This window comes from Curvibacter cyanobacteriorum, from assembly GCF_028649475.1.
Classification (GTDB): Bacteria; Pseudomonadota; Gammaproteobacteria; order Burkholderiales; family Burkholderiaceae_C; genus Curvibacter; species Curvibacter cyanobacteriorum.
Genome location: NZ_JAQSIP010000002.1, coordinates 497,435 through 702,254 on the forward strand (window position 1 = coordinate 497,435; position 204,820 = coordinate 702,254).

At 64.9% G+C, this 204,820-nt stretch carries 176 protein-coding genes, 4 tRNA genes, 1 pseudogene and 3 riboswitches; of the genes and pseudogenes, 107 read left to right on the top strand and 74 right to left on the bottom strand.

Features of this window, described 5'->3' with window-relative positions:
- The first annotated feature begins 197 nt into the window (after positions 1–197).
- On the top strand, positions 198–1,277 hold the full coding sequence (locus PSQ40_RS05770) for a TraB/GumN family protein (protein WP_273949546.1): 1,080 nt from the start codon (positions 198–200) through the stop codon (positions 1,275–1,277).
- 112 nt (positions 1,278–1,389) lie between these two features.
- Here the strand turns inward: PSQ40_RS05770 and PSQ40_RS05775 are convergent, their stop codons facing one another.
- From PSQ40_RS05775 to pobA, 3 genes are all read right to left on the bottom strand, one after another.
- Complete coding sequence (locus PSQ40_RS05775; protein WP_273949577.1) at positions 1,390–2,280, bottom strand: CoA transferase; 891 nt, start codon at positions 2,278–2,280, stop codon at positions 1,390–1,392.
- Positions 2,281–2,469: 189 nt separating this feature from the next.
- Positions 2,470–3,678, bottom strand: coding sequence for an ABC transporter substrate-binding protein (locus PSQ40_RS05780; RefSeq protein ID WP_273949580.1), 1,209 nt, complete (start codon positions 3,676–3,678; stop codon positions 2,470–2,472).
- A 170-nt stretch (positions 3,679–3,848) separates the two neighbouring features.
- Positions 3,849–5,027, bottom strand: a complete 1,179-nt coding sequence (gene pobA / locus PSQ40_RS05785; protein WP_273949582.1) for a 4-hydroxybenzoate 3-monooxygenase — start codon at positions 5,025–5,027, stop codon at positions 3,849–3,851.
- Between the two features lie 196 nt (positions 5,028–5,223).
- Here pobA and PSQ40_RS05790 point away from each other — a divergent pair, with 196 nt between their 5' ends.
- Together PSQ40_RS05790 and PSQ40_RS05795 are read left to right on the top strand one after the other, a co-directional pair.
- Positions 5,224–5,991, top strand: a complete 768-nt coding sequence (locus PSQ40_RS05790; protein WP_273949585.1) for an IclR family transcriptional regulator domain-containing protein — start codon at positions 5,224–5,226, stop codon at positions 5,989–5,991.
- A gap of 172 nt (positions 5,992–6,163) precedes the next feature.
- Positions 6,164–6,251: riboswitch (cyclic di-GMP riboswitch) on the top strand.
- Between the two features lie 142 nt (positions 6,252–6,393).
- Positions 6,394–8,742, top strand: coding sequence for a putative Ig domain-containing protein (locus PSQ40_RS05795; protein WP_273949586.1), 2,349 nt, complete (start codon positions 6,394–6,396; stop codon positions 8,740–8,742).
- Between the two features lie 174 nt (positions 8,743–8,916).
- Here PSQ40_RS05795 and PSQ40_RS05800 read toward each other — a convergent pair whose 3' ends face one another.
- From PSQ40_RS05800 to PSQ40_RS05825, 6 genes are all read right to left on the bottom strand, one after another.
- On the bottom strand, positions 8,917–9,630 hold the full coding sequence (locus tag PSQ40_RS05800; protein WP_273949590.1) for an ABC transporter ATP-binding protein: 714 nt from the start codon (positions 9,628–9,630) through the stop codon (positions 8,917–8,919).
- A complete protein-coding gene (locus tag PSQ40_RS05805; protein WP_273949592.1) occupies positions 9,627–10,394 on the bottom strand; it encodes an ABC transporter ATP-binding protein in 768 nt (255 codons plus the stop codon). The genes PSQ40_RS05800 and PSQ40_RS05805 overlap by 4 nt, the downstream gene beginning before the upstream one ends.
- Positions 10,387–11,415 (bottom strand): branched-chain amino acid ABC transporter permease, encoded by a 1,029-nt coding sequence (locus PSQ40_RS05810; RefSeq protein WP_273949594.1) that lies wholly within the window; start codon positions 11,413–11,415, stop codon positions 10,387–10,389. Before PSQ40_RS05810 ends, PSQ40_RS05805 begins: the two co-directional genes overlap by 8 nt.
- Before the next feature lie 87 nt (positions 11,416–11,502).
- Positions 11,503–12,366, bottom strand: coding sequence for a branched-chain amino acid ABC transporter permease (locus PSQ40_RS05815; protein ID WP_273949596.1), 864 nt, complete (start codon positions 12,364–12,366; stop codon positions 11,503–11,505).
- Between the two features lie 203 nt (positions 12,367–12,569).
- The gene (locus PSQ40_RS05820) at positions 12,570–13,760 is read right to left on the bottom strand and encodes an ABC transporter substrate-binding protein (RefSeq protein WP_273949599.1); all 1,191 of its coding nucleotides are present in this window, start codon (positions 13,758–13,760) and stop codon (positions 12,570–12,572) included.
- A gap of 90 nt (positions 13,761–13,850) precedes the next feature.
- Positions 13,851–14,309, bottom strand: a complete 459-nt coding sequence (locus PSQ40_RS05825) for a flavodoxin domain-containing protein (RefSeq protein WP_273949601.1) — start codon at positions 14,307–14,309, stop codon at positions 13,851–13,853.
- Between the two features lie 317 nt (positions 14,310–14,626).
- Here PSQ40_RS05825 and PSQ40_RS05830 point away from each other — a divergent pair.
- Positions 14,627–14,703, top strand: a tRNA-Pro gene (locus PSQ40_RS05830).
- Between the two features lie 265 nt (positions 14,704–14,968).
- Here PSQ40_RS05830 and PSQ40_RS05835 read toward each other — a convergent pair.
- Complete coding sequence (locus PSQ40_RS05835) at positions 14,969–16,117, bottom strand: porin (RefSeq protein WP_273949603.1); 1,149 nt, start codon at positions 16,115–16,117, stop codon at positions 14,969–14,971.
- A gap of 600 nt (positions 16,118–16,717) precedes the next feature.
- Here PSQ40_RS05835 and PSQ40_RS05840 point away from each other — a divergent pair.
- The 4 genes from PSQ40_RS05840 (at position 16,718) to PSQ40_RS05855 (ending at position 22,688) form a co-directional block, all read left to right on the top strand.
- Complete coding sequence (locus PSQ40_RS05840; protein ID WP_273949606.1) at positions 16,718–19,339, top strand: choice-of-anchor X domain-containing protein; 2,622 nt, start codon at positions 16,718–16,720, stop codon at positions 19,337–19,339.
- A 55-nt stretch (positions 19,340–19,394) separates the two neighbouring features.
- Positions 19,395–19,802: a CPBP family intramembrane glutamic endopeptidase gene (locus PSQ40_RS05845; protein ID WP_273949608.1), complete on the top strand. Its 408-nt coding sequence runs from the start codon at positions 19,395–19,397 to the stop codon at positions 19,800–19,802.
- Between the two features lie 237 nt (positions 19,803–20,039).
- Positions 20,040–22,418, top strand: a complete 2,379-nt coding sequence (locus PSQ40_RS05850) for a methyl-accepting chemotaxis protein (protein ID WP_273949611.1) — start codon at positions 20,040–20,042, stop codon at positions 22,416–22,418.
- Between the two features lie 105 nt (positions 22,419–22,523).
- Positions 22,524–22,688, top strand: coding sequence for a hypothetical protein (locus PSQ40_RS05855; protein ID WP_273949613.1), 165 nt, complete (start codon positions 22,524–22,526; stop codon positions 22,686–22,688).
- Between the two features lie 34 nt (positions 22,689–22,722).
- Here the strand turns inward: PSQ40_RS05855 and PSQ40_RS05860 are convergent, their stop codons facing one another.
- The gene (locus tag PSQ40_RS05860; protein ID WP_273949615.1) at positions 22,723–22,908 is read right to left on the bottom strand and encodes a hypothetical protein; all 186 of its coding nucleotides are present in this window, start codon (positions 22,906–22,908) and stop codon (positions 22,723–22,725) included.
- A 322-nt stretch (positions 22,909–23,230) separates the two neighbouring features.
- Here PSQ40_RS05860 and PSQ40_RS05865 point away from each other — a divergent pair, with 322 nt between their 5' ends.
- Positions 23,231–23,602 (top strand): response regulator, encoded by a 372-nt coding sequence (locus PSQ40_RS05865; protein WP_273949617.1) that lies wholly within the window; start codon positions 23,231–23,233, stop codon positions 23,600–23,602.
- Between the two features lie 101 nt (positions 23,603–23,703).
- Here PSQ40_RS05865 and PSQ40_RS05870 read toward each other — a convergent pair whose 3' ends face one another.
- Positions 23,704–24,132: a Rap1a/Tai family immunity protein gene (locus tag PSQ40_RS05870; protein WP_273949620.1), complete on the bottom strand. Its 429-nt coding sequence runs from the start codon at positions 24,130–24,132 to the stop codon at positions 23,704–23,706.
- 632 nt (positions 24,133–24,764) lie between these two features.
- On the opposite strand from PSQ40_RS05870, the gene ppa reads away from it, so the two are divergent.
- Positions 24,765–25,298 (top strand): inorganic diphosphatase, encoded by a 534-nt coding sequence (ppa, locus tag PSQ40_RS05875; RefSeq protein ID WP_273949622.1) that lies wholly within the window; start codon positions 24,765–24,767, stop codon positions 25,296–25,298.
- A gap of 343 nt (positions 25,299–25,641) precedes the next feature.
- Positions 25,642–27,429 carry a methyl-accepting chemotaxis protein gene (locus PSQ40_RS05880; protein ID WP_273949624.1) on the top strand — a complete coding sequence of 596 codons (1,788 nt, stop codon included), beginning with the start codon at positions 25,642–25,644 and terminating at the stop codon, positions 27,427–27,429.
- Between the two features lie 56 nt (positions 27,430–27,485).
- On the opposite strand, the gene PSQ40_RS05885 is transcribed toward PSQ40_RS05880, so the two are convergent.
- A complete protein-coding gene (locus tag PSQ40_RS05885) occupies positions 27,486–28,658 on the bottom strand; it encodes a GNAT family N-acetyltransferase (RefSeq protein ID WP_273949626.1) in 1,173 nt (390 codons plus the stop codon).
- A 93-nt stretch (positions 28,659–28,751) separates the two neighbouring features.
- On the opposite strand from PSQ40_RS05885, the gene PSQ40_RS05890 reads away from it, so the two are divergent.
- The gene (locus tag PSQ40_RS05890) at positions 28,752–30,425 is read left to right on the top strand and encodes an NAD+ synthase (RefSeq protein ID WP_273949628.1); all 1,674 of its coding nucleotides are present in this window, start codon (positions 28,752–28,754) and stop codon (positions 30,423–30,425) included.
- Between the two features lie 50 nt (positions 30,426–30,475).
- The gene (locus PSQ40_RS05895; protein ID WP_273926073.1) at positions 30,476–30,814 is read left to right on the top strand and encodes a P-II family nitrogen regulator; all 339 of its coding nucleotides are present in this window, start codon (positions 30,476–30,478) and stop codon (positions 30,812–30,814) included.
- Between the two features lie 129 nt (positions 30,815–30,943).
- Here PSQ40_RS05895 and PSQ40_RS05900 read toward each other — a convergent pair whose 3' ends face one another.
- From PSQ40_RS05900 to PSQ40_RS05925, 6 genes are all read right to left on the bottom strand, one after another.
- Positions 30,944–31,537 carry an LOG family protein gene (locus PSQ40_RS05900; RefSeq protein ID WP_273949629.1) on the bottom strand — a complete coding sequence of 198 codons (594 nt, stop codon included), beginning with the start codon at positions 31,535–31,537 and terminating at the stop codon, positions 30,944–30,946.
- The gene (locus tag PSQ40_RS05905) at positions 31,534–31,950 is read right to left on the bottom strand and encodes a diacylglycerol kinase (RefSeq protein WP_273949631.1); all 417 of its coding nucleotides are present in this window, start codon (positions 31,948–31,950) and stop codon (positions 31,534–31,536) included. The genes PSQ40_RS05900 and PSQ40_RS05905 overlap by 4 nt, the downstream gene beginning before the upstream one ends.
- 51 nt (positions 31,951–32,001) lie before the next feature.
- Entirely contained in the window at positions 32,002–32,538 is a 537-nt protein-coding gene (locus PSQ40_RS05910; protein WP_273949632.1) for an RDD family protein, read from the bottom strand.
- Between the two features lie 24 nt (positions 32,539–32,562).
- Entirely contained in the window at positions 32,563–33,276 is a 714-nt protein-coding gene (locus PSQ40_RS05915) for a DUF3106 domain-containing protein (RefSeq protein ID WP_273949634.1), read from the bottom strand.
- A gap of 107 nt (positions 33,277–33,383) precedes the next feature.
- Positions 33,384–33,803 carry a DUF3619 family protein gene (locus PSQ40_RS05920; protein WP_273949929.1) on the bottom strand — a complete coding sequence of 140 codons (420 nt, stop codon included), beginning with the start codon at positions 33,801–33,803 and terminating at the stop codon, positions 33,384–33,386.
- A 29-nt stretch (positions 33,804–33,832) separates the two neighbouring features.
- Positions 33,833–34,399: an RNA polymerase sigma factor gene (locus PSQ40_RS05925; RefSeq protein ID WP_273949636.1), complete on the bottom strand. Its 567-nt coding sequence runs from the start codon at positions 34,397–34,399 to the stop codon at positions 33,833–33,835.
- Between the two features lie 283 nt (positions 34,400–34,682).
- On the opposite strand from PSQ40_RS05925, the gene PSQ40_RS05930 reads away from it, so the two are divergent.
- From PSQ40_RS05930 to pbpG, 6 genes are all read left to right on the top strand, one after another.
- Positions 34,683–36,455 carry an acetolactate synthase 3 catalytic subunit gene (locus PSQ40_RS05930; protein WP_273949638.1) on the top strand — a complete coding sequence of 591 codons (1,773 nt, stop codon included), beginning with the start codon at positions 34,683–34,685 and terminating at the stop codon, positions 36,453–36,455.
- A 116-nt stretch (positions 36,456–36,571) separates the two neighbouring features.
- Positions 36,572–37,063 carry an acetolactate synthase small subunit gene (ilvN, locus tag PSQ40_RS05935; RefSeq protein ID WP_273926081.1) on the top strand — a complete coding sequence of 164 codons (492 nt, stop codon included), beginning with the start codon at positions 36,572–36,574 and terminating at the stop codon, positions 37,061–37,063.
- A 127-nt stretch (positions 37,064–37,190) separates the two neighbouring features.
- On the top strand, positions 37,191–38,207 hold the full coding sequence (gene ilvC, locus PSQ40_RS05940; protein WP_273949640.1) for a ketol-acid reductoisomerase: 1,017 nt from the start codon (positions 37,191–37,193) through the stop codon (positions 38,205–38,207).
- A 155-nt stretch (positions 38,208–38,362) separates the two neighbouring features.
- Complete coding sequence (gene pssA / locus PSQ40_RS05945) at positions 38,363–39,202, top strand: CDP-diacylglycerol--serine O-phosphatidyltransferase (RefSeq protein WP_273949642.1); 840 nt, start codon at positions 38,363–38,365, stop codon at positions 39,200–39,202.
- Between the two features lie 235 nt (positions 39,203–39,437).
- Positions 39,438–40,976 (top strand): 2-isopropylmalate synthase, encoded by a 1,539-nt coding sequence (locus PSQ40_RS05950; RefSeq protein WP_273949644.1) that lies wholly within the window; start codon positions 39,438–39,440, stop codon positions 40,974–40,976.
- A 117-nt stretch (positions 40,977–41,093) separates the two neighbouring features.
- Complete coding sequence (pbpG, locus tag PSQ40_RS05955) at positions 41,094–42,116, top strand: D-alanyl-D-alanine endopeptidase (protein WP_273949646.1); 1,023 nt, start codon at positions 41,094–41,096, stop codon at positions 42,114–42,116.
- A gap of 217 nt (positions 42,117–42,333) precedes the next feature.
- On the opposite strand, the gene PSQ40_RS05960 is transcribed toward pbpG, so the two are convergent.
- From PSQ40_RS05960 to PSQ40_RS05980, 5 genes are read right to left on the bottom strand one after another with little or no spacing between them, the layout of a single operon-like run.
- On the bottom strand, positions 42,334–43,134 hold the full coding sequence (locus PSQ40_RS05960; protein WP_273949648.1) for an IclR family transcriptional regulator: 801 nt from the start codon (positions 43,132–43,134) through the stop codon (positions 42,334–42,336).
- A gap of 53 nt (positions 43,135–43,187) precedes the next feature.
- Positions 43,188–43,934, bottom strand: a complete 747-nt coding sequence (locus tag PSQ40_RS05965; RefSeq protein WP_273949651.1) for an arginyltransferase — start codon at positions 43,932–43,934, stop codon at positions 43,188–43,190.
- Between the two features lie 7 nt (positions 43,935–43,941).
- Positions 43,942–44,694 (bottom strand): leucyl/phenylalanyl-tRNA--protein transferase, encoded by a 753-nt coding sequence (gene aat / locus PSQ40_RS05970; protein ID WP_273949653.1) that lies wholly within the window; start codon positions 44,692–44,694, stop codon positions 43,942–43,944.
- Positions 44,695–44,731: 37 nt separating this feature from the next.
- A complete protein-coding gene (locus PSQ40_RS05975; protein ID WP_273949655.1) occupies positions 44,732–45,478 on the bottom strand; it encodes a response regulator in 747 nt (248 codons plus the stop codon).
- 4 nt (positions 45,479–45,482) lie between these two features.
- On the bottom strand, positions 45,483–46,130 hold the full coding sequence (locus PSQ40_RS05980; protein WP_273949657.1) for a response regulator: 648 nt from the start codon (positions 46,128–46,130) through the stop codon (positions 45,483–45,485).
- Positions 46,131–46,260: 130 nt separating this feature from the next.
- Here PSQ40_RS05980 and PSQ40_RS05985 point away from each other — a divergent pair, with 130 nt between their 5' ends.
- The 4 genes from PSQ40_RS05985 (at position 46,261) to dusA (ending at position 51,413) form a co-directional block, all read left to right on the top strand.
- Positions 46,261–46,635 (top strand): response regulator transcription factor, encoded by a 375-nt coding sequence (locus PSQ40_RS05985; RefSeq protein ID WP_273949659.1) that lies wholly within the window; start codon positions 46,261–46,263, stop codon positions 46,633–46,635.
- A gap of 110 nt (positions 46,636–46,745) precedes the next feature.
- Positions 46,746–47,546 carry an ABC transporter substrate-binding protein gene (locus PSQ40_RS05990; protein WP_273949660.1) on the top strand — a complete coding sequence of 267 codons (801 nt, stop codon included), beginning with the start codon at positions 46,746–46,748 and terminating at the stop codon, positions 47,544–47,546.
- A 20-nt stretch (positions 47,547–47,566) separates the two neighbouring features.
- Positions 47,567–50,086: a PAS domain S-box protein gene (locus PSQ40_RS05995; protein WP_273949662.1), complete on the top strand. Its 2,520-nt coding sequence runs from the start codon at positions 47,567–47,569 to the stop codon at positions 50,084–50,086.
- Positions 50,087–50,402: 316 nt separating this feature from the next.
- The gene (dusA, locus tag PSQ40_RS06000) at positions 50,403–51,413 is read left to right on the top strand and encodes a tRNA dihydrouridine(20/20a) synthase DusA (protein WP_273949664.1); all 1,011 of its coding nucleotides are present in this window, start codon (positions 50,403–50,405) and stop codon (positions 51,411–51,413) included.
- Positions 51,414–51,419: 6 nt separating this feature from the next.
- On the opposite strand, the gene PSQ40_RS06005 is transcribed toward dusA, so the two are convergent.
- Both PSQ40_RS06005 and PSQ40_RS06010 read right to left on the bottom strand, forming a co-directional pair.
- A complete protein-coding gene (locus tag PSQ40_RS06005) occupies positions 51,420–51,950 on the bottom strand; it encodes a DUF1269 domain-containing protein (protein ID WP_273949666.1) in 531 nt (176 codons plus the stop codon).
- 100 nt (positions 51,951–52,050) lie between these two features.
- Positions 52,051–52,686, bottom strand: a complete 636-nt coding sequence (locus PSQ40_RS06010) for a GntR family transcriptional regulator (protein WP_273949668.1) — start codon at positions 52,684–52,686, stop codon at positions 52,051–52,053.
- A 120-nt stretch (positions 52,687–52,806) separates the two neighbouring features.
- On the opposite strand from PSQ40_RS06010, the gene scpA reads away from it, so the two are divergent.
- The 5 genes from scpA (at position 52,807) to PSQ40_RS06035 (ending at position 60,360) form a co-directional block, all read left to right on the top strand.
- The gene (gene scpA, locus PSQ40_RS06015) at positions 52,807–55,008 is read left to right on the top strand and encodes a methylmalonyl-CoA mutase (RefSeq protein WP_273949670.1); all 2,202 of its coding nucleotides are present in this window, start codon (positions 52,807–52,809) and stop codon (positions 55,006–55,008) included.
- Positions 55,005–56,018 (top strand): methylmalonyl Co-A mutase-associated GTPase MeaB, encoded by a 1,014-nt coding sequence (meaB, locus tag PSQ40_RS06020; RefSeq protein WP_273949672.1) that lies wholly within the window; start codon positions 55,005–55,007, stop codon positions 56,016–56,018. Before scpA ends, meaB begins: the two co-directional genes overlap by 4 nt.
- A gap of 43 nt (positions 56,019–56,061) precedes the next feature.
- Positions 56,062–57,594 carry an acyl-CoA carboxylase subunit beta gene (locus PSQ40_RS06025; protein ID WP_273949674.1) on the top strand — a complete coding sequence of 511 codons (1,533 nt, stop codon included), beginning with the start codon at positions 56,062–56,064 and terminating at the stop codon, positions 57,592–57,594.
- A gap of 32 nt (positions 57,595–57,626) precedes the next feature.
- On the top strand, positions 57,627–59,675 hold the full coding sequence (locus PSQ40_RS06030; protein WP_273949676.1) for an acetyl/propionyl/methylcrotonyl-CoA carboxylase subunit alpha: 2,049 nt from the start codon (positions 57,627–57,629) through the stop codon (positions 59,673–59,675).
- Positions 59,676–59,868: 193 nt separating this feature from the next.
- On the top strand, positions 59,869–60,360 hold the full coding sequence (locus PSQ40_RS06035) for a VOC family protein (protein ID WP_273949677.1): 492 nt from the start codon (positions 59,869–59,871) through the stop codon (positions 60,358–60,360).
- Between the two features lie 101 nt (positions 60,361–60,461).
- On the opposite strand, the gene PSQ40_RS06040 is transcribed toward PSQ40_RS06035, so the two are convergent.
- Positions 60,462–60,716: a hypothetical protein gene (locus PSQ40_RS06040; RefSeq protein ID WP_273949678.1), complete on the bottom strand. Its 255-nt coding sequence runs from the start codon at positions 60,714–60,716 to the stop codon at positions 60,462–60,464.
- 856 nt (positions 60,717–61,572) lie between these two features.
- On the opposite strand from PSQ40_RS06040, the gene PSQ40_RS06045 reads away from it, so the two are divergent.
- Positions 61,573–62,958: a methyl-accepting chemotaxis protein gene (locus PSQ40_RS06045; RefSeq protein ID WP_409338559.1), complete on the top strand. Its 1,386-nt coding sequence runs from the start codon at positions 61,573–61,575 to the stop codon at positions 62,956–62,958.
- Positions 62,959–63,075: 117 nt separating this feature from the next.
- Here PSQ40_RS06045 and rsxB read toward each other — a convergent pair whose 3' ends face one another.
- Both rsxB and PSQ40_RS06055 read right to left on the bottom strand, forming a co-directional pair.
- Positions 63,076–63,756: an electron transport complex subunit RsxB gene (gene rsxB, locus PSQ40_RS06050; RefSeq protein WP_409338560.1), complete on the bottom strand. Its 681-nt coding sequence runs from the start codon at positions 63,754–63,756 to the stop codon at positions 63,076–63,078.
- Positions 63,757–63,766: 10 nt separating this feature from the next.
- A complete protein-coding gene (locus PSQ40_RS06055; RefSeq protein WP_273949682.1) occupies positions 63,767–65,290 on the bottom strand; it encodes a polyhydroxyalkanoate depolymerase in 1,524 nt (507 codons plus the stop codon).
- Positions 65,291–65,510: 220 nt separating this feature from the next.
- On the opposite strand from PSQ40_RS06055, the gene ygiD reads away from it, so the two are divergent.
- Positions 65,511–66,347 (top strand): 4,5-DOPA-extradiol-dioxygenase, encoded by an 837-nt coding sequence (gene ygiD, locus PSQ40_RS06060; protein ID WP_273949683.1) that lies wholly within the window; start codon positions 65,511–65,513, stop codon positions 66,345–66,347.
- A 125-nt stretch (positions 66,348–66,472) separates the two neighbouring features.
- Here the strand turns inward: ygiD and PSQ40_RS06065 are convergent, their stop codons facing one another.
- Positions 66,473–67,669: an amino acid aminotransferase gene (locus tag PSQ40_RS06065; RefSeq protein WP_273949685.1), complete on the bottom strand. Its 1,197-nt coding sequence runs from the start codon at positions 67,667–67,669 to the stop codon at positions 66,473–66,475.
- Positions 67,670–67,791: 122 nt separating this feature from the next.
- Between PSQ40_RS06065 and uvrB the strand changes: the two genes are divergently transcribed.
- The 10 genes from uvrB (at position 67,792) to PSQ40_RS06115 (ending at position 76,482) form a co-directional block, all read left to right on the top strand.
- Complete coding sequence (gene uvrB, locus PSQ40_RS06070) at positions 67,792–69,897, top strand: excinuclease ABC subunit UvrB (RefSeq protein WP_273949687.1); 2,106 nt, start codon at positions 67,792–67,794, stop codon at positions 69,895–69,897.
- Between the two features lie 225 nt (positions 69,898–70,122).
- The gene (gene iscR, locus PSQ40_RS06075) at positions 70,123–70,659 is read left to right on the top strand and encodes a Fe-S cluster assembly transcriptional regulator IscR (RefSeq protein ID WP_273949689.1); all 537 of its coding nucleotides are present in this window, start codon (positions 70,123–70,125) and stop codon (positions 70,657–70,659) included.
- 82 nt (positions 70,660–70,741) lie between these two features.
- A complete protein-coding gene (locus PSQ40_RS06080) occupies positions 70,742–71,962 on the top strand; it encodes an IscS subfamily cysteine desulfurase (protein WP_273949691.1) in 1,221 nt (406 codons plus the stop codon).
- 33 nt (positions 71,963–71,995) lie between these two features.
- Positions 71,996–72,382 carry a Fe-S cluster assembly scaffold IscU gene (gene iscU / locus PSQ40_RS06085; RefSeq protein WP_273949694.1) on the top strand — a complete coding sequence of 129 codons (387 nt, stop codon included), beginning with the start codon at positions 71,996–71,998 and terminating at the stop codon, positions 72,380–72,382.
- Between the two features lie 2 nt (positions 72,383–72,384).
- On the top strand, positions 72,385–72,708 hold the full coding sequence (iscA, locus tag PSQ40_RS06090) for an iron-sulfur cluster assembly protein IscA (protein ID WP_273949695.1): 324 nt from the start codon (positions 72,385–72,387) through the stop codon (positions 72,706–72,708).
- An 87-nt stretch (positions 72,709–72,795) separates the two neighbouring features.
- A complete protein-coding gene (hscB, locus tag PSQ40_RS06095; RefSeq protein ID WP_273949696.1) occupies positions 72,796–73,314 on the top strand; it encodes a Fe-S protein assembly co-chaperone HscB in 519 nt (172 codons plus the stop codon).
- A 38-nt stretch (positions 73,315–73,352) separates the two neighbouring features.
- On the top strand, positions 73,353–75,215 hold the full coding sequence (hscA, locus tag PSQ40_RS06100; RefSeq protein ID WP_273949698.1) for a Fe-S protein assembly chaperone HscA: 1,863 nt from the start codon (positions 73,353–73,355) through the stop codon (positions 75,213–75,215).
- A gap of 33 nt (positions 75,216–75,248) precedes the next feature.
- The gene (gene fdx / locus PSQ40_RS06105) at positions 75,249–75,587 is read left to right on the top strand and encodes an ISC system 2Fe-2S type ferredoxin (protein WP_273949700.1); all 339 of its coding nucleotides are present in this window, start codon (positions 75,249–75,251) and stop codon (positions 75,585–75,587) included.
- Positions 75,587–76,297: a DNA polymerase III subunit epsilon gene (gene dnaQ / locus PSQ40_RS06110; protein ID WP_273949702.1), complete on the top strand. Its 711-nt coding sequence runs from the start codon at positions 75,587–75,589 to the stop codon at positions 76,295–76,297. Before fdx ends, dnaQ begins: the two co-directional genes overlap by 1 nt.
- Before the next feature lie 110 nt (positions 76,298–76,407).
- Positions 76,408–76,482, top strand: a tRNA-Val gene (locus PSQ40_RS06115).
- A 195-nt stretch (positions 76,483–76,677) separates the two neighbouring features.
- Here PSQ40_RS06115 and PSQ40_RS06120 read toward each other — a convergent pair.
- Complete coding sequence (locus tag PSQ40_RS06120; RefSeq protein ID WP_273949705.1) at positions 76,678–77,433, bottom strand: fused MFS/spermidine synthase; 756 nt, start codon at positions 77,431–77,433, stop codon at positions 76,678–76,680.
- A gap of 263 nt (positions 77,434–77,696) precedes the next feature.
- Here PSQ40_RS06120 and PSQ40_RS06125 point away from each other — a divergent pair, with 263 nt between their 5' ends.
- Both PSQ40_RS06125 and PSQ40_RS06130 read left to right on the top strand, forming a co-directional pair.
- Entirely contained in the window at positions 77,697–79,016 is a 1,320-nt protein-coding gene (locus tag PSQ40_RS06125; RefSeq protein ID WP_273949707.1) for a diguanylate cyclase domain-containing protein, read from the top strand.
- 213 nt (positions 79,017–79,229) lie between these two features.
- Positions 79,230–83,027 carry a PAS domain S-box protein gene (locus tag PSQ40_RS06130; protein WP_273949709.1) on the top strand — a complete coding sequence of 1,266 codons (3,798 nt, stop codon included), beginning with the start codon at positions 79,230–79,232 and terminating at the stop codon, positions 83,025–83,027.
- A gap of 234 nt (positions 83,028–83,261) precedes the next feature.
- On the opposite strand, the gene PSQ40_RS06135 is transcribed toward PSQ40_RS06130, so the two are convergent.
- The gene (locus tag PSQ40_RS06135; protein ID WP_273949711.1) at positions 83,262–83,840 is read right to left on the bottom strand and encodes a DUF2242 domain-containing protein; all 579 of its coding nucleotides are present in this window, start codon (positions 83,838–83,840) and stop codon (positions 83,262–83,264) included.
- 304 nt (positions 83,841–84,144) lie between these two features.
- Between PSQ40_RS06135 and PSQ40_RS06140 the strand changes: the two genes are divergently transcribed.
- Together PSQ40_RS06140 and PSQ40_RS06145 are read left to right on the top strand one after the other, a co-directional pair.
- Positions 84,145–84,963 carry a hypothetical protein gene (locus tag PSQ40_RS06140; protein WP_273949713.1) on the top strand — a complete coding sequence of 273 codons (819 nt, stop codon included), beginning with the start codon at positions 84,145–84,147 and terminating at the stop codon, positions 84,961–84,963.
- Between the two features lie 106 nt (positions 84,964–85,069).
- A complete protein-coding gene (locus PSQ40_RS06145) occupies positions 85,070–85,570 on the top strand; it encodes a hypothetical protein (RefSeq protein ID WP_273949715.1) in 501 nt (166 codons plus the stop codon).
- A gap of 170 nt (positions 85,571–85,740) precedes the next feature.
- On the opposite strand, the gene PSQ40_RS06150 is transcribed toward PSQ40_RS06145, so the two are convergent.
- The 7 genes from PSQ40_RS06150 to PSQ40_RS06180 form a co-directional block, all read right to left on the bottom strand.
- Positions 85,741–85,816: transfer RNA gene (locus PSQ40_RS06150), tRNA-Asn, on the bottom strand.
- Between the two features lie 72 nt (positions 85,817–85,888).
- Positions 85,889–85,964, bottom strand: a tRNA-Asn gene (locus PSQ40_RS06155).
- Positions 85,965–86,006: 42 nt separating this feature from the next.
- Positions 86,007–88,250, bottom strand: a complete 2,244-nt coding sequence (locus PSQ40_RS06160) for a TonB-dependent siderophore receptor (protein WP_273949717.1) — start codon at positions 88,248–88,250, stop codon at positions 86,007–86,009.
- A gap of 72 nt (positions 88,251–88,322) precedes the next feature.
- Positions 88,323–88,423, bottom strand: a riboswitch (TPP riboswitch).
- Between the two features lie 66 nt (positions 88,424–88,489).
- Positions 88,490–89,446: a thiamine phosphate synthase gene (locus tag PSQ40_RS06165; protein ID WP_273949719.1), complete on the bottom strand. Its 957-nt coding sequence runs from the start codon at positions 89,444–89,446 to the stop codon at positions 88,490–88,492.
- 131 nt (positions 89,447–89,577) lie between these two features.
- On the bottom strand, positions 89,578–90,456 hold the full coding sequence (locus tag PSQ40_RS06170; protein ID WP_273949721.1) for a thiazole synthase: 879 nt from the start codon (positions 90,454–90,456) through the stop codon (positions 89,578–89,580).
- A gap of 5 nt (positions 90,457–90,461) precedes the next feature.
- Complete coding sequence (thiS, locus tag PSQ40_RS06175) at positions 90,462–90,665, bottom strand: sulfur carrier protein ThiS (RefSeq protein ID WP_273949723.1); 204 nt, start codon at positions 90,663–90,665, stop codon at positions 90,462–90,464.
- Between the two features lie 182 nt (positions 90,666–90,847).
- On the bottom strand, positions 90,848–91,960 hold the full coding sequence (locus PSQ40_RS06180; protein ID WP_273949934.1) for an FAD-dependent oxidoreductase: 1,113 nt from the start codon (positions 91,958–91,960) through the stop codon (positions 90,848–90,850).
- Positions 91,961–92,079: 119 nt separating this feature from the next.
- Positions 92,080–92,196: riboswitch (TPP riboswitch) on the bottom strand.
- Positions 92,197–92,339: 143 nt separating this feature from the next.
- On the opposite strand from PSQ40_RS06180, the gene thiD reads away from it, so the two are divergent.
- Positions 92,340–93,194, top strand: a complete 855-nt coding sequence (thiD, locus tag PSQ40_RS06185) for a bifunctional hydroxymethylpyrimidine kinase/phosphomethylpyrimidine kinase (RefSeq protein WP_273949725.1) — start codon at positions 92,340–92,342, stop codon at positions 93,192–93,194.
- Between the two features lie 18 nt (positions 93,195–93,212).
- On the opposite strand, the gene PSQ40_RS06190 is transcribed toward thiD, so the two are convergent.
- From PSQ40_RS06190 to PSQ40_RS06240, 11 genes and pseudogenes are all read right to left on the bottom strand, one after another.
- On the bottom strand, positions 93,213–95,612 hold the full coding sequence (locus tag PSQ40_RS06190; RefSeq protein WP_273949727.1) for a PAS domain-containing protein: 2,400 nt from the start codon (positions 95,610–95,612) through the stop codon (positions 93,213–93,215).
- 404 nt (positions 95,613–96,016) lie between these two features.
- Positions 96,017–97,111: an NAD(P)/FAD-dependent oxidoreductase gene (locus tag PSQ40_RS06195; RefSeq protein WP_273949729.1), complete on the bottom strand. Its 1,095-nt coding sequence runs from the start codon at positions 97,109–97,111 to the stop codon at positions 96,017–96,019.
- Between the two features lie 53 nt (positions 97,112–97,164).
- Positions 97,165–97,494, bottom strand: a complete 330-nt coding sequence (gene fdxA, locus PSQ40_RS06200; RefSeq protein WP_273949731.1) for a ferredoxin FdxA — start codon at positions 97,492–97,494, stop codon at positions 97,165–97,167.
- A 149-nt stretch (positions 97,495–97,643) separates the two neighbouring features.
- On the bottom strand, positions 97,644–98,942 hold the full coding sequence (locus PSQ40_RS06205) for a sulfate adenylyltransferase subunit 1 (protein ID WP_273949734.1): 1,299 nt from the start codon (positions 98,940–98,942) through the stop codon (positions 97,644–97,646).
- Positions 98,942–99,913: a sulfate adenylyltransferase subunit CysD gene (gene cysD / locus PSQ40_RS06210; protein ID WP_273949736.1), complete on the bottom strand. Its 972-nt coding sequence runs from the start codon at positions 99,911–99,913 to the stop codon at positions 98,942–98,944. Before cysD ends, PSQ40_RS06205 begins: the two co-directional genes overlap by 1 nt.
- Positions 99,914–100,104: 191 nt before the next feature.
- Positions 100,105–100,845, bottom strand: a pseudogene (locus tag PSQ40_RS06215) (phosphoadenylyl-sulfate reductase); the annotation flags it as partial.
- Positions 100,846–100,899: 54 nt separating this feature from the next.
- Positions 100,900–101,286, bottom strand: a complete 387-nt coding sequence (locus PSQ40_RS06220; protein ID WP_273949737.1) for a DUF934 domain-containing protein — start codon at positions 101,284–101,286, stop codon at positions 100,900–100,902.
- Between the two features lie 38 nt (positions 101,287–101,324).
- The gene (locus PSQ40_RS06225) at positions 101,325–103,112 is read right to left on the bottom strand and encodes a nitrite/sulfite reductase (protein WP_273949739.1); all 1,788 of its coding nucleotides are present in this window, start codon (positions 103,110–103,112) and stop codon (positions 101,325–101,327) included.
- A 29-nt stretch (positions 103,113–103,141) separates the two neighbouring features.
- Complete coding sequence (locus PSQ40_RS06230) at positions 103,142–103,933, bottom strand: sulfite exporter TauE/SafE family protein (protein WP_273949740.1); 792 nt, start codon at positions 103,931–103,933, stop codon at positions 103,142–103,144.
- A 137-nt stretch (positions 103,934–104,070) separates the two neighbouring features.
- Positions 104,071–105,915, bottom strand: coding sequence for an FAD-dependent 5-carboxymethylaminomethyl-2-thiouridine(34) oxidoreductase MnmC (gene mnmC / locus PSQ40_RS06235; protein WP_273949742.1), 1,845 nt, complete (start codon positions 105,913–105,915; stop codon positions 104,071–104,073).
- A gap of 341 nt (positions 105,916–106,256) precedes the next feature.
- Positions 106,257–106,529, bottom strand: coding sequence for an oxidative damage protection protein (locus tag PSQ40_RS06240; RefSeq protein ID WP_273949744.1), 273 nt, complete (start codon positions 106,527–106,529; stop codon positions 106,257–106,259).
- 256 nt (positions 106,530–106,785) lie between these two features.
- Between PSQ40_RS06240 and PSQ40_RS06245 the strand changes: the two genes are divergently transcribed.
- The 14 genes from PSQ40_RS06245 (at position 106,786) to recD (ending at position 125,928) form a co-directional block, all read left to right on the top strand.
- Positions 106,786–107,808, top strand: coding sequence for a sulfate ABC transporter substrate-binding protein (locus tag PSQ40_RS06245; RefSeq protein WP_273949746.1), 1,023 nt, complete (start codon positions 106,786–106,788; stop codon positions 107,806–107,808).
- A gap of 54 nt (positions 107,809–107,862) precedes the next feature.
- Positions 107,863–108,450, top strand: coding sequence for an NADPH-dependent FMN reductase (ssuE, locus tag PSQ40_RS06250; RefSeq protein ID WP_273949748.1), 588 nt, complete (start codon positions 107,863–107,865; stop codon positions 108,448–108,450).
- 152 nt (positions 108,451–108,602) lie between these two features.
- Positions 108,603–108,785: a hypothetical protein gene (locus tag PSQ40_RS06255; protein WP_273949750.1), complete on the top strand. Its 183-nt coding sequence runs from the start codon at positions 108,603–108,605 to the stop codon at positions 108,783–108,785.
- A 95-nt stretch (positions 108,786–108,880) separates the two neighbouring features.
- On the top strand, positions 108,881–109,843 hold the full coding sequence (locus tag PSQ40_RS06260; protein ID WP_273949752.1) for a sulfonate ABC transporter substrate-binding protein: 963 nt from the start codon (positions 108,881–108,883) through the stop codon (positions 109,841–109,843).
- Positions 109,844–109,892: 49 nt separating this feature from the next.
- Positions 109,893–110,216: a hypothetical protein gene (locus PSQ40_RS06265; RefSeq protein ID WP_273949754.1), complete on the top strand. Its 324-nt coding sequence runs from the start codon at positions 109,893–109,895 to the stop codon at positions 110,214–110,216.
- Positions 110,217–110,355: 139 nt separating this feature from the next.
- Positions 110,356–111,528, top strand: a complete 1,173-nt coding sequence (gene ssuD / locus PSQ40_RS06270; protein ID WP_273949756.1) for an FMNH2-dependent alkanesulfonate monooxygenase — start codon at positions 110,356–110,358, stop codon at positions 111,526–111,528.
- A gap of 96 nt (positions 111,529–111,624) precedes the next feature.
- Entirely contained in the window at positions 111,625–112,512 is an 888-nt protein-coding gene (gene ssuC, locus PSQ40_RS06275) for an aliphatic sulfonate ABC transporter permease SsuC (protein ID WP_273949757.1), read from the top strand.
- An 84-nt stretch (positions 112,513–112,596) separates the two neighbouring features.
- A complete protein-coding gene (locus tag PSQ40_RS06280) occupies positions 112,597–113,430 on the top strand; it encodes an ATP-binding cassette domain-containing protein (RefSeq protein ID WP_273949760.1) in 834 nt (277 codons plus the stop codon).
- A gap of 217 nt (positions 113,431–113,647) precedes the next feature.
- Positions 113,648–114,688 carry a methionine ABC transporter ATP-binding protein gene (locus PSQ40_RS06285; RefSeq protein ID WP_273949761.1) on the top strand — a complete coding sequence of 347 codons (1,041 nt, stop codon included), beginning with the start codon at positions 113,648–113,650 and terminating at the stop codon, positions 114,686–114,688.
- Positions 114,681–115,346 carry a methionine ABC transporter permease gene (locus PSQ40_RS06290; protein ID WP_273949763.1) on the top strand — a complete coding sequence of 222 codons (666 nt, stop codon included), beginning with the start codon at positions 114,681–114,683 and terminating at the stop codon, positions 115,344–115,346. The genes PSQ40_RS06285 and PSQ40_RS06290 overlap by 8 nt, the downstream gene beginning before the upstream one ends.
- A gap of 153 nt (positions 115,347–115,499) precedes the next feature.
- Positions 115,500–116,297 (top strand): MetQ/NlpA family ABC transporter substrate-binding protein, encoded by a 798-nt coding sequence (locus tag PSQ40_RS06295; RefSeq protein ID WP_273949765.1) that lies wholly within the window; start codon positions 115,500–115,502, stop codon positions 116,295–116,297.
- 127 nt (positions 116,298–116,424) lie between these two features.
- Complete coding sequence (gene recC, locus PSQ40_RS06300; protein WP_273949767.1) at positions 116,425–120,090, top strand: exodeoxyribonuclease V subunit gamma; 3,666 nt, start codon at positions 116,425–116,427, stop codon at positions 120,088–120,090.
- 82 nt (positions 120,091–120,172) lie between these two features.
- Positions 120,173–123,874 (top strand): exodeoxyribonuclease V subunit beta, encoded by a 3,702-nt coding sequence (gene recB, locus PSQ40_RS06305; protein WP_273949769.1) that lies wholly within the window; start codon positions 120,173–120,175, stop codon positions 123,872–123,874.
- Positions 123,871–125,928 (top strand): exodeoxyribonuclease V subunit alpha, encoded by a 2,058-nt coding sequence (gene recD, locus PSQ40_RS06310; protein ID WP_273949771.1) that lies wholly within the window; start codon positions 123,871–123,873, stop codon positions 125,926–125,928. Before recB ends, recD begins: the two co-directional genes overlap by 4 nt.
- A 44-nt stretch (positions 125,929–125,972) precedes the next feature.
- On the opposite strand, the gene PSQ40_RS06315 is transcribed toward recD, so the two are convergent.
- Positions 125,973–126,215 carry a DUF2789 domain-containing protein gene (locus PSQ40_RS06315; protein ID WP_273949774.1) on the bottom strand — a complete coding sequence of 81 codons (243 nt, stop codon included), beginning with the start codon at positions 126,213–126,215 and terminating at the stop codon, positions 125,973–125,975.
- 105 nt (positions 126,216–126,320) lie between these two features.
- Here PSQ40_RS06315 and PSQ40_RS06320 point away from each other — a divergent pair, with 105 nt between their 5' ends.
- From PSQ40_RS06320 to PSQ40_RS06335, 4 genes are all read left to right on the top strand, one after another.
- Positions 126,321–127,280 carry a tripartite tricarboxylate transporter substrate binding protein BugE gene (locus PSQ40_RS06320; RefSeq protein ID WP_273949777.1) on the top strand — a complete coding sequence of 320 codons (960 nt, stop codon included), beginning with the start codon at positions 126,321–126,323 and terminating at the stop codon, positions 127,278–127,280.
- Positions 127,281–127,532: 252 nt separating this feature from the next.
- Positions 127,533–128,390: an N-formylglutamate amidohydrolase gene (locus PSQ40_RS06325; RefSeq protein ID WP_273949778.1), complete on the top strand. Its 858-nt coding sequence runs from the start codon at positions 127,533–127,535 to the stop codon at positions 128,388–128,390.
- The gene (locus PSQ40_RS06330; protein WP_273949780.1) at positions 128,390–129,490 is read left to right on the top strand and encodes an NAD(P)/FAD-dependent oxidoreductase; all 1,101 of its coding nucleotides are present in this window, start codon (positions 128,390–128,392) and stop codon (positions 129,488–129,490) included. The genes PSQ40_RS06325 and PSQ40_RS06330 overlap by 1 nt, the downstream gene beginning before the upstream one ends.
- Before the next feature lie 69 nt (positions 129,491–129,559).
- The gene (locus tag PSQ40_RS06335; RefSeq protein ID WP_409338554.1) at positions 129,560–130,099 is read left to right on the top strand and encodes a hypothetical protein; all 540 of its coding nucleotides are present in this window, start codon (positions 129,560–129,562) and stop codon (positions 130,097–130,099) included.
- A 134-nt stretch (positions 130,100–130,233) separates the two neighbouring features.
- Here PSQ40_RS06335 and PSQ40_RS06340 read toward each other — a convergent pair whose 3' ends face one another.
- The 4 genes from PSQ40_RS06340 to PSQ40_RS06355 all read right to left on the bottom strand — a co-directional run bounded on the left by PSQ40_RS06340 (position 130,234) and on the right by PSQ40_RS06355 (position 134,455).
- Positions 130,234–132,486 (bottom strand): xanthine dehydrogenase family protein molybdopterin-binding subunit, encoded by a 2,253-nt coding sequence (locus PSQ40_RS06340; RefSeq protein ID WP_273949782.1) that lies wholly within the window; start codon positions 132,484–132,486, stop codon positions 130,234–130,236.
- A gap of 11 nt (positions 132,487–132,497) precedes the next feature.
- Positions 132,498–132,971 carry a (2Fe-2S)-binding protein gene (locus PSQ40_RS06345; protein ID WP_273949784.1) on the bottom strand — a complete coding sequence of 158 codons (474 nt, stop codon included), beginning with the start codon at positions 132,969–132,971 and terminating at the stop codon, positions 132,498–132,500.
- Positions 132,972–133,044: 73 nt separating this feature from the next.
- Positions 133,045–133,617, bottom strand: a complete 573-nt coding sequence (locus tag PSQ40_RS06350) for a TetR/AcrR family transcriptional regulator (RefSeq protein ID WP_273949786.1) — start codon at positions 133,615–133,617, stop codon at positions 133,045–133,047.
- A 529-nt stretch (positions 133,618–134,146) separates the two neighbouring features.
- The gene (locus tag PSQ40_RS06355) at positions 134,147–134,455 is read right to left on the bottom strand and encodes a hypothetical protein (protein ID WP_273949788.1); all 309 of its coding nucleotides are present in this window, start codon (positions 134,453–134,455) and stop codon (positions 134,147–134,149) included.
- Between PSQ40_RS06355 and yghX the strand changes: the two genes are divergently transcribed.
- Positions 134,454–135,341, top strand: a complete 888-nt coding sequence (yghX, locus tag PSQ40_RS06360; protein WP_273949789.1) for a YghX family hydrolase — start codon at positions 134,454–134,456, stop codon at positions 135,339–135,341. The genes PSQ40_RS06355 and yghX overlap by 2 nt on opposite strands.
- Positions 135,342–135,714: 373 nt before the next feature.
- On the opposite strand, the gene PSQ40_RS06365 is transcribed toward yghX, so the two are convergent.
- From PSQ40_RS06365 to PSQ40_RS06390, 6 genes are all read right to left on the bottom strand, one after another.
- The gene (locus PSQ40_RS06365; RefSeq protein WP_273949792.1) at positions 135,715–136,146 is read right to left on the bottom strand and encodes a thiol-disulfide oxidoreductase DCC family protein; all 432 of its coding nucleotides are present in this window, start codon (positions 136,144–136,146) and stop codon (positions 135,715–135,717) included.
- Positions 136,147–136,384: 238 nt separating this feature from the next.
- A complete protein-coding gene (locus PSQ40_RS06370) occupies positions 136,385–136,837 on the bottom strand; it encodes a fasciclin domain-containing protein (protein ID WP_273949793.1) in 453 nt (150 codons plus the stop codon).
- A 256-nt stretch (positions 136,838–137,093) separates the two neighbouring features.
- Positions 137,094–137,909, bottom strand: coding sequence for an HpcH/HpaI aldolase/citrate lyase family protein (locus PSQ40_RS06375; RefSeq protein WP_273949795.1), 816 nt, complete (start codon positions 137,907–137,909; stop codon positions 137,094–137,096).
- Positions 137,910–137,985: 76 nt separating this feature from the next.
- On the bottom strand, positions 137,986–139,485 hold the full coding sequence (locus tag PSQ40_RS06380; RefSeq protein WP_273949797.1) for an NAD-dependent succinate-semialdehyde dehydrogenase: 1,500 nt from the start codon (positions 139,483–139,485) through the stop codon (positions 137,986–137,988).
- Between the two features lie 198 nt (positions 139,486–139,683).
- Positions 139,684–141,219 (bottom strand): UxaA family hydrolase, encoded by a 1,536-nt coding sequence (locus tag PSQ40_RS06385; protein ID WP_273949799.1) that lies wholly within the window; start codon positions 141,217–141,219, stop codon positions 139,684–139,686.
- A gap of 52 nt (positions 141,220–141,271) precedes the next feature.
- Positions 141,272–142,276 (bottom strand): Bug family tripartite tricarboxylate transporter substrate binding protein, encoded by a 1,005-nt coding sequence (locus tag PSQ40_RS06390; protein WP_273949801.1) that lies wholly within the window; start codon positions 142,274–142,276, stop codon positions 141,272–141,274.
- Between the two features lie 147 nt (positions 142,277–142,423).
- Here PSQ40_RS06390 and PSQ40_RS06395 point away from each other — a divergent pair, with 147 nt between their 5' ends.
- The gene (locus PSQ40_RS06395) at positions 142,424–143,410 is read left to right on the top strand and encodes a LysR family transcriptional regulator (RefSeq protein WP_273949802.1); all 987 of its coding nucleotides are present in this window, start codon (positions 142,424–142,426) and stop codon (positions 143,408–143,410) included.
- Positions 143,411–143,715: 305 nt separating this feature from the next.
- The gene (locus PSQ40_RS06400) at positions 143,716–146,775 is read left to right on the top strand and encodes an NHL domain-containing protein (protein ID WP_273949804.1); all 3,060 of its coding nucleotides are present in this window, start codon (positions 143,716–143,718) and stop codon (positions 146,773–146,775) included.
- Between the two features lie 95 nt (positions 146,776–146,870).
- On the opposite strand, the gene PSQ40_RS06405 is transcribed toward PSQ40_RS06400, so the two are convergent.
- Positions 146,871–147,542, bottom strand: a complete 672-nt coding sequence (locus PSQ40_RS06405) for a formylglycine-generating enzyme family protein (RefSeq protein ID WP_273949807.1) — start codon at positions 147,540–147,542, stop codon at positions 146,871–146,873.
- A 533-nt stretch (positions 147,543–148,075) separates the two neighbouring features.
- On the opposite strand from PSQ40_RS06405, the gene PSQ40_RS06410 reads away from it, so the two are divergent.
- The gene (locus PSQ40_RS06410) at positions 148,076–149,746 is read left to right on the top strand and encodes a flavin-containing monooxygenase (protein WP_273949809.1); all 1,671 of its coding nucleotides are present in this window, start codon (positions 148,076–148,078) and stop codon (positions 149,744–149,746) included.
- Between the two features lie 104 nt (positions 149,747–149,850).
- On the opposite strand, the gene PSQ40_RS06415 is transcribed toward PSQ40_RS06410, so the two are convergent.
- Positions 149,851–150,396, bottom strand: coding sequence for a nuclear transport factor 2 family protein (locus tag PSQ40_RS06415; protein WP_273949811.1), 546 nt, complete (start codon positions 150,394–150,396; stop codon positions 149,851–149,853).
- 80 nt (positions 150,397–150,476) lie between these two features.
- Between PSQ40_RS06415 and PSQ40_RS06420 the strand changes: the two genes are divergently transcribed.
- The 15 genes from PSQ40_RS06420 to PSQ40_RS06490 all read left to right on the top strand — a co-directional run bounded on the left by PSQ40_RS06420 (position 150,477) and on the right by PSQ40_RS06490 (position 167,367).
- Complete coding sequence (locus PSQ40_RS06420; RefSeq protein ID WP_273949812.1) at positions 150,477–151,235, top strand: SDR family NAD(P)-dependent oxidoreductase; 759 nt, start codon at positions 150,477–150,479, stop codon at positions 151,233–151,235.
- A gap of 37 nt (positions 151,236–151,272) precedes the next feature.
- A complete protein-coding gene (locus tag PSQ40_RS06425) occupies positions 151,273–153,363 on the top strand; it encodes an acetate--CoA ligase family protein (protein ID WP_273949814.1) in 2,091 nt (696 codons plus the stop codon).
- A 15-nt stretch (positions 153,364–153,378) separates the two neighbouring features.
- Positions 153,379–154,152: an enoyl-CoA hydratase/isomerase family protein gene (locus PSQ40_RS06430; protein WP_273949816.1), complete on the top strand. Its 774-nt coding sequence runs from the start codon at positions 153,379–153,381 to the stop codon at positions 154,150–154,152.
- Between the two features lie 48 nt (positions 154,153–154,200).
- The gene (locus tag PSQ40_RS06435) at positions 154,201–154,872 is read left to right on the top strand and encodes a TetR/AcrR family transcriptional regulator (protein ID WP_273949817.1); all 672 of its coding nucleotides are present in this window, start codon (positions 154,201–154,203) and stop codon (positions 154,870–154,872) included.
- A gap of 72 nt (positions 154,873–154,944) precedes the next feature.
- On the top strand, positions 154,945–155,727 hold the full coding sequence (locus PSQ40_RS06440) for an SDR family NAD(P)-dependent oxidoreductase (RefSeq protein ID WP_273949819.1): 783 nt from the start codon (positions 154,945–154,947) through the stop codon (positions 155,725–155,727).
- Positions 155,728–155,790: 63 nt separating this feature from the next.
- Positions 155,791–157,437 (top strand): 3-(methylthio)propionyl-CoA ligase, encoded by a 1,647-nt coding sequence (locus PSQ40_RS06445; protein ID WP_273949820.1) that lies wholly within the window; start codon positions 155,791–155,793, stop codon positions 157,435–157,437.
- Positions 157,438–157,473: 36 nt separating this feature from the next.
- On the top strand, positions 157,474–159,813 hold the full coding sequence (locus tag PSQ40_RS06450) for an acyl-CoA dehydrogenase (protein WP_273949822.1): 2,340 nt from the start codon (positions 157,474–157,476) through the stop codon (positions 159,811–159,813).
- A gap of 69 nt (positions 159,814–159,882) precedes the next feature.
- Positions 159,883–161,118, top strand: a complete 1,236-nt coding sequence (locus PSQ40_RS06455; RefSeq protein WP_273949825.1) for an ABC transporter substrate-binding protein — start codon at positions 159,883–159,885, stop codon at positions 161,116–161,118.
- Between the two features lie 17 nt (positions 161,119–161,135).
- A complete protein-coding gene (locus PSQ40_RS06460) occupies positions 161,136–162,287 on the top strand; it encodes an NADH:flavin oxidoreductase/NADH oxidase (RefSeq protein WP_273949827.1) in 1,152 nt (383 codons plus the stop codon).
- On the top strand, positions 162,287–163,174 hold the full coding sequence (locus PSQ40_RS06465) for an SMP-30/gluconolactonase/LRE family protein (RefSeq protein ID WP_273949829.1): 888 nt from the start codon (positions 162,287–162,289) through the stop codon (positions 163,172–163,174). Before PSQ40_RS06460 ends, PSQ40_RS06465 begins: the two co-directional genes overlap by 1 nt.
- Positions 163,175–163,197: 23 nt before the next feature.
- Positions 163,198–163,956: an ABC transporter ATP-binding protein gene (locus PSQ40_RS06470; RefSeq protein ID WP_273949937.1), complete on the top strand. Its 759-nt coding sequence runs from the start codon at positions 163,198–163,200 to the stop codon at positions 163,954–163,956.
- Positions 163,949–164,668 carry an ABC transporter ATP-binding protein gene (locus PSQ40_RS06475; protein WP_273949830.1) on the top strand — a complete coding sequence of 240 codons (720 nt, stop codon included), beginning with the start codon at positions 163,949–163,951 and terminating at the stop codon, positions 164,666–164,668. The genes PSQ40_RS06470 and PSQ40_RS06475 overlap by 8 nt, the downstream gene beginning before the upstream one ends.
- Positions 164,669–164,713: 45 nt before the next feature.
- Positions 164,714–165,598 carry a branched-chain amino acid ABC transporter permease gene (locus tag PSQ40_RS06480; protein WP_273949832.1) on the top strand — a complete coding sequence of 295 codons (885 nt, stop codon included), beginning with the start codon at positions 164,714–164,716 and terminating at the stop codon, positions 165,596–165,598.
- A gap of 16 nt (positions 165,599–165,614) precedes the next feature.
- Entirely contained in the window at positions 165,615–166,577 is a 963-nt protein-coding gene (locus PSQ40_RS06485; protein ID WP_273949834.1) for a branched-chain amino acid ABC transporter permease, read from the top strand.
- A 13-nt stretch (positions 166,578–166,590) separates the two neighbouring features.
- On the top strand, positions 166,591–167,367 hold the full coding sequence (locus PSQ40_RS06490) for an SDR family NAD(P)-dependent oxidoreductase (protein ID WP_273949835.1): 777 nt from the start codon (positions 166,591–166,593) through the stop codon (positions 167,365–167,367).
- Positions 167,368–167,489: 122 nt separating this feature from the next.
- On the opposite strand, the gene PSQ40_RS06495 is transcribed toward PSQ40_RS06490, so the two are convergent.
- From PSQ40_RS06495 to PSQ40_RS06530, 8 genes are all read right to left on the bottom strand, one after another.
- Positions 167,490–168,257 (bottom strand): enoyl-CoA hydratase/isomerase family protein, encoded by a 768-nt coding sequence (locus PSQ40_RS06495; RefSeq protein ID WP_273949837.1) that lies wholly within the window; start codon positions 168,255–168,257, stop codon positions 167,490–167,492.
- Between the two features lie 37 nt (positions 168,258–168,294).
- Positions 168,295–168,927, bottom strand: a complete 633-nt coding sequence (locus PSQ40_RS06500; RefSeq protein ID WP_273949839.1) for an SDR family oxidoreductase — start codon at positions 168,925–168,927, stop codon at positions 168,295–168,297.
- Positions 168,928–168,963: 36 nt separating this feature from the next.
- A complete protein-coding gene (locus PSQ40_RS06505) occupies positions 168,964–169,722 on the bottom strand; it encodes an SDR family NAD(P)-dependent oxidoreductase (protein ID WP_273949840.1) in 759 nt (252 codons plus the stop codon).
- Positions 169,722–170,720, bottom strand: a complete 999-nt coding sequence (locus PSQ40_RS06510; RefSeq protein ID WP_273949842.1) for a Bug family tripartite tricarboxylate transporter substrate binding protein — start codon at positions 170,718–170,720, stop codon at positions 169,722–169,724. The genes PSQ40_RS06505 and PSQ40_RS06510 overlap by 1 nt, the downstream gene beginning before the upstream one ends.
- Positions 170,721–170,773: 53 nt before the next feature.
- Complete coding sequence (locus tag PSQ40_RS06515; protein ID WP_273949844.1) at positions 170,774–171,646, bottom strand: Bug family tripartite tricarboxylate transporter substrate binding protein; 873 nt, start codon at positions 171,644–171,646, stop codon at positions 170,774–170,776.
- A 113-nt stretch (positions 171,647–171,759) separates the two neighbouring features.
- Positions 171,760–173,379: an AMP-binding protein gene (locus tag PSQ40_RS06520; protein WP_273949846.1), complete on the bottom strand. Its 1,620-nt coding sequence runs from the start codon at positions 173,377–173,379 to the stop codon at positions 171,760–171,762.
- A complete protein-coding gene (locus PSQ40_RS06525; RefSeq protein ID WP_273949848.1) occupies positions 173,376–174,563 on the bottom strand; it encodes an acyl-CoA dehydrogenase family protein in 1,188 nt (395 codons plus the stop codon). Before PSQ40_RS06525 ends, PSQ40_RS06520 begins: the two co-directional genes overlap by 4 nt.
- 3 nt (positions 174,564–174,566) lie before the next feature.
- Positions 174,567–175,751 carry an acyl-CoA dehydrogenase family protein gene (locus tag PSQ40_RS06530; RefSeq protein ID WP_273949850.1) on the bottom strand — a complete coding sequence of 395 codons (1,185 nt, stop codon included), beginning with the start codon at positions 175,749–175,751 and terminating at the stop codon, positions 174,567–174,569.
- A 222-nt stretch (positions 175,752–175,973) separates the two neighbouring features.
- Here PSQ40_RS06530 and PSQ40_RS06535 point away from each other — a divergent pair, with 222 nt between their 5' ends.
- From PSQ40_RS06535 to PSQ40_RS06550, 4 genes are all read left to right on the top strand, one after another.
- Positions 175,974–176,708: a TetR/AcrR family transcriptional regulator gene (locus tag PSQ40_RS06535; RefSeq protein ID WP_273949852.1), complete on the top strand. Its 735-nt coding sequence runs from the start codon at positions 175,974–175,976 to the stop codon at positions 176,706–176,708.
- Between the two features lie 198 nt (positions 176,709–176,906).
- Positions 176,907–177,875 (top strand): amidohydrolase family protein, encoded by a 969-nt coding sequence (locus PSQ40_RS06540; protein ID WP_337961819.1) that lies wholly within the window; start codon positions 176,907–176,909, stop codon positions 177,873–177,875.
- 158 nt (positions 177,876–178,033) lie between these two features.
- Positions 178,034–179,140, top strand: a complete 1,107-nt coding sequence (locus tag PSQ40_RS06545) for a porin (RefSeq protein WP_273949856.1) — start codon at positions 178,034–178,036, stop codon at positions 179,138–179,140.
- Positions 179,141–179,904: 764 nt separating this feature from the next.
- Positions 179,905–180,297 carry a DUF3597 domain-containing protein gene (locus tag PSQ40_RS06550; RefSeq protein WP_273949858.1) on the top strand — a complete coding sequence of 131 codons (393 nt, stop codon included), beginning with the start codon at positions 179,905–179,907 and terminating at the stop codon, positions 180,295–180,297.
- A 111-nt stretch (positions 180,298–180,408) separates the two neighbouring features.
- Here the strand turns inward: PSQ40_RS06550 and PSQ40_RS06555 are convergent, their stop codons facing one another.
- Complete coding sequence (locus tag PSQ40_RS06555) at positions 180,409–181,893, bottom strand: FAD-binding oxidoreductase (RefSeq protein ID WP_273949860.1); 1,485 nt, start codon at positions 181,891–181,893, stop codon at positions 180,409–180,411.
- A gap of 144 nt (positions 181,894–182,037) precedes the next feature.
- Here PSQ40_RS06555 and PSQ40_RS06560 point away from each other — a divergent pair, with 144 nt between their 5' ends.
- The 4 genes from PSQ40_RS06560 to PSQ40_RS06575 all read left to right on the top strand — a co-directional run bounded on the left by PSQ40_RS06560 (position 182,038) and on the right by PSQ40_RS06575 (position 184,495).
- The gene (locus tag PSQ40_RS06560; RefSeq protein WP_273949862.1) at positions 182,038–182,967 is read left to right on the top strand and encodes a LysR substrate-binding domain-containing protein; all 930 of its coding nucleotides are present in this window, start codon (positions 182,038–182,040) and stop codon (positions 182,965–182,967) included.
- 229 nt (positions 182,968–183,196) lie between these two features.
- Positions 183,197–183,511 (top strand): DUF883 domain-containing protein, encoded by a 315-nt coding sequence (locus PSQ40_RS06565; protein WP_273949864.1) that lies wholly within the window; start codon positions 183,197–183,199, stop codon positions 183,509–183,511.
- A 58-nt stretch (positions 183,512–183,569) separates the two neighbouring features.
- A complete protein-coding gene (locus PSQ40_RS06570) occupies positions 183,570–183,965 on the top strand; it encodes a phage holin family protein (protein WP_273949867.1) in 396 nt (131 codons plus the stop codon).
- Positions 183,962–184,495, top strand: a complete 534-nt coding sequence (locus PSQ40_RS06575; protein ID WP_273949869.1) for a hypothetical protein — start codon at positions 183,962–183,964, stop codon at positions 184,493–184,495. The genes PSQ40_RS06570 and PSQ40_RS06575 overlap by 4 nt, the downstream gene beginning before the upstream one ends.
- A 45-nt stretch (positions 184,496–184,540) precedes the next feature.
- Here PSQ40_RS06575 and PSQ40_RS06580 read toward each other — a convergent pair whose 3' ends face one another.
- Complete coding sequence (locus PSQ40_RS06580) at positions 184,541–185,302, bottom strand: transglutaminase-like cysteine peptidase (protein ID WP_273949870.1); 762 nt, start codon at positions 185,300–185,302, stop codon at positions 184,541–184,543.
- Positions 185,303–186,323: 1,021 nt separating this feature from the next.
- On the opposite strand from PSQ40_RS06580, the gene PSQ40_RS06585 reads away from it, so the two are divergent.
- The 17 genes from PSQ40_RS06585 (at position 186,324) to PSQ40_RS06665 (ending at position 204,631) form a co-directional block, all read left to right on the top strand.
- Positions 186,324–187,694: an outer membrane beta-barrel protein gene (locus tag PSQ40_RS06585; protein ID WP_273949871.1), complete on the top strand. Its 1,371-nt coding sequence runs from the start codon at positions 186,324–186,326 to the stop codon at positions 187,692–187,694.
- A 194-nt stretch (positions 187,695–187,888) separates the two neighbouring features.
- Complete coding sequence (locus PSQ40_RS06590; RefSeq protein ID WP_273949872.1) at positions 187,889–188,353, top strand: polysaccharide biosynthesis/export family protein; 465 nt, start codon at positions 187,889–187,891, stop codon at positions 188,351–188,353.
- Between the two features lie 97 nt (positions 188,354–188,450).
- Complete coding sequence (locus tag PSQ40_RS06595; protein WP_273949873.1) at positions 188,451–190,748, top strand: GumC family protein; 2,298 nt, start codon at positions 188,451–188,453, stop codon at positions 190,746–190,748.
- Positions 190,749–190,754: 6 nt separating this feature from the next.
- On the top strand, positions 190,755–191,498 hold the full coding sequence (locus PSQ40_RS06600; RefSeq protein WP_273949875.1) for a tyrosine-protein phosphatase: 744 nt from the start codon (positions 190,755–190,757) through the stop codon (positions 191,496–191,498).
- 1 nt (position 191,499) lies between these two features.
- Complete coding sequence (locus tag PSQ40_RS06605; RefSeq protein ID WP_273949877.1) at positions 191,500–192,036, top strand: hypothetical protein; 537 nt, start codon at positions 191,500–191,502, stop codon at positions 192,034–192,036.
- 60 nt (positions 192,037–192,096) lie between these two features.
- Entirely contained in the window at positions 192,097–193,428 is a 1,332-nt protein-coding gene (locus PSQ40_RS06610; RefSeq protein ID WP_273949879.1) for a glycosyltransferase WbuB, read from the top strand.
- Between the two features lie 66 nt (positions 193,429–193,494).
- On the top strand, positions 193,495–194,949 hold the full coding sequence (locus PSQ40_RS06615; protein WP_273949881.1) for a mannose-1-phosphate guanylyltransferase/mannose-6-phosphate isomerase: 1,455 nt from the start codon (positions 193,495–193,497) through the stop codon (positions 194,947–194,949).
- A gap of 89 nt (positions 194,950–195,038) precedes the next feature.
- Complete coding sequence (locus PSQ40_RS06620; protein ID WP_273949883.1) at positions 195,039–196,385, top strand: undecaprenyl-phosphate glucose phosphotransferase; 1,347 nt, start codon at positions 195,039–195,041, stop codon at positions 196,383–196,385.
- Between the two features lie 57 nt (positions 196,386–196,442).
- A complete protein-coding gene (locus tag PSQ40_RS06625) occupies positions 196,443–197,819 on the top strand; it encodes an endo-1,3-alpha-glucanase family glycosylhydrolase (RefSeq protein ID WP_273949885.1) in 1,377 nt (458 codons plus the stop codon).
- The gene (locus tag PSQ40_RS06630) at positions 197,819–199,084 is read left to right on the top strand and encodes a lipopolysaccharide biosynthesis protein (protein WP_273949887.1); all 1,266 of its coding nucleotides are present in this window, start codon (positions 197,819–197,821) and stop codon (positions 199,082–199,084) included. Before PSQ40_RS06625 ends, PSQ40_RS06630 begins: the two co-directional genes overlap by 1 nt.
- Positions 199,081–200,469, top strand: a complete 1,389-nt coding sequence (locus tag PSQ40_RS06635) for a hypothetical protein (RefSeq protein WP_273949889.1) — start codon at positions 199,081–199,083, stop codon at positions 200,467–200,469. Before PSQ40_RS06630 ends, PSQ40_RS06635 begins: the two co-directional genes overlap by 4 nt.
- A 5-nt stretch (positions 200,470–200,474) precedes the next feature.
- Positions 200,475–201,359 (top strand): glycosyltransferase family 2 protein, encoded by an 885-nt coding sequence (locus tag PSQ40_RS06640; RefSeq protein WP_273949891.1) that lies wholly within the window; start codon positions 200,475–200,477, stop codon positions 201,357–201,359.
- Between the two features lie 4 nt (positions 201,360–201,363).
- A complete protein-coding gene (locus PSQ40_RS06645; RefSeq protein ID WP_273949893.1) occupies positions 201,364–202,491 on the top strand; it encodes a glycosyltransferase in 1,128 nt (375 codons plus the stop codon).
- Positions 202,488–203,588 carry a glycosyltransferase family 4 protein gene (locus PSQ40_RS06650; protein ID WP_273949894.1) on the top strand — a complete coding sequence of 367 codons (1,101 nt, stop codon included), beginning with the start codon at positions 202,488–202,490 and terminating at the stop codon, positions 203,586–203,588. The genes PSQ40_RS06645 and PSQ40_RS06650 overlap by 4 nt, the downstream gene beginning before the upstream one ends.
- A 94-nt stretch (positions 203,589–203,682) precedes the next feature.
- Positions 203,683–203,973, top strand: coding sequence for a DUF1153 domain-containing protein (locus PSQ40_RS06655; protein WP_409338561.1), 291 nt, complete (start codon positions 203,683–203,685; stop codon positions 203,971–203,973).
- Positions 203,974–204,010: 37 nt separating this feature from the next.
- Complete coding sequence (locus PSQ40_RS06660) at positions 204,011–204,184, top strand: hypothetical protein (protein WP_273949898.1); 174 nt, start codon at positions 204,011–204,013, stop codon at positions 204,182–204,184.
- Positions 204,185–204,220: 36 nt separating this feature from the next.
- Positions 204,221–204,631, top strand: coding sequence for a transposase (locus PSQ40_RS06665; RefSeq protein ID WP_273949900.1), 411 nt, complete (start codon positions 204,221–204,223; stop codon positions 204,629–204,631).
- Positions 204,632–204,711: 80 nt separating this feature from the next.
- On the opposite strand, the gene PSQ40_RS06670 is transcribed toward PSQ40_RS06665, so the two are convergent.
- Positions 204,712–204,807, bottom strand: coding sequence for an integrase core domain-containing protein (locus PSQ40_RS06670; RefSeq protein ID WP_273949939.1), 96 nt, complete (start codon positions 204,805–204,807; stop codon positions 204,712–204,714).
- Positions 204,808–204,820 lie beyond the last annotated feature (13 nt).

Sequence of the window (204,820 nt, forward strand, 5' to 3'; positions counted from 1 at the left end):
AGCCCCGCGGGCACCGCGGGCACCGCGGGTGGGGCGGCCCGCGCCTGGGTGACTTGGTCGGCGCGCGGGCGGACCGGGTGGGTGGGCTGGGTTGACGGTTGTCGTGGGCCGAGCTTGCGGGCATTTCGCACCGTATCGGCCCGGTAAAGTCGGGGACTTCGCGGGCACCAGGCCCGAGCCGTGGCAACATGCCGGCCATGACGAAACACCTGTCCTACCTGAGCGCACGCGCTCCCTTGTCCACCTGGCAGCGCTGGGCCCGCCCGCTGGCGCTGACCGGCTTGTGCCTCCTGGCAGGCACAGCCTGGGCTGCCAAAACCCCCCACAAGTCGAGCAAGGCCGCGCCGGCCGCGGCCGCAGCTGCCACCGCGACGGCGGCGGCGGCCACCAGCAGCCCCGCACGGGCCAATACTTGCCCGCCCAACTCGCCGCCCCTGTCCGCCGAGCTGTTCCAGCAAGCCGCCCAGAAGGCCACCGACCGTGGCTTTTTGTGGAAAGTCACGCGCGACGAGCGCAGCTCCTACCTCTACGGCACCTTCCACGCGGGCAAGGCCGAGTGGATGGCCCCGGGGCCCCTGATCAGCGAGGCCCTGGCACAAACCGATGTGACCGGGCTCGAGCTCAACCCCTTCGATCCCGACCTGCAGCGCGAGCTGGCCTCGATCACCCAGGGGGTGCAGCGCAAGCTGTCGCCGGCCCTGCAGACCCGCTTGCAACAACGCTGGCAGGCCGAGTGCCTGCCCGCAGCGGCGCTGGGCACGGCCCCGCCCGAGGTGCAGGCGCTGACGCTGACCTTCCTGTCGGGCCGCCGCGATGGCCTGCAGCCCAGCTTTGGCACCGAAATCATGCTGGCCGTGCTGGCCCGCCGCGGTGAACGCCCGCTGGTCTCGCTGGAGTCGGCTGCGGGTCAAATGAGCGCGCTGCTCGCGCCCAACGACGCCGACGCCAACACCCTGGTGGGCCGCACGCTGGACGAGCTGGAACAAGGCCAGTCGCGCCGCATGTTGGCCCGCCTGGCCCAGTTGTGGGAGCAGGGCGACCTGCAGACCCTGGAGCGCTACGCCGACTGGTGTGAATGCCTCAAGACCCCGCTGGACCGCAGCCAGCTCAAGAAGCTCATGGACGACCGCAACCCGGGCCTGGCCGACCGCTTCGAAGCGCTGCACGCCGAGGGCCTGCGCGTGTTCGGCGCGGTGGGCTCGCTGCACATGGTGGGGCCAACGGGCCTGCCCACGCTGCTGGAGCAACGCGGCTTCCGCGTCGAGCGCCTGCGCTGAAGCGTCAGGCCTGAGCCGATCCGCCCTGGCCGCGCCTCATCCTCGCCTCACCCGTGCCACACCCGTGCCACACCCGTACCTCACCCACACCTGTGGGGCCGGGGCCCCGCGCTCAATCGGCCAGGGTGTACAGCGGCACGTCGTGCTGCTGGGCCAGGGTGTCCAGTGCGGCGCAGGTTTGGCCTGCCAGGAACTGGGCCACCGCGTCGTGTGTGGCGGCCGAGAACAGGGTCTCCGGGCCCGTGATGGCGATGCCGGCCTGCTGGCACAGGGCCGCTGCAAAATGCGGCTCCAGGGCCGCCAGGGCAACGCGCCCATCCCGACACCGGTAAACCCGGTAGCCCGCGTGGGCGCCCCCCACCGCGCCCTCGGGGCGGGTCAGGCCCCAGTGGCGCGGCAAGGCCAACCAGCGCGCGGCCTCACTGAGCGCAATTTCACGCCGGGCACCGACCCCGCTGCGGGCCCGCTCCAGCAGGCATTGCAACACCGCCTCGCTGGCCTGCAGTGCGCCAGCCATGTCGGCAAACAGGGTGGCGGGCAGGTGGAGGTCGGGCACCAGGCCGGCTTCGGCCAGGTAGGTGAGGTCGTGGCCGGGTTCCTCGGCCCGATCACCCGGCGCACCGACGATCTCGACCAGGGACAGGCGCGGGTGGCGTGCCGACAGCGTGGCCCAGTCGAGGCCGAGCTTGCGCAAGGCCGAGGGGCGGAACGAGGTGATCAGCACATCGGTCTGGGCCAGTTCGGTGTGCAGCAGGGCTTGGCCTTCGGCGCTTTTGAGGTCGGCATGGACCACCCGCACGCCGCTGTGCATCACCGCGTAGGCCTCGGGGTTGTAGGCGCCCATGGGGTCGGCCGACACGCCGTGGCGCGGCAGGGGCTCGAGCTTGACGCACTCGGCGCCCAGGCGCTGGCAGCGCATCAGGGCGGCGGGGCCGGGCAGGTTGAGGGCCAGGCTGAGCACGCGGGTGCCCTGCAAGGTGGTGTGGGTCGCGGTGGCGGTCATGGCGTTGTCTCCTGGGCGGCCGTCGCGCTGATCCGGGGCAGCGCGGGCCGGGTCTGAAAAAGAAGCCGGTGCATCCGGACCGGGCCCGAGCGGGCAGGCCTGGCGGCAGGCGGGTCACGAGGCAGGCGGATCACGGGGCAGGCGGATCACGGGGCAGGCGGATCACGGGGCAGGCCGGGGCGTCGGCGCTCAGTAGCGCAGCTTGCCGGTGGCGTCGACCACGCTCATGTCCACCCACTGGCTGCCTGAGTTGCCTTTGCTGAAGTTCACGCGGAAGCCGCCAAAGTCCTGGTCCCCGGCACTGCGCAGCGCGTCCATCAGGGCCTCGGGGCTGGCGTTGCCGCGGCTGCGGCGCAGCGCCTCCACCAGCACGCGGGCGCTGAGGTAGCCCTCGAGGTGGAAAGCCGTGTAGGTCTTGATCTCGGGCGCGTGGCGCGCCATGGTGGCCTGGAAATCCGCCTGTAGCGGCAGCCCGCGCCCGTTCGGGTTGGGGTAAGTCTGGGCGATGCCAACGCCACGGGCCGCAGCCTCACCAGCCACCTTGACCAGCAGCGGAGCCGACAGGTAGGACAGCGCCATGACCGAGCGGCTGTAACCCGCGTCGCGCAGTTGCTTGATGGCGTCGGCCATGAACTTGGGCGAGCCGATCACGATGACCGACTGCGCGTCGGCCGCGCGCACCTCTTTGGCGGCGACGGTCAACTGGGCATCGTCGTGTTTGGACTGCGTGCCCTCGACCCGGGTGTAGCCGTAGCCCGGGGCCATTTCTTTGAGGGCTGCCAGGCCCTGCTGGCCGATCGGCAACTCCTGGTACAGCACCTGCACGGTGCTCATGCCCAGGGTGCGGCCGTGTTCGAGCATGCGGGCGTACTGCTGCCGGTCGCTGGCGCGGATGTGGAACAGCTTGGGGTGACCCGGGTTGCGCAGCGAGTCGGCACCGGGCACGGCATTGATGACCACCAGGTTGGCGTTGTCGAGCAAGCGTTCTTTGATCAGCGTGCTCAGCGCGGCCGAGCCCACCGGGCTGATCAGCGCAATAGGGCGGTTCTCCAGCGCCTTGGGCAGTGCGGCCTTGAAGCCGTCGGCGTTGAACTGGTCGTCCAGCGTGAACAGGCTGATGCGCCGACCTTGCACGCCACCGGCTTTGTTGACCTGGTCGAAATAGGCTTTGGCGCCGGCCTGGATGTCGGGGGCGTCGGGGGAGGGCAGGCCCGTGAAGGGGCCGATCTGGCCCACCACCCAGTCGTCGGCGGCCCAGGCTGTGGCGGGCATGCTGCCCGCCAGGGCCAGCCACAGGCTCCAACCCACCAGGCCCTTCAGGCCCTGGCGCCGGGGGGCGGCGTCGTGCAGGGCTGGGCGGCGTGCAAACAGGCCCCAGGGTGCCGGGCACTTGCGCATGGTCTGTCTCCGTTCTCAGTGTTTGCTGCGAACTATAGCGGCAGACCGGGGCGGTTTGCCGCGGCGATTGACCTGAACGCAACACCCTGTCCCGGGGCCCACGGTGCTGCGACCGGGGGAGCCTTGGGGCGTGGCGGGGGCACGGGGCCCCGCCCACGCGGGGCCCTGGCTCAGAGCTTCATCGGCAGGCCGACGTAGTTCTCGGCCAGCGAGGTGGAGGCGGCTTCGGAGTGGATCAGGTAGTCGAGCTCGGCTTCCTGGATCTTCTGGCCGAATTCACCGGTTTCAGGGAAGCGGTGCATCAGCGAGGTGAACCACCAGGAGAAGCGCTCGGCCTTCCAGATGCGGCTCAGGCAGCGGGCCGAGTAGTGGTCGATGCCGGCCTGGCTGCGCTCGCGGTAGTGCTCAATGAAAGCGCTGGACAGGTAGCCGACATCGGAGGCGGCGAGGTTCAGGCCCTTGGCCCCGGTTGGCGGCACGATGTGGGCCGCGTCGCCGGCCAGGAACAGCTTGCCAAAGCGCATCGGCTCGGCGACAAAGCTGCGCAGCGGGGCGATGCTCATCTCCAGCGACGGGCCGGTCACCAGGCGCTCGCGCGCTTCGGGGTCGAGGCGGCGGGCCAGCTCTTCCCAGAACAGGGCATCGGTCCATTGCTCCACCTTGTGGTCGGACGGCACCTGCAGGTAGTAGCGGCTGCGCGTGTGGCTGCGCATGCTGCACAGCGCAAAGCCGCGCGGCGTGTTGGCGTAAATCAGTTCTTCGGACACCGGCGGCACGTCGGCCAGCACGCCCAGCCAGCCGAAAGGGTAGACCTTCTCGTAGAGCTCGATGGCCGAGGCTGGCACGCTGGCACGGGCCACGCCGTGGAAGCCGTCGCAACCGGCAATGAAGTCACAGGCGATCTCATGCGTCACCCCGTCCTTCTGGTAGCGCACGCGCGGCTGGCCGCCATCGAAGTCGTGCAGGCTGACGTCGCTGGCTTCGTACACGGTGGTCAGGCCGGCGGCCGCGCGGGCGGCCATCAGGTCGCGCGTCACCTCGGTCTGACCATAAACCATCACGCGCTTGCCGCCCGTGAGCTTGTGCATGTCGATGCGGTGGCGTTCGCCCTTGAACAGCAGTTCGAAGCCATCGTGCGGCAGGCCTTCGGCGTGTGCGCGCTGGGCCACGCCGGCTTGCTCCAGCAGGTCCATGGTGATTTGTTCGAGCACGCCGGCGCGGATGCGGCCCAGCACGTAGTCGCCGCTTTGGCGCTCGATGACGATGTTGTCGATGCCGGCTTTGTGCAGCAGTTGGCCGAGCAGCAGGCCCGAGGGGCCGGCGCCGATGATGGCGACTTGGGTGCGCATGAGGGGTCTCCGTGGATGTGGGATGGAACGTCCGCAAGCGTAGAAGCGAGCACGCCGCAGCGAAAGCCCGACGCTCAGCCTTTGTGCGATGATCAAGTCGCTTGTGCGATCATCGCGCAAGATTGATGTACATCAACCCGGCCCTGCATGGCCCGGCCAGCCGGGTCGGGCGCGGTCAGCGTCCCCTTGTCCACCCATGATTGCAAAAGCCGATTTCATCGAAGGCATGGCCAAAGGCCTGGCGGTGCTGGAGAGTTTTGACACCGAGCGGCAGCGGCTCAATGCCACGCTGGCCGCGCAGCGCGCCGGCATCACGCGGGCCGCCGCACGCCGGCACCTGCTGACCCTCACCCACCTGGGCTACCTGGAAAGCGACGGCAGCTATTTCTGGCTGACGCCCAAGGTGTTGCGCTTCTCGGGCAGTTACCTGGCGTCGGCGCGGCTGCCGCGCGTGATTCAACCGACCTTGAACCGCCTCGCGGCCCAGACGCAGGAGTCGTTCTCGGCCGTGGTGCTGGACGGCGACGAGGTGGTCATCGTCGCGCGCAGCGGGGTCTATGGTGCCCCCACCCGCTTGCTGGCCTACGGCCTGCACCTGGGGGCCCGCCTGCCCGCGCATGCCACGTCGACCGGGCGGGTGCTGCTGGCGGCCATGGGCCCGGCCGAATTGAGCGCCTGGTTGCAGGCCCGCACGCTGGCGCGCCTGACGCCCCAGACGACGGTGCAAGCCAGCGCGCTGCGGCGTTTGCTCAAGCAGGTGCGGGAGGACGATTTTTGCCTGGCGACCGAGGAGCACGAACTCGGCGTGTTGGCGCTGGCGGTGCCGCTGCGCAACATGCAGGGGCGCACGGTGGCAGCCCTCAACGTGGTGGCCTCGACCCAGCAGCGCGAGGCCAGTGCCCTGCAGCAAGGGCTGTTGCCCTTGCTGATGGAGGCCGCCCGCGAGGTGCGCGCCTTGTTGTGAGGCCCAGGGCGTCGCCCGCGGCAGACCCTTTTCATCCTGGCCCTTGGTGAGGGGGCGGTTTCCGGCTTCAGGCGGCTTCAGGCCCGCGGCTGCGCGGGTAACCGTTTGTCAGTTCTTATCAATATTGGCGTTTTGCAAATTGCAAAAATGGCATTGATAATGTAAAGTTGCGTAACGATAAAGGCACACCTGTACGAAAGTCAGGGTCGCAAAGCCACCGGTCTACGCCCTCCAATGGGTATGACAGCGGGGTTGCCGAACAAAGGCCAGTCGATCGACTGGCTTTTTTCACATCGGCCCTGAGGGGCTGTGGGCGACTCCTGTGTGGCGCTCGACCGGTCCGGTCGATGCACCCGGCGCTGCAGGTCGAATTTATCAATTCGATCAACCTGGAGAACCGCCATGCGCCCTCATTTCCCTCGCCCTTGCTCCACCCGCGTGTCTGCTCTCCGGTGGTTCCCGCTCAGTGCCGTGGCCCTGGCGCTGCTGGCTTGCGGTGGCGGTGACGGCCCCTCGATCCCGGACAGTGTGCAGCCTTTGGTGGCCAGCACCACAACCACCTTGACGCTGGCGGCGGAGGACCTTTCTGAAGAAGCGGGCGCCCTGTTGGCGCAGCCGGCCTTTCACCTGGCCCCGGTGCTGCTGAATACCCCAGACGACCGTGATGCGGGTGGTTACAGCCTGTCGGCCAACATGGTGCCCCGCCAGCAGGCGGTGCCTGCCGAGTTGTCCGACTTGTCGACACGTCAACTGACCTTGCAAGGGTTGGAAACCGCCAAGCGCCAGGCGCTGCCGGCGGACGTCACCCGCGCCGGCACGGCCGTCAGCACCTACACGCCGGCCCAGATCCGGGCTGCTTACGGCCTGCCCGCCTTGCCCACCCCGGGGGCCACCCTGACGGCGGCCCAGGCGGCTCAGTACGGCGCCGGCCAGACGATCTACATCGTGGACGCCAAGCACAACCCGAACGTCGCGGCCGAGCTGAATGCCTTCAACCAGAAGTTCGGTCTGCCCACCTGCAGCACCAAGGCGATTGCGGTCACGGCCAGCCTGCCGCTGCCGGCCGCGTCGGCCACGGGCTGCGAGTTGTCGGTGGTCTACAACACGGCCGCAGGCGGCATGACCGCCACCGCCCCCGCGTATGACGCGGGCTGGGCGACCGAGATTGCGCTGGACGTGCAATGGGCCCATGCCCTGGCCCCGTTGGCCCGCATCGTGGTGATCGAGTCCGTTGACGCCAGCCTGACCCAGCTGCTCGGGGGCATCAAGCTGGCCAACGCCATGGGCCCGGGCATTGTGTCGATGAGCTTTGGTGCCAATGAGGGCAATTGGTCCGCATCGGTGGAGGCCACCTTCACCCATCCCAAGATGAGCTACCTGGCCGCCGCCGGGGACTCGGGCACGGCCGTGCTGTGGCCCGCGGTGTCGCCCAATGTGTTGGCGGTGGGGGGCACCAGCCTCAGCTACAGCGGCACCGGGGCCCGCTCGGAGGTCACCTGGTCGGGCACGGGCGGGGGCACCAGCCGATACACCGCCAAGCCGGCCTACCAAACGACGGCGGTGCCGGGGCTGGGCAATGTGGCACGCCGCACCGGCCCCGATGTGGCCATGAACGCCGACCCCAGCACGGGCCAGTACGTGGCCGTGATGACGCCGGGCAGCAGCGCCGTGAGCTGGGTCAGCGCGGGCGGCACCAGCTTGTCCACGCCCCAGTGGGCCGGTTTGCTGGCGGTGGCCAATGCGCAGCGGGCCCAGAGCGCCAAAGCCCCGCTGGGGGGCCCGCACTCGGTGCTGTACGGGCAGATCTCGACCGTGCCGGGCAATTACGCTGGCGCGTTCGCCGACATCACCAAGGGCAGCAACGGCAGTTGCAGCACCTGCACGGCGCGGGTCGGTTTTGACCCCATGACGGGCCTGGGCACGCCCAACGGCAGCAACCTGCTGGCGCAGTTGTCGGGGGCTGCGGTGCCGGCCGTGGCACCGGTGGTGACCGCCGCCAGCATCAAGGGGGTGAGTGGCACCGCGCTGAGCTTCACGGCCTCGGTGACGGCCTCCAACCCGGTGACCTACAGCCTGTCGGGATCCCCCGCGGGCATGGCCATCAGCAGTGCAGGTGTGGTGACCTGGGCCAGTCCCCAGGTCGGCACCTACAACGTGACCGTGACCGCCAAGGACACCGCCAATGGCCTCAGCGGCCAGGGCCTCTACACCGTGACCATCGCGGCACCGACCCCGCCCACCGTGGGGGGCGTGACCATCACCGGTCAGCCAGGGGTGGCCTTGTCCTTCAACGTGAACTACAGCGCCGCCAACCCGGTGACCTACAGCCTGACCGGGGCGCCGGCGGGCATGACCATCAACAGCGCGGGCACGGTCAGTTGGCCCAGCCCGGTGCTGGGCAGCTACAACGTCACCGTGACCGTCAAGGACAGCAAGACCGGCTTGACGGGGCAGGGTGTTTATGTCGTCAAGATCGCCAAGAACGGCCCGGTGATCACTGCCGCCGCGATGACGGGCGTGGCGGGCAAAGCGCTGCGAGGCACCATCACCATCGCTGACCCGGGGGCCAGCTGGATCTCGGTCTCGATCTCGGGGGTGCCGCTGGGCATGGGCTTCTCGATGAGCGGCCTGATCATCACGGCCAATTGGCCCAGCCCGGTGACCGGCAACTACTCCCTCAAGGTGACGGTGGTCGACAACCGGGGCCTGACGGCCACCCAGTCGATCCCGGTGACGATCACCGCCAAGTGAGCAGCGCCCCGACGGGCCCGGCGCCATCGCGCGGGGCCCGTGGCAGCGGTTGGTGATGGATGCCAAGGCCCTACGGGGCCTTTGCTTTTGGGGCCGCGGTCCACTGCCCCGGCGCCCGGCGTGACAAAGGCCTGCGCGGCACTGGCCTTGCAAGCGTTGAAGCCGTGCGAAGCCTCAAACCCCCAGGTATTGGTCGAGCAGGCCGGGTTCGTTGCGCAGGCGTTCGGAGCTGCCCTCGAACGCCACCTGGCCTTTGACCAGGATGACGTTGCGGTTGCTGATCTGGGTGACGTGCTTCCAGTTCTTGTCGACGATCACGCTGCTGATGCCACTTTCGCGGATCAGGCCGCAGATGCGCCAGATCTCGCGTGCGATCAGTGGTGCCAGGCCTTCGGTGGCCTCGTCGAGGATCAGCACGTCGGGGTTGGTCATCAGGGCGCGGCCGATGGTCAGCATCTGTTGTTCGCCCCCCGACAGTTGCTGGCCGCCGTGGTCCAGCCGCTCCTGCAGCCGCGGGAAGGTGTCGAGCACGCGCTGGTACGTCCAGTCGCGCTGGCCGCGGGTTCCGGCCCGCGCTGCCATCTGCAGGTTTTCGCGCACGCTGAGGTTGCCAAAAATGCCCCGACCTTCGGGCACGTAAGCGATGCCCAGGCGCGCCACTTCGTAGGTGCTGCGACCGTTCATGGGGCGGCCGCAAATGTGGACCTGACCACTGCGTGGGGGCACCAGGCCCATGATGCTTTTGAGCAAGGTGCTCTTGCCCATGCCGTTGCGGCCCATCAGGCCGATGGTCTCGCCGCGCGCCACCTGAAAACTCAGGTCGCGCAGGATGTGGCTGGCGCCGTAGTAGGTGTTCAGGCCCTGGGCCTGGATCAGCAGTTCGCTCATTCTTCGTCCGCTCCAAGGTAGGCCGATTGCACTTGCGGGTCGGCGCGCACTTCGGCCGGCGTGCCGGTGGCGATGCGCGTGCCATTGACCATCACGGTCAGGCGGTCGGCCAGGGTGAAGACAGCGTCCATGTCGTGTTCGACCAGCATCATCGCGTGGCCGGGCTTGAGGCGCAGCAGCAGCTCGACGATACGTTCGGCTTCGGCCACCCCCATGCCCGCCAGCGGCTCATCGAGCAGCAGCACCTGGGGTTCGGTGGCCAGGGTCATGGCGATCTCCAGCTGGCGCTGCTCGCCGTGGCTGGCCGCACCGGCCACGGCATGGCGGCGCTTTTGCAGACCCGCCAGCTCCAGGGCGCGTTCGGCGCGCTCGTTGACCACCGCCACCGAATCGGCCCGGCGCAACCAGCGCCAGGCCTGGGGCGTGCGGGACTGGGCGGCCAGGTGCACGTTCTCCCACACGGTCAGGGGTGCGAAGATGTTGGTCTTCTGGTAGCTGCGGCCCAGGCCCTGGCGCGAGCAGCGCTCGGGCGACCAGCCGGTGATGTCCTGGCCACCCAGGGTGATGCGGCCTTCGCTGGGGGGCAGGTCGCCGGACAGCAGGTTGGTCAGCGTGGACTTGCCGGCCCCGTTGGGGCCAATCACCGCGTGGATGCGGTTGCGCCACAGGTCCAGGTCGATCTGGTTGACGGCGGCCAAGCCGCCAAAGCGGCGCGTCAGGCCGCACGCGCTCATCAGCACTTCGGCGTCGCGGTTCTCAGTCATGGGGCTTCTCCGACGGGGTCTTGCTCAGGCGTTGGTTCAGGCTTTGCACGAGGCCCAGCAGGCCGCGCGGCGCAAACACCACCAAGGCCACGATGAACAGGCCCATCCACAGCTGCCAGTGTTTGCCCATCTTGAACTGGCCGAGGGTCGGCAGGTCCTTGAACAGGTCGAGCAGGGTCTCGAAAGCGAAGGCCCCGACCACGGCGCCGGCAAAGTTGCCCATGCCACCCAGGATGACCATCATGATGGCGTGGGCGCTGAGGTGGAAGCCCATCAGCTCGGGGTTCACATAACCGCTTTGCGCACCCCACAGGTAGCCCGCCAGCCCCGCCAGCGCGCCGGCCAAAGTGAAGGCAGCGAGCTTGTAGCCGAAGGTGCCGAAACCCATCGCCCGCATGCGGTGTTCATTGATGCGGATGCCCGACAGCGCGCGGCCGAAAGGGCTCCACAGCAGGCGGCGCAGGAAGACGTACACCGCCAGCATCAGCACCAGGGTGAAGTAGTAGAAGGTCTGCTTCTTCTCGAGGTCGAAGGGCAGCCAGCTGCCCAGGGCCGCGTCGGGCTTGAAATTGATGTACAGGCCGTCCGAGCCCCCCAGGGCCTTGTTGTCAAAGAACACATAGAACACCATCTGCGCGAAGGCCATGGTGACCATGATGAAGTAGATGCCGTGGGTGCGCACCACGAAAAAGCCGATCACCAGCGCCGCCAAAGCCGATACGCCCACGGCGGCTGGCAGGGTCCACCACAGGCTGACGGGTTCGCCTGCGGGGGTCAGGAAGGCCAGTGCATAACCGGCCAGCCCAAAGTAGGCTGCATGGCCCAGGCTGACCAGGCCGGTCACGCCTTGCAGCAGGTCCAGGCTCATCGCAAAGATGGCCAGGATCATCATGCGGGCGACCATTTGCACGTAGAAGTCGGTGCCCACGCTGGGGAAGGCAGCCAGCGCCACAACCGCCAGCCCGAGGGTGATTTGCAGGCCGCGTGGCAGGGTTTCAAGATTCGCTCGGGGGGCAGACATGGGCAAGACTCCGGGCCGGTGAACCGACAGAACAGACAGGGGCAGGGCGCAGGTGCGCGGGGATCAGGCAGAGGGGGCAGCGCGGGCTCATTGCTTGAACAGCCCTTCCGGTTTCCACAGCAGCACGGCCGCCATCAACATGTAGACCAGCATCCCCGAGGCTTGCGGCAGCAGCACCTTGCCAAAGGTGTCGACCAGGCCCACCAGCAAGGCCGAGATCAGGGCACCGCGCACCGAGCCGATGCCGCCGATGACCACCACCACAAAGCACATGATCAGCACCTGCGAACCCATGTTGGGGTAGACGCTGGCAATCGGTGCGGCGATCATGCCGGCCACCGACGCCAAGCCCACGCCGAGCGCGAACACGGTGGCGTGGATCAGCTTGATGTTGATGCCCAGCGATTCGGCCATGTCGCGGTTGAAGGCCCCGGCGCGGATCTTCATGCCCAGGCGGGTGCGCGAGATCAGCAGGTACAGGCCACCGGCCAGCAGCAGGCACAGGCCCGACATGAACAGGCGGTAGCCCGGGTAAGACAGGGTGTCGGTCAGCGGGATCGACCAGTCCAGGGCAGGCGGCACATTGACACCGTGCACGTCATCGCCCCACAGCAGCGAGCGCACCTCCTCGAACACATAGATCAAACCAAAGGTCAGCAGCACCTGGTCCAGGTGGTCGCGGTGGTAGAAGTGCCGGAACAGCAACCACTCGAGTGCCAGCCCCAGCAGCACCGACAGCACCGCCCCGACCACGATCGCCAGGGCCAGGCTGTTGAGCTGGGTGCTGAGCGACCAGGCCAGGTAGGCACCCAGCATGTAGAAGCTGCCATGCGCCAGGTTGACCACGCCCATGATGCCGAAGATCAGCGTCAGGCCGGCCGCCAGCATGAACAGCAGCAGTCCGTACTGCAGGCTGTTGAGCAACTGGATTAAGAAATTGGCAAGGTCCATGGTGGTTCAGGGCAGGGGTTGGCCGTGCAAAGGGGGGGGGCCCCGGGGCGGGCAATCAAATCAAGGGGCAGGGGCTGAATGCTGGACGGCCCGCTTCCCAGCCCCGGCGGCAGTCACAGCGCGGGGCCGCTGTGTCGCCCCCTGGGGCGCGGCAAGCGGTGGGATGGGGTGAGGCCGTCCAGGCCGCCACAGCGGCCCGTGGATCAGCTCAGGCGGCAGCCGGCGCCGCTGTCGGACAGGGCTTTGGCGGCCACGCCGATGACCTTGTTTTCGCCTTTCTCAACCACGCGCAGGTAGATGTCCTGCACCGGGTTGTGGGCCTTGCTCATGGTCCACTTGCCGCGCGGGCTGTCGATCACGGCGGCCTCCAGGGCCTTGTAGAGTGCGGGCTTGCTGCCGCTCAGGTCGCCCTTGACCGCGTTGGCGCCTTGCACCAGCAGCAGACCCGTGTCATAGCCCTGCACCGCGTACACGTCGGGCTGCATCTTGAAGGTCTTGGCGTAGTCGAGGCGGAACTGCTTGTTGCGCGGGGTGTCCAGCGAATCGCTGTAGTGCATGGTGGTGGTGATGCCTTCGGCCGCCGGGCCGGCGGCTTCGAGCACGCCCTCGGTCAGGAAGCCCGAGCCATACAGGGGAATCTTGCCCTTGAGGCCGGCCGCAGCGTAGTCGCGGATGAACTTGGCAGCCCCGCCGCCGGCAAAGAAGCAGGCCACGGCATCGGGCTTGAGCGAGGCGATCTCGGTCAGCAGGGCCTGGAATTCAACGTTCGGGAAGGGCAGGCCCAGCTCTTTGATGATGGTGCCGCCGGCCTTGGTGTAGCTTTCTTTGAACCCTTCAAAGGCCTCGTCGCCCGCGGCGTACTTCCAGGTGATCCAGACGGTCTTCTTGTGGCCGGCCGCCACCATTGCCTGGCCCAGCGCCAGGGTCGGCTGCGAGTTGCTGAAGCTGGTGCGGAACACATTGGGGGCACACAGCGCCCGGGTGGCCGCGTGCACACCGGCATTGGGGATCAGGCTCAGCACGCCGCTGTCACGAGCGACTTTCTGGATGCCCATCTGCACGCCCGAATGCACGGTGCCGATCAGCACGTCGACCTTGTCGCGTTGCACCAGTTTGTTGGCGTTCTCGATGCCTTTGGACGGATCGGATTCGTCGTCCACCTTGAAGTACTCGATCTCCCGCCCGCCGAGCTTGCCGCCTTGCTGTTCGATGGCCAGGCGGAAGCCGTTCTCGATCGCCACGCCCAACTGGGCAAAGGTGCCGGTGTACGGCAGCATGAACCCCACGCGAACCTTGCCCGTTTGGGCCAGCGCCTGGCTGGGCAGCCAGAGGCCGGTCGTGGCGGCCCCCATCAAGGCAGCGCTGTGGCTGAGAATCTGTCGGCGTGAGGTCATCTGAAGTCTCCTGTCTATTGGTTTAGGCTTAAAGCAATCTAACTGAATCGGTCGGTGCAACGCCCTCTGGCTTACCCGTACCACGGCCCCTCAGGAACAGGCCAGCGCCTGGGCCAGCCAGTCGCGGCACCAGGCCGTGGCAGGGCCTTCGGGGTCGATACCGCTGCTGGCGTCGTGGCGCCAAACGTCCCCCAGGCGCTGCGCACCCAGGGCGCTCAGGCGCTCGTCAAAACGCTGACCGCCGAAGCAGAAGGTCTGGGCGTACTGGCTGTCCCCGAGCGCGATGACGCCATAGCGCAGGCCAGGCAGGGCCAGGCCCGGGGTGTTGAGGGCGTCATACAGGTCCTGGGCGTTGTCGGGCACATCACCCGTGCCGTAGGTGGAGGTGCAGATCAGGTAGAGCGCGTCGTCGTTGAACACGCTGCTGTCGAGGCCGTCCATCAGGGTGATGTCAATGGACTCGACCAGGTCGGCGCAGTCCATCTGAATGGCCTGGGCGACGTAGTCGGCCGTGCTGGTCATGGTGCCGACCAGGATCTTGAGCTTCATGCCTTGTCTCCTATGGGGATGCAATAAAATGCTTCACACCTTGTTTGCAGGCAGTATATTGCAAACCCCTCGGACCGCAAGGCCCAATTCCGGCCCCCAGCCTCCTTGCAAACCCTGATAGGAGCCGCAGGTCAGGCCCCAGGCCAGGCGGTGCGGGCGGGCGGGCCGACGCAGCCCGGCCGCCGACGGTGACGCCCTCTCTGCCCCAGGCGTGGTTGATTTTTCCGCCCTGGGTACAGAATCCAGGGACGATGCGATTGGATTCTTGACCCCAATCGCCAGAATCCCCTCCAAACTCGGGGTACAATGCAGGCTGTCGGAGCGTAGCGCAGCCTGGTAGCGCATCTGCTTTGGGAGCAGAGGGTCGCGAGTTCGAATCCCGCCGCTCCGACCACCATTCAAAACGGGTTTCAACGGTTTCGTTGAAACCCGTTTTTCTTTGTCGCTCGCTTGGGCGATGGGCTGGCCCTGCAAGTGCCGCGGGCGTCCCGCATCGGCGCTCCCGCTTCCGTCCTGCCTCCCTGCGACCGGCCCACCTCCCCATCGCACCCTGGCCAAAAAAAGCCCCGCCTGGCGAGGCCGGGCGGGGCAAGCAATGAAGGTTTACATCCCTGAGGGGCTCGTCTGGGCGTGGCAGCGCCCAGGCGAGCTGGCTGGCATTAGAAGCGGTGTTGCACGCCGACAGCGAAGCCGGTGTTGCTGGTGGTGCCGCTGGCGGTTTGGGCGGCAGTGATGCCCTTGGCCTTGGTGTAGTCGATGGCGGCGTACAGGTCGGTGCGCTTGCTGAGCTTGTAGCGGGCGCGGGTCGCGAAAGTGTCGTAGCGGTTGCTTGCCACGCCGTCAGCGCTGTACTTGGTGTTGTAGTAGGCCACGACGACCTCGGTCATCGGGGTGGCGTTGAAGGTCAGGCCCAGGTCGACCACGGTGGCTTTCAGACCGGTGGTGCGTGCCGTGGCGCCGGCCAAGAAGCGGTACAGCGAGGTGCTCGAGCTGGAGTTGGTCAGGATCGAGGTGTTGCTGTTCAGGAAGCCCGGGTCGGCCTGCATCTGGCTGTAGCCACCGGTGAACTTGTAGCCGTTGACCGTGTAGTTACCGCCCGAGGTCAGGGTGGTCTGGGTTCGGGCCCCGGTGTCACGCAGGCGGTCGTAAGCCACGCCCAGTTGCAGCGGTTTGGCGTCGTACTTGGCCATCACTTGCACCGACGAGTTGGCGGCGGTGGCGCCAGCCACGTTGCCAAACGAGTAAGCCAGGCCCAAGGTGGTGCCCGACCAGGTGGGGCTCTGGTACTTGACCATGTTGTCGCGGCGCGAGGTGTTCAGCGCCGAACCCACCAGGGTGCCCAGGGGGTTGACAGCGGTGGCGGCGTTGGCGGCGAATTGGCGGTTGCCGGTCAGTTCGTGGCCCAGCGGGTCGACCACATAGCCTGCTTGCAGGTCGTACAGGAAGGTGGTGTTGCGACCAATGTCAACGCGGCCCCAGCTGTCTTGCAGGCCCATCACAGCGCGGCGATCAAAGAAGTTGCTGGTGCTCGAGGTGGCGCCGCTGCCCAGGTTGATGCCGGTTTCCAGGTTGAAGTTGGCTTTGAGGCCGCCGCCGAGGTCTTCGGTGCCGCGGAAGCCCAGGCGCGAGGTGTTCATCACACCCGAGCTGAACTGGGTTTGCGAGCCAGTGCCGGCCGTGGTCTTGGCGACAGCGCTGTCGTGGCGCACGCCACTGTCGACCAAGCCATAGATCACAAGGCTCGATTGGGCTTGGGCCAGGGTGCACAGGGCGCTCAGCGAGGCCAGGGCGATCAGGGATTTTTTCATCAGTTTTCCTAGCGCCATCAGCCCGTGGCCGATGGCATGAATGGGTCATCAGACGACGCCGTTGTGGCTTGCCCGCCCAAGAGGCGCGCAGTGACACCGGCATCGGTGCAGCCAGGGGCCGCCAAGGGGGCCGCGCCGAGAGGCGGCGGTCCAGCAGCTGGCCTGGGCCAGCCCCTCATGGGCTGACTTGCGTCATTCTGTAAATGGAATTTGACTGACTTGTGACGATTGAATCGGGATCAGCAATAAATAAGGCTATTCATCGATTGCCTGTTTCATTTGAAGAAATAGATTAGGCCCGGCTCAGGGCCTGTTCAGCCGGCCCACGACCACGCTGGGCGGTGGCGGCGAAGGCCTTGGTCACCCCCCTTCTGGGCCGGTGGGCCTGGCGTCGAGCCGCGCGGCGCCGGCGTCAGGACCGGCCCGTGCCGCGGCGCTGGACCCGGGGCAGGGTTGGCCCGGAGGCAAGTTCGGGCGAATTGCAACAATATGTAATGCTCACGTCAACCGCCTGCCTAGAATCGCCACCCGTTCATGTCAGACAACGCCCCCTGGGTCGGGGGTGGTCGTGGCGTGCAGGCCATGTCATCAGGAGACTCCATGAGCCATTTTCCCCGTCCTCGAACCCGGCAAGCGGTGGTGGCCTTGGCCACCGCCCTCTCGTTGGCCTGGCCTTCGGTTCAGCCGCTGTGGGCGGCCAACCACCCCAACTCCCGCGTGGCCAGCACCCATGTGCTGGACCTCACCGCCAACGTCGACTGGGACTACGATGCCGCGCCGCCCACCCAGGCCGGGGGCACGACGGTGCTGACCAAGGAGGTGCTGCGTGACCAGATCCTGCGCGAGGTGGCCCGCAGCGTGTTCTTGATGACCGAAGGCCGGCACCGCATCGGCACGGTCTACCTCTACAAGAACGGCCGCTTTGGCAAGAACGTCGACGTGCAGATCATCAACAAAAGCGACCGCTCTTATGCCAGCGCGGCCAAGTGGCAGCAAAGCGAGGGCAGCAGCTACAACTTCTTGGCCATGGACAACCGGCCTGAGAACCTGCGCAATTACGCCCGCGTGATCGCCCACGAACTGGGCCACTATGTGTATGGCTTTGCCGACGAGTACCGTGAGGAGGGCAAGGCGCTGAGCACCAGTGACCCGGGCGGCCCGTCGGGGGTGGACTTCACCCGCAACACGATCATGAACAACCACGAGAACTTCACCAGGCTCTCGCTGGCGGATGATTACCTGGGCAGTCTGGCGGACAACAACACGGCCCAGGCCCGGGTCTACGCCACCGACCGGACCAACCTGCGCGGTGGCAGCCATTGGGAGATGCTGACGCGGGACCCGGCCAACGATCCGGCCGAGGCCAAGGGCTTTCACGGTGGCGACCGAGTCTGGTTCGAGGCTTTCAAGGACTTTGCCGCGCCCACCAAAGTGAGCCAGTTGACGCGCTATTTCGGTGTCCTCTGCGATCCGCAATTGGTGCAGAGCCATTGCGGCACCGGCGACGCGAGCAAAGACCAAGTGGTGCCCAGTGCCGATCGCCTGAGCACTTTGGCCGACTACAACGCGCAGTTGTTTGCCAAGTCGGGTGGTTCGCTGACGGCCGATGCGGTGGATGGCACGCCGGGCTCGGCCTTTGAGAGTTTCAAGGTGGTGTTTGTCGATTCGCCCGCTGAGACCAGGTCGCTGGCGGTGCGTCAGACCGCGGCCAGCACCCGGCTGGCCGTGACCGCACGCGCGGCCGCCACCTCGGCTTCGGTGGCGCGCCATGCCATCGTGATCGACCGCAGCCTGCCCAGCGCCACCTTCGAGCAAGCCCGCGAGGCCGCTGTGGCGCTGTTGCAATTGGCCGAGTCGGGTTCGCAGTGGGCCGTAGTGGTGTCCCCGGGCACGGGCAGCAGCCCGCTGCAAAGCCTCAAGCCCATTGATACGGACCGGTCGGCCTTGGTGGCCAGTCTCGAAGCGCTGACCCGGGTGGACGGGCGTTTCGATGCCGCTGCTGCGCTGGCGCAGGCCCGCTCGGAAGTGGCCAAGAACCGTGCCGACGTGGACACCGCCCGCATCGAGCTGTTCACAGGCCAAGGCACCACGGTGGCCAAGGAGCTGGGCACCGATCTGCGTCAGAGCCGCACCGCGGTGAACGCGATCGGCCTGCGCCTGCCGGCGGGCAGCAGCGCCACGACCACCCCTGGCGGCGTGTCGCTGGATGCCCTGGCTGAGACCACGGGCGGCGTGTCCTACAGCGCCCGTGACGCCGAGCAAGCCATCAAGAAGATCCTGCGCGCCGAACGCAAGGCCTCGGGGGAGGTGTTCAGTTTGCTCGCCACCACGGGCTGGGACAGCCTGGCCGCCGGCGCCACACAGCAGACGGCGCTGACGGTGACCAGCCATGACCAGGTCATCAGCGCCCATTGGAACTTCGATCCCACCGACAAGGACCGCCTCAGCTTCCGCTTGATCACCCCCGCCGGGACATTCAGCACCTTGTCAGCGGCCTCCAACCTCAGCGAGGGCTATGCCCTGATTGAGATCGACAACAGCAGCGGTCTGCACAACGGGGCGGCGCGCGCCGAGACCCGCACCAGCGGCGCGGTCAGCAACTCGGTCGGACTCGATGTGCAGACCGAGTCGCCGGTGCAGTTGTCCGCCGACGTCGAAGGCGGCATGCTCAGCGACAACCGCGAACCCGTGCTGCGGGCCCAGTTCAGTGGCCAGGCCCCGGTGGCCAAGGCCCGCGTGGTGGCCACGGTGTACCGGGTCAGTGATGGCGTGGCCGTGTTGAGTGATCTGGTGCTGGCCGACGACGGCAAAGGGGTCGATGCACGGGCCGACGACGGTCGGTATGCGATCAGCCTCAAGGGCCTGCTGCCTGCCGGGGACTACACCGTCGAAGTCCACGCTGAAACCACTGCGGACTCGGTGTTCCAGCCGAACCAGATCTTTGCGGTGGGCACGGTGGTGCCGGTGCGCCCCGTGGGGGCGGGCCTGGTGCGCGTCGAGGAGGCCGACCTGACGCTGGATGCCGGCGCCACAGGCGTGCTGGCCGCCAGCAGTGGGGACAGTGGCTCGGGCAGCGCCAGCGGTGGCAGCAGTGGCAGCAGTGGTGGCTGCACCAGCGTGGCGGGGCAACATGACGCGGGCTTGCTGCTCCTGTTGCTCAGCGGCCTGACCGGCCTGTGGCTGCGCCGCCGTCGCCCAGCCCCCTCGCGTGGCCGCGACTGAGTCTGCGCGGGGTCCGGCGCCCCACCGGGCGCTGGGACCACTGCTGCTGGCTGCGGTGTTGTTGACGCCCGCGGTGGCCGCCTGGGCAGCCTTGTCGGGCGGGTTTCGTTTGGCCCTGCCGGACCTGGGCAGCGCGGTGGTGGCCTTGTTGATCGCGCCGCTGCTTGAGGAGTGGGTGCTGCGCTCTGGCTTGCAGCAGGGACTGAGCCAACTCGGGTCGCCCGGTACCGGGCAGGGGCCCCGGTACGCGGGTGGCCCGGGGCTGGCGGTGGCGGTGAGCACCGTCGCTTTCGCCTTGATTCACCTGGATGAGGTCTCCTGGACAGCCTGGGTGCGCTGCCTGCCCTGGCTGCTGCCGGGCCTGGTCCTCGCCTTGGTCTGGTGTTGGCGTCAGCGCCTCAGCGACTGCGTGGCGATGCACGCTTACTTCAACGCCTGTTTGGCCTTGGCCAGCCTGCTCTGACCCCCGGGACGGGGCGCTGGCGCGGAGACTGTTGCTTTGTTGCCATTCGAGGCGTGTCCCCGCGATTTTTTGACCTTCGTCAGGTCCGCGTCGGAATCAGGCGCTTCAATTCGTAAGGTATCAGTCAGAGTGCGTCGGCGCCGCTGAGTCAGCGGCTTGCCCGAGCCCGCTGCCTGGGGGGCGGTCGAGCCCTCTGTGAGGGTACCTCCGTCGTTTCACCTGCCCCCCGACCCGTTCATGACCCGCTCACCACTTCTGGCACCCCCGGCCACCATCGCTCCCCCCCAAGCCCGATCGGACAGCAGCTTCTTCCAACACCACGGTGTCTGGGCCCCCGGGGTGCGCTTGTTCCGCAAATTGCAATTTGGCGCCAAGGCTGGCTGGATTTCGCTCGCCTTCCTGATCCCGCTGATCCTGCTGGTGGTCGCCTACGTGCGCACCAGCCAGGCCACGATTGATTTTGCCGAGCACGAATTGGCCGGCGTGGCCGTGATCGGCAAGATCGAGCCCTGGTTGATCGAGGTGCAGCGCCAGCGGCGTTTGGTGTTGTCGGGCCTGGCACCGACGCCCGACATGAACGCCATCAGCAAGGCGCTGGAGGGGGTCAAGCAGCACCTGTCCGCGACCCAGCATCAAGTCGACGTGCGCACAGAGCTGGCCGCGGTCGAGCAGCTGCATGCCGCGCTGGCGGCGCAGGCTGGCAAGGCAGGCCTGGATGAGATGGAGCAGGGCTTTCAGCGTTATGTCGATGCCGTGCGGGACCTGCGCGTCACGGTGCTGGACCGCTCCGAGCTGACCTTGGACCCGGACCAGGACACCTACTACCTGATGAGCCTCTCCACCGACGTGGTGTCCGAGGTGATCGAGTCGATCTCGCGCACCCGTGCCATGTCCGGCGTGCTGGAGCGACGGGGTCGGGCTGACCCCGAGGCCCTGCGTCGCCTGTATGGCATCTGGTACCTGGGGGCTGACCGGGTCGGTGCGATCAGCAAGGCCGCCGCCCGGGCCGCCGAGGCCAACCCCGAAGTGCGTCGCCGTCTGCAGGTGGACGGCGCCGTGACCGCCACGCGGGCCTTTCAGGCCGCGGCCTCCAAGGCCTGGTTCGAAGGCGTCTACCGGGCGGAAATCCAGGCCTTGGGGCAGCCGGGTCAGCTGGCGGTGGACCAGTTGCGCGCGGTCAGCGGTGAGAGTCTGACGCTGCTGTCCGAGCTGCTGCAAAAGCGCATCGATCGCACCGTCACGGAGCGCCAGATCCTGTTTTCGCTGTTGCTGGTGTTCTTGCTGCTGGCCGCCTACCTGTTCTACGCCTTCTTCCTGGTGATGCACGGCGGCTTGCAAGAGGTCACGCGTCACCTGGAGGCCATGACCGAGGGCGACCTCACCACGTCGCCGCGCCCCTGGGGCCGCGACGAGGCCGCGCGCCTGATGTTGATGCTGGCCCGCATGCAGGACAGCCTGCGCCAGATGGTGCTGGAGGTGCGCAATGCCTCGAATGAGATCGTTCACTCCAGCACCGAAATCGCCGAAGGCTCGATGGACCTGTCGGCCCGCACCGAGCAAACTGCGGCCAATCTGGAGCAGTCCGCCGCGGCCATGGAGCAGATCGGCACCACGGTGCGCCAGACCTCGGACCACACCCAGGAGGCCACCCGCATTGCGGCGCAAAACGCCGCCATTGCCGGCCGTGGTGGCGAGGTGATTGGCAACATGGTCAGCACCATGGAGGACATCCAGACCTCGTCCCGCAAGATCGAAGACATCATTGGTGTCATTGACGGCATCGCCTTCCAGACCAACATCCTGGCCTTGAACGCCGCGGTGGAAGCCGCCCGGGCGGGCGAGCAGGGCCGGGGCTTTGCGGTGGTGGCCAGCGAGGTGCGTTTGCTGGCCGGGCGCAGTGCCGAAGCCGCGCGTGAGATCAAGCAGTTGATCGCCACCAGTGTCGAGAAGGTCGAGGGCGGCACCGACATCGTGCGCCAAGCGGGCAGCACCATGCAGGAGATCGTCGCCAGTGCGCAACGGGTCAACGAACTGTTGAGCTACATCGCCACCGGCTCGGTCGAGCAAAGCCAGGGCATCAGCCAGGTGGGCGAGGCAGTGCAGGAGCTGGACCGCGCCACACAGCAGAACGCCGCGCTGGTCGAAGAAACCGCTGCCGGCGCTGCCGCCCTGCGTGAGCAGGCGCTGGGTCTGGCCCACGAGGTGGCCCGTTTCCAGGTGCCTGAAGGCATGGTGGTCGAGTCCCGCCCGTCCTTGGAGATTGCCGACCTGAATGTGGACTCCGCCATCGAGGCGCATCGCCAGTGGAAGGTCAAGCTGCGGGCGGCCATCGAACAACGCAGCCAACTCGATGCGCAGACCATCTCCTGCGACGACCGCTGTCCCCTGGGCCAGTGGTTGCATGGGCGTGGTGGCCAGCGCTTCGGTGGCAAGCCGAGCTTTGTGGCGCTGCTGGAGGAGCACAAGGGCTTCCACCTCGCCGCTGGGGATGTGGCACGCCGCATCAACGCGGGTGCCCTGGACGACGCGCAGCGCATGCTGGGGGCGGGGTCGGCCTTTGCCAAGGCCTCCAACGCGGTGACCACCGCACTGTCGCGCATCAAACGGGGCATTTGAGGTCGACCGGGGAGGGGGCGGGCAGGTCGCACCCCTCGGTTGGTGTTGGTCAGGTTCAGGTCAGGGACGGGCCGCTATCGTGCCGCGTCGAGATCTGATCCTGCCATGAAGCTGCCTGCCCAACCCCCATTCAGCGAATCCGAACTGACCCCAGCCATCGCCACTGGGGTCCGTCCCAGCAAGTCCCGAATCACCAAGCGCTGGAGCATGCTGCGCTGGGGCGGCTTGGCGTTGGCGATCTTGATCTTGCTTGAACCCTACTGGAGCTGAATGCTGCGCCGGCAGCGCCCTGGGACCAGCCGCCTCACAGGGGCCCCAGCCACCACCCCAGAAAGCGCAGGTAGCGTTGCTCGCAATGCAGGCAACGCAGGTGTCGACTGAAGGGCAGGGCACGCATCCAGCCTGCGCGTCGGACACGTTCGACGGCGATTTTGCAGTGGGGGCAGCGCAGTGCCGGGCTGTGAGAAGTGGAGGAGGTCAGCGTGCTCATGGTCGTCCAAGGGTCGTTGTGACAGGGCATCCTGGCTCGGCCAGCCGGGCTGAGGCGGGAGGGATGCGGTGATCCGCGGGGTTTGAGGCCACGGGCTTGTCTCCTTGGGGCGTCTGCGGGCGCTTTGGCAAGCCTCCATGATGCGCTTTTTGGGTGACATCGGCATGTCTTTGCCGGCAGCGGCCAGCGCCTTGCTGCCGCGCAGGGCGCGGGTTTTCCTGAGGCCAAGCGCGGCGGAGGTGGCTTTTTCCCGCCAGGCCTTGGGGCAAAATGGGTTGGCCAGCCACCAGCTTTGGGGCGCCTCACCTGCAGAAGGTCCTCTGTGTCGAAACTCATCCTCACCATTGATGACCACGAAGACATTCGCAAACTGGTCCGTTTGACGCTTGAGTTTCAGGACTACGACGTCATCGAGGCCAGCAATGGCGCCGACGGCTTGGCGCTGGCCCGCCTGCGCCGGCCGGACGTGGTGTTGCTCGATGTGCTCATGCCGGGCATGAACGGCCTCGAGGTCAGTCGCACCATGGCCCAGGACCCGGAGCTGCGCGACATCCCGGTGGTCATGTTGTCAGCCCTGGAGCAGGCCACCGACGTCAGTGCCGGCTATGCGGCAGGGGCGCGGGCTTACCTGGGCAAACCTTTCAGCCCGTCGGACCTGGTCGATGTGATCGAATGCCTGATCGGTGACGATTGACCCTTGGCGCAGGGCCGGCCGGTTTTCGATGGATGGGCGGCCCGGTGGGTTTTGGAGCGCTCAGTGGCCCGGATGAATCCGCCTTGGGGCCTGGGTCGCGCTCATTTGCGGCAGCGCAGTTGGCGCAGGGCAGCCTCGCGGACCAGGTAATCGGCTGGCAGGGTCCATTTCTCAGGGTGGGCTCGGACGTGGTCGACCACCAGGTCATAAATCTGCGCCGATTCAAACTGGTTGGGCAGGCACAAGATGTCGCGGCCCGCGAGGGTGGCGTCCCAGACCCCCATCACATACCCCATGAACATCTGCACGTCGCGCCCGTCCTTGCTGCTTTGCAGGCCCTGACGGCGGCGCTCGAACGCCTCCCCCCAGCGGTTGAGTTCGTTGCCGTCAATGAACTGGGCCTGCGCTGTTGGGCTGCCCAGGCTGGCGGCCAGACAGCCTGCCATCAGCCAGCGCACCCAGCCCGCGGGACGGCCCGGTGAGGCTGGCAGGCGGGGGGCGACGGTGACACAAGGCGGGTGGGCAACCATGGGCGGGCAATTCGGCAGGTGTTGAGCGGGGGACGCTCAGAATGCTTCGCATTTTCTGGCCTTTTTGATGGCGCTCAAGCGCTGCGCCCCAAAAACACCCTCAAACCGGGCCTGGGACCTCCGGGACTGTGGTTTGAAGTGGACTGTCCACAAGCAAAAGCCCGCCAGGGGCGGGCTTGAAGGAGGAGGGGGATGACGTGCCGCTGGCCCCATGCGCGGGCTGCGCGGCGTGGCCGAACGTCGGCTTCAGGCGCGGTGCGGGGCTCGCTTGCGATCGCGCTCGTCGTGAGGCCAGGCGTTCAGAGGGGCGGGTTTGAGAGGCTGTGTCATGGGAAATCTCCAGGGATGCACCCACAACGAGGCGCTGCTCCAAATGGATGACAGCGTGGCCAAAATATTTTTCAACACCGGTTGCAGCGCCCGAGGTGGCGGCGGCGGCGCACCACCGCGGGAGAACAAGGGGGCCCTGGCTCGGCTGGTCGAGGACCCGGCTGGGGCGATGAGCGCGGTCCGGCCAGAAAATGAGCGCAGCACCGAACGGGGAGCAAGCCTCACGAAAGTAAAATCTGTCCTAATCCGGCTGGCTACTGGCCTGATCCTTTCGATAAACCTTAACCAAAATCAGATTCAACATGGCTCTCGACAAAGTCACTGCTGGCAAGAATGCCCCCGACGCCTTCAATGTGGTCATCGAAATCCCGATGAACGCCGACCCGATCAAGTACGAGGTGGACAAGGAATCCGGTGCCATTTTTGTGGACCGTTTCATGGGCACGGCCATGCACTACCCGACCAATTACGGTTATGTGCCGCAAACCATCAGTGGCGACGGTGACCCGGTCGACGTGCTGGTGATCACCCCCTTCCCGCTGATTCCGGGTGTGGTGGTGACCTGCCGCCCCATCGGCATCCTGAAGATGGAAGACGAAGGCGGCGTGGACGGCAAGGTGCTGGCCGTCCCCACCGACAAGATCCTGCCGATCTACACCCACTGGCAAAAGCCCGAAGACATCAACCCCCTGCGCCTGAAGCAGATCGCTCACTTCTTTGAGCACTACAAGGACCTGGAACCCGGCAAGTGGGTCAAGGTGCTGGGCTGGGAAGGCGTTGACGCCGCCAAGCAAGAAATCCTGGACGGCATCGCCAACTACCAAAAGGCGGCCTGACCGGCTTGGCCCGGCTGATTCGCCTTGGCGGCGGCATCGACCGGACCTGAGCAAAGCCCCTCGCCAGACAGGCGTGGGGCTTTTTTTTTTTGCCTGGCGATCAGGCGTTGGGGGACGCCAAGTCACGATCTGATGCAGGGCGTTTTTGAAAATGCATCAATTCGATCCGGATGGGTGAAATTGTTCGCGTTTTTCGCGATTCCGCTGGCGGATTGAGTGACAATTTGATCGATTGTCAGCCCGGCTGGCAAATGCGGGTCAGGCAAGTAGGGGTGCGCAGACACCTTGGGGGGCATGACTGACGTGGTTCTCATCCATTGATTCATGACCTGTGAGGGTTGATATGTCTTTCCGTGATTTGCGCATTGGTTACAAGCTGGGCTCGGCCTTCTTGCTTTTGGTGCTGTCAACCTTGCTGCTGGGGGGCGTGGCGCTGACCCAGTTGTCGCGGATCAACGCCAACACCCAGGACATTGCGAGCAACTGGCTCCCCTGCGTGAAGATCCTGGGCGAGATGCGCGTCTCGCTGAACCGGCTGCGTCGGGCCGAGGGCCGCATGGCGTCGGCGAGCTCGCCGCATGACCTGGAGCTCCAAACCAAGGCAGCAGCGGACATGAAGGCGTTGTTCCTGAAGCAGGAAGGCACCTACGCCCCCTTGGTGACCCCCGGTCGTGAGACCGAACTCTTCAACCAGTACAAGGCCCAGCGCGACGCTTTTTTTGCCAGCCAGGTGCGTCTGCTGAACTTCGCCAACTCGGGCAACATGGCTGCCACCCTCCAGTACTACGAAGGGGAGTCTGAGGCCACCTTCCTGGCCGTGGTGGACGCCATTGAAAAGCTGGCTCAGCTCAATGAACAGGGGGCGGAAGCTGCCAGCGTCAACGCCCAGTCGGCCTTCACGGGGTCGCGCCTGTTGCTGATCGGCGTGCTGGTCTTCATTGTGGTCAGTGCCTCGGCACTGGGTTGGATCATCACCCGGATGATCAAGGCCCCGCTGGCCGAAGCCGTTCGGTTGGCGCGTGACATCGCGGCGGGCAACCTGTCCCAGCCGGTCAATGCACACAGCCGCGACGAGGTGGGTGAACTGCTGCAATCGCTCGAGGACATGCGCCTCAGTCTGGCCCAGGTGGTGGCCGGGGTGCGGCAGAACGCCGACGGGGTGGCCACCGCCAGCGCCGAAATCGCCCAGGGCAACAACGACCTGTCGGCGCGCACCGAGCAGCAGGCCTCGGCCCTCGAAGAAACCGCCGCCTCGATGGAGGAGCTGGGTTCCACCGTGCGCCAGAACGCCGACAACGCGCGCGCGGCCAACCAGCTGGCGCTCAACGCGTCCAATGTGGCGGCCCAGGGCGGCGAGGTGGTGGCCGAGGTGGTCAGCACCATGAAGGGCATCAACGAGAGCTCGCGCAAGATCGCCGACATCATCGGCGTCATCGACGGCATCGCCTTCCAGACCAACATCCTGGCCTTGAATGCCGCGGTGGAAGCGGCCCGCGCCGGCGAACAAGGCCGTGGCTTTGCCGTGGTGGCCAGCGAGGTGCGCAGCCTGGCCGGGCGCAGCGCCGAGGCCGCACGCGAGATCAAGAGCCTGATCGGCGCCAGCGTGGAGCGCGTCGAGGTCGGCACGGCCCTGGTCGACCGGGCCGGCAACACCATGACCGAGGTGGTCAGTGCGATCCGCCGTGTGACCGACATCATGGGCGAGATCAGCGCCGCCAGTGCCGAGCAAAGTGCAGGGGTTTCGCAGGTCAGCGAGGCGGTGACCCAAATGGACCAGGCCACGCAACAGAACGCGGCCCTGGTCGAGCAGTCGGCCGCGGCCGCGGGGGCGTTGACCAACCAGGCCCAGGAACTGGTGCGTGCGGTGGCGGTGTTCCGATTGGCGTCGGAGGGCTTGCTCAAACCGGCGCTGCGCTCGGTCGCCGCACCGATGCCCAGCCCGGTGGCCGCTGCCGCACCGGCGCTGGCCAGCCGAGCCGCCCCGGCGGTGGGCCAGGCCAAGCGCCCCAGCGCCACTGCTACTGCCAGTTTGAGCGGTCCCTCGGCCTCAGCTCCGTCGCCCGCGCCGTCCCCCGGTGTGGCGGCGAGCAAGCCAGCGGCCACCTCGGAAAGCGCCTGGGAAAGCTTCTGAAGTCTCGGGCCGTCCTGGGGCGAGCCCTGAGGCGGTGAAGCCAGCGCGCGACGCGCTCAAGCCGCTTTGAAGGGGCTGTGTGCGCGCAGGTCCGCCAGGTAGTGCTGCACGCCTTCGCCCTCGCGCTCCAGAAACCGTTGCACCGCCTCGGCGAACGCCGGGTGCGCCAGCCAGTGGGCGCTGTGGGTGTTCACCGGCATCAGGGCGCGCGCCATCTTGTGTTCCCCCTGGGCGCCGCCTTCAAAGCGGTCAAAGCCATGGGCCATGCACCAGGCCAGCGGCTGGTAGTAGCAGGCCTCGAAGTGCAGGCAATCCACGCGCTCAAGCGCGCCCCAGTAGCGGCCATAGGCGGTGCGCTGGGTGGGCCCGTCAGGCGGTGTGAATTCTTGCAGGGCAATCAGGCTGCTGGCGATCGCCTGGCCTGCCCGCTCCGCCACGAACAGCAGCCATGACTCGCTTTGCTGCTCGGCCTGCGCACGGAAGAACGCCCGGGTCAGGTAAGGCGGGTTGCCGTGTTCGAGGTAGGTGCGTTCATAGCAACGGTAGAAGAAATCCCAGTCTGCCTCGGTGATGTCGGCGCCCCGGGACCAGCGAAACTGCACACCGGCTTGTTCGACTTTGCGGCGCTCCTGCCGGATTTTCTTGCGCTTCTCCTGGTTGAGGTGCATGAGAAAGTCGTCAAAGTCACGGTAGTGCTGGTTCTCCCAGTGGAACTGCACCGTGTGGCGCGCCATGAGCTTCAGCGCCTCGCAGGTCGCCAAGTCCTCCTGGCTGCCGAACAGCAGGTGCAAGGAGGACAGCTGCAACTGCTCGCAGTGCCGGAGCACGGCGTTGAGCAGGGCCTGGCGGGCGGGCGCATCCACGGCCAGCAGCCGCGTGCCGGGCACCGGGGTGAAGGGCACGGCCAGAACGGCCTTGGGGTAGTAGGGCACACCGTGCTGTTCGTAGGCCCGGGCCCAGGCCCAGTCGAACACGTATTCACCGTAGGAGTGGTTCTTGATGTAGAGCACGCAAGCGGCCTGCAGCACCTCGCCGCGCCACACGCTGATGAGTTGCGGCAACCAGCCCGTGGTGGGCTCGGCGCTGCCGCTGTCCTCGAGTGCGCGCAGGTAGGCGTGGCGCATGAACGGCGTGGGGTGCGCTTGGGCGGCCAGCAAACCGTCCCAGAGGGACTCCGGCAGTGCGGCCAGCGAGTCCTGTACCCGGATGAGATAATCGTCGCGGCTCATGCGCTGGATCCTGCCAGCCAGAGGCCCCCGGGGACCCAGCCCCCGGCACGACCTTGGTGTTTTGACCCGGCTCTCACCGCAATTTCTGTTCTCATGACTCTCCAAATCTGCGTCGTTCAGCTCAATTTTGTCGTGGGCGACATGCCTGGCAATGCTCGCAAGATCATCGATGCAGCGCAAACCGCCCACGCCCAGGGCGCGCGCCTGGTGCTGACCCCCGAGTTGTCCATTTGCGGCTATGCCGCAGAGGACCTGTACCTGCGCCCGGCCTTCATGGCGGCGTGTGATGATGCCGTGAAACAGGTGGCAGACGCGTTGGCGGGGTTAAAAGACCTGTGCGTGGTGGTCGGGCACCCCTTGGGGGACCACGAGCGGGCGCGTTCGGTCTCGGTGTCGCGCCGCTTCAACGCCGCCAGCGTGCTCAGCGAAGGGCGCGTGCTGGCCACCTACCGCAAGCGCGAGTTGCCGAACTACCAGGTGTTCGATGAGCGCCGCTACTTCACGCCGGGCGATCGGCCCTGTGTCTTCGAGGTCCAGGGCGTGCGCGTCGGCCTGCTGGTGTGTGAGGATGCGTGGTTTGACGCTCCGGCCCGCAGCAGCCGCGAAGCGGGTGCCGAGTTGCTGGCCGTGATCAATGCCTCGCCGTTCCATGTGGGCAAGTCGCAGGAGCGCCTGGAGCGCATGGCCAGCTGTGCCCGCGCCGTGGGCTTGCCCCTGGTCTATGCCCACCTGGTCGGCGGCCAGGACGAGGTGGTGTTCGACGGCGCCTCGTTTGCTTTGCAGGCCGATGGCAGCTTGGCGGCCCGGTGCCCCAGCTTCCGGGAGGCCGTGTCCCTGATGGCTTTGCAGGGGACGGGTTCGCAGCGTGTGTTCGAGGTGCAGCCGGCGTCGTCGCTGGTGGCGCCGTCGCCGATGGCCGAACTGTGGGACGCGCTGGTCACCGGCGTGCGTGACTACGTCGGCAAGAATGGTTTCCCGGGCGTGTTGCTGGGCTTGTCGGGGGGCATTGACTCCGCGCTGGTGCTGGCCATCGCGGTGGATGCGCTGGGCGCAGCCAAGGTGCGCACCGTGATGATGCCTTCGCCCTACACCGCGGACATTTCATGGATCGATGCCCGTGACATGGCGCAGCGCCTGGGCGTGCGGTACGACGAGATTTCCATCGTGCCGGAGTTCGAGGCCTTCAAGGCCTCACTGGCCAGCGACTTTGCCGGACTGGCCGAAGACACCACCGAAGAGAACCTGCAGGCCCGCATCCGTGGCACCTTGCTGATGGCCTTGTCCAACAAGTTTGGTGCCATCGTGCTGACGACCGGCAACAAGAGCGAAATGGCCACCGGCTACTGCACGCTGTACGGCGACATGGCTGGGGGTTTTGCGGTCATCAAGGACGTGGCCAAGACCGTGGTGTTTGAGCTGGCCCGCTGGCGCAACGCCCATGACCCTTACGGCACCGGGGCGTCGCCCATCCCCGAGCGCATCATCACGCGCCCGCCGAGCGCTGAGCTGCGGCCCGACCAGAAGGACCAGGACAGCCTGCCGCCCTATGAGGTACTGGACGCCATCATTGAGCGCTACATGGAAAACGACGAGCCGATCGACAGCCTGGTGGCGGCCGGCTTTGCGCGGGCCGATGTGGAGCGCGTGACCCGCCTGATCAAGATCAACGAGTACAAGCGGCGCCAATCTCCGGTGGGGATTCGTGTCACCCACCGCAGTTTCGGCAAAGATTGGCGTTACCCTATCACCAGCCGATTCCGGGCTTGAGCGCGCAGGCCTCAGCCCAGTCCAGATTCACGAAAAGGAGCATTCAATCCATGAAACAGATCACCGCCATCATCAAGCCGTTCAAGTTGGAAGAGGTCCGCGAGGCCCTGGCCGAGTGCGGCGTGACCGGCTTGACCGTCACCGAGGTCAAGGGTTTTGGTCGTCAAAAGGGCCACACCGAGCTCTACCGTGGTGCCGAGTACGTGGTCGACTTCCTGCCCAAGGTGAAGATTGAAGTGGTGGTCAAGGGCGACGACGTGGACCGCTGCGTGGACGCGATCGTTCGCGTGGCCCGCACCGGCAAGATCGGCGACGGCAAGATTTTCATCACCGCCGTCGAGCGCGTGGTGCGCATCCGCACTGGCGAGCAGGACGAATCCGCCGTCTGAGTGCAGTCCGGGCTGTGGCCCGGGGTGGCCCCCAGCACGTGGCGCGCCTCCGTGGGCGGCCACGTTTTTTTTCGCCTGGCGCGGCGGCGAGCCCCCGGCTGCTAAAAGGGGCGGGGGCCTGGGGCCTGGTTACAGCTGGCTGCTCAGCAGCGGGCTTTGGTGGCTCAGGCCCGCGTTCTGGACCAACTGCGGCAGCAGGGTGTGGGCGTCGGGGCCGCTGTGGATGAGGGACATCTGCCAGTCGCTCATGAAGCCACTGGCGACACTGGTGTCGAGAAAATCAAGCAGCTGGGTGTAGTAGCCGTTGAGGTTCAGCAGGCCAATGGGCTTGTTGTGGTAGCCCAGTTGTCGCCAGGTCCAGACCTCAAACAGCTCCTCCAGGGTGCCAATGCCGCCCGGGATGGCCAGGAAAGCATCGGCCCGCTCGGCCATCATGGCTTTGCGCTGGTGCATGTTGTCCACGATGTGGAGTTCGTCGCAGGCCTTGTTGGCGAATTCGCGCTCGACCAAGGCGGTCGGAATCACCCCGACCACCCGCCCGCCCGCGGCCTGCGTGGCCTGCGCCACCAGGCCCATGAGGCCGTTGTTGCCGCCCCCATAGACCAGTTGGCCACCATGCTGCCCGATCCAGTGCCCCACCGCTGTGGCGCAGGCGGCAAAGTCGGGGTCCACACCGGGGCGGGAGCCGCAGTAAACGGCCAGGGAGAAAGCGGGTCGCGTCATGGTGAAAATCGATTCCAGAGGGCACTGGCCCAGGTGAAGAGGGCCAGCAAAAGGCTGAGGAGGACGGCGGCACTGCCCAGGTCCTTGGCGCGCTTGGACAGGGCATGCCACTCGGGGCTGATGCGGTCAATCGCCACCTCGATGCCGGTGTTGAGCAACTCGACCACCATCACCAGCAGCACCACACCCACCAGCAGGGCGCGCTCGACCCAGCTTTGGCCGAGCCACAGGGCCAGGGGCAGCAGCAGCACGGCGGCCAGGGCTTCCTGGCGGAAGGCGGGCTCGTGCCAACCGGTCTGGAGCCCAGCGAGCGAGTGTTGGAACGCGTGCCACAGGCGGCTCAGCCCGCGCCGCTTGGGCGGCAAAGCCCGACTGAGCGGCTCGGCTGGGGTGGGCGCTGGATCGGTGGCCATGGGGCAGGGTGGCCGAAGGGCGCGGTGGCGTCGGGCTCGAAGGCGCTGCGGTCAGCGGCTGAGCGGTGTCGAGTGAATCAGGCGGGTGCCGGCCCAGGCGTCATGCCAGAACTGGCCTTCGGGGTGGAAGCGGCTCAAGAGCGCCCAAACCGCCACCCAGCCGGTGACGATGACCGCGATTTCGCCACCGCTGAGGTTGAACGGTGCCACCGCACCCAGTGGCGGGATCAACCAGAGCCAGCTCAGCACATAGCGGCCCAAGGCGCGTGCCTGGCTGATGGCCCGCCCCTGGCGGTCGACCACGCGGATGTTCCAGGTCTTCATGGCCAGGGTTTGGCCCTTGGCCCAAAACCAGGTGAAGTAGATGCCAAAAATCACGAACAGAAAGGCCTGCAGCGCATGCCGGTTGTCGAGGGCGTGGCGGGTTTGGCTCAGGGTGCTGAACAGGTAGCCCGAGATGAAGACCACCCCGAACATCAGCATGCCTTCGTACATCCAGCAAGCCATGCGCCGCTTCAGGGCAGGGGCCGGCAGGGGGGGCGCAGAAGGCGGGGTCGCGGGAGAGGAAGGGTTGCCTGTGGCGGCCATCGGTCTGAGGTCAGAGAGCCCCGCTCATTGGCTGCGGGAGGATGTGGTGGTGGTGCTCCGGCTGGTCACCTGCGATTGGGGCAGCAAGGTGTGCATGTCCACATGATGCGGCCCGGTCTGGATTTTGCCCGATTGGCGGCTGTCTGTTTTGGGCGGTGGCAGCTGGGTCAATTTTTGGGGTGCCACCGGTTTGACGGGCACAGCGGCACCCACGGGGTGCGGCATGGCCTGGCTGGCGAGTTTCTGCCGTTCTTCGTCACTGAGGGCCTGGTAGGCCTCCCATTGGGCTTTTTTGTTGTCGGGGGCCAATTGCTTGGTCTGACCGAAATTCAGCCGCGCTTGGATGCGCTCTTGCACGGTCAAGGTGACCCATTCAGTCATGCGGCTGTGCAGCTTCTCTTTCTCATCGTCCGACAGGCTGCGGTAGTTGTGCGACAACGCAATCCATTTGCGCTTGTGGGCTTCACTGAGCTGATCCCACAGGTCTGACAGAGGCTCGAGGGCTTCCTGTTGGCGGCGGGTCAGCTCGTTCCACAGGGGCTTGCTGACCGTCGTGACAGGTTTCGGGGTGGCCACCTTGGCCGCCGGCTTGCTGGCCGTGGGGGTGACCGAAGGGGGCGTCGCCGTGGCGGGGGGGGGCAGGCTGGCGGTGGCGCCCAAGGGTGGGTGGCTCAGCTCGGCGGCTTGGTTGTCTTCCGTGCTGGCGGTGGCGCCGCCTTGTGCCAGTGCAACAGGCACGGCCGTGGCCCAAAACACCCAGGTGACCAAGCGGCTGGCAAGGCTCGGGCGATGGCTGGGGGTTGGAGTTGGGGTTGGCCGGGTGTCCAGGGGCATGAAGGGCAGTGTCAACGGGCTTCGGTGGCTTGGGTTTTCAGAAACTGAACAAAGCCAGGGTCTGAGTAGGCCTGCGGCGGCAGGTCGTCGGTCAGCAGTGCTGCATCCACTTCGGCAATTTCATTGACGCGATCATCGTCCAGGACGGCCTGGATGACAAACAAGCCGGCCACCAGGGCCAGCAAGGGGAGGGCCGAGGCCAGTCGACCCCAGAGGCTGAAATGGTCGCCCCCGCCAAATTGCAATGCGGCGGTGCCGCCACCTTGGTGTACCACGGCCGGCGCGGTGCGCACGGCAGCGACCACCTTGCGTTTGGCCAGCGCCTGCATGCGCGCCGCGCGCAGTCGCTCGGAGACCTCGTAGGGCAGGTCTTGTGTGCCAGCATCGAGGCGGGCCGCGATGCGGGCGCCCAGCACGTCTTCAGCAGTCATCATGGAAGGGGGGTGTTGCAGCGATGTCTTCATGGTTGTAATCCCTTTGCCTTCAATGCCCGCGCCAGAGCCTGAACGGCTCTGGAGCAGTGTGTCTTCACGCTCCCTTCGGAGCAACCCATGGCGGCCGCGGTCTCGGCCACGTCCATTTCCTCCCAGTAACGCATGAGGAAGGCTTCCCGTTGACGTGCTGGCAGGTCTTGGATCTCGCTTTCGATTGCACGCAAGACTTGGGCCCGGCGTGTGGTGTCTTCGGCGCTTTCCGTCTGCTCAGAGGGGTCGGCCCCCCTAAAAGTTTCCAGTAAATCAAAGTCGCCTTCGTCACCAGCGCCATCAAAGTCGCTCAAACTGGAGAAAAGGGCGTTTCGGGTCTTCTGACGGCGGAACCAGTCCAGGGTGCAATTGGACAGAATGCGCTGGAACAACATCGGCAATTCGCCTGCGGGCTTGTCGCCGTAGTGTTCAGCCAGCTTCATCATGCTGTCTTGGACGATGTCGAGCGCGGCCTCTTCGTTGCGGACGTGGTAGAGCGAGCGCTTGAAGGCGCGCTTCTCCACGTTCTTCAGAAAATCCGATAGTTCTTGTTCGGTGGCCAAGTGGGCTCTGGCATGACAACCATGCGGTGTACGGTGGGGCGGGGCGTTTGATGCGTCCCGTTTGGCGCGGATTATGGCACCGCGAACCCTAAATTTTGCTGCGTTGCATGATTTCCGTGCAACGGATGCGATAATGCGCAAGCAAATTAACGGCAAACGGGTCACCGTCCGGCGCAAGAATCAGTGCGCTCATGGCTGTGGTCCTAAGTCCCGACGCGGCTCCACAAGAGTTCGGGAAGGGGCACCCAAGGTTTTTCGTCAGAGAAATTCACAAAGGTTGATCATGGAAGTTTCAAAGGCCGAACTGGCCTCTGCCGCCGCAGCGGCTTCGCCCTCGCAAGAGCTGATGGGCTCCGAAATCCTCATCAAGGGTCTGCAAGCCGAAGGTGTCAAGTACATCTGGGGCTACCCCGGTGGTGCGGTTCTTTACATCTACGACGCGCTCTACAAGCAAGACACGATCCAGCACGTGCTGGTGCGCCATGAGCAGGCGGCCGTGCATGCGGCCGACGGCTACGCCCGCGCCACGGGCGATGTCGGTGTGGCGCTGGTGACCTCGGGTCCGGGCCTGACCAATGCCGTGACCGGCATTGCCACCGCCTACATGGACAGCATCCCGATGGTGATCATCAGTGGTCAGGTGCCCACGGCAGCCATCGGCCTCGATGCGTTCCAGGAGTGCGACACCGTGGGCATCACGCGTCCCATCGTCAAGCACAACTTCCTGGTCAAGGACCCGCGTGATCTGGCCATGACGATCAAGAAGGCCTTCCACATTGCCCGCAGCGGTCGCCCCGGCCCCGTGGTGGTGGATGTGCCCAAGGACGTCTCTTTCAAGAAGATTCCCTACACCGGCTACCCCGAGTCGGTCGAAATGCGCTCCTACAACCCGGTGCGCAAGGGTCACGGCGGTCAGATCCGCAAGGCCCTGCAGTTGCTGTTGACGGCCAAGCGCCCCTACATCTACACCGGCGGTGGTGTCTTGCTGGGCAACGCCACGCAAGAACTGCGCACCCTGGTCGAGTTGCTGGGCTACCCCGTGACCAACACCCTGATGGGCTTGGGGGCGTACCCGGCGTCGGACCGCAAGTTCCTGGGCATGCTGGGCATGCACGGCACGGTCGAAGCCAACAACGCGATGCAGAACTGCGACGTGCTGCTGGCTGTTGGGGCCCGTTTCGATGACCGCGTGATTGGCAACCCCAAGCACTTCGCCCAGAACGAACGCAAGATCATCCACATCGACATCGATCCGTCGAGCATCTCCAAGCGCGTCAAGGTCGACATCCCCATCGTGGGCGATGTCAAGGACGTGCTCGGCGAGCTGATCAGCATGATCCGCGAAAGCAGCCAGCGTCCTGACGCGTCGGCGTTGGGCGCCTGGTGGGACACCATTGAAGGCTGGCGCAAGCGCGATTGCCTCAAGTACGACCACGGCAACGGCGAAGTCATCAAGCCCCAGTATGTGGTCGAGACGCTGTGGAACATGACCCGCGACGCCGACACCTACATCACCTCCGATGTGGGGCAGCACCAGATGTGGGCGGCTCAGTACTACCGCTTTGATGAACCGCGCCGCTGGATCAACTCCGGTGGTCTGGGTACCATGGGGGTGGGCATTCCCTACGCCATGGGCATCAAGCTGGCCAAGCCCGACAGCGAAGTGTTCTGCATCACCGGCGAAGGCTCGGTGCAGATGAACATCCAGGAACTGTCCACCTGCCTGCAGTACAACACGCCGATCAAGATCTGCGCGTTGAACAACCGCTACCTCGGCATGGTGCGTCAGTGGCAGGAGATCGAGTACTCGGGCCGCTACAGCCACAGCTACATGGATGCGCTGCCCAACTTCGTCAAGCTGGCCGAGGCCTATGGCCACGTGGGCATGCTGATCGAGCGTCCGCAAGACGTGGAACCCGCCCTGCGCGAGGCCCGCAAGCTCAAGGACCGCACGGTGTTCATGGACTTCCGCACTGACCCCACCGAGAACGTGTTCCCGATGGTGCAGGCCGGCAAGGGCATCACCGAAATGCTGCTGGGGTCGGAAGACCTCTGACACGCGAGGTCGCTGCCCGCGTCGGGTGGCGAACCTTCTTTTTCTGACGAATCTATTGCCCGCCAAGCCTGGCCATTACCGTGGTCAGGGGAGGGCGGCGAAAAGAGGAATCCCTTATGAAGCACATCATTGCTGTCCTGCTCGAAAACGAGGCAGGCGCCCTGTCTCGCGTGGTGGGTCTGTTCTCGGCCCGCGGCTACAACATCGAATCGCTGACGGTGGCCCCCACCGAAGACCCCAGCCTGTCGCGCATGACCATCCAGACCACCGGTTCGGATGACGTCATCGAGCAGATCACCAAGCACCTGAACCGCCTGATTGAAGTGGTCAAGGTGGTTGACCTCACCGAAGGTGCCTACACTGAACGCGAACTGATGATGGTCAAGGTGCGCGCGGTGGGCAAGGAGCGTGAGGAAATGAAGCGCATGGCGGACATCTTCCGCGGTCGCATCATCGACGTCACCGAGAAGAGCTACACCATCGAGCTGACCGGCGACCAGTCCAAGAACGACGCCTTCCTGCAGGCCATCGACCGCAGCGCCATTCTGGAGACGGTTCGCACCGGCGCCAGCGGCATCGGCCGGGGTGAGAGAATACTGCGCGTTTGAGTTTCCGTTCGGACGCGTTTGGACGGGCTCAACGCGTACCGATCTTTGCCATGGCGATTGTTCCAAGCGTTCGCCCTGAGCCTGTCATTGGGCGTTATCGCCAAACCTAATTTCACTGGAGAGCAGCATGAAAGTTTTTTACGACAAGGATTGTGATCTGAGCCTGATCAAGGGCAAGACGGTTGCCATCATCGGTTACGGTTCGCAAGGCCACGCCCACGCTCAAAACCTGAACGACAGCGGCGTGAAGGTCGTGGTCGGTCTGCGCAAGGGTGGCGCTTCGTGGGACAAGGTCGGCAAGGCCGGTCTGACCGTGATGGAAGTCAACGACGCCGTCAAGGCCGCCGACGTGGTCATGATCCTGTTGCCCGACGAGCAAATCGCCGAGGTCTACACCAACAACGTGGCCCCGAACATCAAGCAAGGCGCTTCGCTGGCTTTCGCTCACGGCTTCAACGTGCACTACAACCAAGTCGTGCCGCGCGCTGATCTGGACGTCTGGATGGTGGCCCCGAAGGCCCCGGGCCACACCGTGCGCTCGACCTACGCCCAAGGCGGCGGCGTGCCCCACCTGGTGGCTGTGCACCAAGACAAGAGCGGCAAGGCCCGTGACCTGGCCCTGTCCTACGCCATGGCCAACGGTGGCGGCAAGGCCGGCATCATCGAGACCAACTTCAAGGAAGAAACCGAAACCGACCTGTTCGGCGAGCAAGCCGTGCTGTGCGGTGGCGCTGTCGAACTGATCAAGATGGGTTACGAAACCCTGGTCGAAGCCGGCTACGCCCCTGAAATGGCCTACTTCGAGTGCCTGCACGAACTCAAGCTGATCGTCGACCTGATCTATGAAGGCGGTATCGCCAACATGAACTACTCGATCTCGAACAACGCCGAGTTCGGTGAGTACGTGACCGGTCCGGAAGTCATCAACGAGCAGTCGCGCGCTGCCATGCGCAACGCCCTGAAGCGCATCCAGAACGGTGACTACGCCAAGATGTTCATCCAGGAAGGCCGTCTGAACTACCCGAGCATGACCGCTCGCCGCCGCAACACCGCTGACCACTCGATCGAGCAAGTCGGTGGCCAACTGCGCGCCATGATGCCTTGGATTGCCAAGAACAAGCTGGTTGACCAAACCCGCAACTGATGTCGAGAACGGCCCGTGCCGTTCCCCATCGCGAAAGGGCCACCCACGGGTGGCCCTTTTCTTTGTGGGGTGGGGCAGCGCGTGGCTTAAACTCCCACGCTTGGGCTGCACGCCCTTGTGTTGCGTTGCGCTTGGTTTTACTTGGAGGATGTTTCATGCACGATGGCAAGCCGTCATCACCCGACACCGTGGACGAGGTGGTGCTGCCAAAGCGCAGAAAAGGCATTTACGTCCTGCCCAATCTGTTCACGCTGGCGGCCCTCTTCGGGGGGTTCTACTCGATCGTGATGGCCATGAATGGGCGTTTTGACCTCGCCGCCGTGGGCGTGTTCTGTGCCATGGTGCTCGACAGCCTGGATGGGCGCGTGGCCCGCATGACCAACACCCAGAGCGCGTTCGGCGAGCAGATGGATTCGCTCGCCGACATGGTGTCCTTTGGTGCAGCCCCCGCGCTGATCGCCTACGAGTGGGCGCTCAAGGGGCTGGGCCGCTGGGGCTGGATTGCGGCGTTTGTGTATTGCGCCTGCGCGGCCTTGCGCCTGGCCCGTTTCAACGTCAACACCGCGGTGGTCGACAAGCGTTACTTCCAGGGCTTGCCTTCGCCTGCCGCGGCGGCCCTGGTGGCGGGGCTGATCTGGCTGGTGACCGATGCCGGCATCCGAGGTGGGGATTCGGCCTGGCTGAGCTGGACCCAGGTCACCTGGATCACGTTCGCGTTCACCTTGTACGCGGGCCTCACCATGGTCACCAACGTGCCCTTCTACAGCTTCAAGGAAGTGCACCTCAAGCGCAGCGTGCCGTTCGCGGTCATCGTGCTGATCGCCCTGGGCATTGCAGTGATCAACATCCACCCGCCGGTGGTGTTGTTTGGCTTGTTTGTCATCTATGGCTTGAGCGGCTACGGCGTCTACCTGTGGCGTCGCACCAAGGGCATGCAGACCAGCGTCATCAGTACTTCCACTGACGAACCCGACGAGCGCGGCCTGCACAAATAAACCGAGCTGTGCTAAAGTCAAATGATGCGTGTGTCCCACTCCCTGCGAATCACCGTTTCGACACTTCTCAAGATTGAGACCCTGTCGTTGGCTGTGCTGTCGCTAGTGGCCTTCCTGCTAAGCAAGGCGGGTTGAGCGCGTACATCTGACTTCAGAGTTACCCTGCGAGGCCCGCCAGTCATCTGTTGCGGGCCTTTTTGTTTCTGGGCCAAATCAAACATTTCCGGAGATCCCCATGACTGACAAGCTGATCATTTTTGACACCACATTGCGTGACGGTGAGCAATCGCCGGGCGCATCCATGACCAAGGATGAGAAGCTGCGCATCGCGCGCCAGCTCGAGCGCCTGCGCGTGGACGTGATCGAGGCCGGTTTTGCCGCCAGTTCCAATGGTGACTTTGAAGCCGTCCAAAGCATCGCCAACGCCATCAAGGACTCCACGATCTGCTCTTTGTCGCGTGCCAACGACCGCGACATCTCGCGCGCAGCCGAGGCCCTGCGCGGTGCCAACAGCTCGCGCATCCACACGTTCATCGCCACGTCTCCGCTGCACATGGAGAAGAAGCTGCGCATGACGCCCGAGCAGGTGCTCGAACAGGCCAAGCTGGCAGTGCGCTTCGCCCGCAACCTGGTGTCGGACGTTGAGTTCAGCCCCGAAGACGGCTACCGCAGCGACATGGACTTCCTGTGTCGTGTGCTCGAGGCCGTGATCGACGAAGGCGCCACCACCCTCAACATCCCCGACACCGTGGGCTATGCCGTGCCCGAGCTGTACGGTAACTTCATCAAGACCCTGCGCGAGCGGGTGCCGAACTCGGACAAGGCCATCTGGTCGGTGCACTGCCACAACGACCTGGGCATGGCGGTGGCCAACTCGCTGGCCGGGGTCAAGATCGGTGGCGCGCGTCAGGTCGAGTGCACCATCAACGGGCTGGGTGAGCGCGCAGGCAACTGCTCGCTCGAAGAGGTCGTGATGGCCGTCAAGACCCGCCGCGATTACTTCAACCTGGCGCTCAACATCGACACCCAGCACATCGTGGCCGCCAGCCGCATGGTCAGCCAGACCACGGGCTTTGTGGTGCAGCCCAACAAGGCCGTGGTCGGGGCCAACGCCTTTGCCCACGCCTCGGGCATCCACCAGGATGGCGTGCTCAAGGCGCGTGACACCTACGAAATCATGCGCGCCGAAGACGTGGGCTGGACCGCCAACAAGATCGTGCTCGGCAAGCTCAGCGGCCGCAACGCCTTCAAGCAGCGCCTGCAAGAACTGGGTGTCAGCCTCGAGAGCGAACAAGAAGTGAACCTGGCCTTCGCCCGCTTCAAGGAATTGGCCGATCGCAAGAGCGAGATCTTTGACGAAGACATCCTGGCCCTGGTCAGCGATGAGAGCGTCACCGCCGAGAAGGAGCAGTACGGTTTGGTGTCGCTGTCGCAACACAGCGAAACCGGCGAGCGTCCGCGCGCCTCGATCGTGTTCACGGTCGATGGCAAGGAGGTTCGCGGCGAGTCCGACGGCAACGGCCCGGTGGACGCTTCGCTCAAGGCGATCGAGTCGCTGGTCAAGAGTGGTGCCGAGATGGTGCTGTACTCGGTCAACGCGATCAGCGGTTCGACCGAAAGCCAGGGCGAAGTCACGGTGCGTCTGCAAAACAGCGGTCGCGTGGTGAACGGCGTGGGCTCCGATCCGGACATCGTGGTGGCCTCGGCCAAGGCGTACCTGAGCGCACTCAATAAATTGCAGAGCAAAGCGGACCGCGTCGCTGCACAAGGCTGATTCGGCTCTCTATAATTCTGGATGAGCATGAAAAGACTCGCGCAAGTGATTGATCTTGCGTGGGTTTTTCTTTATCGTTAACGTGAGTTACAGCCGTTGTCCTCACGGAGAGCCCGAATGACCCCTTCTTCGATTGCCCGCATGAGCCGCACGAACCGTTTTCTGTCTTTCACAGCCCTTGTTCTGGCCTTTTCGGTGACCGGGGTACAAGCCGCAGAACGCAAAAAGGCTCCGGTGGCCCGCAGTCACGCGGCGGTCCAGAAGGTGTCGCAACAACCGCGCGCCGCCAAGGTGGCCAAGGTGGCGCGTGCGGCGGCCGTGGTGCCTGCCAAAGCGTCCTATGGTCAGTTGGCGGGCCTGCACAGTGCGGCCGATCCGCTGGCGCTCAAGTCCAGTGTGGCCCTGGTGGTCGACCAGGACACGCACGAGGTGTTGTTCAGCAAGAACATGCAGGCGGTGCTGCCGATCGCCTCGCTGACCAAGTTGATGACCGGCGTGGTGGTCAGCGAAGCCAAGCTGCCGCTCGACGAGAGCATCACCATCACCCAAGACGATGTCGACACCGAAAAAGGCAGCAGCTCGCGCCTGGCCGTGGGGTCCACGCTGAGCCGCGGCGAGATGCTGCACCTGGCCTTGATGTCGAGCGAGAACCGCGCCGCTCACGCCCTGGGGCGCACCTTCCCCGGTGGTTTGTCGGCCTTTGTGGCACTGATGAACGCCAAGGCCAAGTCCCTGGGCATGGCGGACACCAGCTATGTGGAGCCGACCGGCCTGTCGAGCAAGAACCAGTCGAGCGCGCGTGACCTGGCCATCCTGGTGGGGGCGGCCCATGCCGACCCCATGCTGCGTGAGCTGACCACGTCGCCGGGCTACCAGGTTGAAGTTGGCCGCCGCACCCTGCAGTACAACAACACCAACCGCCTGGTGAAGAACCCGGCGTGGGACATCGGTCTGCAAAAGACCGGCTACATCTCCGAAGCTGGTCAGTGCCTGGTCATGCAGGCCAAGGTGGCGGGCCGCAAGCTGATCATGGTGTTCCTGGACTCCGCGGGCAAGCTGAGCCGCATTGGGGACGCCGAACGCGTGCGCCGCTGGGTCGAATCCAACCACCCGGTGATGACCGCCCACAGCAACGGTTGAGGGCCTGTGTAGCGCCCTGATTGGGGGGCGCGTTGGGTCAGGCCCTGGTGCCGCGGTGCCCGGGCCTTGTTGCCGAACTGAATCTGATTTGAAAAAGGCCTGACGCGCGAGCGTCAGGCCTTTTGGCTTGGAGGGATCCGGCACGAGGCCCAGGCTGTGCGGGGCCCACTGGGCGGGCACGGCCTGTGGGTGGCCACGGGCGCACGGGCAGGGCGCGTCAGGCTGCGCTGGTCGGGCGGTGCGGGGCTTGGTAGCCCAGGGCGGCCGAAATCTCGGCGGCGGTGGCTTCGAGCTTGGGCAGCCAGCTCTCGTCCAGGCGGTCGGCCGGGGCCGAGATCGACAGGCCCGCCACAAGCTTGCCTTGGTCATCGTGGATGCCGGCCGCCATGCAGCGCACACCGAGTTCGAGTTCTTCGTTGTCGCGTGCAATGCCGTACTGGCGCGCTTTGGAGAGTTCGCGCTCCAGCACCGGCAGTTGGGTGATGCTGTTGCGGGTGTGGCCCGACAGCCCCGTGCGGGTGGCGTAGGCACGCACCTTCTGCGGGTCGTCGACAGACAGAAAAAGCTTGCCCACCGAGGTCAGGTGCAAGGGCGCCCGGCCGCCGATGGCCCGCACCACCTGCATGCCCGAGCGCTCGCTGTAGGCGCGTTCGACGTAGACGATCTCATCGCCCTGGCGCATGCTGAGGTTCACGGGTTGTTGGATCAGCTTGTGCAATTCGCGCATCGGGTGCAGCGCGGCGTCACGCACGCTGAGGCGGGCCTTCACGAGGTTGCCCAGTTCGAGCAGGCGCATGCCCAATCGGTAGTTGCCGGCCTCGGGGCGGTCGACGAAGCGGCCGGTGGCCAGGTCGTTGAGGATGCGGTGGGTGGTCGAGGGGTGCAGGCCCGTTCGTTCGCTGATTTCCTTCAGCGAGATTGCCTCTTCGCGCGAGGCCAGCACATCGATCAGCGCGAACATGCGCTCGATCACTTGGATGCTCGGCGTGGTGGGCAGGGGGGTATCTCGTTTTCGCATTGCAAACAATAGGGGAATGGTTGCATTTTACCCTGTGAAATTCGAGCGCGCGATTATTTGACCTCCACCGCCTCCCAGCCTTGCTCTCCAAGCACTTCATGGGGGTGAAAGCGCGCCTTGTAGTCCATCTTGCCGCTGCCCTCGATCCAGTAGCCCAGGTACACGTAGGGCAGGCCCATCTGGCGCGCCTGTTCAATCTGCCACAGCACGCCAAAGGTGCCCAGGCTGGCCCGTGGGTCGGGGTCGTAGAAGGTGTAGACCGCGGACAGGCCGTCGTCGAGCACATCGAGGATGCTGACCATGCGCAGGCGCCCTGCGCTGGCCTCGGGGCCCGGAGGGTCGCGGAACTCCACCAAGCGCGAATTGACCCGGCTTTGCAGCAGGAACTGGGTGTATTGGTCGATGCTGTCCTGGTCCATGCCGCCGCCGGCGTGGCGTCCCGCCTGGTAGCGCAGGTAGAGCTGGTAGTGCTCAGGCGAGAAATGCAGTTTCAGCACCCGAACCTCGAGGTCGGCATGTTGCCGCCAGGCCCGTCGCTGGCTTCGGCTGGGCTGGAAGTCGGCCGCCCGCAACCGCAGCGGCTGGCAGGCCTGACATCCGTCGCAGTAGGGGCGGTAGGTGAACATGCCGCTGCGCCGGAACCCCACCGCGACCAACTCGGAGTAGATGCTGTTGTGGATCAAGTGCCCTGGCGTCGCCACTTGCGAGCGGGCCTGGCGGTCGGGCAGGTAGCTGCAGGGGTATGGGGCCGTTGCGTAGTACTGCAGGGCTTGGAGGGGCAGATCGTTGAGCTGGGTCACGGGACTTCTACCTCAGTCGGCTGACGTGGTTCCAGTATACGGAATTCAAGGTCCAGGCCGGGGCGGGCATCGGAGTGACCCGCTGCAGCCATTGGCTGAATTCGGCGCGGTCCACTTCCCGTGCGCCCAGTGACGCCAGGTGGCGGGTGTTTTGCTGGCAGTCGATGGCCTCGACCCCCACCGCCAGGCACCAGTCCACCAAGGTGGCCAGGGCCAGTTTGGAGCCATCGGTGACGCGGGTGAACATCGATTCGCCGAACACCGCTTGCCCGATCTGGATGGCATACAGGCCCGCCGCCAGGCGACCGTCGATCCAGGTCTCCACGCTGTGGGCCAAACCCAGGCGGTGCAGCCGCACATAGGCCTGAATCATGTCCTCGGTGATCCAGGTGCCTTGCTGACCGGCCCTCGGGGCGGCGCTGCAGGCTCGGATGACGGCTTCGAAGTCGTGGTCAAAGCGAATCTCGCACCCTGGCTGGCGCCTGAACTGCTGCATGGCCTGGCGCAAGCTGCGGCGCAGGCGGAACTCGGCCACAGGCAGCACCATGCGGGCCGGGGGCGACCACCACAGAATGGGTTGTCCCGCGCTGTACCAGGGGAAGATGCCTTGGCGGTAGGCCTGGGCCAGGGTGTCGGGGCTCAGGTCGGCGCCAGCGGCCAGCAGGCCGGGCGCCGACGTGTGTGGGCCCCAGGCATGGTCCACAGGCGGAAAGGGGTCGCCGGGCTCCAGCCAGGTCAGCGTGGCTTGCGGCTCAGGCATGGCAGGCTTGGCAAGGTGGCGGGGTGCAACAGCCGGCTCAGCGCGGCTGGAGGCGCTGCATCAGGGCCTGCAAGGAGGCCTTGAGTTCAGTCCAGTACAGCAGCGAGGTGTGGCCGTCGGCCTGTTCGGCGGCCAACTCGAGGGCCTTGCCCTGTTGTGACGCGGCGGCTTCGCCCAGGGTTTGCAGCACGGTCTTGAGGCTGTGGCCCAGGCGACGCAGGCCCATCAGGTCCAGCGTGGCCGCGGCCTGATCGCCGGTGACGATGTCTTTGGCAAATTGGGTCACGCAGGTGCCGCGGTACAGCAAAAAGAAAGCGGTGTCGCCGTTGAAATGCGCTTGCACCGCGGCGACTTCGGCCGGACTCAGGGTCTCCGAAGGGGCTTTGCCGGCGTTGGTGTCGTCTTCCGTGGCGCTGGTCAGGCCCACGGCCTCTTCCACGCAGGCAATGAGGTCCATCACCGAGATGGGTTTGGACAGCATGCGCCACACGCCCAGGGCCTGCAGCTGCGCCTGGATCGGCACCGTCAGACCGGCACTGAACACCACCGCCCGGGCCGCGCCGGCCACCTCGGGGTGCTGCCGCAGGTGCTCCAGCAGGTCGATGCCCGATTCACCGGGCAACATCAGGTCGGTGAGGATCAGGTCCACCGGGCCTTGGGCCAGCAAGCCCAGGGCTTCTTGAACCGAGCCCGCGATCAGCAAATCGAGGGGCATCTCCTCGAGCGCAAACTCGACAAAGCGCTGGATCGAGGCATCGTCTTCAATCAGCAGAACGCGGGGCATGGGTTCAAAGACTGGTTTTTTGGGCGGGTGCGGATTCGGGCAGCAACTGCGACAGCAAGCCCGGCAACTCGGCCACCAGGCGCGGCTTGTGGATCACGCGCACGCCCTTCAGGGCGAAAGCGTAGGGCGCGCGTTGTGACTCGTCGAGCGAGGTGATGACGATCAGCTGGCTGCGCGCAAATTGGGGGTGCGATCGCAGGCTGGTGATCAGGGTCGGGCCATCGATGCCAGGCAGCAGGATGTCCACGATCAGGATGTCCGGCTGGAACTGCCCGTAAATGGCCAAACCGGCGATGCCGTCATCGGCAACGCGCAGTTCCACCGACGGGAAGTGCTGGCGCACCAGCATCGACACCAAATTCTGGAAGTGGGTGCTGTCTTCAATCAGCAACAGGCGGGTCCCACCGTGTTGGGTGTGGGGGCGCGGGGCATCGCCGAAGTTGCGATCGCCCTGGGCACTGGCGGGGCGCCGGGAGGCGATCCAGCGTTCGACCGAAGCCCGAGAGATGCGGCGGTGCCCGCCGGGGGTCTTCCAAGCCTCCAGCTCTTCACGGTCCACCATCAACTGGACCGAGCGCACCGCCATCCCGAGCAGGCCGGCGACCTCCAGTGTGGTGTAGTGATCTCGCGTTGGGTTGTCTTCTTGATTCATGGCTTCGCTATTTTGGCACGACTGATGTTGAAAAAGACTTGACAAATGATAAAAATAATTTATATGATATGCAAATACAGTCAAAAATCACCCCTCAGGGTAATTTATTGAATTATTGCGAGGCTTTGCTATGAAAAAAATACTGATCGTCGACGACCATGCGGATATTCGCAAGCTTTTGCGCATGACGATGGAGTTTGTGGCCTATGAAATCTTCGAGGCCGCGGACGGAAAAACCGGCTTGGCCATGGCTGAGGAGCTGCAGCCCGACCTTGTTTTGCTGGACGTCATGATGCCGGGGGGCGTGGACGGTCTGGAGGTGTGTCGTCGCATCAAGGCAGCGCCCGAATTGTCCCACGCCAAAGTGATTTTGCTGACGGCGCGGGGGCAAAGCGAAGACCGTGCGGCCGGTTTTGCCGCCGGTGCTGACGAGTACCTCGTCAAGCCTTTCAGCCTGCTGCAGCTGATCGAAACCATCCACAAACTGGAAGAAGGCACGCCCTGAGCCTGTCGTCGGTTGGGGTCGGCCCGCAGGCCGACGCCACCGTGTCCACCTTGAGGCCTTGTTCGCCCCGAGGGCTTTGATTGGCGCTTGATGATCTTGGAGACTGGTCCATGAGATTGAACCGTGTTGGGGGTCTGGCTTGCCTGCTGGCCGGCGGCCTCCTGTGTGCTGTTTCCGCCTGGGCAGGGCCGGTGCTCGACCGCGTGCAAAGCAGCAAGGTGGTCCGTGTGTGCGTCTGGCCTGACTATTACGGCATCACTTACCGCAACCCGCGCACCCAGCAACTGGGCGGTCTGGACATCGACCTGGCCCAGGCGCTGGCCTCGGACCAGGGCTGGCGTGTGGAGTTCGTGGACTCGAGTTTCCCCAGCCTGGTGGCCGATGTGCTGGGCGACCGTTGCGACGTGGCGATGTTCGCCATCGGCATGTTGCCGCAGCGCATGCAGCAGCTGAAGTTCACGCGCCCCTACCTCAGCAGCGACATCTACGCCATTGCCACGCGCAGCAGCTCGGTGGTGCGCCAGTGGGCAGACATCGATCAACCAGGCGTGGTGGTCGGGGTCCAAGCAGGCACCTTCATGGAGCCGGTGATGGCCGCTTACCTGAAGCAGGCCAAGCTGGTCAGCATCAAGCCGCCACTGACCCGCGAGCGAGAGCTCGAAGCCGGTCGCATTGACGTGTTCATGACCGACTACCCCTACAGCCGGCGCCTGCTGGACAACGCCGACTGGGCCAACCTGATCTCGTCACCCACCCCATTCCATGTGCTGCCCTACGGCCATGTGGTGCGGCCTGGTGATGACGCCTGGCTCAAGCTCGTGGACGAGTTTGTGGGCCGCGTGCAGCGCGATGGTCGGCTGGACCAGATGGCCAAACGCCATGGCCTGTCGCGCATCGTGGTGCGCAACTGACGCATTTGCCAGGCCCGCCCGTGCGTCGTCCCGATCTCTCCAGTCGCTCCACAGGCACGCTGTGGTTGTCCAGCCAGGTGGCGCTGTTCACAGGCGTTCTGTTTGCGGTGCTGCTGCTGGTGGCCATCGTGTGGATGTCCTTGCGTGGGCACCAGCAGGTGGTGGACCAGGATCTGCAGCAAGAGGCGCTGTATGCGCGGGTGATTGAGGACCAGGCCACGCGCTCTTTTGACGCCGTGGCCGTGGTGCTGAGCGCGCTGTCCGAGACCATTGTGTTGCACGACTCGCCCGACGATCTGGGCAGCATGGGCCGCCAATGGGCGCAGGCCCTGGCGGGGGTACCGTTTGTGCGATCGCTGGCCATCGTTGACGCCCAGGGCAAGATCGTGACCAGCTCCAACGGGTCGGAAACCGGGCGTCTGCTCGACCTGCGCCCGCTGGGGCCGCGCCCGGCGCCGGGGCAGACCTTGCTGGGTCCGCTGCTGCGCGGTCGCGCCCTGGCCGATTTTGAGGTCGGCTTCAACCGGAGCACCTTGCGCCCCGGGGTCAACGGCATCCCGATGCTCTACAGCTTCGGGCTCAAGACCGGACAGAGCCTGCTGGCCGTGGCCTTCATCAACCCGGACGCGTTGGTCAATTTCCAGCGCCAAGCCATCGGTGATGCGCCCCTGTCGGTGGTCATGACCACCTACAGCGGGGCGGTCCTCACCAACACCGGCGACATGGTCGATGCCCCGGGCACCAGCCTGGCGGGGCACAGCCTGTTCCGCGAGCGCCTGGCGGAGCGTGAGCACGGCAGCTACCGTGAATCGGGCACCGAAGGGGTGCTGGTGGCGTTCCGCGCCTCACGGGTCTGGCCGGTGGTGGTGCTGGTGGAGCAGGCCGTGGCCTCGTCAACCCAGCGTTGGCTCGCGCGGGCCCGCCCGGTGTTGATTGCCGGGCTGGTGGTGGTGTTCATGCTGCTGGGCATGTCCCTGATGCTGTACCGCAGCCTGCGCTCGCGCGAGCGGTCGCGGGTGCTGTTCGACCGGGCCCGCGACCAGGTGGTGCGCAGTGAGCGCGAGCTCAGCGTGCTGCTGCGCAGCTTGCAGGAGCTGATCTTCCGCACCGACGCCTCGGGCGTCGTGACCTATGTGAACGCCCGCTGGGCCGCCTTGCTGGGGGCCAAGGCCCACCAGGCGCTGGGCCAAAGCGTGCTGGATGTGCTGGTGCCCGAGCGCGCCACCGACCGCGCTGCCTTGTTCGCGCTGGACCACCTCGATGGCGTGCGCCATTGCCGGGCCAGCACCTTGGGGGCCGACGGGCGCACCCGCCATTTTGAGCTGGCGGTGGTGCCGCTGCTGGTGGGCGGCCAGATCACGGCTTTTGCGGGCAGCGCGGTGGACATCACCGAGCTGCTCGAGACCCAGCGCCAATTGCAAATGCAGCTGTCCCTGATCGGCCTGATGCTTGAGATCAGCCCACAGCCAACCTCGATGGCCGACGACTCGGGGCGCCTGGTGATGGTCAACAAGGCTTGGGAGCAGTTCAAGGGCTACGAGCGCTCCGAGGTCATTGGCAAGCGCCTGGCGGAGTTTTTGCCCGCCAACGAAGCCCTGCTGCACGAGCGTGCCGAGCAAGAACTCAACGCCCTGGGCGGTGAAATGCGGTTTGAAGCCCGCATCACCCGCTTTGACCAAGGGATGCGCGATGCGCTGATCAGCAAGGTCAAAGTGCCCAGCGAGTCCGGGGCGCTGATCGGGGTGCTGACCGTGTTGACCGACGTGACCGAGTTCCGCGAGGCCGAGCGTGCCATCCGCGAGGCGCGCGACGTGGCCGAGGAGGCTTCGCGCTCCAAGTCGGAGTTTGTGGCCAACATCAGCCATGAACTGCGCACGCCCCTGCAGTCGATCATCGGCTTCTCCGAACTGGGCTTGATGCGCGGCCGCGGCAATGAGCGCATCACCGGCATGTTCCAGGACATCAACGCCTCGGGGCAGCGCATGCTGGCCCTGGTCAACGACTTGCTGGACGTGTCCAAGATCGAGAGCACGGTGGGCACCTTCCACCTCGAAAGCGTGGACCTGCGTTCGCTGATCCGGCCTGTGGCGCGCGAGCTGGGCCCGTTGCTGGCGCGCAAGCACCTGAGCCTGTCGCTGGAGCTGTCCGAGGCACCGTTGGTGGCCCGGGCCGACCCGATGCGCTTCCAGCAGGTGATCCGCAATGTGCTGGCCAACGCGGTCAAGTTCTCGCCCGACCAGCAGGTGGTGGAGTTGACCGCCGAGATGAGCGTGCAAGGCGAGATCGTGATCACCGTGCGCGACCACGGCCCGGGCATCCCGGAGTCCGAACTGGAGAAGATCTTCGAGGCCTTCGTGCAGTCGAGCAAGACCAAGAACGGCTCTGGGGGTACCGGGCTGGGCTTGGCCATTTGCCGCAAGATCGTCGAGGCCCATGGCGGCCGCATCCATGCCCGCAACATGCCCGACCAGGGCGCCCTGTTCGTGATTGCCTTCCCGGCCCGCACCGGACCTGACACCGTGCCCATGAGTGCGCCATGAGTGCGCTATGAGGCTGGGCTGAGGGCGCGCGGAGGTCGCCGGGCGGCCGGGCCGCGCAGGGGCGCGAGGGGCGCGAGGGGCAGGGCGCTGCACCGCCACATTGCCGTCCGCCCCGGCGCACCGCCGCGATCACCCCAGGGGCAGGGGGCACTGTGGTTTTCGGCGAAAATACCCGCTGTTGCGGCCGCTGCCGCCCCGACGCAAAAGGGGCCCCAGGCCCCGCGCCCGTGTGGTTGCCCTGGCATGGCACCGGGATCTTCTCTTCCAGTTGCGCCGCAGGCCCCGGTGGGTCGCCTCGGCGCGCCGCCCCATTTTTATGCAAGACACCCCAAGCTCTTACAGCCCCTGGCGCACCTCGGTGGCCCCGATGATGGATTGGACCGACCGCCATTGCCGCTACCTGCACCGCCTGATCACGCGCCACACCCTGCTCTACACCGAGATGGTGACCACTGGCGCTCTGATCCATGGTGATGTGGCGCGGCACCTGCGCTACAACGCCGAAGAGCACCCGGTGGCGCTGCAGTTGGGCGGCAGCGAGCCCGCCGACCTGGCCCACTGTGCTCGCCTGGGCGAGCAGTGGGGCTATGACGAGATCAACCTGAACTGCGGCTGTCCCAGCGAGCGGGTGCAGCGTGGCGCCTTTGGGGCCTGTCTGATGGCCGAGGCGGGTCTGGTGGCCGATGGCGTCAAGGCCATGCTCGACGTGGTGGATCACGTGCCGGTGACGGTCAAGCACCGCATCGGCATCGACCGCATTGAGCGCTATGAGTTTGTGCGTGACTTTGTGGGCACGGTCAGCGAAGCCGGGTGCCGGGTCTTCATCGTGCACGCCCGCAACGCCTGGCTGCAAGGCCTGAGCCCCAAGGAGAACCGCGAGATCCCGCCGCTGCGTTACGAACTGGTCTACCAATTGAAGCGCGAGTTTCCGGCGCTCACGATTGCTGTCAATGGCGGCGTCACGCTCAACACCCAGATGGCGGATCACCTTCAGCAGGTGGATGGTGTGATGGTCGGACGCGAGGCCTACCACAACCCCTGGGTGATGGCCGATTGGGACGCGTGCTTTTGGGGCGCTGAGGCCCGCGAGCTCAGCCGGGAGTCGGTGGAGCGGCAGATGTGTGACTACATGCTGCGCGAGCAGGCCGAACATGGCACCTCGTGGCACAGCATTGCGCGCCACATGCTGGGGCTGCGCAATGGCCTGCCAGGCGCACGCCGCTGGCGCCAGGTGTGGAGCGACCACCGCCTGCGTGACCGCAACCCCCATGAGGTCATGGCCCTGGCCCACGAAGGCAGCCCCAGCGCGGCGACCGCGTTGGACTGAGTCGGTTCAGGCCGCGGGCGGCGCTGGGGGCACGGGGGCGCCGGCCAGGATGGCGTTGGCGCGGGCCTGCAGGGTCACATCGCCGTGCACCAACAGCACAAACTCGTCGACCAGGATGGCGCTTTCGTAGCGCACGGCGTCCTCGCGCTTGAGCCCCACCTGGGTCAGCGCGGCGCCCAAGGCCGACAAGCCCCCGACCGCCACCGCGCCTTCCAGGGCCGCAATCACCGTGCTGACCACTGGGCCGGCAAAAGCCACCACGCCGATGCCAGGGAACAGGATCATGGCCGGTGCGGCCAGGATGCCAAACACCGCCCCCCAGAACGCGCCGTTGCCGCCCCAGGTCTTGATGCGGTCACCCAGGGTGTAGAAGCCCACGGGGTGTTCCTCGCTGTGGTAACCCTTGCCGATCAGGGAAAGGTGCTTCAGGTCAATGCCGGCATGGCCTAGCAGGCGCACGGCTGATTCAGCGCTGTCGCGGGTTTTGAACACATGGGCTTCGCCAAGGGCGTTGCTGAAAGGGGCGTTTTGAGGCATGGGGTCTCGCGTCGTGCTTGGCTGCCACCAACGTGCAGCACCCAACGCAGTATTGGCCCTTCGCGCCAGCCCAGGGTTCGCAGATGTAAGGGGGGCGGCCTCAGGCAGCGGCTTCGAGGCCGTTGCTGAAGTGGGTGCGCATGCGCCGCGCGGCGCCCGTGCCGTCGCGCGCTCCCAGGGCTTGCATGAGGTCGCGGTGCTCTTGCAAGGACTCCGCGATGCGGCCCCGTTTGAGCAGGGAGTTGTGCCGGTTCAGCTTCATCACCTTGCGCAGGTCGGTCACCATTTGCAGGCGCCAGCGGTTGTCCGCGATCTCCAGCACACGCAGGTGAAAGCGCTCGTTGAGCTCGAAGAAGCGTTCGCGGTCGTCCACCGCCGCTTCGAGCTCGGCGTGCAGGGTGTTGAGCTCGTCAAGTTGCGCATCGCTGGCGTGCTGGGCCACTTCGCCCGCGGCATCGCTCTCCAGCAGACTGAGCAGGTGGTACACGTCACGCAGGTCTTTTTCGTTCACCTCGGTCACATAGGCGCCACGCCGCACCTTCATCGTGACCAGGCCCTCGGCGGCCAGCACCTTGATGGCCTCGCGCAGCGGCGTGCGGCTGATGCCGAATTCTTGCGCAATCTTCAGTTCGTCGATCCAGCTGCCCGGCTCCAGCTCGCGCTGAAAGATGCGCTGGCGCAGCAGTTCGGCCACTTCTTCGTAAAGGGCTTTGGGCGTGAGGGTGAGGGCAACCATGGGCGCGATTGTAAGGCCTGTGGAATATTTTGAATCAATAATTATGAATGATGTAAAATCCGGCCCGCAGACAGCAAGCCGCTGACCCCTCTCACCTGATTCTTCGGAGACGCTACCGTCATGAGTGATTCCCAGTCCAACCCGCCCAGCCACCCTGAATTCGCCTCCAGCAACCTGGAAGCCTGGGCCAAGGCCGCCGCCAAATCGGCCCCTGGGGGTGATGTGAATGCCCTGAACTGGATCACCCCCGACGGCATCACCGTCAAGCCGCTGTACACCGCGGCCGACACCGCCAACCTGCCGTACGCCAACACCCTGCCGGGCTTCGAGCCCTTCTTGCGCGGCCCGCAGGCCACCATGTACGCGGTGCGTCCCTGGACCATCCGCCAGTACGCGGGTTTTTCGACGGCCGAAGAATCGAATGCCTTTTACCGCAAGGCCCTGGCCGCGGGCGGGCAGGGCGTGTCGGTGGCCTTTGACCTGGCCACGCACCGAGGCTATGACAGCGACCACCCGCGCGTGACGGGCGACGTCGGCAAGGCTGGGGTGGCGATTGACTCGGTCGAGGACATGAAGATCCTGTTCGACCAGATTCCGCTGGATAAGGTGTCGGTCTCCATGACCATGAACGGCGCCGTGCTGCCGGTGCTGGCCGGCTATGTGGTGGCCGCCGAAGAGCAGGGCGTGAGCCAGGACAAGCTGTCCGGAACCATTCAGAACGACATTCTGAAAGAGTTCATGGTGCGCAACACCTACATCTACCCGCCGCAGCCGTCGATGAAGATCATCGGCGACATCATCGAGTACACGGCCAAGAACATGCCGAAGTTCAACTCGATTTCCATCAGCGGCTACCACATGCAGGAAGCTGGCGCCAACCAGGCGCTGGAGCTGGCCTTCACCCTGGCCGACGGCAAGGAGTACGTGAAGACCGCCATCGCCAAGGGCATGGACGTGGACGAGTTCGCCGGGCGCCTGTCGTTCTTCTGGGCCATCGGCATGAACTTCTATCTGGAAGTGGCCAAGATGCGCGCCGCCCGCCTGCTGTGGTGCCGCATCATGAAGGGCTTTGACGCCAAGAACCCCAAGAGCCTGATGCTGCGCACCCACTGCCAGACCTCGGGCTGGTCGCTGACCGAGCAAGACCCCTACAACAACGTGGTGCGCACCACCATCGAGGCCATGGCCGCGGTGTTTGGCGGCACGCAAAGCCTGCACACCAACAGCTTTGACGAAGCCATCGCGCTGCCCACCGAGTTCAGCGCCCGCATCGCGCGCAACACCCAACTCATCATCCAGGAAGAGACCCACATCACCAACGTGATCGACCCCTGGGCCGGCAGCTACATGATGGAAAAGCTGACCCAGGACATGGCCGACGCCGCCTGGAAGATCATCGAAGAGGTCGAGGCCATGGGCGGCATGACCAAGGCTGTGGACAGCGGCTGGGCCAAGCTCAAGATCGAGGCCGCGGCGGCTGAAAAGCAGGCCCGCATCGACTCGGGCAAGGACGTCATCGTCGGCGTCAACAAGTACAAGCTCAAGACCGAAGACACCATCGACATTTTGGAAGTGGACAACGTCAAGGTGCGCGACGGCCAAATCGAGCGCCTGAAGCAAATCCGCGCGACCCGCGACGGCGCCGCTGTGCAGGCCGCGCTCGACGCGCTGACCGCCGCCGCCGAAGCCGGGGTGCATGCCGACGCGGCCGACAGCAGCGCGGGCAATTTGCTGGATTTGGCCATCAAGGCCATCCGCCTGCGCGCCACGGTGGGCGAGGTGTCCGACGCGCTCGAGAAGGTTTATGGCCGCCACCGCGCCGACACGCAGAAAGTGACCGGCGTCTATGCCGCTGCCTACGACTCGGCCGAGGGCTGGGACAAACTCAAGGGCGAGATCAACGCCTTTGCCGAGGAGCAAGGCCGCCGCCCGCGCGTGATGATCGCCAAGCTTGGCCAGGACGGCCACGACCGTGGCGCCAAGGTGGTGGCCACGGCCTTTGCTGATTTGGGCTTCGATGTGGACATGGGCCCGCTGTTCCAGACCCCCGAAGAGTGCGCCCGCCAGGCCATCGAGAATGACGTGCACGCGGTGGGCGTCAGCACGCTGGCCGCCGGCCACAAAACCCTGGTGCCGGCCATCATCGCCTCGCTCAAAGAGCAGGGTGCCGACGACATCATCGTCTTTGTCGGCGGCGTGATCCCGAAGCAGGACTACGAATTCCTGTTCGATGCCGGTGTCAAGGGCGTGTACGGCCCGGGCACCCCGATCCCTGCCAGCGCCAAGGACGTGCTGGAGCAAATCCGCAAGGCCCAAGGGTGAGCTCCCTGCCTTTGTTGGACGGCCTGCTGCAGGGCAGTGCGGCGGTGCAGCGGCGTGCCATGGCCAAGGCCATCACGCTGCTCGAATCCACCCGCGCGGACCACCGGGTCCAGGCCGATGAACTGTTGACGGCGCTGCTGCCGCACACCGGGCGGGCGTTTCGCCTGGGCATCAGTGGCGTGCCGGGGGTGGGCAAGAGCACCTTCATCGAGGCCCTGGGCCTGTTCCTGATCGGGCAAGGCCACCGGGTGGCGGTGCTGGCGGTGGACCCGTCCTCGACCGTGTCGGGCGGCTCCATCCTTGGCGACAAGACCCGCATGGAGCACCTGTCGGTGCATGAGCGCGCCTACATCCGCCCCAGTCCCAGCAGTGGCACGCTGGGCGGGGTGGCCGAGAAAACCCGCGAAGCCATGCTGGTCTGCGAGGCCGCTGGCTACGACGTGGTGATTGTCGAAACCGTGGGCGTGGGCCAGTCCGAGACCGCGGTGTCCGGCATGACCGACATGTTCGTGCTGATGCAACTGCCCAATGCGGGCGACGACCTGCAGGCCATCAAGAAGGGCGTGATGGAGCTGGCCGACCTGGTGGTCATCAACAAGGCCGACATCGACGTCCACGCCGCCACCCGGGCCCAAGCCCAGATCACCTCGTCGCTGCGCCTGCTGGGGCTGCACGGCAACCCCGACCACGCGCACCACGACGAGGCCCTGTGGCACCCGCAGGTGATCCAGCTCAGTGCCCTGTTGGGCCAGGGCGTGGACCGCTTCTGGGACTCGGTGGCCGAGTTCCGCCGCCTGCAAACCGCCAATGGCCGCTTGCAGGCCCGGCGCCAGAGCCAGGCGCTGGCGTGGATGTGGGAGCGCATCGATGCCGGCCTCAAGCAGGCTTTCCGGGCCCACCCTCAGGTGCAGACCCTGTTACCCCAATTCACGCAGGACGTGGCCCTGGGCCGCCTGCCCGCCTCGACGGCGGCCCGCCAACTGCTCAGTGCCAGCCGCCTTGGCCACTGAGTCTGACCCCCGAATCACCCTGGAGCAAAGAGAGAGCACGACCATGCAAGACATCCTCGACCAACTCGAAAAGAAGCGCGCCGCCGCCCGCCTTGGTGGCGGCCAGAAGCGCATTGACGCCCAGCACAGCAAGGGCAAGTTGACCGCGCGCGAGCGCCTCGAGCTGCTGCTCGACGAAGGCACGTTTGAAGAGTGGGACATGTTTGTCGAGCACCGCTGTGCCGACTTTGGCATGGCCGACAACAAGATCCCTGGCGACGGCGTTGTCACCGGCTACGGCATGATCAACGGCCGCCTGGTGTTTGTGTTCAGCCAGGACTTCACCGTTTTTGGCGGTGCCCTGTCCGAAGCCCACGCCGAGAAGATCTGCAAGATCATGGACCAGGCCATGAAGGTGGGCGCCCCGGTGATCGGCCTCAACGACTCGGGCGGCGCCCGCATCCAGGAGGGGGTGGCGTCGCTGGGCGGTTACGCCGATGTGTTCCAGAAGAACGTGCTGGCCAGCGGCGTGATCCCGCAGATCAGCATGATCATGGGCCCGTCGGCCGGTGGTGCGGTGTACTCGCCCGCCATGACCGACTTCATCTTCATGGTCAAGGACAGCTCCTACATGTTCGTCACCGGCCCTGAAGTCGTGAAGACCGTGACGCACGAAGAAGTCACCGCCGAAGAACTCGGTGGCGCCATCACCCACACCACCAAGAGCGGTGTGGCCGACATGGCGTTTGACAACGACGTCGAGGCGCTGATGATGCTGCGCCGCCTCTACAACTACCTGCCGCTCAACAACCGCGAAAAAGCCCCCGTGCGCAAGAGCGGTGACCCGGTGGATCGCCGCGAACTCAGCCTGGACACCCTGGTGCCCGAGAACCCGAACAAGCCCTACGACATGAAGGAGCTGATCGTCAAAACCGTGGACGACGGCGACTTCTTCGAGCTGCAACCCGAGTACGCCAAGAACATCCTCATTGGCTTTGCGCGCATGGATGGCCAGACCGTGGGCATCGTGGCCAACCAGCCGCTGGTGCTGGCCGGTTGCCTGGACATCAAGAGTTCGATCAAGGCGGCGCGCTTTGTGCGCTTCTGCGATGCCTTCAACATCCCGGTGGTGACCTTTGTTGACGTGCCCGGCTTCATGCCCGGCACATCCCAGGAGTACGGCGGCATCATCAAGCACGGCGCCAAGCTGCTCTACGCCTACGCCGAGTGCACCGTGCCCAAGATCACCGTCATCACCCGCAAGGCCTATGGCGGCGCCTACGACGTGATGGCCTCCAAGCACCTGCGCGGTGACGTCAACTTCGCCTGGCCCAACGCTGAAATCGCAGTGATGGGCGCCAAGGGCGCGGTCGAGATCATCTTCCGCGAGGACAAGGGCGACCCAGCCAAGCTGGCCGCCAAGGAAGCCGAGTACAAGGCCCGCTTTGCCAACCCGTTTGTGGCGGGGGCCCGCGGCTTCATCGACGACGTGATCCTGCCCTCCGAGACCCGCAAGCGCATCTGCCGCTCGCTGGCCATGCTCAAAGACAAGAAGCTTGAGAACCCGTGGCGCAAGCACGGCAACATCCCGCTCTGATCGACCGCCAGAACAAGAACAGGAAACGCACCATGTTTAAGAAGATTCTGATTGCCAATCGCGGCGAGATCGCCTGCCGCGTCATCGCCACCGCCAAAAAAATGGGCATCCAGACGGTCGCCGTCTACTCTGAAGCCGACAAGGAAGCCCGCCATGTGGCCCTGGCCGACGAGGCCGTGCTGCTGGGCCCGGCGCCCAGCCGCGAAAGCTACCTGGTGGCCGACAAGATCATTGCCGCGGCCAAGGCCACTGGCGCCGAGGCCATCCACCCGGGCTACGGCTTCTTGAGCGAGAACGAGGCCTTTGCCAAACGCGTCGAGGACGAGGGCATGGCCTTCATTGGCCCGCGCCATTTCTCGATCGCCGCCATGGGCGACAAGATCGCCTCCAAGAAGCTGGCCAACGAGGCCAAGGTCAACACCATTCCCGGCTACAACGACGCCATCAGTGGCCCCGAGCAGGCGGTGGAGATCGCCCGTGGCATTGGCTACCCTGTGATGATCAAGGCTTCGGCCGGCGGCGGCGGCAAGGGCCTGCGCGTGGCCTTCAACGACAAGGAAGCCTTCGACGGCTTTGCCAGCTGCCAGAACGAAGCCCGCAACAGCTTTGGCGATGACCGCATCTTCATCGAGAAGTTCGTGCAGGAGCCGCGCCACATCGAGATCCAGATCCTCGGCGACAGCCACGGCAATGTGATCTACCTCAACGAGCGTGAATGCTCGATCCAGCGCCGCCACCAGAAGGTGATCGAGGAGGCGCCGAGCCCCTTCATCAGCGAAGCCACCCGCCAAGCCATGGGCGAGCAGGCCGTGGCGCTGGCCAAGGCCGTCAAGTACCAGTCGGCCGGCACGGTGGAGTTCGTGGTCGGCAAGGACCAGGATTTCTACTTCCTCGAGATGAACACCCGGCTGCAGGTGGAGCACCCGGTCACCGAGTGCATCACCGGCCTCGATCTGGTCGAGCTGATGATCCGCGTGGCCGCCGGCGAGAAGCTGCCCCTGACCCAGGCCGATGTGAAACGCGATGGTTGGGCCATCGAGTGCCGCATCAATGCCGAAGACCCGTTCCGCAACTTCCTGCCCTCGACCGGTCGCCTGGTGCGCTTCCAGACCCCGCCCGAGACCATGTTCCAGAGCAACACCGACGCGCTGTATGGCGTGCGCGTGGACACGGGCGTGACCGACGGCGGCGAGATCCCGATGTTCTATGACTCGATGATCGCCAAGCTCATCGTGCATGGCCGCGATCGCACCGACGCGATTGCCAAGATGCGCGAAGCCCTGAACGGCTTTGTGATCCGCGGCATCAGCAGCAACATCCCGTTCCAGGCCGCTCTGCTGGCGCACCCCAAGTTCGTCACCGGGGACTTCAACACCGGTTTCATCGCCGAAAACTACGGCAAGGGCTTCTTCGCCGAAGACGTGCCGCACAGCGATCCGGCCTTCCTGGTCGCGCTGGCCGCGTTCCAGAACCGCCGTTACCGCAGCCGTGCCTCGGGCATTTCGGGGCAGCTTGAGGGCCACGGTGTCAAGGTGGGCAAGGCTTTTGTGGTCGTGGTGCTCGACAAGCAAGGCCAGCACCAGCAGCAGGCTGTCAGCGTGACCGATCTGGACGAGCAAGGCCTCAGCGCCGTGGTCACCGTCGGCGAGCGCAGCTACCAGCTCAGCAGCGCCTCACGCCTGGGCGCGATCCGCATCGAAGGCCAGGTCAATGGCGCCCCTTTCACCGCCCAGGTGGAGCGTGGCGCGGGCAAGAACCCGCTGGCCCTGCGCGTGTCGCACAACGGCACCCAGATCGAAGCCCTGGTGCTGTCGCCGCGCGGTGCCGAGCTGCACAAGCTCATGCCCTACAAGGCCCCGCCAGACCTCAGCAAGTTCCTGCTGTCGCCGATGCCGGGTCTGCTGGTGGACGTCGCGGTGCAGCCGGGGCAGACCGTGCAGGCGGGTGAGAAGCTGGCGGTGATCGAAGCCATGAAGATGGAGAACATCCTGTTCGCCGCCCAAGATGGCGTGGTCGGCAAGGTGCTGGCGGGCAAGGGCGAGTCCCTGGCTGTGGACCAGGTGATCCTCGAGTTCGTCTGAGGGCCTGTCCCGGGCCGCCCGGTGGGGCGCCCCTGCGGTGGGGGCCGGCCGGTGCAGGCCCGGGTCCCCTCCCTGCGGCCTGGCGGGACCCGCCGCTGTGCCGGGCCCATGGGGCGACTCGATGGCCCATGGCGCCTGCACCCGTGCCCGGGCTGACCAGCCCTTTGTTCAGTGAGAGAAAGAAGCAACAAGCATGACACGTCCTTTTCAAGTGCTGGGGGTCCAGCAAATCGCCATCGGTGGCCTCGACAAACTCAAACTGCAGAAGCTGTGGGTGGAGATGCTGGGGCTGAGTGTGACGGGCACCTTCCGCAGCGAACGTGAGAACGTGGACGAGGACATCTGCGCCATCGGCAGTGGCCCGTTCAAGGTCGAGGTGGATTTGATGCAGCCGCTCGATGCCGACAAAAAGCCCGCTGTGCACGCCACCCCGCTGAACCACATCGGCCTGTGGATTGACGACCTGCCGCAGGCGGTTCAATGGCTCACCGCACAGGGCGTGCGCTTTGCCCCGGGCGGCATCCGCCGGGGCGCGGCGGGCTTCGACATTTGCTTCCTGCATCCCAAGGGCAATGACGAGTTCCCGATCTCGGGCGAGGGGGTGCTGATCGAACTGGTGCAGGCCCCGCCGGAGGTGGTGCAGGCCTTTGCCGCGCTGGCGGCCGCGCCGTCGACCCCGGCTTGAGGTTTGAGGTTTGAGGTTTGAGGTTTGAGGTTTGAGGTTTGAGGTTTGAGGTTTGAGGTTTGAGGTTTGAGCGGGCCTAGCGGCGGTGCGGCGGCGCGAGGTCATATTTGTTGTTTTTGTTCGACTTTCGATGAAGTCTGTCCTGTTGGCGACTGTTGAACACGGCGTTCAGGGTAAGCACGGGTGTTTTTCAGTGCCAAGCCTGCGTGTTTTTCGGCACGAATAGGCCAAAATTCAGGCTCAAAACCGCAAAAATAATTAGGGGTGAGTATGACTTTTGCCGCTTTCTGGCGTCCGGGCATGGCCTTGATGCTCCGCATGCGTTTGCCATCCAAGCTGCTTTGGTTGTCCGCCATGCTGCTCGTGCCCCTGATTCTGGTGTGCTGGCAGTTGTTGCAGCGCGTGCAGGACGATCAGGTGTTCATCGCGGGCGAGCAGGCGGGGGTGACGGTGCTCGATCCTTTGTTCAAGCTCACCCAAGAGGCTCAAAAGCACCGAGGGCAGACCAACATGCTGTTGTCGGGCAATGCTGCGGCCGCCTCCGCGCTCGACCAGACGGGGGGACGGCTGCGTCAGGCCTTGGGCGAGTCCCAGCGCGCCTTGCGTGCGTCGGGTCTCGGGCTGGAGGCGGAATGGACGCGCGTCATGGCGCGTGTCGAGGCCTTGCCCACCCTGCGCCAGGCCGAGCGACAAGCGGCTTTTTCCGAACATTCGGCAGCGATCGATGACCTGCGCCGCTTTGCCTATGCCGTCGGCGAGCGCTCGGGTCTTCTTTTTGACCCGGATCCAGCGACCTACCTGTTGATTGACATGGCCGTGTCGCGGGTGATTCCATGGACCGAACGCCTGGGCCAGTTGCGTGGCAGCGGGGCTGGGGTGCTGAGCCAATCCCAGCCCGACCCCGTGAACCTGGGGCGCTTGCAGTCGCAGATCGACGCGCTCAACAGCGAATTGGCCGACCTGCGTTTCTCCATGCAACTGATGGGCGCTCGGCAGGAAACCGATCTCAGCGACGAGGGCTCGCTCAAGAGCAGTCAGGCTTTCCTCGCCCTCGCCACAAAGTCATTTCCCCGCTCTGGCGGCGTCGCGGAGCCGCGCATGCCGTCGGCGGACTACTTCGCCCAGGGAACCCAGGCGATCGATGACGCGGGTCAGTACGGGGTTCGTGTGCTGAACCGCATTGACAGCCGACTGGGTGCGCGCGCCCAAGACATCCGGCAGCAACTGTGGATCGTTTTTGTGGTCATCTTCGCTGGCATGGGCCTGCTCCTGTACCTGCTGGGAGCGTTCTACCGCAGCTTCGTGATCAATTTCCGCGAGGTCATCGATGCCATGCATTCAGTGGCCCAGGGTTCCTTGCGCGTCAAGGTCACTGTGGCCGGGCGCGATGAACTGGCCGAACTGGCGGGTTTGCTGCTCAAGATGACCCGCACGCTGTCGGGCATGGTGGCCGATGTGCGCAGCAACGCGGCCCTGGTGTCCCACGCAGGGGGCAGCCTGGCGGCCGGCAGCAAAGACCTGTCGGACCGCACCGAACAGCAGGCGGCCAACCTGGAGCAAACTGCGGCCAGCGTTGAGGAACTGGCCAGCACGGTGGAGAACAACGCGGGCATCGCCCAGCAGGCCAACCAGCGCGCCGCCCAGGTGCGGGATGCCGCGGAGGCGGGCGCCTCGGCCATGGGGCGGGCCGTGGCCTCGGTGGAAGGGGTTCAGAGCAGCGCCAGCAAGATGGGCGAGATCATCGGCGTGATTGACAGCCTGGCTTTCCAGACCAACATCCTAGCCCTCAATGCGGCGGTGGAAGCCGCACGGGCCGGCGAGCAAGGGCGTGGCTTTGCGGTGGTGGCGGCCGAGGTGCGCTCGCTGGCCCAGCGCTCGGCCGCGTCGGCGCGCGAGATCCGCCAGCTCATCAGTGCCTCGTCGGAGCAGGTGGAGGCCAGCGTGGCCCTGATCCGTGCGGCAGGCGACAGCATGAAGCACATCACCGAGGGCATCCGCTCGGTGGCCGGCAGCATGGCCGAGATCTCGGCCCTGAGCTCGGAGCAGAGTGCCGGCCTCAGCGAGATCACCCTCGCGGTGCAGCAACTCGACCAGATCACCCAGCGCAATGCACAGATGGTCGAGTCGTCGGTGCAGGAGACGGTGTCGTTGGAGCACCGCGCCGCCACGCTGGCCCAGTCGGTGTCGTCCTTCGTGCTGCAACAAGGCACGGCCGACGAGGCCGAGGCCCTGGTGCACCGCGCCATGGCCTTGGCGCAGAGCACGTCGGTGGAGGCCTTCTTGCGCCAGGTCAGCGACCCGGCCCAGCCCTACCACGACCGCGACATGTACGTGTTTGCCTTGGATGAGGCCGGTACCTACCGGGCCTTTGGCGGCCAACCGGCCCGAGTGGGGACACGGGTGCAGGACTTGCCGGGCATCGACGGCCAGGTGCTGCTGGACCGCATCATTGAAAGCGCTCAGCGGGGCGCGGGCTGGGTCGAATACGACATCAACAACCCGGCCACAGGGCTGATGCAGACCAAGATGTCCTATGTGCAGGCGTTCAAAGGCCTGTACGTGGGCTGCGGCGTCTACAAGTCTTTGGCCGGGTCTTGATGGGCTGCAGGTGGGGCGCTGCCGGTGGCTCGCGCCCCTGGTTGCCAGGGGGGCCGGCTCAGGCTCGGTGAGTGCGCGGGCCTTGGCGGTCTCAAAAAGGCCTTGGCAGGGCACCGTTCAAGCGGGCGGTGCGTCTTCGCCGGACACGGCCTGACGTTGGGCACGTGACTTGGCCAGCGCGGCTTCGATCAGCGCCCGTTTGCGCTCAAGCACGGCCGGATCCGTGAGGCGCGAATGGGCCGCCATGTCCTTGAGCTTGGCCTCGGCCTCGTGGCGCAGCCGGGCCTCGTTCTCGGCCTGCTCGCGCGCCGTGCGGGTCTGGCGTTGCTGGTAGCGTTGCAGGGCCTGCTGTGCCTGGGCTTCGGACCAGGCGGCCCAGCCGGTCAGTGTGCCACTGGCGTTTTCAAGTTCGATGCAGTCCACCGGGCACACCGGGATGCACAGCTCGCAGCCGGTGCATTCGGACTCGATCACGGTGTGCATCTGCTTGTTGCTGCCGACGATGGCGTCGGTCGGGCAGGCTTTGAGGCACAGCGTGCAACCAATGCACCAGGCCTCGTCGATGAAGGCCACCTGCCGTGGGCCCTCGGTGCCGTGTTCAGGCGACAGGGGGCGGGCAGGGCGCCCCGTCAGGGCTGCCAGCCGTGCCACGCCCTCGGCGCCGCCGGGTGGGCATTGGTTGATGTCGGCCTGCGCCGAGGCCATGGCCTCGGCATAAGCCGCGCAGTCGGGGTAGCCACAGCGGGTGCACTGCGTTTGCGGCAGGGCCGCATGCAGTTGTTCAAACAGCGAAACCAGCACCGTCAGCTCAACCCTTCTTGGGGCTGCCGCCGCGGCTGCTGCGGCGTGCGCTGGCCGCGGGTTGGCTGCTGCTGCGGGCGGTCTGACCTTGCTTGCGGCTGGCCGCCGAGCGCGGGGTGGCCACGGTCGGGGTGGCTGGGGTAGCCGGTTCCGCCGGCGCCACAGCCGCGGCCACGGCGGGCGCGGTGGGCGCAATCACAGGCGCTGCGGCCGCCGCCGGGGCACTGGGGGCCTGCGGCGCACTGTTCACCACAGGGGCCTTGGCGGGGGCTTGGCGTTCCAGGATGAAGCGCTTGACCACCGGGTACACGATCTCGCGCCAACGGCGGCCACTGAAGATGCCGTAGTGGCCGGCGCCCTTGGCTTCGAGGTGCTTGTGCTGGTCGCTGGGGATGCTGGCGCACAGGTCATGGGCGGCCGCGGTCTGGCCCGAACCCGAGATGTCGTCCAGCTCGCCTTCGACCGTCAACAGGGCCGTGGTCACGATGTCTTGCGGGCGCACGCGCTCGATCTTGCCCTCGGGGCTGCGCACGTCCCAGGTGCCGTTGACCAGCTTGAAGTCCTGGAACACGGTCTTGATGGTCTCGAGGTAGTAGTCCGCGTCCATGTCCAGCACCGCGTTGTACTCGTCATAGAACTTGCGGTGGGCTTCGACGCTGGCGTCATCACCCTTGATCAGGTCCTTGAAGTAGTCGTAGTGGCTGGTGGCGTGGCGGTCCGGATTCATGGCCACAAAACCGGTGTGCTGCAGGAAGCCCGGGTAGACCCGGCGGCCTGCGCCAGGGAAGTTGTGCGGCACGCGGTAGATCACATTGTTCTCAAACCACTCGTAGCTCTTGTTGGTGGCGAGGTTGTTGACCGCCGTGGGCGATTTGCTGGCGTCGATGGGGCCCCCCATCATGGTCATCGACAGGGGCGTGGTCTCGCCGCGCGAGGCCATCAGCGACACCGCCGCCAACACCGGCACGGTGGGCTGGCAGACGCTGATCACATGGCAGTTGCCGTAGGCGCCTTGCAGGTGACGGATGAAGTCCTGCACGTAGTTGACGTAGTCATCGAGGTGGAACTCGCCGTCGGCCAGGGGCACCAGGCGGGCGTTTTTCCAGTCGGTGATGTAGACCTTGTGGTCCTTGAGCATGGTGCGCACGGTGTCGCGCAGCAGGGTGGCGTAGTGGCCCGACAGCGGCGCCACGATCAGCACCACGGGCTGCCCCTTGAGCTTGGTCAGCGTGGCGGGATCGTCGGAGAAGCGCTTGAAGCGGCGCAGTTCGCAGAACGGCTTGTCGATCTCGATGCGCTCGTGGATCGCCACGCCCACGCCATCCACATCGACGGTGTTGATGCCAAAAACGGGTTTCTCGTAGTCCTTGCCCAGTCGGTACATCAGGTCGTAGCCCGCGGACAGTCGCTGCGCAAAAGGCACTTGGCTCAGCGGAAAGACCGGGTTGTTCAGCATTTTGGCTGCGGCCTGGGCGAAATCGGAAAACGGCTCCATCAGGGAGCGTTGGGTTTCATAGACTTGGTAAAGCATGGGGGGACCCGAATTCGTTATGTTGCAGTGCAGCAATATACCAGCAGAAGGGCGGTTTTGTCTGGAGGACAAACACCAATGCGGTGCAGGATTTGGCAGGATGGAACTTGTGACGCCGTCAGATCTCTGCTCATGGGTCATGAAAATGGGCGTTCACATGAAAAGAAGATCTTTGATTTCCTCGGCGCTGGCGCTGAGCACCTCGATAGGAGTGTCGAACATGAACCTGGCTGCCGCCGCGCCAGTCCTGCGGGCTTTGCCCAAGACCCCGCGCCTGCCGGTGCTGTTTGTGGGGCACGGCAGCCCGCTGAACGCCATCGAAGACGGTCCCTACCGCCGCGCCTGGGCGGCGCTGGGCACCGAACTGGGGCGCCGCGAAGCCAAGCCCCGGCTGATCCTGTGCATCTCGGCGCACTGGGTCAGCCGGGGCAGCTGGCTGACAGCCATGGAGCGGCCCAAAACCATCCATGACTTTGGCGGCTTTCCACAGGCCTTGTTCGACCAACAGTACCCCGCGCCTGGCTGGCCCGCGGCCGCGCGCGACATCCAGCAGCACCTGCAGCCCACGGCGGTGCAGCTTGATCAAGACCAGTGGGGGTTGGACCACGGCACCTGGTCGGTGCTCAAGCCGATGTTCCCGGCCGCCGACATCCCGGTCATGCAACTGAGCCTGGACGCGAACCGCAGCCCTGCCGAGCACTTCGCCCTGGGGCAGCAGCTCAAGGGTTTGCGGGAGCGGGGTGTGTTGATCGTGGGCAGTGGCAACATCGTGCACAACCTGCGGGCCGTGCGCCGCGATGCCCCGCCCGAGCAGGCGTTTGACTGGGCCCGGGAGTTCGATGCCCATGTGCAGGGGCAGCTGCTGCGGGGTGAACTCGCGGCCCTTGCCGGCTACGAGTCATTGGGCGCGGTGGCGCGCATGGCCCACCCCACCGCCGAGCACTACTGGCCTTTGCTGGTGGCGGCCGGTGCGGTCGAACCCCGCGAGATGCCGCGCTTCTTCAACAACGGCTTTCAGTTCGCCGCGATCTCGATGCGCTCGGTGGTCTGGGGTTGAGCCGGGCCGGGCCGCAGGCCGCCCTGCCAGACAGGCAGGCACAAAAAAGCCGCCCGAAGGCGGCTGGTGGGGCCACGGTGCCACCGGGCGCAGCGGCCCGGTGACCCGGGTGACCGGTGCCCGACTCAGACCACCTTGGCGATGGCTTGGCAGACGTAGTCGATGTTCTTGCTGTTCAGCGCTGCCACGCACATGCGGCCCGTGTCGGTGCCATAGACGCCGAACTCGGTGCGCAGGCGAACCATCTGGTCCTTGCTCAGGCCGGAGTAGCTGAACATGCCGATCTGGGTCGTGATGAAGCTCATGTCTTGTTGCACGCCTGCGGCCTTCAGGCCGTCGACCAGCTTTTGACGCATGGCCTTGATGCGCACGCGCATCTCGCCGAGTTCCTTCTCCCACAGGGCGCGCAGTTCGGGGTTGCCCAGCACTGCGGCCACCACCGCGCCACCGTGGATCGGCGGGTTGGAGTAGTTGGTGCGGATCACGATCTTCAGTTGCGACAGCACGCGCGAGGCTTCTTCCTTGTCGGCGCACAGCACCGACAGGGCGCCCACGCGTTCGCCGTAGAGGCTGAAGCTCTTGGAGAACGAGGTCGAGACGAAGAAGCTCAGGCCCGCGGCCACGAACTTGCCGATCACGGCGCCGTCTTCGGCGATGCCGTGGCCAAAGCCTTGGTAGGCCATGTCCAGGAAGGCGGTCAGGTTCTTGGCCTTCACGACAGCGATCACTTGGTCCCATTGGGCGGCGGTGATGTCGTAGCCGGTCGGGTTGTGGCAGCAAGCGTGCAACACGACGATGGTGCCGGCGGCGGCTGAGTTCAGCGAGGCCAGCATGCCGTCGAAGTTCACGCCGCGCTTGTCAGCGTCGTAGTAGGCGTAGGTGTCGACGGCGAAACCGGCGTTGGTGAACAGGGCGCGGTGGTTTTCCCAGCTCGGGTCCGAGATCAGGACCTTGGCGTTGGGGCTGACGCGCTTGAGGAAGTCAGCGCCGATCTTCAGGCCGCCGGTGCCGCCGATGCCTTGCACGGTGGCCACGCGGCCCGAGGTGACGGGCTCGGAGTCCGCACCGAACACCAGGCTCTTGACGGCAGCGTCGTAGGCCGCGATGCCGTCGATGGGCAGGTAGCCACGGGCCGAGGGCTTTTCCATCATGGCTTTTTCAGCGGCCTGCACGCATTCCAGCAGGGGCAGCTTGCCGTTGTCGTCGAAATAAACGCCCACGCCGAGGTTGACCTTGTTGGGGTTGCTGTCGGCGGCAAATTGCTCGTTGAGGCCCAGGATCGGGTCGCGGGGGGCCATTTCGACGGCCGTGAAGAGAGACATGAAAAAAGTCCTTGAGAGGTTGTCAGTAGCGGCAATCGGCCGGCTGGGTTACGCTGGCGGATTGGCTTGAATTTTAGCCGCAGGGCCAGCACCTGGCTCTACAACCTCACACATTGCGCACCATGTCCGACCTCTCCGAAGTGCTGCCCGAACCGTCCAAGGGCGAGTTTGTCCGTTTCCCCGACTCGCCGTTCGAGCTGTTTCAGCCCTATCCGCCGGCCGGTGACCAGCCCACGGCGATCGCGCAACTGGTCGAGGGGGTGCGCGATGGCGAGGTGTTCCAGACCCTGCTGGGCGTGACCGGATCGGGCAAGACCTTCACCATGGCCAATGTGATCGCGCGCCTGGGGCGGCCGGCGATTGTGTTCGCCCCCAACAAGACCCTGGCGGCCCAGTTGTACAGCGAGTTCCGCGAGTTCTTCCCCAAGAACGCGGTGGAGTACTTCGTCAGCTACTACGACTACTACCAGCCCGAGGCCTATGTGCCGCAGCGCGACCTGTTCATCGAGAAGGACTCGGCGATCAACGAGCACATCGAGCAGATGCGCCTGAGCTGCACCAAGAGCATCATCGAGCGCCGCGACGTGGTGATCGTGGCCACCGTGTCGGCCATCTACGGCATCGGCGAGCCCGAGAGCTACCACCGCATGGTGATGACGCTGCGCACCGGCGACACGCTGGGCCAGCGCGACATCATCGCGCAGCTGATCCGCATGCAGTACCAGCGCAACGACATGGAGTTTGGGCGCGGCAAGTTCCGCGTGCGCGGCGACACCATCGATGTGTTCCCGGCCGAACACAGCGAACTGGCCCTGCGCATCGAGCTGTTTGACGAGGAGATCGAGTCGCTGCAGCTGTTCGACCCGCTGACCGGCCGCATCCGGCAGAAGATCCCGCGCTTCACGGTCTACCCGTCGAGCCACTATGTGACCCCGCGCGACCGCGTGCTGGCGGCGGTGGAGACCATCAAGCTCGAGTTGTCCGAGCGCCTCAAGGAACTGGTGGGCATGGGCAAGCTGGTCGAGGCCCAACGCCTGGAGCAACGCACGCGCTTCGACCTGGAGATGCTCAGCGAAGTCGGGCATTGCAAGGGCATTGAAAACTACACCCGGCACCTGTCGGGCGCGGCGCCCGGTGAGCCACCGTCCACCCTGACCGACTACATGCCCGCCGATGCGGTGATGTTCCTTGACGAGAGCCACGTTCTGATCGGTCAGTTGGGCGGCATGTACAACGGCGACCGGGCGCGCAAGACGACCCTGGTGGAGTACGGCTTTCGCCTGCCCTCGGCGTTGGACAACCGGCCGCTCAAGTTCGAAGAGTTTGAGAAGCGCATGCGCCAGATCATCTTTGTCTCGGCCACGCCGGCGCAGTACGAAATCGACCACGCCGGGCAGGTGGTTGAGCAGGTGGTGCGCCCCACCGGCCTGGTCGATCCGGTGGTCGAGGTGCGCCCGGCAACCCACCAGGTGGACGATGTGCTGCAGGAGATCCGCATCCGGGTCGAGAAGAACGAGCGGGTGTTGATCACCACGCTGACCAAGCGCATGGCCGAGCAGTTGACCGACTACCTCACCGACAACGGCGTCAAGGTGCGCTACCTGCACAGCGATGTGGACACGGTGGAGCGGGTGGAGATCCTGCGCGACCTGCGCCTGGGCACGTTTGACGTGCTGGTGGGCATCAACCTGCTGCGCGAGGGGCTGGACATTCCCGAGGTCTCGCTGGTGGCCATCCTGGATGCCGACAAGGAGGGGTTCCTGCGCGCTGAGCGCTCGTTGATCCAGACCATCGGGCGCGCCGCGCGCAACCTGAACGGGCGCGCCATCCTCTACGCCGACCGCATCACCGAGTCGATGAAGAAGGCCATGGGAGAGACCGAGCGGCGCCGGCTCAAGCAGATCGCCTACAACGAAGCCCACGGCATCACGCCGCGCAGCATTGTCAAGCAGGTGCGGGACCTGATTGACGGCGTCTACAGCGAGAAAAGTGGGCGCGAGGCCGAGAAGCTTGAGCAGTCCGCGCTGCAGCGGGCCCGCGTGGAGGAGCTCAGCGAAAAGGATGTGGGCCGCGAGATCAAGCGACTCGAGAAGGAAATGCTCGAACACGCCCGCAACCTCGAGTTCGAGAAGGCCGCCCGCGCCCGCGACCAATTGGCGCTGCTGCGCGAGCGGGCCTTTGGCGCCGCGGGCTCCGACAACATCGTGCTGATGCCTGCCAAAAAATAGTCGAGCGCAGGGCTTGTGTTTTCTACGAATGAAGCTAAATTGTGACTACCTCGTTCACTTACCCGAGTGAATACATTGGCTTTGTGTGTTATACTTGACGCAAATAGTCAACAACCCAACACGATGAAGGGCCGGTTCCAGTAACCGGAAAGGGTGGGGACGGGGCTTGCTGGCCACAAAGCGGCGAGTCATTTGAACAAACCAAGCCTGATGAAGGAGCTTGATATGCGTCTCACTACCAAAGGCCGCTTTGCGGTCACCGCGATGATCGACCTGGCCCTGCGCCAAAACAACGGCCCGGTCACCCTGGCGGCGATCAGTCAGCGCCAGCAGATTTCGCTGTCCTACCTGGAGCAGCTGTTCGGCAAGCTGCGCCGCCATGAACTGGTGGAATCCACCCGGGGTCCCGGTGGGGGTTACACCCTGGGTCGCAAGGCGGCCGACATCACCGTCGCTGACATCATTGTGTCGGTGGACGAGCCGATCGACGCCACGCACTGCGGCGGCAAGGAGAACTGCATGGGCGACGCCGGTCGCTGCATGACGCACGAACTGTGGTCGGCGTTGAACCAACGCATGGTCGAGTTCCTGGACTCGGTCACACTGCAAAAGCTGGTCGAGGAGCAGATTGCCAAGGGCGTGCAAGTCGAAGACAAGCCCGTCATGCGCCGTGCCATCTCCAGCACCCCGGTGGTCAAGCCGATCCGCGTGAACGCGCCCAACTCGGTGTTTGCACTGGGCAACGTGTTCGCCAAATCCTGATCCCGATCCGGCCTCGGGGCCCGCTGCCGGCGGCCCTGCAGCCCAATGCTATTTCGCCAAGCCAGTTTTGATTGAGCCAGCCATGGACATGACCCCTCATTTCCCGATTTACCTTGACTACGGCGCCACCACGCCGGTGGACCCGCGCGTGGTCGACGCCATGATCCCCTGGCTGCGTGAGCAATTCGGCAACGCCGCCTCGCGCAGCCACGCCTGGGGCTGGGCCGCTGAAGAAGCGATCGAAAAGGCCCGCGTTCAGGTGGCGGACCTGATCGGTGCCGACCCGCGTGAGATCGTCTGGACCAGTGGCGCCACCGAGTCCATCAACCTGGCCCTCAAGGGAGCCGCCCAGTTCTACAAGGGCAAGGGCAAGCACCTGATCACGCTCAAGACCGAACACAAGGCCGTGCTGGACACCATGCGCGAGCTCGAGCGTCAGGGCTTTGACGTCACCTACCTCGATGTGCAGGAAGACGGTCTGGTCAACTTCGAGGCCCTCAAGGCCGCGCTGCGCCCGGACACCATCCTGGTCAGCATCCTGTTCGTGAACAACGAAATCGGCGTCATCCAGGACATCCCCGCGATCGGTGCGCTGTGCCGTGAAAAGGGCATCCTGTTGCACGTTGACGCCGCCCAGGCCACGGGTCGGGTGGAGATCGACATGCACACGCTGCCGGTCGACCTCATGAGCATGACCGCCCACAAGACCTACGGCCCCAAGGGCGTGGGCGCGCTGTACGTGCGCCGCAAGCCGCGCGTGCGCCTGGAAGCCCAGATCCACGGCGGCGGTCATGAGCGCGGCATGCGCTCGGGCACCCTGCCGACGCACCAGATCGTGGGCATGGGCGAGGCCTTCCGCATCGCCAAGGCCGAGATGGCCGAAGGCAACGCCAAGGCCCATGCGCTGCAACAGCGCCTGCTCAATGGCCTGAAGGACATCGAACAGGTGTTCATCAACGGCAGCCTGGAGCGCCGCGTGCCGCAGAACCTCAACATGAGCTTCAACTTTGTGGAAGGCGAATCCCTGATCATGGGCATCAAGGGCCTGGCGGTGTCGTCGGGTTCGGCTTGCACCTCGGCCAGCCTCGAGCCCAGCTATGTGCTGCGCGCCCTGGGCCGCAGCGACGAGCTGGCCCACAGCAGCCTGCGCATGACCATCGGCCGTTTCACGACCGAAGAAGAAATTGACTACGCCATCTCCACCATCCGCGAAAATGTCGCCCGTTTGCGCGAGTTGAGCCCGCTGTGGGAGATGTACAAGGATGGCGTTGACATGAGCACCATCCAGTGGGCCGCGCACTGAGCGCGACCGACCCAACCGATTGAAGGACTTGCAATGGCTTATTCTGAAAAAGTGGTGGACCACTACGAAAACCCCCGCAATGTGGGCTCTTTTGACAAGGGCGACGACTCGGTGGGCACCGGCATGGTGGGCGCTCCGGCCTGCGGCGACGTCATGAAGCTGCAGATCAAGGTCAACCCGCAAACCGGCGTGATCGAAGACGCACGCTTCAAGACCTATGGCTGTGGTTCGGCCATCGCCTCCAGCTCGCTCGTCACCGAGTGGGTCAAGGGCAAGACCCTGGACGAAGCCGCCGCCCTGAAGAACAGCGAGATCGCCGAAGAACTGGCCCTGCCGCCGGTGAAGATTCACTGCTCGATCCTGGCCGAAGACGCCATCAAGGCGGCCGTGAACGACTACCGGCAAAAGCACGCAAACTGACCATGGCAGTCTCTCTCACTGAAGCCGCAGCCCGGCATGTGACCCGTTACCTGACCAAGCGTGGCAAGGGCGTCGGTGTGCGCCTCGGGGTCAAAACCACGGGCTGCTCCGGTCTGGCCTACAAGCTCGAATACGTGGACGAAGTCGCCCCCGAGGACGTGGTGTTTGAAGGTCACGGCGTGAAGGTCCTGATCGACCCCAAGAGCCTGGCCTACATCGACGGCACCGAGCTCGACTTCGTGCGCGAAGGCCTCAACGAGGGCTTCCGCTTCAACAACCCCAACGAGCGCGATCGCTGCGGTTGTGGAGAGAGCTTCCGGGTCTGAGACCCCGCTGCAACGGCCGCTGCGCCGTTGCCTGATTGTTGCAAGAACCGCCTTCACGGATGTGCTGGCGGTTTTTTACTGAGTGCCATGAACCTTCAATCCAACGACTTTGAGTTGTTCGGCGTGCCCGAACGCTTTGAGCAAGACCGTGCCGCGCTGGACCTGCGCTGGAAAGAGCTGCAGCGCGAGGTCCACCCCGATCGCTTTGCCGCCCAGGGCGCCGCGGCCCAGCGCGTGGCCATGCAATGGTCGGTGCGCATCAATGAGGCGTACCAGCGCCTCAAGGACCCGCTGCGCCGCGCGGCCTACCTGTGTGAAATGCGCGGGGCGCCGATCCAGGCTGAGAACAACACCGCCATGCCCGCGGCATTCCTGATGCAGCAAATGAGCTGGCGCGAATCGCTGGACGAGGCCGACACCCTGGCCGCGCTGCAGTCGCTGGAAGACGAAGTCATGGCCGAGCGCCGTGCGCTGCTGGCGCGTTGCCAGCAGGCGCTGGACGGGGCGGGCGACGCCGCTGCCGCGGCCCGGGAGGTCAGAGCCCTCATGTTCATTGAGCGCTTTATGCGCGACATCGAATCCCGTCAGGATCAACTGGGACAATAAGGCATTGCCTTATTTCAAAACCGACTCAAACAACAAACATGGCGCTTCTTCAGATTTCCGAGCCCGGTCAGTCGCCTGATCCCCACCAACGCCGCATCGCTGTGGGCATCGACCTGGGCACCACGCACTCGCTGGTGGCCGCGGTGCGCAGCGGCGTGGCCGAGTGCCTGCCCGATGACCAAGGGCGTGTCATTTTGCCGTCGGCTGTGCGCTACCTCGCCGGCGGCGGGCGCCAGATTGGTTTTGACGCCTTGCCGGCCCAGAGCGAAGACCCGCAGAACACCATCGTGTCCGTCAAGCGTTTCATGGGCCGGGGCCTCAATGACCTGAAGGACGCCGCGCGCCTGCCGTACCACTTCGAGGCGGCCGAAGGCCCGGGCATGCTGAGCCTGCACACCGTGGCGGGCGTGAAGTCGCCGGTCGAGATCAGCGCCGAGATCCTGGCCACCCTGCGCTACCGTGCCGAAGACACCTTCAACGACGACCTGTATGGTGCGGTCATCACGGTGCCCGCCTACTTTGACGATGCCCAACGCCAGGCCACCAAGGACGCGGCCCAGCTGGCCGGCATCAAGCTGCTGCGCCTGATCAACGAGCCCACCGCCGCCGCCATCGCCTATGGTCTGGACAATGCCAGCGAAGGCATCTACGCGGTGTATGACCTGGGGGGCGGCACCTTCGATATTTCCATCCTGCGCCTCACCCGCGGGGTGTTCGAGGTCATCGCCACTGGCGGGGACTCGGCGCTGGGCGGGGACGACTACGACCAGGCCTTGGTGGCCTGGGTGCAGCAGCAGGCCGGTCTGCAGGCCACCGAGGCGTCGGACCTGGCCCGCCTGCGGGTCGCTGCGCGGCGCTGCAAGGAAGCCCTCACCGATCACGACAGCGTGGACTTCGTGGCCGAGCTCAGCAGCGGCCCCCTGCGCCAAGCCGTGCGCCGGGCCGACTTTGACGCCGCCACGGCCGAGCTGACCGCCCGCACCCTGGCGGCCGTGCGCAAGGCCTTGCGCGATGCCCGGCTGGAGCGCGACGAGATCCAGGGCGTGGTGATGGTGGGTGGCTCCACCCGCATGCCGCAGGTGCAGGCCGCGGTCGCCCAATTCTTTGGCAAGCCGCCCCTGAACAACCTGAATCCCGACGAAGTGGTGGCCCTGGGTGCGGCCATCCAGGCCAACCAGTTGGCGGGCAATGACAGCGCCGGGGACCTGCTGCTGCTCGATGTGATCCCGCTGTCGCTGGGCATCGAGACCATGGGCGGTCTGGTCGAGCGCATCGTGCCGCGCAACCAGACCATTCCCACCGCCATGGCGCAGGACTTCACCACTTACCAGGACGGCCAGACCGCCCTGGCGCTGCACGTGGTGCAGGGCGAGCGCGACCTGGTGGCCGACTGCCGCAGCCTGGCCCGTTTTGAGCTGCGTGGCATCCCGCCGATGGCCGCTGGGGCGGCCCGCATCCGCGTCACCTTCACGGTCGATGCCGATGGCCTGCTGCAGGTGGCCGCCAAAGAAATGCTCAGCGGCGTCGAGGCCGCCATCGAGGTCAAGCCCTCATACGGCCTGTCGGACGACCAGATCGCCCGCATGCTGCAAGACAGCTTCAGCACCGCGCAGCAGGACATGCAGGCGCGCGCACTGGCCGAGGCACGCCTCGAGGTGGACCGCATGGTGCTGGCCACGCGCAGCGCCCTGCAGGCCGATGGCGACCTGCTCGCGGCCGATGAGCGCGCCGCGATCGACACGCTGATCGACGCCGCCCTGGCCGCCAAGGACCTGACCGATGCCAAGACCATCGAAGCCGCCACCGAAGCGCTGGCCAAGGGCACCGAAGCCTTTGCGGCCAGCCGCATGAACCGAGGCATTCAACAGGCGCTGGCCGGGCGTCAGCTCGACAGCCTGTGATTGCCAGACCCACGACACCGATCACCCCACGCCATGCCCGTCATCAAAATCCTGCCCCATCCCGAGTACTGCCCCCAAGGCGCTGAGCTGAAGGTGGCCACCGGCACCAACATCTGCGAAGCCCTGCTGGACAACGGCATCCACATCGAGCACGCCTGCGACATGAGCTGCGCCTGCACCACCTGCCACGTCATCGTGCGTGAGGGCTTCAACTCGCTCAACGAGCCTGAAGAGGTCGAAGAAGACCTGCTCGACCGCGCCTGGGGGCTGGAGCCCCAATCGCGCCTGAGCTGCCAGGCCATCGTGGCGCGTGACAACCTCACCGTGGAGATCCCCAAGTACTCCATCAACCACGCCAAAGAGAACCACTGATGTCGCGCCAGATCATCCTCGACACCGAAACCACCGGCCTGTCGGCCGAGAACGGTGACCGCATCATCGAAATCGGTTGTGTGGAGATGCTCAACCGCAAGTTGACGGGCCACAACCTGCACCATTACCTGAACCCCGAGCGTGACAGCCATGAAGATGCGCTCAAGGTGCACGGGATCAGCAATGAGTTTCTGCGTGACAAGCCCAAGTTTGCCGAGGTGGTCGACGAGTTCCTGGACTACGTGGCGGGCGCCGAGCTGATCATCCACAACGCGGCCTTCGACATGGGCTTCCTCAACAAGGAGCTCGAACTGCTGGGCCGCCCGCCGCTGACCACCGTGGTGGCCAGTGTGACCGACACCCTGGTCATGGCCAAGGAAATGTTCCCGGGCAAGCGCAACTCGCTGGACGCTTTGTGCGACCGGTTGGGCGTCGACAACTCGGGCCGCACCTTGCACGGCGCTTTGCTCGATGCCGAACTGCTGGCCGATGTCTACATCTACATGACGCGGGGGCAGGACGCCTTGCTGATGGAGCCCACGGGCGACGAGGAGCAGACGCAGCAGGTGGAGAGCATTGACCTGCGCGGCTTGGCGCTGCCGGTGTTGCGGGCCAGCGAGCAGGAGCTGTCGGCCCACGAGGAGGTGCTCAAGCAGCTCGATAAATCGAGTTCAGGCAAAACAATTTGGCGAACTCTTGCAAACAGCTAAAAAACTGTGCCATAATAGAGTTCTTGACGCAGTGAAGCACTGAACAAGCAGCAAGACAGACAAATCAGTCAGTCAAGCAGGCAAGTTAGGGCTGACAAATCACAGCATCAGGGCGATTAGCTCAGCGGTAGAGCACTGCATTCACACTGCAGGGGTCACATGTTCGATCCATGTATCGCCCACCAATCTTGAAGCCCGTGAACAAAAGTTCACGGGCTTTCTCGTTTTCGGCGCTCGACGGGTGGTGTGACGCGATGCCATCCATGTCGCGCGCTTCTCGCCGCCCACCGCCTCCAGGGCGTCCGCCAACCGGGGTCGGATCGACCGGAGTGCCCAATCAACGCGTCAGCGTCCCCCGTTGGGGGCAGGAACCGGCCAGCTCAGCCCATCAAGGCGCGCCGGGCCCGGTACACCCGCTCAAACGCCAGTGACAGTTGGCGCCAGGCTTTGTCCTCCAGGCTGGGGGGCCGTGCTTGTTGGAAGGGCGAGGGCAGGGTGGGCAGCGGGCCCTTGAAGGCGAACACCGTGCTGTTGGTGCCGCCGGACTCGCGCACCACCAGCATCGATTGATCGAACACCTCGGCCAGCCGCGCCAGGTACTGCGCGTAGTCGGGGTGGTAGGCGTGCAGGTTGGCCACCAGGATGCCGTCCTCCCGCAGGCAGCGGTGGCAGCCCTGGTAGAAGGCCTCTGAGCACAATTGGGCCGGCATCTCCAGCGACTGGTAGCCGTCCAGCAACAGGACGTCGCAGCTCTCGTCGGCCGTCTGGATGAACTGGGCACCGTCCCCAAGCCGCACCTCAAAACGATCGCTGTCGGGTGGAATCTGAAACTCCTCGCGCAGGGCCATCACATGGGGGTTGATCTCCACCACCAACTGCCGCGTGTGCGGCAGGTAGCGGTGGCAGAACTTGGGCACCGATCCACCGCCCAGCCCGATGCTGATGATCGAGCCCGGTTGGGGCTTGAACAGCAGAAAGCCCATCATCGTGCGGGTGTAGCTCAGCACGAGCGCGTCGGGGTCGGCACGGCTCATGGTGCTTTGCACGGCCAGGGTCGAGAAGTGCAGCGACTTGGTTTTCGCGGCGCTGCTGACATAGGGCTTGATGTGCAGGCGCAGGGGTGGGGCTTCGTTCATGCAGCGACTCAGGTGGGGGCGGGGGAGGCCGGTCCGGTCATGCACAGCGGGCCGGTGGCAGGGCCCTCAATGTAGGGCATCTGGCGCGTGCTGGCGGGCTGGCGCCGTGGTCCATCCCCAAGGGCGAGCCTCAAAGGACTGGTGGATGTAACAAAATTTAGCTAATCTGGCACTTTGACACAATTAACCGCTGAATTTTCCGGTGCCGGGGCGGGCCTGCGGCCGTGGTCGGCACCCCCCTGAGCCGCGAGGGCCTGTGCACCATGATCTTGTTCGACGCTGAGGCTTGTGATGGACCGCTGCCGGTGCTGACCGACTCGGCGCTGCTGGCGGTGCTGGGCCAACTGCAAGGGGCCACGGTGGCGGTGGTCGACCGTGGCTTGCGGGTGGTGTACGTCAATGCCAGTTTCGCGCGCTGGTTCGGGGTGCCGGGCCACGAGTTGATCGGTCGCCGCTTGCCTGATCTGTATGGTGCGGTGGCCGCAGCGGCCTTTCGCCCCCACCTGGAACGTGCTTTTACGGGCGAAAAAGTCACTTACCAGCGCCTGGTTCAGGAGCCGGGGGGGCGCTCGGTGTGGCACACCATCAGTTTGGTGCCCTGGTTCAGCGAGCGCGGTGAGTTGCAGGGCCTGATCTCGTCCGCCTTGCCCGTGCACGAACTGCAAAGCACCAACGAAGCACTGCGCGATGCCCACCAGCGCTTGCGTGCCCACATGGACAACAGCCCCCTGGCGGTGGTGGAAATGGATGCCGATCTGGCGCTGGTGCATGTTTCCAGCCGGGGGCAGCAGTGGTTTGGCTGGCGCGTGGAGCAGCACGCGGGGCGCAGCGTGCTGGACTTGCCCGGTTTGGAAACCCCGGCCGGGCCACTGGCGGAGGCCCTGCGCCGTTTACAGGCGGGGCAGGAACTGCAAAACCGCGTCGAGGCCACGCACCGGCACCCCGATGGCTCGCTGTTTCATGGCGTCTGGTTCAATTCGGCCCTGCTCGACGCGCAGGGGCGCACGGTGTCCATCATGGCGCAGATCGAGGACGTGACCGAGTTGGTCGAATCAACCCAGCGCCTGCGCGACCTGGCCCGCTTCGACACGCTGACCGGCCTCATCAACCGGGGCGCCTTGATGGCCCAGGTGGATCAGTCCTTGAGCCGCGTCCGTGGCAGCCCCCAGGGTGGGCAGGTGGCGCTGCTGTTTTTGGACCTCGATGGGTTCAAGCTCGTCAACGACCTGCACGGCCACCGCGCCGGCGATGAGGTGCTGCAGTGGGTGGCCCGCCGCCTGGCCAGCGCGGTGCGGCAGACCGACACGGTGGCGCGACTGGGCGGTGATGAGTTCGTGGTGCTGCTGGACAACGCGGTGTCTGATGCGGTGGTGCAACAGGTGCTTTCCCGCATCCTGGCGGCCTTCGACGACCCCTTTGTGCTGCCGCAAGGCCCAGTGCGCCTGGGCGTCAGTGTGGGGGTGGCGGTCTACCCGCAGGTGGAAGGCACGGTGGATGAACTGGTCGGGTGTGCCGATCAGGCCATGTACGAGGCCAAGCGCGCCGGCAAAGGCATGGTTCGCTACGCCGAAGTGGCGGCGTGACCCACTGGTTGCGGTGCGCGACCGCGCCGTCGGCAGACCAAGTGGGGGCGTGCCCCATGGCATGGGGGGCGATGGGCGCGCCGACCGGTCGGTAGCCTCGGATAAAGGGTCGCGGCTATCATGCGACGAAGGCCCATCTGGCGGGGGCTGTCGGGGCGCCCGTGACCGGGCCCCTGGCCCTGGTCTGGAGGCTGGCCTGCTCTGGGAACCCACATGGCTGCTGTCGAAAACCCTGATTTCTCGGACGTCCGAGCTGATATTTCTGCCGTGTTGGTGGCGCGCAAACATGGCTACCTGAGGTCCCTGGCCTGGGTCACCATGGTGGCGGCCGCGCTGGTGATTGCCAGCCACCTGAACGCCGGCATGACGCCTTTGCAGGCGTGGCTGGGCTCGGGCTGCGCGGTGTTGGCGGGCGCGATCAGCCTGCTCCTGCATCGACTCAAACAGCCCTATGCGGCCGCTCTGGTGTTGCTGATCGGCGCGGTGGTCTGGATTGGCTGGATCACGGTATTGACCGGCGGCGCGCGCTCGATCGTGGTGGGCGCCTACATCACCATCGGGGCGCTGGCGGGGTGGTTCCTGGGCCGGCGCTGGATGGTGGCGTTGATGCTGACCGCGCTGGCCTCGCTGATGGGCATGGAGCTGTTCTTCAACGATTGGGTGCAGGCCCAGCGGGTGGTCGACCAACCGCAGCGGGTGTTGGTCGGGCTGGTGCTGGTGTTCGGCCTGTGCACCACCTTGTTGTACCTGGTGTTCCGCGAGAGTGACCGGCAACTGCAAGGCCTGCGCGAGGCCCGTCAGGCCCAGTTGGCCAAGAACCAGCACTTTGAGCTGATTGCCAACAATGTGCCCGGGCTGATGTCCCACTGGGGGCGCGACCTGCGCTGCCGCTGGCTCAATGCCCGCTACCTGGCGGTGATGAAGCGCCGCGCCGATGAGTGCATCGGACGTTCTCTGGACGAGCTGTGGACGCCCCAAGTGGCCGACGAGGCGCGCCCCTACATCGCCCAGGTCTTGGCGGGTCAGGAGGTTCGCTACGAAACCGTGCAGCGCGAGGCCGATGGCCGTCAGCGGGTCTGGCAGATCCAACTGGTGCCAGACCGCCTGCCCAACGGCGAGGTCGATGGCTGGTTTGGCTTGCTGCGCGATGTCACCACCCAGCACCAGTCCACCCAGGCCATGATCGAGAGCCGGCAGCGCCTGAGCCTGGCGGTGGACCTGGCCGGCCTCATCTACTGGGAGCTGGAGCGCGATGCCGAAGTGCTGCGCTGGGGCACCGAGGCCGAGCGCCCCGATGGGCCAGGGCAGTGGACCTGGTCGCGTTACCTCGACGTGGTGCACCCCGACGACCGCGCGCGGGTGTCGGGCGACATCGAGGCGGCCTGGCAGCACGGCCATCTGAGCGCCCAGTACCGTTACCACGACGCGCAGGGCGTCTTGCAATGGGCCTCGGTGCGGGCCCAGGTGCGGGCCGATGGCCATGCTGGCCTGCGCATGATTGGCGTCTGGCAGAACATCACCGAGGTCGAGCAGGCCCAGCGCGCCCTGGTGGCCAGCGAGGCCCGCCTGCAGGCGATGCTGGACAACACCCCGGCGGTGGCGGTGCAGCAGTTTGCCCCCGATGGACGGGTGCTTTACTGGAACCGTGCCACCGAGCAGCTGACGGCCTGGTCGGCCGAGGTGGCGCTGGGGCAGCGTCTGCCCCAACTGCTCTGGCCCCAGGGCGAGGATCCGCGCTGGACCGCTGGCTGGCAGCAGGCGGTGGCCGGCGAGGCGGTGACGCCCTTCGAGCTGACCTTTGTGCGCCCCGATGGGGAAGAGCGGTCGGTGCTCTGCTCCCTGTTCAGCCTGGTCGAGCGCAGTGGCGAGCAGCGCGTGGTCGCCATGACGGTGGACCTGACCGAGCGCCGCCGCGCCGCCGATGCCTTGCGCCAGATGCAGCAGAGCTTTGAGTCGGTGTTCCTTGACAGCCCGACCCCGGCGCGCATCTTCACCCTCGATGGACAGAACCTGACCCTGGCCTGCAATGACGCATTTTGCGAGCTGCTGGGCATGGAGCGCGAGTACCTGATTCGGCACAGCATCCGCGAGCTCAACCTGCACCAGGACCCGCAAGCCCGCGAGGCGGTGCTGGCCACCTTGCTGCGGGAGGGGCGTGTGGAAAGCGCCGAGTTGGTGATCCTGACGGCCCGTGGTGAATCACGCACCGTGCTGGCGTCGATGCTGCCAGTGACTTGGCATGGCCAGCCGGCCTGGATGAGCCAGCTGGTGGACATCACCGAGCGCAAGCGGGTCGAAGAAGAATTGCGCTCCAACCGCCGCCTGCTCGAGCGCGTGATCGATGCGCTGCCCATGTGCATCTTCGCCAAGGACACCGAGTCCCGTTACGTGATGGTGAACCAGGCGATGGCCGATTTCATGTGCAGCACCAAGGAGGCCTTGACCCTGCGCCACACCGCCGATGTGGCAGCGGTCGACCGCAACCGCTCCCTGGCCGACGACCGTTGGGTGTATGACCACCGCAAGCCCCTGATCCAGCCCGACATCGAGTTGTGCGGGCCCAGCGGGCAGCCCACCGCGTTCCACAGCGTCAAGGTGCCTTTGTTTGATGAGCGCGGCGAGCTTGAAGGGCTGCTGGGCATCAACCGCAATATCACCGAAGAAAAGCGGGCCCGTGCCGTCCTGCAGGCCAGCGAACAGCGTTTGTCGGTGATGTTCCAGCATTCCCCCGCGGCGCTGGCGATGATCGACCACCAAGGCATTTACCGCTCGGTGAACGAGGCCTGGTTGCGCCTGTTTGGCTACCGGGAGGCCGATGTCCTGGGTTACGCCTCGTGGGACTTTGGCTTGTTTGCCGACCCCGCTGATCGCTCGGTGCTGTACGAGCGCATGCGGCGCGATGGCGGGGTTGATCACTGGGAAGTCGACCTGCGTCGAGCGGATGGCCAGGTGCTGCAGTGCGTGGCCTCGGGGCGCTCGCTGGAGATCAATGGCGAAGAGGTGCACCTGTTTGGCATCGTTGATGTCAGTGACCAGCGCCGTGCGCAGCGCCAGATCGAGCAGATGAACCACTTGCTGGAGCAGTCGGTGGCCCAGCGCACCCAGGCGCTGACCGAGGCCAATCAAGAGCTTAAAGCGGCGCTGGCCTCGCTGAACAGTGCGCAAGAGGAGTTGTTGCGGTCCGAGAAGCATGCGGCACTGGGGCGCATGGTGGCTGGCGTGGCGCACGAGCTCAACACCCCGATTGGCAACAGCGTGCTGGTCGCCACCACGCTGCGCTCTGAGGTGGACGGCTTTGCCCGCCAGGCGGTGCAAGGCCTGACCCGCAGCGCCTTGAACGAGCATGTGGAGCAGACCCGTGACGCGGTGGGCATGCTGGTCAAGAACCTCAGCCGGGCCTCCGAACTGATCGCCACCTTCAAGCAGGTGGCAGCCGACCAGACCAGCCTGCAAAGGCGGGTCTTCGACCTTGGCGAAACCGTGCGCGAGATCTTGCAAATGCACCGCCCCTTGATGCGCACCCACGACGTACAGGTGCGTGCCGAGGTGTCGCAGGCGGTTTCGATGGACAGCTACCCTGGCCCCTTGGGCCAGGTGCTGGTCAACCTCATGACCAACGCCATGCTGCATGCCTATGAGGGCGTCAAAGGCGGGGTGGTGGACATCAGCGCCCACTGCCCCGAGCCCGAGCGCGTGGTGATCGAAGTGCGCGACCACGGCCGGGGCATCGAGCCCGAAGCGCTGCGCCGCATCTTCGACGCCTTCTACACCACCAAGCTGGGGCGCGGCGGCACGGGGCTGGGCTTGGCCATCTGCCAGACCCTGGTCACCCGGGTGCTGGGCGGCGAACTGCGGGTCGAAAGCGTGCTGGGGCAGGGCACTTGCTTTGTCCTTCAACTGCCCCGCGTGGCCCCCATCGTCAGCGCGGGCTCGGAGGTGGTGTTGCCAGGGCGTGAGCCCCCGGCCGATGAACGCACGCGGCCCTCCCCACCGCCACCGCCTCCGGGCTGAGGTGGGCAGGCTGCATGGGCCTCCGCGTGCGCTGGCTCTGCGCGAGAGGGCTTGCGCGGGTGACCGGGCGTGTGCTGAGCGTGTGTTGAGCGTGTTTTCTGCGAGTTTTCTGCGTGGTGCCCTGCGAAGGCATCCCCCAATGGGCTCCGGTGCGCCACGGCGCAGGGGTGGGGCGCGCTAGCGGCGCAGTGCGGCGCCGCCGTCGCCGGGCCGGGGCCGGGGCTCGGGTTCGGGTCAGCGGCTGGCGCTGGTCGCGCCCGGAGTCGCGCCGGCGCTGCTGTTCAGGTCGTTATCGCGCAGGTCCTTGAGTTGCTGTGCCACCAAGGCAAAGAAGCGGTCATAGAACGAGGCCGACAAAATGGTTTCCGATGCCACCTTGACCATCGAGTCCTGGCTTGACGACAGCGGCAGCGAGATCGAACCAATCGCACTCACCCCGACGCTGGTCGAGTTGCTGCTTTTCTTGACGGTGTAGCGGTCCTGCTGGGCCGTCACGTAGGTGGTGGAGATTCGGCTGTCGCGCCCATCGGGCACGCAGACGATGGTGAAGTTGATCTCCAGATGGGTGTCGCCGTCGGGCTGAAAGCTCTTCTGCCCATTGATGCCCGAGGGCCGGTTGCCGGTGATCACATAGCCTTGGCTCAGCAAGGCACGCCGCGCCGCCTCGCAGGCCGTGTCCGACGGGCCATCGAACAGGCGCGAGAAATTCTCGTTGGCTTGGAACTGCTCATTTTGGTAAGCCGAGGGCCCGTGGGCGCTCGGCGAGCGCGGCCACAGACCGCAGCCGGACAGGGCCAAACTGACGGCCAGCACTGTCAAAGCGGAGCGGGCCCGGTGGCATAAGGGGAGCGACAACGTGATCATGAAAGCGAGTGAGACAAAGCCGTGATGACAAGCCCAGGGCAGGCTGTCAGCCAAGCGGCATTATTGCTGTGTCTCTTGTCGTTCTGGTGAAGTGGGGTCGTCAGCGATGGAGTGAGAGGTGTCTCTGATGCGCTTGCAATAGCGCCGAGCTCGGGGGAGGCATTCACGACTGGAGGGCTGGGCCGCAGGCACCCGCATGGGATTGATAAGATGAATCGGTAGGGTTCAATTAATTCAATTCAGCGAGGTGTATGTGTCTGTCAGTGCATTGGCTTCCGCCGCAACTTTTTCCGGCATCCCGTCTCCGATCAGTTTGATCGCCAGTGCGGTCAGTGCCTTGTACGGTATGGGCTCCAACATCAATGACTTCATTGATCGTCACATTGAGGACATGCAGTCTTCAGCCAACAAGACCATTTCAACCACGGGTCAGGTGTTGGAGGCTGCCAAGTTTGGATTTGGCTTGGGCTATCTCTCATCGGTCACGATCATTGCCGTCGGGCAGTGTCTGTTGGGTAACACCTTCGCCGCCCTGGGTACCGTGGCGACGGCAGCCACCATCAGCAACCCGATCGCGATGACTTGCGGTGCGGTGGGGGCGATCCTCTATGGTTGGAATGCACTGAGCGACGCTGAGCGCAGTAGCGTCTTGGATACCCTGGCCAAGGGTTTGGGGATTGGTGTGGAATTGATCCGGTCTCTGATCGCCTTTGTGATCAACACGGCCAAATCCCTGTTCAGTTCACCCGTTCTCAAAGATCTGAAGGTGTATGTGGCCAGTCGGGCGGAGTTGTTTGGCAAGACGCTGTCCGATGTCACGCGTCAGACGGTCGACATTTTGGCTGATGCTGCGCAGGCAGCGAAGCAAAAGGCCATCCAAGCCTACGACGCAACGGCACAGGTCGCTCAAACCGCTGGCGAGGCGATTGGTGAATCATTCGACGAGTTGACAAGTCAAGCGGGACGCCTCCTCGAACAGAAGGGGGAGGAAGCCAGGCAGTTGATCAACGAAGGGCGTGCCGCACTCAAAAATGGGAAAGACCACCCTGACGACCCCAAGTTGCTCAAGTGAATGGCTGACCTGAGGTTCTGCCAAAAATTACAAGTTCTTTGCGTGGAGATTGAGGTGGCGATCGATTACCACCGGCTATCCGCAAGCATGGGGACGGAGTGGTGCAATGCATTTGAAAACGGCCGTGTTCGGCGTTGGCGTGGTCGCTTTGATCGGCCTTGTGGTGGCTTGTCGATTGGCTCTTCGTGAGCGCAAAACTGGGGCGCAGGGCGATACTCAAGGCGCTGACAATGGGGAGAGGCTTCCGATTCGTCGTCCCGGGCGGCGCAGCATTTTGATAGCCATCCCAGGATGCATCCTCAGCATGGCGTTGATGCAGGTGCTGTTTTCGCATTCCGGGCGGGCTCTGTTCAGCAGTCTGGTGCCACTGGCGATTGCGCTGTCCCTGATTGGCTTGTTTGTGTTGGGACGCTGGCGCCTTCGAGCCTGGATGGCTCAGCCGGCTTGCCTGATCGTGGGAGCCCTCGGTTTCGTGGTCTGGCCATCGGTCAGTGCTGCGGCTTGGGCTTGGCCAGTCAATGGCGTGATCCTGTTCATCTATGGTGCTTGCAGTGCGTTGTTGTTTCTTGGGTGCCTACGTTACATGGAGGCGTTCCCCCGGCCATGAGCGAGGTCGACTCGCAGGTGTCGCGCGTCCTGCGGGCAGGTCGGCTTGAGGGCGGCAGGGTAGTTCTGCCCAGCGGGCTGTGCTTTGTGGAAGACTGGTTTGGCTGCGAGTGCAGTTGAGCGCGGGCAAAGAAAAAGCCCCGCAAACAAGGTGTTTGCAGGGCTTTCAAGTGGCTCCTCGACCTGGGCTCGAACCAGGGACCTACGGATTAACAGTCCGGCGCTCTACCGACTGAGCTATCGAGGAATGTCGGTACCTGAAGACCTGACCTGCTGCAGTGCAGGGGCCAGAAACTTCTGGAAATTAAATTTTAAAACTTGGCTCCTCGACCTGGGCTCGAACCAGGGACCTACGGATTAACAGTCCGGCGCTCTACCGACTGAGCTATCGAGGAACAAGACTTAGATTATATACACAAAAAATGCGGTCTGGAAAGTCAGAAGCTGGTTTTCATCGTCAAACGCCAATTTCTTGCAGCACCGGGGTACAGGTAGACGTGACCATAGCTGGTCGGCGACTCGCGCCAGTAGCGGCGGTTGAACAGGTTGTCGATGCTGAGCTGCCAGACCGTGCTGCCGGCCTCGCCTTGCTTTTGCAGCAGGCGCAGCTGGGCGTCAAAGCGGGTCCAGGCCGGCAGGTCGATCTGCTCGCTGCTGGTGCTCACCACCTTGCGGCTGCCTTCGTGGGTCAGGCCGCCACCGACGCTGAGACCGGGCACCTGGGCGATGCGGTACTCCGCATGGGCCCGCAGCACTTGCTTGGGCACATTGGTCGGGGCCAGGCCATTGAGTGTGGCGTCGGGGCTGTTGCGCACAGCACGCAGCAGCAGCGCGCTGCCGTTCAGGCGCCAGGGGCCCAGGGTGCTGCTGGCCGAGGCTTCCAGGCCGCGGTGGTGGGCGTCGCCACTGAAGGTCTGGCTGCGGCAGTCGCTGAGGCTGCTCGGGCACAGCTGGGCCACCTGGGTGGCGTTGGTGATCTGGCTTTCGTACAGGGCCGGGCGGCGGATGTCGAAATACGCCAGCTGCCAGCTGAGGTCAGCGCTGGCGTGCTTCAGGCCCACTTCCTTTTGGGTGCTTTCGGCGGCCGGGATGCCGGTGCCGGCGTTGGCGTAGTAGGCGCGGTTGGGCACCACGCTGGACTCGACGCCTCGGCCCCAACTGCCGTAGACCGACATCTGTTGACCGAGGTCGTAGCTCAGGCCCAGCCAGGGGCTGGTGAAGCTCTGGCGGTAGCGGGTTTCGCGGGCGCCGGTGTTCTGCACGCTGTGGCGGTCCAGTCGGGTGTGGCGCAGGCCCATCCAGCTGCTCAGGCGCGGGGTCCAGCGGGCCACGTCTTGCACGAACAACTCGGTGTTGTATTCGTCGCGGTTGGTGTTGGGGCTGTTGAAGGCGAGCGGCGGGTTGGGGGCCGGGATGACGGTCAGGCCATCGGTGGTGGCCTGGCCCACGGCGGCCGAGCCGTCGGCCTGGAAGTCCAGTCGATTGTTCAGCACGCTGCGCAGCAGGCCGGTGCTGACCTGGTGCGGGATGCCCGCCACCACGGTGTTGCCTTGCAGGCGCCATTGCAGCGCCTGTTGGCGGCGGCGTTCGTTGTTGCTTTCGAACTGGTAGATGTCGGCCAGGCCGACGCCGGCTTTGCCGGTGGCGCTGCTGGGGCAGTAGCGGTCGGCGTAGTAGGCGCCACTGGCGGCGTCGTAGCAGCCGAAGGGGTAGGCCAGGCGGTCGTTGGTCTTCAGGCGCTGGGCGCCGTACACGGCTTGCCAGCTCCACTGGCTGTTGATGGCCTGGTCGAGCTTGATGCTGCCCGTCAGCCCCCGGAATTCGTTGGGCTTGGACCAGGGCTGGTTGTTGAGGTTGATGTTGGGGTCACCGGCGCTGGGCAACTGGTTGCCCAGCAGGCTCTGGCCGGGCACGCTGGCCTGGGTTTGCTGGCTCCATTCCAGCTCGGCCGACAGCAGGGTGTCGCGGCTCAGGCGTGCGTCGCCAGCGAAGGCGAACAGATCGCGGTGGCCGTTGGTGTTGTTGATCAGCGGGCGCATGTCCTCGTGCGCGATGTTCAGGCGGTAACCCAGCACCTTGTTGTCACTGCGGCCGCCAAGGTCCAGTGCCAGCAGGCGGCTGCCACGTTCGCCGGTGCTCAGCGTGACCTGGCGCAGCGGGGTTTCGGTGGGGCGCTTGACGACGTAGTTGACCAGACCGCCCGGCGAGCTGGTGCCCGCTTGCAGGCCGCTGGTGCCCTTGAGGATTTCGATGCGCTCTTTGTTGTCGAGCGGGATCACGGTCTCGGCGCTGATCGGCAGGCCTTCGCGGCGGTAGTTGTAGTTCTGGTTGAGGGTGTAGCCGCGGATGTTGAGGGTGTCCCAATAGCCGGGGGCGTTGTAGCCATCGGTGACCGAGGCATCGAGCTGGGTCAGGTCTGCCAGGCGGCGGGCCCCGAGGCGGTCCAGTTCAGCGCGGTCGATCACGGTGGTCGAGATGGGCACTTCGCGGGCCGGCACGTCGCCGAAGCCGGTCACATCGGCGGTGGGGGCCGCGGTGCGGTCACTGACTTGCACCGCCGAGAGGGTTTTCTCGGCCGGGCCCGATTGGCCCCAGGCGGGGTTGAGCAGCAACAGGGACACGGCCAGGCCGGTGGCCGAGGCGGGGCGCAAGCGCAGGTGGCTTGGAAGGTGATGACGCATGGTGTGTTTCTTTCCTTGGGGGCAGGAAAGATCGGCGCACGGACCGGTTCAATGGCTGAGGCTCAGCCCGGTCAACGTTTCACCATGCTTCCCTGCGCGAGGATGATCTCAATCAGGTTCAAAGGGACTTTCTCAGCCCAGGCCTGGCAGCCCGGACACCCCTAGCGGCCTCGCGATCGGTGTGACCGCGAGATGACGGAATTGTAATCCGATGGTGAAGTGCCTTTCCAGGCGTGACCTCAGGCCGGCCGCGGCGCGCGGTGTTTCAGGGCGGTCTGGAAGGCTTCGATTTCTGCTTTCGGGTCGGGGGCGCCCAGCACCGCGCGCACCACCGCGACGCTGCCCACCCCGCTGCCGAGCACCGCGGGCAGGCGCTCGCGGTCGATGCCACCAATCGCCACCAGCGGATAGGGCCGGGGCATGCGGTTCAGCAGTTGGGCGTAGGCCCGCAGGCGTGCCACCCCCTGGGGGGCGGTGGCCATGGCCTTCAGCGTGGTGGGGAACACCGCCCCCATGGCGATGTAACTGGGCTGCACCTGATCGGCCACCACCATTTCGGCGTAGCCGTGGGTGCTGACGCCCAGGCGCAGTCCGGCCTGGCGCAGCGGGCTCAGGTCCAGGCCCTCGAGGTCCTCCTGGCCCAGGTGCACGCCCCAGGCACCTTCCTCGAGCGCGATCTGCCAGTGGTCGTTGATGAACAAGCGGCAGTCACGACCGCGCACGGCTTGCAAGGCCGCCCGCACCTCTTGGCGGATGGCTTGCGGATCGTTCGACTTGAAGCGCAGTTGCAGCGTCGGCACCCCCAGATCGGCCAGGCGCGCGATCCAGTCGGCGCTGGGCGCCACCACATAGAGGCCCAGGTCGCGCGGGCAGTCCGCAAAGGCCCGGCTGGGGTCGTGCGACCGGCCCAGCCCGAAGTCCTCAGGCTGCTCGGGCCAGGCCAGCGTCTCGGGCTGGCCGGTGCGCTCGGCTTGCCGTTGCCAGGCCTGTGCCAGGCAATCGGCATCGCGTTCGATGAAGCCCAGCGCCCGACAGGCCCGCCAGGCGGCCTGGTAGGTGAGGGGCCCGGGGGGCGCCGTGTCGGGCAGGGTGGATGCGGGGCCGAAGCGGTCGGCATGGATCGCCACCAGCGCCTGGGCCAGTGCGGTGGTGTCGGCAGGGGCCAGGCTGGGGGTTGAAGCGGGGGGCATTGGCATGGCGGTTGGGGCTGAAGGGGGCTAAGGCGACCCGGGCGAACCGGGCCGGTGGCGGCCTTTGGCGGCTGGTGTGAATCGGCGGAATCAAGCCAAGGGGGACGCCTTCTCGGGGCTTGGGGGGGACTGTGGCGTCACGCGTGGTGCCAGAACGGGGTGCCCAACACCGGGGTGCTGGGCTGGGCGCTGGTTTGTTCTTCCATCACCCCGGCCAGGTGGGCCTGGCGGCCGGCCTGCACCGCGCGGGCGAAGGCCTCGGCCATCGCCACGGGTTGCGGCGACAGGGCCACGGCGGTGTTCAGCAGCACGGCATCGAAGCCCCACTCCATCACGGTGCAGGCGTGGGAGGGCCGGCCCAGGCCGGCGTCCACGATCAGGGGCACCTCGAGCCGATCCCGCAGGGTCTGCAGCGCGTAGGGGTTGATGGGGCCCTTGCCCGTGCCGATGGGGGCGGCCCAGGGCATGACGGCCTGACAGCCCACATCGACCAGGCGCTGGCACAGCACCAGGTCGTCGGTGCAATAGGGCAGCACCTTGAAACCCTCACGGATCAGCCGGTCGGCCACCGCGACCAGGTTCAAGGTGTCGGGCTGCAGGGTGTAGTCGTCGCCAATCAGTTCGAGTTTGAGCCAGTCGGTGTTGAACACCTCGCGCGCCATGTGGGCCGTGGCCAGGGCTTCCTGGGCGCTGTGGCAACCCGCGGTGTTGGGCAGCACGGGCACCCCCAGTTCTTGCAGCAGGGCCCAGAAGGTGTTGTCCTGGGGCGCGCCGCTGCCACCGGCGGGGGCGCTTTGGCGACGCAAAGAGGCGGTCAGCATGGCGGGCCGCGCCACTTGCACGGCGGCCCGCAAGGTGGCGGGCGACGGGTAGCGGGCGGTGCCCAGCATCAGGCGGCTGTCAAAGTGCTGACCGTACAGGCACAGGCGGTCGCTGGGGGGGGCCTGCGATACGTCGGGCGTGGCGGGCGCCGAGGGGTGGGCGGGGTGGTGGGCGAGGTGTTGGGTGGGGTGCATGGGCTTCAACCTCCGGTGACTGGGGCAATGACTTCAATCTGGTCACCGTGCTGCAGCACGGTTTGCGCGTAGGCGCTGCGGGGCACGAACTCGGTGTTCACCGCCACCGCGTAGGGGGGCACGAAGCCCTGCTGGGCCAGGGCGTCGGCAAGCCGGGTGGCGGGTGGCAGCGGCAGCGGGCGTTGGTTGATCAGGACCTGGATCTGCATGGGGGAGGGGTCTTCGGCTGGGGCAACAAGGAATGAACGGTGGGGCTGGTCAGCGGTGCGGCGTTCAAGGCGGTGGATCGGCTGGCACGGGAAGTGAGCAGTGGGGGACTGGGCGAGGTGGTGGGCAGGCGGGGCTGTGAGGCCTCGGCGAGCCGTGCGGGTTGGCACCGGTGCACCGGGGCTCAGTGGCTCATCGCCAACGCAGGGGCTTGGCCCAGGGGCACGCCCAGGCGCTGCGCCAGCGAGGTGTCGCCGTGCTGCAGCCAGGCGCAGGCGACGTCGAGCAGGGCCGGCGCGATCATGAAACCATGGCGGTACAGGCCGTTGATCTGCAGCACATTGGGCCCCCGCTGGCACAGCGCGGGCTGGTGGTCGGGCAGGGTGGGGCGGCATTGGCTATTGAGCTCCAGGATGCGCGCCTCGGCGAAGCCCGGGTGCACCGTGTAGGCGGCGCTGAGCAACTCGAGGGTTGAGCGCACGCTGACCGGGCTGAAGTCCTCGGTTTCGATCTCGGTGGCGCCCACCACGAACACATGGCCGGGCTTGGGCGCGATGTAGATCGGGTAGCGGGGGTGGATCAGCCGGGTCGGGCGGCTCAGCGGCACGTCGGGCGCGTGCAGGCGCACCACCTCGCCGCGCACCGCGCGCAGGCCGGGCCAATGTTCGCGGGCGCCGATGCCCCGGCAGTCCAGCACGCAGCGCTGAGGGTCGCTGGCCAGGCTGTCCAGGGTTTGCGGGCTGTGCCAATGCAGGTCCACGCCCACCTCGCTCAAGCCGTGCAGCAGGGCGTCGAGCAGGGCGCGGTTGTCCAGCTGCCCTTCGTCGGGCAGGTACAGGCCCTGGCTGAAGCGCCCGGCCAGCGCGGGTTCAAGGGCCGCCAGGTGGTCGGCGTCCAGGGGGCGGGCGCTGGGCAGGCTGGGCTCCTGGCGTGAGGTGCCTTGCAGCCAGTGTTCAAAGCGCTGGGCTTCCTGGCGGTCCTGGCGGTGCCAGACGATCAGCGTGCCCTCGCGCTGAAAAAACACCGGCTGGCTCAAGCCGGCCAGCAACTCGGGCCAGCGGCCCAGGGCGTACTGGCCCATGCGCACCACCGACAGGTCGGCCACGGCGGATTCGGCCAGCGGGGCCAGCATGGCCGCGGCCACGCGTGCGGCGGCCCCTTCGGCCTGGGGGCCACCGGCTTCGTACAGGCTCACGGGCAGGCCGGCGCGCGCCAGGGTCCAGGCCATCAGGCGGCCCATCAGACCGGCGCCGAGCACGGCGACTTCACGGGTGTGGGGGCCCAGCGGCGGGGTCAGGTCGGGGGGCAGCGCCCGCGCGGGGGCGCCCAGGGGCGGGGCGGCGTTGAGGTCGACAGAGGGCTGCACGTCAGGGTGTCCTTTCCAGGGAATGCCGGAGCAGGACGAAACGAGGCCACGCGTCGTTGATTGAAACTTCCCACGCCAGCATGATCTGGATCGGGTCATGAGGGTCTTTCTCAGCCCAGTCGAGTGATCGGTTTCCGATCGCCAGACAGGCACCCCTGTTTCATCCGCAAGCCGCGATTACAGCACAAAGCCGGTGACCCTGGGCCCAGGTCGGCGCCATAATCGCGCCGGCCGACGAACCACTGGCGGGCCCTCCGCGCCGCCCTGTGGTTCGCCCCCTGCTTGTGTCGTCCCGTTCTGCCCTGCTGCCATGCCCAACCCACCGATGCCCGCCTCCGCCCTCGCTTCCCCTGCTGTGCCCGGCCGTTACCTGCGGGTGCTCAGCATCGCAGGCTCCGACAGCGGCGGCGGTGCGGGCATCCAGGCCGACCTGAAAACCATGCTCGCCCTCGGTTGCCACGGCATGAGCGCGATCACGGCCTTGACGGCGCAGAACACGGTGGGCGTTCAGGCCGTGCACCCGGTGCCGGTGGCCCATTTGCGGGCCGAGATCGACGCGGTGACGCAAGACATCGGGGTTGACGCGGTCAAGACCGGCATGCTGCCCAGTGCCGAGGCGGTGCACACGGTGGCGCGGGCGTTTGACCAGTTCCGCTGGCGCCACCTGGTGGTGGACCCGGTGATGATCTCCACCAGCGGTCACCGCCTGATGGGCGACGACACGGCGCGGGCCCTGGTGGCCGAATTGTTTCCGCGCGCCAGTGTCATCACCCCCAACCTCGACGAGGCCGAGGCCCTGCTCGGGCGGCCCATCCGCGCGGCCCAGGAGCTGGAGGCCGCAGCCCAGGCCCTGCTGGCCTTGGGCGCGCCTTCGGTGTTGCTCAAGGGCGGGCATTTGCCGGGCGACGAGGTGGTTGATTTCTGGCTGGCCCGAGATGGCCAGTGCCTGCGACTGGCCAGTCCGCGCATCGCCAGCCACAACACCCACGGCACGGGCTGCACCCTGTCGGCCGCGCTGGCCTGCGGCCTGGCCGAAGGCCTGCCGATGGCGCAGGCCGTGACCCAGGCGCGCGCCTTCATCCTGCGCGCCATCGAGGCGGGCGCCGGGGTGCAGATCGGGCGGGGGCACGGGCCGTTGAACCACGGCCTCAGGGTCCTGGCCTGAGCCAGACGCTGGCCCGGCTCAGGCCTCGGGGACGGCGGGCGGCAACTGCCGAAGTGTGCTCAACAGCATGTGTTGGCGGATCGGCTTGCTCAGCACGGCCCCGATCCGCAGGCCCTGGGCCTGTGCGGCCGCCAGCCTCGGGCTGGGGTGGCCGTGGCTGACCGCGATCACGTTGAGGCCGGCGCTGAGTTCGGTCTGGTCCTGCAAGCGCACCAACCAGTCCAGGGTGCCGGCGTCGTCGGGGGGCAGGTGGATCACCAGGGTCTGGAAAGGCTGCCCTTGCTGGCGCGCTTCCTTCAGGGCCTTCCAGGCCGGGCCTTGTTGCTGGCAGCACTGCACACTCATCTGCCAGGCCCCCATGAGCTGGGCCAGGATCTCGCCCGCGTCCGGGTCGGCGTCCAGCACCAGGACCCGGCTGGGCCGCAGCGTGATGGAGCTGGTGAGCCGCTGAACCTGGGGCACCGAGGCGCGGCCAAACACCGCGCTGAAGCCAAAGCGGCGCTCCTGCTGGGCGCCGCGTGACACCCACAACTGACCCTGCATCAAGGCCACCAGGTGCTGGGTGGTGTAGAGCGGCTCACCCGGGGCGGGGGCCAGCGGCTGGGGTTGCTCGGGCAGGCTCAGCAGCGCGTTGACCCGGCCCCCGTCCTGGCCGCTGGCGTGGTCGATGACCTCAAACTGCAGCGTCACCGTCAGCTCGGTTTCGTGCAAGGTCTTGACCTGGATCTGCACATCGCCTGGGGCCTGGCTGCGCAGGCTGTTGTCCACCAATTGGCTCAGCACCTCGACCAGCCGCGCTGGGTCACCCACCAGGGCGGTGGTGACCGTCTCGGGCACCAGCGGACGCAGTTGCAGCCCTTGCTCGTCGGCTTGCTCGACGGTCGAGGTCAGCAGATCGTCCAGCATGTCCAGCAAGCAGAAAGGGCGCGTCTGCAGCGCGAGGCTGGCGTGCTCGATCAGCACCCGGTCCATGGCGTCCTCCAGCGCGTCGGCCATCCGCTGCCCGGCCAATTGGGTGCGCTGAAGGTAATGCTGGCGCTGCGCCTCGCTGACGGCGCGCAAGGCCAGCGCACTCATGCCCAGCACGGTGTTCAAGGGGCCCCGCAGGGCCTGATCCAGGGCTTGCAAGGGGGTGACGGGGGCCACGCCACTGGGGGCGTCGCTGGCGGGTGAGGGCGGCGCACAGCTTGGCAGTTCACTGTCAGGCGCGGACAGCAAGTCGATGCCGATGTTGATCTGCACCAGCCCCGGGTGGGCTGCGTCACTCTGGCCGGGGACCTGCAGGGCGCTGCTGCGCCAGACGACGCGGCGCCGGGCCCCGCGCAGGTCGGTCAGTTCGTAGATGGCGGTGTCCCCGGCGCCGTCGCCCAGCTGGGTGGCGGGGGCGGTGGGGTGGCGGGCCGGGTTCAATCGGGCACTCAGGTCCATCCAGCGCTGACCCAGCGCCTCGTGGCGTTGGAAGCCGCTGAAGCGCTCGGCAGCGCGGTTGAACAGCAGCACCCGCCCTTCGCCGTCCAGGCCCACCACGATCAGGTCCAGGCCTTCCAGCCAGTCGCCAGGGGACTGTGCGCCGTGCGTGGCCAGGGCGGTCGCTGCCGGGCCCTCGGGCGGTGCGACGGCACCGGGTGCGGGCTCATACGGCACGGGGGCGCTGCGGGCGACGGTGGGCCGCGCCACGAACGCCGTGCTCGCCTCCAGCGCGGCCCCGGCACCCTCTCGCGCTGCGGCGCGCGCTGGCGGCCAGAGCCGCCGCGCCAGGGGTTTCAACAGCCGGTGTTGCAGGGCATGGGCCAGCAGCACCGACAGCACCGACGCGATCATCAGCTCGACCCCGGCCCAGAAGCGCTGCTGCTTGATGTAGGTGGCCAGCGTGTCCTGGCCGTTTTGCTCGGCGTTGCGCACCGCTTGCACGGCCTCGTTGAGTTCGCGGCGGTGCTGTTCGAACAGCACCGTCAGGTCGGCCATCAGCTGTTGCTGCTCGGCCCGCCGCCCTTGTTGGACCGCGTCACTGAAAGGCCCCAGGGCCAGTCGATTGAGCTGTTGGGCGCTTTGGTGCGACAGGTTCAGCAGGGTGGTGACCGGCTGCAGGCGCTGCGCCTGCGATTGCGCCCAGTACTGGTAGCTTTGCTCGTAGTGGCTGCGCAACTTGCCCAGTTGCTCTTTGAGGCGCTGCTGGGTGGCCGGGTCGGTGGCGGCGCCGAGTTCAAAACACAGCAGGTAAGCCTCGGTCACGAACAGCGACGGCAGCATCAGGTCGGAAGCCTTGTCCTGTGGGGTGTAGGCCGGTGGCTGGGCCTGGTCGACCAGGCGGGCATCGTCCAGCAATTGAAAACAGGCCAGGGTGAACCCGCCCAGCAACAACGCCGATGCGCCATTGAGCAGCATCGGTCGTAGCTTGGCGGGAATGAGGTGGCGCATGGCGGGGCGTGGGCCGGACCGTCCTCGCGTTGGGGCGGCCTTCGGGCGCTGAGGTGGAAGTTAAAAATGAAATTATCGCCATTTAATTATTTTTAATCCAATAAAAATGATTTATTTGTTATTTATTTGCGTGTTGCGACCTTTTGACATTGACGTTTTGACCAGCGCTGTGCTGGCGCCAGTCACCCAGCGGCAGGCTCGGGGGCATGGACTGTGCGTGGAGGCGTCTCAGGCGATGGCGCCTGCCGCTTGGTGTTTTGCCGGGGGCGGGGTGGTGTGGCGGAGGGCTGGTGGTCAGCCGCCAGCGCGGGCCTGCGCAAGGGGCCAATGAAGCCGATGAGGCCACTCCCGGCCAGGGGGCCAGGGACCGGTTCAGCCAAGGGGGCGACCGAGCCCCGCTGCCCTCAGTGCCGCGGTGCGGTGGCGACCCCGAGCCGCTGCTGCAGCTGGGTGCTGGTGGTGGTGTACTGCAGGCGCACCGGGGCCTGGTTGGGGGACAGCCATTGGGCGGCGGCAAAGGCCGCCATGGTGGCTTCGTGGAAGCCGCACAGGATCAGTTTGCGCTTGCCCGGGTAGTGGTTGATGTCCCCCACCGCAAAGATGCCGGGCAGCTCGGTGCCGCAGCTGGCGGGGTCCACCGGCAGCAGTTTGCGCTCCATGGCCAGTCCCCAGTCCGCCAGGGGGCCCAGGCGCGGGGCCAGGCCCAGGAAGACCAGCACCTGGTCGGCGGGCAGGGTCAGTTCTTCGTCGTCGGCGGTCGCGATCTGCAGGCCGGTCAGGCGCAGGCCTTGGGCGCTGTCATGGGTTTGCAAGCCGATGGCCTGGCCCACGGCCACGCGCACCAGGTCGGCGGCGCGCAAGGCGGCCAGTTCGGCCAGCAGCTCGGGCGCGGCCTCAAAGGCGTCTTTTCGGTGCAGCAGGGTCACACTGCGCGGTGCGTTGGCGTCAGCGCTCTGGCGCAGTCGGCCTGCCTCCACGGCGGTTTGCACGGCGGCGTCGTCGGCGCCGTTGATCAGCAGCCGCTGGCCCGCCAGCGTGGCGGCCGCGGGCGTCTGGTAGTGCACCTGCCGCCCCTCAAAAGCCGCGATGCCTTCGAGCCGCAGGCTGCGCGCCACAAAAGCGCCCACACCCGCTGCGATGAACACGGTGCGGGTCAGAAAGCGGGTGCCGGTGGAGGTGAGCAAGTGCCAGCGCCCGTCGGCTTGCCGTGCCAGTTCGGCCACTTCCTGCGACAGGTGGAAGGTCGGGGCAAAGGGGCGCGTCTGTTGCAGCAGGCGCTCGGCCAGTTCACGGCCGGTGCAGACCGGCAGGCCGGGGATGTCGTAGATCGGCTTGTCGGGGTACAGCGCCAGGCACTGGCCACCCACGGCGGGCAAAGTGTCCACCACCTGGGCGTGCAGGCCCTGCAAACCGAGCTGGAACACCTGGAACAGCCCCACCGGGCCCGCGCCGATGACCACGCAGTCGGTCTCGATGGGGGGCAGGGCGGTGGTGTTCAAGGGGTGTTTCAGCAACAGGGACCCGGGCCAGCGGGCTGGCCCGGGTCGGTCGATCAGCGGATCAGGTCAGCCAGCTTGCCCGGCTTGTTGTTCCAGGCGTCGGCGTCCGGCAGGGCGGGCTTGCGCTTGGTGATGCTCTTCCAGCCATCGGCCATGGCCAGTTCGGCATTGAGCTTGATGAAGTGCAGTTGGTCGGCCGGGGTGTCCTCTTCGGCAAAGATGGCGTTGGCCGGGCATTCGGGGATGCACACGGCGCAGTCGATGCACTCGTCGGGATCGATCACGAGCATGTTGGGGCCTTCGCGGAAGCAGTCCACGGGGCACACATCCACGCAATCGGTGAATTTGCACTTGATGCAGTTTTCGGTAACGACGTGAGTCATGGGAAGAGGTTTTGTCTGGTGGGTGGAAGGTTTCCCGAACGATTTTCGGGAAAACCCTTGATTTTAGGGGGAATCTGGCCAGAACGCAGATTTGTCCTCGACAAGTCTGCGGCCTCTGGCCTGCGTGCCGCGGGGCACGCGGGCGGCGATCAGGCCTTGACCAGCACCGCGGCGGCGGTTTTGTGGCTGGCGGTGTCGACCAGGATCAGCGATCCCAGGGCACGCGCTTGCTCGAACGGCAGTGTCGCCACGGGCTCTTGCAGCGCCAGTTCGATCAGGCCGATGGTGTTGGCCGGCAGTTCGGTGGCGGCTTCTTCAGCCAGGGTGTTGACGTCGAGTCGGTGCACGATGCGGCTGACCTTGGCCTTGATCCAGCGGTGGCCATGCAGGGCCCAGTAAACGCGGCCCGGCACCAGGGCTTCGTCGTCGAGCCAGGCCACCGTGGCTTGCAGGGTGCGCTGGGCTTCGATCTGACCCGGGGCCAGCAGCCAGTCGCCGCGCGACACGTCCACTTCGCGGTCCAGCACAATGCCCGCGCTGTGGCCGGCATCGATGTCCGACGGGCGACGCGCATGGTCCAGCACTTGGGCCACGGTGGCGCTTTGGCCCCCGGGCAGCACCGTCACGGCTTGGCCGGGCTTGACGCTGCCCGCGGCCACACGGCCCCAGAACACGCGGCGGCCCTGGCTGGTGTCCGACGAGGAGGAGAACTTCTCCACCCACTGCACAGGGAAGGCAAACGGCTGCTCGACATCGGCGTGGGTCACCGGCAGGTGCTCCAGCAGTTGCAGCAGGCTTTCGCCTTCGTAGCCGCACCAACCGGTCTTGGCATCGACCACGTTCCAGCCCTTCAGGGCCGACACCGGGATGGTGGCGCGCACCTGGATGCCTGCCGCCGTCGCAAACGCCTGGAGCGCCGCACTGATGTGCTGGAACGCCAGCGCCGGGTCGTCCACCGCGTCGAGCTTGTTGATGGCGAACACCAGCGAGCTGACGCGCAGCAGCTTGACCAGCAGCGAGTGGCGGCGGGTTTGCACCAGCAGTTCCAGGGCCGGGTTCTTCCAGTCGAGCTTGGTGGCGTCGACCAGCACCACCGCGGCGTCAGCGCTCGAGGCGGCCGTCACCATGTTGCGGGTGTACTGCTCGTGGCCCGGGGCGTCGCCGATGATGAACTTGCGGCTTTCGGTGGCGAAGTAGCGGTAGGCCACGTCGATGGTGATGCCTTGTTCGCGCTCGGCCGACAGGCCGTCGGTCAGCAGGGCCAGGTCGGTCTCACCCTGGCGTTGCACGCCGGCCAGGTGGTCCTGCAGCACGGCCTTGCTGTCCACCAGCAAGCGGCCAATCAGGGTGCTCTTGCCGTCGTCGACCGAGCCGCAGGTGATGAAACGCAGCGCAGGACGCAGTTCGGTGTCGGTGCCAGCGGGGGTGTTCAATTCAGTCGTGCTCATCAGAAGTAACCGTCCTTCTTGCGTTTTTCCATCGAAGCATCGGACGTCTTGTCGTCCATGCGGGTGGCGCCGCGCTCGCTCACGTCGGCGGCCAGGGTTTCAATCACGATGTCGGCCGGCGTGGCAGCCAGGCTTTCCACCGGGCAGGTGCAGGTGATGTCGCCCACGGTGCGGAAGCGCACGTCGCGCAGCTGCACGGTCTCGCCGTCCTTGGCGGGGGTGAGTTCGGTCACCGGCACCAGCAGGCCGCGGCGGTCCACCACCTCGCGCTGGTGGGTGTAGTACAGCGAAGGCAGGGCGATCTGTTCACGCTCGATGTACTGCCAGACGTCGAGTTCGGTCCAGTTGCTGATCGGGAACACGCGGAAGTGCTCGCCCGGGGCCAGGCGGGTGTTGAACAGGGTCCACAGTTCGGGGCGCTGGGCCTTGGGCTGCCATTGGCCGAAGCTGTCGCGGTGCGAAAAGATGCGCTCCTTGGCGCGGGCTTTTTCTTCGTCGCGGCGGGCGCCACCGATCAGCGCGTCGAAGCGGAACTCTTCGATGGCTTCGAGCAGGGTCACCGACTGGTGCACGTTGCGCGACTCGCCCGGGTGGGCCAGGCGCACGGTGCCACGCTTCATCGAGTCCTCGACGTTGCGCACGATCAACTCGGCCTGCAGTTCCTGGGCGCGGAAGTCACGGAAATCAGTCACTTCGGGGAAGTTGTGGCCGGTGTCGATCATCAGCAGCGGGTAGGGGATGCGGCCCACGCCAAAGGCCTTTTCGGCGCACTTGAGCATCACCAGCGAATCCTTGCCGCCCGAGAACAGCAGGGCCGGGCGCTCGAAGGCGGCGGCCACTTCGCGCAGGATGAAGATGGTTTCCTCTTCGAGGGCGTCCAGGTGGGCGTTGCTCAGTTGGCTGGTGGGAGAGGTGCCGGTGGCGGTCATGGTCTGAGGCTCAAGCAATTGGGGATCGGTACGGGTGTTCATGCGTTCACCGGGCGGATGGGGATGATGCTGGAGGCGGGGGCGGCCTCGTCTTTGGCCACATGCAGGCCGCATTCCTTGGCCGACTCGGGTTGGCTCCGGCCGTTCTCTGGCGCGAACTTGACTTCGCTGCTCGCGAAGTCAGCCTGCGCCGAAACATCGCCGGGCCCGCTGCTGCGTGGCAGCAGCGACGATGCGGGCGCATCGTCGGAATGCGACTTGACATGCAAGCCGCATTCCTTGGCCGACTCGTTTTCCCACCACCAGCGGCCCGAGCGGAAGTCCTCGCCCAGCGTCACGGCGCGCGTGCAGGGCGCGCAGCCAATGCTGGGGAAGAACTGGTCGTGCAGCGGGTTGTAGGGCACGGCGTGCAGCTCGATGAAGCGCCACACATCGCCCAGCGTCCAGTTGGCCAGCGGGTTGACCTTGGCGCGTTCGCCGCTGCGGTCGACGTCGGGCACTTCGGCGCGGGCGTTGGACTGCTCGCGGCGCAGGCCGGTGATCCAGGCCTTCTGGCCCTTCAGGGCCCGGGCCAGCGGCACCATCTTGCGGATGTCGCAGCAGGCCTTGCGCAGCTCGATGCTCTTGTACATCGCGTCCTCACCGTTGGCGGCGACAAAAGCGTCGGCGGCCGCGGCGTCGGGGCGGTACAGGTCCAGCTTTTTGCCGTAGCGCGCCTCGATCTGGCCGATCAGGGCCAGGGTCTCGGGGTGCAGCTTGCCGGTGTCGAGCACGAACACGCTCAAGCTCGGGGCGGACAGCACGCCAGCCTGGTGCAGCAGTTCGGTGATGACCATGTCCTCCACGCCCAGGCTGGAGGCCTGAGTGAGGGGCTGGAACTCGGCCACGGCCTGCTGCAGCAGGGCCTGACTGGCCGCCACCTTGGCCGACAGGTCGGCCGAAGCGGTGTGGGCGTAAAGGGAAATGGCACTCATGTCGCGGGGTTTCTGATGGGGTTGAGTGACAGGACTGCGGGCTGAACGCGGCGCTCAGGCGCCTTGGCGTGCGAACACCGGCTTGGGGTTGACCGCATCGGCTTGGTAGAAGCCCGAGAAACGGTCGAATTGGCGCTGCGCGTCGGCGATGTCGACACCGGCACGCAGCACGGCGACGTCAAAGCCGGTGCGGCTCATCTGCACCAGTTGGTCGATCAGCACATCGCCCACGGCGCGGATCTCGCCCTGAAAGCCCAGGCGGCGGCGCAGCAGGTAGGCCTGGCTGTAGGCGCGGCCGTCGGTGAACTTCGGGAAAGTCAGGTCGATGCGGGTCACGCCGTCGAGCGACAGCGAGTGCGGGTCCACGTCGTTGGCCGGGGCCAGCACGGTGGGGTCGTCTTGGGACGCAGCTTGGTGGTCCTTGGCTTCAATGATCTTCATGGCGCTTGGGTTCTCTTGACGTTCTGGGGGCGACCGGCTCAGGCGGCCACCGCGGCGTGGGCGGGCACGGCACGGGCGGCATTGGCTGCGGCCTTGAACGGGTCCAGGCCCACGCGGCGCAGGGTGGAGATGAAGTTCTCGCCGTTCTCGCGCAGGTCACGGTAGGTGCCCAGCACGGCTTCGATCACGTCGGGCACTTCGGCGGCCGAGAAAGAGGGGCCGACCACCTTACCAGCCACCGCGGCACCGCTGAGGTCGGAGCCGTCGGCGCCGCCCAGGGTCACCTGGTACCACTCCTTGCCGTCCTTGTCGACACCCAGGATGCCGATGTGGCCGCTGTGGTGGTGACCGCAGGAGTTGATGCAGCCGCTGATGTGCAGGTCGATCTCGCCCAGGTCGTCGAGCTCGTCCAGGTCCTGGTAGCGCTCGGTGATGGCCTCAGCGATGGGGATCGAGCGCGCGTTGGCCAGCGCGCAGAAGTCGCCGCCGGGGCAGGCGATCATGTCGGTCAACAGGTGCACGTTCGGGCTGGCGAAGCCGGCCGCGCGCGCGGCGGTGTAGAGCTCGTGCAGCTGGCTGGCCGAGACCCAGGGCAGCAACACGTTCTGGTCGTGCGTGACACGGGCCTCACCGGCGCTGAAGCGGTCCACCAGGTCGGCAATGGTGTCAAGCTGGTCGGCGCTGGCGTCGCCCGGGGCCTGGCCCAGGCGCTTGAACGACAGGGTCACCGCGCGCAGCGACGGGTTCTTGTGTGGCGCCACGTTGCGGGCCAGCCAGCGGGCGAACAGCGGGTCGGCATCGGCGGCCTGGCGCAGCTGGGTGTCCACGGCTTCGGCGCTGACCACCGGGCGGCCGGCCAGCGAGGGCGGCACGAACGAGGCGCTGACGCGGTCGAGTTCGCTTTGCGGGATGGTGTGCTGGCCGCCGTCGTGTTCGACGATCTGCTTGAACTCGGCTTCGACGTCGTCAAAGTAGCGCTGACCTTCGGCCTTGACCAAGATCTTGATGCGCGCCTTGTACATGTTGTCGCGGCGACCGTAGCGGTTGTAGACCCGCACCACGGCTTCGAGGTAGTTCATGATCTGGTTCCAGGGCAGGAACTCGCGGATCACCGTGCCCGGGATCGGCGTGCGGCCCATGCCACCGCCCACCAGCACGCGGAAGCCCAGTTCGCCGGCTTCGTTCTTGATCAGGTGCAGGCCCACGTCGTGCCAGGCCGTGGCGGCGCGGTCTTCGGTGGCGCCAATGATGGCGATCTTGAACTTGCGCGGCAGGAAGGCGAACTCGGGGTGCAGCGTGCTCCACTGGCGCAGGATTTCGGCGAAGGCGCGCGGATCGGCCAGTTCATCGACGGCGATGCCGGCGCGCTCGTCGCTGGTGATGTTGCGGATGCAGTTGCCGCTGGTCTGGATGCCGTGCATGTTGACGCTGGCCAGCAGGTCCATCACGTCGGCCGACTTGCTCAGCGGGATCCAGTTGAACTGCACGTTCTGGCGCGTGGTGAAGTGGGCGTAGTGCGTGGGCAGCTGGGTCGAGCCCATGGCGCCCTGGATCTTCAGGGCTTCGGCATACACCTCGGCTTCGGGTTCGTCGTATTCGCGCGCGATCTTGGCCAGCACACGGAACTGGGCGCTGGACAACTCGCCATAAGGCACGGCCACGCGCAGCATGGGCGCGTAGCGTTGCACGTACCAGCCGTTTTGCAGGCGCAGCGGGCGGAACTCGTCGTCGGCCAGCTTGCCGGCCTGCCAGCGCTCGAGTTGGTCACGGTGCTGGGCGGCGCGCAGCTTCACGAACTGCTTGTCGAAGTCGGTGTATTGGTACATCGTGGGCGTTGGGTGTTATGAATGAGCCATCAAATGGCGATCAATTTGGTGCCGGCATAGGCCAGCAGCAGCGAAAGAACGGAGCGGATGAAACGCTCGGGCAGCTTGTGATTGAGGTGGGAGCCCAGCCAGATGCCGGGAATCGAGCCCGCCAGCAGCTTGGCCAGCAACCACCAGTCGACGGTGCCCAGGCCGGCGTGGCCCAGGCCCGCGACCAGGGTCAGCGGCACGGCGTGCGCGATGTCGGCGGCCACAATGCGCTGCAGCGGCAGCGCAGGGTAGACCAGCATCAGCACCAGCACCCCAATGGCGCCCGCACCCACCGAGGTCAATGTTACCAAGACCCCGATCACCGCGCCGAAGATCACCGGCAAGGCCTTGTGCGTGGGGCGAGCGGCGGCGGCGGGGTCGGTGCCGGCCGCTTGGGCGCCTTGCTTCTGACCAAACAGGGCTTTGTACAGGGTGGCCACGGCGGTCAGCAGCAGGGCCACGCCCAGGGTGGTGGTCATGGCCTTTTGCACGGCGGGCGAGGTGGCGCCGAAGTGCTCCAGGGCAAGCAGCGTGAGCATCGAAGCCGGCACACTGCCCAGGGCCATCAGCAGCACGACAGGCCAGTCAATGGTGCGCGAGCGCGCCAGTTTGATCGAGCCGCTGAGCTTGGTCCCGGCGGCAAACAGCAGGTCGGTGCCGATCGCCAGGTGCGGTTTCATGCCGAAGAAAAAGATCAGGATGGGCGTCATCAGCGAGCCCCCGCCGACACCGGTCAGGCCGACCACCACGCCCACAAACAGGCCCGCCAGGACAAACGCTAAATCATGCATGGGGGCGTATTGTGGTGAGTCGCCTTATGACCCCCAACGATTTTTTTGTTCACGCTTTATGCGGATAAGCTTATGCGCCTTATTTGGCGCGGCTTGGCGGGCTGTTGGTGGCGATTTTCGGATAAGACCGAGGGGGCTCAGTCTTCGCCCAGCGGCGTGGCTTTGCCCGGCGCCGGGCGACTGGCCAGCAAGGACCTGGCCAGGCTCAGCTCGATCGGCAGCGGCTCGCCGCTGAGTTGGGCCGCCAGCAATTCGGCACACAGCAGGCCCCAGGTCAGGCCCCGGGTGCCCAAGGCGGTGCAGGCCCACACACCCGGCAGGCGTTCGGGGTCCACCGGCCCCACCAGGGGCACCCGGTCGGGTGAGGTGCAGCGAATGCCGGCCCAGGCCTGCAGCGTGGCACTGCCCGGCGGGCTGCGCAGGCTGGCCGCAGTGGCCGGCAGCAGCTTGGCCAGTTTGTCCAGGTTGGTGTCGTGGTCGACCGCCTTGACGGGGGTGGCGTCACCGGCCTGCTGGGGCGGGTGAGCCCGGTCGAAGGTCGACCCGGTGTACCAGGCCTGGCCTTCGGGCAGCGGCAGGTGCGGGATCAGGCTGCCCTGGCCATTGACCGGGTGCGGTGGCAGTTGCTCGCCGGCCTGCGCCACGGCCCAGCTCAGCTGGCCGCGCAGCGCTTGCAAGGGCACCTGGGGTTCGCACAGCGCGCGGCTGCCGGGGCCGGCGGCCACCACCACCAAGGCGGTGCTGGCCAGCGGGGCGCCGGCCTCGTCGAGCAGTTGCCAGCGGCCCTGCGCGTCATCGCGCTGCAAACGCGCCACGCGACAGCCGCCGCGCCACGTCACCCGGCCGGGCAGGGCGCTGCAGGCTTCGGCCAGCAATTGGCTCACCAGGCGGGCTGGCCGCACCCAGCCTGCGGTGGGGTGCCAGGTGGCCGCGGCCTCGGCGGGCAGGCCCGCGGCCTGTTTTTGTTCGGCGCTGGCCTCGTGGCTCCACAGCGCCTCGTCGGGCAGTGCGCCGCGCGGGCCGCTCTTGCCGTGCACGCGGTGCTCCATCACACCCGTGGGGGCCCAGTCCTGACCTTCGGTGAGCAGGCGCTCGGCCGTGTCCCGGGTCAGGCGCAGGCCGGTGCGGGTCAGGCGTGAAATGCGGTTGTTGTCGGGCGACACATGGGGGGAGAACAGGCCCGCAGGCAGGCCCGAGGCCCCTTGGGCTGGCTCGGTTGCGGCGTCCAGCACGGTGACCTGCCAGCCGCGGCGGGCCAGGGCGTGTGCGGTCCCCAGGCCGGCCAGGCCGCCGCCCACCACCACGCAACTGCGCTCGGCGGTGTCGGGCCAGGGGGCGGCCAGTGGCGCGGCCCGGCGGGGCGCCCAGGCAGGCTGGTACACCCAGTGGTCGGTGGTTTGGGGTTGGAAGCCAAGCGCCTGCCAGGCCTCGTGAGCGGCGCCAGAGCGGGCGTGTTCGCTGTCTGCCGGGTGCAAGGTGGCGCCACGGCGGCACAGCCGGGCCATGGCTTTGAACAGGCCCTGTTGGGGGTCTTGCGCGGCGGGCACGCCCCAGTGCACCTGGTCGGCCTGCAGCTGCAGTTCGCGCAATTGGTCCAGCAGCGGTCCGATGCACAGCGTCAGCTGCAGGCGGCCCTGTTCGAGTTGCAGGCGGTGAAACCCCGGGCTCAGGCCCCAGCACTGACGGGCCCAGGCCTCGGCCAACGGGGCCCAATCGGGCTGGCCCTGACCCAGTGCGCGCAGCACATCGGCCCGCGGCGGGGCTTCGCTCAGCAGCACCATCGACAGCCGGCTCTGGGGTGCGCTGGCTGTCGGTGCCTCCGTGGCCGGGCCGCCGTCCTGGCGCCAGTTTGCCCAGGCCTGCAGGCAGGCGGCCTCGCCGCCTGGGCCCACCGCCAGCAGCACGCGGTGCGCAGGCGCCTGCCGGGGCAGGTGGCCGGGCTTCTGGGGGGCGGCAGCGCAGACGGGGTGGGGCAGGCTCATGGCGAAAGGCCCGGGTGAGCGGGCGGGGGCGGCGTTGTCGGGGGGGGGGGCGGGGCGGGGGGGGGGGGGGGGGGGGGGGGGGGGGGGGGGGGGGGGGGGGGGGGGGGGGGGGGGGGGGGGGGGGGGGGGGGGGGGGGGGGGGGGGGGGGGGGGGGGTGGTCGCGGAGTGGGGTGATTCCCGCCACCGGCTGCGACGGGCTGGCCGTCCAACCGGGGCGCCCGAGGGGCGGCCGGCGGGCGGGCTGATCGGTGTGGCCGGGGCGCTGGGCACCCCGGATCAGTTCAGGCCCCCGGACGGGGGGCTGCTTGGGGCTGTCCTGCTTGCCGCAGGCCGGTCAGCGTCAAGCCTGGGGCGGCACGTAGCCCTGCACGGCATCGGCGCCATTGCCGAAGAAGTGGTTTTCCATTTGGCGGGCCAGGTACTGGCGTGCACGGGCATCGGCCAGGTTCAGGCGGTTTTCGTTGACCAGCATGGTTTGCTGCTTCATCCAGGCGGCCCAGGCTTCCTTGCTGACGCCTTCCCACAGGCGCTTGCCGAGTTCGCCGGGGTAGGGCGGGAAATCGAGACCTTCGGCTTCCTTGCCGAGTTTGATGCAGTTGACCATGCGTGCCATGTCGTTCTTCCTTGTCCAGTGGGGGAGGGTGGGGCCGACGAGCGGCCTGACCAAAGCGTCGAATTATCCCATTGCTGCCGGCCCCCACAGGGGCTGGGGGCTTGCGTTGGGGCAAGGGGGGGGCGACTGGGAACTCAAAAAGACAGAAAACAGATAAACAAATGACTTCTTATGCGTTTGAGTTTTAACCGATGCTTTTCAGAATGCACCCCATAACTTCATTCACCCCCCTACCGAACCCCAACGAAAGCAACCCATGAACTTCCGACGCGCCCTGATTCAACGTGCTGCCCTGGCCACGCTGGCCGTGGCTGGTGCCCTGTCTGCCCTGCCGGCTGCCGCCCAGTCGGTGACGCTGCTCAACGTGTCTTACGACCCGACCCGTGAGTTGTATGTCGACTACAACGCCGCCTTTGCCAAGTACTGGAAGGCCAAGTCGGGTCAGGACGTGACGATCAAGCAGTCGCACGGTGGCTCGGGCAAGCAGGCCCGCTCGGTCATCGACGGCATTGACGCCGATGTGGTGACCCTGGCGTTGGGCGGTGATGTGGATGCCGTGGCCAAGAACGGCAACCTGCTCGCCAAGGACTGGGTCAAGCGCCTGCCGCACAACTCTTCGCCCTACACCTCGACCATTGTGTTCCTGGTGCGCAAGGGCAACCCCAAGGGCCTGAAGGACTGGGACGACCTGGTCAAGCCCGGCGTGTCGGTCATCACCCCGAACCCCAAGACCTCGGGCGGCGCCCGCTGGAACTACCTGGCCGCCTGGGAATTCGCCAAGCGCAAGTACGGCGGTGATGCCAAGGCCAAGGAGTTTGTCGGCAGCCTGTACAAGAACGTGCCGGTGCTCGACACCGGGGCCCGGGGTTCGACCATCACCTTCGTGCAGCGCGGCGTGGGCGATGTGCTGCTGGCCTGGGAGAACGAAGCCTTCCTGGCACTGAAAGAATTTGGTCCGGACAAGTTCCAGATCGTGGTGCCGTCGATCAGCATCCTGGCTGAGCCCTCGGTGGCCGTGGTCGACAAGAACGTCGACAAGAAGGGCACCCGCGCCGTGGCCGAGGAATACCTGAAGTACCTGTACTCCGATGAAGGCCAGGACATCGCCGGTCGCAACTACTACCGCCCGACCTCCGACAAAGCCAAGGCCAAGTACGCCAACCAGTTCCCCAAGCTGACCCTGGTGTCGATCGACGAGGCTTTCGGTGGCTGGACCAAGGCCGACAAGGACCACTTTGCCGATGGTGCTTCGTTCGACCAGATCTATTCGCCACGCTGAGCCCTTGGCCGCCCCTTTTGACTTGACGGCCTTCCAGGTTCAGAAAGACACACCATGACCGTACTCTTGATTGCTGGCAGCCCCTCGGCCCGGTCCCGTTCGTCGGGTCTGCTGGACAGCGTGGGCCAGCGCCTGCTGAACAGCGGGGTCGAGGTGGATCGCATCCAGATCCGCGACCTCTCGCCTGAGGCCCTGGTGCTGGCCGATTTTGCCCACCCGAGCATCGTGCAAGCCGCCGCCAAGGTGGAGCGCGCCACCGCCATCGTGGTCTCGACCCCGGTGTACAAGGCCGCCTACAGCGGGGTTCTCAAGGTGTTCCTGGACCTGCTGCCCCAGACCGCGCTCAAGGGCAAAACGGTGCTGCCGCTGGCCACTGGCGGCAGCCCGCACCACATGCTGGCGCTGGACTACACGCTGCGCCCGGTGCTGCAGTCGCTGGCGGCTCGCCACATCCTGCCCGGGGTGTACGCCACCGACGCCCAGATTGCCGTGACGCCGGAAGGCGCCTACCAGGTGGGGCCCGACATCAGCACCCGCCTCGATGAGGCCGTGAGCGTGCTGCAACTGGAGGCCTATGGCCGTCGTCAGCCTGCGGCTGGCTTCGCGCCCATCGCCTTCGACCAGGTGCGATGTAGCGTCTGACAGCCCGGCAGCAGCCGTCCCTGACGGGGTTGGCAACGCTGCCGTTTCGGCTTCCTCCCCCCCTCCCAGATGGTTGCTTTGGCAGGTGGCGTGTCGCCACCGGGGGAAGCCTGCGTCCCGAATTTGTCTGTCACGCCCACGAGGTCACCGCCATGAGTCCCTTGCCCCTGTCCAACCCGCCCCAGGCCCCCACGCACCCGGCCCAAGACGAACTGCTGCTGAGTTGGCCGCGTTGGTGGCTGGACCTGGCTCAGGCCCTGGGCATCGCGGTGCTGCTGGTGGCCTCGATGGTGTTGATTGTGAGCTTCCTGCTCCTGCCCGTGGTGCCCGCCTGAGGTGCCCCGTGGCCCCCGCCGGCCTGTCTTGGCAGGCGCGGGACCGCACGGCCCCCCCCTGTTTTGACCTTCCGACCTGATTGAAAGCACTGACCATGACCTCTTCCCTGAAACTGCCGCGCCGCCAGGCGCTGATCACCGCCCTCGGCCTGGCGGGTGCCGCCTTGGGCGCGGCACCGGCCTGGGCCCAGAAGACGGACCGGGTGTTCCGCATTGGCCACCAGAAAGGCTGGCTGTCCCTGCTCAAGGCGCGTGGGACGCTCGAAAAGCGCCTCAGCCCGCTGGGGGTCAGCGTGACCTGGACCGAGTTCAACGCCGGGCCGGTGCAGCTGGAAGCCCTGAACGTCGGCTCGATCGACTTTGGTGACGTGGGCGAGGCCCCGCCGATCTTCGCCCAGGCCGCGGGCGCGCCGCTGGTGTACGCCGGCGCCACCGTGCCGCGTCCGGCGCTGGAGGCGGTGATCGTGCCCAAGGACTCGCCGATCCGCTCGATCGCCGACCTCAAGGGCAAGCGCGTGGCCTACAACAAGGGCTCCAACGTGCAGTACTTCCTGGTCAAGCTGCTCGAGAAGAACGGCCTCAAGTACAGCGATGTGCAGTCCGTCTTCCTGGCCCCGCCCGATGCCCGTGCCGCGTTCGAGCGCGGCGCGGTGGACGCCTGGGTGATCTGGGACCCGTTCCTGGCCGCGGCGCAAAAGACGCTCGATGCCCGCCTGCTGGCCGACGCCACGGGCGTGGTCAACAACCGCGCCTACTACTTCACCTCGCGTGATTTTGCGACCAAGAGCACCGACGTGCTGCGCATTGCGATCCAGGAGATCAACAGCATCGAGCAGTGGATCGCCAAGAACAAGTCCGCTGCCGCGGCCGAGTTGTCCACCGTGCTGGGTTTGGACAAGAGCATCACCGAGTTGTTCATCAGCCGCGCCTCGTACGGTGCGGCCCCGGTGACGCGCGAGATCCTTGCCGAGCAGCAATCGATCGCCGACACCTTCTTCGAGTTGAAGCTGATCCCCAAGAAGCTCAACTTGCTGCACGCAGCCCCGGTGGACCTCTGAACCCACCCGACGCTGACCACGCCCCATGACCCGAGCGCAGGAGCCCACCATGAGCACCTTGTCTCCCCTGTCCCTCACCAGCCCACCGGCCGGGGTCCCGTCGCGGCCCGCGCCCGGTGGCGACACGGCCCACGCCGATCGGGTGCTGAGCACCACCGCGGCCCATTGGGGGCTGGTCTGGCCGGTCTCGGCCCCCAGTCAGGCGCCTTGTTCGCGCCCGCTGCAGCCCACGCTGGCGGCACGGCTGGCGTCCGGGCGCTTGCTGGCCAGCGGGCCGGTGCGGGTGCGGCGGCGGCTGAACCAGGCCCGGCGTGCCCAGGCACGGGCTTGCCAGCCGGTCGCAGCGTGGTCCCTGAGTGGATTGGCTTGGTGAGCGTTGGCCTGACGGCTCGGGTGAATGGCGACTCAAGCGCCCACCGAACCAGCCCCCGGCGTCCCCCCTCGGGCGAGCCGGTGACGGAGCCCCTTTGAGTGATTTGCGCCCACAGAGCGCACAACAGCGAGAGACCCCCATGAAGATTTTTTGGTTCATTCCCACCCACGGCGACAGCCGCTACCTTGGCACCAGCGAAGGGGCCCGTGAATGCAGCCTGGACTACCTCAAGCAGGTGGCCTCGGCCGCCGACCACTTGGGCTACGAGGGCGTGCTGATCCCGACGGGCCGGTCGTGCGAAGACCCCTGGGTGGTGGCCTCGGCCCTGCTGCCGGTCACTCAGCGGCTGAAGTTCCTGGTGGCCGTGCGCCCAGGGCTGCACCAACCCTCACTGGCCGCGCGCATGGCCGCCACTTTTGACCGCCTTTCGGGCGGCCGCCTGCTGATCAACTTGGTCACCGGGGGCGACCAGATCGAGCTCGAGGGCGACGGCGTCTACCTCAACCACACCGAGCGCTACGAACAGTCGGCCGAGTTCATCCGCATCTGGCGCGAGATCCTCACGCGCAGCCACACCGGTGAGCCCTTCGACTACCAAGGCAAGCACCTCAGCGTGACCGGGGCACGCCTGCTGTACCCGCCGCAACAGAAACCGCATCCGCCGGTGTACTTCGGTGGCTCCTCCGAGGCCGGCCATGCGCTGGCGGCAGAGCAGGTCGACACCTACCTGACCTGGGGCGAGCCCCCGGCGGAGGTGGCCAAGAAAGTGGCCGATGTGCGCCAACGTGCCGCCGCCCAAGGGCGTGAAGTGTCGTTTGGCATCCGACTGCACGTCATCGTGCGGGAAACCGAAGAACAGGCCTGGGCGGCAGCCGACGCCCTGATCAGCCGCGTCGACGACGAAACGGTGGCCCGTGCCCAGGCGGTGTTTGCCCGCATGGACTCCGAAGGCCAGCGCCGCATGGCGGCCCTGCACGCCACCGGTGGCAAGCGCAGCCGCGCCGACCTGGAGATCAGCCCCAACCTGTGGGCGGGCGTGGGCTTGGTTCGGGGGGGCGCCGGCACGGCGCTGGTGGGCAACCCCCAGCAGGTGGCGGCCCGCATCCAGGCGTACGCCGATCTGGGGCTGGACAACTTTGTCTTGTCGGGCTACCCGCACCTGGAGGAGGCCTATCGCTTTGCCGAATTGGTGTTCCCGCTGCTGCCGCAGCGCCTGCGTGACGGCTTCAGCCGCCCCGGGCTCAACGGCCCGCTGGGCGAAGTGGTGGGCAACCAATACGTGCCGCCTGTGCCCCGCACCTCGGCCAGCTGAGCCCGTTGCGGGCCTGCTGCCGACGCTGGCGCCACCACCGCCTGAACCCTATCCGCCCGGTCGCCGCACCGGGCCCTTGAACCCGACGAGATGGCCATGAACCAACCTGTGCGAAAACTCCCTGACACCCTCGAGGCCCCCGGCCTCGGCCTCCTGGCGGCGAGCCGGGGCGACGCCGAAAGCAGCACCGCCCTGGCTTGGGCGCTGCGTTCCCTGAAGTCGATCTGGCAACGTGTGATCCCCTGGCTGGTGCCGGTGGGCCTGATCGTGGGCTGGCAGATCGCCTCGGCCCAGGGGTGGATCTCCACCCGCGTGCTGCCCGCGCCGCTCGACGTCGTCAAGGCCGCCTGGACCCTCAGCGCCTCGGGCGAGCTGTGGACCCACGTCAAGGTGAGTGCCGGGCGCGCTCTGTTGGGCCTGGGCATTGGCGGCGGCCTGGGCCTGTTGCTGGGCCTGTTGACCGGGTCGGTGCGCTTCTTTGAGACCCTGCTCGACTCCAGCATCCAGATGGTGCGCAACATCCCGGCGTTGGCGCTGATCCCGCTGGTCATCCTGTGGTTTGGCATCGACGAATCGGCCAAGCTGTTCCTGATCTCGGTGTCGGTGTTCTTCCCGATCTACCTCAACACCTTCCACGGCATCCGCAACGTCGACCCGGGCCTGATCGAGATGGGCCGCACCTACGGCTTGTCGCGCTGGCAGCTCTACCAGCAGGTGGTGTTGCCGGGGGCCATGTCGTCGATCCTGGTCGGCCTGCGTTTCTCGCTGGGCCTGATGTGGGTAATCCTGATCGTGGCGGAGACCATCTCGGCGCAGGCTGGCATCGGCTACCTGACCATGAACGCGCGTGAATTCTTGCAGACCGACATCGTGCTGGTGGGCATCCTGCTGTACGCGCTGCTGGGCAAGTTGGCTGATGTGTTTGCCAAGACGCTGGAGCGCTACTGGCTGCGCTGGCACCCGGGCTACCAGTCGGCCGCCTGAGGGCCCCGGTCACGCTGTTGCCACCCGAACGCGCTGGGCTTGTCGCCCGCGTTCCTCCCACAACCCTTTTCGGATCCCTCTGCCATGAGCACCAACCCCTCTCCCACGGCGACCCCGACCGCCCCCCCGCCCGGTGGCGTGCGCCTGCGCCTCCAGGGCCTGAGCAAGCGCTACGGCCAACGCGATGTGCTGCGCAGCACCGAGCTGACCATCGAAGCCGGCGAGTTTGTCGCCATCGTCGGCCGCAGTGGCTGCGGCAAGAGCACCTTGCTGCGCCTGGTGGCCGGCCTCGAAGCGCCCACCCGCGGCAGCCTGAGCATCGACGGCGCGCCCGTCAAGGGCCTGAACCCAGACACCCGCATCATGTTCCAGGACTCGCGCCTGCTGCCCTGGAAGCGGGTGCTCGACAACGTGGCGCTGGGCCTGACCCCGGCGCAGCAGCCCGATGCCCGCGCCGTGCTGGCCCAGGTGGGGCTGGCCGAGCGCGAGGGTGAGTGGCCGGCGCGCCTGTCGGGCGGTCAACGCCAGCGCGTGGCCCTGGCGCGCGCCCTGGTGCACCACCCGCGCCTGCTGTTGTTGGACGAGCCGCTGGGCGCGCTGGACGCGCTGACCCGGATTGAAATGCACGCCCTGATCGAAGGCCTGTGGCGCCGCCATGGCTTCACCGCCTTGCTCGTGACCCACGACGTGCAGGAGGCTGTGGCCATGGCCGACCGGGTGATCCTGATCGAAGACGGTGTCATCGCGCTGGACGAAAAAATCCCGCTGGCCCGCCCTCGCTCGCGCGGGGATGCGGCGTTTGCGGCGCTTGAAAAACGCATCCTTGACCGGGTGCTGCAGCACGAGGCCGACGAAGCGCCCGCGGTCGATCCGAGCTGGGTCGGCACCCCGGCCCACGGCCTGCGCTGGGCGGTTTGACGCCCGGCCGCCTGCGCTCGCCCCCCGGGGCGACGGCTGGGCGCAGGCGTCTCAAGCCTTGAATGGCATAAGAATTGACGTTTATATAAACGTAGGTTCTTATTACCTGATAAAACAATATTTAAAGGTCTTTGGGTAAACCCTTACATTCGCTGCTCTCCCGGGCTGGACCACACGTCCACCACCCGGACACGGCGATCCATCCGTACAGGGTTTCATGATTCATCTAGAAGGCATCTACCAGACCTACCCAGGCCCACAAGGCCCTGTGGAGGCCTTGCGCGGCATTGACCTGCGCATCGCGGCCGGCGAGGTGTTCGGCATCATCGGGCGCAGCGGCGCGGGCAAAAGCTCGCTGGTGCGCACCATCAACTGGCTGAACCAGCCTTCGCGCGGCACGGTCACGGTGGCGGGGCGTTCGCTGGGCGCGCTCAGCGAAGCGCAGTTGCGCGAGGCGCGGCGCGACATCGGCATGATCTTCCAGCACTTCAACCTGCTGGCCTCGCGCACCGTCTACGACAACGTGGCCCTGCCGCTGGAACTGGCGCGCTGGTCGGCCGACCGCATCCGCGCCCGTGTCGAACCGCTTTTGGAGCTGGTCGGCTTGAGCGCCTTCCGCGACCGCTACCCGGCCCAACTCAGTGGCGGGCAAAAGCAGCGCGTGGGCATTGCGCGTGCCCTCGCCAGCCAGCCCAAAGTGCTGCTGTCGGACGAGGCCACCTCGGCCTTGGACCCGGAAACCACCCGCTCCATCCTGGCCCTGTTGCGTGACATCAACCGCGAGCTGGGCCTGACCATCGTGCTCATCACCCACCAGATGCAGGTCATCAAGCAGGTGGCCGACCGCGTGGCCGTCATCGACGGTGGCCGCATTGTCGAGTGCGGCCCGGTGCTGGAGGTCTTCAGCCGCCCGCAGCACGCCACCACCCGAAGCCTGATCGAGGACGTGGTGCCGCAGGCGCTGCCCGAGGCCGTGCTGGCCCGCGTGCAGGCCCAGTTGCAGCAGTCGCCCGACGCGTCGGCCCGCCTGCTGCGCCTGGTGTTTGCCGGTGCGCAGGGCGAGCAGGCCCTGCTGTCGGACGTGATCCGGCGTTTCAACCTCGACCTGAACATCCTGCATGGTCAGGTCGATGACGTGCAGGGCCAGCCCTTCGGTGCCCTGTCGGTGTTGGCCCGTGGCGATGCCGCTGCAGTGGCCCAGGCCGTGGCGCAATGGCGCCAGGCTGGCGTGGTGGTGGAGGAACTGAGCCATGTTTGAACGATTCACCGCCGAGTTGCTGGCGCTGATGCTGGACTCCTTCTGGGAGACGGTTCTGATGGTCGGCATTGCCGGCCTGCTGGGCACCCTCATGGGGCTGCCACTGGGGGTCTACCTGCGCCTGACCGACCGCGGTGGGGTGCTGGAGAACCGTTGGGCCAACCGCCTGGTGGGCACCCTGGTCAATGCGGTTCGCTCCACGCCGTTCATCATCTTGCTGGTCGCCGTGATCCCGCTGACGCGCCTGTTGACCGGCTCGTCGATCGGCACGGCCGCTGCGGTGGTGCCGCTGACCCTGGCCGCCGGCCCGTTTGCGGCCCGCCTCATTGAGGCGTCGCTGCGCGAGGTGGACGAGGGCCTGGTCGAGGCCGCCCAGTCCATGGGCGCCACCACCTCGCAGATCGTCTTCAAGGTGCTGCTGCCCGAGGCCCTGCCGGGCATCGTGGCGGGCGTCACCATCACCCTGGTCAGCCTGACCGGCTACTCGGCCATGGCCGGGGCCATTGGGGGCGGCGGCCTGGGCGACCTGGGCATCCGCTACGGCTACCAGCGCTTCTTGCCCGAGGTGATGGCGGTCGTCGTGGTGGTGCTGATCCTGTTTGTGCAGGCGCTGCAAAGCGCTGGCGACTGGCTGGTGCGCCGCCTGGCCCACCGGTGACCCGGGGCTGCCGTGGCGGCGCGCGACAGCGGGTCCGTGGCCACGGCGGTCACCGCGCCGGTGACGGCTTTTTTGATTTGTTGACAACGCCCGGGCAGGGCTTGGGTCACAAGCCCGCCTTGCCCCTTTTGAAACCTGAAAAAGGAAACTCCCATGAACACCAAACGTTTCACCCTCCGCACCCTGGTGCTGGCCGCTGCCGCCCTGAGCACCGGTCTGACCCTGGCCCAGGACAAGCCGCTGAAGATCGGCGTCACGGCCGGCCCGCACGCCCAGATCTTTGAGCAGGTCAAGAAGGTCGCCGAAAAAGACGGCCTCAAGGTGCAGATCATCGAATTCAGCGACTACATCCAGCCCAATGCCGCGCTGGCCGCCGGCGACCTGGACGCCAACAGCTACCAGCACAAGCCCTTCCTGGACCAGCAGGTCAAGGACCGGGGCTACAAGATCGTGTCGGTCGGCTACACCGTCAACTACCCGATGGGCATCTACTCCAAGAAGGTCAAGTCGCTGGCCGACCTGAAGCCGGGCGCGCGTTTCGGCCTGCCCAACGACCCCACCAACGGCGGTCGCAGCCTGCTGGTGCTGCAAGACCAGGGCCTGATCAAGCTGCGCCCCGAGGCCGGCCTCAAGGCCACGCCGCTGGACGTGATCGACAACCCCAAGAAGCTCAAGTTCGTCGAGCTCGAAGCGGCCCAACTGGCCCGCGCGCTGGACGACCTGGACGCCGCCGCCATCAACACCAACTTCGCGCTGTCGGCCGGCCTGACCCCGGGCAAGGACTCGATCGCCCAGGAAAACGCCAAGAGCCCCTACGTCAACCTGATCGCGGTGCGCGAACAGGACAAGGACAAGCCCTGGGTCGCCAAGCTGGTCAAGGCCTACCAATCTGAAGACGTGCGCAAGTTCATCCAGACCGAGTTCAAGGGCTCGGTGCTGGCCGGCTTCTGAGGCCCGCCTCCGGGGCCGCGCCCGCTGTGGCGCGGGCCCGACGAGGGGGCGGCTGCCGAGGCCTGCCAGGGCCCCGCAGCCGTGTCATACTGCCAGCGCTTCGGGGCCCCACGGGGCCCTTTTTCATTTGCTGCCGCCCCGCATCCCGATGTTCGCCACGCCCAATTTGCCGCCCGGTTTCATGGTCTTGCACGGCAACCGCCTGGAGGACTTGCGCGACCTGCTGACCGGCTTCCTGCGCCAGCACCCGCTGCCGCCGCTGTGGCCCGAGGTGTTCTTGGTGCAGAGCGCGGGCATGAAGCACTGGCTCGAACTGTCGCTGGCCGACGAAGCCGCCTTGGGCATTTGCGCGGCCACCCGCATGGAGCTGCCCAGCGCCTACCTGTGGCAGGTGTACCGCCAGGTGCTGGGCCCGGCGGCCGTGCCGGCCCAGATGCCGTTCGACAAGGCCAGCCTGCTGTGGCGCCTGGTGCGCTTGCTGCCCGATCTGGTCGCCTCGCGCCCCATCTACCAGCCCCTGCAGCGTTACCTGGACCAGGCCCCGGACGCGCGCAAGCTGTACCAATTGGCGCTGCAACTGGCCGACGTGCTGGACGGCTACCAGAGCTACCGCGCCGACTGGCTGCACGACTGGGCGCAGGGCCGCGACGTGCTGGGCAGCCCCAACACCTTGCCCGCCCAGGCCCCCGCGCTGGACCCTGCACAAGCGTGGCAGGCGCAGCTGTGGCGCGACCTGCGGGCCGACGTGGGCGAGGCCCTGGCCGAGGCCTCGCGTGCCGCTGTGCACGCGCGCTTCATGGCCCGCCTGCGCGAGTTGAGCGACCAGTTCCAGTCCAGCGGCGAGCGCCCGGCGGGCTTGCCCGCGCGCATCGTGGTGTTTGGTATTTCATCGATGCCGTACCAGGCGGTCGAGGCCCTGGCCGCATTGGGCCAGCTGAGCCAGGTCATGCTGCTGGTGCACAACCCCTGCCAGTACTACTGGGGCGACCTGGTCGAGGGCCATGCCCAGCTGCGCCAGTTGCTGCGGCGGCGCCAGCCCGTCAAGGCCTCGGCGCTGGCGCAGGCCACGCCGGGCACGGCCCACCACCCGCTGCTGGCCTCGTGGGGCAAGCAAGGGCGCGATTACCTGCACATGCTGGACGAGTTTGACCGCGTCGAGGCCTACCGCAACCGCTTCGTGCGGGTCGACGCCTTTGTCGACCCTTTGGGCATTGGCAGCCCGCCAACCCAGCTGGCCCAGCTGCAGTCGGGCCTGTTGCACCTGGAGCTGCCCAGCGCCCCCTTGCCCCTGGCCGAGGACGACGACTCCATCCGCCTGGTCAGCTGCCATTCGGCCCAGCGCGAGGTCGAGGTGTTGCACGACCGCCTGCTGGCCTGGCTGGACGCCGACCCCAGCCTGCAGCCGCGCGAGGTGATGGTCATGGTGCCCGACATCGCCACCTTTGCGCCGCACATCCAGGCCGTGTTTGGCCGCTTTGCGCGGGGGGAGCCGCGCCACATCCCTTACTCGGTGGCCGACACCTCGCCGCGCCAGTCGCCGCTGGTGCAGGCGCTGCAACAGCTGCTGTCGCTGCCGCAGGCGCGGGTTTCGCTGGCCGACTGGTTGAGCCTGTTCGAGGTCAGCGCGGTGCGTCAGCGCTTCGGCCTCAGCGAGGTCGAGGTGGGCGAGGTGCAGGCCTGGCTGCAGGCCGCGGGCGTGCGCTGGGGGCTGGACACCGAGCACCGCCTGCGCTGGGGCCTGCCACCGGGGGTGCCCGGCCTGGCCCAGAACACCTGGGACTTCGGTCTGCGCCGCCTGCTGCTGGGTTACGCCGTGGGGCAGGGCGCGGTGTGGGGCGACACCTTGCCCCAGCCGGCCCTCAGCGGGCTGGACGCGCCCCTGGCCCAGGCCCTGTGGGGCTGGGTGGACGCGACCCGCCTGAGCCTGGACACGCTGTCCCAACCGCACACCCCCAGTGAGTGGGTGCGTGTGCTGGGCGAGCTGGTGGCGCGCTTTTTTGAAGGCGCCGACGAGGCCGAGGCCCGCCAGGTGCAGGCCCTGCTGGAGCCGCTGCAGACCTGGCTGCAGCACTGCCAGGCCGCGGGCCTGGACAGCCCGCTGCCGCTCGAGGTGGTCAGTGACCACTGGCTGGGCCAGTTGCAGGAGGGTGGCCTGCAACAGCGCTTTCTGGGCGGCGGTGTGCAGTTTGGCACCCTGATGCCGATGCGCTCCATCCCCTTCCGCGTGGTCTGCCTGCTGGGCCTGAACGACGGCGACTACCCGCGCCAGAGCGCCCCGCGCGACTTCGACCTGATGGCCAGCAACTGGCGCGCGGGTGACCGCTCGCGCCGCGAGGACGACCGCTATCTGTTCCTGGAGGCGCTGCTGTCGGCGCGCGAACGCCTCTACATCAGCTGGCAGGGCCACCGCGCCACCGACAACGCCGAGCGCCCGCCCTCGGTGCTGGTGGCGCAACTGATCGAATTTCTGCAACGCCACTGGGCCCCGCCACGCCAGCCGCAGGTGCAGCCACTGCAGCCTTTTTCGGCCGCCTACTTCCGCCAGGGCAGTGGCTTTGTCACCTACGACGCCGACTGGGCGCGCGCCCAGGGCCCGCGGCCCGAGGCCCCGGTGGCGGGGGCCGCTCTCACAGGGCGCGCGTCCCCAGCCGACGCCGAGCCGGCGGCCCCGGTGCCCACGGTGCTGAACCTGAGCGACCTGCGCCAGCTGCTGCGCCAGCCCGTGGAGGTTTTTTTCAAAGGCCGCCTCGGGGTGTACCTCGACGAACTCGAAGAAGAAACCCTGGACAGCGAGCCCTTTGGCCTGGACGGGCTGGAGAAGCACCAGCTGGGCCAGGCGCTGCTGGCCGCCGACAGCGACGCCACCCCCGAGCACCTGGCCGATCTGCAGCGCTCGGGCCGCCTGCCCATGGCGGCCTTTGGTCAGCGCGAGTTGCAGGAGCTGCACAGCCGCCTGAACGTGGTGCAGCAGCGGCTGGCCCCTCTGGAGGCGCGCTTTTCCCAGGCGCTGCCGGCGCAGTCGATTGACCTGCGCTTCAGCCTGCCCGGCGAAGCCGGTGGGGTCGACGAGGTGCAGCTGCTGGGCACCTTGAGTGGCCTGTTCAGCGAGCACGAGGCGGGCCCCGACACCGCGCCCGCCGAGGTCTCGCCCTGTCTGCAGCGCAGCCAGCGCCTGGGCGCCGTGCTGCAAGGCAAGGCCGACGACGCCACCGCCCGCGTGCAGGTGCTGACGGGCCTGTGGGTGTCGCACCTGGCGGGCTGCGCCGTGGGCCTGCCCCTGCACAGCACGGTGCTGGGTCTGGACGGCCAGATCGTGCTGCCCCCCTTGGCTCCAGCCGAGGCCCGGGCCCATTTGCTGCGCCTGGTGCAGGCCTACCGTGCGGCCTGGCAGCGACCCCTGCCGGTGGCCTGCCAAACCGCCTGGGCCTACTGGCAAGCCGCCCGCAAGGCCGAGTTGGCCGAGCTGACGGGCCGCCCGCGCAGCCGCAGCACCGATCCGCACGACAGCGCTCGCCAGGTGTTTGAAGGCGGCTTCCAGCTGACCGGCGAGCGGCTCACTTCGCCGTACTTGCAGCGCTGCACCGACGACTACAGTGACCTGCAGGACGAGCTGCCACACTGGGCCGAGGCCCTGTACGGCGACCTGGCCCGCCACCTGCGCATCGGCCCGCTGGCGGCCGACACCGGCGCCGACACCAGCGTGGACAAGTGCGCGGACAAGCGCGTGGACGCGGCGGACGGTGGCACCCCAGCCAAGACCGGGGGCCTGGGCGCTGCACGGGCCCAGACCTGAGTCCGATGCCGTCGCCCCACCAAACTGTCACGCCCCGTCACCGCGCCCCCCTGTGCCCGAACCGACCGAGACCGAAACCCGCATGAGCCCCATCGACGCCAACGCCCCTGTGGCGGCCCACGCCAGCGCCCCCGGCGCCACGCTGCAGCCCCCGATGCAGCCGCTCGACCCGCTGACCCTGCCCTGGCAGGGCCGGCAGGTCATCGAGGCGTCGGCCGGCACCGGCAAGACCTGGACGCTGGCCGCGCTGTACGTGCGCCTGGTGCTGGGCCACACGGCATCGGGTTTGCAGACCGAGCGCGGCTTGTTCCCGCCGCAGATCCTGGTCATGACCTTCACCGACGCCGCCACCGCCGAGCTGCGGGGCCGCGTGCGGGCCCGCCTGGCTCAGGCCGCGCAGTACTTTGCCGACCTGCCCGAGGTCGAGGCCGACGGGTTTTTGCAGCAGCTGCGGGCCCAGATCGCACCCGAGCGCTGGACCGAGTGCGCGCGCCGTCTCGACGCCGCCGCGCAGTGGATGGACGACGCCGCCATCTTCACCATCCACGGCTGGAGCCACCGCATGCTCAGCCAGCACGCCTTTGACAGCGCCAGCCTGTTCGAGCAGGCGCGTGTCGAGGACAGCGCCCAGTTGCAGTTGGCCGCCGCACAGGACTACTGGCGCCGCTGGTGCTACCCGCTGGACCTCAGCGAGCTGGAGGCGCTGGCGCCCTTGGGCCGCCACCCGGGCGAACTGCTGCAACGCCTGCAGCCCCTGTGGGCCCAGGCCGAGCGCAGCCCCGAGGCCGCCGAGGCCGCGCGCCAGCCGGTGGACAGCCCCGACCACCTGGTGGCGCAGTGGCGCCAGTGGCAGCAGCGCCATGACGCCCTGCAGGCCCAGGCCCGCGCCGCCTGGACCCCCGACTGGGTGCAAGCCGTCGAGGCGGCGGCCGCCAGCAAGACCCTCAAGAACTACCAGGCCCGCTGGATGCCGGGCTGGCTGGCGGCCATGGCGGCCTGGGCCGAAGGCCAGCCCGCCAAGCTGGACCAGCTGCAGCGTTTTTCGCTGAGCCAGTTGCGCGAACGTGGCTGGCCCCAGGCCGAGGATCACCCCGTCACCGCCTGCCTGGACGACCTGTGCGATCACCTGCGGGTGGCGCCCGACATCGGCCCGGCCTGGCTGGCGCACGCGGCTCAGCAGGTTGGCGCGGCCTACCAGGCGGCCAAGGCGCGGTTGGCGCAGTTTGATTTTTCAGACCTGCTGCAGCGCCTGTACGAGGCCCTGCAAGCCCCGGACGGGCGGCTGGCGGCGGCGATCCGGGCGCAGTTTCCGGTCGCGCTGGTCGACGAGTTCCAGGACACCGACCCCTGGCAGTACGGCGCGCTGTGGCGCATCTACGGCGGCGACGCGGGGCAGGGCACCGGCCTGATCATGATCGGTGACCCCAAGCAGGCCATCTACAGCTTCCGCGGCGCCGACCTGGCCACCTACCTGCAGGCGCGCAGCCAGGCCCAGGCGGTGCACACGCTGGGCGGCAACTTCCGCTCCAGCGCGGGCGTGGTGGCCGCCGTCAACCACATCTTTGCCCACGCGCCGCAGCCCTTCGGGCCGCTGCCGTTCGAGCCCGTCACCGCCAGCAACCCCCGGGTGCAGGCCCTGCAGGTCGCGGGCCAGCCCCAGCCCGCACTGACGGTGTGGCGCCTGCCCGGCGAGCAGCCGTTGTCCAAGGCCGCCTACGAGCGCGCCATGGCCGCGCTGTGCGCCACCCAGATGGTGGCCTTGTTGAACCAGGGCGCAGCCCAGCCGGGCCAGATGGCGGTGCTGGTGCGCCATGGCGCCGAGGCCAAGGCCATCCGGCGTGAACTGGCGCAGCGCGGCGTGCGCAGCGTGTACCTGTCGGACCGCGACAGCGTCTACGCCAGCCCCGAGGCGCACGACCTGTGGCGCGTGCTGTGCGCGGTGGCCCAGCCGCGCTCGGCCAGTGCCCTCAAGGCCGCTTTGCTGACGCGCCTGTGGGGCTTGAGCTGGCCGGCACTGGAGCGCCTGCTGCACGACGAGGACGCCTGGGACGCCCTGGTGGACCAGTTCCATGGCTGGCAGAAAATCTGGCAGCAGCAGGGCCTGCTGCCCATGCTGCACCACTGGCTGCACGACCTGGGGGTGCCACGCCGCCTGCTGGCCCCCGAGGCCGAACAGGGGGAGCGCCGCCTCAGCAACCTGCTGCACCTGGGCGACCTGTTGCAGACCGCGAGCCAGGGCCTGCAAGGTGAGGGCGCCTTGCTGCGCTACCTGGAGCAGCAGCTGCAAAAGCCCAGCGCCAGTGGTGACGCCGCCCAGACCCGGCTGGAGAGCGACGCCGACCTGGTGCAGGTGATCACCATGCACAAGTCCAAGGGCCTGCAGTACCCCTTGGTGTTCCTGCCGTTTGTGGGCGGCTTCCGCGCCGAAAAAGCGGACAGCGGGCGCGACGACGCCCAGCGCCTGGCCGAGGACGTGCGCCTGTTGTACGTCGCCCTGACCCGCGCCGAACAGGCCCTGTGGCTGGGCGTGGCGCCGCTGGCGCGCGACCTCGACGGTGAGTCGCCGAAGCTGCAAAGCGCCCTGTCGCTGCTGTTGGGCCGCCAGCGCCCCGACGACCTCGACAGCGCCTTGCAGGCCTGGGCCGCCTGCCCCGACATCGTGGTGCAGCGGGCCCCCGAGCCCGACCTGCAGCCTTACCGCGCCCCCGACACCCCCAGCCTGCCGCAGCCCGCGCTGCAACCCCAGCGCCGGGCCAGCCGCCCCTGGTGGACGGCGAGTTTCAGCGCGCTGACGCGCGAACTGGGCCACCGCCCCGAGGCCGCTGGCACCGGGCAGACCCCGCTGTCCGAGCGCGACGAGCGCCTGGACGACGCCCTCACCGACAACCGTGACAGCCCCGAAGCCGCCTTGTCGGACCCGGCCGAGGCCGCTGCGGCGCCAGGCTGGAACGCGTTCCCTGCTGGCAGCCGTTACGGCACCCTGCTGCACGACCTGCTGGAATGGCAGGCCGGGCAGGGCTGGCCGGCGGCCCAGCGGGCGCCCGAGCCCGAGCCCGGCCAGGCGGGCAGCGCCGCAGCGGTGCTACAGGCCGACGCCACCGCCCGCACGGGCACCGAGGCCGAATGGGCGGGCCTGCTGCAAAGGCAAGCCGCCGCCTTGCAGCTGGACGAGGCCCAGACCGCCCAGCTGGGCCAGTGGGTGGGCGAGATCCTGCGCAGTCCCCTGCACTGGGTCGACCCTGCGCAGCCCTTGGCAGGCCAGACGAGCCCGCCATTGGTGCTGGGGCAGTTGCCGCCCCACGCGTTTTGGGCCGAAATGAACTTCAGCTTGCCGGTGCGCGAGCTCAACACCCAGGCGCTGGACGCGTTGATCAGCGCCCAGGTGCTGCCGGGCCTGCCACGGCCCAGCCTGCTGCCGCGCCAGCTCGAAGGCATGCTGACCGGCTTCATGGACTTGGTGCTCTGGCATGGCGGGCGCTACCACGTGCTCGACTACAAATCCAACCGCCTGCCCGACTACCGACCCGAGACCCTGGCCCAGGCCGTGCTGGCGCACCGCTATGACGTGCAGTACAGCCTGTACCTGCTGGCCCTGCACCGCCTGCTCAAGTCGCGCCTGCCCGACTACCAGCCCGAACAGCACCTGGGGGGCGCGCTGTACCTGTTTGCGCGCGGCATCGACCAGGTGGGGCAGGGCCTGTTTCACGAACGCCCCCCGGTGGCGCTGATCGAGGCCTTGGACCAGGCCTTCTCAGGCCGCACCGCCCTGGAGACCCTGGCATGACCCGCCCCCCTGTTGCTGCCGCCACGCCAGCGGCCTCCGCCCAAATGGACTGGCTCAGCCTGCCGCCCGACGGCACGCACGCCGCCGGTGGCGACGCCGCCGAGGACGGGGTCCCGGGCTCGGCCGCGGTCTGGCCTTGGGACCTGCCCGAGGCCGACACCCCCCTGAGCACCCTGGACCGGGCCCTGGCGCGCTTTCTGCAGGACACCCAGCCCAGCCCCGAGCCACGCCACGCCTGGCTGGCGGCCCTGGTCAGCCACCAGTTCGGTCGCGGCCACGCTTGCCTGGACCTGGCGGCGCTGGCCAGCCAGCCGGCCGCCACCCTGGGCTGGGAGCCGGCCGCCCTGCAAGGCCTGCCCCCGGCTCTGAGCCGGGCGGCCGACGGCCTGCCGTGGTGCGAGGGCGCTGGCAGCCCCCTGGTGCGCGACGGCGCGCGCCTGTACCTGCGGCGCAATTGGGCCGCCGAGCAGCTCATTCGGGGCTCGATTGCGGCGCGCCTGGCGCTGCCCTCGGTGGCGCCCGAAGGCCTGGCGTCCTTGCTGGCGCGCTTGTTCCCGCCCACGCCAAAGATCCCCGGTCCCGACTGGCAGAAGGTGGCCTGTGCGCTGGCCGCCCGCCAGCGGTTCACCCTCATCACGGGCGGGCCCGGTACCGGCAAGACCACCACCGTGGTGCGCCTGCTGGCGCTGTTGCAGTCCAGCGCCCGGCAACGCGAGGGCGGCCACGGCCAAGCCCTGCGGATTGCGCTGGCCGCGCCCACCGGCAAGGCCGCTGCGCGGCTGGCGGAGTCGATTGCTTCGGCCGTGCAGCACCTGCCCGAGGACCTGCGGTCCGACATCCCCGACCAGGCGCAGACCCTGCACAAGCTGCTGCAGGTGCGACCCGGCGTGGGCCACCAGGCGCCCCCCGAGCTGGCGCTGGACCTGATCGTGGTCGACGAGGCGTCGATGATCGACCTCGAAATGATGGCCCGCCTGCTGACGGCCGTGCCGCCGCGGGCCAGTGTCATCCTGCTGGGCGACAAGGACCAGCTGGCCTCCGTGGAGGCCGGCGCCGTCATGGGCCAGCTGTGTGAGGGCGCCGATGCGGGCGGCTACAGCGCCGCCACCGTGGCCTGGCTGGCCGAGGTGGCGGCCGAGGACGTGTCGCGCTTTCAGGGCGACGGCGGCCTGCTGGCGCAGCAGACCGTGATGCTGCGCTTCAGCCGCCGCTTTGCGGGCGACAGCGAGATCGGCCAATGGGCCCACGCCGTGAACCAGGGCCAACTGAGCACTGTGCAGGGCCTGTGGCGGCGCAGCCCGCGCGTGGGCAGCGCCCCCAGCGCCTCGGTCGACCGCCTGGAGCCCGCGCAAGCCACCGACCCCGCCTTGGCCCCGGTGTGGCAGCGCGGCTGGGCGCCATGGCGCGCCTTGATGGCCACGGCCACCGGTGCGGCCGTGGGCGCCCCAGCGTCGGCCGGGCCCGGGCTGGAAACGCCGGCAGCCGGCGCCTTGGGGCCTGTTTTTGACGACCGGCTGGCCCTGCAGGCGCTGGCCGCCTTCAACCGCTTTCAGGTGCTGTGCGCGGTGCGCGACGGCCCGTGGGGTGTGGAGGCGCTGAACCGCCGCATCGCCCAGGCCCTGGGCCTGCCCACCGAGGGCTGGTACGCGGGCCGCCCGGTGATGGTCACGCGCAACGACTACGCGCTGCAGCTCATGAACGGCGATGTGGGCCTGTGCCTGCCGCACGCCAAGGGCTTGCGGGTGGCGTTTGCCGATGGCCACGGCGGCGTGCGCTGGGTGCAACCGTCGCGGCTCGACGCGGTGGAGAGCGTGTTCGCGATGACCGTGCACAAGTCGCAGGGTTCCGAGTTCGAACACGTCGCCCTGGTGCTGCCCGAGGTGCCCGTGGCGGTGTTGACGCGCGAGCTGCTCTATACCGGCATCACGCGCGCCAAGACCCGGCTCACCCTGGTGGTGCCGGGCGTGCCCGCGCTGTGGCGCGCGGTCGAGAAGAAGGTGGTGCGCAGCGGCGGGCTGGGCGGCGGTTGGCCAGTGCCCGCGCCGCCGCGCTGAGGCGGGGGCGAAACCCGCCCGCCCCAGCCGGTTTCAGGCGGCGGTCAGGCGGCGGTCAGGCGCAGGGCGGCGTCGAGCTGGTCCACCAACTCGGACCAGTCGGCATCCTGCTGCCATTGCTGGCGCAGGAAGCCGGCCTGGGCTGGGGTCCAGAACGGCGCCTCGGGCAGGCGCAGGTCGTCGGCCAGCGGCGAGTGGCTGCGGATGAAGTCGGCGATTTGCTCGGGGCTGGACGGCAGGCCCAGTTGTTCGAACAGGTCGTGAAAGCGCGGGTGGATGTTGTCCATGGGGGCAGCGCCGGGTGGCGCGGTTCAGTGGCGGTCAGACGAGGCTAACTCAATCCGGCGGCTTGTGCTGGTGTCCTGGGCACTTCTCTTGCTTGGGTCCACCCCATGCAAAGACGACACCTCTTGACCCTGGCCGCTGCGGCGGCCACCTTCCCGCTGGCGGCCTGGGCCGACGGCAAGCCCATCCGCCTGGTGGTGCCTTTTCCGCCCGGTGGCGCCACCGACATCACCGGCCGCGCCCTGACCGAACCGCTGTCGCGCCTGTTGGGCCAGCCCGTGGTGGTGGACAACCGGGGCGGGGCCGGGGGCTCGATTGGCATGACCGAGGTGGCGCGGGCCGCGCCCGATGGCCTGACCTTCGGCGTGGCCACGCTGTCCACCCACGGCGTCAACCCCGCGGTGTACAAAAAGCTGCCCTACGACCCGGTGCGCGACTTTGCCCCGGTGGCGGAACTGGTCAAGGCGCCTGGGGTGCTGGTGGTCAATGCGGCCTTGCCGGTCAAGGACTACGCCGACTTCTTGCGCTACCTGAAAGCCAACCCCGGCAAGCTGTCTTACGCCACGCCGGGCACCGGCACCATCGGCCACATGTGGGGTGAGTTGTTCAAAAGTTCGACCCAGACCTTCATGCTGCACATCCCTTACCGAGGCGCCGGCCCGGCCCTCAACGATGTGGTGGGGGGCCAGGTGATGGTGTACTTCGACCAGGTGGCGGCGTCGCTGCCGCACATCCAGTCGGGCAAGCTGCGCGCACTGGCCGTGTCCTGGCCCAAGCGGCTTGAAGTTTTGCCACAGGTGCCCACCTATGCCGAACTGGGGCTGCCCGCGTGCAACGAGCCGTCCTGGTTTGGGCTGCTGGCTCCGGCCGGCACCCCCAAGCCGGCCATTGCCCGCGTGCACGAAGCCCTGGTCAAGGCCCTGCGCGAACCCGCCGTGCGCGATCGCCTGGCCGCCCAGGGCCTGTTCGCCACCGGCACCACGCCTGACGAATTCGGCCTGCAGGTCAAGTCGGAGATTGAGAAGATGCAGCGCGTCAGCGCCTACGCCAAAATCACGCTCGACTGATCGATCAGCGCACGGCTGCGCCCGGGCATCAGAAGGCCAGGCGGCGCCTGGAAGGGCGTCGGTGTCGGTGTCGTGGGCAGGCCAGGCCGGGCCGGGCGCTACGCGGCACTGGGGCCCCAACCGGGGCCGCCCCTGATCGGCCTGGGTGGCGCGGTCTAGCCGCCTGGGTGGGGGGCGCCGCGTGGGCGGTGTCGCGCGCGCCGGTTGCGGGACAACACAAGAGACAAAAACGCACCGCTGAGGTGCGGGAGAATGACTGCCATGACTGAAATGATCCGAACTTTGGCGGGCACCACGCCCCTGGTGCTTGACTCGCCGCACAGCGGCACCTTCTACCCCGAAGACTTTCAGCACGCCTGCGACCTCGCCGTGCTGCGCCAGGCCGAAGACACCCACGTCGAAAAGCTCTACGACTTTGCCCCCGCCCTGGGGGTGGCCTGGATCGAAGCGCTGTTCCCGCGCAGCTACCTCGACGCCAACCGCAACACCACCGAGATCGACACCCGCCTGCTCGACGCGCCCTGGCCCGGTCCGGTGGCCACCGACCCGGCGGTGCTCAGCAAGGTGCGCCTGGGCAAGGGCCTGATCTGGCGCAGCACCGACACCGGCCTGCCGATCTACCAGCGCCAACTTGGCGTGGCCGAGGTGCAAGAGCGCATCGAGCGCTGCTGGGTGCCTTACCACGCGGCGGTGGCGCAGGCGATTGACCTGGCGCACGCGCGCCACGGCTACAGCCTGCACGTCAACTGCCATTCGATGCCCGCTGTGGCGTCCAGCCACGCGACCGATTTCCCGGGCGAGGCCCATGCCGACTTTGTGGTGGGCAACCGCGACCACAGCACCAGCAGCCCGGCCCTGGCCGAGTTGGTCTGCGAGCACCTGCGCGACCTGGGCTACAGCGTGGCCCTGAACCACCCCTACAAAGGGGTCGAGCTGGTGCGCCGCTACAGCCACCCCGCGAGCCACCGCCACAGCCTGCAACTGGAGATCAACCGCAAGCTCTACATGGACGAAACCACGCTGGCCCCCAGCGAGGGCTTTGACGCGCTGCGGGCGCATTTGAAAACCCTGGTGCTGCGCCTGCTCACCGTCGACCCCAGGAGGCTGTGATGGAGGCGGTGGATTGCGTGGTCATTGGCGCCGGTGTGGTGGGGCTGGCCGTGGCGCGCGCGCTGGCGCTGGCCGGGCGCGAGGTGCTGGTGCTCGAAGCGGCCGATGCGATCGGAACCGGCACCAGCTCGCGCAACAGCGAGGTCATCCACGCGGGCATCTACTACCCCAAGGGCTCGCTGAAAGCGCGTCTGTGCGTGCAGGGCAAGCAACTGCTGTACGCCTACTGCGCCGAGCGCGGCATCGCCCACCGGCGTTGCGGCAAGCTGCTGGTCGCCACCCAGGAGGCCCAGCTGGGCCAGCTGCAAGGCATCATCGACAAGGCCGCGGCCAATGGCGTGGACGACCTGGTCTGGCTGTCGCGCGAGCAGGCCCAGGCCCTGGAGCCGGCCCTGGCCTGCGTGGGGGCGCTGCACTCGCCGAGCACCGGCATGGTGGACAGCCACGGCCTGATGCTGGCGCTGCTGGGTGATCTGGAGCACGCCGGGGGCCTGCTGGCGCTTAACTCGCCGCTGGACAGCGCCCGCATCACCCCCGAGGGCATCGTGCTCAACGCGGTCGGTGGCACCACCTTGCTGGCGCGCACCGTGGTCAATGCAGCGGGCCTGCACGCGCAGGACCTGGCGCGCCGTTTTTCGGGCCTGGACCCCGCCCTGGTGCCGCCGGCCTATTACGCCAAGGGCAATTACTTCACCCTGGCCGGGCGTTCGCCGTTCAGTCGCTTGATCTACCCGGTGCCGCAGGCCGCGGGCCTGGGGGTGCACCTGACGCTGGACCTGGGCGGCCAGGCCAAGTTTGGCCCCGATGTGCAGTGGGTGGACTCGCCCGACGACCTGGTGGTCGACCCGGCGCGCGGCGACGCCTTTTATGCCGAGGTGCGCCAGTACTGGCCCGACTTGCCCGACGGCGCCTTGCAGCCCGGGTACGCGGGCATCCGGCCCAAGATCCAGGCGCCCGACCAGGCCGCGCTGGACTTCATGGTCCAGGGGCCCGCCGACCACGGCGTGCCGGGCCTGGTCAACCTGTTTGGCATCGAATCGCCCGGCCTCACCAGTTCGCTGGCGCTGGGCGCGCATGTGGCGGCGCTGCTGGCCGACTGAGCGGCGCGGCGGTGGACGCTGGCTTCGCGTAAGATCGCGCCCTTTCGCGATTTCACCCGGGCCTTTGCTTTGTCACATTCCAGCGCACCTGATTTCACCCCCGACGATGGGGCCCCGGCGGACGAGGAGGCGGTGGCGATCAAAGAGCCCCGCCGGTGGCGCGACAACGGCTGGACCGCGCGCGTCATCAAGAACGAGGACGACGACGGCTGGGCCGTGGCCATGTTCAAGGGCCGCGAGCCCGAGCCCGCCCTGGTCGGCCCCTGGACCATGGGGCGCGACAAAAAGAACCCCAAGCCGCTCGATGTGTCGGCCTTCAACACCCTGGTCAAAACCGCCAACGAGGTGTTGCGCCGCCACGAGCAGCAGCTGCGCGCGCAGCTGCACAAGAGCGTGCAGCTGACGGTGGGTGAGCAGCGTTGGGAGATCACGCTGGACATCGTGCCCGATGAGTTCGAGCCCTACGCCCTGCTGGCCGCCCACCCCCTGCACGGTGGTCACGTCAGCATCGACGGCCCGGTGGCCGAGCGCCGCGTGCGGCCCGACTTCAAACTCAGCCCGCGCAGCGCGGCCGACTGGATCGAATCCGACTTCGGCCCGGCGCGCTGAGCGCAGGTTCCACCCGGATTCAGACCCGGGTGCCTGCTGCTGCGCAGGGCCGGGCCCCGGATGGGGGCTGCTGCGTGGGGCCCGACCCGCATGGCCTTCAGCGGCCCGGGGGGCGACCCCCGGGGGCTTTCAGCTCACGCCAGCTTGAAGGGCAGGGCGCGCACCGGCTTGCCGGTCAGGCTGGCCACCGCGTTGGCAAACGCCGGGGCCAGCGGGGGCAAGCCCGGCTCACCCATGCCCGTGGGGGCGTCGGCGCTGGGCACGCTGTGCACGGCGATCTTCGGCATGTCGGTGATGCGGGGCACCGGGTAGTCGCCGAAGTTGCTTTGCTCGACCTGGCCGTCCTTGAGCGTGATGGCCGCACCCGGCAGGCACATGCCCAGGCCCATCAGGGCGCCGCCCTGCACCTGGGCTTCCAGCGTGCGCGGGTTGACCACCAGGTTGCAATGCACGCCCGCGGTCACGTTGTGCAGCACAGGCACGCCCTTCTTGACCGAGGCTTCGACCACGTAGGCCACCACCGAGTTGAAGGACTCGTGCACCGCCACGCCCCAGGCGCGGCCGGCCGGCAGCTTCTTCTTGCCGTAACCCGATTTGTCGACCGCCAGTTGCAGCGCGGCCTTGTGGCGCGGGTGCTTGTCGCCCATCAGGGCCAGGCGGTAGGCCACCGGGTCCTGGCGCGTGGTACGGGCGATCTCGTCGATCAGCGTCTCCATCACGAAGGCGGTGTGGGTTGAGCCCACGCTGCGCCACCACAACACGGGCACATTGACCTGCGGGTGGTGCACCGTCAGGCGCATCGGCACGTCGTACGGCTCCTTCATGCCTTCGACCGCGGTGGCGTCGATGCCGTCCTTGACCATGAAGCCTTCAAACGGCGAGCCCTTGGTGATCGACTGGCCGACGATCACATGGTCCCAGCCCAGCACACGGCCCTTGGCGTCAAAGCCGATCTGCGCGGTGTGCAGGTGCATGGGGCGGTAGTAGCCGCCCTTGACGTCGTCCTCACGGCTCCACACCAGGCGGATCGGGGCGTTCACGCCGGCGGCGCGTGCGGCCTTGACCACCTGCGCCGCTTCGACCACGTAGTCGCTGCTGGGGATGGCGCGGCGACCAAAGCCGCCCCCGGCCATCTGCACATGGACCTGGATGTTCTGCGGTGGCAGGCCCAGCACGGTGGCCGCGGCCATGCCGTCCAGACCGGGCATCTGCGTGCCCACCCACATCTCGGCCTTGTCGCCCTGGACCTCGATGGTGCAGTTCAGCGGCTCCATCGGCGTGTGCGCCAGGTAGGGGAACTGGAACTCGGCCTTGATCTGGTGCTTGGCGGTCTTGAGGCCCGACACGTCGGCGTCGTACTTGCGCGGGCCGGCTTTCTTGGCCAGGTCGCGGTACTGGGCCAACTGGCGGGCGCTGTCCACTTTCTCGACCTGGCTGTCGTCCCATGCCAGTTTGAGGGCGGCCCGCGCCTGGCGGGCGTTCCAGTAGCCATCGGCGATCACCGCCACACCCTCGCCGCCGCGGTCCAGCGGCACACGCAGCACGGCCTTGACGCCGGCCATGCCGCGCGCGGCGCTGTCGTCCAGCGACTTCAGGCGGGCACCAAACACCGGCGGGTGGGCCACCACGGCGCTCAGCATGCCGGGGCGACGCACGTCGATGCCGTAATCCTGCTGGCCACTGGACTTGGCCTGCGCGTCGAGGCGGTTGGTGGCCTGGCCGATCAGGCGGAAGTCCTTCGGGTCTTTCAGCGTCACGGTCTTGGGCACGGGCAGGGCCATGGCGGCCTCGGCCAGTTCGCCGTAGCCCAGGCGTTGGCCGTTGGGGGCCACGACAAAGCCCTGGCGGGTTTGCAGCGTGGCCGCGTCGAGCTGCCAGCGGGCCGCTGCGGCTTGCACCAGCATGGCCCGGGTGCGTGCGCCCAGCTCACGGTACTGGGTGAAGGAGTGCGCAATCGAGCCCGAGCCACCGGTGATGTGCATGCCGAACAGGGGGTCGACATAGGCCGGGTCGTTGTTGCCGTGCACGCTTTTCACCCGGGCCCAGTCGGCGTCCAGTTCTTCGGCCAGGATCATGGGCAGCGCGGTTTGCACGCCTTGGCCAAAGTCCAGTCGGTTGATGGTGATGGTGGTCGTCCCGTCCGGGGCGATGTGCACAAAGGCCAGCGGTTGCTGGGTGGGTTTGAGGGCTGCGTTGGCGGCGGCGTCCTGGGCCATCGCGCCCAGCGGGAAGGCGCCGAGCGCGAGACCGCTCAGGGCGCCCAGCTTCAGAAAGCTGCGGCGCGGCAGGCCGGCGCCGGCTTCATGGCCTTCGCTGCGGGCTTGTTGCCTGTCGATCAGGCCTTGCAGGGCGCGGGGCACTTCGAAAGTGGTGGCGTTGAAATGCATGGTGCTCTCCTTCAAGCCAGGGTTTGGGCGGCATCGGCCACGGCGGCGCGGATGCGGGCATAGGTGCCACAGCGGCAGATGTTGCCGGCCATGGCGGCGTCGATCTCGGCCTCGCTCGGCTTCTTGCCGCGCGGCAAGGTCTTCAGGAAAGCGGTGGCCGACATGATCTGACCGCTTTGGCAGTAGCCGCACTGCGCCACGTCGTGTTTGACCCAGGCCGCGTGCACGGCCTGGCCCACCTTGTCCTGGCCAGCGGTGACGGCCTCGATGGTGGTGATCTTCTGGCCGGCGGCGGCCGAGATCGGCGTCACGCAGGAGCGGATCGCCTGGCCATTGAGGTGCACGGTGCAGGCGCCGCACAGGGCCGCGCCGCAGCCGAACTTGGTGCCGGTCATGCCCAGCGTGTCGCGCAGGGCCCAGAGGATGGGGGTGGAAGGGTCGGCATCGACCTGGCGGTCCTGGCCGTTGATGTTGAGCGTGCTCATGGTGGGGACTCCTGTGGGTGAATATTTATTCGTTTTAAGGTCGGATGTTCGCCGGGGTCTGGGGTGTCGGGACTCAGGCTTTGATGCCGTCCCAGCACAGGCCAAAGGCCATCGCCAGGTGGGCGTCATCATGGGGCAGGGTGCCGGCGCGCAGCAGGTTGGCGGTCTCGCGCACCGACCCGCCAAAGCTGTTGAGCAGCAGCACGGTGGGCACGTCCTTGAGGATCTGCTGCTGCTTGGCGTGGTTGAACAGGTCCAGCCAGGCCTGCACCAGGCGGGCCGACAGGTTGCGGCTTTCTTCGCTGAACCAGGGGGAGTTGTAGTACTGCTCCAGGAACACCATCTGCGCGTACTGCGACAGGCGGTGATTCAGCCAGTTGGTCCACATGCGCTGAAAGCGGCGTTTGAACGGGTCCTGCGGGTTGTCGCCCTGCATCAGGGTGGCGGTGGTTTCGGTCTTCGCCTGCTCGTAAAGCGCCGTCAGCAACTCTTCCTTGGACTTGAAGTAGACATACAGCGTGCCCGTGGCCAGCCCGGCTTCGCGGGCAATGGCCGCCATGGTCAGGCCGCTCAGTCCGGTCTGCTCGACCAGCCTGAAGGTGGCCAGCGCAATGGCGCGCAGCTTGTCTTCGTCCTTGGGCTTCATGGGCGCATGATAGACGAATATTTATTCAGGTGCATGGCCCTGCTGATCGAAGGTGTATGCCCGCGATCCGGGGGCCCGTGGCTGGGGTGGGTGCCCCGCGCGGTGTGTGTTGGCGCCCGCTGGCGCACCAGTGGCCAGCCCCAGCAACCTGCGCTGACGTGCTTTTACCGGCCGGCGACCGGGGCTTCACCAGGGCGCCAAGCGGGGCGGCGAGCATGTCGGCTGGATTGACCACTTTCGCAGGAACCCCTTTGAAGCACACCCCATGGGCCGCCCGTGCCCACGCCTCCCACCTCACCCTCTTTGTAACGCTTGCTGCGTCGCCCGTTCAGGCCCCCGCCACTGCCCGTGCCCTGCGCTGGGCCCAGCGTAGCGGCGCGGCCCTGCTGTGGGCCACCTTGGGCCTGAGCAGCCTGGCCGCCCACGCCCAAAATGGCCCGCCCTCGGGGCAGCCCCCCGGCCCACCGCCCGAGGCCGTGGCCGCGTGCAGCGGCAAGACCGCGGGCAGCGCTTGCAGCTTCACCGGCCGTCAGAACGACACCTTGACCGGCCAGTGTGCGACCGCACCCTCGGGCCCACCGGGCAGCAGCAGTGCGTCGGGCTCGTCCTCGCCTTCGAGCGGCACCTTGGCCTGTCGACCCAGCCAAATGCCATCCCCCAGGTGATGGGCTGCGGGCCGTCGGTGACCGGCCCCGGTCAACCGGGCATGGACGGGCCCGCCCTCGGCCTGTGGCCACAGGCCAAGGCGGTCACCCGACTGCGGTTTTGGGGCTTTTGGCGCGCCCTGCACGCACGCAAGGCTTGTGCGAGACTGGTCTTTTTTGACGGAGACTTGCATGACCCGTTTGACCGCCAAAGATTTCCACCCCGAGTTGCTCGAGCTGTATGACGGCTATGTTCATGGGCGGGTGAGCCGCCGTGACTTCCTGGACCGCGCTGGCCAGTTCGCGGTGGGGGGCGCCACCGCCGCCACCTTGCTGGCGTCGCTGAGCCCTGTCTACGCGCAGGCGCAGCAAATTGGCTTCACCGATCCGGACATCCTGGCCCAGTACATCCGCTACCCGTCGCCGAATGGCCACCAGCAGGTGCGTGGCTACCTGGTGCGCCCCGCCAAGGTGACCGGGCGGGTGCCGGCGGTGGTGGTGGTGCATGAGAACCGGGGGCTCAACCCCTACATCGAGGACGTCGCGCGCCGCTTGGCCAAAGCCGGCTTTGTGGCCCTGGCGCCCGATGGCCTCAGCTCGGTGGGCGGCTATCCCGGCAACGACGACGAAGGCCGGCGTCTTCAGCAGCAGGTCGATCCGCAGAAGTTGATGAACGATTTTTTTGCCGCCATCGAGTACCTGCAGGCCAGCGAGCTGACCACGGGCAAAGTGGGCATGACCGGTTTTTGCTACGGGGGCGGTGTCTCCAATGCGGCCGCGGTCGCCTACCCGAACCTGGCCGCGTCGGTGCCTTTCTACGGTCGCCAGGCCAAGCCCGAGGACGTGCCGCGCATCAAGGCACCGCTGCTTCTGCATTTCGCTGAAACCGACCCCAATGTGAACGGCACCTGGCCGGCTTACGAGGCCGCGTTGAAAGCGGCCGGGACCCCTTACGAAGCCCACATCTACCCTGGCACCCACCACGGGTTCCACAACGACTCGACCCCCCGCTACGACGAGGCGGCTGCCAAGCTGGCGTGGAGCCGCACCCTGGCCTGGTTCCGCCGTCACCTGGCCTGATGGCGGTTCGAGATTGGGCGCTGCCCAGATCCTTGGATCCTTGGATCCTCGGATCAGTCGATCAGTCGATCAGTCGATCGGCGCTGCTGCGACACCCGGTGTCCGGGCCCTTGGCCCAGTTGGGCCGGGTCTGTTGAGGTGGGTGCCCGGCCCATGCGGCGATCATGCGGCGATCATGTGGCGGGCCATGTGTCGGTCCATGTGTCGGTCCATGTGGCGGCCCATCAGGCCACTGGCCTGCGCGGTGGGCCCGCCGTTGCCCTCAGGGCGTTGAGGTGACATGGCTGCGCGGAGGACGGTGAGGCGGACGGGCCACGGCGCCCCGTGTGGGCCGCCCCGCCCCTGGGTGGACGGCCGTTGACGCGCGTGCCGGTCAGTCCCGCGGTGGGGCGTCTAGGCGGGAGGCCCAGCGTTGCAGCCGCGGTCGCCATCGCAAGAAACCCCGGTAGCCGCGCTCCATCACCCACAGGGCCCCCGGAACCCGTTGCAGCGTCGCCAGCCACCGCCAGCCCGGCAACTGGCTCCAAAGCATCAGGAAGGCTTCAGCGCCACTCAACAGCCGGCCATCCGGGTGTTGCACGTGAAAGCGCGCCAACAAACCGGCTCGCGTGGTGCCCGGGGGCACTGGCACGGACGCATCGCTGATGTCGGCGTAGCAGACCGACAGGCCGTTGTCGACGGGACGCAGGTCGCGGTAGACGCCGATCTCCCGCCGGCACAGCGGGCATGCGCCGTCGTACAAAACCGTCAAGGTCGGTTCGCTGGGGGGCGTGGGGGTAGGGGGCGTTGCGGGCGTTTGAGTCATGGCAAGGACCAATTCAAGTGCGACAAGTGAGCCGCTGTGGCCCACTCAGAGCGTGCTGGGCGCCTGGGCTCTGAGAACCCCTCGCGACCCGACTTGGCGGGCCGGCGTGCATGGGGCTGCGCGGCGTCCGGACCAGCACCTCCGTGCACCCGGCAGGGGCTCCAAGGCCCTTGCCGAGGCGGGTGGGTTGGCGGTCCGATGGGGGCCTGCCGGCGCAGGCTGGCACCAGTGGCCAGGCTTACTTCGGCAGCACGACGCTGTCGATCACATGGATCACGCCGTTGTCGGCCACCACATCGGTCTTGATGACGTTGGCGTTGTCCACCTTCACGCCGCCCATCGTGCTGACCGTCAACTCCGAGCCCTGCACGGTCATGACTTTGCCGGCCTTGACGTCCTTGGCCATGACTTTGCCCGGCACCACGTGGTAGGTCAGGACTTTGGTGAGGGCCGCCTTGTCCTTGAGAAGCGCTTCCAGTTGGGCCTTCGGCACCTTGGCAAAGGCTTCGTCCGTGGGGGCGAACACCGTGAACGGGCCAGGGCCCTTGAGCGTGTCCACCAAGCCCGCGGCTTGAACCGCCGTCACCAGGGTCTTGAAAGAGCCCGCCGAAACGGCGGTGTCGACGAGATCGGCGGCTTGAGCACTCACAGCGCCCAGGCCCATCAGGCAGGCAAGCAGGATTTTTTTCATTTCGGACTCCAGATCAGAAGGGGTGGATGGATCCCGCGGGGGGGATGCGCCGTGGTTACTGACGCGTCCGAATGATAACTTTAATGATCAGTTTTTTACCAATCAGTAAATTGGCATACATATTGGTATGGTTTTGCAGGGTGGCGCCAACGCTCCCCGCGCGCCTGGTGTGGAAGCGGCGGGGCCTGGGCGGGGCCGGTCGCGCTGCGCGGTCGGGCCATGGCGCCCGTCCGGCCAGGGCGCGCAAGCCCACGGCTCAGTAAGCGCCCTGGCTGCCCGCACCCACTTGTGGCCGTGGCGTGGCCCGGTCGCCCAGCCATTGGCGGGCCAGGCCGCGCGCGGCGTTGGCGAACAGCAGCACGTCCACCCCGACGGCCACAAAGGTGGCGCCCAGGTCCAGGTAGCGCTGGGCCAGCGCCGGGTCGGAGGTGAGCGTGCCCGCGGCCTTGCCCGACGCCACGATGGTGCGGATGGCGTGTTCAATCGCCGCCTGCACCTCGGGGTGGCCGGGGCGGCCGCGGTGGCCCATCGAGGCCGCCAGATCAGCGGGGCCGATGAAAACACCGTCCACCCCATCGACCGCGCAGATCTCGCGGAGGTGGGTCAACGCGGTCACGCTTTCAGCCTGCACCAGCAAGCAGATGCCGTCGTCGGCCGCATCGAGGTAGTCGGTTTGCAGGCTCCACTGCGACGCCCGGCCCACCGCGCTGCCCACGCCGCGGATGCCGCGCGGCGGGTACTGCACCGCTGACACCATCAGGCGGGCTTGCTCGGGCGTGTCGACCATCGGGATCAGCAGGTTGCGCACGCCGATGTCAAGCAACTGTTTGATCAGGGCCACCTGGCCTTCGACCGCGCGCACCACGGGCTGGGCGCGGTAGGGCGCCACCGCCTGCAATTGCTGCAGCGTGCTGGGCAGGTGGTTGGGCGCGTGTTCGCCGTCGATCAGCAGCCAGTCAAAACCAGCGGTGGCACTGACCTCGCTGAGGTAAGGCGAGGCCATCGACAGCCACAGGCCGATCTGGGCCTGCTGCTGTTGCAGGGCGAGCTTGAAAGGGTTGGGGTGGCTCATGGGGGGCTCCTGAAAAAGCGGGTGAATCGGTGAGGCGATGAATTGATGAGTTGGTTCGGCGCGCGGCAAGGCGTGTTCAGTCCAGCTGGCCCTGGCACAGGTACTTGGTGTGCAGGTAGTCGTCCAGGCCGTAGCGCGAGCCCTCGCGGCCATAGCCGGACGCTTTGACCCCGCCAAACGGCGCGGCCTCCGAGGCCACGGCCCCTTCGTTGATGCCGACGATGCCGCACTCCAGCGCGCTGGCCATACGCCAGATGCGGCGCACGTTTGGCGAGTAGAAGTAGGCCGCCAGGCCGAACGGTGTGTCGTTGGCTTGCGCGATGACCTCGTCTTCGGTGTCAAAGGTGAACAGGGGCGCGACCGGGCCAAAGGTCTCTTCTTGCGTCAGCGCCATGTCGGGCGTCACGCCGCTGAGCACGGTGGGGGCGTAGTAGTGCGGGCCGTCGAGGCCAGGGCCCTGCAGGCGCTGGCCACCGGTCTCCAGGTGCGCGCCCTTGGCCAGGGCGTCCTGCACATGGCGCTCGATCTTCTCCACCGCGCGGGCGTTGATCATGGGGCCGATCAGGCTGTCAGGCTGCTGGGCCGGGCCCACGGGCAGGGCGGCGACGCGGGCAGCCAGCTTCTGGCTGAAGGCCGCCATCACACCGCGCTGCACATAGATGCGGTTGGGGCAGACGCAGGTCTGGCCGCCGTTGCGGAACTTGGCAGCCATCACGCCCTCGACTGCGGCGTCGAGGTCGGCATCGTCAAAGACGATGAAGGGTGCGTTGCCGCCCAACTCCAGCGACAGCTTTTTCAAGGTGTCGGCCGAGGCCCGCGCCAGGTGCTGGCCCACCGGGGTGGAGCCGGTGAAGGTGATCTTGCGCACCTCGGGGCTGGCCAGCCAGACATCGACCACGGCCGGGGTGTGCTCGCGCGAGGCAGTGACCACGTTCAGCACGCCCGGTGGAAACCCCGCCAGCTCGCCCAGGCGCGCCAGCGCCAACGCGGTCAGCGGGGTGTCTTCGGCGGGCTTGGCCACCACGCAGCAACCCACGGCCAAGGCGGGCGCAATCTTGCGCGCGATCATGGCGAGCGGGAAGTTCCACGGCGTGATGGCGGCCACCACGCCAACGGGCTCTTTGAGCACCATCATGCGCCGGCCGTTCACGGCGGCGGGCAGCATGTCGCCATAGACGCGGGTGGCTTCCTCGGCAAACCAATCGATGTAGGACGCGCCATACAGCACCTCGCCCCGCGCTTCGGCCAGCGGCTTGCCTTGCTCCAGCGAGATCAGCCGGGCCAGGTCGTCCTGGTGCTGCAGCAGCAGCGCGTGCCAGCGCTTGAGCGCCTGCGCGCGCTCCTTGGCCGGGCGCACGCGCCACAGCTTGAAGGCCGCGCTGGCCGCGTCCAGGGCGGCCTGGGCGTCGGCGGCGTTGCCATCGGGCACCTGGGCGATCAGCGCCTCGGGCCGGGTCGGGTGCAGCGCGGGGTTGTGCACGGGCAGGGCCAGGCCCGATCGGCCAGCCACCCATTGGCCGTTGATGAAGTGGTGAGTGCGCAGCAGGCTGGGGTCGGAGAGGGTCAGGGAATGCATGGTGTCAGGGGTTGAAATGGGGGGCGTGCCGGGCGCGTCGATGCGGGGTAGATGGGGCGTGGATGAGGTGTGCAGTGGCCGTGAAAGGGCCTTGAAGGGGGCGGCAGGCGACACGAAGCCGCACCGCGCGCCTGGGCGGCGGAGACAAGACGCCAAGGGGGGGGGCGACTGGAAAGGCGGAGCGAGGGCGTGCCCGCCTCAGCTCACGATGCCCAGGTGCCAGGGCACAAATTCGTGGTCGCCCAGGCCCAGCAGTTCGCTCTTGGTTTTGTGGCCCGAGGCGGCGCGCAGGATGTGCTCAAAAATGCGCTGCCCCATCTGCTGCACATCGCAGTCGCCGTCGAGCACGGCGCCGCAGTTGATGTCCATGTCCTCTTCAAGGCGCTCGAACATCGGCGTGTTGCTGGCCAGCTTGAGGGTGGGGGCCGGTTTGGAGCCAAACATCGAACCCCGCCCGGTGGTGAAGCAGATCAGGTTGGCGCCGCTGGCGATCTGCCCGGTCACCGCCACTGGGTCGTAGCCGGGGGAGTCCATGAACACAAAGCCCGCCTTGTCGATGGGCTCGGCGTAGCGGTACACCTCCACCAGGGGCGTGGTGCCGCCCTTCATGGCCGAGCCCAGGCTTTTCTCGAAGATGTTGGCCAGGCCGCCGGCCTGGTTGCCGTGGCCCACCACGCCGTTGAACTGGGCGTTGTGGCCACGCGTGTACTCGGCCCACCAGTCCAGCCGGTCCAGCAGCTTCTGGCCCACCTCGGGGCTGACCGCGCGGCGCGTCAGCATGTATTCGACGCCGTGGATCTCGGGGGTTTCCGACAGGATGGCGGTGCCGCCATGGCGCACCAGGATGTCCATCGCTGCGCCCAGTGCCGGGTTGGCGGTGATGCCCGAGAACCCGTCCGAGCCGCCACACTCCAGGCCGATCTTGAGGTGCTCGGCGCTCACCGGCTGGCGCGTCACTTGGTTGACCTGGGGCAGCATGGCCTCGACCGCGGCAATGCCCGCGGCAATGGTGGCGCGCGTGCCACCGCTGTCCTGCATGACCAGCGACTGCACCAGGGCGCTGTTGTGCAGCCCCTGCGAGCTGAACAGGTCGGCCACCTGGTTGCGTTCGCAGCCCAGGCCCACGATCAGCACGCCGCCCAGGTTGGGGTGGCGCGCGTAGCCCGCGATGGTGCGTCGCAACAGGTCAAAGTGCTCGCTGGGCGAGGACATGCCGCAGCCGCTGGTCTGGGCAAAAGCCACCACGCCGTCCACGTTGGGGTAGTCGCGCAGGCGCTCTTCGGTGAAGTGCGCGGCGATGCGGTTGATGGTGGTGGCCGAGCAGTTGACCGAGCTGATCAGCCCGATGAAGTTGCGCGTGGCCACCCGCCCGTCGGGCCGCACGATGCCCATGAAGGTGGCGCGCTGCCCGGGCGGCAGCAGGTCGACCGGTTTCACGTCCTGGCAGAAAGCCGGGTCACGGTATTCGTCCACCAGGGTCAGGTTGTGGCCGTGCACGTGTTCGCCGGCCTCGATGTCGCGGCTGGCCGCGCCGATCACCGTGTCGTACTTGCGCACCCGCTCGCCGGCCGCGATGCCGCGCGCTGCGATCTTGTGTCCGGCGGGCACCTGGGCCCGGGTGCGCAGGTCAAATTCGGCCAGGTGCTGGCCCAGCGCGATGGGCGCGCGCGCCACCAGCACGTTGTCGTTGGGGTGCAGCCGGATCAACGGCGAGAGGGGAGGGCGGGAGGTCATCGGTGGTGGGCGGCGGGGAGGGCGGGCAGGCTGGGGTGCGGCGGGCAGGGGCTCAGCCCTTGGCCAGCAGTTCCTTGAGTTTCAGGCGCTCGATCAGCTGGGTTTCGCGGCGGTAGACCTCGCTCACATAGCGCGCGTAGTCGGGGCCGTCCAGGTACATCAGGGGTGCATCGATGCGGTCGCAGGCGGTGGCAAATTCGGGGCTGGCCGCGGCTTGGCGGAAGGCGTCGCGCAGGCGCTTCTCAATCGCCGGCTCCAGGCCCTTGGGGGCGCCAATGCCGTTGGGCGCGTCGACCACCACGTTGTAGCCCAGTTCTTTGAGGGTGGGGGCGTCAGGGAAGTCCTGGGTGCGCTTTTCGCCCCAGGTCGCCAGCAGGCGCAGCTTGCCGGCCTTGACATAGGAGGCCCACGAGGTGGAATCGGCCAGCGCATTGACCTGGCCGGCCAGCAGGTCCTGCAGCGCCGGGGCACCGCCCTTGTAGGGGATGTGGTTGAGCTGGATGCCCGCAGCCAGCGCAAATTCCTCCATGCCCACATGGGTGGCGCCGGCCACGCCCGCGCTGCCATAGGTCAGCTCGCCGGGCTTGGCCTTGGCGGCGGCGACAAACTCTTTGAGCGTCTTCCAGGGGGCATCGCTGTGCACCACGATGCCAAAGGTCTGGCCCGAGGTGCGGGCTAGGTAGCTGAGGTCTTTGAGCGGGTCCAGCGCCACCGTGCCCAGTTGGGAGAAACGCGTCACCGAGATCGGGATCTGGCCGATGGTGTAGCCGTCCGGTTTGGCGGCGGCCATGGTGCGCAGCCCCAACATGCCGGCGGCGCCGGCCTTGTTGTCCACCACCACACTCTGGCCCAGTGCCTTGGCCGCGGCCGAGCACAGCGCGCGCATGGTCATGTCGGCGGTGCCGCCCGCGGGCCAGGGGCAGATGAAGGTGATCGGGCGCTCGGGGTAGCTGGTCTGCGCCTGACTGCCCAGGGGCAGGCCCAGGGCCAGGGTGCCCAGGCTTTTGGCGATGAATTGGCGACGGGTGTCGGGCAGGGCTGGCGTTGGCTGGCGCATGGTTGTCTCCGCGTGGTGGCGAGGTTGTCGTTATGGGGCGAGCGGGCCTTGGGGGCCGGTCTGGGCGCGATTCTGGGCCGGCGTAACATAGCCGTCCAATGAAGTTATGGACTGACTTCATAGCTTGTTTGACATGAAGATGCCGCCATGACCCTTGCCGCCTCGTCGATTGACCGTGTTCTGCGCTCCAACCTCAAGCTCAAGCACCTGCAACTGCTGGTGGCGCTGGACCAGTTTCGCCACCTGGGCCGGGCGTCGGAGTTCTTGTCGTTGACCCAGCCCGCGGTGTCCAAGACCCTGGCCGAGGTGGAGCGCCTGTTTGGCGTGGCGCTGTTCGTCCGTTCGACCCGGGGCACCGAGCCCACGGCCTATGGCCAGACCGTGGTACGGTTTGCGCGTTCGGTGCTGGCCGACTTTGACCGCACGCGCGACGAGATCGCCGCCGTGGCCAGCGGTGCGGCGGGGCGGGTGCGCGTGGGCGCCATGGTGGTGGCCACGCCGGTGTTGCTGTCGCAGGCCATGGCGCGGCTCAAGCAGCAGTCGCCACAGACCTCGGTGCTGGTGGAGGAGGGCGACCTGACGCGCCTGTTGCCGCCCTTGCGCCAGGGCGAGCTGGATGTGTTTGTGGGCCGGCTCGAGCCCGGCTATGCCGCGCCTGATCTGGAGACTGAGGCGCTCTACACCGAGCCCATGTGCATCGTCTGCGGCCCGCGTCACCCGCTGGCGCGGCGCCGGCGCGTGGACTGGGCCGAACTGGCCGCCCAGCCCTGGGTCATGCCGCCGCCCTGGGCCTCGTCCCGCATCAAGCTCAACCAGATGTTCTACAAACACCGGCTCAACCCGCCGGTGGATGTGATCGAGAGTGCGTCCTTCCTGGTCACGCTGACCTGCCTGCGCGAGCACGGTGCCATGGGCTTCTGGGCCCAGTCGGTGGCCCGGCATTACCGCGACCAGGGCCTGGTGCGCGTGTTGCCCATCGAGGTGCCCATCGACCTGCCCCCCGTGGGCCTGATCACCGTGCGCGGCCGTTTGCGCACCCCGGCGGCGGAGCAGTTCATGGCGTGTTTGCGGCAGGTCAACACCGCTTTGCCTGATCGCTTGACCCCGCCTGCACCCGTTTTGCGCGAGGGCTGACGGTGGGGCCGTCTGCGGGGCGGGTCTGGCACGCCCAGCGCGTCTGCGGGACGGCTTTGAGGGGGCACCCGCGCCCGTGAGTGCATCCCGTCGCGGGGCTTACAGGGCACTACACTTGCTGCCTTGCCGTAACGTCAACAGCGCTTAGGTTTACAAACCTGGGCCATTGACGCACCTCTGCTGCCGGGGCGACTCGCTTTGGCCTTTCGACTTCTTGCCCCGACTTGTCCATGGACTTTCAGCACGCCTTATCCCTTAACCCTTTGGTTCCTGCCACGCGATTCAAGTTGCGGCTGTGGCGCGCTTTGAACGCTTGCTTTTTGCTGTGGCTGTTGGCTTGTGTGACCCCATTGGCCTGGGCCGACACCCTCCTCACCTATGCGGGCAGTCTCATTCCCAATGGCCTGGCCACCAACATCGGGGCCGGCGCCAGCGGCATGGCCGTGGACGCGGCGGGCTTGCTCTACGTGACCGATATCAGCAACCACACCGTTCGAAGGATCGACCCCGCAACGGGGCAAAGCACCGTGATCGCCGGTGCCGGGCGCAGTGGTTTCTCGGGGGATGGCGGGGCTGCCACCGATGCCATGCTCAATGCGCCCAGGGGGGTGGCAGTCGACAGCGCCGGCAATGTCTACATTGCGGACACTGGCAACCACCGCATTCGCAAGATCAACACCAGTGGGGTGATCTCTACCTTCGCAGGCACGGGCGCGACTACTTTCGCGGGCGATGGCAATGCCGCGACGGCGGCCAACTTCAGCGGTCCCCAAGGTGTGGCGGTCGACGGTGCGGGCAACGTGTTCATCGCCGACACCGGCAACCACCGCGTTCGCCAAGTCAGCGTGGGCGGCACCGTCACCACCGTGGCGGGGATTGGCCAATCCGGTTACCTGGGAGACGACGTGGCGGCCACCACCACCAGCCTCAGCAGTCCCCGTGGCGTGGTGCTGGATGGGACGGGTGCCTTCTACATCGTTGACGCCAGCAACCAGCGCATTCGCAAAGTCAGCACCGCAGGGATCATCACCACGGTGGCGGGCACTGGGACGGCCGGCTTTACTGGCGACGGCGGTGCGGCCACCAGTGCCAGCCTGCGCGCGCCAGCGGGCCTGGCCCTGGATGGCAGTGGCAATCTTTACATTTCCGACAGCAGCAACCACCGCATTCGCAAGGTCAGTGCCGGCGTGATCACAACCCTGGCAGGCACGGGGACCTTTGGTTTCGGCGGCGATGGCGGGGCGCCCGCCAGTGCCCAGATCAATTCTCCGCAGGGGGTGGCCGTGGACAGCACGGGGACCGTGTATGTGGCAGACACCAACAATGTCCGGGTGCGAAAAATCAGCGGGGGCCTGATCTCCACACTGGCTGGCACCGGAAGCAACTCTTTTGGCGGTGACGGCAGCGATGCCTTGAGCGCGCAGTTCAGCACCATTCAGGGGGTGGCACGCGACAGCGCCGGCAATGTCTACATCTCGGACTCTGGCAGCCACCGGATTCGCAAGATCAGTCCCACCGGCCTGGCGTCCACCCTGGCGGGCACCGGTGTGGGAAATTACAGCGGTGACAACGGCCCGGCCAGCAGTGCCCAGTTGAAGAGCCCGCAGGGCATCGCCCTGGATTCAGCTGGCAATCTGTACGTCGCCGACAGCAGCAACCACCGCATCCGCAAAATTGACACGTCGGGAACCATCACCACCGTGGCAGGCAGCGGTTCATCTGGGTTTTCCGGGGATGGGGGGCCTGCAAACAGCGCCCAGTTGGATACCCCCTATGGTGTTTTGGTCGACAGCCAGGGCAACATCTTCATCGTGGACTCAGGCAACAATCGGATTCGCCAAGTGGACACCGCTGGCACCATCACGACCTTGGCGGGCAGCGGTGGGACGGGCCTCGTCAATGGTGCTGCCGCCAGTGCCAAGTTCACCCTCCCCATAGGCCTGTCCATCGACAGTGCGGGCAGCCTGTACGTGGCCGACTTCGGCAACAACGTGATCCGCAAGGTGGCGGCTGGCATGGTCAGCACGGTGGTGGGCACGGGTTCCAACGGCTTCAGCGGCGACGGTGACGCGGCCACCAGCGCCAAGCTGAACTTTCCGCGCGGCACGGTCGTGGACGCTGCAAACAACCTTTACATTGCAGACACCGGCAACCACCGGATTCGCAAGGTCGACAGCAACGGCGTGATCACCACCGTGGCGGGTTCCGGTACGCCGGGCTTCAGTGGCGACGGTGGCGCGCCCACCAGTGCCCAGCTCAGTTCTCCGTTCGGGCTGAGCCTCTTCGGTTCGATGGGCCTGTTGATCGTGGACAACGGCAATCGGCGGGTGCGCCTGCTGGCCTTTGCCGACCCACCTGGCGCACCGACCTCGGTGACGGCCACGGCGGGCAACGCCAGCGCCACGGTGTCGTTTGCCGCGCCGGCTGCCGACGGGGGCTCGGCCATCACCGGCTACACCGTGGTGTCCAGCCCGGCGGGCGGCACCGACAGCAATGCCGGCTCCACGGGCTTGAGCCATGCCATCACTGGCCTCACCAACGGCGTGAGCTACACCTTCACGGTCGTGGCCAGCAACCTGGCCGGGTCGGGGCCGGCGTCGTCGCCGTCGAACAGCGTGGTGCCGGGGGCGGCCCATGGGGCCTGCGGCGCAGCAGCCAATGTCAGCAGCCTGTTCATGCCCAGCAGCAACCTGTGCTCGGCGGGCAGTGCCAGCGCCGTGAGCAACAGCTCGCCCTGGCGCTGGAACTGCGTCGGCAGCAACGGCGGCAGCACCGCCATGTGCTCGGCGCCGGTGGGGCAAACGGTCTCTGGCACGGGCGCGTCGCGGGTCAGCGTCGCGGGCAGCAACTGGGTGGTGGACCAGGTGGGCACCACCAATGGCCAGCCCAACACCGCCGGGGCCATCCGCGTGACGGGGGACGCCAAATCCCCGCCCGACCCGGCCCCCGCGGGCTATGTGTTCGCCCACGGCCTGTACGACTTCACGCTGACGGGCGGCACCGGGCCGGCCACCGTGGTCATCAACTACCCCACCGCCTTACCGGCCGGAACGGTGTACTGGAAGTACGGCAAGACCTCGCCCGCCGGGGCCGCGCGTTGGTACATCTTCCCGGGCGCTGTCATCAGCGAAGATCGCCTGTCCATCACCCTGACCCTCAGCGACGGGGCGCTGGGCGACGACGATGGCACGGTCAACGGCGTGATCACCGATCCGGGCGGCCCGGGCGTGCCCCTCAATGCCGCCACCGCGGTGCCCGCCTTGTCGCCGTGGGCCCTGGCGACCCTGGGCCTTTTGTTGATGCTGATGACCTGCGGCCTGCGTGGCGCTGGTGTGAGCCGCAGCGCTGACGTGGCTGGGCGCTGATCACGCCTGCCGTGATGGCCAGTCCAGCAGCGCACCTGTCTGCGCCTGCCGCAGCCCGCCCCAACCCGCGGGGCCTGGTGCCAGGCCCCGCGGGCTCAAAGGTCGTAGGCGCAGCGCAGGCCGATGTAGACCACGTAGAAGTCAGCGGGCTTCCATTGCAGCGCCGTTGACTGCATTTGGGCAGGGCCGTACCACCAGGACCCTCCCGCGGTCAGCGCGGTGTTGCCGTCCCGGTCGGCGAGCCACTCCCACGCATTCGCGCCCATGTCGTACAGGCCATTCACCCCGCGGCGTGTGGCGCCGACCGGCGCCAGGTTTGGCCAGGGATCGGCGCCGTTGGTGTTGGCGCCACTGGGGCTGTCGCCGGTGGGGTAGGGGTAGGTTCGACCAAGCACATAACCCGCTTGGCCAAGCTGTTCCGTGTAGGCGGCGCGGGTCCACTCGGTCCGTGTCGGCAGCCGTCCCCCGGCCCACCGGCAGAAGTCCTGGGCCTCGTGCCAGCTGACGTGCACCGCCGGGAGGTCCGAACTGGCACCCGGCACCCCAAACGGTTGCCGAAAGTGCCAGTCCTTTCTGCGCTGCCACCCGCCATCCCATTCGTGGCCGCCGCCATTCGTCTCGGCGGCGGTCAGTCGGCCCGTGGCCCGGGTGAACTCGGCAAAGCGCGCGATGCTGACCTCGTGGCGGTCGATCGCAAAGCCGTCGAGTCGCACTTTGTCATGGGCCAGGGCGGGCACCACCGTCAGGGCCCATGCCAGGCCAGCCATCAAAGATCGGTTCGCTGCAGTTCTCATGCTCAAGCACGCTTCGTTGTGAGGGGCAGGGTCATTGCACATCGGCCGGGCTCGGACCCCGTGAGCACGCTCGGCCAGTCACATCAACATTTTGTTGAAAAGGGCAAAGCCCTGTGGGGGCGGGCAATTAGAGCCGTTGACGCGACCCAGCCCATCGAGGATTGGCGCTTGAGCCGAGGCACCACGCCGCAGCCAGTGCAGGCGGTACGACAAGTCGAAGCAACGAGGTCCCATGGTGGGTGTCAGCGGTTCTGATGGAGCTTCGTGTGGTGGACCCGGTTCAAGGAGTGATGTCGGCAGACGACCGTCTTGACTGTCACCTTGACGTCACTGGAGATTCGATGTCTGTCGTGATACTCCGCCCAGGCACGCCTGCCGTGGATGACGAACGCTGGGGTTGTTACTGATGTTTTTTACTTGCCGGTCGGCAGGTAAAATGGCATCATAGGAAGCAACACAGGAGGCCAATCAGGGCCTCATGGCATTTGTAAAACAGGAGACACACCATGACTGCAGGCACCACTGCCGCCCCTTCGTCCCAGACAACCCAGGTTCAACAGCGCGATGTACTGATCGTCGGCGGCGGATTCGGCGGGATGTATGCCGTGTACAAATTCAACAGCATGGGGATGCGCTTGCAGGCGTTTGAGTCGGGGGGCGATCTGGGGGGCGTCTGGTACTGGAACCGTTACCCAGGGGCTCGGGTGGATTTGCCCAGCATTGACTACAGTTTCTCCTTCTCGCGCGAGATTGAGCAAGAGTGGACCTGGTCTGAGCAGTATGCGGGTCAGCCCGAACTGCTGAAGTACATCGACTTTGTGGCTACCCGCCTGGACCTGCGCCGTCATTACCAGTTCAACACCCGTGTGAACAGTGCGGTGTGGGATGAGGCTCGCCAAGTTTGGACGCTGAAAACGGCCCGTGGTGAGGTGTTCGAGGCCCCGTTCTGCATCATGGCCACGGGGCCGCTGTCGGTGCCCAAAAAGCCGGAGTTTGATGGCCTGGAGAACTTCAAGGGCCGCGTTTTGCATGCCGCCCGCTGGCCCCATGAGCCGGTTGACTTTTCGGGCAAGCGGGTGGGGATTGTGGGCACCGGCTCCACGGGGATCCAGATCGTGCAGGAGGTCGGTCGACAGGCCGGTGAGACTTTTGTGTTCCAGCGCACGCCGAGTTTCACGATGCCGATGCGAAACGTACCGCTTGACGCCGAGTACGTGGCTGAAGTGAAGCGCCATTACGCCGGTATCCGTGAAGTGGCCCGCAACAGTGCCATTGGCGGCTCGCGACCCACCTCCACGCGGGCCTTCTTCACGGCGACGCCAGCCCAGCGCCAGTCGCTGCTTGAGGACTCCTGGAAGCAAGGGGGGCTCGCCATGTTGGGAACCTTTGGCGACTTGATGACCAACGAAGAAGCCAATGAGCATGTGGCCAATTTCGTGCGCAAGAAGATCGGTGAGGTGGTGACGGACCCCGTGACGGCTGACAAGCTCACCCCGCGCGGCTACCCCATCTTTGCGCGACGTCCGTGCTTGGACACGGGCTACTACGAAACCTTCAATTTGCCGACCGTTCACCTGATGGATTGTCTGACCGACCCGATTGTGGAGGCCACCGAGAAGGGCATCCGCACCACCTCGGGAGAGACCGAACTCGACTACATCATCCTGGCCACGGGCTACGATGGCCTGACGGGCGCCCTGTTGTCGTTCGAGGTTCGTGGGCGTGAAGGCCGCACGGTGCAGGACAAGTGGAAGGACGGCCCGCGTTCGCACCTCGGGATCATGATGGAAGGCTTTCCCAACCTGTTCATGACCACGGGTCCCAATGGCCCGGCCGCGCTGGCCAACATCATTCGCATCAGCGAGAACGATGTCGACTGGATTGCCGACGCCATCACTCACCTGCGCCAGAACCGGCTGGGCAGCATCGAGCCGACTTTGAAGTCCGAGAACGCCTGGATGGAGCTTGTCTACAACCTGGCTCGTCACTCGTTGCTCAACAAGGCCAAGACCTGGTACGTGGGCGCCAACGTTGAAGGTAAGCCCAAGGGGTTGAGCCAGTTTGTGGGCGGCTTTCTGAAGTACCGCGAGCATTGTGCGGCGGCAGCACAGAACGGCTACCAAGGGCATCGACTGGAACCGGCCGCACAGGCAGCGCTTGCGGCGTTGGCCGCGTGAGCAGAGGGGCCCCGATGGGCCCCTTTTTTTGGGCGTGCAGCGCTCAGTGCTTTCCGCCTGGAGTGGTTCAAGACCACCCACCCCGCGGGGGTGGGCTGGCACGCTCACCGTGGCAGTGAGTTCAGCAAGGCGTAGATCGGATCGCTGCCGCAGAGCGAGCCGAGCGGTTGACGCACCGCGCCAAAGTGCTCCGCCTCTGTGACCTCAGTCGTCCCCAGATCACGCAGCCAGTCATAGACCACGGTGCGCGCTGCAATGCGCCACTCCTGCCCTCGCTTTTCAAAGCGGTCCACGTAGCGGCCAGCAATGAAGATCTCCCGCGGCACACCTTGTGCATCGCGATCGCGCTGCAAGGCCAGGAAGTAAGTCTCCACGCCCGCCTGCTGTCCCGCCAAGGTGATCGACATGTTCGTGATGTTGTGGATGGAGCGCAGGCTGTCGCGGGCCAATTTCTGCAAAGCCCAATCAATGAAGCCGGTCGCGCTGCCCTGGTAGGGGCCATGGCGGTCGGTGGCATCGGGCCAGTAGGCGCTTCGCAAGGCCTGCTCGTCCTGTCGATCGATCCCTCGACAGTAGCGATTCATGCACTCGCGAATGGCTTCGCGATCCATCAGTTCGGTCAATTGCTGCTTGAACTCTTCAGATTGCATAGGGTATCTCCTTAGGAGTCATGACTATACATTTTTACTTACCGGCCGGTAGAATTATTTTCATGAATGGAGACAACATCATGGACAGTCGTTTGAAAGGCAAAGTCGCTTTGGTGACCGGTGGGGCGCAGGGCATAGGTCGTGCAATTTGTGAGCGGCTGGCCGCCGACGGTGCCACCGTGGGGGTGCTGGACATCAAGGCCGACAACGCCAAAGCGGCCGCCGAAGCGCTGTGCGCGCAAGGTGGGCAGGCCCATGCCTACGCCGGGGATGTGGCGCAACGCAGCACGTTTGAGGCTGCTGTGGCCGATTTGGAGCAACGCTATGGGCGTTTTGACATCCTGGTCAACAACGCCATCTGGGTGCGCTACAGCGCCATTTCCGGCATCACGCCTGAGATGCTGGCGCGCATGACGGGGACGGGCTTCCACTCGGTGGTCTGGGGCATCCAGGTCGGAGCCGAAGCCATGGCCCGCTCGGGGGGCGGCAGCATCATCAACATCGCCTCGGCGGCCAGTTTCCTGGGCTTGCCCTCCGGCATGGTGTATTGCGGTGTCAAGGCCGGTGTGCTGGGCCTGACCCGATCGGCTGCCGTCGATCTGGGTCCTCAGGGCATCCGGGTGAACGCGATTTGCCCGGGCTCGGTCCTCACCGAAGGGGTGCGCATCAATGTCAATCCCGACATGGAAGCCAAGCGCATCGCCCGCACGCCACTGGGTCGCATGGGCCAGGTCACCGACATCGCCTCCGTGGCCAGCTTTCTGGCGTCTGAAGACAGCGGTTTCATGACCGGCGAGTCCCTGTTGGTTGATGGTGGCGTGACCCACGCGCTGCTCTGATCAACCTGATTTTTTTGCAACCGTAGCACTGCCTGACATGCACTCACTCGAGCCTCTTTTCTTCCCGGCGTCTGTGGCCCTGATTGGCGCCTCCTCCGATCCGGAGCGCATCGGAGGACGCCCTTTGCGCTTCATGCTGGAAGCGGGCTTCCAAGGTCGCCTCTACCCTGTCAACCGCAGTGGTGCGCAGGAGATTCAGGGCATCAAGGCCTACGCCAGTGTGCTTGACATCCCCGACGCCGTGGAGCACGCCATCATCGCCGTGCCAGTCCCGGGCGTCGAGGCGGCCTTGCGGGAGTGTGCGCAAAAAGGGGTTCGGGTCGTGCAGGTCTTCACCGCCGGCTTCGGCGAAATGGGAGCCGAAGGCATGGCGCTGCAGAACCGCTTGGTCGCGATCTGCCAGGAGGCGGGCATGCGCATGGTGGGGCCGAACGCGCTCGGCCTGCTCAACCCTTCGACCCGCTTCTTTGCGACGTTCTCTACCGCCCTCAATGGTCTGCAGCCTCGCAGTGGCGTCATTGGTCTCGCGACCCAAAGCGGTGCCTTTGGCTCGGCTACCTATGGCATGGCGACGCTGCGGGGCATTGGCCTGTCTCGGGTGATCGCCACCGGCAACGAGGCGGATGTCGATGTGGCGGAATGCATCGACTACCTGGCACAAGATCCCGAGACGCGGGTCATCTGCGCGGCGCTCGAAGCCTGCAAGGATGGCCATCGCTTGCGCAGTGCCTTGAAGAAGGCGGCCGCCGCTGGCAAACCGGTGGTTCTCATGAAGATCGGCAGCACCGATGTGGGCGCTGCCGCTGCCGCCACCCACACGGGTTCCCTGGCCGGCAATGATGCGGTGTACGACGCTGTTTTCGCCGAGTGCGGGGCCCACCGGGCGGCCTCGCTCGAGGAGATGCTGGACATCGCTCAACTCTGTGCGGTGTTGGGCCATCTGCCGCCCAATGAGCAGATCGGCATCATGACGGGCTCCGGGGGCATCGGCATCTTGATGGCGGACAATGCCACCGAGTCGGCGCTCAGCCTGCCACCGCTTGATGCCGGTACGCAGGCGTCTTTGCGCGAGTTGCTGCCGTACGCGGTACCCGCCAACCCATTTGACACCACCGCTCAGGTCACCGCGGTGCCTGATGGCATCGCCCGCACCATCGAGCTGATGCTGTCGCCCGAGGCTCCCTACGGCACCCTGTTTGCCTACCTCGCCCACGTGGGACTCTCGCCGCAGCGATTTCAGGCCACGGAGCAACGCCTGATCGAGATCCGCCGGGCCAATTCCCAGCGTGCTTTGGTGGTGGTGATGCTGTCCGAAGCGGGGGTGACCGAGCGACTGGGGGCCGCGGGGATTCCTGTGTTCGGCGATCCGACCCGTGCCGTCCGTGCGATTGCGGGTGCGGCACGCATGGCCCGCCTGCGTCAGCAGATGCAAGCAGCCGTGGACTCGCCGATCGCGCTTGCCACCGACCCCTTGCCGCGGGTGGAGACCGAAGCACAGGCCAAAGCGCTGCTCAGCCAAGCTGGCATCCCGGTCTTGCCTGAGAAGACTTGCACCAGCGCGGCCGAAGCTGTGGCAGCGGCGCGAGCCATGGGCTTGCCCGTGGTCGCCAAGATTGTTTCTGCCGACATCCCGCACAAAACCGAGGTCGGCGGGGTGATGCTGGGACTGGACAGTGACGAGGCTGTGGCGGCTGCCTACGACACGCTGCTCAGCCGGGCCCGCACCCATGCGCCCGCGGCCCGCCTTGACGGCGTGTTGATCGCCCCGATGGTTCGCGATGGTGTGGAGACCATCATCGGGGTTCACCAGGACCCGGTCTTTGGTCCCATGATGATGTTTGGCCTGGGAGGCACCACCGTCGAGTTGTACCGCGATGTGGCCTTCGCTTCGGCGCCGCTGTCGGACGCCCAGGCGCTGCGCTTGATTGACTCTGTGCGCGCCAGCGCCTTGCTCAAAGGCTGGCGCGGCGCGGCTCCGGGCGATCTGCCGGCCCTGTCGGAGGCCTTGAAGCGCCTGTCTGAGTTTGCTGTTCGCTACGCCGATCAGCTCGCTGGCATTGACATCAATCCCTTCGTGGTTCGGGCCCAGGGTGGTGTGTGTCTTGATGCCCTGATTTCGATTCGCTGAATCTGCGGAGCTGTGATGGACTTCAAACACCTGGAACTGACATTGGATCAGGGCATTGCCGTGGTCACCATGAACCGCCCCCCGGTCAATGCCCAGCATGCGGAACTGCGCTCCGAGCTCATCGAGTGCTTTGACACCCTCAGCGACTGGCCCGATGTGGCCTGCATCGTGATCACTGGGGCAGGCAAAGTGTTCTCCGCCGGAGCCGACATCCGCGAGCGCCCTCAGTTGGGAGAACGACCTGGTGCGTATGGGCGCCACAACCGCCTGACCCGTGAATGTCACTACGCGATGGTGGAGTGTGCCAAGCCCATCATTGCGGCCATCAATGGTCCGGCCCTGGGGGCCGGCTTTGGCTTGGTGATGGGCGCGGACATCTGGGTGGCCAGCGAGGATGCCTATGTCGCGATGCCCGAGATCAACGTGGGGCTGGCCGGGGGTGTGACCTACCTGCAAAAGTATTTCAGTCAGTCGACCGCCCGGCGCATGTTCTACACCGGCATGCCAATGCCGGCCCGTGAGTTGTACCGACTGGGCTTGGTGGAGGCCTGCCTGCCCGCCGAGCAGCTCATGCCCTACGTCATGGACATTGCCCGCGAGATTGCGGCCAAAAGTCCAATCGCCATGCGCCTGGCCAAGGAGGCTGCGCGCTTGACCTTGTCCATGCCAACGCGCGAGGCCTATCGCTATGAGCAAGGCAACACGGTGGCGCTGTCGAAGACGGCGGATGCGCGTGAGGCACAACAGGCCTTTCTGGAAAAGCGTGCGCCGGTCTACCAGGGGCGATGAAGCTTTGGTTGGGCAAACCTGCAACTTGGCATGACGGCGGCAGAGTCCATGACGCGCACCAAACCCGCCAAGTCTGGCGCCGCCCCCGCCGCGACCGCACTCGGCGACTCGCGCGAGGCCCAGTTGCTGTTGATCGCCAGGCGACTGTTTGCCGAACACGGATTTGACCGGACCTCGCTGCGCGACATTGCAGAGGCGGCGCACATCACCAAGGCGGCGCTGTACTACTACTTTCCGAACAAGGACGCCCTGTACGAACGCATCGTGCTCGAATCCGTTGAACTGCTTCACGACAAGGTCGCGGCTGCGGTGTCACAAGCGCAGGGACCGGTCGCCAGGGTGCGGGCGTTCATGGAGACCTCCGCCGAATTCCAGGGCAACGCGCGGGACCGCTGGATCGCCGGCTCGAATGCCTTTTGGCAGGCGGCCCGCGGGGGGCAGCGCATGGCTGCCTTGAAGCTGCGTGACAGCTATGAACAACTGTTGCGCCGCTGTCTGCGGGAAGGCATGGAGGCCGGCTTGATCCGGCCGGTGGATGCCGCCATGGCGGGCCGGTTTTTGCTCTCTGCCCTCAACCAGATGCCACGGTGGCACCGGCCGGATGGGCGACTCGAGACGGCGCAGGTCATGCGCGAATACATGGACATGCTGCTCAACGGATTGCTTGTCGACAAGCAAGTGAGCACTGAGGCCAACAAAGAAAGCCAAAAGTTAGGGTAACCATTCATTGGACCCCGTTTTTTTTGACCTCACAATTTACCTGCCGACCGGTTAATTAAATAAACTAGTGACATGAATCAAATGAATGCCCACCCCCCGATACCTGAGCTCAGCACCCAGGTGGCAGGCCGGCTGGCGGGTCGCCGGATCCTGGTGACTGGCGCGGCCTCCGGCATCGGTCAGGCCATTGCCAGCTTGTTCACCCGGGCGGGTGCCCAGGTCGTGGCCTTGGACCGTGCGCCTGCGCTGGCGCTGCACGGCCACCCCGGCCCGGCGCTTTCGTGCCAGGCTGACATCACCGATGCCTTGGCCGTGCAAGCGGTTGTGCAGCGTGCAAGCGACACCCTGGGCGGGCTCGACGGTGTGGTCAATGCCGCGGGCATCGCCAACACCGACTGGGCAGAGCAGGTCAGTGATGCGGACTGGGCAAGGGTCATTGAGGTCAATTTGACTGGCACTTTCAACGTCTGCCGTGCGGCTTTGCCCGCACTGCGCAAGGCGGGGGGCGGCACCATCGTCAACCTGGCTTCAGGGCAGGGATTGCAGCCGTTCAAGCAACGCAGCGCCTATGCCGCGTCCAAAGCGGGCGTGATTGCCTTCTCAAAATGCATCGCCATGGAATGGGCGCCTCAAGTCCGTGTCAACACGGTCTGCCCTGGTGCCGTGGACACCCCCATGGTGCGGGGCGGCTACAGCGCCGACGCGCTGCAAGCCACGGTCGGCCCCCGCTACGCCCTGCAGCGCATTGGGCAACCCCATGAAATTGCCCTTGCGGCGCTTTACCTCACCAGTGCGGAGTCGTCCTTTGTGACCGGCATCGTGCTCGCCGTCGATGGCGGGCGCAGCTACCACTGAGGTCTGGCGCGCCTCGAACTTCATTCTTCCCCCGTTTTTTAGAAACCGCCAAGGAGCCCGCTGATGCTAGGCCTCATGCAACAACACCAACTTCTGCTGTCCGGCGTGCTCGAGCATGCCGCTGCGTTTCATGGCGACCGCGAGATCGTGTCCCACCTGGTCGATGGAAGCACCCATCGCAGCAACTGGCGCCAAGTCCAGCAGCGAGCCAAACGTCTGGCCAATGCCCTGGGGGCGCTGGGGGTGAAGGCGGGCGATCGGGTGGCCACCCTGGCGTGGAACACGCACCGCCATGTGGAGCTCTACTTCGGTGTTTCGGGCATGCAGGCCGTGCTGCACACGGTCAATCCGCGCTTGTTCCCGGAACAGATCAGCTACATCCTGAACCATGCAGAGGACGGCTACATTTTCTTTGACACCAGCTTTGCGGAGCTGCTGGCGGGCTTGGCGCCGCAGCTTCAGCACGCCAAGGGCTTTGTGGCCTTGTGCCGTCGCGATCAGATGCCGCAGGTGGATTTGCCCAACCTGCTGTGCTACGAGGACCTGATCGAAGCGGCCTCGCCTGATTACACCTGGCCGCGCTTTGACGAGAACACCGCTTCTTCGCTGTGCTACACGTCGGGCACCACGGGCAACCCGAAAGGCGTCCTGTACAGCCACCGCTCCACGATTCTTCATTCGTTCACCGCCTGTGCCACGGACGGACTGGGCCTGTCGGCCCGCGACAGTGTGCTGTTGGTGGTGCCACTGTTCCATGTCAATGCCTGGGGCATTCCGTATGCCGGTGCCATGTGCGGGGCCAAGTTGGTGCTGCCGGGGCCGAATTTGGCGGGCGAGAACATCTACCGCCTGCTGCGTGAGGAGCGCTGCAACTTCTCCCTCGGCGTGCCAACGGTGTGGCTGGGGCTGTTCGATCACATCGAGCGCCACCGTGCTCAACTGGACTTGTCGGAGCTGGCCCTGCAACGCGTGGTGGTGGGCGGATCCGCCTGCCCGCGCGCGATGATCGAGAAGTTTCAAACGCTGCTGGGCACTTTTGTCATCCATGCCTGGGGCATGTCGGAAACCAGCCCCTTGGCCAGCATCGGGACCTTGCTGGCCAAACACCACGACCTGACCTTGCCGCAACGTTTTGACCTGCAGGCCAAACAGGGTCGTGCCATCTATGGCGTCGACCTCGAAATCTTTGGCGAAGACGGTCAGCCCCTGCCACACGATGGCAAGGCCTTTGGCGACCTCAAGGTGCGCGGTCCCTGGGTGGCCAGTGCCTATTACCGGGCCGAAGGGGGCAGCGTGTTGGATGCCGACGGTTGGTTCGCCACGGGCGATGTGGCCACCCTCGACGCCGACGGCTTTGTGCAGATCACCGACCGATCCAAGGACGTCATCAAGTCGGGTGGCGAGTGGATTTCGTCCATCGATCTGGAGAACGCCGCCATGGCCCACCCCGGGGTGCAAGAGGCCGCCGTGATCGGTGTGGCGCACAGCCGATGGCAGGAGCGACCGCTGTTGCTGCTGGTGCCCAAACCGGGGCAGGCCCCCTCTCGCGAGGAAATGCTGGCCTTCATGGAAGGCAAGGTCGCCAAGTGGTGGATGCCTGATGACGTCGTGCTGGTCGAGCAACTGCCCCACACCGCGACCGGCAAGCTGCAAAAGCTCAAGCTGCGCGAGCAATTCAAGGCCCATCGCCTGCCCACCGACCTGGTTTGAGGTCGCCCCCTTTTCAATGATCGTGACGTTTTTCAGATGAGCTCATTCGACGAGACCCAAGGCATGCTGCGCGACAGCGTGCAGGATTTTCACCAACGCCACCCCGCACCTGCCCGGGTGCGACGCCTGCGCGATGGGGCGGTTCCATTCGACCGTGAGGTCTGGCAAGCCATGGCGGAGGCCGGTTGGCACAGTGTGTTGGTCCCGGAGTCTTTGGGGGGGCTTGGGTTGGGGCCTGCCGAGGTTTGCCTGATCGCCTGCGAGCTTGGGCGTGGCCTGGCGCCAGAGCCCTTCGCCGCCAGCAGTGTGCTCGTCGCTCAGGTTCTGGCGGCGCTGGCACCAGTGTCCGACCGTGCACGCGATCTCTTGCAGGCGGTCGGCCAGGGGCATCAGTTGCTGGCACTGGCTTGGCAAGAGCAGGTCAACAACTTCGATTTCGATAGCCTCGAGTTGGAGGCGCTGCCCGTTGGGCCGGGTTGGGTGTTGCAGGGGCCTGACAAGCGTTTCATCCCACTCGCGTCGGCAGCCGATGGCTTTTTGATCCAGGCACGGCTGGCCGGACAAGCTGCGCTGTTCTGGCTCGACGCGGCTTCATGCCGCGAGCGCTTGCACAACGCCCGCACCGTGGATGGTCTGAATTTTGGCGACTTGAAGCTGGCTGGCCTCAGTCTCTCCGCTGACGCGTTGATCGCCGTGGGCGAGCCCGTCCGTCTGGCTTTGACGCAGGGTGTGGAGTTGGCCCGGCTCAGCTCGGCCTTTGAGTTGGTCGGTGTGGCCGAAAGGGCGTTGCACGACACGGTGGCCTACACCTCCCAGCGCATTCAGTTCGGCAAGCCCATCGCGTCATTCCAGGTCTTGCAGCACCGCATGGTGGACATGTGGATTCAGTGCCAGTTGGCGCGTGCCTCGGCGCAATACGCTTTGCTGGACTGGCTCAAACTGGGTGGCCCCGAGGGCTGTGTCCCGTCATTGCGAGCGGCCAGAGCCCGGGCAGCGGGCGCTGCACTGGCGGTGGGCAAGGCCGCCATCCACCTGCACGGCGGCATGGGCATTGCCGATGAAACCGACATCGGCCTGTGCCTGAAGCGGGCGCTCGCGCTGTCCGCGTGGCTGGGCAACCCCTTGTGGCAGCGCGGCGCCTTCCTTCAGGCGCAACGGCAGGCCAGTCGCGAATCGGCTGAAGCGGACCAGGCTCCCCTTGATCTGGTGCCGGGCGCCGACATCGCCGACCTGCCCGACGAGAGCTTCCGCCGAGTGCTGGCGCAATGGATCGCTGCCCACTACCCGCCCGAAAAGCGCTTCATGAAGAAGCGGGCCTACTACGCTGACATCTCGGACTGGTACCAGGCGCTGTCGCGTCAAGGTTGGCTGGCGCCTTCCTGGCCCAAGGAGTTTGGCGGCATGGGCTTGTCACCGACCCAGCAGGTCATCTATGCCGAGGAAATGGCCCGCCATGGCTGCGCCCGCATACCCGACCATGGCCTGGCCTTGGGCAAGCTCTTGATGATGCATGGCACGCCGGAGCAGATTCGCTACCACTTGCCCCGCGTGCTCAGCGGCGAGACCATGTGGTGCCAGGGCTACTCCGAGCCGAATGCCGGTTCCGACCTGGCCAGCTTGCGCACCCGGGCCGACCGCGAGGGTGACCAACTGGTGGTCAACGGCCAAAAGATCTGGACCACCCTGGGTCCGGGGGCGGACTGGATGTTTGCATTGGTGCGCACCAGCAAGGTCGACGGGGCCAAGCAGCGCGGCATCACCTTTTTGCTGATTGACCTGCGCAGCCCCGGTGTGCGCGTGCGACCCATCGTCAACCTCAAGGGGGAAGGGGAGTTCAGCGAGGTGTTCTTTGACAACGTCCGCGTGCCCGTGAGCAATGTGGTCGGTCAGATCGACGATGGCTGGAATGTGGCGAACTCGTTCCTGCGTGAAGAGCGCATCTTCTTCGGCACCCCTCGCCAATGCGAGGGGGCCCTGGCCCAGCTGGATCGGCTCAGCCAAGCCACGCAGGCCCTGGCGCACGCAGACTTCCGCGACCGTTATGCGCAGCTCTTGTTGGATGTGCGTGACCTCAAAGCTGCCTTTGAACTCTACATGGGCCGCCTGCGCAGCGGAGAAGAACTCGGCCCCGACGTGTCCTACCTCAAGGTCTGGGGCACGGAGACCTACCAGCGCATCGCCGATGAACTGGTTCAGCTGGCGGCAGACCATGGCGCCCAGATGGACGACGTGACCATCGGCGGCATCGCCACCGACGTGATGGGCCAATACCTGGACTCGCGCATGCCCGCCATTTTTGGGGGCTCCAACGAGATCCAACGGAACATCCTTGCCAAGCTGATCTTGAACCTGCCCTCTGGGACAGCCAAGTCCTGAGCCGGCAGACGCGTCTGGCGCTGACCTCAATTTCCCTCACCCACCTCAACAATCAAACTGGAGACAACCATGAATCATTCCACCCAACGCCCGATCCCGCGCGCCGCCCAGGTGCTGTTCTCGGTGCTCGCCCTTGCGGCTGGCGCAGCGCATGCGCAGATATCCGACGATGTGGTCCGCATCGGCGTCATGAACGACGCCAGTGGCCCTTATTCCGGCGCGGGGGGCTTGGGGTCGGTGCTGGCCGCTCGCATGGCCATTGAGGACTTCGGCGGCAAGGTCAATGGCAAAACCATCGAGCTGGTCTCGGTCGACGACCAGAACAAGCCCGATGTGGGGTTGGCCGCAGCGCGAAAATGGATCGATACCGACAAGGTCGACACCATTGTCGGTGGCTCGGCATCCTCGATTGCGCTGGGGGTGCAGAACTTCATGAAGGAGAAGCAAAAGCCTTACCTCATCGCAGGCTCCATCTCTTCGGACTTCACGGGCAAGGCCTGTTCGCCGATGAGCATCCAGTTCCTCAATGACAGCTACGCCATGCCCAAAGCGGGTGTGCAACTGCTGATCAACCGCGGCATCAAGGACTTCTACTTCATCACCGTCGACTATGCCTTCGGTGCGGCCATGCAGGCCGAGGCCACCCGCTTCATTCAGGCTGCCGGTGGCAAAGTGGTGGGCTCGGTCAAGCATCCTTTGGGAGCGACCGATTTCTCCTCCTACTTGCTGCAAGCGCAATCCAGCGGCGCCAAGGGCATCGTGATCCTCAACGCGGGCCTGGATTTGTCCAACTCGCTGAAGCAGGCCGCCGAGTTCCGCATCACCCGCGGCGGCCAGACGCTGAGCGTTTTTGGCATGACCATCAACAGCGTGACGGCGATGGGACTTGATGTCGCCCAGGGTCTCAACATCACCGTGCCCTTCTACTGGGACCAGAACGATGCCACCCGGGCCTGGAGCAAGAAGTTCATGGAACGCAGCAGTGGCGGCGTTCCACCGACCTTCACCAACGCCGGTGTCTACAGTGCGGTGACCCACTACCTCAAGGCCGTCAAGGAAACCGGCACGGATGCCGGTCCGGCGGTGATGGCCAAGATGAAGGCCACCCGGGTCAACGACTTCATGACGCAGAACGCGCCGATTCGGGAGGACGGTCAGGTCATGCGGGCGGTTTACCCGGTGGAGGTCAAGGCACCGTCCGAATCCAAGTACAAGTACGACTTCTACAAGGTCGGTGCTGCGATTCCCGCCGAGCAGATTTTCCGTCCGCTGGCCGAGGGTGGCTGCGATTTCGTGAAGAAGTGAAGCGGCGGTTGTCATCCATGGCTCGACTATTCACACCCTACAGCTTGCGTGGCGTGACGGCCCGTAACCGGGTGGTCATCTCGCCCATGCAAACGTCTCAAGCCCATGACGGCCTGGCCTCCGACTGGCACTTGGCGCACCTGACCCGCTTTGCCATGGGCGGTGCCGGCACCGTGTTCGTCGAATCCACCGCGGTGGAGGCCCGTGGACGCAACAACCACGGGGATCTGGGTCTGTGGCAGGACGAACAGGTTCAGCCACTGGCCCGCGTGGCTGAGGCGATCCGGCGCGAGGGCGCCGTCCCCGCCATTCAACTGGGCCACACCGGGCGCAAGGCTTCGACCCAGAAATGGTGGCGCGGTAATGGCGCTTTGACCGAGGCCGATGCGGCCCAGGGAGAACCCCCCTGGCTTGCCGTGGCGCCCAGCGCCCTGCCTGTGGGGCCGGGCTGGCCCACACCTCAGGCCTTGGGCACTGCCGAAGTCGAGGACTTGGTGCAGGCCTGGGGCTCGGCAGCGCGCCGCGCCCGCGAGGCGGGCTTCCAGGTGCTGGAGATCCACGGCGCCCATGGCTACCTCATCCATCAGTTTCTGTCGCCCCTGGCCAACCAGCGCACCGATCGGTTTGGTCAGCACCGCCTGCGTTTTGCCCTCGATGTCGCTGAGGCCGTGCGTCAGGAATGGCCCGAAGATCGTCCGCTGTTCTGGCGTGTCTCCCTGGCTGATGTGGTGGATGGCGGACTGGAGTTTGACGAGATGGTTGACCTGCTGCGCAGCCTCAAGGACCGGGGGGTGGACGTGGTCGATTGTTCGTCAGGGGGCGGCATCTCGAGCTACCCCACACAGGGCAAATCGGTGTCCAACGACCTGACCTTTCGCGCGGCCCTGGCCGCCCGCCTGCGCGAGGCCTCGGGGCTGCAGGTGATGGGGGTCGGGTTGGTCATCGACCCCCGGACGGCCGAGGGCTACCTCGGTGCCGGTCAGGCCGACCTGATCGGTCTGGGCCGCGAGGCCCTCTACAACCCGAACTGGCCGCTGCATGCCGAGGCCGCACTGAGCGTCAACCGCGACTACGCCAGCTGGCCCCAGTCGTACCGAATGCATCTCTTGCGCAGGGCGGCATCGGCCGATGCCTTGCGCCCTTCTTTTTCACCTGGTAGTGCGACATGATGGCTTCCACCCCCCGCATTGAAATCTTGGGCCCGCACCGCGACCGGCTCGGCGAGTGCCCCCTGTGGGACTGGCGTGACCAGTCCCTCTACTGGGTCGACACCAAGGCCCGACAGGTTCACGCCTGGCGCGATGCCGTGCACAGCCGCTGGGATGTCCCCTCCGACATTGGCTCGATGGCCCTGACCCGCCGAGGCCGATTGATCCTGTCGCTGGAGGACGGGTTCTACCTCATGTACCCCGTCACTGGCACGATGCGGCGACTGGCCGAGGTGGTTCACCCCAGCCATCCCATGCGTCTGAACGATGGGCGCACGGATCGACAAGGGCGCTTTGTGGTGGGCTCCATGGTGGTGGGTCGGCACGAAACGGCTGGCGCCTATTACCAGCTCGACCGGCAGGGCCGGGTCAGCACCTTGTTCAGCGGCGTGGCCCTGGCCAATGGCACCTGCTTCAGCCCCGATGGGCGCACCCTTTACTACGCCGACAGCCTGGGCATGGAAATCAGCGCTGCCGAGTATGACCCCTTGAGCGGCGCTGTCGGGGCCCGTCGCTGCCTGGTCGACACCCGCCCTTTGGGGTCGGCACCGGACGGTGCCACCGTGGACGCCGAGGGACGCCTCTGGGTCGCGCTGGTGCAGGTGGGCAAGGTGGCGTGCTTCTCGCCTCAGGGTGAACTGTTGCGAACCCTCGACGTACCGACCCCGTTCCCCACTTGTCCGTGCTTCGGTGGGCCGAATCTGGACGTGCTCTACCTGACCAGCATCCGGGACAGCGGCAACTTGATGAAAAGTGAGCACCCGGATGCGGGCGCGCTGGTGGCCCTCCATGACCTGGGCGTCAAAGGGCTGCCCGAAGTGCTTTTTGATGACGAGGATCTGTCATGAGCGCCGTCCATTCTCAAGCCGCCGTGGCCGAGGACGTGATCCTGCGAACGGAAGGGCTCAGCAAGCAGTTCATGGGCTTCTACGCCGTGCGCGATGTGTCCTTGTCCATCCGCCGGCACAGCATCCATGCCCTCATTGGGCCCAACGGGGCGGGCAAGACGACCTGTTTCAACTTGCTGACCGTTTCCACCCCGTCGACGGCCGGGCGCATTCACTACAACGGGCGAGACATCACCCGGCGTGATCCGGCCAGTGTGGCCGCCAGCGGCATGGTCCGCTCATTTCAGATCTCGGCGGTGTTTGGTCAGATGACAGTACTGGACAACGTGCGCGTCGCCCTGCAGCGGCGGGCGGGGGGCAGTTTTGCCTTCTGGCGCAGCGTGCGCACCCTGGACCGTCACACGCCGCGGGCCCGAGAACTTCTGGCCGCTGTGAACCTGGATCGCTATGCGAATGAACTGGCAGCCAACCTCTCTTACGGGCGCAAGCGTGCCTTGGAACTGGCCACCACCCTGGCCCTGGACCCCGAAATGATCCTGCTCGACGAACCCATGGCCGGGCTCGGCCACGAAGACATCGGGCCCATCACCCGCCTGATTGCGCGGGTCGCCCAGCAACGCACGGTGCTCATGGTGGAGCACAACATGAAAGTCGTGGCTGAACTGTGTGACCGCATCACGGTCCTGCAGTCCGGCGAAATCCTGGCTGAAGGCAACTATGACGAGATCTCCAGCAACGCCCGGGTCCGTGAAGCCTATGTCGGTGGAGGTGCCCATGCCTGATGTCCGTGCAGCCGCACCCTGCCTCGAGGTGCATCAACTGACAGGCTTCTACAACGAGACCCAGGCCCTGCACGGCATTGACCTCACGGTGTACCCCGGCGAAGTGGTGTGCCTGCTCGGTCGCAACGGCGCCGGCAAAACCACCACGCTGCGCGCCATCGTCGGTTTGCTCAGCCGCCGTTACGGCCGCATCGTGGTCAATGGACGGTCCACCGAGGGCCTGGCCCCCGAGGACATTGCCCACCTGGGCGTGGCCTATTGCCCTGAAGAGCGAGGCATCTTTGCCAGCCTGAATGTGGAGGAGAACCTGCTGTTGCCACCCATCCTCAAGCCCGGTGGCATGACGGTGGACGAAATCTACGCTTTGTTCCCCAACCTCAAGCTGAGGCGCAAGAGCCCCGGCACCCGGCTTTCCGGTGGCGAGCAGCAGATGCTGGCCATCGGCCGCATCCTGCGCACGGGCGCCAAGTTGCTGCTGTTGGACGAATGCACCGAGGGGCTGGCCCCCGTGATCATCGACAAGATCGGCGAGGCGATTGCCGCGCTGCGTCAACGCGGCTTCACCATCCTCATGGTGGAGCAGAACTTCCGCTTTGCTTCTGGGGTGGGCGACCGCTTTTATGTGATCGAGGAAGGGCAGGTGATCGAGCAGTTCAATCGCCAGGCCATCGACGAGGACCGGCCTCGCATCGAAGCCCTGCTGGGTGTTTGATGCCCACGCCTGCCTGACAACCACTTCATTTGGAGACACAACACCATGCCCGACTCTCTGTTCGGCTATCCAATGGCTGCCATCTCAGGGCAATTGTTGGTCGGCATGATCAACGGCTCGCTCTATGCGCTCATGAGCATTGGTCTGGCCATCATCTTCGGCCTGCTGCAAGTCGTGAATTTTGCTCACGGTGCGCAGTACATGCTGGGCGCTTTCGTGGCCTGGGGCCTGCTCGAGTACCTGGGGCTGAGCTACTGGTGGGCCCTGGTCTTGGCCCCGCTGATCGTCGGCCTCTCCGGCATCGCGCTGGAGCGTTTGTTGCTGCGCCGGCTCTACCACCTGGACCACGTCTACGCGTTGCTGCTGACCTTCGGTGTCGCCCTGATCCTGGAGGGCAGCTTCCGCTACAAGTTCGGTGCCACGGGGCAGCCGTATCCCAATCCCATCCTGGGCGGACTGGACACCACCATGGCGTTCTTCCCCTGGTACCGCTTGTGGGTGATCGCAGCTTCGCTGACGGTGTGCCTGGTGACCTGGTACGTGATTGAGCGCACCAAGCTGGGGTCGTATCTGCGGGCTGCCACTGAGAACCCCAACCTGGTCCGCACATTTGGGGTGCGTGTGCCGCGCATGCTGATGCTCACCTACGGCTTGGGCGTGGCCCTGGCCGGCTTCAGTGGCGTCATGGCGGCGCCCATTTACCAAGTCAATCCCCTGATGGGCTCCCAGCTCATCATCGTCGTGTTTGCGGTGGTGGTGATCGGCGGCATGGGCTCGCTGGCCGGCTCCATCGTGGCCGGCTTCGTGCTGGGCGTGATCGAGGGCATCACCAAGGTGGTCTACCCCGATGGCGCCGGCATGGTGGTCTTTGTGCTCATGTTGGTCACCCTCGCTTTGCGTCCCAACGGCCTGTTCGGCAGCAGCCGGTGATGGAAGGAAAACAGCCATGAATGATTCTTTTGCTCCGATGACCCAGCGCACCCGGGTCCTGCTGCTTGTTGCCGCCGTGGTGCTGCTCGTCGCGCCCTGGATGGCCTATCCGATCTTTCTCATGAAGCTGATGTGCTTCGCTTTGTTGGCCGCGTCGCTCAACCTGCTGGTGGGGTATGTGGGGTTGCTGTCCTTCGGCCATGCCATGTTCTTTGGCTCGGCGGCTTATGGCACCGCCCATGCCGTCAAGGTTTGGGGGCTGGACCCGCTGCTGGGGGTGGCCTTCGGTGTCCTGGTGGCGGCCAGCGTTGGCGCCGTCACAGGCTTGCTCGCCATCCGGCGGGCCGGCATTGCGTTCTCCATGATCACGCTGGCCAGTGCCCAATTGGTCTATTTTCTGGCCTTGCGACTGCCCTTCACGGGGGGCGAGGATGGCATTCAGAGCGTGCCCCGAGGGCACCTGTTGGGCCTGATCGACCTGTCCGACAACACCACGCTTTACTACGTCGTGATGCTGGCCGTGGTAGCAGGCTTTTGGTTGATATGGCGCATCGTCTACTCGCCTTTTGGCCAGGTGCTGACCGCCATCCGGGACAACGAGGCGCGGGCCATCTCTCTGGGCTACCAGGTCAATCGCTACAAGCTGCTGGCCTTCACGCTGTCGGCCGCCTTGGCGGGCCTGGCTGGCGGGCTCAAGACGCTGGTGTTCCAAATCGCCACCCTGACCGATGTCAGCTGGGTGACGTCCGGCGAGGCCTTGCTGATGGGCATTGTGGGCGGCTTGCAGACCCTGCTGGGCCCGGTGGCTGGGGCCATGGTGGTGGTCACCATGGCCAGTTCATTGTCATCGGTCGCGGAAGCGGTCCTGATCGTTCAAGGCTTGGTCTTCGTGCTGGTGGTGATGTTGTTCCGCCGCGGCATTGTGGGTGAGATCAATGCCTATTTATCGCGCCGCGATGCGGCCCGCCAAGCTCAATGACACAGGAGACACCATGAACCAAGCAACATCCCATTCACCCGCTTTGTTGGAGGGCCGGCTGGCGCTGGTCACCGGCGCCGCCGCCGGCATTGGGCGCGCCATCGCCCTGCAATACGCCCGCGCTGGAGCGCGGGTGGTGCTGGTGGACCTGAAGGCCGAGGCCTGTGAGGCCACGGTGGAGCAGATTCGACAGTCGGGTGGGCAGGCATGGGCCTTCTCGCTCGACATCACGGATGTTCCGGCCTGCGAGGCCCTGGCGCTTGACGTCAGCCTGAAGATCGGTCCGTTGGACATCCTTGTCAACAATGCGGGCATTTTGATTCGCGCCGGACTCGATGCCCCCGAGGTGCACCACAAGTTTCGCCGTGTTTTTGATGTCAACGTCATGGGCGGCTTCAACGTGCTGCATGCCTTTTTGCCGGCCCTGCGGCAGACCCGCGGCAATGTCATCAACATCGCATCGGGGGCGGCCTTCATTGCGCAGCCCGGCTGCATCGGTTACTCCAGCTCCAAGGGCGCGGTGAAGATGCTGACCCAAAGCATGGCGGTCGACCTGGGCGCCGACGGCATTCGGGTGAATGCGATCGCTCCAGGGGTCATCGAGACCGCCATGACCGAGGCCACCCGCGCCGACACCCGGCGCCTTGAGGGCTTCTTGAAGCGCACCCCACAGGGGCGTGTGGGTCAGCCCGACGAGATCGCAGCGCCTGCTGTGTTCTTGGCTTCATCAATGGCCAGCTACATCAACGGCGTGACGCTGCCGGTGGATGGGGGCATGTTGGCCAACTGACGACGCATTCGTACCCGCTACACAGCCAAAAGGCCCGGTGGTGACCGGGCCTTTTTGTGGATGCCCCATCGAAGGGGAGTGGCCTCAACGCCCCAGCTTGCAGCCTGGGGCGGTGGTCGGCTTCAACGCCCCTGGAACACCGGCGGGCGTTTCTCTGCAAAGGCCCGCATGGCCTCGCGCGAGTCCTCGGTCTGGCCCAGTTCAGCGGTCATGTTCTGTTCGAAGCGGTAGCCGTCGCGCAGGGTCATGTTCTCGATGGTGGCTGCCGAGTTCTTGGCGGTGCGGCTGGCCACGGGGCTCTTCGAGGCAATGCGCTTGGCCATTTCCATGGCGGCCGGCATCAGTTCTTCCAGCGGCAGGCAGGCTTCCACAATGCCGCGTCGGTACAACTCGGGGCCTGGAATGCGGTCACCTGTCAGCATCATGCGGCGGGTCAGCGAATGGCCACAAACGCGCATGGCGTGGCGGCCCCCGCCCATCAGGCCCACATCCACCTCAGGCAAGCCCAACGAGGCATTTTCCGAGCACATCAGGATGTCGCAAGAGACCGCAATCCCCAGGCCTGCCCCCAGTGCTGCGCCGTTGATGGCAGCAATGACGGGTTTCTTGCACTCGATGATGGAGTAGCTCAATTCACGGGCGCGGCGCGAATGGGCCCAGCGTTCACCAGGTTCGAACGTCTTGTTGGCGCGGCTCTTGATGTCGGCCCCGGCGCAGAAGATCTTGCCCGCACCGGTGAGCACCACCACGCGCACGTCGTCGCGGTCGCTCATCTGGTCGAAGGTGGCGATCATCTCGTCCATCAGACCGGCCGACACCGCATTGACGGGTGGGGCGTCCATGGTGACCACGGCCACATGGTCTTCAACGGTCAGCTTCAAATATTGCATGTTTATCTCCTTGTTGGGATGGTTGGTTGGCAAAAAATCAGAAACGGTGTCGGCGCGCTTCGCTCATGCGCAGCGAGCTCAGGCCATCAATGACCAGGTGCTGGCCGGTGATGCGGTTGGTCGGGGCGGCAAACAGGCTCACGGCGTGGGCCACCGCACCCCGGTTCTCCGGGCTGTCCTGGCGCTCGTGTGCAAACTCGGCGGCCACCAGGTTGACGCTGATGCCCTCGGCCTGCAGCTCCAGCGCCATCGACCGGGACATGGCCGCCAGGGCCGCGCTGGCCGCCATCTGGTGCACGCCGCCCCAGGCGCCCAGGTGTCCACGTGAGCCCACGTGCACGATCTGAGCGCCCGACGACAGGTGAGGCAGCACCTGCTGAACCACCCGCACGACAGAAAAGAGTTGCTGCTCCAAAGCGGTTTCGAAATCGGCGTCTGTGATGTCTTCGAAGCGCCGGTGGGACAAGGCGGTGGGGGTCATGAGCACCAGCGCGGCAAGCCCATTCAGGCCGAGCAGGCGCTCGGCCACGGCGTGGGGCGCACAGGTGTCGAGGCGCAGTACCCCATGCCCATCGTCTGAGAGTCGCGCGTGCACCACCTCGGTCAGGGGTTCTGGGGTGCCGATCAACAACAAGGGGCTGGGGGCCGCGGTGGGGGAGTGGGGTGACATGGCAGGAAGCGGTTCTGAAAGCTGCGGGCGGTGGGGTTAGAGCGGCGGCATGCCGACGCTTTTGCCGCCGTCTACAAAGATCACCTGGCCCGTCATTTGCGAGGCCCGGGGCGAGGCCAGGAATGCGACCGTGTCGGCAATCGTCTGCGGGCTGGCCGCGGCGCCACTGGGTTCGCGTTGTTCCAGGCTGCGTCGGACTTCGGGCGAGAAGCCCTCCAACATGCGGGTGTCAACCATGCCCGGTGCCACCGCATTGACAGCAATGCCACGCCACCGCAATTCGATCGCCATGGCGCGAACCATGCCCACGACACCGGCCTTGCTGGCGACGTAATGGGCGGCACCGGCGCCCCCCAGGTAACCACGCGATGCGATCTGGATGATGCGCCCGCCCGGCTTGAGGCGGCGCACCGCCTCCTGGGCCACGATGAAACTGCCCACCAGGTTGACGCCCAACATGCGCCGCAGCCTGGGTGCATCGAGTTCACGCAATGCGAGCATGCTCGAGGCCATGCCGGCGTTGTTGACCACCACGTCCAAGCGCTCGAGCCCTTCAATCACCCGGGACACGCCGGCTCGGTCCTGCACATCCAGCCCTGCAGCCTGAACTGACAAACCCTGTGCTTGCAGGGCCAGGGCTTGGGTCGTGACCTCGGCCTCGTCCAGATCGGTGGCCAGCACATGAAAGCCATCGAGCGCCAGTTGCGTGGCAATCGACAGCCCGATACCCCGTGCTGCGCCAGTGACCAGGGCGCAAGCGCGTTCTTCGGGCTGGGTCGGGGGGAGCGGCGCCATCATTCGAGAACGATCTGGGTTTTCTGGAGCACGTCGCTCCATTTGGCTCGTTCAGCCATGACCCGGCGTTCCAATTCCTCGGGGGTGCTGCCTTGGGGCACCACCCCCACGGCGCTGATCCGGTCGCGGACCGAGGGCATGGTCAGCACTTCGTTGATGAGTCGACTCAGTCGGTCCACGATGGCCTTGGGCGTACCGCTGCGCATGGCGATGTAGTTGATCGCGGTCACGTCGTAGCCAGGCAGGCTGGTGGCGATGGGCTGGATGTCGGTGGGGATGCCGGGCAGGCGTTGGGCCGATGACATGCCAATGGCACGCAGCTTTCCGGCTTTGACCTGCGGCAGGGCCGCCGCGCTGCTGAGGAAGGCCGTCTGCACTTGCCCACCCATCACGCCGGCCAGGGCCGGTCCTTCGCCGGTGAACGGCACCATGGTCATGTCGGTGCCCGCCAGCAAATTGAAATAGGCGCCCATGAGGTGGCCCTGGCCGCCGGTGCCTGCGGTGGCGTAGTTCACAGAGCCCGGCTTGGCCCGAGCAGCGGCAATCAACTCGGGCACGGTTTGCACGTTCAGCTTGGGGTCAACCACCAGCAGGTAAGTTGCCGCCACCGTTTGGCTGACGGGCGCGAAATCTGCCACAGGGTCGTAGCGCACCGAACGCGGGGCCAGGTATTGGGCTGCAGGGGTGCACCACACCATCGTGTAACCATCGGGGGCCTGCTGCAAGGCGTAGGTCACGCCCACGGTGCCTGCAGCGCCGGCCTTGTTCTCGACCCAAACGTTTTGCCCCAGCTTGTCGGTCAGCGCCGCGGCCAGGATTCGGGCCACCACATCGGCACCACCACCCGGTGGAAAGGGCACCACCAGGCGCAGGGGGCGGTTGGGCCAAGCGGCCTCTTGTGCTTGGGCTGGGAACGCGAGCGCGGCAGCGCAGCCACCCAGGCTGCCCAACAGCAGGCGGCGACGCAGGAGATTCACGTGAGAGGTGTCGGTGTTCATGGGGCTCAGCCTCGAAAGGGCAAGGGGAAAGGGGCGTTGGGGGTGGCGCAGGTTCACTCCAGCACCAGACCACTGCGCTGGACCGTGTCCTGGACGCGTTGACGCTCGGTCTGGATACGGCGCCGCAGCGCCTCGGGGGTGCTGGCGGTGGGCGACACGCCCAGTTGGGTGATGCGTTCCCGAACCGCTGGGCTTGCCAGCACGGCCTGCAGGGCTTGGCTCATCTTGTCGATGATGGGCTGAGGCGTGCCTGCGCGTGCCGCCACGTAATTGATGGCCACCAACTCAAAGCCAGCGACCGTCGCAGAGATCGCCGGCAGGCCGGGGGGCAGTCCTTCGAGTGGTTCGCTGGAGGACAGTCCGAGGGCCCGCACCCGCCCAGCCACCACATGGGGCAGGGCGCCCGCGCCACTGATGAACGCCATCTGCACATCGCCGCGCATCAGGGCCATCATGGCGGGGCCTTCGCCCGTGAAGGGCACCTGGACCAGCTCAGTTCCCGTGGCCAGGCCGAACGACGCGGCCATGTAATGCCCGAAGGTCCCTGTGCCTGCCGTTCCGTAGTTCAGCTTGCCCGCCTGGTGTTTGGCGCTGTCGATCAGATCGCGCAGCTGACGCCAAGGTTGCTGTGGGCCCACCACCAGCAAGTAAGGGGCCGTGACCACCAGGCTGACGGGGGCCAGGTCCTTCACGGGGTCGTAGCGGAGGTGTGCGGGGGACATGATCTGGGCGGAAGGGGTGCACCAGATGAAGGTGTAGCCGTCAGCCGCCGCCTGCAAGCCGGAGGTCACCCCGGTGGTGCCGCCTCCGCCGGGGCGGTTTTCCACCACCACGGCTTGACCAAGCCGATCGCCAAGGGCCTGGGCCACCAACCGGGCCACCGTGTCAGCACCACCGCCGGGTGCAGCCGGGACGATCAGTCGCACGGGGCGCTGCGGCCAGCCATCGTTGGCCGCCTGAGCCCTGTTTGACAGCAGCCAGCACGCGCCCAGGCAGCGCGAGGCGAGGGCGGCGCCCACGCTTTGAAGCCACAGCCTTCTCATGCCGGGGCGAGCGCCTGTTGCGCCATCTCGCGGGCCAGTCGGTAGTCGCCCTTGCCCGTGTCTGCGCGGGGCAGGCGGTCAACCGCAATGAAATGCTTGGGCATTTTGTAGCCCGCCAGGTAAGGGGTCAGGCCGCTGCGCAGCGCCGCCCCGTCAGGCGTCGTTGAGCCGGCCTGCAGCAGGGCCACGATCACATTGCCCCAGCGTTCATCCGGTACCCCGACCACCAGCGCGTCGTGCACGCCGGGCAGGCGCTTGAGGGCCTCTTCGACCTCCTCGACATAGATCTTCTCGCCGCCGGAATTGATCACCAGGCTGCCGCGACCGAGCAGCTGCATCGATCCATCGGGGTGGCGGCGTACCCGGTCCCCAGGCACCGAATAGCGTTGCCCGTCGATCATCCGGAACACCTCTGCCGTCTTCTTCGGGTCACCAAAATAGCCCTCTGGCAGGGGCTCGCCCCGGGCCAGCCAGCCTTCGCCTGGCTGGTCTGCGGGCACCAGTCGTCCGTCGTCATCGATGAGGACGGTCTGAGGGCCAGGCTGGAAGCAACCCGTCGGGGTGCTGCGCTCTCGGGTGGTGATGGCGTAACCCAGGCCCGCAGCCTCGGAGGCGCCATAGATGTCGGCCAGCACCAGCCATGGCAGGTGTCGCAGCAGTCCCGCCTTGACCTCCTCACTCCACATCAAACCCGCGGAGCTGATCACTTTGAGTGCCGACAGATCGTAGCGGCCGGGGGCCTCATCGAGGGCTGCCAGCATGGGGCGGGCAAAGACATCGCCCACGATCAGGATGCGGCTGGCACGTTCGCGCTCGGCCAGTTGCCACAGTTCGTGTGCGCTGAAGCTGCGCTCGGCCAGCAAAAGCGCTGTGCCGCCGTTGAGCAGCTCTGCCAGTGTGCTGCTGATGCCGGCACCATGCATCAATGGGCAGGCCGGCAACACCCGGCCAGGGCTGGGGTTGGCCGCGATCAAGTCCAGGTGCTCCGCCAGACTGGTGGCGCGGCGCGCCACGAGGGGGGATTCCTGCTGGCAGGCGCGGTAATGGTGGCCTGGCCAAATCACCCCCTTCGGACGCCCGGTGGTGCCTCCGGTGTAGAGCAGCAGCGGGTCGCGAGCCTCGCGTTGAATGCCCAGGGGGCTGGCGTCACCGTCCGCGGCCCAGTCCTGGAAACGGGCTGTGGCCTCGCCTTGTCCTGCGCCGTCCAGGCAGACACGCGTGCGCAGCGCGGGCAGCTTGTCGACCAGCGCTGCCACGGTGGAGGCGTACTCCGCTTGGTACAGCAGCGCCGTGGCGCCGGCATCCTCCAGCACGCCGGCCAGTTCGTCCACGGTGTAGCGGTAATTGAGGTTGACGTGGATGAGCCGTGATTTGAGGCAGGCGATGAACCCTTCGATGTAGCCCGGGTGGTTGCGGGAGAGAAAGGCCACGCGTTCACCACTTTGGTGGCCCGCCGCGAGCAAGGCGCGTGCAACCCGGTTGCTGCGCTGGTCAAGTGCCTGCCAGCTCACCACGTGGGGGCCATGGACTATGGCGGGCCGGTCGGGCGGCACGCGGCTGGCCACGGCGTCCAGGATGTTGGCCAGGTTCCATTGGGCATCGGTGGGGGCGCTCATGCAGTCTGCTCCTGGGCGGTGGGGGGCAACGGGAGGTGGGGGGATGGCAGTGTCGCATCGGTCAAGGCCATGAAGCGATCGCGCTGAAAATCGGCGTTGCCAAAGGCCATGTCGATCATGCTCAGGCGCTTGAGGTAATGGCTGACGGCCAGCTCATCACTGGTGCCCACGCCACCGTGCAATTGCACCGCCTGGTAGCCCACATAGAGGCCACATTGGCCCACCCGGGCCTTGGCGGCCGCGACGGCGCGTTGCCCATCAACCCCCCCGGTCTCCAGTCCGTCCAGCGCCAGTTGCAACATCGAGCGAGCCTCTTCGCAGGCGATGCGCATGTCCACGATGCGGTGCTGCAGCGCCTGGAAGCTGCCGATCGTGGTGCCAAACTGTTGGCGCACCTTGAGGTAGTCCAGCGTCATCGCACAAACTTCGTCCATGGCGCCACAAGCCTCAGCCAGGCGCGCCGTGATGGCATGGTCCACAGCGTCCTGCAGGAGCGCCAGCCCTTGCCCCTTGGGGCCCAACAGGGCCAATGGCGGTACCTCGACCCCGCGGAGCTCGAACTGGCTGATGTGCTGGTGATCGGGGCTTCGGAAGTCCGTGCGGTGCAGCCCCGGTGTGTCGGCAGGCAGCAGGAACAGCGAAATGCCTTCAGCCTGGTGGGCAGGCCCCTCGGTTCGGGCGGGAATCACCAGCCATTGCGCCGTGTCCCCATCGGGCACCCAAGGCTTGAAGCCGTCGAGACAAAAACCGTTGCCGCTGGGTTTGGCCGTGGTCTGCACACTGTCCAGGCGGAAGTGGGCTCCGTTCTCGCCCAGGGCGGTGGCCACCCGGACGCTGCCGTCGGCAATGCCTTCAAACAGGCGCTTTTGCGGCGCCTGGCCAGCCTGTGTCAGCAGCCGAACCGCCATCACGCAGGTGCTGATGTAAGGCCCGCGGAACAGGCCCCGTCCCAAGCCCTCGGCCACGATGGCCACCTCTGCCGGGCCGGCGCCAATGCCGCCCTCGGCCTCCGGAATGAACAGGGCCAGCCAGCCCATGTCCGCCATTTGTTGCCAGTGGGCTTCATCGTACGGGGCGCCGCCAGCGCTGAGTTTGCGCCAGTGCTCGAAACGCCCGTGTTCCCGGACAAAGCGGTCCACGCCGTCCGCCAGCATCTTTTGTTCAGGGGTGTGATGGTTGTGCATGTCTTACAAGCCCAGTGCGCGACGCGCGATGATGTTGCGCTGGATTTCGTTGGAGCCGCCATAAATGCTGGTGACCCGACTGTGCAGGTAGGCCGTCATGGGCCCGGACTGATCCAGTGGCACCGCACCTGGCTGTGGGCCGGCCGGCGCAAAGCGGGTGGCGTCGTAGCCCAAGGTCTCGACCCACAGTTCAGTGGCTCGCTGCAGCAGTTCCGACCAGCGCAACTTCAACATCGAGCCTCGGGGCCCGGTGTCCACGCCGGCCACGTTGTCAGCCAGCATGCGCAGGCCCATTTGCTCGATCGCCTGGACTTCTATCTCCAGTTGGCCCAGCTTGCTTCTGAACGATGGGCTCTCATACAGGGTGCGCTCGCCGTCCTGGGTTTGGCGTGCCCGCTCACGGACTTGTTCCAACTGGCGCGACAGGCGCACCCCCAGGTTGGCGGTCAGGGCCCGTTCCCGGTCCAGCAGCACTTTGCCGTAGCTCCAGCCCTTGCCTTCCTCGCCGATCAACTGGGTGACCGGTACGCGGACCGAGTCCAGGAACACTTCGGTCACATGGGCCTGCTCATCCAGCGTGTGAAACGGCCGCACAGTGATGCCGGGCGTATCCATGTCGATCAGCAGCAGCGAAATACCGTCCTGCTTGCGCGTTTCATCGCTGGTCCTGACCAGGCAGAACATGCGGTTGGCTTCGTGGGCGTAGCTGGTCCAGAGCTTCTGACCGGTGACGACGTAATGGTCGCCATCACGGACCGCCCGGGTGCGCAGGCCTGCGAGGTCCGAGCCCGCCTGGGGTTCCGAGTAGCCCTGGCACCACCAATCGGCCCCCGACAGAATGCCCGGCAGGTAGCGGGCCTTCTGTTCGGGCGTGCCATAGGTGAAAATAATGGGCCCGATGAGCTCCAGACCTTGGTGAAACTGAGGCGGCGCGTCAGCGGCGGCAGTCTCCTGCTCGAAGATGTGGATCTGCACCGGGGTCCAACCGGTACCGCCATGTTCTTTGGGCCAGGTGGGGGCGCCCCAGCCTTGTTCAAACAAGATGCGCTGCCATTGTCTGAAGCCTTCGGGGGTGGCCCGCATGCCCGAGCGAACCCGCTGGCGCAGGGCCTCGGGCACCTGCTGTTCACAGAACCGCCGCACCTCCATCCGGAACGCGCGGTCTGATTCGTTTTGATCTAGCCTCATATTTTACCTGCCGATCGGTAAGTAACTGATTCAAAAAAAAGCACGTCGAGGCGTGCGTCATCAATCTTCGTTCGGCATAAATCTACTTGCCGACTGGTTAATAATACTGTCATTCCTGCACCACTCACAAGGCGCCCGGATCATGGTTAACCCTGTATCCCACGACCAGTCTGTGTTTGCGGGTTAACCTTTCACCATCAAGTCTTCCAGAAAGCATCTCCTATGGCATCCCGTGCTGGCACCCCACAGTCTTCGATTGAGCCAACCTCGACCGGGCACAACCGTGAAGATCAACTGCTCGACATCGCTCGACGCCTGTTCGCGAACCGCGGCTTCCATGCCACCTCGCTGCGCGACATTGCCGAGGAGGCCAAGATCACCAAGGCGGCGCTCTACTACCACTTCCCCAACAAGGACGAGTTGTACGAGCGTGTGGTGATCCAGTCGCTGGACGCTTTGGTGCAGATGGTGGCGGCCGACGTGGCCCGCGCCAAGACGCCCACGGATCGCGTGCGGGCATTCATGCATTCCTCGGCCCACTTCCTGGACGAACACCGTGAGCACTGGCTGGCGGGCGCCAACGCATTCCGTGAGGCGGGTCAAACCGAGCGCCGGGGGGTGGCCCTGCACTTGCGCGACACCTACGAAAAGTTGCTGCGCCGTTGTGTCAGCGAAGGCATCGAGGCTGGCGAGTTCCGTGAGGTGGATGCGGCCATGACGACCCGGTTCTTGCTCTCGGGCCTCAACTACGTCACCCGCTGGCATTCGCCGACCGGCAAATTGACGGTCAAAGAAGTCATGGGGCAGTTTGTTGACATGGCCCTGCTGGGGCTGGCGGTGCGGGGCGCGGTGACCGAGGCGGAGCCTCCGTCGCCAGGTGTGCAGGCTGCAGAGCCACCCGCGTCGCCGCGCAAGGCTGCCGGAGCAAGTCGCAAGAAGGCGGCCCCGGCGACCTGAAGCCGCCGGCTTTTTTTAGCTACAAAACTTACCTGTCCACAGGTAGATGTTGAACTGAATTTGGATGATCGCGCCTTCAGCGCGGGCTGAGGGCGGACTTTGGGGGAGCCGCGAGTGAGCGCTAAAAGCCCTGGATCAGGCAGCCATGCCGCCATTCCACGTCCTCGACCAGACTGGTTGGCCACGCACCACGAAACTGTGTTGGACCCTGAGCTGCCCATCGTGGATGCCCATCACCACCTTTGGTCTTTGCCTGATTTTGAGTATCTGGCGCCACAGTTTCAGCACGATCTGGCAACGGGGCACCGGGTCGAGGCCACGGTCTATGTCGAATGCCTGTCCAACTACCTGTCCCAGGGGCCTGAGTCCTTGCAGGCGGTGGGTGAAACCCGCTTCGTCGTTGAGCAAGCGACCTCCCACGCTCAGAGCGGCGCCTCTACCCGCTTGTGCGAGGCCATCGTTGGATGGGCCGACCTGAGCCTCGGCGCAGCGGTGGAGGCTGTTCTGCACGCCCATGCGGATGCCGGAGGAGGGCGCTTCCGCGGCCTTCGCGCCCGCCCCACTTGGCATGAAGACACGCGCATTCACCCAGCGCAAACCGGTGGGCCCCACTTCCTTTTGCAAGCGCCGGTGCTTGAGGCCGTGCGTGCCCTGGGGCGACTCGACCTGAGCCTGGATCTGTGGCTCTACCACACCCAACTGGAGGACGTGCTGACGCTCGCCGATCAGTGCCCCGAGACGCGGCTGGTGTTGAACCATTGCGGCGGCCCCCTGGGGGTGGGGCCCTATGAGGGGCAGCGGTCCGAGGTGTTCTTGCGCTGGCGTCAATCCATGCGTCAGTTGGCCGCTCTGCCGCAGCTCCGCGTCAAGCTGGGCGGGCTGGCCATGCCGCGCATGGGCTTTGCCCTGGATCAAGCGCCTGTGGCGCCAGGCTCAGAGTGCTTGGCCCGCCTCTGGGCGCCTTACCTGGAGACCTGCATCGAGCTGTTGGGTGCTGAGCGTTGCATGTTCGAAAGCAACTTTCCGGTCGACCAGGTCGGGTGCAGTTATGGGGTGTTGTGGAACACCTTCAAGCGGGTCACCCAGGGCTGCAGTGCGAGCGAGCGCCTGCGCCTGTTTGCCGGCACGGCCACCGACACCTACCGACTCACGCCTCTGAAGTTCTGAATCTTCGGCTCTCTGGGCCCCGGCTCAGTGTTTGCCCTGTGTGGGAAATACATCAATTTCTCCGAAAAGATTACCTGCCGACCGGTAAGTTGAGATACATTTCGACGCAGCGGGACACATCGGAAACCGCTGCGGATACCAACTCGACTGGAGACAACATGAGAAAGCAACTTCCTATCACGGCCCTGGTGGCCACGCTGGCCGCGCCAATGGCCATGGCGCAATCGTCGGTGACGATCTATGGGGTCATTGACTTGGCCTTCACCCGGGCCAGCAATGGGCCCGCCAACATCACCCGCGTCGATTCAGGTACCGGCTGGGGTTCGCGACTCGGGTTCCGGGGCTCGGAAGACTTGGGCGGTGGTCTCAAGGCCAACTTCCTGTTGGAGCAGGGCTTTGATGCGAGCTCGGGTGCGCTGCAGCAAGGCGGGGCCGCCTTCGGTCGCTCGGCCTGGTTGGGTCTGAGTGGCAGCAACTGGGAAACCCGCCTCGGGCGCCAACTGTCGCCAACCGCCTTGTCCCTGCTGGCGGTGGATCCGGGCGTGGGCAATTACTACGCCAACCTGCAACAGACAGGCATTGGTTCGCTGCAAAGCCCCGCCTCGGTGGCCGGCGACCCAGGCCACCAATCCACCGCGCGCATCAACAACTCGGCCTCGGTCCGCTGGACTGAAGGTTCTTGGATGGTCCGTGCCTTGGTGGCCCCAGGCCAATCGGACTCGACCGGCGCAGGCAACCTTCATGGTGGCAGCGTGACCTACGAGAAGGGGCCGTTGCTCGGCACCGCCGCCTACACCCGCTTCAAGCAGTACGCCAAAGACATTCCCAGCGGCGCCGCGCCAGGCTGGCAAACGGAGTGGACGCTGGCCGGTTCTTACAAATTTGGTCTGGCCAAGCTGGAAGGCGGCTTCTACAGCTTTGACCCCTCTGAGCGCAACAAGACGCTGGCCGCCACCACGGTGTTGAAGTCGCAATCGCGCTGGATTGGCGCCACGGTGCCCACGGGCACGGGGCAGGTGCTGGTGCAGTACATCCGCAACAACGTGCAAAGAATGCCGGGAGTCGCCGCGGCGAACTCCGACATCCTTGGTGCAACCTACGAGCACTTCCTCTCCAAGCGGACCGTGGCTTATGCCAGCGCTGGCAGCGTGCGCAACAGCGCGACCAGCAACACCATGCTGGTCGGTAGCACCACGGCAGTCGTGCCCGGGGCCATGGGGGCCAGTGTGAAGGCGGTGTCTTTCGGGCTTCGCCACAGTTTCTGAGTTCGCCTTCTCCAAGGCATTTTTCGCGCCCCCCCGTACAGGGGGCATCGCAATCGCCAGAGGATGAGGGTTCATGCTCTGGCGATTTTTTTTGAGGTCCAGCCCCTTTGCGGCTCGCCTGACCTGTTGTGCTCGATGCCATGCCACACACTTGCTGGGCGTTTCCGCCACCCTGGTTGTCGTCTATCGATGCAGCCGGTCAAGCCGCGGCTGGGCTGCCATCCAGCCCCCGGGCCTTGGCCAACCTGGCACGCGACAGCCTGCGCCTGGGCCATCATCGGGTGGCGACCCAGCGTTGCCTCATGCTGCGGGCGGCCGGGTTCGATTTGCCCGAGGACCTGGCCCACGTTTTGACCGAGCTGTTCATGCGTTTGTCGCCGGGCGAGCGGCTCCGGCTTCAGGCGCGTGCTGAATCCTGGGCGCTCATGCTGAGTCGGTCAGCGAGCTTGCAGCGTCCGGGCGAAGGCAGCCGATCGGATCGGTTCCATGTGGCCAGTTCAAAGCTTGGCCGGTACCCGGCGGGCCAGCGGGTGTCAAGGTAGAGGGTGATGTACCACCCCGCGTGCCAGATCCGGTAGCGGCTTTCGGCTTGGCTGACCTGTCCATCCGGGCCACCTCAGGCGCCGTGGCGGGCGTAGGCGCCGATGACATGGCATGTTTGGACGGTGCAGTGGTGCTTTTGTCACACTTTGCCCCTCCTGCACCCAGCACCCGGTCACATGAAGCAGTTAAAACCAAGCTTCATTCAACACCGGGAGTTCCCCATGGGTTTTTTCAGCAGCATTCTTTCTAAACTGGGCTTCGGTGAGCACGCGGTCGCCGCGGCAGAGCAGGCGCCCGGCGCTGCCACTGCACCCGCCAACGCGCCTGCGGCCGCGGCGCCGACCCCCATCAGCACGGTGGATGTGCTGGGGCAACTGGAGGCCCTGGCGGCCAGCCACCCTGAAAAGCTCAACTGGAAGGTGTCCATCGTGGACCTGATGAAGCTGCTGGGGCTGGACAGCAGCCTGACCGCGCGCAAGGCCCTGGCCACCGAGCTGGGCTGCCCCGCTGACCGGATGGGCGACTCCGCCGCCATGAACATGTGGCTGCACAAGACCGTGCTTCAAAAACTGGCCGCCAACGGCGGCAATGTGCCCGCCGATTTGCTGCACTGACCCCCGGCCCGCGCGCGGCGGCTGGGCCCCTGCGGCGGGGTGGCCGCCGCGCCGTCCGGCCGCCGGCCCAGGCTTACGCGGTCAGCGGTTCAGGTTGGCGGGGGCCCCGGCTCAGGCCTGCGCGACCACCGGTGCGGCCACCGGCGCGGGCAGCACCTTGCCCGGGTTCAGCAGGCCTTGGGGGTCGAGGGCGTTTTTGATCTGCCACATCAGGGCCAGTTCAACGTCGGACTTGTAGTGGCTGAGGTCGTCGCGCTTGGCCACGCCTACGCCGTGCTCGGCCGAGATCGAGCCTCCCGCCGCATGGGCCAGCGAGTCGACCTGGCGCGAAATCGGCTCGTAGAACGCGGCCAGGTAGTCCTTGGCAGGGCGGTCGGCGGGGCGCAGCGGGTTGAAGTGCACGTTGCCGTCGCCCATGTGGCCGTAAACAATCATGCGGGTCTGCGGCTCGAGGGCCAGCACCGCGGCGGTGGCTTCGTCAATGAAGGCGGCGATGCGCGACAGCGGCACCGACACATCGCACTTGATGCTGCCCCCGGTGCGCGTCTGCGCGTCGGAGATCTCTTCGCGGATGCGCCAAAAGGTCTGGGCGTCGGCACCGCTTTGGGCCAGTGTCGCGTCCAGCACCAGGCCGCTGTCAAGCCCGGCTTCCAGCACCTGCATCAGGGTGGCATCCAGGCCCTCGGCCGAGGCGCCCGAGGTCAGCTCGATCAGCACCATCCAGTCATGGCGCGCCTCGAACGGCGACTTGACGTTGCCCAGGTAGCCCAGCACCAAGTCCAGCGCCGGGCCCGAGATCAGCTCGAACGCGGTCACCGCCTGGCCCGCGGTCTTTTTGGCCTCGCCCAGCAGGGCCACGGCGGCGGCCGGGCTGGCCACCGCAGCCAGCGCCACCGACGACGCAGTGGGCTGCGGCATGAGCTTCAGCACCGCCGCGGTCACGATGCCCAATGTGCCCTCCGAGCCAATGAACAACTGCTTGAGGTCGTAGCCCGTGTTGTCCTTGCGCAGGCCGCGCAGGCCCGAGTAGATGCGCCCGTCGGGCAGCACGGCCTCCACGCCCAGCACCAGGTCACGCATGTTGCCGTAGCGCAGCACGGCGGTGCCACCCGCGTTGGTGGAGATGTTGCCGCCAATCTGGCACGAGCCCTCCGACCCAATGCGCAGCGGGAACAGGCGCCCCGCGTCCTCGGCGGCGCTGCGGGCTGCGTTCAGTGTCACACCGGCCTGCAGCGTCAGGGTGTCGTTGACGGTGTCCACCGCCAGCACCTGGTTCATGCGGCGCAGGTTCAGCACCACGGCCGGGCTGCTGGCCTGGGCTTCAGGCACCGCCCCTCCCATCAACGAGGTGTTGCCCCCTTGCGGCACCACCACCACGCCGTGGGCATGGCACCAGGCCATCACCTGGCTGACTTGCTGGGTGCTGTTGGGCAGCACCACGGCAGCGGCCTGGCCCACGTACAGGCCGCGGTAGTCGGTCACAAAGGGCTTCAGGTCGGGGGCCTGGGTCAGGCAGGCCTGCGGGCCGACGATGGCAGTCAGGGCTTGGACGATGTCATCGGTCGAGACTGGGGAGGCGTGGAGAGGGGTCGTCATGGGGCAGGGCGGTTCAAGTCAAAACAAAAAGCAGGCCCCAAAAACGGTGCGCTGAGCGCTGTCGGGCCTGGGGGCATGCCGGCATTCTGGTTGACTCCACAAAGCGGCACAATCAGGCGCCTGTGCATTCATTGACAACACATCGTGAACAGTCTGCCCGACAACGAAGACCTGCGCGTCTTCACCGTGGTGGCCCGCAAGTCCAGCTTTGCCGCCGCGGCTGAAGAGCTGGGCAGCTCGCCCGCCTATGTCAGCAAGCGCATCCGCCTGCTGGAGCAGGTGCTGGGTGTGCGCCTGCTGCACCGCACCACCCGCCGCGTGGCCGTCACCGAGGACGGCGAACGCGTGTTCCATTGGGCCCAGCGCGTGCTGGACGATGTGGACCACCTGATGCAGGAGGTGTCGGCCACGCGGCAAACCCCGCGCGGGTCGCTGCGCATCAGCAGCAGTTTTGGCTTTGGGCGCCAGGTGGTGGCGCCGCTGGTGTCGCAGCTGGTGGAGCGTTACCCCCGCCTGCAAGTGCGCTTTGAGGTGTTTGACCGCCTGGTCGACGTGGCCAGCGAGGGCTTTGACCTGGACGTGCGCGTGGGCGACGACATTGCCCCGCACCTGATCGCGCGCCGCCTGGCCGACAACCACCGCATCCTGTGCGCGGCGCCCAGCTACCTGCAGCGCCGGGGCACCCCGCGCAACCTGCCCGACCTGGCCCAGCACGACTGCCTGGTCATCAAAGAGCGCGATCACCCCTTTGGCGTGTGGCGCCTGCACGCTGGTGCGCAAGAGGACACCGTCAAAGTCACCGGCCCGCTGTCGTCCAACCATGGCGAGATCGTGGTGCGCTGGGCGCTGGACGGGCGTGGCGTGCTGCTGCGGTCCATCTGGGACGTGGCGCCCTGGCTGCGCAGTGGCGAATTGGTGCAGGTGCTGCCCGATTGGCGTCAGGACGCCAACATCTGGGCGGTCTACCCCTCGCGCCTCAGCCACTCGGCCAAGGTGCGCGTGTGCGTGGAGTTCTTGCAGGCGCAGTTGGCGCAGCAGGCCGGTGTGGCGGCAGCGCTGCCGCCAGCGGGGTGACGCGGCTTGGTCATGACGCCGGAGCCTGAGGTCAAGGGCCCGGTCAGCGCGTGCAACGCTCCCATGCACCCACCGCACAGACGTGGGCCCGCGTTGGCCGGTAATGTCGCACCTTGTTACACGTCAACCTTGAGCGCAGTCAATCCAGGGTCTCTTGGCGTGTTTAAGATGTTTGGGTGCCTTTCGGCCGACATGTGGCTTGGCCGGGGCCTGAAATCAGGAGAGAACCATGTCCGCTAGCAACACCGAAGGCAGCCGTCCCGTGACCCACTCGGAGCTCGACAACCTGGTCGCCGACCTGCGCAGCCTCATCACCCGCAAGGAGCTTGACGCTGTCCCTGAGATCAAAGCCCTGCGCGAGCGCATGGACGCCGGCCTGGAGTCGGTACGCACCTCGGCCGTGCAGGCCGCGCAAGACGCCGCCCGCCAAGCCCGCGAAGCCGCTCGCGCCGCCAACAACTACGCCCACGACGAACCCTGGCGTGTCGCCGGGGCCGCACTGGCCTTGGGCGCCGTGCTGGGCTTCTTGCTGGGCCGCCGCTGATGCCTGAGGCCGCGGGCCCCAGCCAGCGCCGCCTTGGCCAGCCCCGCTGGGGCCTGGCATGAAGTGGTTGTCCTTTTTGGGCCTGGATGAACGCGTGCAGCGCGTGCGCCAGGGCGCGGCCGAGCTGGCGCAGGCCGCCGAAGACCGGGTCGAACTGCTGACCCTTGAATGGGCCGAAGAAAAGCAGCGCCTGCAGCGCATCGTGCTGCTGTCGGTGCTGGGGGCTGTGCTGACGTCGGTGGTGCTGATCGTGTTGTCGGCCGCCGTCATGGTGCAGTTTTGGGACACCCCTTGGCGCACCACGGTGGCCTGGGGGGTGGCGGGGGCCTGGCTGCTGTTGTGGCTGGCCATGGCCGTCGCCTTGTGGCAAGCCTTGCGTGCCGGGCACCAGGCCTTTGCCCTGACCCGGCGCGAGTTGAAGCGCGACTGGTTTGAACTGAAGGACGGGCTATGAGCCAGCACCCAAGCGCCTCCCGGTCCCACACCGATGCCGGCCCCGGTGCCGACACAGTCACCGCCAACGCCACCGACCGAGTGGCCAGCAGCGCCGCCGCCCGCCGGGCCCGCTGGGGCTACCGTGGTGACCTGGCTCCCGCACTCAGCCCCCAAGAACGCAAAGGCCAATTGCTGGAGCGCATCGAGCGCCAGCGCCTGATGCGCCAAACCCGCCGCATCCAGGCCGCCATTGCGGCCCTGCAAGCCGAGGCGGGTCAAGCGTCCGGCGACGCTGGCCGGGGCGGCGCGCAGCGCTCGGGCCTGTGGGCCGATTTGGCGGGCCTGGTGGGCCGGGGTGCCCAAGCAGGTGCCACAGGTGCCTCAGGCACCAGCGGCGACGGGTTTCCGCGCAGCCAGTTGATGCGCAGCATCACCCAGCAGCCGCTGCTGGCCGCGGGGGTGTTGGGCGTGTTGTTGATGGTGGGCCCGCGCCGCCTGGCGCGTGTGGCCAGCTGGGTGCTGCCGCTGGTGCTGCGGCGCATGGGCTGACGATCAAAAGAGCGCCCGCTGCGCCTCAGAGCGTGGGGGGCGGGTTCACATCTGCTGCTCGCGCAGGATCTTGGCGAGCATGTCCTTCCACAAACGCACCTGGCTTGAGCCCCCCTTGCGTGTCAGCCCATTGGGCAGCCACAGGTCGTCGTCGTTGAAGCTGTAAACCGGCTCCAGGTCAGGCCGCTGCGAAGCCGGGCGGATCACAGGGTTCAGGTTGTCCAAGATCAGCGGGTCGGCATCGGGCGTGGGGTAATAGGCCAGCACCATGTGCGCCTCGTTCAGTCGCAGCGCCCGCACATAGGTGATGCGCAGGCGCTCGATGGGCACCCCCAGCTCCTTCAGCGTCAGGTACTTGGCCACCGCGTAGTCCTCGCAGTCGCCCCCCAGGCTGCCCAGCAGCTCGACCGGCGTGGCCCAGTAGTCCTCCACGCCCCAGTGCTGGCGGTCGGTGCGGTAGGGCACCTGGTTGAAAAAGTCGTTGGACCGAGCCAGCTGCGCGGGCACCTCCAGCTTGCCCGCGTCCCGCGCCTGCAGCGAGTCGCGCACGATGCGCTGCCAGGTCAGCAGCCGCGCTGGCGCATCAGGGCCCCACTGGCGGTCGGCCCAGTTGAGCAGGTTGCGCGAGAAGTCAACCACCCCCGCCCGCGCCAAACCCACTGCCCCCACGGCCAGCAGCGCGGCCAGGCCGAAACCCCACAACGTGGCCCGCAAACCCCGGTGTGCCCATCGCTCGGCGCTTTGCCCGGCCGACTGGGGCGGGGCCACGCGGTAGCGCTTGAACAGGGGAGGGGAGGGGCGGTGCATGCCGGGGGTCAAACGAAGCGGAGCAACTGGTTGAGGCGGAAGAAAGAGAAACTGGCCGTCGGAAAATAATGGCTGGGTTGAGTTGGGATCGCTTGGCGAGTGAATTTGACTCAAGGTTTGTTTTGAATATTGATTTATGGTTTAAATCAAATAAACCGACTTCAAAATAGGCGTCCCATAATCAAGGTCAATACCACACAAGCCGCTGGCCGCATGAGGCGCCCAGCACCCCAGGCCAACCCACTTGCCTGCCTCAAGCCACAGTCCCGGCCTGCCTGGCACCGCGTCAAGGGCCTAACGGGTGCCCAAAAACACACAGATCAGCGCCCGCAGGCGGCCCCTGAGTGAGCAAATTGCTTCACCCGCGTTGCAATCGTAACTCAAAGCAAGTGACGGCCATCACGCTGGTCGCGGCTTGCCAACCGGCGGTCCTCAGGTGATTTCGGGATTGCTGAAATTGGCATGCAGCCAGAGTCCAATGCGCCGTCTTTGTCCAGTAGTGGCCCTTCATCTGGCTCGCTGAACGTGAACAACTTTGCAAAGGCTTCACGGGCTGTTGTGTGTGTGCCACGCTGCGCCGGGCTGGGCGCACGCTGGGCCGCCGTGGCCTGCCTTTGGTGGAGATGCTGCGGTGCACCAACCCTGCTCGGCGCACCAAGTTGGTGTTTTTGTGAAAAGTGGAAGTGCGCAGGCGGAAGCGTTCAGAGATTGCTTTTAAATTGATTGAACTGATTTGTTTTGAATCAATTTAATTTGATTTCAAGGGACCGACTTCAGGCCTACTCACCCAATTGGGTGAGCCCGTTGCACCGCCTCAGTGCCAGGGGCCTCATCCGTAGAATGGATGGTTGATTAATTTCCAGCGGGTCAGCGAGCGTTAGAGCCAGATTATTAGGGTAAACACGAAAAATTTGACCTCGCGTGATAACATCAAGATACATCTGTCCGTACCAGATGGTTTCAGGCGAGGCGAGGCCGTAGCGCAGCCCCGGACACATCAACCAACCTTGGACGACCCAACATGAAAAAATTCCTCCTGCACCCCTTGGCCCTGGCGGCTGCCTCCCTGTCCATCGCAACCGTGGCCCAGGCCCAGCAAGCTGCTGCCACCGACGCTGCTGCCACCCCGGCTGCCACCACCAACACCGCCCCGGCCTCCAACGGTGGCACCCTGGGTGGCTTGTTCAATGCCCCGGGCACCACGGGCAGTGCCAGCCAGTTGTCTGCCACCCCCTCATATGAGCTGGCAGGCATTGGCCGCCGCGACAACACGCAAGAGCGCATCCTGACCGCCCCCACCAACGGCCTGCCCATCCGGTTTGAAAACGGCATTTACGTCTACACCTCGGCCACCGGTGGCCTGGGTCACAACAGCAACGTGTCGGGTGTGAACACCGGCGCCATCTCCAGCAACTTTTACTCGCTGCAGCCTGAAGTGGTGGGCGAGCTGAAGAAGTCGGGCGACCGCTACACCCTGCGTTACGCCGGCAACTACACCAAGTACACCGGCAGCAGCGCCGACAACTTCAACCACCATTTCTTTGACCTGGCAGGCGACAACTACTTTGACAGCCGCACCCGCCTGGGCTGGGATCTGGGTTATGTCGACCAAACCGACGCCCGTGGTTCGACCAGCGTCACCGCCAATACCCCCAACCGCTGGACCGCCCCCACCGCCCGCGCCGTGTTCACCTATGGTGCGCCTCAGGCCCAAGGCCGCGTTGAAGTGGAGGGCAATTACGTCCAGAAGCGTTACCAAAACAACCGCACCGTCACCACCAGCTTTGACACCAACCTGACCACGGTGGCCGGCCGCTTCTTCTACCGTGTCATGCCGCGCACATCGATGATTTTTGAAGTGCGCCAGACCAATGCGGACTACCAAACCGCCACGGCCAGCACCAACACCGACCGCCGCTATTACATCGGCGCTACATGGGACGCCACGGCCAAGACGTCGGGCACCTTCAAGCTGGGCCAGGCTGAGAAGAAGTTCAGCAACACCTCCATCCGAAACTCCGCGCTGTCGTGGGAAGGCTCGGTGCGCTGGTCTCCGCTGACTTACTCCACCTTCGACCTGATCACCAGCAAGGCACCTGCCGACGCCACTGGCGTGGGTAACTACCTGATGAACACCGCCACCAGCCTGCAGTGGAACCACCGCTGGGCCAGCAACCTGAGCAGCCGCGCGTCGCTGGGCACGGTCAAGACCGACTTCTCTGGCGCGGGCCGCACAGACACCACCAACAACGTGGGCATCGGCGCCTTCTATGAGTTTGGCCGCAACTGGCGTGCCGGTGCCGAGTACACCTACACCGACCGTTCGTCCAACCAGAACACCTTCAACTTCAATCGCAACGTGACGTTCGTTTCGATTCAAGGCGCTTTGTAATTTAAACAGGGGTTTGCTGCGTGATGATGAGACAAGCTAAGGCAGGCTTTGCACCTGCCGTCAAAATCGGAGTAGTACTTGTTTGCGGTCTGCTGGCACTGGGTGTGCAGGCTCAATCTGGTGCGGCCCCAGCCCCAGCCGGGGGCGAGGCCTCTGGTTACCAGCTCACACCGCAGCAAATCCGTGTGTCCGCCTTGTCGTCTTACAAGCTGGCCGCGGGTGATGTGATCAGCATCCGCGTGCTGGGCGAGGACGAGTTCACCCGCGAGAAGATCCGCCTGACGGACGCGGGCACCATCAGCTTCCCGGCCATTGGTGAAATCAAGGTGTTTGGCCGCACGCTGGGCGACCTGGAGGCGATCATCGTCGCGGGCCTCAAGGGCCGTATCTTGGTCAACCCCAAGGTGTCGGTGCAGATCGACGAGTACCGTCCGTTTTATGTCAATGGCATGGTCGATAAGCCCGGTGGCTACCCCTACCAACCAGGTCTGACGGTACGTAAGGCAGCATCGTTGGCCGGTGGCTTCAAAGAGCGCGCAGCCTTGAACAAAATCCACGTCATCCGTGAAGATGATCCGGCCCAGAAACCGCAAAAGGTTGATCTGAACTCTGTGATTGGCCCTGGCGACATATTGACGGTGGAAGAGAGCTTTTTCTAAAAGTAATCAACCAGCAGCCCAGGCCAAACGCTAGCCGATTCCCTTTTTATTTAAGCACCCCTCGGGGTGCTTTCTGATTGAATTAAGTCTGTCACACATGCAATTGACCGCCGCCCCCAACTCTGTTGAGCCAGCGCACAAGCACAAAACCATTTCGCTGCACGACCCCGAAGATCAGGCCAACAAGTTGGACCTGCTGGAGTACTGGCGCAGTGTCACCAAGCGCAAGTGGGCCATCTTAGGCTTTGGTTTGCTGGTGGCTCTTTTGGCGGGCGTGGTGGTGTTTGCCCTGACCCCTGTTTACAAGGCAACCACAACCGTCCTGATCGAGGCCAACAAAAACAAAGTGGTGTCGATTGAAGATGTCTATTCGGGTATCTCTCAGAACCGGGAGTACTTTCAGACCCAGGTAGAGATCATCAAGTCTCGCGAGGTTTCGATGCGCGCCATCGAGGCCGTGAAGCTGTGGGACTACCCTGAGTTTGACCCCCGCCTGAAGGAGAAAGGTAAGCTCCAAGAGCTGATGGAGTCGTTGGGGATCAGTGATCCAACCGAAGCCAAGGAATGGACAAACACCACTTTGGCGGCAGCGGTTTACACCAAGTTCTCCAAACAACTCAGCATTGAACCCGTTCGCTTGAGTCAGTTGGCCAAGATCAGCTTTGAGTCGACCAGTCCAGCCTTGTCTGCTTTGGTGGCCAACACTGTCGCCAACACTTACATCGAGAACGATCTTGATGCGCGCTACAAAATGACCAAGCAGGCCAGCGGTTGGCTGCAAGAGCGTTTGTCGTCGTTGAAGACTAAGCTGGATGATTCAGAGCGCAGCCTGCAAAACTACCGCGAGAAGGCTGGCATAGTCGACGTCAAAAACTCGGCTCAAAGTGGCGCCGGTAAGCAGATTGAAGAGGTGACTCAGCGTTTGGTGGAGACGCGCTTGCGTCGCGCAGAAGCTGAGAATGCCTACAACCAGATCAAGTCGGTAGGCAAGAACGGCGACTTCAGCAGTTTGCCTGCGGTGGTGCGCAACGGTAACGTATCTGACGCACTTAAGTCTCAGGCTGATGCAGAGCGCAACATGTCTGAAGTGTCTCAGCGCTATGGCTTTGAGCACCCCAAGTACGTGGCGGCGGAGGCCCAACTGAAGAGCGCCCGTGAGAACGTCAAGCGCCAGGTGGACGCCGTGGTGGGCAGCGTCACACGTGAATATGAAGTTGCAGTCGGTACAGAGCGCGCTTTAGAAGGCACGTTGAATTCTGCGCGTGGTTCCATCCAGAACCTGAACCGCAAAGAATTTGAGTTGGGCGTGTTGGAGCGCGAGGTGGATTCCAACCGCCAGATCTATGACATGTTCATGAAGCGCGCCAAAGAGACCAATGTCTCTGGCGACTTGCAGAGCGCAGTGGCCCGCGTGGTCGACGCAGCCGTGGTCCCCATCAAGCCGGTGAAGCCCCAAAAGCTGCAAATCATTGGCATTGCGTTTGTGTTGGGCTTGTTCATTGGTGTGTTGGTGTCTTTGCTGCTTGACCGCTTGGATAACACCATCAAAACGACCGACGACGTCGAAGCCAAGTTGAAGGCACCCTTGCTGACGACCTTGCCTTTGTTGGACAAGGCTGACACGGACCGTGCATCGAGCGCCCGCCTGTTCATCGACAACCCCAAGTCAATCTATTCGGAGGCCGTGCGTACCGCGCGCACTGGCGTCTTGCTGTCGGCCATTGATGTGCCTAACCGCATCTTGCTGGTGACTTCCAGCTTGCCAGGCGAAGGTAAAACCACCTTCTCCATCAACTTGGCTCTGGCCCATGCCCAAACCAAGCGCACGCTGCTGATCGATGCCGACATGCGGCGCCCAGCGGTGACCAAGGGTTTGGATCTGGCGCCCAGCGCCAAGGGCTTGTCGAACCTGGTGGCAGGCACCGCCGACTTGGATGACTGCTTGCAGGCCGTTGAGGGCACCACATTGAGCGTCTTGGGCTCAGGCCCCATCCCGCCCAACCCGCTTGAGCTGATGCTGTCGCAGAAGTTCAAGGCCACACTGGACCAGCTGGCCACCATCTTTGACGTCATCGTCATTGACTCGCCCCCGGTGGAACTGGTCAGCGACGCGCTGGTCATCAGCTCGCACGCGACTGGCGTCATCTACGTGGTCAAGGCTGCGGACACACCTTACCCGCTGGCACGCAAGGGCCTGCAGCGCATTCGCCGTGCAGAAGGCGAGGTCATGGGCGTGGTCTTGAACCGCTTTGACTTTGCCAAGGCAGAGCGCTACTACGGCGAGTACTCTGGCTATGGCAAGTACGGCTATGGCAAGTCGGGCTACCGTGGTGGCTATGGCGAGGTCTACGGCAGCGAGCCCGAAGGCCAAGCCAAGGCCGCCAAGAAGGCTTAAACACGCATGACCACTGCTGCAGCACACGGCCTGATTGATCTGCATTGCCATTTTTTGCATGGCGTGGACGATGGCGCGCGCAATCTGGACGAGGCTTTGGACTTGGCTCGTGCCGCGGTGGCCGATGGCATCACGGCCAGTGCCATGACGCCACACTTTCACCCTGGTCGGTATCCCAACCAACGGTCCGTCATTGCCCTGCACGTCGCTGCCTTTCAGCAAGCACTGGACGAGCATGGCATTGCGCTCAAGGTGCACTTGGGCGGCGAAATGCGGGCCTCGGATGAGTCTTTGGCCCAGTTGATGGACCACGAAGTGCCCTTTTTGGGTGAGGTCAAAGGCCTGAAGATTTTGTTGCTGGAGTTTCCACACCAGGGCCTGCCTGGCTGGGGTGTCGGGTTTGTGTACCGCCTGTTGGAGATGGGCATTCGCCCCCTGATTGCCCACCCCGAACGCAACAAACATGTCATGGCCGAGGTAGACCGCATCCAGCCCTACCTGGCGGCAGGCTGCTGGCTGCAGGTCACAGGCGGGTCATTGCTGGGTCATTTTGGCAAGGCCTCGCAAAAGGCGGCCTGGGCCTTGATGGAGCAGGACGCTGTGGCTGTTGTGGCTAGCGATGCGCACAACCTTGATTCTCGCCCGCCCCATTTAGCGGCTGCTCGCGCCCTGGTCGCTAGCGAATATGGCGGCAAGCGAGCAGACCGCTTATTTACAAACACCCCCGCCAGCATTTTGGGCATAGGCTGATATGAAGTACCTGCACCCCCAGTCTTGGTTGCGGTTTGGTCTGCTGCTGGCACTGGGTGTGCTGGTGCTGGCTGCACTGCGCACATTGTGGCCAGCAACCCAGGCCGATTTGGTGACGGCCAAGGCCAGAGCCGAGATCACCACCTGGAGCGCTAAGAACGCACCATTGCCTTTGGCAGACTTGGTGAAATGGCGCAACAGTCTTTCTGAAGGCTTGGCTTATACCCCCGACGATGCGCTGTTGCACAGCCAGTTGGGCCTGCTTTTTGGTCGTTACGCCTTGCAGTCGCGCGCCGTGCCGGATGTCTCGCGTGATTTCTACACCCAAGCCTTTAACAGCTTCAATCGAGCCTTGATTTTGCGGCCCATGTCGGGTGATTTGGCGTTGAACCTCAGTCTGACGCAGTCGGGCCGCGGTGAGGCTGAGTCCAAACAGGTTCAAATCAAGGCCTTGAACTGTCGAGCTTTGCGATACACCTCCAAGCATATTGAAACAGCGGCCTACTTGCAGACCTTGTCATCAGGTTACTGCTCCTGACACAGGGCTACGCCCTATACGGGATATGAATAACAAAATGAAGATAGGGAGCGCTAAACCATGAAAGTTTTGCTCTATGGCTTGAACTATTCGCCTGAGGTCATTGGCATTGGAAAATACACAGGTGAAATGGCGCAGCAGTTAGCTGGGTTGGGTTTTGAGGTGCGGGTGGTGACTGCTCCGCCGTATTACCCTAAATGGGAGGTACCTCAGGGACATTCGGCTAGTCGATATGTGACTGAACAGCATGGCTTGGTCAAGGTATGGCGCTGCCCATTGTGGGTGCCCAAGCGGGTCAGTGGCTTAACGCGCATTGTTCACCACGTTAGCTTCGCTCTGTTTAGCCTGCCTGTAATGTTGCGACAGGCATTTTGGCGACCAGACGTTGTGTGGGTGGTCGCGCCATCCTTCATGGGGACGCCTGCCGCGCTGCTGGTTGCGCGCACGTCTCGCGCAAAAGCTTGGCTGCACATTCAAGACTTTGAGTTGGATGCGGCTTTTTCATTGGGCATTCTGAAGAACCAAGCTCTAAAGAATTGGGCATTGCGTCTAGAGCGTTGGGTAATGCGTAGGTTTGATAAGGTTTCGACCATCTCGTTGAACATGCGGCAGATGTTGCTGAACAAAGGTGTCAGTGAGCAGGCCACCGAGATGCTGCCCAATTGGGTCGACATTGCACACATCGGTTTGCCGAAGGATCACCCCTCTGTCATAGCGCTGCGCAAGCAGTTCAACATTGACGAATCGGCTGTGGTGTGCCTCTACTCAGGCAATATGGGCGCCAAGCAAGGGTTGGAGATTTTGGCTGAAGTCTCCATCATTTGCTCCAAGTCTGAAGAGCCTGTAGCGTCAAGGCTCATTTTTGTGTTCTGTGGCAACGGTGCTGGCCGTGAGCAATTAGAACAAGCTTGCCAGGGCTTGGCCCATGTCCGCTTCTTGGACTTGCAACCGCTGGAGACGCTGCCCAGCCTGCTAGCCATAGCTGATATTCATTTGTTACCCCAACGCGCTGATGCTGCCGACCTGGTAATGCCTTCCAAGTTGACGGGTATGTTGGCCAGCGGCCGGCCAGTTGTCGCCACAGCCCATGCGGATACGGAACTAGCGCGAGTGGTGAATGCAGAGCTGGGTGCTGTGACAGGTCAATCGCTCGGTTTGGTCGTGCCGCCCGAACAGGGCCCCGCCATGGCGCGCGCTATATTGGACTTGGCCTGTGATCCCTTATCGCGGCAGGAAATGGGGAAAGCTGCCAGAGCTTTTGCAGAAGCTAACTTAGACAAAGGTTCAGTGCTGGCTCGATTTGGTGCGCAATTGAATCTGCTGGTGCACGGTACTGATGCATCCAAACATGTCGCGATCAATACTCACGCAGTGCGAGATGGTCAGAGCTAAACCCAGTTTTTATTTTGCTGCTCTGTTAAGTACAAGCGGTACAACGTTTTTTATTTGAGGAATGTAATGACTGTTTTGGTGCAACCTGTCATTTTGTGTGGTGGTTCTGGCAGCCGGCTGTGGCCTTTGTCACGTGAACACTATCCCAAGCAACTGCTTAAGTTAGTGGGTCAACATACCCTGCTGCAAGACACTGCACTCCGCCTGACTGGTTCGATGCGGGGCACGGCTGCCACATTCATGGCTCCGGTTTTGGTGGGTAATGACGAATATCGTTTTCTGCTGGCTGAGCAATTGCGCGCCGTCGGGGTCAAGCCTGCCGCTCTGGTTTTGGAGCCTATGGGCCGTAACACTGCCCCAGCCCTTACTTTGGGGGCGCTGGCTGCATCGGTGGACGGTGCTGATCCCGTCATGGTGGTCATGCCAGCTGACCATGTCATTCAAGACGAGGACGCATTTCAGGCTGCCGTGGCCGAAGCGGTGCCATTGGCCAATGAGGGTAAGTTGGTGACGTTTGGGATTCAGGCCACAGCGCCTGAAACAGGCTATGGCTATATCCGCCGTGGCGCAGCCATTGTGGGTAGCACAGGCTTTGGCGTGGCCGAGTTTGTCGAGAAGCCCAGTTCGGAAATAGCCCAGGCGTACTTGGACAGTGGCGAGTTCTTTTGGAACGGGGGCATTTTTGTTATCAAGGCTTCGGTCTGGCTGGAAAAGATGCGGCAGTTGCAGCCTGCTGTGCACAGTGCCTCCCTAGCAGCCTTTGAGGCCCGCAAGGTTGATGCTGATTTTGTGCGGCCAGACAAAACTGCTTTTGCCACATCGCCTTCGGACTCTATCGACTACGCCATTATGGAACGTCTGGCTAGTACGGCGAATAACACCGGCGAGGTTGTCGTCATACCACTGGCAGCCAACTGGTCGGACGTGGGTGCGTGGAATGCTGTGTGGGACATTAGTCCAAAAAACTCAGATGGTAATGCACTGGTTGGTGATGCTTTGGCAATTGACACCAGCAATTCATTGGTGATGGCTCATTCGCGTCTAGTAGCTTGTGTGGGATTAACCGATGTAGTGGTTGTGGAGACACCCGATGCTGTGCTGGTGGCGAGCAGAGCCCACATTCAGAAGGTGAAAGAGGTTGTCAATCAATTGAAAGCAGGGGGCCGGACCGAAGCTAGCAGCAGTCGCAAGGTGCACCGTCCTTGGGGTTGGTATGACAGTGTGGACATGGGCGAGCGCTTTCAAGTCAAGCGCATAGTAGTCAAACCGGGTGCTAGCTTATCCTTGCAAATGCACCACCACCGTGCCGAGCACTGGATTGTCGTGCAAGGTACTGCTCGTGTAACCCGGGGCAATGAAGTTTACCTCGTAGCTGAAAATCAATCGACATATATTCCTTTGGGGGAGAAACACCGTTTGGATAACCCGGGCAAACTGCCGTTAGAGATGATTGAGGTTCAGTCGGGTACTTACCTCGGTGAAGACGATATTGTTCGCTATGAAGATGTTTACGGAAGGTAGCTTTGAATGTATTCGTGGCTATTCATGGTATGGGTTGAAGTCATTAGATTCATCGATTGGTAGAGGGAGAAGTTTTGGCTACTTTTTCAATGCGCAGTTCTAGCTCACTAATGCGCTTTGGTGTGCATTTAGTGGATTGGTTGGCGTTTGCTGGAGCAGGGCTAATAGCTTATGTGTGGCGGTTTGAAGCAGAAGAGCTTCCGCCACCTCAAGTTTATGCACTGTTGATCGTGCAAATGGCAACTCTGATGTTTTTGGTGTCATCTGCCATTTATCGCAATTGGCGTGGTGGTAAATTTAAGGCGATGCTCGGTAGGGTTGGTTTAGCGTGGGCGATTACTTGGGCATTATTGATGACTTGGCTGGTACTGACCAAGAGTAGTGCAGATTTCTCCCGCATTTGGTTGATCACTTGGGCGGTGTTATCTTTAGGTATTTCATGGATTGCCCGATTTTTATTGTTTTTGACAATGGCATGGTTGCGCGGTCGTCAGGTTAATCACATGCGTGTTTTGCTGGTGGGGCGGGGTGGACCTGTGGCCGCGATCCGACGTCGTGTTAAAGCATCTAATTGGACCGGTTATGATTTAGTAGGCGTAGTGAGTGTTGATGATATCAAGGGCCTACAATATTCATTAGGGCAACTCGATCCTGATGAGGTATGGATTTGTCCGTCTGCTAATGACATGAATGCCATTCAGTTCGTATTGAACGAATTACGCCACAGCACGGCCAATATTCGATTGGTTCCTGATATGGGGGCATTTCAGTTGGTTAATAACGGATTGACTGTGGTGCTCGGAATGCCCATGCTAGATATATCAAGCTCACCGATGTCTGGCTTCAATCTCGTTTTGAAATGGCTGGAAGATAGAATTTTAGGTGTCATTATTTTATTGCTCATTTCACCGATCTTGTTGGTTGTTGGATTAGCTGTCAAGCTGACTAGCAAGGGTCCAGTCATATTTAAGCAAAAGCGTCATGGTTGGAATGGTGAAACTATTGAGGTATATAAATTCAGAAGCATGTATGTGCATGAGGAGCATACAGGGCGAGTTACTCAAGCGAAGAAAGGCGACGCACGCATTACGCCACTCGGGAGTTTTCTGCGACGCAGCAGTCTTGATGAGTTGCCACAGTTTATAAATGTTCTCCAGGGGCGTATGAGCATCGTTGGGCCTAGGCCGCATGCAGTTGCTCATAACTTGCAGTACCGTGAATTAATTCCTCGGTACATGCTACGTCACAAGGTTAAGCCAGGTATTACAGGATGGGCTCAGGTCAACGGTTTACGAGGCGAAACTGACACTGTTGATAAAATGGAGGCTCGTATTCAGGCTGATCTCTATTATATTGAAAATTGGTCACTCTGGTTTGATGTGAAAATTATATTCATGACTGTTTTCAAAGGCTTTATTAATGAAAATGCATATTAATTCATTGTGCGCAGCTTGAAAATAATATTCTCACTTCTATTGATCCTCTTCTCATGTGTGGCCGCTCAGGGAGCTATACATGGGAAGAAGATCTATGCTCATTATTTCCCTCCTTACCCTTTGTCGGTTGATAATAGGGAATATCGTTATGATTGGTATACGGAGCAGCGATTTATTGGTGGCGACGAAAAAAAAAATCATAAACGGCCAGATGGAGTTATAGAGGATAGACCACTGCCAATCGAGATTAGAGATGGTTCTTCGTGGAAGGTTGATAATCTGGCTGCGGAGATTGCTCTTGCTCGAAGTTTTGGAATAGATGGATTTGTTGTGGATATTATGGGGGATGATGAAATATTTCATGGTTTTTTTAAAGATTTGCTTGAGGCTGTAGATAGAAATAATCTCGGTTTCGAAATTGTCCTTATGCCTGACATGGAGTCGAAGTGGTCACTGGATAGAAAAAGAATTGCTAATCTTGTATGTCGGTATGCAAACCATGCGGCCATAACTAGGGTGAATGGACGAATAGTATTAAGCCCGTACAATGCCGAAAGCTCACCAATGAAAAAAGATATAGATGGATATCTGATTGATGATGATTGGTGGCGCAGCCTCATCTTGAAAGACATACCAGATTTGTGCAGAGAGAGAGTTTTCTTTCTCCCCCTTTTTCAAGGTTTGTCAAAATATTTTTCAAGATACGAAGATTTTTCAGATGGATTCGCTGATTGGGGGATGCGTGATCCTGCCGGCGTAGATTATTTGTTGGCGAGCTATTTGGAGATATCGAAAAAGTACCCTGACAAAGTTCCCTTTTTTCCCGTTTCTCCACAAGATTCAAGGCCGAAAGACAAGATTTATTGGGAGGCTGGTGGGGGGCAGCTATTTCTTAGTTCTTTTGCTGCTGCTGATCAAATAAGTAATTCATGGATTCATTTGATTACATGGAATGATTACGGTGAGAATACCCAGATAGCCCCTTCTTGTAAAACTGGATATGCATTTCTTAGCTATCTTAAGGCTTGGAAACTAAAAACTTCATCCGATGAACTAATATATTTCCATCGGCCAAATTTCGTCTCTGACTATGATGAAAAAACAGGCTGGCGTAAGATGGTCCTGTCGTCGACTGCTTCAAATGCAATTGGCGTATTTTTGAATGTTGAAGAGAAGAGTACGCTGGTTGTTGAAATTAACACGTCAAGGTATTATTTTTCATCAACTCCCGGTGGTAATTATTTTTCAATTCCAATGCAAACTGGTAATCCAAATTTTAAAGTCTTTAGGGATACTGGCCCTGTAATTAGTCTTGCTAGTAGTTGCCGTATTGGTAGAGAGGGATTTGATCGAGACTATGGTTATTGTGCAGGGAGTAGTTTAAATCCTATTCCACCTGTCATTCAATCACTTTGCGCCCAATGGACTAATTGATGATTTACCCTATTAAGCCAGAGTTTGTGAAGTTGTTTGCTTCGCATTTACTCGGTCAGTTAATAGTTCTGTGCTCTTCGTTGATTCTTCCAATGGTTTTGTTGAAGGAATGGAGTAGTGAGACCTATGGCCTGTGGGTTTTGGCCAGTGGTGCTGGAATTTTTTTTTCCTATTCTGATTTTGGTCTTTCGGTCGCATTAAATACGGCTGTTCATGCTGTTGGTGCTCAAAGCCGGGGGGCGGCAGTCTGCTTCATAAGAAGTGTGACAACGAAGGTAAGTAATCGTGTTTTTTATTTTTTTATACTTATTTTGATTTCTTATTTCTTTATTTGCTGGTATGGATTTTACTCGTTTGAATCTTCTTTTGTTTTTTTGGCGTGTGCACTTGTTTTTGTGCTTCAGCCGTTTGTTAATATCATGCTTGCGGTTCATCGGTGGCGTAATAAAGCTTGGTTAGGTGTTTTTTACGATCAGACTTTCCGTATTTTTGAGTTGCTCTGCGCGCTAGTTTTTTTTGCAAAACTTGGTATTCTTTTCGCCGCAGCTATATCTTTGATCTTAAAAATAATTTATGTCTCATTAATTCTGCTGAAGTTGAGTAAGATTTTTAAAATTTCAGACCGGCGTATTAACGTTAATTTTGAAAGTAGATTTTCAAATCTTTCCTCGAATGGCCTGGGTGGTTTTTTGTCATTCTTAGGTTCTAATTTATCTATTCAAGGGCTAATGCTAATTTCTGGATTGTTTGGGCCAAGTTCTGCGACTTTATTCTCAACTTCCAGAACTATATCTAGAATGCACTTGCAGCCTGCATCTGTAATGATATCAACTGCAGCCCCTTTTTATAATAAATTTTTTTCCGAACATTTGGTCGATAAAGCAAAGAAATATATCGTATTGCTGTCGATTTCATTATTCTTGAATTGGTGTTTTTTCTTTCTGGTTTCGATTTTTAATTTGGATTTGATTCAGCGTTATTGGTTGCATGATAGAGTTGAGCTAAGTCCTCAATTCATGTTTGTGATGTTTTTAGCATCTGGTGTTAGTGCTTTTAATCAATTGTTCGTGTCCGTCTTGCAGGCGGCCAATAAATATGTGGGTGCCGGTGCATTTCAGTTTTTTTTGATGTTGGTAATATTTTGTTTGGGCTATTTGGTGACTGTTACTCATGGAATTGAATTGCTTCCTGTCGTGTGGCTTTTGGGTGAAATCTGCCTCTTAGTCGTTCTATTTTTTGGTGTTAAAAGAGTGGTGATGCTATGAGTTTTTTATTTTGGACGCTCTCTTGTTTCTCCCTTCTTTTACTAATTTTAGCTTACGCGATTTATCCAGTTTTTTTATTTTCTTCGCTCGTTTTACACTTGGTACTTTGGCTTCAGGTCATTGTTTGTCTATCTCATGAACTCAAGCGTAAGGTTGGCTCATATGCTGGTTGTTCCGTTGTTGCTTTTTCGTATTTATTTCTGCTGATCGCGCCTTCATTTCAATTAATTTCATCCGATGGACTGATGGTCAATACTATGACTATCTCTGACACAGCGATATCATCTGCCAATTTGCAATTCGCATTTTTTCTTGCTGGGTATATTTTTTTTAGAAAGCGTTCGCCTGACTACTTTAGTTCTTTTGTTTTGAATCGATCATTTGATTCGACAGATGTAGACAAGCAAAAAGATTTTTTTAGAGCGATTGTTTTCTTATTTCTTTCAATATGCGCGCTTGGACTTACTTACGGAATTACGTCTGATATTGTTTCTGAACGCGTCTCTTTGGTGAATGATTTAATTATGTCTCCATTGTATTTGATTAAAACAAAATTCCTTGGATTCCTGCCGATTCCCATCTTGCTTTACATAATTATTAGCGTTCGTTCAAGGATTTTCAAAAGTCCTCTTTGGTTTCTTGTTTTTATTTTTTCCTTACTAGGTGTACTAATATCTCAGAATCCATTGCTCGAGAAACGCCAAAGTATAGGCCCGGTCTATCTCAGTATTGCGGCTGCATGTCTGTTTTATCAGATTCACAGCGGGCTCCATCGATTTTTATATATATTTAGTTCGATTGTTGTTGCATTGCCACTTATTTCTATCTTTACGCATATTAGTTATCTAGACTGGGCGGATGCAAATATTAGCATGGACGTTATTTATGATCATTTTCTTGAGACTCATTATGATGCTTGGGCAAATGCTGCTGGCGCGAGTGAGTTGACATCTCTGTGGGGTTATTTTGGTGGGCAGCAATTAGTTGGGAGTATTTTGTTTTGGGTGCCCCGTGAAATATGGCCAGATAAGCCGGTAATGTCGGGGGTGGAGATTGCGCGTTATCTTGAAGCATTTTATGCTATGTGGTTTGATAATATCTCTGCACCGCTGGCAACTGAGGGATTTCTCGATTTTTGGTACCTTGGCTCCTTTTTTTATGGAGCGTTTTTGGCTCTTCTTTGTAGGTTTTTGGATTACACGCAAATTGTGGTTAAGTCGGCTGTTATTGTCGGTTTGGGACTATATTTTTCATTTTTCCTAGTCTTTTTGCTACGAGGGGCCTTAATGAATGCTGTTGCTTATGGTTTTGGTAATATGCTCGCATTCATTTTGGTTTATGGAGTGGATCAATATTTTGGTCAGAGAAGAATCGCGCAGGAGTGATGGTGATGCACAATTATGTAGTAATACCAACCGTTGGACGTGTCCAGCTCCTTGGCCTAGTGCTTGTTCATACTATAAAGTATTTGCCTAAAGGTTGGAGAATTATTGTTGTGGGAGCTGATGAAGGAGATATTCCGAATAACTCGGAGGCCCAACTTTTTTCAGAGTTTGTTGATTTTTATGTTTCGAGTAAGGGGGCATCTGCGCAAAGGAACTTTGGAGTATCACGTGCTATTGTAGATGCCAATCTTATTGTTTTTTTGGATGATGATTTTATAGTTGATGAGTTTTATTTTAAAACTATATCGGAGCTTTTTGATGCTGATGCTGACATAGTTGGTGTGAATACATCATTACTTTTAGACGGTGCAACAAATCAGGGATATGATTTTAATTATGCTCTCGATCGGCTTAAAGCACATCGTGTGAAGACCATGTTTACGGGCTACTATGAGGTTAGTACACTTTATGGTTGCAATATGGCGGTTCGTGCTGATGCGCTACGGCAATTTTCGCCCTGGTTTGATCCTATGCTCCCTCTTTATTCTTGGTTGGAAGATCGTGATTTCAGTCATAAGCTAAAAATTTATGGTCGTTTAGTCAGGACTAAACAATGTCTTGGTGTGCATTTGGGATTTAAACAGGGGCGAACGTCCGGTATTCGTTATGGATATTCTCAAATTGTCAACCCTATTTATTTGTATAGAAAAGGCTCGTTATCGTTTTCTTCTGCGGTATCGCTTGTCGGGCGTCCTTTTTTTATGAATGTTGTACGATATGGGTTCCCTGAAAAGTGGATTGATCGGCGTGGTAGGCTTATTGGCAATTTTTACGCTTTTCGAGATATTTTAAATCTGACACTTGATCCGACAAAAATTTTAAGGATGTAAAGTGGTGAGAGAATTTACTAAACTAGTTTTTGTTTGGGATAATTTTGGTCCCATGCACGTTGATCGAATATCGGCTTGTGCAAAATATTTCCACGGCTCTATGAATGTGGTCGGTGTTGAGATGTTTTCTAAGAGTTCTACTTATGAGTGGAAGGTTGACGATTTTGGCGGTTTTGATAAAATTACTTTATTTGAAAATCTCGATTTTAATCAGGTTGGTTTCTTTCGGAGATTTTTTCGGTTGTTTATTCGGCTGTTTTTTATTGGTAAGTCTAAAGTAGTTTTTTGTCATTATGAGCGCGCTGAAGTCTTTTTGTGCGCGTTAATTATGCGGTTCATGCTTCGCGATGTTTATTTGATGAATGTTTCAAAGTTCGACGACGTGCCGCGTAGCCGTTGGCGTGAGTTAGCCAAGAGCTTTTTCTATCTCCCCTACAAGGCGGGCATTACATCTGGTGGTCGAACTAGCATGTATATGAGTTTTCTTGGTATTCCTCAGGATAAGATATTCGCTCCATATAATTCTTTGTCTTTGGCGAGAGTTCGCTTGGCGTTGTCGACCTTTGAAGATTTTGATTATTTGAATCGCGATTTTGTTGTTGTCTCTCGGTTTGTTAAGAAGAAGAATTTATTCACCGTTTTGGATGCCTTTTCCAAGTACCGTTTTCAGTTGGGCGGACAGAGGCGACTTAAAATGATTGGTTCGGGTGAGCTTGAATTGGATTTGAAGAATTATGCATCTAAGTTGGCGGTTGATAAGTATATTGATTGGTTTGGCTTTTTGCAGTCTGACGAGGTGGCAATACATGTGGCCAAATCGGTAGCATTAATATTGATCAGTACGGAAGAACAGTTTGGTAACGTGGTGATTGAATCGATGGCTCTCGGAGTGCCTTGTCTGGTTAGCCCTGAGGTCGGTGCTCGGGATATTTTGATTAAATCTGGTGTTAATGGGTTTGTTGTTGAGTCAAATAATAGTTTAGGGCTTGCCTTTTTTATGAATATTTTATCTTCTGATTACTCGACGTGGCGACGAATGTCAATTGATGCTTGTAACGCTGCTGAGTATTTCGATTCAAGCAATTTTGCGGTAGGTATCGCAAAGATGATCGGTGTTGAGGATCCGCGATGAGCCGCCTTGTTGTTTCGGCTGCTTTGCCTCCCCCTATTCATGGCCAGTCGACAATTTCGTTGGCGATGATTAAGATTTTTATTGGTGCGGGATTTGATTCCGTTAAGGTGATAAACTCATCTCCTAGGTCGTTAAATAGGAGTTTAAAATATCATTTGTTGAGATTGTTTTCCCTGTTTTTGACAGTATTTAATCTGTTGGTATTTCGTTTCTTTTCTTTGGATGTTGTTTTTTATACCGTGTATGAGTCAGGGTACGGTGTTTTTTATAATTTTGTTTCTTGTGGTATTGCGCGCTTGTTGGGGTATCGGATATTCTTGCATCACCATACGTCTAGACATATTTTGAGAAGGTCTGGTTTTTTTTCGGTGCTTGTCATGTTGTTGGGTAAGTCGTGCACGCATGTTGTGCTTGCGGATAAAATGAGGTTAAACATTGTCGCAATGTATCCAACTATTTCGAAGGTGTATGTTCTTCCGAATATAGCTCTTCTTAAATTTGATGGTGATGGATCGCATTTGCGCCACTTTGATACGTCTGGATATTATACTTTTGGACTGCTTTCCAATTTGACCGTTGAAAAAGGCGCTGTCGATGTGCTTGATGCTGTACGCTATCTGATTGATCGGGGCCTGCGTGTTCGTTTGTTACTGGCTGGCCCCGTTGTTGATGATGAAGTTCGTTGTGCTATTGAGCGATTTGCGATTGATTTTCCTAATGTTTTAAATACTATTGGCCCAATAACTAACAACTCGGAGAAAATTAACTTTTATTCAAATGTTGATTTTTTTCTCTTTCCGTCTAAATATATATTCGAGGCGCAGCCATTAGTGCTCATTGAGGCGCTGTCCTCTGGTTGTATTTGTATTGCAAGTGATGTGGGTTACATTTCGGATATCCTGGCTAATGCGGGTTTTGTTTATTCGGGCTCCGATTGGGGGGCGTATATCTTAGATCTTCTTAAATCTCTTGACTCTGAGGGCTTATCATCTTTATCTAAGGGGAGTTTTGAGCGGTTTCTTTATCTCAATGCCAGTGCTTCTGATTCTCTACATGATTTCGTTCGATTGGTGCGTGCTGCCGACAAGAATGACTAACGTGATTCACATCTGGAGTACTGCGCAGCTGTACTGACTCAGTGATTTAATACTCAGTCGTTTCCGTTGAAAGGAGTCACAGTTGAGCATCTTGATGGATGACGACATCAAGCGTTGGACAGCCAAGAGAAAGACGGTCCTGCTCCTGGACATCATTCAAGGCAAGATCACGGTCTCAGAGGCCAGCCGGGCCTACGACCTCAACCCATCTGAGGTTGAACAGTGGATCGATGAAGGCAAGCGCGGCATGGATAACGCCCTGCGCAGTAATCCCTTGGTGTTCAAAGAGCAGTACGAACGCCAGCTGAGTGATCTGCAGCAGGCCTACGGCGAAGCGATGTTGGAGCTGCGTGCTCGAAAACAAGCGATAGCGCAGCTTCATTAAAAAAGCAGGACTCCCTGCTGGGCAACGAGGATGAGCAATGATCCTCACCCTTCAGCAGGGATTGGCTGAAGACGGGATGGCGGTCAGCCTGGTCAAGCTGTGCCAGTGGTTCCAGATTCCCAGGCGCACGGTGTATTACCGCAGCTGCAAATCGGCGCCCAAGGGTAAGCGTCCCGGCAAGTCATCTACCCAACCCTGCGCCGCCGCTTGAGGATCCATCCCACCAATCACTCCCCTTGGTGGACACATGGACTCTTCAGCAATCAATCTCCCATCTCCCGGCCGGCGCCGCGGCCGCTACAGCGACTCCTTCAAGGCCGACATCGTTGCCGCCTGCAAAGCCCCGGGCGTTTCAACCGCTGCGGTGGCCCTGGCCAACAGCCTCAACGCCAACCTTGTGCGCCGCTGGGTGGCCGGGAGTGATCCCGCCCACAAGGCTGCTGTGCAATTGGCTCGCGTTCAATCCGCGGCCTCGGTTTCAGTCTCGCCAACCGTGGCCGCACCTGCCTCCACGCCCGGCTTTGTCCCAGTACCGCTGGCCACCCCCAGCGCCGACATCCGCATCGAACTGCGCCGAGGCGATCACCTCATCACGCTGTATTGGCCCGTGGCCGCTGCCGCTCAATGCCTGAGCACGCTTCAGGACTGGCTGCGGTGATCCGCATCGACGCGGTCTGGCTGGCGGTGGCCCCCATGGACATGCGAGCCGGTGTATTGACCCAGTACTTTCTGCACAGGTCAGGCCGCTAACGCATAAGCCTCAGCGGGGGTCTTCATTTTCAGCGCCTGGTGAGGGCGCCGATGGTTGTACCAACTGATCCAGTCCGCAATCACTCGGCTGGCGTGC

Bases quoted from the DNA above. Each gene is read 5' to 3' on its own strand.
- PSQ40_RS05770 (WP_273949546.1), top strand. From the start codon at position 198: ATGACGAAACACCTGTCCTACCTGAGCGCACGCGCTCCCTTGTCCACC.
- PSQ40_RS05775 (WP_273949577.1), bottom strand. From the start codon at position 2,280: ATGACCGCCACCGCGACCCACACCACCTTGCAGGGCACCCGCGTGCTC.
- PSQ40_RS05780 (WP_273949580.1), bottom strand. From the start codon at position 3,678: ATGCGCAAGTGCCCGGCACCCTGGGGCCTGTTTGCACGCCGCCCAGCC.
- pobA (WP_273949582.1), bottom strand. From the start codon at position 5,027: ATGCGCACCCAAGTCGCCATCATCGGCGCCGGCCCCTCGGGCCTGCTG.
- PSQ40_RS05790 (WP_273949585.1), top strand. From the start codon at position 5,224: ATGATTGCAAAAGCCGATTTCATCGAAGGCATGGCCAAAGGCCTGGCG.
- PSQ40_RS05795 (WP_273949586.1), top strand. From the start codon at position 6,394: ATGCGCCCTCATTTCCCTCGCCCTTGCTCCACCCGCGTGTCTGCTCTC.
- PSQ40_RS05800 (WP_273949590.1), bottom strand. From the start codon at position 9,630: ATGAGCGAACTGCTGATCCAGGCCCAGGGCCTGAACACCTACTACGGC.
- PSQ40_RS05805 (WP_273949592.1), bottom strand. From the start codon at position 10,394: ATGACTGAGAACCGCGACGCCGAAGTGCTGATGAGCGCGTGCGGCCTG.
- PSQ40_RS05810 (WP_273949594.1), bottom strand. From the start codon at position 11,415: ATGTCTGCCCCCCGAGCGAATCTTGAAACCCTGCCACGCGGCCTGCAA.
- PSQ40_RS05815 (WP_273949596.1), bottom strand. From the start codon at position 12,366: ATGGACCTTGCCAATTTCTTAATCCAGTTGCTCAACAGCCTGCAGTAC.
- PSQ40_RS05820 (WP_273949599.1), bottom strand. From the start codon at position 13,760: ATGACCTCACGCCGACAGATTCTCAGCCACAGCGCTGCCTTGATGGGG.
- PSQ40_RS05825 (WP_273949601.1), bottom strand. From the start codon at position 14,309: ATGAAGCTCAAGATCCTGGTCGGCACCATGACCAGCACGGCCGACTAC.
- PSQ40_RS05835 (WP_273949603.1), bottom strand. From the start codon at position 16,117: ATGAAAAAATCCCTGATCGCCCTGGCCTCGCTGAGCGCCCTGTGCACC.
- PSQ40_RS05840 (WP_273949606.1), top strand. From the start codon at position 16,718: ATGAGCCATTTTCCCCGTCCTCGAACCCGGCAAGCGGTGGTGGCCTTG.
- PSQ40_RS05850 (WP_273949611.1), top strand. From the start codon at position 20,040: ATGACCCGCTCACCACTTCTGGCACCCCCGGCCACCATCGCTCCCCCC.
- PSQ40_RS05855 (WP_273949613.1), top strand. From the start codon at position 22,524: ATGAAGCTGCCTGCCCAACCCCCATTCAGCGAATCCGAACTGACCCCA.
- PSQ40_RS05860 (WP_273949615.1), bottom strand. From the start codon at position 22,908: ATGAGCACGCTGACCTCCTCCACTTCTCACAGCCCGGCACTGCGCTGC.
- PSQ40_RS05870 (WP_273949620.1), bottom strand. From the start codon at position 24,132: ATGGTTGCCCACCCGCCTTGTGTCACCGTCGCCCCCCGCCTGCCAGCC.
- ppa (WP_273949622.1), top strand. From the start codon at position 24,765: ATGGCTCTCGACAAAGTCACTGCTGGCAAGAATGCCCCCGACGCCTTC.
- PSQ40_RS05880 (WP_273949624.1), top strand. From the start codon at position 25,642: ATGTCTTTCCGTGATTTGCGCATTGGTTACAAGCTGGGCTCGGCCTTC.
- PSQ40_RS05885 (WP_273949626.1), bottom strand. From the start codon at position 28,658: ATGAGCCGCGACGATTATCTCATCCGGGTACAGGACTCGCTGGCCGCA.
- PSQ40_RS05890 (WP_273949628.1), top strand. From the start codon at position 28,752: ATGACTCTCCAAATCTGCGTCGTTCAGCTCAATTTTGTCGTGGGCGAC.
- PSQ40_RS05895 (WP_273926073.1), top strand. From the start codon at position 30,476: ATGAAACAGATCACCGCCATCATCAAGCCGTTCAAGTTGGAAGAGGTC.
- PSQ40_RS05900 (WP_273949629.1), bottom strand. From the start codon at position 31,537: ATGACGCGACCCGCTTTCTCCCTGGCCGTTTACTGCGGCTCCCGCCCC.
- PSQ40_RS05905 (WP_273949631.1), bottom strand. From the start codon at position 31,950: ATGGCCACCGATCCAGCGCCCACCCCAGCCGAGCCGCTCAGTCGGGCT.
- PSQ40_RS05910 (WP_273949632.1), bottom strand. From the start codon at position 32,538: ATGGCCGCCACAGGCAACCCTTCCTCTCCCGCGACCCCGCCTTCTGCG.
- PSQ40_RS05920 (WP_273949929.1), bottom strand. From the start codon at position 33,803: ATGACTGCTGAAGACGTGCTGGGCGCCCGCATCGCGGCCCGCCTCGAT.
- PSQ40_RS05930 (WP_273949638.1), top strand. From the start codon at position 34,683: ATGGAAGTTTCAAAGGCCGAACTGGCCTCTGCCGCCGCAGCGGCTTCG.
- ilvN (WP_273926081.1), top strand. From the start codon at position 36,572: ATGAAGCACATCATTGCTGTCCTGCTCGAAAACGAGGCAGGCGCCCTG.
- ilvC (WP_273949640.1), top strand. From the start codon at position 37,191: ATGAAAGTTTTTTACGACAAGGATTGTGATCTGAGCCTGATCAAGGGC.
- pssA (WP_273949642.1), top strand. From the start codon at position 38,363: ATGCACGATGGCAAGCCGTCATCACCCGACACCGTGGACGAGGTGGTG.
- PSQ40_RS05950 (WP_273949644.1), top strand. From the start codon at position 39,438: ATGACTGACAAGCTGATCATTTTTGACACCACATTGCGTGACGGTGAG.
- pbpG (WP_273949646.1), top strand. From the start codon at position 41,094: ATGACCCCTTCTTCGATTGCCCGCATGAGCCGCACGAACCGTTTTCTG.
- PSQ40_RS05960 (WP_273949648.1), bottom strand. From the start codon at position 43,134: ATGCGAAAACGAGATACCCCCCTGCCCACCACGCCGAGCATCCAAGTG.
- aat (WP_273949653.1), bottom strand. From the start codon at position 44,694: ATGCCTGAGCCGCAAGCCACGCTGACCTGGCTGGAGCCCGGCGACCCC.
- PSQ40_RS05975 (WP_273949655.1), bottom strand. From the start codon at position 45,478: ATGCCCCGCGTTCTGCTGATTGAAGACGATGCCTCGATCCAGCGCTTT.
- PSQ40_RS05980 (WP_273949657.1), bottom strand. From the start codon at position 46,130: ATGAATCAAGAAGACAACCCAACGCGAGATCACTACACCACACTGGAG.
- PSQ40_RS05985 (WP_273949659.1), top strand. From the start codon at position 46,261: ATGAAAAAAATACTGATCGTCGACGACCATGCGGATATTCGCAAGCTT.
- PSQ40_RS05990 (WP_273949660.1), top strand. From the start codon at position 46,746: ATGAGATTGAACCGTGTTGGGGGTCTGGCTTGCCTGCTGGCCGGCGGC.
- dusA (WP_273949664.1), top strand. From the start codon at position 50,403: ATGCAAGACACCCCAAGCTCTTACAGCCCCTGGCGCACCTCGGTGGCC.
- PSQ40_RS06005 (WP_273949666.1), bottom strand. From the start codon at position 51,950: ATGCCTCAAAACGCCCCTTTCAGCAACGCCCTTGGCGAAGCCCATGTG.
- PSQ40_RS06010 (WP_273949668.1), bottom strand. From the start codon at position 52,686: ATGGTTGCCCTCACCCTCACGCCCAAAGCCCTTTACGAAGAAGTGGCC.
- scpA (WP_273949670.1), top strand. From the start codon at position 52,807: ATGAGTGATTCCCAGTCCAACCCGCCCAGCCACCCTGAATTCGCCTCC.
- PSQ40_RS06025 (WP_273949674.1), top strand. From the start codon at position 56,062: ATGCAAGACATCCTCGACCAACTCGAAAAGAAGCGCGCCGCCGCCCGC.
- PSQ40_RS06030 (WP_273949676.1), top strand. From the start codon at position 57,627: ATGTTTAAGAAGATTCTGATTGCCAATCGCGGCGAGATCGCCTGCCGC.
- PSQ40_RS06035 (WP_273949677.1), top strand. From the start codon at position 59,869: ATGACACGTCCTTTTCAAGTGCTGGGGGTCCAGCAAATCGCCATCGGT.
- PSQ40_RS06040 (WP_273949678.1), bottom strand. From the start codon at position 60,716: ATGGCGGACAACCAAAGCAGCTTGGATGGCAAACGCATGCGGAGCATC.
- PSQ40_RS06055 (WP_273949682.1), bottom strand. From the start codon at position 65,290: ATGCTTTACCAAGTCTATGAAACCCAACGCTCCCTGATGGAGCCGTTT.
- ygiD (WP_273949683.1), top strand. From the start codon at position 65,511: ATGAACCTGGCTGCCGCCGCGCCAGTCCTGCGGGCTTTGCCCAAGACC.
- PSQ40_RS06065 (WP_273949685.1), bottom strand. From the start codon at position 67,669: ATGTCTCTCTTCACGGCCGTCGAAATGGCCCCCCGCGACCCGATCCTG.
- uvrB (WP_273949687.1), top strand. From the start codon at position 67,792: ATGTCCGACCTCTCCGAAGTGCTGCCCGAACCGTCCAAGGGCGAGTTT.
- iscR (WP_273949689.1), top strand. From the start codon at position 70,123: ATGCGTCTCACTACCAAAGGCCGCTTTGCGGTCACCGCGATGATCGAC.
- PSQ40_RS06080 (WP_273949691.1), top strand. From the start codon at position 70,742: ATGGACATGACCCCTCATTTCCCGATTTACCTTGACTACGGCGCCACC.
- iscU (WP_273949694.1), top strand. From the start codon at position 71,996: ATGGCTTATTCTGAAAAAGTGGTGGACCACTACGAAAACCCCCGCAAT.
- iscA (WP_273949695.1), top strand. From the start codon at position 72,385: ATGGCAGTCTCTCTCACTGAAGCCGCAGCCCGGCATGTGACCCGTTAC.
- hscB (WP_273949696.1), top strand. From the start codon at position 72,796: ATGAACCTTCAATCCAACGACTTTGAGTTGTTCGGCGTGCCCGAACGC.
- hscA (WP_273949698.1), top strand. From the start codon at position 73,353: ATGGCGCTTCTTCAGATTTCCGAGCCCGGTCAGTCGCCTGATCCCCAC.
- fdx (WP_273949700.1), top strand. From the start codon at position 75,249: ATGCCCGTCATCAAAATCCTGCCCCATCCCGAGTACTGCCCCCAAGGC.
- dnaQ (WP_273949702.1), top strand. From the start codon at position 75,587: ATGTCGCGCCAGATCATCCTCGACACCGAAACCACCGGCCTGTCGGCC.
- PSQ40_RS06120 (WP_273949705.1), bottom strand. From the start codon at position 77,433: ATGAACGAAGCCCCACCCCTGCGCCTGCACATCAAGCCCTATGTCAGC.
- PSQ40_RS06125 (WP_273949707.1), top strand. From the start codon at position 77,697: ATGATCTTGTTCGACGCTGAGGCTTGTGATGGACCGCTGCCGGTGCTG.
- PSQ40_RS06130 (WP_273949709.1), top strand. From the start codon at position 79,230: ATGGCTGCTGTCGAAAACCCTGATTTCTCGGACGTCCGAGCTGATATT.
- PSQ40_RS06145 (WP_273949715.1), top strand. From the start codon at position 85,070: ATGCATTTGAAAACGGCCGTGTTCGGCGTTGGCGTGGTCGCTTTGATC.
- PSQ40_RS06160 (WP_273949717.1), bottom strand. From the start codon at position 88,250: ATGCGTCATCACCTTCCAAGCCACCTGCGCTTGCGCCCCGCCTCGGCC.
- PSQ40_RS06165 (WP_273949719.1), bottom strand. From the start codon at position 89,446: ATGCCAATGCCCCCCGCTTCAACCCCCAGCCTGGCCCCTGCCGACACC.
- PSQ40_RS06170 (WP_273949721.1), bottom strand. From the start codon at position 90,456: ATGCACCCCACCCAACACCTCGCCCACCACCCCGCCCACCCCTCGGCG.
- thiS (WP_273949723.1), bottom strand. From the start codon at position 90,665: ATGCAGATCCAGGTCCTGATCAACCAACGCCCGCTGCCGCTGCCACCC.
- thiD (WP_273949725.1), top strand. From the start codon at position 92,340: ATGCCCAACCCACCGATGCCCGCCTCCGCCCTCGCTTCCCCTGCTGTG.
- PSQ40_RS06190 (WP_273949727.1), bottom strand. From the start codon at position 95,612: ATGCGCCACCTCATTCCCGCCAAGCTACGACCGATGCTGCTCAATGGC.
- fdxA (WP_273949731.1), bottom strand. From the start codon at position 97,494: ATGACTCACGTCGTTACCGAAAACTGCATCAAGTGCAAATTCACCGAT.
- PSQ40_RS06205 (WP_273949734.1), bottom strand. From the start codon at position 98,942: ATGAGCACGACTGAATTGAACACCCCCGCTGGCACCGACACCGAACTG.
- cysD (WP_273949736.1), bottom strand. From the start codon at position 99,913: ATGAACACCCGTACCGATCCCCAATTGCTTGAGCCTCAGACCATGACC.
- PSQ40_RS06220 (WP_273949737.1), bottom strand. From the start codon at position 101,286: ATGAAGATCATTGAAGCCAAGGACCACCAAGCTGCGTCCCAAGACGAC.
- PSQ40_RS06225 (WP_273949739.1), bottom strand. From the start codon at position 103,112: ATGTACCAATACACCGACTTCGACAAGCAGTTCGTGAAGCTGCGCGCC.
- PSQ40_RS06230 (WP_273949740.1), bottom strand. From the start codon at position 103,933: ATGCATGATTTAGCGTTTGTCCTGGCGGGCCTGTTTGTGGGCGTGGTG.
- mnmC (WP_273949742.1), bottom strand. From the start codon at position 105,915: ATGAGCCTGCCCCACCCCGTCTGCGCTGCCGCCCCCCAGAAGCCCGGC.
- PSQ40_RS06240 (WP_273949744.1), bottom strand. From the start codon at position 106,529: ATGGCACGCATGGTCAACTGCATCAAACTCGGCAAGGAAGCCGAAGGT.
- PSQ40_RS06245 (WP_273949746.1), top strand. From the start codon at position 106,786: ATGAACTTCCGACGCGCCCTGATTCAACGTGCTGCCCTGGCCACGCTG.
- ssuE (WP_273949748.1), top strand. From the start codon at position 107,863: ATGACCGTACTCTTGATTGCTGGCAGCCCCTCGGCCCGGTCCCGTTCG.
- PSQ40_RS06255 (WP_273949750.1), top strand. From the start codon at position 108,603: ATGAGTCCCTTGCCCCTGTCCAACCCGCCCCAGGCCCCCACGCACCCG.
- PSQ40_RS06260 (WP_273949752.1), top strand. From the start codon at position 108,881: ATGACCTCTTCCCTGAAACTGCCGCGCCGCCAGGCGCTGATCACCGCC.
- PSQ40_RS06265 (WP_273949754.1), top strand. From the start codon at position 109,893: ATGAGCACCTTGTCTCCCCTGTCCCTCACCAGCCCACCGGCCGGGGTC.
- ssuD (WP_273949756.1), top strand. From the start codon at position 110,356: ATGAAGATTTTTTGGTTCATTCCCACCCACGGCGACAGCCGCTACCTT.
- ssuC (WP_273949757.1), top strand. From the start codon at position 111,625: ATGAACCAACCTGTGCGAAAACTCCCTGACACCCTCGAGGCCCCCGGC.
- PSQ40_RS06280 (WP_273949760.1), top strand. From the start codon at position 112,597: ATGAGCACCAACCCCTCTCCCACGGCGACCCCGACCGCCCCCCCGCCC.
- PSQ40_RS06285 (WP_273949761.1), top strand. From the start codon at position 113,648: ATGATTCATCTAGAAGGCATCTACCAGACCTACCCAGGCCCACAAGGC.
- PSQ40_RS06290 (WP_273949763.1), top strand. From the start codon at position 114,681: ATGTTTGAACGATTCACCGCCGAGTTGCTGGCGCTGATGCTGGACTCC.
- PSQ40_RS06295 (WP_273949765.1), top strand. From the start codon at position 115,500: ATGAACACCAAACGTTTCACCCTCCGCACCCTGGTGCTGGCCGCTGCC.
- recB (WP_273949769.1), top strand. From the start codon at position 120,173: ATGAGCCCCATCGACGCCAACGCCCCTGTGGCGGCCCACGCCAGCGCC.
- recD (WP_273949771.1), top strand. From the start codon at position 123,871: ATGACCCGCCCCCCTGTTGCTGCCGCCACGCCAGCGGCCTCCGCCCAA.
- PSQ40_RS06315 (WP_273949774.1), bottom strand. From the start codon at position 126,215: ATGGACAACATCCACCCGCGCTTTCACGACCTGTTCGAACAACTGGGC.
- PSQ40_RS06320 (WP_273949777.1), top strand. From the start codon at position 126,321: ATGCAAAGACGACACCTCTTGACCCTGGCCGCTGCGGCGGCCACCTTC.
- PSQ40_RS06325 (WP_273949778.1), top strand. From the start codon at position 127,533: ATGACTGCCATGACTGAAATGATCCGAACTTTGGCGGGCACCACGCCC.
- PSQ40_RS06330 (WP_273949780.1), top strand. From the start codon at position 128,390: ATGGAGGCGGTGGATTGCGTGGTCATTGGCGCCGGTGTGGTGGGGCTG.
- PSQ40_RS06340 (WP_273949782.1), bottom strand. From the start codon at position 132,486: ATGCATTTCAACGCCACCACTTTCGAAGTGCCCCGCGCCCTGCAAGGC.
- PSQ40_RS06345 (WP_273949784.1), bottom strand. From the start codon at position 132,971: ATGAGCACGCTCAACATCAACGGCCAGGACCGCCAGGTCGATGCCGAC.
- PSQ40_RS06350 (WP_273949786.1), bottom strand. From the start codon at position 133,617: ATGAAGCCCAAGGACGAAGACAAGCTGCGCGCCATTGCGCTGGCCACC.
- yghX (WP_273949789.1), top strand. From the start codon at position 134,454: ATGACCCGTTTGACCGCCAAAGATTTCCACCCCGAGTTGCTCGAGCTG.
- PSQ40_RS06355 (WP_273949788.1), bottom strand. From the start codon at position 134,455: ATGCAAGTCTCCGTCAAAAAAGACCAGTCTCGCACAAGCCTTGCGTGC.
- PSQ40_RS06365 (WP_273949792.1), bottom strand. From the start codon at position 136,146: ATGACTCAAACGCCCGCAACGCCCCCTACCCCCACGCCCCCCAGCGAA.
- PSQ40_RS06370 (WP_273949793.1), bottom strand. From the start codon at position 136,837: ATGAAAAAAATCCTGCTTGCCTGCCTGATGGGCCTGGGCGCTGTGAGT.
- PSQ40_RS06375 (WP_273949795.1), bottom strand. From the start codon at position 137,909: ATGAGCCACCCCAACCCTTTCAAGCTCGCCCTGCAACAGCAGCAGGCC.
- PSQ40_RS06380 (WP_273949797.1), bottom strand. From the start codon at position 139,485: ATGCATTCCCTGACCCTCTCCGACCCCAGCCTGCTGCGCACTCACCAC.
- PSQ40_RS06385 (WP_273949799.1), bottom strand. From the start codon at position 141,219: ATGACCTCCCGCCCTCCCCTCTCGCCGTTGATCCGGCTGCACCCCAAC.
- PSQ40_RS06390 (WP_273949801.1), bottom strand. From the start codon at position 142,276: ATGCGCCAGCCAACGCCAGCCCTGCCCGACACCCGTCGCCAATTCATC.
- PSQ40_RS06395 (WP_273949802.1), top strand. From the start codon at position 142,424: ATGACCCTTGCCGCCTCGTCGATTGACCGTGTTCTGCGCTCCAACCTC.
- PSQ40_RS06405 (WP_273949807.1), bottom strand. From the start codon at position 147,542: ATGGCTGGCCTGGCATGGGCCCTGACGGTGGTGCCCGCCCTGGCCCAT.
- PSQ40_RS06410 (WP_273949809.1), top strand. From the start codon at position 148,076: ATGACTGCAGGCACCACTGCCGCCCCTTCGTCCCAGACAACCCAGGTT.
- PSQ40_RS06415 (WP_273949811.1), bottom strand. From the start codon at position 150,396: ATGCAATCTGAAGAGTTCAAGCAGCAATTGACCGAACTGATGGATCGC.
- PSQ40_RS06420 (WP_273949812.1), top strand. From the start codon at position 150,477: ATGGACAGTCGTTTGAAAGGCAAAGTCGCTTTGGTGACCGGTGGGGCG.
- PSQ40_RS06425 (WP_273949814.1), top strand. From the start codon at position 151,273: ATGCACTCACTCGAGCCTCTTTTCTTCCCGGCGTCTGTGGCCCTGATT.
- PSQ40_RS06430 (WP_273949816.1), top strand. From the start codon at position 153,379: ATGGACTTCAAACACCTGGAACTGACATTGGATCAGGGCATTGCCGTG.
- PSQ40_RS06435 (WP_273949817.1), top strand. From the start codon at position 154,201: ATGACGCGCACCAAACCCGCCAAGTCTGGCGCCGCCCCCGCCGCGACC.
- PSQ40_RS06440 (WP_273949819.1), top strand. From the start codon at position 154,945: ATGAATCAAATGAATGCCCACCCCCCGATACCTGAGCTCAGCACCCAG.
- PSQ40_RS06445 (WP_273949820.1), top strand. From the start codon at position 155,791: ATGCTAGGCCTCATGCAACAACACCAACTTCTGCTGTCCGGCGTGCTC.
- PSQ40_RS06450 (WP_273949822.1), top strand. From the start codon at position 157,474: ATGAGCTCATTCGACGAGACCCAAGGCATGCTGCGCGACAGCGTGCAG.
- PSQ40_RS06455 (WP_273949825.1), top strand. From the start codon at position 159,883: ATGAATCATTCCACCCAACGCCCGATCCCGCGCGCCGCCCAGGTGCTG.
- PSQ40_RS06460 (WP_273949827.1), top strand. From the start codon at position 161,136: ATGGCTCGACTATTCACACCCTACAGCTTGCGTGGCGTGACGGCCCGT.
- PSQ40_RS06465 (WP_273949829.1), top strand. From the start codon at position 162,287: ATGGCTTCCACCCCCCGCATTGAAATCTTGGGCCCGCACCGCGACCGG.
- PSQ40_RS06475 (WP_273949830.1), top strand. From the start codon at position 163,949: ATGCCTGATGTCCGTGCAGCCGCACCCTGCCTCGAGGTGCATCAACTG.
- PSQ40_RS06480 (WP_273949832.1), top strand. From the start codon at position 164,714: ATGCCCGACTCTCTGTTCGGCTATCCAATGGCTGCCATCTCAGGGCAA.
- PSQ40_RS06485 (WP_273949834.1), top strand. From the start codon at position 165,615: ATGAATGATTCTTTTGCTCCGATGACCCAGCGCACCCGGGTCCTGCTG.
- PSQ40_RS06490 (WP_273949835.1), top strand. From the start codon at position 166,591: ATGAACCAAGCAACATCCCATTCACCCGCTTTGTTGGAGGGCCGGCTG.
- PSQ40_RS06495 (WP_273949837.1), bottom strand. From the start codon at position 168,257: ATGCAATATTTGAAGCTGACCGTTGAAGACCATGTGGCCGTGGTCACC.
- PSQ40_RS06500 (WP_273949839.1), bottom strand. From the start codon at position 168,927: ATGTCACCCCACTCCCCCACCGCGGCCCCCAGCCCCTTGTTGTTGATC.
- PSQ40_RS06505 (WP_273949840.1), bottom strand. From the start codon at position 169,722: ATGGCGCCGCTCCCCCCGACCCAGCCCGAAGAACGCGCTTGCGCCCTG.
- PSQ40_RS06510 (WP_273949842.1), bottom strand. From the start codon at position 170,720: ATGAACACCGACACCTCTCACGTGAATCTCCTGCGTCGCCGCCTGCTG.
- PSQ40_RS06520 (WP_273949846.1), bottom strand. From the start codon at position 173,379: ATGAGCGCCCCCACCGATGCCCAATGGAACCTGGCCAACATCCTGGAC.
- PSQ40_RS06525 (WP_273949848.1), bottom strand. From the start codon at position 174,563: ATGCACAACCATCACACCCCTGAACAAAAGATGCTGGCGGACGGCGTG.
- PSQ40_RS06530 (WP_273949850.1), bottom strand. From the start codon at position 175,751: ATGAGGCTAGATCAAAACGAATCAGACCGCGCGTTCCGGATGGAGGTG.
- PSQ40_RS06535 (WP_273949852.1), top strand. From the start codon at position 175,974: ATGGCATCCCGTGCTGGCACCCCACAGTCTTCGATTGAGCCAACCTCG.
- PSQ40_RS06545 (WP_273949856.1), top strand. From the start codon at position 178,034: ATGAGAAAGCAACTTCCTATCACGGCCCTGGTGGCCACGCTGGCCGCG.
- PSQ40_RS06550 (WP_273949858.1), top strand. From the start codon at position 179,905: ATGGGTTTTTTCAGCAGCATTCTTTCTAAACTGGGCTTCGGTGAGCAC.
- PSQ40_RS06555 (WP_273949860.1), bottom strand. From the start codon at position 181,893: ATGACGACCCCTCTCCACGCCTCCCCAGTCTCGACCGATGACATCGTC.
- PSQ40_RS06565 (WP_273949864.1), top strand. From the start codon at position 183,197: ATGTCCGCTAGCAACACCGAAGGCAGCCGTCCCGTGACCCACTCGGAG.
- PSQ40_RS06570 (WP_273949867.1), top strand. From the start codon at position 183,570: ATGAAGTGGTTGTCCTTTTTGGGCCTGGATGAACGCGTGCAGCGCGTG.
- PSQ40_RS06575 (WP_273949869.1), top strand. From the start codon at position 183,962: ATGAGCCAGCACCCAAGCGCCTCCCGGTCCCACACCGATGCCGGCCCC.
- PSQ40_RS06580 (WP_273949870.1), bottom strand. From the start codon at position 185,302: ATGCACCGCCCCTCCCCTCCCCTGTTCAAGCGCTACCGCGTGGCCCCG.
- PSQ40_RS06585 (WP_273949871.1), top strand. From the start codon at position 186,324: ATGAAAAAATTCCTCCTGCACCCCTTGGCCCTGGCGGCTGCCTCCCTG.
- PSQ40_RS06595 (WP_273949873.1), top strand. From the start codon at position 188,451: ATGCAATTGACCGCCGCCCCCAACTCTGTTGAGCCAGCGCACAAGCAC.
- PSQ40_RS06600 (WP_273949875.1), top strand. From the start codon at position 190,755: ATGACCACTGCTGCAGCACACGGCCTGATTGATCTGCATTGCCATTTT.
- PSQ40_RS06605 (WP_273949877.1), top strand. From the start codon at position 191,500: ATGAAGTACCTGCACCCCCAGTCTTGGTTGCGGTTTGGTCTGCTGCTG.
- PSQ40_RS06610 (WP_273949879.1), top strand. From the start codon at position 192,097: ATGAAAGTTTTGCTCTATGGCTTGAACTATTCGCCTGAGGTCATTGGC.
- PSQ40_RS06615 (WP_273949881.1), top strand. From the start codon at position 193,495: ATGACTGTTTTGGTGCAACCTGTCATTTTGTGTGGTGGTTCTGGCAGC.
- PSQ40_RS06620 (WP_273949883.1), top strand. From the start codon at position 195,039: ATGCGCAGTTCTAGCTCACTAATGCGCTTTGGTGTGCATTTAGTGGAT.
- PSQ40_RS06630 (WP_273949887.1), top strand. From the start codon at position 197,819: ATGATTTACCCTATTAAGCCAGAGTTTGTGAAGTTGTTTGCTTCGCAT.
- PSQ40_RS06635 (WP_273949889.1), top strand. From the start codon at position 199,081: ATGAGTTTTTTATTTTGGACGCTCTCTTGTTTCTCCCTTCTTTTACTA.
- PSQ40_RS06640 (WP_273949891.1), top strand. From the start codon at position 200,475: ATGCACAATTATGTAGTAATACCAACCGTTGGACGTGTCCAGCTCCTT.
- PSQ40_RS06650 (WP_273949894.1), top strand. From the start codon at position 202,488: ATGAGCCGCCTTGTTGTTTCGGCTGCTTTGCCTCCCCCTATTCATGGC.
- PSQ40_RS06655 (WP_409338561.1), top strand. From the start codon at position 203,683: ATGGATGACGACATCAAGCGTTGGACAGCCAAGAGAAAGACGGTCCTG.
- PSQ40_RS06660 (WP_273949898.1), top strand. From the start codon at position 204,011: ATGATCCTCACCCTTCAGCAGGGATTGGCTGAAGACGGGATGGCGGTC.
- PSQ40_RS06665 (WP_273949900.1), top strand. From the start codon at position 204,221: ATGGACTCTTCAGCAATCAATCTCCCATCTCCCGGCCGGCGCCGCGGC.